The 229,330-nt window shown below is 66.9% G+C and carries 211 protein-coding genes and 6 pseudogenes (2 of these 217 cut by a window edge); 120 read left to right on the plus strand and 97 right to left on the minus strand.

The annotated features are described in order from the left end of the window. On the plus strand, positions 1–452 hold the 3' portion of the coding sequence (locus G6N46_RS18580; RefSeq protein WP_197746728.1) for a PucR family transcriptional regulator. It extends 757 nt beyond the left edge of the window; only the last 452 of its 1,209 coding nucleotides appear in the window; its start codon lies beyond the left edge, outside the window; it ends in the stop codon at positions 450–452. Positions 453–571: 119 nt separating this feature from the next. Next, positions 572–1,402 carry a class I SAM-dependent methyltransferase gene (locus tag G6N46_RS18585; protein WP_138251254.1) on the plus strand — a complete coding sequence of 277 codons (831 nt, stop codon included), beginning with the start codon at positions 572–574 and terminating at the stop codon, positions 1,400–1,402. On the opposite strand, the gene speD is transcribed toward G6N46_RS18585, so the two are convergent. Together speD and G6N46_RS18595 are read right to left on the minus strand one after the other, a co-directional pair. After that, positions 1,392–2,597 carry an adenosylmethionine decarboxylase gene (gene speD, locus G6N46_RS18590; protein ID WP_138251253.1) on the minus strand — a complete coding sequence of 402 codons (1,206 nt, stop codon included), beginning with the start codon at positions 2,595–2,597 and terminating at the stop codon, positions 1,392–1,394. The genes G6N46_RS18585 and speD overlap by 11 nt on opposite strands. After that, entirely contained in the window at positions 2,578–3,669 is a 1,092-nt protein-coding gene (locus tag G6N46_RS18595) for a type III PLP-dependent enzyme (protein WP_226520205.1), read from the minus strand. Before G6N46_RS18595 ends, speD begins: the two co-directional genes overlap by 20 nt. Positions 3,670–3,772: 103 nt before the next feature. Here G6N46_RS18595 and G6N46_RS18600 point away from each other — a divergent pair, with 103 nt between their 5' ends. After that, positions 3,773–4,348 (plus strand): Uma2 family endonuclease, encoded by a 576-nt coding sequence (locus G6N46_RS18600; RefSeq protein WP_138251252.1) that lies wholly within the window; start codon positions 3,773–3,775, stop codon positions 4,346–4,348. Positions 4,349–4,362: 14 nt separating this feature from the next. Here the strand turns inward: G6N46_RS18600 and G6N46_RS18605 are convergent, their stop codons facing one another. Continuing rightward, entirely contained in the window at positions 4,363–4,974 is a 612-nt protein-coding gene (locus tag G6N46_RS18605) for a TetR/AcrR family transcriptional regulator (protein WP_163692874.1), read from the minus strand. A gap of 184 nt (positions 4,975–5,158) precedes the next feature. On the opposite strand from G6N46_RS18605, the gene G6N46_RS18610 reads away from it, so the two are divergent. Then, the gene (locus tag G6N46_RS18610; RefSeq protein ID WP_138251250.1) at positions 5,159–5,347 is read left to right on the plus strand and encodes a mechanosensitive ion channel domain-containing protein; all 189 of its coding nucleotides are present in this window, start codon (positions 5,159–5,161) and stop codon (positions 5,345–5,347) included. 7 nt (positions 5,348–5,354) lie between these two features. Then, entirely contained in the window at positions 5,355–5,777 is a 423-nt protein-coding gene (locus tag G6N46_RS18615; RefSeq protein WP_138251249.1) for a hypothetical protein, read from the plus strand. On the opposite strand, the gene G6N46_RS18620 is transcribed toward G6N46_RS18615, so the two are convergent. Genes G6N46_RS18620 through G6N46_RS18630 form a run of 3 tightly spaced genes read right to left on the minus strand, consistent with a single transcriptional unit; the run spans position 5,757 to position 9,498 of the window. Beyond that, positions 5,757–7,259, minus strand: coding sequence for a serine hydrolase domain-containing protein (locus G6N46_RS18620; protein WP_174814063.1), 1,503 nt, complete (start codon positions 7,257–7,259; stop codon positions 5,757–5,759). The genes G6N46_RS18615 and G6N46_RS18620 overlap by 21 nt on opposite strands. 10 nt (positions 7,260–7,269) lie before the next feature. Beyond that, positions 7,270–8,649: an amino acid permease gene (locus G6N46_RS18625; RefSeq protein WP_226520204.1), complete on the minus strand. Its 1,380-nt coding sequence runs from the start codon at positions 8,647–8,649 to the stop codon at positions 7,270–7,272. Between the two features lie 51 nt (positions 8,650–8,700). Further along, a complete protein-coding gene (locus G6N46_RS18630) occupies positions 8,701–9,498 on the minus strand; it encodes an SMP-30/gluconolactonase/LRE family protein (RefSeq protein ID WP_138251248.1) in 798 nt (265 codons plus the stop codon). A gap of 142 nt (positions 9,499–9,640) precedes the next feature. Here G6N46_RS18630 and G6N46_RS18635 point away from each other — a divergent pair, with 142 nt between their 5' ends. Continuing rightward, the gene (locus tag G6N46_RS18635; RefSeq protein WP_226520203.1) at positions 9,641–10,177 is read left to right on the plus strand and encodes a DinB family protein; all 537 of its coding nucleotides are present in this window, start codon (positions 9,641–9,643) and stop codon (positions 10,175–10,177) included. On the opposite strand, the gene G6N46_RS18640 is transcribed toward G6N46_RS18635, so the two are convergent. Beyond that, the gene (locus G6N46_RS18640; protein WP_163693182.1) at positions 10,161–10,778 is read right to left on the minus strand and encodes a DUF1345 domain-containing protein; all 618 of its coding nucleotides are present in this window, start codon (positions 10,776–10,778) and stop codon (positions 10,161–10,163) included. The two genes, G6N46_RS18635 and G6N46_RS18640, sit on opposite strands and share 17 nt — an antisense overlap. A gap of 156 nt (positions 10,779–10,934) precedes the next feature. On the opposite strand from G6N46_RS18640, the gene G6N46_RS18645 reads away from it, so the two are divergent. Beyond that, positions 10,935–11,561, plus strand: a complete 627-nt coding sequence (locus tag G6N46_RS18645; protein ID WP_138251245.1) for a TetR/AcrR family transcriptional regulator — start codon at positions 10,935–10,937, stop codon at positions 11,559–11,561. A gap of 50 nt (positions 11,562–11,611) precedes the next feature. Here the strand turns inward: G6N46_RS18645 and G6N46_RS18650 are convergent, their stop codons facing one another. Next, entirely contained in the window at positions 11,612–12,085 is a 474-nt protein-coding gene (locus G6N46_RS18650) for an SRPBCC family protein (protein ID WP_138251244.1), read from the minus strand. 100 nt (positions 12,086–12,185) lie between these two features. Between G6N46_RS18650 and G6N46_RS18655 the strand changes: the two genes are divergently transcribed. Further along, positions 12,186–12,788 (plus strand): TetR/AcrR family transcriptional regulator, encoded by a 603-nt coding sequence (locus tag G6N46_RS18655; RefSeq protein ID WP_138251243.1) that lies wholly within the window; start codon positions 12,186–12,188, stop codon positions 12,786–12,788. Positions 12,789–12,876: 88 nt separating this feature from the next. On the opposite strand, the gene G6N46_RS28960 is transcribed toward G6N46_RS18655, so the two are convergent. Next, the gene (locus G6N46_RS28960; RefSeq protein WP_163692876.1) at positions 12,877–14,757 is read right to left on the minus strand and encodes an HNH endonuclease signature motif containing protein; all 1,881 of its coding nucleotides are present in this window, start codon (positions 14,755–14,757) and stop codon (positions 12,877–12,879) included. A gap of 331 nt (positions 14,758–15,088) precedes the next feature. Here G6N46_RS28960 and G6N46_RS18665 point away from each other — a divergent pair, with 331 nt between their 5' ends. Beyond that, complete coding sequence (locus G6N46_RS18665; protein WP_138251241.1) at positions 15,089–16,456, plus strand: flavin monoamine oxidase family protein; 1,368 nt, start codon at positions 15,089–15,091, stop codon at positions 16,454–16,456. A gap of 3 nt (positions 16,457–16,459) precedes the next feature. Here G6N46_RS18665 and G6N46_RS18670 read toward each other — a convergent pair whose 3' ends face one another. From G6N46_RS18670 to G6N46_RS18680, 3 genes are read right to left on the minus strand one after another with little or no spacing between them, the layout of a single operon-like run. After that, on the minus strand, positions 16,460–17,857 hold the full coding sequence (locus G6N46_RS18670; RefSeq protein ID WP_407665125.1) for an ABC1 kinase family protein: 1,398 nt from the start codon (positions 17,855–17,857) through the stop codon (positions 16,460–16,462). A 20-nt stretch (positions 17,858–17,877) separates the two neighbouring features. Then, on the minus strand, positions 17,878–18,774 hold the full coding sequence (locus G6N46_RS18675; protein ID WP_163692878.1) for a hypothetical protein: 897 nt from the start codon (positions 18,772–18,774) through the stop codon (positions 17,878–17,880). A gap of 7 nt (positions 18,775–18,781) precedes the next feature. Further along, positions 18,782–19,003, minus strand: a complete 222-nt coding sequence (locus G6N46_RS18680; RefSeq protein ID WP_138251238.1) for a hypothetical protein — start codon at positions 19,001–19,003, stop codon at positions 18,782–18,784. A gap of 120 nt (positions 19,004–19,123) precedes the next feature. Here G6N46_RS18680 and G6N46_RS18685 point away from each other — a divergent pair, with 120 nt between their 5' ends. Next, positions 19,124–19,774: a TetR/AcrR family transcriptional regulator gene (locus tag G6N46_RS18685; RefSeq protein WP_138251237.1), complete on the plus strand. Its 651-nt coding sequence runs from the start codon at positions 19,124–19,126 to the stop codon at positions 19,772–19,774. Here G6N46_RS18685 and G6N46_RS18690 read toward each other — a convergent pair. Both G6N46_RS18690 and G6N46_RS18695 read right to left on the minus strand, forming a co-directional pair. Next, positions 19,771–20,328, minus strand: coding sequence for a peroxiredoxin-like family protein (locus G6N46_RS18690; protein ID WP_138251236.1), 558 nt, complete (start codon positions 20,326–20,328; stop codon positions 19,771–19,773). The genes G6N46_RS18685 and G6N46_RS18690 overlap by 4 nt on opposite strands. After that, complete coding sequence (locus G6N46_RS18695; protein ID WP_138251235.1) at positions 20,325–21,431, minus strand: oxygenase MpaB family protein; 1,107 nt, start codon at positions 21,429–21,431, stop codon at positions 20,325–20,327. Before G6N46_RS18695 ends, G6N46_RS18690 begins: the two co-directional genes overlap by 4 nt. A gap of 163 nt (positions 21,432–21,594) precedes the next feature. Here G6N46_RS18695 and G6N46_RS18700 point away from each other — a divergent pair, with 163 nt between their 5' ends. Then, entirely contained in the window at positions 21,595–22,056 is a 462-nt protein-coding gene (locus G6N46_RS18700; protein WP_174814064.1) for a nuclear transport factor 2 family protein, read from the plus strand. Between the two features lie 5 nt (positions 22,057–22,061). Here the strand turns inward: G6N46_RS18700 and G6N46_RS18705 are convergent, their stop codons facing one another. After that, positions 22,062–23,084 carry a fused (3R)-hydroxyacyl-ACP dehydratase subunits HadA/HadB gene (locus tag G6N46_RS18705; protein ID WP_053854963.1) on the minus strand — a complete coding sequence of 341 codons (1,023 nt, stop codon included), beginning with the start codon at positions 23,082–23,084 and terminating at the stop codon, positions 22,062–22,064. 182 nt (positions 23,085–23,266) lie between these two features. On the opposite strand from G6N46_RS18705, the gene G6N46_RS18710 reads away from it, so the two are divergent. Further along, positions 23,267–24,154: an SCO6745 family protein gene (locus tag G6N46_RS18710; RefSeq protein ID WP_064858884.1), complete on the plus strand. Its 888-nt coding sequence runs from the start codon at positions 23,267–23,269 to the stop codon at positions 24,152–24,154. Here the strand turns inward: G6N46_RS18710 and G6N46_RS18715 are convergent. From G6N46_RS18715 to G6N46_RS18730, 4 genes are read right to left on the minus strand one after another with little or no spacing between them, the layout of a single operon-like run. Continuing rightward, complete coding sequence (locus G6N46_RS18715; RefSeq protein ID WP_061003685.1) at positions 24,151–25,248, minus strand: LLM class flavin-dependent oxidoreductase; 1,098 nt, start codon at positions 25,246–25,248, stop codon at positions 24,151–24,153. The two genes, G6N46_RS18710 and G6N46_RS18715, sit on opposite strands and share 4 nt — an antisense overlap. Before the next feature lie 10 nt (positions 25,249–25,258). Beyond that, entirely contained in the window at positions 25,259–26,284 is a 1,026-nt protein-coding gene (locus G6N46_RS18720; RefSeq protein ID WP_138251234.1) for an ABC transporter substrate-binding protein, read from the minus strand. 12 nt (positions 26,285–26,296) lie between these two features. Further along, positions 26,297–27,049, minus strand: a complete 753-nt coding sequence (locus G6N46_RS18725; protein ID WP_138251233.1) for an ABC transporter ATP-binding protein — start codon at positions 27,047–27,049, stop codon at positions 26,297–26,299. Between the two features lie 10 nt (positions 27,050–27,059). Further along, positions 27,060–27,896: an ABC transporter permease gene (locus G6N46_RS18730; protein ID WP_061003690.1), complete on the minus strand. Its 837-nt coding sequence runs from the start codon at positions 27,894–27,896 to the stop codon at positions 27,060–27,062. A 161-nt stretch (positions 27,897–28,057) separates the two neighbouring features. Here G6N46_RS18730 and G6N46_RS18735 point away from each other — a divergent pair, with 161 nt between their 5' ends. The 5 genes from G6N46_RS18735 to G6N46_RS18755 all read left to right on the plus strand — a co-directional run bounded on the left by G6N46_RS18735 (position 28,058) and on the right by G6N46_RS18755 (position 33,173). After that, complete coding sequence (locus tag G6N46_RS18735; RefSeq protein ID WP_138251232.1) at positions 28,058–28,672, plus strand: TetR/AcrR family transcriptional regulator; 615 nt, start codon at positions 28,058–28,060, stop codon at positions 28,670–28,672. A gap of 91 nt (positions 28,673–28,763) precedes the next feature. After that, positions 28,764–30,113: a flavin monoamine oxidase family protein gene (locus tag G6N46_RS18740; RefSeq protein ID WP_061010445.1), complete on the plus strand. Its 1,350-nt coding sequence runs from the start codon at positions 28,764–28,766 to the stop codon at positions 30,111–30,113. Between the two features lie 2 nt (positions 30,114–30,115). Then, complete coding sequence (locus G6N46_RS18745) at positions 30,116–31,444, plus strand: flavin monoamine oxidase family protein (RefSeq protein WP_138251231.1); 1,329 nt, start codon at positions 30,116–30,118, stop codon at positions 31,442–31,444. 32 nt (positions 31,445–31,476) lie between these two features. Continuing rightward, positions 31,477–32,226 carry an SDR family oxidoreductase gene (locus tag G6N46_RS18750; RefSeq protein ID WP_138251230.1) on the plus strand — a complete coding sequence of 250 codons (750 nt, stop codon included), beginning with the start codon at positions 31,477–31,479 and terminating at the stop codon, positions 32,224–32,226. A gap of 35 nt (positions 32,227–32,261) precedes the next feature. Then, positions 32,262–33,173, plus strand: coding sequence for an AraC family transcriptional regulator (locus G6N46_RS18755; protein ID WP_138251229.1), 912 nt, complete (start codon positions 32,262–32,264; stop codon positions 33,171–33,173). Positions 33,174–33,186: 13 nt separating this feature from the next. Here G6N46_RS18755 and G6N46_RS18760 read toward each other — a convergent pair whose 3' ends face one another. Further along, positions 33,187–33,396 carry a hypothetical protein gene (locus G6N46_RS18760; RefSeq protein WP_138251228.1) on the minus strand — a complete coding sequence of 70 codons (210 nt, stop codon included), beginning with the start codon at positions 33,394–33,396 and terminating at the stop codon, positions 33,187–33,189. A 161-nt stretch (positions 33,397–33,557) separates the two neighbouring features. Continuing rightward, the gene (locus G6N46_RS18765) at positions 33,558–34,199 is read right to left on the minus strand and encodes a TetR/AcrR family transcriptional regulator (protein WP_226520190.1); all 642 of its coding nucleotides are present in this window, start codon (positions 34,197–34,199) and stop codon (positions 33,558–33,560) included. 181 nt (positions 34,200–34,380) lie between these two features. Here G6N46_RS18765 and G6N46_RS18770 point away from each other — a divergent pair, with 181 nt between their 5' ends. The 7 genes from G6N46_RS18770 (at position 34,381) to G6N46_RS18800 (ending at position 41,872) form a co-directional block, all read left to right on the plus strand. Next, on the plus strand, positions 34,381–35,031 hold the full coding sequence (locus tag G6N46_RS18770; protein WP_226520189.1) for a hypothetical protein: 651 nt from the start codon (positions 34,381–34,383) through the stop codon (positions 35,029–35,031). Between the two features lie 57 nt (positions 35,032–35,088). Next, positions 35,089–36,897 (plus strand): peroxidase family protein, encoded by a 1,809-nt coding sequence (locus G6N46_RS18775; RefSeq protein ID WP_138251225.1) that lies wholly within the window; start codon positions 35,089–35,091, stop codon positions 36,895–36,897. A 6-nt stretch (positions 36,898–36,903) separates the two neighbouring features. Beyond that, positions 36,904–38,214, plus strand: coding sequence for a cytochrome P450 (locus tag G6N46_RS18780; RefSeq protein WP_138251224.1), 1,311 nt, complete (start codon positions 36,904–36,906; stop codon positions 38,212–38,214). 47 nt (positions 38,215–38,261) lie between these two features. After that, positions 38,262–40,184: an acyl-CoA dehydrogenase family protein gene (locus tag G6N46_RS18785; protein WP_138251223.1), complete on the plus strand. Its 1,923-nt coding sequence runs from the start codon at positions 38,262–38,264 to the stop codon at positions 40,182–40,184. Positions 40,185–40,288: 104 nt separating this feature from the next. Then, positions 40,289–40,714, plus strand: coding sequence for a DUF4189 domain-containing protein (locus G6N46_RS18790; RefSeq protein WP_138251222.1), 426 nt, complete (start codon positions 40,289–40,291; stop codon positions 40,712–40,714). An 80-nt stretch (positions 40,715–40,794) separates the two neighbouring features. Continuing rightward, positions 40,795–41,064, plus strand: coding sequence for a hypothetical protein (locus G6N46_RS18795; RefSeq protein WP_138251221.1), 270 nt, complete (start codon positions 40,795–40,797; stop codon positions 41,062–41,064). Beyond that, positions 41,051–41,872 carry a helix-turn-helix transcriptional regulator gene (locus G6N46_RS18800; protein ID WP_226520185.1) on the plus strand — a complete coding sequence of 274 codons (822 nt, stop codon included), beginning with the start codon at positions 41,051–41,053 and terminating at the stop codon, positions 41,870–41,872. Before G6N46_RS18795 ends, G6N46_RS18800 begins: the two co-directional genes overlap by 14 nt. 3 nt (positions 41,873–41,875) lie before the next feature. Here G6N46_RS18800 and G6N46_RS18805 read toward each other — a convergent pair whose 3' ends face one another. Beyond that, entirely contained in the window at positions 41,876–42,841 is a 966-nt protein-coding gene (locus G6N46_RS18805) for a nitrilase-related carbon-nitrogen hydrolase (protein WP_138251220.1), read from the minus strand. A gap of 369 nt (positions 42,842–43,210) precedes the next feature. Here G6N46_RS18805 and G6N46_RS28965 point away from each other — a divergent pair. The 5 genes and pseudogenes from G6N46_RS28965 (at position 43,211) to G6N46_RS18830 (ending at position 49,266) form a co-directional block, all read left to right on the plus strand. Continuing rightward, positions 43,211–44,432 (plus strand): annotated as a pseudogene (locus tag G6N46_RS28965) (IS110 family RNA-guided transposase). A 256-nt stretch (positions 44,433–44,688) separates the two neighbouring features. Further along, positions 44,689–45,942, plus strand: a complete 1,254-nt coding sequence (locus G6N46_RS18815; protein ID WP_174814065.1) for an HNH endonuclease signature motif containing protein — start codon at positions 44,689–44,691, stop codon at positions 45,940–45,942. A 118-nt stretch (positions 45,943–46,060) separates the two neighbouring features. Then, on the plus strand, positions 46,061–47,077 hold the full coding sequence (locus G6N46_RS18820; RefSeq protein WP_138251217.1) for a glycoside hydrolase family 6 protein: 1,017 nt from the start codon (positions 46,061–46,063) through the stop codon (positions 47,075–47,077). A gap of 51 nt (positions 47,078–47,128) precedes the next feature. Then, positions 47,129–48,232 (plus strand): MBL fold metallo-hydrolase, encoded by a 1,104-nt coding sequence (locus G6N46_RS18825; RefSeq protein WP_138251216.1) that lies wholly within the window; start codon positions 47,129–47,131, stop codon positions 48,230–48,232. A 14-nt stretch (positions 48,233–48,246) separates the two neighbouring features. Continuing rightward, positions 48,247–49,266 carry an amidohydrolase family protein gene (locus G6N46_RS18830; protein WP_138251215.1) on the plus strand — a complete coding sequence of 340 codons (1,020 nt, stop codon included), beginning with the start codon at positions 48,247–48,249 and terminating at the stop codon, positions 49,264–49,266. On the opposite strand, the gene G6N46_RS18835 is transcribed toward G6N46_RS18830, so the two are convergent. From G6N46_RS18835 to G6N46_RS18855, 5 genes are all read right to left on the minus strand, one after another. After that, on the minus strand, positions 49,232–50,068 hold the full coding sequence (locus G6N46_RS18835) for a hypothetical protein (RefSeq protein ID WP_138251214.1): 837 nt from the start codon (positions 50,066–50,068) through the stop codon (positions 49,232–49,234). The genes G6N46_RS18830 and G6N46_RS18835 overlap by 35 nt on opposite strands. A 9-nt stretch (positions 50,069–50,077) precedes the next feature. Then, positions 50,078–51,112 (minus strand): alpha/beta hydrolase, encoded by a 1,035-nt coding sequence (locus tag G6N46_RS18840; RefSeq protein ID WP_234880828.1) that lies wholly within the window; start codon positions 51,110–51,112, stop codon positions 50,078–50,080. Positions 51,113–51,285: 173 nt separating this feature from the next. Then, the gene (locus tag G6N46_RS18845) at positions 51,286–52,059 is read right to left on the minus strand and encodes a glucose 1-dehydrogenase (protein WP_138251213.1); all 774 of its coding nucleotides are present in this window, start codon (positions 52,057–52,059) and stop codon (positions 51,286–51,288) included. A gap of 142 nt (positions 52,060–52,201) precedes the next feature. Further along, positions 52,202–53,608, minus strand: a complete 1,407-nt coding sequence (locus G6N46_RS18850; protein ID WP_174814066.1) for a WS/DGAT/MGAT family O-acyltransferase — start codon at positions 53,606–53,608, stop codon at positions 52,202–52,204. A gap of 238 nt (positions 53,609–53,846) precedes the next feature. Continuing rightward, the gene (locus G6N46_RS18855) at positions 53,847–55,322 is read right to left on the minus strand and encodes an APC family permease (RefSeq protein ID WP_138251212.1); all 1,476 of its coding nucleotides are present in this window, start codon (positions 55,320–55,322) and stop codon (positions 53,847–53,849) included. A gap of 215 nt (positions 55,323–55,537) precedes the next feature. Between G6N46_RS18855 and G6N46_RS18860 the strand changes: the two genes are divergently transcribed. Further along, positions 55,538–56,335 carry a L,D-transpeptidase gene (locus G6N46_RS18860; RefSeq protein ID WP_061003803.1) on the plus strand — a complete coding sequence of 266 codons (798 nt, stop codon included), beginning with the start codon at positions 55,538–55,540 and terminating at the stop codon, positions 56,333–56,335. Positions 56,336–56,753: 418 nt separating this feature from the next. On the opposite strand, the gene G6N46_RS18865 is transcribed toward G6N46_RS18860, so the two are convergent. The 3 genes from G6N46_RS18865 to G6N46_RS18875 all read right to left on the minus strand — a co-directional run bounded on the left by G6N46_RS18865 (position 56,754) and on the right by G6N46_RS18875 (position 58,420). Further along, positions 56,754–57,215, minus strand: coding sequence for a hypothetical protein (locus G6N46_RS18865; protein ID WP_174814067.1), 462 nt, complete (start codon positions 57,213–57,215; stop codon positions 56,754–56,756). Between the two features lie 277 nt (positions 57,216–57,492). After that, on the minus strand, positions 57,493–57,708 hold the full coding sequence (locus tag G6N46_RS18870) for a three-helix bundle dimerization domain-containing protein (RefSeq protein ID WP_133426272.1): 216 nt from the start codon (positions 57,706–57,708) through the stop codon (positions 57,493–57,495). 109 nt (positions 57,709–57,817) lie between these two features. Continuing rightward, a complete protein-coding gene (locus G6N46_RS18875) occupies positions 57,818–58,420 on the minus strand; it encodes a TetR/AcrR family transcriptional regulator (RefSeq protein WP_133426299.1) in 603 nt (200 codons plus the stop codon). Between the two features lie 25 nt (positions 58,421–58,445). On the opposite strand from G6N46_RS18875, the gene G6N46_RS18880 reads away from it, so the two are divergent. Beyond that, complete coding sequence (locus tag G6N46_RS18880; protein ID WP_138251210.1) at positions 58,446–59,210, plus strand: SDR family NAD(P)-dependent oxidoreductase; 765 nt, start codon at positions 58,446–58,448, stop codon at positions 59,208–59,210. Positions 59,211–59,394: 184 nt separating this feature from the next. Beyond that, positions 59,395–60,387, plus strand: a complete 993-nt coding sequence (locus G6N46_RS18885) for an alpha/beta fold hydrolase (protein WP_138251211.1) — start codon at positions 59,395–59,397, stop codon at positions 60,385–60,387. Positions 60,388–60,399: 12 nt separating this feature from the next. Here the strand turns inward: G6N46_RS18885 and G6N46_RS18890 are convergent, their stop codons facing one another. Beyond that, on the minus strand, positions 60,400–61,539 hold the full coding sequence (locus G6N46_RS18890) for an acyl-CoA dehydrogenase family protein (protein WP_138251209.1): 1,140 nt from the start codon (positions 61,537–61,539) through the stop codon (positions 60,400–60,402). A gap of 93 nt (positions 61,540–61,632) precedes the next feature. Between G6N46_RS18890 and G6N46_RS18895 the strand changes: the two genes are divergently transcribed. Then, complete coding sequence (locus G6N46_RS18895) at positions 61,633–62,217, plus strand: TetR/AcrR family transcriptional regulator (RefSeq protein ID WP_133426269.1); 585 nt, start codon at positions 61,633–61,635, stop codon at positions 62,215–62,217. A 92-nt stretch (positions 62,218–62,309) separates the two neighbouring features. Continuing rightward, complete coding sequence (locus G6N46_RS18900; RefSeq protein ID WP_133426268.1) at positions 62,310–63,455, plus strand: cellulase family glycosylhydrolase; 1,146 nt, start codon at positions 62,310–62,312, stop codon at positions 63,453–63,455. 157 nt (positions 63,456–63,612) lie between these two features. On the opposite strand, the pseudogene G6N46_RS18905 reads toward G6N46_RS18900, so the two are convergent. From G6N46_RS18905 to G6N46_RS18915, 3 genes and pseudogenes are all read right to left on the minus strand, one after another. Further along, positions 63,613–65,159: pseudogene (locus G6N46_RS18905) on the minus strand (IS1182 family transposase). 78 nt (positions 65,160–65,237) lie between these two features. After that, positions 65,238–66,488 (minus strand): DUF445 domain-containing protein, encoded by a 1,251-nt coding sequence (locus G6N46_RS18910; protein ID WP_138251199.1) that lies wholly within the window; start codon positions 66,486–66,488, stop codon positions 65,238–65,240. 109 nt (positions 66,489–66,597) lie between these two features. Next, positions 66,598–68,832, minus strand: a complete 2,235-nt coding sequence (locus G6N46_RS18915; RefSeq protein ID WP_138251198.1) for a PecA family PE domain-processing aspartic protease — start codon at positions 68,830–68,832, stop codon at positions 66,598–66,600. A gap of 383 nt (positions 68,833–69,215) precedes the next feature. On the opposite strand from G6N46_RS18915, the gene G6N46_RS18920 reads away from it, so the two are divergent. From G6N46_RS18920 to G6N46_RS18980, 13 genes and pseudogenes are all read left to right on the plus strand, one after another. Beyond that, positions 69,216–71,075 (plus strand): beta-galactosidase, encoded by a 1,860-nt coding sequence (locus G6N46_RS18920; protein WP_138251197.1) that lies wholly within the window; start codon positions 69,216–69,218, stop codon positions 71,073–71,075. Between the two features lie 356 nt (positions 71,076–71,431). Continuing rightward, on the plus strand, positions 71,432–72,238 hold the full coding sequence (locus tag G6N46_RS18925) for an MlaE family ABC transporter permease (RefSeq protein ID WP_138251196.1): 807 nt from the start codon (positions 71,432–71,434) through the stop codon (positions 72,236–72,238). Then, positions 72,235–73,089, plus strand: a complete 855-nt coding sequence (locus tag G6N46_RS18930; RefSeq protein WP_456093945.1) for an ABC transporter permease — start codon at positions 72,235–72,237, stop codon at positions 73,087–73,089. Before G6N46_RS18925 ends, G6N46_RS18930 begins: the two co-directional genes overlap by 4 nt. A gap of 6 nt (positions 73,090–73,095) precedes the next feature. Continuing rightward, entirely contained in the window at positions 73,096–74,406 is a 1,311-nt protein-coding gene (locus tag G6N46_RS18935; RefSeq protein ID WP_138251195.1) for an MCE family protein, read from the plus strand. Then, positions 74,403–75,431 (plus strand): MCE family protein, encoded by a 1,029-nt coding sequence (locus tag G6N46_RS18940; protein ID WP_167526416.1) that lies wholly within the window; start codon positions 74,403–74,405, stop codon positions 75,429–75,431. The genes G6N46_RS18935 and G6N46_RS18940 overlap by 4 nt, the downstream gene beginning before the upstream one ends. Continuing rightward, entirely contained in the window at positions 75,428–76,789 is a 1,362-nt protein-coding gene (locus tag G6N46_RS18945; RefSeq protein WP_138251194.1) for an MCE family protein, read from the plus strand. Before G6N46_RS18940 ends, G6N46_RS18945 begins: the two co-directional genes overlap by 4 nt. Before the next feature lie 2 nt (positions 76,790–76,791). Next, positions 76,792–78,144, plus strand: a complete 1,353-nt coding sequence (locus G6N46_RS18950) for an MCE family protein (RefSeq protein ID WP_234880826.1) — start codon at positions 76,792–76,794, stop codon at positions 78,142–78,144. Then, a complete protein-coding gene (locus G6N46_RS18955) occupies positions 78,099–78,404 on the plus strand; it encodes a hypothetical protein (RefSeq protein WP_234880825.1) in 306 nt (101 codons plus the stop codon). The genes G6N46_RS18950 and G6N46_RS18955 overlap by 46 nt, the downstream gene beginning before the upstream one ends. Position 78,405: 1 nt before the next feature. Beyond that, a pseudogene (locus tag G6N46_RS18960) lies at positions 78,406–79,877 on the plus strand (MCE family protein). After that, positions 79,847–80,422, plus strand: a complete 576-nt coding sequence (locus G6N46_RS18965) for an Rv1363c family protein (protein WP_138251193.1) — start codon at positions 79,847–79,849, stop codon at positions 80,420–80,422. The pseudogene G6N46_RS18960 and the gene G6N46_RS18965 overlap by 31 nt, the downstream one beginning before the upstream one ends. A 37-nt stretch (positions 80,423–80,459) precedes the next feature. Beyond that, on the plus strand, positions 80,460–81,014 hold the full coding sequence (locus tag G6N46_RS18970; protein ID WP_138251192.1) for an Rv1363c family protein: 555 nt from the start codon (positions 80,460–80,462) through the stop codon (positions 81,012–81,014). 74 nt (positions 81,015–81,088) lie between these two features. Next, entirely contained in the window at positions 81,089–81,355 is a 267-nt protein-coding gene (locus G6N46_RS18975) for a DUF732 domain-containing protein (RefSeq protein ID WP_234880824.1), read from the plus strand. Beyond that, positions 81,352–81,831: a CAP domain-containing protein gene (locus tag G6N46_RS18980; RefSeq protein ID WP_138251191.1), complete on the plus strand. Its 480-nt coding sequence runs from the start codon at positions 81,352–81,354 to the stop codon at positions 81,829–81,831. Before G6N46_RS18975 ends, G6N46_RS18980 begins: the two co-directional genes overlap by 4 nt. Positions 81,832–81,842: 11 nt before the next feature. Here the strand turns inward: G6N46_RS18980 and G6N46_RS18985 are convergent, their stop codons facing one another. After that, positions 81,843–82,880, minus strand: a complete 1,038-nt coding sequence (locus G6N46_RS18985) for an LLM class F420-dependent oxidoreductase (protein ID WP_138251190.1) — start codon at positions 82,878–82,880, stop codon at positions 81,843–81,845. 2 nt (positions 82,881–82,882) lie between these two features. Beyond that, complete coding sequence (locus G6N46_RS18990) at positions 82,883–83,302, minus strand: nuclear transport factor 2 family protein (RefSeq protein WP_174814068.1); 420 nt, start codon at positions 83,300–83,302, stop codon at positions 82,883–82,885. Between the two features lie 110 nt (positions 83,303–83,412). Here G6N46_RS18990 and G6N46_RS18995 point away from each other — a divergent pair, with 110 nt between their 5' ends. From G6N46_RS18995 to G6N46_RS19015, 5 genes are all read left to right on the plus strand, one after another. Further along, positions 83,413–83,973, plus strand: a complete 561-nt coding sequence (locus G6N46_RS18995) for a PadR family transcriptional regulator (RefSeq protein WP_138251188.1) — start codon at positions 83,413–83,415, stop codon at positions 83,971–83,973. 8 nt (positions 83,974–83,981) lie between these two features. Beyond that, complete coding sequence (locus G6N46_RS19000) at positions 83,982–84,740, plus strand: helix-turn-helix domain-containing protein (RefSeq protein ID WP_138251187.1); 759 nt, start codon at positions 83,982–83,984, stop codon at positions 84,738–84,740. Positions 84,741–84,789: 49 nt separating this feature from the next. Then, positions 84,790–85,380 (plus strand): class I SAM-dependent methyltransferase, encoded by a 591-nt coding sequence (locus G6N46_RS19005; RefSeq protein ID WP_138251186.1) that lies wholly within the window; start codon positions 84,790–84,792, stop codon positions 85,378–85,380. 91 nt (positions 85,381–85,471) lie between these two features. Next, complete coding sequence (locus G6N46_RS19010) at positions 85,472–86,326, plus strand: alpha/beta fold hydrolase (RefSeq protein ID WP_234880822.1); 855 nt, start codon at positions 85,472–85,474, stop codon at positions 86,324–86,326. 25 nt (positions 86,327–86,351) lie between these two features. After that, positions 86,352–87,563 carry a DUF7373 family lipoprotein gene (locus G6N46_RS19015; RefSeq protein WP_138251184.1) on the plus strand — a complete coding sequence of 404 codons (1,212 nt, stop codon included), beginning with the start codon at positions 86,352–86,354 and terminating at the stop codon, positions 87,561–87,563. On the opposite strand, the gene G6N46_RS19020 is transcribed toward G6N46_RS19015, so the two are convergent. Further along, entirely contained in the window at positions 87,553–88,074 is a 522-nt protein-coding gene (locus G6N46_RS19020; protein ID WP_234880821.1) for a septum formation family protein, read from the minus strand. The two genes, G6N46_RS19015 and G6N46_RS19020, sit on opposite strands and share 11 nt — an antisense overlap. A 127-nt stretch (positions 88,075–88,201) precedes the next feature. Here G6N46_RS19020 and G6N46_RS19025 point away from each other — a divergent pair, with 127 nt between their 5' ends. Further along, positions 88,202–89,872: an alpha-keto acid decarboxylase family protein gene (locus G6N46_RS19025; RefSeq protein ID WP_138251183.1), complete on the plus strand. Its 1,671-nt coding sequence runs from the start codon at positions 88,202–88,204 to the stop codon at positions 89,870–89,872. A gap of 16 nt (positions 89,873–89,888) precedes the next feature. On the opposite strand, the gene G6N46_RS19030 is transcribed toward G6N46_RS19025, so the two are convergent. Then, positions 89,889–90,665, minus strand: coding sequence for an alpha/beta hydrolase family protein (locus G6N46_RS19030; RefSeq protein WP_061003773.1), 777 nt, complete (start codon positions 90,663–90,665; stop codon positions 89,889–89,891). A gap of 155 nt (positions 90,666–90,820) precedes the next feature. On the opposite strand from G6N46_RS19030, the gene G6N46_RS19035 reads away from it, so the two are divergent. After that, the gene (locus G6N46_RS19035) at positions 90,821–91,714 is read left to right on the plus strand and encodes a mycobacterial-type methylenetetrahydrofolate reductase (protein ID WP_163692881.1); all 894 of its coding nucleotides are present in this window, start codon (positions 90,821–90,823) and stop codon (positions 91,712–91,714) included. Positions 91,715–91,749: 35 nt separating this feature from the next. Here G6N46_RS19035 and G6N46_RS19040 read toward each other — a convergent pair whose 3' ends face one another. Beyond that, positions 91,750–92,235, minus strand: a complete 486-nt coding sequence (locus G6N46_RS19040; RefSeq protein ID WP_138251181.1) for a hypothetical protein — start codon at positions 92,233–92,235, stop codon at positions 91,750–91,752. Between the two features lie 124 nt (positions 92,236–92,359). On the opposite strand from G6N46_RS19040, the gene G6N46_RS19045 reads away from it, so the two are divergent. Continuing rightward, positions 92,360–92,851, plus strand: coding sequence for a MarR family winged helix-turn-helix transcriptional regulator (locus G6N46_RS19045; RefSeq protein WP_138251180.1), 492 nt, complete (start codon positions 92,360–92,362; stop codon positions 92,849–92,851). Positions 92,852–92,886: 35 nt separating this feature from the next. Then, positions 92,887–96,771 (plus strand): ATP-dependent RNA helicase HrpA, encoded by a 3,885-nt coding sequence (gene hrpA / locus G6N46_RS19050; protein ID WP_163692883.1) that lies wholly within the window; start codon positions 92,887–92,889, stop codon positions 96,769–96,771. 49 nt (positions 96,772–96,820) lie between these two features. On the opposite strand, the gene G6N46_RS19055 is transcribed toward hrpA, so the two are convergent. Both G6N46_RS19055 and G6N46_RS19060 read right to left on the minus strand, forming a co-directional pair. Beyond that, on the minus strand, positions 96,821–97,918 hold the full coding sequence (locus G6N46_RS19055; RefSeq protein ID WP_138251178.1) for a DUF1214 domain-containing protein: 1,098 nt from the start codon (positions 97,916–97,918) through the stop codon (positions 96,821–96,823). Next, entirely contained in the window at positions 97,915–98,490 is a 576-nt protein-coding gene (locus G6N46_RS19060) for a TetR/AcrR family transcriptional regulator (RefSeq protein ID WP_138251177.1), read from the minus strand. Before G6N46_RS19060 ends, G6N46_RS19055 begins: the two co-directional genes overlap by 4 nt. Before the next feature lie 108 nt (positions 98,491–98,598). Between G6N46_RS19060 and G6N46_RS19065 the strand changes: the two genes are divergently transcribed. Further along, positions 98,599–99,762: a sulfotransferase family protein gene (locus G6N46_RS19065; protein WP_226522302.1), complete on the plus strand. Its 1,164-nt coding sequence runs from the start codon at positions 98,599–98,601 to the stop codon at positions 99,760–99,762. Between the two features lies 1 nt (position 99,763). On the opposite strand, the gene G6N46_RS19070 is transcribed toward G6N46_RS19065, so the two are convergent. Next, the gene (locus G6N46_RS19070) at positions 99,764–101,536 is read right to left on the minus strand and encodes a CocE/NonD family hydrolase (RefSeq protein WP_138251203.1); all 1,773 of its coding nucleotides are present in this window, start codon (positions 101,534–101,536) and stop codon (positions 99,764–99,766) included. Positions 101,537–101,869: 333 nt separating this feature from the next. Between G6N46_RS19070 and G6N46_RS19075 the strand changes: the two genes are divergently transcribed. Then, positions 101,870–102,604 carry an Rv3717 family N-acetylmuramoyl-L-alanine amidase gene (locus tag G6N46_RS19075; protein ID WP_407665196.1) on the plus strand — a complete coding sequence of 245 codons (735 nt, stop codon included), beginning with the start codon at positions 101,870–101,872 and terminating at the stop codon, positions 102,602–102,604. 3 nt (positions 102,605–102,607) lie between these two features. Here the strand turns inward: G6N46_RS19075 and G6N46_RS19080 are convergent, their stop codons facing one another. Continuing rightward, a complete protein-coding gene (locus G6N46_RS19080) occupies positions 102,608–103,045 on the minus strand; it encodes an NHL repeat-containing protein (protein ID WP_174814002.1) in 438 nt (145 codons plus the stop codon). Position 103,046: 1 nt separating this feature from the next. Beyond that, positions 103,047–103,376 (minus strand): annotated as a pseudogene (locus tag G6N46_RS19085) (carboxyl transferase domain-containing protein); the annotation flags it as partial. A 61-nt stretch (positions 103,377–103,437) separates the two neighbouring features. Between G6N46_RS19085 and G6N46_RS19090 the strand changes: the two are divergent. Further along, the gene (locus G6N46_RS19090; RefSeq protein ID WP_064860277.1) at positions 103,438–103,857 is read left to right on the plus strand and encodes an SRPBCC family protein; all 420 of its coding nucleotides are present in this window, start codon (positions 103,438–103,440) and stop codon (positions 103,855–103,857) included. A 239-nt stretch (positions 103,858–104,096) separates the two neighbouring features. On the opposite strand, the gene lipE is transcribed toward G6N46_RS19090, so the two are convergent. The 4 genes from lipE to G6N46_RS19110 are packed head-to-tail and all read right to left on the minus strand — an operon-like array spanning position 104,097 to position 107,665. After that, positions 104,097–105,341, minus strand: coding sequence for a lipase LipE (gene lipE, locus G6N46_RS19095; protein WP_138251175.1), 1,245 nt, complete (start codon positions 105,339–105,341; stop codon positions 104,097–104,099). Further along, positions 105,338–105,871, minus strand: a complete 534-nt coding sequence (locus G6N46_RS19100) for a peroxynitrite isomerase (RefSeq protein WP_374704305.1) — start codon at positions 105,869–105,871, stop codon at positions 105,338–105,340. Before G6N46_RS19100 ends, lipE begins: the two co-directional genes overlap by 4 nt. Continuing rightward, positions 105,826–106,452 (minus strand): class I SAM-dependent methyltransferase, encoded by a 627-nt coding sequence (locus G6N46_RS19105; protein ID WP_138251174.1) that lies wholly within the window; start codon positions 106,450–106,452, stop codon positions 105,826–105,828. Before G6N46_RS19105 ends, G6N46_RS19100 begins: the two co-directional genes overlap by 46 nt. Before the next feature lie 37 nt (positions 106,453–106,489). Beyond that, positions 106,490–107,665: an Rv1490 family membrane protein gene (locus G6N46_RS19110; RefSeq protein WP_138251173.1), complete on the minus strand. Its 1,176-nt coding sequence runs from the start codon at positions 107,663–107,665 to the stop codon at positions 106,490–106,492. Positions 107,666–107,699: 34 nt separating this feature from the next. Between G6N46_RS19110 and G6N46_RS19115 the strand changes: the two genes are divergently transcribed. Further along, positions 107,700–108,488, plus strand: a complete 789-nt coding sequence (locus G6N46_RS19115) for an acyl-CoA thioesterase (protein WP_138251172.1) — start codon at positions 107,700–107,702, stop codon at positions 108,486–108,488. A gap of 22 nt (positions 108,489–108,510) precedes the next feature. After that, positions 108,511–109,347: a rhomboid family intramembrane serine protease gene (locus G6N46_RS19120; RefSeq protein WP_138251171.1), complete on the plus strand. Its 837-nt coding sequence runs from the start codon at positions 108,511–108,513 to the stop codon at positions 109,345–109,347. On the opposite strand, the gene rpsR is transcribed toward G6N46_RS19120, so the two are convergent. The 4 genes from rpsR to rpmB are packed head-to-tail and all read right to left on the minus strand — an operon-like array spanning position 109,340 to position 110,300. Continuing rightward, a complete protein-coding gene (rpsR, locus tag G6N46_RS19125; protein ID WP_138251170.1) occupies positions 109,340–109,591 on the minus strand; it encodes a 30S ribosomal protein S18 in 252 nt (83 codons plus the stop codon). The genes G6N46_RS19120 and rpsR overlap by 8 nt on opposite strands. Further along, on the minus strand, positions 109,591–109,896 hold the full coding sequence (rpsN, locus tag G6N46_RS19130; RefSeq protein ID WP_138251169.1) for a 30S ribosomal protein S14: 306 nt from the start codon (positions 109,894–109,896) through the stop codon (positions 109,591–109,593). The genes rpsR and rpsN overlap by 1 nt, the downstream gene beginning before the upstream one ends. Positions 109,897–109,898: 2 nt before the next feature. Beyond that, the gene (gene rpmG / locus G6N46_RS19135; protein WP_020099644.1) at positions 109,899–110,063 is read right to left on the minus strand and encodes a 50S ribosomal protein L33; all 165 of its coding nucleotides are present in this window, start codon (positions 110,061–110,063) and stop codon (positions 109,899–109,901) included. Next, positions 110,064–110,300: a 50S ribosomal protein L28 gene (gene rpmB, locus G6N46_RS19140; protein ID WP_138251168.1), complete on the minus strand. Its 237-nt coding sequence runs from the start codon at positions 110,298–110,300 to the stop codon at positions 110,064–110,066. 103 nt (positions 110,301–110,403) lie between these two features. Here rpmB and mrf point away from each other — a divergent pair, with 103 nt between their 5' ends. The 3 genes from mrf to G6N46_RS19155 all read left to right on the plus strand — a co-directional run bounded on the left by mrf (position 110,404) and on the right by G6N46_RS19155 (position 113,962). After that, positions 110,404–111,591, plus strand: coding sequence for a ribosome hibernation factor-recruiting GTPase MRF (gene mrf, locus G6N46_RS19145; RefSeq protein ID WP_138251167.1), 1,188 nt, complete (start codon positions 110,404–110,406; stop codon positions 111,589–111,591). 185 nt (positions 111,592–111,776) lie between these two features. Beyond that, the gene (locus tag G6N46_RS19150) at positions 111,777–112,862 is read left to right on the plus strand and encodes an esterase family protein (RefSeq protein WP_226522300.1); all 1,086 of its coding nucleotides are present in this window, start codon (positions 111,777–111,779) and stop codon (positions 112,860–112,862) included. 50 nt (positions 112,863–112,912) lie between these two features. Further along, positions 112,913–113,962: a zinc-dependent alcohol dehydrogenase family protein gene (locus G6N46_RS19155; RefSeq protein WP_138251165.1), complete on the plus strand. Its 1,050-nt coding sequence runs from the start codon at positions 112,913–112,915 to the stop codon at positions 113,960–113,962. On the opposite strand, the gene G6N46_RS19160 is transcribed toward G6N46_RS19155, so the two are convergent. Then, positions 113,963–114,697 (minus strand): SDR family oxidoreductase, encoded by a 735-nt coding sequence (locus G6N46_RS19160; protein ID WP_138251164.1) that lies wholly within the window; start codon positions 114,695–114,697, stop codon positions 113,963–113,965. A gap of 286 nt (positions 114,698–114,983) precedes the next feature. Between G6N46_RS19160 and G6N46_RS19165 the strand changes: the two genes are divergently transcribed. The 3 genes from G6N46_RS19165 (at position 114,984) to car (G6N46_RS19175) (ending at position 123,217) form a co-directional block, all read left to right on the plus strand. Then, positions 114,984–115,907 carry a DMT family transporter gene (locus G6N46_RS19165; protein WP_138251163.1) on the plus strand — a complete coding sequence of 308 codons (924 nt, stop codon included), beginning with the start codon at positions 114,984–114,986 and terminating at the stop codon, positions 115,905–115,907. 99 nt (positions 115,908–116,006) lie between these two features. Then, complete coding sequence (car, locus tag G6N46_RS19170) at positions 116,007–119,525, plus strand: carboxylic acid reductase (RefSeq protein WP_138251162.1); 3,519 nt, start codon at positions 116,007–116,009, stop codon at positions 119,523–119,525. A gap of 173 nt (positions 119,526–119,698) precedes the next feature. Beyond that, on the plus strand, positions 119,699–123,217 hold the full coding sequence (car, locus tag G6N46_RS19175; protein ID WP_138251161.1) for a carboxylic acid reductase: 3,519 nt from the start codon (positions 119,699–119,701) through the stop codon (positions 123,215–123,217). A gap of 56 nt (positions 123,218–123,273) precedes the next feature. Here car (G6N46_RS19175) and G6N46_RS19180 read toward each other — a convergent pair whose 3' ends face one another. The 7 genes from G6N46_RS19180 to G6N46_RS19210 form a co-directional block, all read right to left on the minus strand. After that, complete coding sequence (locus G6N46_RS19180; RefSeq protein ID WP_138251160.1) at positions 123,274–124,143, minus strand: type IV toxin-antitoxin system AbiEi family antitoxin domain-containing protein; 870 nt, start codon at positions 124,141–124,143, stop codon at positions 123,274–123,276. A 98-nt stretch (positions 124,144–124,241) separates the two neighbouring features. Continuing rightward, positions 124,242–126,035, minus strand: coding sequence for a hypothetical protein (locus tag G6N46_RS19185; RefSeq protein WP_322790402.1), 1,794 nt, complete (start codon positions 126,033–126,035; stop codon positions 124,242–124,244). A 120-nt stretch (positions 126,036–126,155) separates the two neighbouring features. Next, on the minus strand, positions 126,156–128,204 hold the full coding sequence (locus G6N46_RS19190) for an elongation factor G (RefSeq protein ID WP_138251159.1): 2,049 nt from the start codon (positions 128,202–128,204) through the stop codon (positions 126,156–126,158). Between the two features lie 70 nt (positions 128,205–128,274). Further along, positions 128,275–128,676: a TIGR03668 family PPOX class F420-dependent oxidoreductase gene (locus G6N46_RS19195; RefSeq protein WP_064858050.1), complete on the minus strand. Its 402-nt coding sequence runs from the start codon at positions 128,674–128,676 to the stop codon at positions 128,275–128,277. Further along, the gene (locus tag G6N46_RS19200; RefSeq protein ID WP_163692885.1) at positions 128,676–129,269 is read right to left on the minus strand and encodes a hypothetical protein; all 594 of its coding nucleotides are present in this window, start codon (positions 129,267–129,269) and stop codon (positions 128,676–128,678) included. Before G6N46_RS19200 ends, G6N46_RS19195 begins: the two co-directional genes overlap by 1 nt. A gap of 60 nt (positions 129,270–129,329) precedes the next feature. After that, the gene (locus tag G6N46_RS19205) at positions 129,330–129,899 is read right to left on the minus strand and encodes an orotate phosphoribosyltransferase (RefSeq protein WP_138251158.1); all 570 of its coding nucleotides are present in this window, start codon (positions 129,897–129,899) and stop codon (positions 129,330–129,332) included. Positions 129,900–129,909: 10 nt separating this feature from the next. Further along, positions 129,910–130,710 (minus strand): HugZ family pyridoxamine 5'-phosphate oxidase, encoded by an 801-nt coding sequence (locus tag G6N46_RS19210; protein WP_138251157.1) that lies wholly within the window; start codon positions 130,708–130,710, stop codon positions 129,910–129,912. A 38-nt stretch (positions 130,711–130,748) separates the two neighbouring features. Here G6N46_RS19210 and treS point away from each other — a divergent pair, with 38 nt between their 5' ends. Continuing rightward, positions 130,749–132,473, plus strand: a complete 1,725-nt coding sequence (gene treS, locus G6N46_RS19215; RefSeq protein WP_138251156.1) for a maltose alpha-D-glucosyltransferase — start codon at positions 130,749–130,751, stop codon at positions 132,471–132,473. After that, positions 132,473–133,738, plus strand: coding sequence for a maltokinase N-terminal cap-like domain-containing protein (locus tag G6N46_RS19220; protein ID WP_138251155.1), 1,266 nt, complete (start codon positions 132,473–132,475; stop codon positions 133,736–133,738). Before treS ends, G6N46_RS19220 begins: the two co-directional genes overlap by 1 nt. Here the strand turns inward: G6N46_RS19220 and G6N46_RS19225 are convergent. From G6N46_RS19225 to G6N46_RS19245, 5 genes are all read right to left on the minus strand, one after another. Further along, on the minus strand, positions 133,735–134,820 hold the full coding sequence (locus tag G6N46_RS19225) for a cellulase family glycosylhydrolase (protein WP_133426225.1): 1,086 nt from the start codon (positions 134,818–134,820) through the stop codon (positions 133,735–133,737). The genes G6N46_RS19220 and G6N46_RS19225 overlap by 4 nt on opposite strands. A gap of 44 nt (positions 134,821–134,864) precedes the next feature. Further along, positions 134,865–135,158 carry an SDR family NAD(P)-dependent oxidoreductase gene (locus G6N46_RS19230; RefSeq protein ID WP_061002284.1) on the minus strand — a complete coding sequence of 98 codons (294 nt, stop codon included), beginning with the start codon at positions 135,156–135,158 and terminating at the stop codon, positions 134,865–134,867. Positions 135,159–135,224: 66 nt separating this feature from the next. Next, positions 135,225–135,965: an ABC transporter permease gene (locus tag G6N46_RS19235; RefSeq protein WP_163693189.1), complete on the minus strand. Its 741-nt coding sequence runs from the start codon at positions 135,963–135,965 to the stop codon at positions 135,225–135,227. 58 nt (positions 135,966–136,023) lie between these two features. Beyond that, positions 136,024–136,833, minus strand: a complete 810-nt coding sequence (locus tag G6N46_RS19240; protein WP_061002278.1) for an ATP-binding cassette domain-containing protein — start codon at positions 136,831–136,833, stop codon at positions 136,024–136,026. Then, positions 136,830–137,288 (minus strand): MarR family winged helix-turn-helix transcriptional regulator, encoded by a 459-nt coding sequence (locus G6N46_RS19245; RefSeq protein ID WP_061002276.1) that lies wholly within the window; start codon positions 137,286–137,288, stop codon positions 136,830–136,832. The genes G6N46_RS19240 and G6N46_RS19245 overlap by 4 nt, the downstream gene beginning before the upstream one ends. Positions 137,289–137,343: 55 nt before the next feature. Between G6N46_RS19245 and G6N46_RS19250 the strand changes: the two genes are divergently transcribed. After that, positions 137,344–138,114, plus strand: a complete 771-nt coding sequence (locus G6N46_RS19250) for an enoyl-CoA hydratase/isomerase family protein (RefSeq protein WP_138251154.1) — start codon at positions 137,344–137,346, stop codon at positions 138,112–138,114. Between the two features lie 26 nt (positions 138,115–138,140). On the opposite strand, the gene G6N46_RS19255 is transcribed toward G6N46_RS19250, so the two are convergent. Further along, complete coding sequence (locus G6N46_RS19255) at positions 138,141–138,689, minus strand: nicotinamidase (protein ID WP_138251153.1); 549 nt, start codon at positions 138,687–138,689, stop codon at positions 138,141–138,143. Between the two features lie 55 nt (positions 138,690–138,744). Between G6N46_RS19255 and G6N46_RS19260 the strand changes: the two genes are divergently transcribed. Beyond that, positions 138,745–139,314, plus strand: coding sequence for a TetR/AcrR family transcriptional regulator (locus G6N46_RS19260; protein WP_133426221.1), 570 nt, complete (start codon positions 138,745–138,747; stop codon positions 139,312–139,314). Here the strand turns inward: G6N46_RS19260 and G6N46_RS19265 are convergent. Beyond that, on the minus strand, positions 139,291–139,905 hold the full coding sequence (locus G6N46_RS19265) for a TetR/AcrR family transcriptional regulator (RefSeq protein WP_138251152.1): 615 nt from the start codon (positions 139,903–139,905) through the stop codon (positions 139,291–139,293). The genes G6N46_RS19260 and G6N46_RS19265 overlap by 24 nt on opposite strands. Before the next feature lie 102 nt (positions 139,906–140,007). On the opposite strand from G6N46_RS19265, the gene G6N46_RS19270 reads away from it, so the two are divergent. Together G6N46_RS19270 and G6N46_RS19275 are read left to right on the plus strand one after the other, a co-directional pair. Further along, positions 140,008–141,351, plus strand: coding sequence for a cytochrome P450 (locus G6N46_RS19270; protein WP_138251151.1), 1,344 nt, complete (start codon positions 140,008–140,010; stop codon positions 141,349–141,351). Between the two features lie 9 nt (positions 141,352–141,360). Then, positions 141,361–142,176: an alpha/beta fold hydrolase gene (locus G6N46_RS19275; protein ID WP_138251150.1), complete on the plus strand. Its 816-nt coding sequence runs from the start codon at positions 141,361–141,363 to the stop codon at positions 142,174–142,176. Positions 142,177–142,224: 48 nt separating this feature from the next. Here the strand turns inward: G6N46_RS19275 and msrA are convergent, their stop codons facing one another. Beyond that, complete coding sequence (gene msrA, locus G6N46_RS19280; RefSeq protein WP_061002255.1) at positions 142,225–142,728, minus strand: peptide-methionine (S)-S-oxide reductase MsrA; 504 nt, start codon at positions 142,726–142,728, stop codon at positions 142,225–142,227. Positions 142,729–142,820: 92 nt separating this feature from the next. On the opposite strand from msrA, the gene G6N46_RS19285 reads away from it, so the two are divergent. The 3 genes from G6N46_RS19285 (at position 142,821) to G6N46_RS19295 (ending at position 145,234) form a co-directional block, all read left to right on the plus strand. Then, positions 142,821–143,333, plus strand: a complete 513-nt coding sequence (locus G6N46_RS19285; RefSeq protein WP_061002251.1) for a nuclear transport factor 2 family protein — start codon at positions 142,821–142,823, stop codon at positions 143,331–143,333. Continuing rightward, the gene (locus G6N46_RS19290; RefSeq protein WP_138251149.1) at positions 143,330–144,349 is read left to right on the plus strand and encodes an NAD-dependent epimerase/dehydratase family protein; all 1,020 of its coding nucleotides are present in this window, start codon (positions 143,330–143,332) and stop codon (positions 144,347–144,349) included. Before G6N46_RS19285 ends, G6N46_RS19290 begins: the two co-directional genes overlap by 4 nt. 63 nt (positions 144,350–144,412) lie before the next feature. Next, positions 144,413–145,234 carry a class I SAM-dependent methyltransferase gene (locus G6N46_RS19295; RefSeq protein WP_138251148.1) on the plus strand — a complete coding sequence of 274 codons (822 nt, stop codon included), beginning with the start codon at positions 144,413–144,415 and terminating at the stop codon, positions 145,232–145,234. A gap of 18 nt (positions 145,235–145,252) precedes the next feature. Here the strand turns inward: G6N46_RS19295 and G6N46_RS19300 are convergent, their stop codons facing one another. Further along, complete coding sequence (locus G6N46_RS19300; RefSeq protein ID WP_138251147.1) at positions 145,253–146,215, minus strand: oxygenase MpaB family protein; 963 nt, start codon at positions 146,213–146,215, stop codon at positions 145,253–145,255. A 139-nt stretch (positions 146,216–146,354) separates the two neighbouring features. Between G6N46_RS19300 and G6N46_RS19305 the strand changes: the two genes are divergently transcribed. After that, a complete protein-coding gene (locus tag G6N46_RS19305; protein ID WP_138251146.1) occupies positions 146,355–146,921 on the plus strand; it encodes a TetR/AcrR family transcriptional regulator in 567 nt (188 codons plus the stop codon). Positions 146,922–146,943: 22 nt separating this feature from the next. Here G6N46_RS19305 and G6N46_RS19310 read toward each other — a convergent pair whose 3' ends face one another. Further along, positions 146,944–147,414 carry an SRPBCC family protein gene (locus G6N46_RS19310; RefSeq protein ID WP_138251145.1) on the minus strand — a complete coding sequence of 157 codons (471 nt, stop codon included), beginning with the start codon at positions 147,412–147,414 and terminating at the stop codon, positions 146,944–146,946. A 261-nt stretch (positions 147,415–147,675) separates the two neighbouring features. Between G6N46_RS19310 and G6N46_RS19315 the strand changes: the two genes are divergently transcribed. The 3 genes from G6N46_RS19315 (at position 147,676) to G6N46_RS19325 (ending at position 149,490) form a co-directional block, all read left to right on the plus strand. Next, on the plus strand, positions 147,676–148,119 hold the full coding sequence (locus G6N46_RS19315) for a chitin-binding protein (protein WP_138251144.1): 444 nt from the start codon (positions 147,676–147,678) through the stop codon (positions 148,117–148,119). 99 nt (positions 148,120–148,218) lie between these two features. Continuing rightward, a complete protein-coding gene (locus G6N46_RS19320) occupies positions 148,219–148,584 on the plus strand; it encodes a DUF427 domain-containing protein (protein WP_138251200.1) in 366 nt (121 codons plus the stop codon). A 9-nt stretch (positions 148,585–148,593) separates the two neighbouring features. Beyond that, positions 148,594–149,490, plus strand: coding sequence for a DNA-3-methyladenine glycosylase family protein (locus G6N46_RS19325; protein WP_138251143.1), 897 nt, complete (start codon positions 148,594–148,596; stop codon positions 149,488–149,490). A gap of 51 nt (positions 149,491–149,541) precedes the next feature. On the opposite strand, the pseudogene G6N46_RS28760 reads toward G6N46_RS19325, so the two are convergent. Then, a pseudogene (locus G6N46_RS28760) lies at positions 149,542–149,637 on the minus strand (aquaporin Z); the annotation flags it as partial. 550 nt (positions 149,638–150,187) lie between these two features. On the opposite strand from G6N46_RS28760, the gene gltB reads away from it, so the two are divergent. The 3 genes from gltB (at position 150,188) to G6N46_RS19340 (ending at position 157,270) form a co-directional block, all read left to right on the plus strand. Beyond that, complete coding sequence (gltB, locus tag G6N46_RS19330) at positions 150,188–154,795, plus strand: glutamate synthase large subunit (protein WP_138251142.1); 4,608 nt, start codon at positions 150,188–150,190, stop codon at positions 154,793–154,795. Next, positions 154,788–156,254: a glutamate synthase subunit beta gene (locus tag G6N46_RS19335; protein ID WP_135355606.1), complete on the plus strand. Its 1,467-nt coding sequence runs from the start codon at positions 154,788–154,790 to the stop codon at positions 156,252–156,254. Before gltB ends, G6N46_RS19335 begins: the two co-directional genes overlap by 8 nt. 224 nt (positions 156,255–156,478) lie before the next feature. Beyond that, entirely contained in the window at positions 156,479–157,270 is a 792-nt protein-coding gene (locus tag G6N46_RS19340) for a polysaccharide deacetylase family protein (RefSeq protein WP_135355618.1), read from the plus strand. Between the two features lie 532 nt (positions 157,271–157,802). Here G6N46_RS19340 and G6N46_RS19345 read toward each other — a convergent pair. Next, positions 157,803–158,654, minus strand: coding sequence for an LLM class F420-dependent oxidoreductase (locus G6N46_RS19345; RefSeq protein ID WP_135355605.1), 852 nt, complete (start codon positions 158,652–158,654; stop codon positions 157,803–157,805). Between the two features lie 72 nt (positions 158,655–158,726). On the opposite strand from G6N46_RS19345, the gene G6N46_RS19350 reads away from it, so the two are divergent. The 4 genes from G6N46_RS19350 to G6N46_RS19365 are packed head-to-tail and all read left to right on the plus strand — an operon-like array spanning position 158,727 to position 160,804. Next, the gene (locus G6N46_RS19350) at positions 158,727–159,731 is read left to right on the plus strand and encodes a PHP domain-containing protein (protein ID WP_135355604.1); all 1,005 of its coding nucleotides are present in this window, start codon (positions 158,727–158,729) and stop codon (positions 159,729–159,731) included. 10 nt (positions 159,732–159,741) lie between these two features. Further along, the gene (locus G6N46_RS19355) at positions 159,742–160,164 is read left to right on the plus strand and encodes a hypothetical protein (RefSeq protein WP_135355603.1); all 423 of its coding nucleotides are present in this window, start codon (positions 159,742–159,744) and stop codon (positions 160,162–160,164) included. Positions 160,165–160,181: 17 nt separating this feature from the next. Then, positions 160,182–160,502, plus strand: a complete 321-nt coding sequence (locus G6N46_RS19360; protein ID WP_135355602.1) for a DUF4333 domain-containing protein — start codon at positions 160,182–160,184, stop codon at positions 160,500–160,502. After that, on the plus strand, positions 160,499–160,804 hold the full coding sequence (locus G6N46_RS19365) for a hypothetical protein (RefSeq protein ID WP_135355601.1): 306 nt from the start codon (positions 160,499–160,501) through the stop codon (positions 160,802–160,804). The genes G6N46_RS19360 and G6N46_RS19365 overlap by 4 nt, the downstream gene beginning before the upstream one ends. On the opposite strand, the gene G6N46_RS19370 is transcribed toward G6N46_RS19365, so the two are convergent. Then, positions 160,783–161,250 carry a hypothetical protein gene (locus G6N46_RS19370; RefSeq protein ID WP_135355600.1) on the minus strand — a complete coding sequence of 156 codons (468 nt, stop codon included), beginning with the start codon at positions 161,248–161,250 and terminating at the stop codon, positions 160,783–160,785. The genes G6N46_RS19365 and G6N46_RS19370 overlap by 22 nt on opposite strands. A 145-nt stretch (positions 161,251–161,395) precedes the next feature. Here G6N46_RS19370 and G6N46_RS29095 point away from each other — a divergent pair, with 145 nt between their 5' ends. From G6N46_RS29095 to G6N46_RS28360, 4 genes are all read left to right on the plus strand, one after another. Continuing rightward, positions 161,396–161,881, plus strand: a complete 486-nt coding sequence (locus tag G6N46_RS29095) for a WXG100 family type VII secretion target (RefSeq protein ID WP_407665197.1) — start codon at positions 161,396–161,398, stop codon at positions 161,879–161,881. 124 nt (positions 161,882–162,005) lie between these two features. Beyond that, on the plus strand, positions 162,006–164,891 hold the full coding sequence (locus G6N46_RS19380) for a lantibiotic dehydratase (protein WP_163692890.1): 2,886 nt from the start codon (positions 162,006–162,008) through the stop codon (positions 164,889–164,891). Continuing rightward, positions 164,878–166,173, plus strand: a complete 1,296-nt coding sequence (locus tag G6N46_RS19385) for a lanthionine synthetase LanC family protein (RefSeq protein ID WP_135355597.1) — start codon at positions 164,878–164,880, stop codon at positions 166,171–166,173. Before G6N46_RS19380 ends, G6N46_RS19385 begins: the two co-directional genes overlap by 14 nt. Positions 166,174–166,416: 243 nt before the next feature. Further along, a complete protein-coding gene (locus G6N46_RS28360; RefSeq protein WP_174814069.1) occupies positions 166,417–166,974 on the plus strand; it encodes an Rv0964c family protein in 558 nt (185 codons plus the stop codon). Positions 166,975–167,376: 402 nt separating this feature from the next. Here the strand turns inward: G6N46_RS28360 and dinB are convergent, their stop codons facing one another. Then, positions 167,377–168,591 carry a DNA polymerase IV gene (dinB, locus tag G6N46_RS19395; protein ID WP_135355596.1) on the minus strand — a complete coding sequence of 405 codons (1,215 nt, stop codon included), beginning with the start codon at positions 168,589–168,591 and terminating at the stop codon, positions 167,377–167,379. A 37-nt stretch (positions 168,592–168,628) separates the two neighbouring features. After that, positions 168,629–169,264, minus strand: a complete 636-nt coding sequence (locus G6N46_RS19400; RefSeq protein ID WP_135355595.1) for a TetR/AcrR family transcriptional regulator — start codon at positions 169,262–169,264, stop codon at positions 168,629–168,631. 78 nt (positions 169,265–169,342) lie between these two features. Between G6N46_RS19400 and G6N46_RS19405 the strand changes: the two genes are divergently transcribed. Next, the gene (locus G6N46_RS19405) at positions 169,343–170,812 is read left to right on the plus strand and encodes a flavin-containing monooxygenase (RefSeq protein WP_135355594.1); all 1,470 of its coding nucleotides are present in this window, start codon (positions 169,343–169,345) and stop codon (positions 170,810–170,812) included. A gap of 288 nt (positions 170,813–171,100) precedes the next feature. Here G6N46_RS19405 and rraA read toward each other — a convergent pair whose 3' ends face one another. From rraA to G6N46_RS19420, 3 genes are read right to left on the minus strand one after another with little or no spacing between them, the layout of a single operon-like run. Continuing rightward, on the minus strand, positions 171,101–171,580 hold the full coding sequence (gene rraA / locus G6N46_RS19410) for a ribonuclease E activity regulator RraA (RefSeq protein WP_138251141.1): 480 nt from the start codon (positions 171,578–171,580) through the stop codon (positions 171,101–171,103). Between the two features lie 24 nt (positions 171,581–171,604). Beyond that, complete coding sequence (locus G6N46_RS28420) at positions 171,605–172,039, minus strand: hypothetical protein (protein WP_179967692.1); 435 nt, start codon at positions 172,037–172,039, stop codon at positions 171,605–171,607. 20 nt (positions 172,040–172,059) lie between these two features. Then, positions 172,060–172,716, minus strand: coding sequence for a DUF6474 family protein (locus G6N46_RS19420; protein ID WP_138251140.1), 657 nt, complete (start codon positions 172,714–172,716; stop codon positions 172,060–172,062). A gap of 889 nt (positions 172,717–173,605) precedes the next feature. Here G6N46_RS19420 and G6N46_RS19425 point away from each other — a divergent pair. The 3 genes from G6N46_RS19425 to G6N46_RS19435 all read left to right on the plus strand — a co-directional run bounded on the left by G6N46_RS19425 (position 173,606) and on the right by G6N46_RS19435 (position 176,198). Continuing rightward, on the plus strand, positions 173,606–174,484 hold the full coding sequence (locus G6N46_RS19425) for a hypothetical protein (protein WP_061006641.1): 879 nt from the start codon (positions 173,606–173,608) through the stop codon (positions 174,482–174,484). Positions 174,485–174,546: 62 nt separating this feature from the next. Further along, the gene (locus G6N46_RS19430; protein WP_061006642.1) at positions 174,547–175,038 is read left to right on the plus strand and encodes an ImmA/IrrE family metallo-endopeptidase; all 492 of its coding nucleotides are present in this window, start codon (positions 174,547–174,549) and stop codon (positions 175,036–175,038) included. After that, the gene (locus G6N46_RS19435) at positions 175,035–176,198 is read left to right on the plus strand and encodes a hypothetical protein (protein WP_061006643.1); all 1,164 of its coding nucleotides are present in this window, start codon (positions 175,035–175,037) and stop codon (positions 176,196–176,198) included. The genes G6N46_RS19430 and G6N46_RS19435 overlap by 4 nt, the downstream gene beginning before the upstream one ends. Positions 176,199–176,246: 48 nt before the next feature. Here G6N46_RS19435 and G6N46_RS19440 read toward each other — a convergent pair whose 3' ends face one another. The 4 genes from G6N46_RS19440 to G6N46_RS28300 all read right to left on the minus strand — a co-directional run bounded on the left by G6N46_RS19440 (position 176,247) and on the right by G6N46_RS28300 (position 178,765). Beyond that, positions 176,247–176,645: a helix-turn-helix domain-containing protein gene (locus G6N46_RS19440; RefSeq protein ID WP_020099577.1), complete on the minus strand. Its 399-nt coding sequence runs from the start codon at positions 176,643–176,645 to the stop codon at positions 176,247–176,249. Positions 176,646–177,092: 447 nt separating this feature from the next. Then, positions 177,093–177,623, minus strand: a complete 531-nt coding sequence (locus G6N46_RS19445) for a peptidase (RefSeq protein WP_138251139.1) — start codon at positions 177,621–177,623, stop codon at positions 177,093–177,095. A gap of 218 nt (positions 177,624–177,841) precedes the next feature. Continuing rightward, the gene (locus G6N46_RS19450; protein ID WP_043402473.1) at positions 177,842–178,465 is read right to left on the minus strand and encodes a superoxide dismutase; all 624 of its coding nucleotides are present in this window, start codon (positions 178,463–178,465) and stop codon (positions 177,842–177,844) included. Positions 178,466–178,609: 144 nt separating this feature from the next. Further along, positions 178,610–178,765 (minus strand): hypothetical protein, encoded by a 156-nt coding sequence (locus tag G6N46_RS28300; RefSeq protein WP_020099574.1) that lies wholly within the window; start codon positions 178,763–178,765, stop codon positions 178,610–178,612. A 395-nt stretch (positions 178,766–179,160) separates the two neighbouring features. Here G6N46_RS28300 and G6N46_RS19455 point away from each other — a divergent pair, with 395 nt between their 5' ends. The 3 genes from G6N46_RS19455 to G6N46_RS19465 are packed head-to-tail and all read left to right on the plus strand — an operon-like array spanning position 179,161 to position 181,371. After that, positions 179,161–179,502 carry a rhodanese-like domain-containing protein gene (locus G6N46_RS19455; RefSeq protein ID WP_061006645.1) on the plus strand — a complete coding sequence of 114 codons (342 nt, stop codon included), beginning with the start codon at positions 179,161–179,163 and terminating at the stop codon, positions 179,500–179,502. 20 nt (positions 179,503–179,522) lie between these two features. Then, positions 179,523–180,512 (plus strand): DUF4328 domain-containing protein, encoded by a 990-nt coding sequence (locus G6N46_RS19460; RefSeq protein WP_138251138.1) that lies wholly within the window; start codon positions 179,523–179,525, stop codon positions 180,510–180,512. A 4-nt stretch (positions 180,513–180,516) separates the two neighbouring features. Next, positions 180,517–181,371 (plus strand): glycerophosphodiester phosphodiesterase, encoded by an 855-nt coding sequence (locus tag G6N46_RS19465; protein ID WP_061006647.1) that lies wholly within the window; start codon positions 180,517–180,519, stop codon positions 181,369–181,371. Positions 181,372–181,374: 3 nt separating this feature from the next. Here the strand turns inward: G6N46_RS19465 and G6N46_RS19470 are convergent, their stop codons facing one another. From G6N46_RS19470 to G6N46_RS19480, 3 genes are all read right to left on the minus strand, one after another. Next, positions 181,375–181,923, minus strand: a complete 549-nt coding sequence (locus tag G6N46_RS19470; protein WP_061006648.1) for a ferritin — start codon at positions 181,921–181,923, stop codon at positions 181,375–181,377. Positions 181,924–182,076: 153 nt separating this feature from the next. Further along, entirely contained in the window at positions 182,077–182,844 is a 768-nt protein-coding gene (locus tag G6N46_RS19475) for a CPBP family intramembrane glutamic endopeptidase (RefSeq protein ID WP_138251137.1), read from the minus strand. Between the two features lie 60 nt (positions 182,845–182,904). After that, the gene (locus G6N46_RS19480; RefSeq protein ID WP_138251136.1) at positions 182,905–183,699 is read right to left on the minus strand and encodes a DUF2470 domain-containing protein; all 795 of its coding nucleotides are present in this window, start codon (positions 183,697–183,699) and stop codon (positions 182,905–182,907) included. A 121-nt stretch (positions 183,700–183,820) separates the two neighbouring features. On the opposite strand from G6N46_RS19480, the gene pheA reads away from it, so the two are divergent. Then, entirely contained in the window at positions 183,821–184,726 is a 906-nt protein-coding gene (pheA, locus tag G6N46_RS19485) for a prephenate dehydratase (RefSeq protein WP_138251135.1), read from the plus strand. Further along, positions 184,723–185,397, plus strand: a complete 675-nt coding sequence (locus G6N46_RS19490; RefSeq protein WP_138251134.1) for a histidine phosphatase family protein — start codon at positions 184,723–184,725, stop codon at positions 185,395–185,397. The genes pheA and G6N46_RS19490 overlap by 4 nt, the downstream gene beginning before the upstream one ends. Here the strand turns inward: G6N46_RS19490 and G6N46_RS19495 are convergent, their stop codons facing one another. From G6N46_RS19495 to G6N46_RS19505, 3 genes are read right to left on the minus strand one after another with little or no spacing between them, the layout of a single operon-like run. Continuing rightward, positions 185,398–185,595: a hypothetical protein gene (locus tag G6N46_RS19495; protein WP_061006653.1), complete on the minus strand. Its 198-nt coding sequence runs from the start codon at positions 185,593–185,595 to the stop codon at positions 185,398–185,400. It abuts the gene before it with no gap. 49 nt (positions 185,596–185,644) lie between these two features. Further along, a complete protein-coding gene (locus tag G6N46_RS19500) occupies positions 185,645–185,995 on the minus strand; it encodes a metallopeptidase family protein (RefSeq protein WP_064861169.1) in 351 nt (116 codons plus the stop codon). A gap of 2 nt (positions 185,996–185,997) precedes the next feature. After that, complete coding sequence (locus G6N46_RS19505; RefSeq protein WP_163692893.1) at positions 185,998–187,473, minus strand: septum formation family protein; 1,476 nt, start codon at positions 187,471–187,473, stop codon at positions 185,998–186,000. A 122-nt stretch (positions 187,474–187,595) separates the two neighbouring features. Here G6N46_RS19505 and serS point away from each other — a divergent pair, with 122 nt between their 5' ends. Both serS and G6N46_RS19515 read left to right on the plus strand, forming a co-directional pair. Next, on the plus strand, positions 187,596–188,852 hold the full coding sequence (gene serS / locus G6N46_RS19510; RefSeq protein ID WP_138251119.1) for a serine--tRNA ligase: 1,257 nt from the start codon (positions 187,596–187,598) through the stop codon (positions 188,850–188,852). 19 nt (positions 188,853–188,871) lie between these two features. Beyond that, positions 188,872–192,180 carry an ATP-binding protein gene (locus tag G6N46_RS19515; RefSeq protein WP_163692894.1) on the plus strand — a complete coding sequence of 1,103 codons (3,309 nt, stop codon included), beginning with the start codon at positions 188,872–188,874 and terminating at the stop codon, positions 192,178–192,180. Here the strand turns inward: G6N46_RS19515 and G6N46_RS19520 are convergent. Continuing rightward, the gene (locus tag G6N46_RS19520) at positions 192,177–192,902 is read right to left on the minus strand and encodes a hemerythrin domain-containing protein (protein WP_138251117.1); all 726 of its coding nucleotides are present in this window, start codon (positions 192,900–192,902) and stop codon (positions 192,177–192,179) included. The two genes, G6N46_RS19515 and G6N46_RS19520, sit on opposite strands and share 4 nt — an antisense overlap. Positions 192,903–193,007: 105 nt before the next feature. Between G6N46_RS19520 and G6N46_RS19525 the strand changes: the two genes are divergently transcribed. Then, entirely contained in the window at positions 193,008–193,817 is an 810-nt protein-coding gene (locus tag G6N46_RS19525; RefSeq protein WP_138251116.1) for a DUF5718 family protein, read from the plus strand. Here G6N46_RS19525 and G6N46_RS19530 read toward each other — a convergent pair. Genes G6N46_RS19530 through G6N46_RS19540 form a run of 3 tightly spaced genes read right to left on the minus strand, consistent with a single transcriptional unit; the run spans position 193,814 to position 196,436 of the window. Further along, positions 193,814–194,173 carry a hypothetical protein gene (locus G6N46_RS19530; RefSeq protein ID WP_133426192.1) on the minus strand — a complete coding sequence of 120 codons (360 nt, stop codon included), beginning with the start codon at positions 194,171–194,173 and terminating at the stop codon, positions 193,814–193,816. The genes G6N46_RS19525 and G6N46_RS19530 overlap by 4 nt on opposite strands. Then, positions 194,170–195,720 (minus strand): Rieske 2Fe-2S domain-containing protein, encoded by a 1,551-nt coding sequence (locus G6N46_RS19535; RefSeq protein WP_138251115.1) that lies wholly within the window; start codon positions 195,718–195,720, stop codon positions 194,170–194,172. Before G6N46_RS19535 ends, G6N46_RS19530 begins: the two co-directional genes overlap by 4 nt. Positions 195,721–195,758: 38 nt before the next feature. Next, positions 195,759–196,436: an aminoglycoside 3'-phosphotransferase gene (locus tag G6N46_RS19540; protein ID WP_163692896.1), complete on the minus strand. Its 678-nt coding sequence runs from the start codon at positions 196,434–196,436 to the stop codon at positions 195,759–195,761. A 61-nt stretch (positions 196,437–196,497) separates the two neighbouring features. On the opposite strand from G6N46_RS19540, the gene G6N46_RS19545 reads away from it, so the two are divergent. Genes G6N46_RS19545 through G6N46_RS19555 form a run of 3 tightly spaced genes read left to right on the plus strand, consistent with a single transcriptional unit; the run spans position 196,498 to position 198,825 of the window. Further along, a complete protein-coding gene (locus G6N46_RS19545; RefSeq protein ID WP_061002440.1) occupies positions 196,498–197,271 on the plus strand; it encodes a lysophospholipid acyltransferase family protein in 774 nt (257 codons plus the stop codon). A gap of 4 nt (positions 197,272–197,275) precedes the next feature. Next, a complete protein-coding gene (locus tag G6N46_RS19550; protein WP_138251113.1) occupies positions 197,276–198,013 on the plus strand; it encodes a lysophospholipid acyltransferase family protein in 738 nt (245 codons plus the stop codon). Further along, entirely contained in the window at positions 198,013–198,825 is an 813-nt protein-coding gene (locus G6N46_RS19555; protein WP_138251133.1) for an HAD family hydrolase, read from the plus strand. Before G6N46_RS19550 ends, G6N46_RS19555 begins: the two co-directional genes overlap by 1 nt. 4 nt (positions 198,826–198,829) lie before the next feature. On the opposite strand, the gene G6N46_RS19560 is transcribed toward G6N46_RS19555, so the two are convergent. Continuing rightward, positions 198,830–200,446, minus strand: a complete 1,617-nt coding sequence (locus G6N46_RS19560) for an N-acetylmuramoyl-L-alanine amidase (RefSeq protein ID WP_138251112.1) — start codon at positions 200,444–200,446, stop codon at positions 198,830–198,832. A gap of 155 nt (positions 200,447–200,601) precedes the next feature. Further along, entirely contained in the window at positions 200,602–201,603 is a 1,002-nt protein-coding gene (locus G6N46_RS19565; RefSeq protein ID WP_061007005.1) for a hypothetical protein, read from the minus strand. Positions 201,604–201,804: 201 nt separating this feature from the next. Here G6N46_RS19565 and glf point away from each other — a divergent pair, with 201 nt between their 5' ends. The 12 genes from glf to G6N46_RS19625 all read left to right on the plus strand — a co-directional run bounded on the left by glf (position 201,805) and on the right by G6N46_RS19625 (position 222,165). Then, the gene (gene glf / locus G6N46_RS19570) at positions 201,805–203,040 is read left to right on the plus strand and encodes a UDP-galactopyranose mutase (RefSeq protein WP_061007004.1); all 1,236 of its coding nucleotides are present in this window, start codon (positions 201,805–201,807) and stop codon (positions 203,038–203,040) included. A 5-nt stretch (positions 203,041–203,045) separates the two neighbouring features. Then, positions 203,046–204,995, plus strand: coding sequence for a glycosyltransferase (locus G6N46_RS19575; RefSeq protein ID WP_138251111.1), 1,950 nt, complete (start codon positions 203,046–203,048; stop codon positions 204,993–204,995). A gap of 35 nt (positions 204,996–205,030) precedes the next feature. Continuing rightward, positions 205,031–205,570 (plus strand): phosphatase PAP2 family protein, encoded by a 540-nt coding sequence (locus tag G6N46_RS19580; protein ID WP_138251132.1) that lies wholly within the window; start codon positions 205,031–205,033, stop codon positions 205,568–205,570. After that, positions 205,567–206,481, plus strand: a complete 915-nt coding sequence (locus tag G6N46_RS19585) for a decaprenyl-phosphate phosphoribosyltransferase (protein WP_061007002.1) — start codon at positions 205,567–205,569, stop codon at positions 206,479–206,481. The genes G6N46_RS19580 and G6N46_RS19585 overlap by 4 nt, the downstream gene beginning before the upstream one ends. Continuing rightward, on the plus strand, positions 206,478–208,496 hold the full coding sequence (gene zomB, locus G6N46_RS19590; protein WP_135357112.1) for a terminal beta-(1->2)-arabinofuranosyltransferase: 2,019 nt from the start codon (positions 206,478–206,480) through the stop codon (positions 208,494–208,496). Before G6N46_RS19585 ends, zomB begins: the two co-directional genes overlap by 4 nt. Before the next feature lie 163 nt (positions 208,497–208,659). Next, positions 208,660–209,661: an esterase family protein gene (locus G6N46_RS19595; RefSeq protein WP_029104783.1), complete on the plus strand. Its 1,002-nt coding sequence runs from the start codon at positions 208,660–208,662 to the stop codon at positions 209,659–209,661. Between the two features lie 232 nt (positions 209,662–209,893). Then, positions 209,894–210,784 (plus strand): alpha/beta hydrolase-fold protein, encoded by an 891-nt coding sequence (locus G6N46_RS19600; RefSeq protein ID WP_061007006.1) that lies wholly within the window; start codon positions 209,894–209,896, stop codon positions 210,782–210,784. Positions 210,785–210,898: 114 nt separating this feature from the next. Beyond that, positions 210,899–211,912, plus strand: a complete 1,014-nt coding sequence (culp6, locus tag G6N46_RS19605) for a carboxylesterase Culp6 (RefSeq protein ID WP_138251110.1) — start codon at positions 210,899–210,901, stop codon at positions 211,910–211,912. 219 nt (positions 211,913–212,131) lie between these two features. After that, positions 212,132–214,015: a long-chain-fatty-acid--AMP ligase FadD32 gene (gene fadD32 / locus G6N46_RS19610; RefSeq protein ID WP_138251109.1), complete on the plus strand. Its 1,884-nt coding sequence runs from the start codon at positions 212,132–212,134 to the stop codon at positions 214,013–214,015. Between the two features lie 45 nt (positions 214,016–214,060). Next, a complete protein-coding gene (gene pks13 / locus G6N46_RS19615; protein ID WP_275938045.1) occupies positions 214,061–219,496 on the plus strand; it encodes a polyketide synthase Pks13 in 5,436 nt (1,811 codons plus the stop codon). 10 nt (positions 219,497–219,506) lie between these two features. Then, on the plus strand, positions 219,507–221,081 hold the full coding sequence (locus tag G6N46_RS19620) for an acyl-CoA carboxylase subunit beta (protein ID WP_061006998.1): 1,575 nt from the start codon (positions 219,507–219,509) through the stop codon (positions 221,079–221,081). Between the two features lie 157 nt (positions 221,082–221,238). Next, positions 221,239–222,165, plus strand: a complete 927-nt coding sequence (locus G6N46_RS19625) for an alpha/beta fold hydrolase (protein WP_061006997.1) — start codon at positions 221,239–221,241, stop codon at positions 222,163–222,165. A gap of 116 nt (positions 222,166–222,281) precedes the next feature. On the opposite strand, the pseudogene G6N46_RS19630 reads toward G6N46_RS19625, so the two are convergent. The 3 genes and pseudogenes from G6N46_RS19630 to G6N46_RS19640 form a co-directional block, all read right to left on the minus strand. Next, a pseudogene (locus G6N46_RS19630) lies at positions 222,282–222,458 on the minus strand (HNH endonuclease); the annotation flags it as partial. A gap of 31 nt (positions 222,459–222,489) precedes the next feature. After that, positions 222,490–223,715, minus strand: a protein-coding gene (locus tag G6N46_RS19635; RefSeq protein ID WP_138251108.1) for an IS3 family transposase whose coding sequence is annotated in 2 segments (ribosomal slippage) — positions 222,490–223,422 and positions 223,425–223,715 — 1,224 coding nt in all. Because the reading frame shifts where the segments join, the coding sequence is not laid out codon by codon here. 47 nt (positions 223,716–223,762) lie between these two features. Beyond that, a complete protein-coding gene (locus G6N46_RS19640) occupies positions 223,763–224,848 on the minus strand; it encodes an HNH endonuclease signature motif containing protein (protein WP_163692899.1) in 1,086 nt (361 codons plus the stop codon). A gap of 415 nt (positions 224,849–225,263) precedes the next feature. Here G6N46_RS19640 and G6N46_RS19645 point away from each other — a divergent pair, with 415 nt between their 5' ends. Together G6N46_RS19645 and narH are read left to right on the plus strand one after the other, a co-directional pair. Further along, entirely contained in the window at positions 225,264–228,911 is a 3,648-nt protein-coding gene (locus G6N46_RS19645) for a nitrate reductase subunit alpha (RefSeq protein ID WP_138251130.1), read from the plus strand. Positions 228,912–228,944: 33 nt separating this feature from the next. Continuing rightward, positions 228,945–229,330 carry the beginning of a nitrate reductase subunit beta gene (gene narH, locus G6N46_RS19650; protein WP_061006214.1) on the plus strand. 1,219 nt of this gene lie beyond the right edge of the window, so the window shows 386 of its 1,605 coding nt (coding positions 1–386); the start codon lies at positions 228,945–228,947; its stop codon lies beyond the right edge, outside the window.

The following is a 229,330-nucleotide window of genomic DNA, read 5'->3' on the forward strand; positions in this document are numbered from 1 at the left end:
GACGGCGGATTCTCGACACGTTGGCAGGTAGGCGGGCGATCGTCGGACCGGTACGCGAGTGGTCGTCCGTCAGCGCGTCGTACCTGCGCGCAATCCGGATGCGCGCGTTGGTGGCCGACGAACCGACCGTTGTCGATACCGAAGACCACCTGGTCGACCTCGTGCTCAGCGCCGACCAGGATGCCGCCGACGATCTGCGTCGGCGGGTCCTGGCGCCCATGGCCGAATTACGTCCAAGTGCCGCGGAACGACTCGCGGAGACGTTGCGGGCATGGGTGTTGCACCTCGGGCGCCGCGACGCCGTGGCCGAATCGTTGTTCGTGCACCCGCAAACAGTGCGTTACCGGATGACTCAGCTCCGCGAACTGTATGGCGACCGCCTCGACGATCCCGGGGTGGTGCTGCAAATTGCTGTGGCGCTGGGGGCGGACAAGTCGCCGTCTGGCGAATAGGACCGTGACGATCTTCCGTTCGATATACGGCGGGAAGAGTTTCTGGAAGCTATCCTCAGCAAAGGTCCGAAGCGCATTCGTACGGTTGTCGACGTAGCCAACGCCCCGGAGGAAAAGCCATGACCGAAGTTGATGCCGACGCGGCCCTCAAAGCCAAACACCGCGCGCTGTGGGCCTCCGGAAACTACGCGGCCGTCGCTGCCGACCTCATCTCGTCGCTCGGACCGGAGCTGGTGCGTGCCTGCGGAATCCGGCCCCGCGACCGCGTGCTCGATGTCGCGGCGGGGTCGGGCAACGCGGCGATACCTGCCGCGGAGGCCGGCGCCACGGTCACGGCCAGCGACCTCACGCCCGAGCTGTTCGACGCCGGTCGCGCCATCGCCGCGCAGCGGGGCGTCGAACTGCAATGGGAGACGGCCGACGCCGAGGCATTGCCGTACGCGGACAACAGTTTCGATGCGGTGATGTCCTGTGTCGGCGCCATGTTCGCGCCGCATCATCAGGTCACCGCCGACGAACTGGTCCGGGTGTGCCGCCCGGGCGGCACCATCGGCATGATCAACTGGACGCCAACGGGTTTCATCGGCCAGTTGTTCGCGACCATGAAACCGTATGCACCGCCGTTGCCGCCTGGTGCGGCCCCGGCGCCGCTGTGGGGCGACGCCGACCACGTACGAGAGCTGTTCGGGGACAAGGTGACCGAGCTGACGTTCCGGCGTCAGACGGTCACCATGGCCCACTGCCCGACGCCGGTCGAATTCCGCGAGTACTGGAAGTCCAACTACGGGCCGACCATCGCCGTCTACAACTTCAACGCTGGTCAACCGGAACGGATTGAGCAGCTGGACAACGACTTCGAACAGTTCCTGACGGTGGCCAATCAGTCGGCTGACACCGGTCGCACCGAGTATCAGGCTGAGTACCTGCTGGTCACTGCCGTCAAGCGGTAGCGTCGGTCCGCAGTGAGATCGGCGGCGTGACAGCGGCCGCGAGCGATTGCGCGTCGATGGTCTGGCATCGGTACGGCAGCGTCTGCAGGCGTGCCGTCATCGTCGCGAGCGGATCCTCGAGCACCTCGGCGGTGCCTGACAGGAACGCCCACTCGTGTTCGTCGCTGCCGAAATAGACGACGGTGCTGAAGGTTTCGCCGAATCGTTCCCACGACCGGATGAGGGTCTCGTTGCGCCAGAGCGTGGGGCACCCCGCTTGGCCGACGACGACGGCGCCGATGTCCTTGCACAGTTTCATGAAGTCCGCGCCATAGAGGCGGTTGTGCTGCGCGGGCTCGGACCGTTCGTCGGGCAGGTCGATGACGACGACGTCATAGCGGGGACCGGTGTGGGTGGCGACGAACTCGTACCCGTCGGTGTAGTGCACCGTCACAGGGCCGAGTCCGGCTTCCGCCCTGGCCAACTCATCGGGCGTGTAGCCGTAGGGCAGGTGTTCGGCGCACAACCGGACGGCCTCGCGGTCGATGTCGATGTGATCGACGTGGGTGGCGCCGGCCTCGACGGCCATCTGGCTCGCCACGCCCTCGCCGGAGCCGATGATCAGCACCCGCTCGATGGTCGGGGCCAGCAGCATCGCCGGCACCATCAGGGCCTCGTGGTAGACCAGCTGGCTGAACTCGGTGCTCTGCCGGTCCGAGTCGCTGAACAACGAAATGCCCTGTGCGGTACGGCCGATCACCAGATGCTGGAACTCGGTGTGGATGTCGCAGAGCACCTCGGTCAGCTCCCAGTTGCGGGTGATGCCGGGCGCCATCGGTTCGACGATCTGCTTGCCCGCACCGCGAAACACGGTGTGGACGTGGGCATCCGCGGCGCCGACGGCCTGCCGCAGCAGCCGGACGGCTTCTTCGGCGTCGGCGGTCTCGCCGCAGGTGAAGACATCGACGAACATCGCGCCGCGCTCCGGGTAACTGTGGATCGACGCGTGCGACTCCGCGAGCAGCGCCAACACCGTGACGCCGTGCGGCTCGAAGCGCTTGTCCACCATGTCGCACACGGTGGCGCCGGCCTGCTCGACCGAGCTGCGGAGTAGGTGGCGCAGCCGTACCCGATCGTTGGCCAGTTCGCGATCGACACCGGTGAACTCGGCCAGCACGTGACAGCCCGCGAAGCTGCTACCCGGTTGTGACTGCATCATTGACCTCCACGAATTGCGTTGCCAGCGGCTCAAATCCATTGAACGACGACGAGTAACTCGTCGTGTAGGCGCCGGCCGAGTGGATCTCGACCAGATCGCCCGGCGAAAGCGTTACGGGCAGCGGATACTGCCGGTACAGCACATCATCACCGTCGCATGTCGGACCCGCGATGACGGCCTCCGCCACCGGGTCGCCGTCGCGGCGGGTGCGCAGGCGGTAGCGGATGTACTCGTTCTCGGTTTCGGCCAGTCCGCCGTAGCGGCCGATATCCAGGTACACCCAGCGGCGCCCGTCGGTCCCGGTCCGTACCGACACCACTTCGCAGAACAGCGTGCCCGCTGAGCCGACGATCGCGCGTCCTGGCTCGATGACGACGTGGGGGAGGACCGGGAAGTGACGTCCGAGCGCACCGGCGATGGCCTCGCCGACGATCCCGACACCGGGCACCTGCGCATCGTAGGAAATCGGGATGCCGCCGCCGAGGTTCAGCGTCGACAGTCCCGGAACCGAATTGAAAATCTCACGCGCGCAACGGATGCCGATCTCCCACGCGCCCGGGTCCAACTGCTGCGACCCGACGTGGAAGGCCACGCCGTCTGCGTGCACACCGAGCTCTGACGCCCGGGTCAGCAGGTCAACCGCCTCGTCGGGGGCACACCCGAACTTGTGCCCGAACGGCGTCACCGACGACGGGAACGTCGGCGCGATGCGGCATTCGACGCTCGACCCCGGCGCGTTCTCGGCGATCGCTTCCAGCCCGGCCGCGGTGTCGAAGGTGAACCGCCGGACGCCACGCGCAAGCGCGTAGGCCACCTCCGCGGGCTTCTTGAGCGGATTCCCGAACGTCATCAGCGCGCCGTCGATACCGGTTGCGGCGCACAGGTCGATCTCGCCGACGGACGCGACGTCAAAGGTGCAGTCGAGCTCTGACAGCAGCCGCAGGACGGGCTCCGCCGGGTTGGCCTTCACGGCGTACCGAATTTCGGCGGCGGGCAGTGCCACGCGCAACGCAGCGACGTTCCTGCGCACCGTCGCGAGGTCGATCGTCAGGTATGGCCTACCGGGCACAGGCGGCAGCGTACTGAACGAACGCCCATGACGCGCGAGACCGCCGCGGTTCTGTCGGTGCCGTGTGCTGATCTGTGGGCAACAACCGACAAGGAGGTGCACCATGGGAGCTGTGACAGCCACAACCGGAGGATTCCCCGTATCCGGATCAGGCCCGCTGACGGTGCGTGATCTGGAAGGGATGCCCGATGACGGCCGCCGCTACGAACTCATCGACGGGGTGCTCATCGTGAGCCCGGCACCCGGCACCCGACACCAAACGATGGTGATCAAGCTAGGTGGACTGCTTGACACAGCATGCCCTGACGAGTTCGTGGTGCTAGCCGCGCCATACGCGGTCCACCATGGCGATGAAATCGAACTCCAACCCGACGTCCTGGTTGGCCGCTTCGAAGACTTCACCGAAAAGGACCTGCCGAAACCACCGGTGCTTGCCGTCGAGGTGCTGTCGCCCAGCACTGCGCTCAATGACCTCAACACCAAGAAGGCTGCGTACGAACGGCTCGGTGTGCAGAGCTACTGGGTCATTGACCCGGACCAGGTACGGCTGACTGTCTTCGAACTCCGCGACGGCAGTTACGCCGAAACCGCGTCCGTTACGGGCAGCGAAGCCCACGACGCCGCACACCCCTTCCCGGTGCGCATCGTTCCGATCGACTTGCTGGGCCGCTTCGCCTGACGGCCGCCGGCGGATCAGCCTTTGGCCGCGGCGAAGGCCGGGGCGACGAAGTTTCGCAGGATGGACCGGTACCGATTGGGGTCGTTGGTCTCGTTGAGCCCGCGCATCAACATCAGTCCGACACTGGACAGCCAGAGATAGACATCCGGCCGACTGATCTGTCGTGACAACGTGCCGTTGACGTAGGCGGGGTCGAGGAACGGGTCCCAGAACTCGGAGGCGATGGTCTCTGTTGTGCGGGAAATGAGCAGCCGCTGACTCAGGCTCGTCGCCTCGGCGTCGATGAGGTAGCGCATCACGGGGTCGACCCGAGCCTGGTCGGCGGCGTAGAGGAGCCCCTCGACGATCTGGTCTGCGAGGGTGGTCTTCCGGGCCATGAGTTTATGTGCGCGGTCGCGAATGGCCCGGGACCGCAGGAGCATCAGCTCGATGATCAGATCGTCGCGGTCGCTGAAATAGCGGTAGACGCTTGGCCGGGACAGGCCGACCTCGGAGGCGATGTCCTCCATCGTGGTCTTGCGAAGGCCGTACCGGGTGATGCAGCTCTCGGCGGCAGTAAGGATCCGATCACGCGCGTCGTCCGGTTTCGCCGTTTCCCCTGACGGCTGGCGGGCTCCCTTGGGCATGCGCCTGATGTTACCGACCACAACTGACGCTCCTTGACACTTGTCCATTCAGCGGGTAGCGGGTTTCCGACAACATCGCTTTGACCTTGACTTGGGGCCGCCCCCGCGCGCATTCTGACAAATAACTAAAAACGTCAGCTGTAAACCACGCTGGGACCAACCCGCACCCCGGAGGCGGATGACAATGGACATCAACGAATCGAACAGTCCTGCGAGGCAATTCAATATCGGCGACCTGGTTCGCAACGGGCCCCACGTCGGCACCGTCACCGACGTCGGCTCTGTCCTCGTCGCCATCACCACCGTGATGGGCACCCCGCGGATGGTCTGTCCATGGGAACTCGTTCAGCTCCGGCTGGCTGCTCCGCAGTGACTCGGCCATGCAACACGTACAGGAAACCAACCTGGCCTGGTCGCTCATCGACGTCGCCAAACCCGAACTGGACGCCCGTGAGCGCAACCACGTCTTCATCAGCGTCGGTGCGGGCGACTCGTTCACCTCTATCCGCATTCTGCTGAAACTGATTGCCGTCAAGCGGATTCCGGTCAAGGCCGAGCTGGTGCAACTGTGTGATACCTGGCTCGAGGCGTATGTCCTTCATGAGGATCACGAGCGCCTCCGGCAGGTCATCGACGACCTCGTGGTGCTCGCCCCCAACAGGCGCCCGGTGATCAGCCGCTCGCTGATCTGCGTGAAATCGCATGCAATCTACGTTGATTGCGAATCAACGCACTCAGCCACTCGACCTTTTGCGACCTCAGTTCGCAGTCAACGCAGACCGTCAGTTTCCGTACAGTCGTAGGGCCCGTCCTGCCTCTGTGGCGATATCGCCGCTCAGCCGAGCGATCGGTGGCCCGCCCCGTTGATGGATCACGTTCGCCAGCACCACCACGTAGGTGTCCGATCCGGGATCGATCCAGAGGGTGACCCCGGTGAAGCCGGTGTGCCCGAAGCTGCCGACGGGGAACACCATGCCGCGTGGCCGCGAATGCTCGGTGTCGATATCCCAACCGAAGCTGCGCAGTTCCTGCCCCGCGATGGCCGGATAGTTCGGCGCGAGGAGGGGATCCGTTGTGTTGGGGTGGTTTTCGGCGGCGTAGCGAGAGGCCCTGGCCGCGGCGGGCACCTGCCCGGCGTTGTGCCCGGGCTGCTGCGGGGTCGCCATCAATTCGGCGGTCGACTGCTGCAGCGGGAACGGACTCGGGCGTCCCGCGAGGCGGTCGAGCAGCGCCTGCGCGTAGCGGCCCAGGTCGTCGGCCGTCGAGAACACTCCGGCGCTCCCTCCGGTGCCGCCCATGCGTCGGGCCGTCGGGTCATGCACGGTGCCGCGGATGAGGTGGTCGAAGTCGGGGTTGATGCCGGGGGTGTCGTCGTCGTGGGCGGTCGGTGCAACGCGCGCCAACAGCGCTGTGCTCCACGTCCCCGGCGGGCAGGGTTCTGACGGCACGCCTTCGAAAACGATTGCCGTACCGCGCACTTGGTGCGGACCGCAGGCTTTGGTCGCAGGGAGATACCGCGTATCGGCAAGCCCCAACGGCGCAAAGACGTTGTCCTGCACGTAGTTGTCGAGGGACTCGCCGGTGATCTTCTCGATCAGCGCGCCGAGGATGATGAAGTTCAGGTCGGAGTAGTGGAACCCCTCGCCGGGACCGAACTCCAGAGGCGCGGTGAGCGCCCGACGAATGCCCTCCGCCTTGTCGGCGCTTGTCAGCCCCCATGGACCCTGGTGGCTGAGGTCTCCGCCGGTACCGGACGTGTGCGTCAGCATCATGCGCACGGTGACCTGGGCGCGCCGCGGATCGTTGGTGGCGTTGAATTCCGGGAAATATGTCTGGACGGGTTCGTCGACCTGCACCAGCCCTTTTTCGTACAGCTGCAGGACAGCCACGGTCGTCGCGATGCTCTTCGACAACGACGCGAGATCGAAGATGGTGTCGTCGGTCATCGGCTCGGCGGGCGACGACGACCCGTCCAGCGCGGGTTCGTCACCGAGCCGGCGCGCACCGTAGGCCTGCCGGAAGACGACCTTCCCGGCGTGCCCGACCTGAATCACCGCGCCGGGCAAGCGATGTGCCGCAATGGCGTCGTTCACCAGACGGGACACGGCGGCGAACGGGCCGGCCGGGACGACGGTGGGGATCGGGACGGTGCTGGGCACCGCGGCGGCCGCCGGAGAGGCAGTGGGTGAGGCAGTCGGTGAAGTGACGGCCGGCGGCCCTGGCTGCCCACACGCCGCGACGGCCAGCACGACGGCCGAAACCCGTGCGACGCGAGACACCTTCACCGGTTCGACGTTAGCGCCTGACTCTGCCCAGGACGAACCCGACGATGAGCAGACCGCAGAACCACAGAGGTAGCGCGATCGCACCGGCGTGGGATGCCGGATCCTGCGTCATCAGGATGTAGATCAGTGCGAAGTACCCGAGACACAGGTAGTTCGTGATCGGCGACAGCGGTGTCTTGAAGACGCCCGCGCCTTCACGCGCCCGGAAGCGCAGGTGGCTGAGCGCAATGATGCTCCAGGTGATCAGCTCGGCGCCGACCACGACGGGAATGAGGACCACCAGCGCCTTGCCCGGGAGCAGCACATTCAGAAGCACTGCCACGGCCACGAATCCGGAGTTGAGCAGGAGCGCACGAACGGGCACGCCCTGGGCGTTGGTGTGCGCGAGGAACCGGGGGGCTTGGCCGCTGGCGGCGAGGTCATACAGGACACGCGCGTTGCTGTAGGTCATGACGTTGGCCACCGACAACGCGGCGGTCAGCACGACGACATTGAGCAGCGTTGCGGCGCCGCCGATTCCGAGGCCGACGAGCATCAGCACGAACGGGCTGCCCTCGGTGCCCACCTGGTCCCACGGCCAGATGATCAGCATGACGCCGATGGCGCCGACGTAGAAGACCAGGATGCGCAGCAGCACCTGGTTGATGGCGCGGGGGATGTTGCGGGCGGGCTCCTCGACCTCGCCGGCAGCGGTGCCCAGCGACTCAATACCGCCGAACGAGAAGGTGATCGCGACCAGCGAGATCATGAAGGCGCCGAGCCCCTTCGGCGCGAAACCGCCGTGCGCCCAGAGGTTTTGCAGGCCGTGCACGTTGTAGTCGCCCGCGCCGAAGATAATGGCGATGCCGAGCACGATCATCGCGATGACGGCCGTCACCTTGATCAGCGTGAAGTAGAACTCGAACTCGCCGAAGGCCTTGACGTTGATCATGTTCGCGCCGGTGATCAGCACCAGACAGACGGCGGTGGTAATCCAGTGCGGCATGTCCGGGAACCAGAAGGCCATGAACTCCGAGGCCGCCGTCAGCTCCACCATGCAGACGACGACGCAGACGTACCACCAGTTCCAACCGGCGATGAATCCCGCTGGCTTACCGAGGTATTCACGCGCGTATGCCGACCACGACCCTGCGACGGGATGGGCCACGGCCATCTCGCCGAGCATCCGCATGACCCCGTACAGAACGATGCCGGCGATCGCATAGCCGACGAGCACGATGGGTCCCGCGGCCTGGACCGACGTGCCGGAGATCAGGAACAGCCCGGTCCCGATCGCCGAGCCCAGCGAGATCATCTGCAGGTGCCGGTTCTTCAGCTCGCGGTGCATCGGGGCGTCGGCCGCGGAGACGGCGCCCTGCGATCCCTGCGCGGGACGGGTGCTCGGAGCCATCGGGGTGCTGCCTTCCATTCGGTGTGATCGCGGGCCGGTGCGGAGACGCTGTTACGTGGGAGCGGCGGGGACGTCGACGCGGGTCTGCATAATCCGTCCCGCCGATTCGCCGCGCATCAGTCCCTCGTGGGTGGTGTCGTCGACCACGAGGTACAGCGTGCGGCCGTCGGCTCCGCCCAGCGCGGGCGCGACCGCCCATCCGCCGTCGATGGTGATGCGATCGGTCACGGTGCCGCCGGCAACGACGCGGAGGAATTCGCCGGAGTCATAGCAACCGACCCACACGCCGCCCTCGGCGTCGATGCAGAGGCCGTCCGGGTGGCGCCCCGGACCCAGGTCGGCGAACACGGTGGGCGCGCCGAGGCTGCCGTCGGGCTCGGTCGAAAAGGCAAGCAGGCGTGAGCCGTTCGTCTCGCTGACAACGAGGGTCGACCCGTCGGGCAGGAAGCCGAGGCCGTTGGGGACGGCGAGACCGGTCGCGACGATGCGGACCGTCCCGGTGGGATCGACGAGACCGATCTCCCCGACCAGCGCGTTGTTGGTCTGCTTGTAGAGGTCGACGTATCCGCGCCCGTCCGGAGTCACGACGAGGTCGTTGGTGGACCAGGCCAGGCCGCTGAGGTCGAACGTCGCGGTGGTGTTGCCCTGGCCGTCGACGTGCTGAATCGTGGCTTCGAACAGCGTCGACACCACGAGGGTGCCGTCGGCAAGCCAGCCGAGCCCGGAGGCGCGGGGGACTTCGGCCGCCACGGTGAGGTCACCGGTTTCGCCGACCGAGTACACCCGCCCGGCCGGCCCGTCGCTGAACCAGAGGCGGCCGTCGTGCCACCGAGGCCCCTCGCCGTACACGAACCCGTCGATGAACGGTTCAACTGCTGTGGACGTCGTCGTCGGACCATTCCCTTCGCTCGATGAGTGCGTTGAGGCTATCCCGACCCGATCGGGGTACCGATCCGAATCACCGCACCGAGGTGAGTGCCAGACTGGTCCGGTGACGACTCCGGACCCGATCGAACCCGATACCAAGGACTGGACGTGGGTGCTGTCGCGCGCGTGCCCGGACTGCGGGTTCGACGCGTCAGCTGTCCGGCCCGCGGACGTCGCCGACCGGATTCGCGACGACGCCGCCGACTGGGTGCACCGCCTCGCCTCGGCTGACGTGCGAACCCGGCCGCGGCCCGGCGTGTGGTCGACGCTCGAATACGGCTGCCACATCCGGGATGTCCACCGCATCTTCGAGCACCGCGTCCAGTTGATGCTGACGGAGGACGATCCGCGGTTTCCGAACTGGGATCAGGACGAAACGGCGATCGCCGACGACTACCCGTCGCAGGACCCGGCCGTGGTCGCGACCGAACTGTTCGACGCCGCGAACATCGTCGCCGCCACGTATGCCAATGTGCCGGCCGATGCGTGGGATCGACGTGGATTGCGCAGTAACGGCAGCGAATTCACCATCGCGACCATCTCGCTCTACCACCTGCACGACATCGTCCACCACGCCTACGACGTCAGCCCACGAGGTTGATGACCAGGTTGATGGTGCACGCGATGATCACCGTTCCGTAGATGTAGCTGAAGAGGCAGTGCTCGAGCACCTCTGCCCGGATGTCGGACTCGGTGACGGCGGTGTCGGAGACCTGGTAGGTCATTCCGAGGTTGAACGAGAAGTAGTAGAAGTCGACATACCGGGGCGGGACGGTGGAATTGAAGTCGATTCCGCCGGGTTCGCCGCTGTAGTAGAAGCGGGCGTAGCGGGCCGTGTGCATGGTGTGCAGTAGCGCCCACGTCGACAGAATCGCGGCGAGCGACAGTCCCGCGTAGGAGGCCTTGTCGGCATCGTCGGCGGATTTGAGCAGGATGCCGATGGCGGACAGGCTTCCCGCCAGGATCAGTAGGCGCACGAGGTTCCCGACGTCGTTGTTGACGTCCTCGTTGCGGGCGTGTTCGCGGGTCTGTTCGGGGTCCATCGGCCAGTGCACGGCGAGGGTCCAGGCGACGTGTGTGGCTGCGGTCGCGATGACCACGACCAGGAGACCGACGGGCCAGCGGTCCAGGAGCAGCCACGCCGCGCCGCCGGACACCACCCCGATAGCCGAACTGATCCAGAATCTGTCGGTGCCGGATATGCGCGTCTGACCTTTCACGTCCCTCATGGTCCTCGTGTTGCGCGTCTTTCAGCATGAACTCGGAAACTCACATGGCGGAGTGGGTTCGGTCGGAGCGACCAACACGCACTACGTTTGAGGCGTCGCATGATGTCGCTGAACCGAAGGGAGCCAAGGGTGTCCGGTGCCGGTGCACGGCGCGTATACGGCGGAGTCACCGGCGAAGAGCGGACCGCAGAAAGGCGCCGGAAGCTGATAGAAGCCGGCATGAACCTGTTCGGCTCCGCGAGTTCGGGGTCGGTGCGGGTCAAGGACGTTGTCGCTGAGGCCGGACTGACGGAGCGGTACTTCTACGAGAGCTTCGCGGATCTGAACGCGCTGTTCGGTGCTGTGCTGGGCACGGCAGCGGACGAGATTGAATCCCGGGTGGACGCGGCCATGGTCGATGCCCCGGTGGACGCGTTCGCGAGGGTGTCGATCGCCCTGCGTACGACGGTCGAAGTGTTGGCCGGGGATCGGCGGATGATCCGCATCTTCTTCGTTGAAGGCCTCGGCTCCAGTGGACGCGGGGGCGTTCATCGCAACGAGATCCTTGCTCGTTCCGCCGGCAACTTCTCGAAGTGGTCGGCACCCGGGGCACCGTCATTCGACGGCAGCACCTCCGATGCCCGCATGAAAGCACTTGCGATGTCGGGTGCCGCCTCGGAACTGCTGATCTCTTGGGCGGACGGCCTTCTCGAGGTCACTCCGGCCGAACTGGCGGACTTTCTCGTGGGCCTGTACTGGCGGATGAATCTGCCGTGATTGGCGCTATCCTGTTGCTGCGCAATGGAAATATGCGCTGACGCAGCCGACTACTTCTCCGCCGCCACTTTGATCGCCTGCAAGGTCTGGCGCATCCCGTCGCGCATGGATTCGGTGAAGGCGGCCTGCCCGCCGAGGTAGGAGTCGATGACCTGGACCGTCTGTTCGGGACTACCGTCCGGGCTCTCGCGTCGCTGTGTCAGCCGAGTGCCGCCGTCCGGTGACGGTTCAAGGTGCAGTGACCAGACGGCCCAGTTCTCCTCGATCCGGAACGCGATCTCGCGACCCGTGTCGAACCGCATGACGGTGCCGTGCGTCATCCATTGGAACGTGCCGTTGGTGTTCAGGTTGGTGAATTCCACGCCCTGGGCCACCTCGACGGCGCCGTTGCGGAGGCGCGTCGATTCAACCTGCGGGCTCCAGTCGGCCATGCGGCGCACGTCGCTGACCAACGACCACACCGCGGTCGGCGGCGCGGTGATGTCGATGCTGTCTTCGAGCGCCGGTTGTGGATTCGTGGTCATGTGGGCACCCCAATCTGAAGAATAAACATCCGAACGGTCGTGTATCTGCACACTAGCGATCGCGCCCATCTACGTCCAGTCGGACGTATAAAATGGGCCGGTGGAGACGGGCGGTCAGGTCGATGGGCGACGCGTTCGCGGCGACGCGACACGGCGGAAGGTGGCGCGCGAAGCGGCGATGATCGCGACCACCCATGGACTCGACTCGATCACCGTGGGCACGTTGGCCGCGGCCACCGGAGTCAGTAAGAGCGGCATCCTTACGGTGTTCGGAAATCGGGAGGCGATTCAGGTCGCGGCCGTGGTCGAGGCGCGCAACATCTACCGGGAAGCGGTGCTCGCCAAGGTCTACGAGGCGGCCCCCGGCGCGCCACGGCTGCGCGCGCTCATCGAGTCCTGGGTCGACTACCTGCGTGCCGGCGTTTTTCCCGGCGGATGCTTCATCGCGGCGACATCGGCCGAATACGGCCGGCGCGACGGACCGGTCGCCGACGAGGTCAGGAAGCTCAAGAGGGGCTGGCTGGCGCTCCTGGAAACTGAGTTGACGGCCGCGGGCTCACCGAACCCGGCGGTCGATGCATTCAAGATCGACGCCTTTCTCAATGCCGGCAACACACGGCGGGAAGTGTTCGCTGACGACGCAGAATTGTTGTGCGCCAAGGAACTTGCGATGAACGTCGTCGACCAACTGCCCAGCGGTTAGCAGGCAGCCCACAATCTTGAGCGAATCTCATCTGCCGGGCGCGCCGCAATACCCCTGAAAGTTGTGCTTTTTCAGGGGTATTCGCGTGTCAGTAGGTCGGTGGTGGGATGTCTTGTTGCTCGGCGGCGGCCTCTGCGGCCCGGGCGGCTTCTGCGGCTTCGCGCTCCTCGCGTTCTTTGCGTTGACGGGCGAAGGCTTCTCGGGCGGCCTCGCGTTCGTCGATGTCGGCTTGGTTGAGAGCGCGTTCGTAGGCGATCTGCTGGGCGAGGTTCTGGGCGCGGGTGCGACTCCGGAGGGGCATCATGACACCCCGCCCCGGCGACGCCGGGGTGTCCAGATCCGTGCCCTCCGGTGGTGGCGGGTGCGGTAGCGGGGTATCGGTGACCATGCGGGGGAACAGGATTCGGCTCCCGGGCACACTGACGTAGGTGTGGCCCGTCGGTGCGGTCCACACGATCGTCCCGTCAGACTCTTGACGGTCCCGCCAGCCATCAGGCCCGCCGTAGAACGTTTTCAACAAGTGATGTTTGCGGCATTTGGGGCCCAGGTTCCCCGGATGGGTCGGCCCGGCCGGCCAGGGAATCGTATGGTCCACATCGCAGGCGGTGGCGGGCTGATCGCAGCCCGGGAACATGCACGTCATCGCGCGCATGCGGACGAATTCGTCGATGGCGGTGGAGGGCCGGTACCGCGGCACCCCGCCCAGATCAGTGGCCGACGCGACTGTGCGGACCGTTGCGCCGCGGGCCACCAGGTCGGCCAGCACCGCCGGGGGCACCGCGCCGCCGCCGAGGACATACCCGACCGGGGTGCGCACCGGCGCCGGAGGCCGAGCAGGCGCCGGAGCGGGTGCCGGGACGGGCGAGGCCGCCGGCTCGGGCGCAGGACCCGCGTCAGCCGCTGGCTCACGCGCAGGCGTGGGACGCGACTCGGGCGCAGGAGCCGGCGTGGGGGTGGGCGTCGGCTCGGGTACGGGAGCCGGGCTGTGGGCGGGCTTGCTCGCCGGCACCGACTCGGCCGTGGGGCGCGGCGCTGGCTCGGGTGCGGGAGCCGGGCTGTGGGCGGGCTTGCTCGCCGGCGGCGGCGACGGGGCGGGCGTCGGCGTGTGGGGCGCGGCCGGGTCCCCGCTGAGCAGCGGATCGGCCACCGGCACCGGCAGCGCATCGGTCAACACATGAATGAACACGGCGGCGGCGCGGGCATCCGGCCCAGCCGCCGGGCAGTCCGCGATCCCGCACTGGCAAGCCAGCCGATCCCCACGCGCCGCCAACACCCCCAGGGCGTCGGCGCGGCGCTGGGCGAAGGTGCGCGGATCATGCTCACACACCTGCCGCGCCATCTCGGTCAGCACCCGATCCAACAGTTCGGCATCGGTGGCCAGGAGGGCACCCCAGATGGAGGCCACCCCGGTCTCGTCGTCGGGTTTGCCGACCCCGACCCCACGTTTGCGGGTGGCTGAGCGCACCTTGACCACGGCGGCCGGGTCGAACTTGTGCACCCAGCCGTCGATCTTCTTCTCGATCTTCTTGCGCGACAGCCCCGCCCACTCACACAACGCTCCGGCCAGGGCAGCATCGATCACCGCCAAAGTGTTGGGGTCCTCGACCAGGCGGGTGCGCCAGCAGATCAACGACACCGTCCGCGCCGAGACGCTGCCGTCGGCGAACACCGCCGCCACCCGCGGCAGCCGGAACCGCAACGCCAGAGCGGTCGCCATCTGCCCGGACGCTTCGCGCGTGCTGATCCCCAGGGCGGCCCCGATCTCGCAGGCCGCGGCATCCCAGCCATCACACGCCCACCACTGCCGGTGATCTTGGTCATCGACGCGCAGTACGACCAGGTCGGCGATCGCGAAAAACCGGCCCGCCGCGGACCGGTTCTCCACCCGCAAGAAATGGGTCATCGAGTCGACCACGGAGACATCGTGGACCAGCGTGCCGCTGGCCCCGACCCCCACGTGTTCGAACATACTTGCGATTCTAGGTGAGGGGTATGACACGCGCCACTGTTATGTCTCAGGACATCGGTGACAGTTCTGCATCAGGACATCGGTGACACTTCCGGTGGTCTTGGTGGTGACATTTCTGCCCTCAGGCCCGGACGATGGCTGTTCACGAAACTCGTCGATCCTGTGTCGGTCTGGCGATCGCATAGTGGGTCCCGCCGCATCAAGCTGGAGAACTATTGACGCATGCGCATATTGTGTGTCGATCTGCATTACGCGACCGGCCAACGGCGTATTTTTAGCTACGCCCACATGTGGCACGAGCACGAACGCTTGGAAAGCAAAGGTGCGGGTCATGGCAGCCGATGTCGATTTTTGCGTTGTGGGGGCGGGTTTCGCGGGGCTGACGGCTGCCGTGCGGCTGAAGCAGTCGGGCCATTCGGTAGCGCTGCTCGAGGCGCGGGACCGGGTCGGCGGCCGTACCTACACCGAGGTGCTGCCCGACGGTACCTGGATCGACCGCGGCGGGGCATGGGTCGGACCGGGTCAGGACCGCATCAAAGCGCTGATGGCCGAATATGGCGTCGGCGAATACAAGGAGTACGTCGACGGCGATGCCATGATGGTCATCGACGGCAAGACGCACCGTTATTCGGGCACCATCCCATGGGCCATGAGCCCGTGGGCCATCGCCAACCTCGGTGCGGGACTGCTCGAGGTCGGCCAGATGTGCAAGACGATTCCGTTCGACGCTCCCTGGGAGGCGAAGAAGGCGGCCGAATGGGATCGAATCACGCTGGGGGAGTGGCTGAATCGGAATATCCATTCGCATCAGGCGCGCGAGATGCTCGACATGGCGATGGCCGGCATCTACACCTCGGCGGCATCGGAGGTGTCGCTGTTGTGGGCGCTGCACCAGATGGGCTCAGGTGGCGGTCCGGTTTTCGTCATCTCCAACTCCGGCGGCGCGCAGGACGCCCGGGTGCGCGGCGGGATGGGCGCCGTCTACGGACCCATGGCGGCCGAACTCGGTGACGCACTGCATCTTTCACGTCCGGTGGACCTCATCGCGCAGGACGACGACGGCGTCACCGTGCACTCCAAGCGGCTGACGGTCCGCGCCCGGCACGTGATAGTCGCCGTCCCCCTGGCCATCGCCACGCACATCGAATACGAGCCCATGCTTCCCGTCGACCGGGCCTTCCTGCACCGGCGGATGCCCAGCGGCGCGGTCTACAAGATCTCGGTCGTCTACGACACCGCGTTCTGGCGGTCCGACGGGCTGTGTGGGCAGTCGGCCGCACCCGGCAGTCCCGCCACCTTGACCATCGACGCCTGTACCGACACGGGTACGCCCGGGATCATGTGCGTCATCACCGAAGGACCGGCCGCCCGCAAGCTCGGACTGCTCGATCCGGCGGCGCGCAAAGCCGCGGTCATCGGTGAACTCGTCGACCGGTTCGGCGCGAAGGCGGCGTCGCCGGTGAGCTATCACGAGCAGGATTGGACGACAGAGCGCTACTCCGGCGGCGGGATGATCAGTCATGCGCCGCCCGGCGTGCTCACCGAGTTCGGACACGCGCTACGTACCCCGTGCGGCCGCATCCACTGGGCCGGTACTGAGAGTTCGGCGATCATGTGCGGCTGGATCGACGGTGCGGTGCGCTCGGGCGAACGCGCCGCCGCGGAAGTCATGGCTGCGGAAAGTGTTCTGGCAGGCTGAGTTTCAGCGCGACGACCGCCAGCGGGCGATCTCGCGTCCGACCTCGGTCGCGGGCGGCCGGCCGAAGAACCACTCTTGACCGATCCGGTACCAGTTGTTGGTGCTCTGCAGATGGCCCAAGGTGCCGAAGGTGAGGAAGTCGGCGCGCCGGGAGAAGACATGCTCGGGTGGCACCATCTGGCGCTTCATCCCGGCGAACTCGGTCTGCCGCGGATCGATGGCGGAGACGACGGCGCCGGTGGCCAGCTCGGACGTGATGGTGAGGTCCTCGTCGATCATGTGCCATTCGCTCGCGGCCCAGATGTACTCCAGGCAATCCTGTGCTGTCACACCGGATTCCGTGTCGACGATGCCACGGCCCAGCATCAGACGGTACAGATCGTCGGCGCGGCCGTCGATCGCGGCGTGGAAGCAGTCCAGCTCGAAAGCCACGTTGGCCGGATCCATGCGGTTGTACAGCCCGAAGTCGACGAAGCCGACTCGTCCGTCGGCGGCCAGCATGATGTTGCCGGGGTGCGGATCACCGCAGAATTCGTGGTTGGTGAACAGCGAGCCGATGTAGAAGCGATAGACCAGTTCTCCGATGTGATTGCGGTCGGCCGCCGGCAGTGTGCGCATGTGCTCGAAGCCCGTGGCCTCGAGGTATTCGGTGACGAGCACCCGCGGCGTGCAGTACTCGCGCACGCTGTCGGGGACGACGATGAACGGGTGTCCCCGGTACTGCTCGGCCACCACATGCTGGGTGTCGGCCTCGCGCAGGTAGTCCAGTTCGCTTTCGAAGTTCCGGGTGATCTCGTCGAGCATGGCGGTGTTCGCCGACGGCCACAGCCGCCAGAGCTTCATCAACAGGGCGAGATTGCGCATGTCGGCCTGGATGGCCCGGTCCACGCCCGGGTACTGCACCTTGACCGCGACATCGCGGCCGTCGCGCAACCGCGCGCGGTACACCTGACCGATTGATGCTGCGGCCGTAGGGGATTCGTCGAAATCGGCGAACACCGACGACATCGGTCCCAGGTCGGATTCCACGACGTCGCGCATGGCACTGAACGGCGCCTGCGGCGCTTGATCCCGAAGTGCGGCAAGCTTTTCGCGGAACTGCTCCCGGTGCGATTCGGGGACCAGGTCGAGCTCGATCACCGACAACATCTGCCCGAGCTTCATCGCGGCGCCCTTCATCGAGCCCAGCACCGTGACGAGATTCTCGGCCATCTCGATGGTGGCGCGTTCCGCCAGTAGCTCTTTGGCGCGTTCGGACCGGCCCACCATCGACAGTCGGGTCCGGCCACCGCGCACCGCTTGTTTGGCGGCCAGTGCACCCAGCTTTCCGCCCCGCGCGAGACGCCCTTCAGGCAGCCGACGTGCCACGCTGCCCGCCGCAGTGCCGGAGCAGCCGCTCATTCACCATGTCGTCGATGCTGTCATGCAGGAGTCTCGTTCGCCCAGGAATCGGCGGCACCTATCAGGCGGTGCCAGGCCTCCAAGCTCGTCAGGCGGGTAAGGGCGTCGCCGTCCAGTGCGGCTGAAACCTCAAGCGTTTCAAGAACTACGCCCTCTGACACCGCGACATCGAGGACGTAGGTGACCCTTTCGGCGTCGGGGTGGCCGAGCAACTCGGCAACTGCGGGCCTTGCGAGTTCAGGGTCGATCCGGTTCAGCAGCGACAGCAGCGCGGCCAGCACGTCGGAGTTGCCCTGCGCCGCCGTCCTGGCCATGCGCAGCGCACGGTCCGGGCCGGCCGCCCGCATGATGTCGTTCATGATGGCGGTGTCGGACACCAGGACGCCGGTCAGGATGATTCCTTCGTCATCGTCGATGGCCTTCTCGAACGCCACGATGTGCTCCTCGGTGGCGAATTCGACGAATCGGGACGCGGTCAGGTAATCGCGGCGCCGCAGCAGTTCCTTCGCGGCGGGGATCAGGAGCTTGGCGGGCAGCCTCGGGGCGAAGTGCGGGATCACCCGCGGATCGACATACGGTGCCGCATCGGCGAGGTAGGTCGGCTTCAAGCCGGAGAGCACGCCGATGGCGCGATCGCTGTGAGCCAGACCCACTGCGCCACCGACGCGTCCCGCGACTTCGGGTGGTACCGCCCGCTGCGCGACAGTGACCACCAACGCGTTGGGGACCAGCGGAGCGAGCCGGCCCACCCGCGCGAATGCCTCGGCCTGCTCGTCGAACAGTGCGTCGGACAGGGCGCCACGGAGCGCTTTCAGATCGTCGGCGCCGAGGCGCTCGAGGCTGGACAGGCGTGCGGTGTCGGTCTGCAGCAGATCCGCGAGGAGCGACAGTTGGGCACGGGTCAGGATGTCGGCCATCAGCTCATCACTTTCCGAACAGAATCTTGCGGGCTGCCGGGCGGATCAGCCGGGGCAGGACCTTGAGCCCGTCGTCGAGCGAGCGGTCGAGGCCATGTTGATGGGCCACCCGGGCCTTCCGGAGTAGGCCGAGCAGCAGGGCCGATTCCTCGGGGGTCAGTTTCTCCAGGACGTCCCGCGGCTCCTTGAGCTCATCGAGCAGCGGATTGTCGGTACCTGCAGCGGCCATGTCCATCCTAAATAACTATCAGATTGGGATTGCAATATTATCCGAAGGCCGACGATTTGCTGAAAAAGTGCCCATAAGCTGGCTCGTTATCTGGATAGCGCTAGTATCGAGGTTCGTTGGGTGGAGGATGCGGAGGACGTGGTGGCGGCTCGGAAGGTACTGACTCGGGCGGAGAGCCAGGCGCAGACCCGGCAGGAATTGTTGGACGCCGCGGAGCGGCTGTTCTACGCCAACGGTTACCACTCGACGTCCCTGGCGGCCATTGCGGCGGAGGCGGGCCGCACCATCGGTGCGGTGTACAGCAACTTCGAAGGCAAAGAAGCGCTGTGCCTCGAGGTGATCCGCAATCGGTACATGGCCGAACTCAATCAACTGCTCGGGCCACTGATGGCTGCCGGCGAATCGGCCGACGACAGGCTCGCTGCCCTGGCCAGCTGGTGGGCTCGCATCGGTGCCGAACCCAACCTGGTCGTGCTCACCGCTGAATATGCGACCAGTACTTTCCATGACCCCGTCCAACTCGCCAAGGCGCGGGAGGCCATCGAGCGGTTCAAGGAATCCACCCGGGTCATCCTGGAAGATGCAGTGCCCGAAGGCGTTCCGCCGGACCATCCGCTGATGGACGACGCAATTGAAGTGGCCGTGGCGACCGGCTCGGGCATCGCCATGGCCCAGGCCGTGGGGACCATCGACGCCGAGCGTGGCGCCGCCCTCATGGTGGCCAACTTGAAGCTCTGGTTCGACACGCTCGCCAACGGCAGGCCTGACTAGGACGTCGTCACCTGCCGTGTGGCGGCAGTGCGTAGCGCTGCGACAACGTCATCGGCCGACGCCAGATCGGCGGCACAACGGGCCCGGTGGTCCCAGATGACTTGCCGCCCACCCTGTTCGACGACGAACACGCCACCGAGCCGGCTCGGATCACCGGTGCGTTGATAGGGATAGACCCCGGCCTGGACGGCCGTGATGAAAGCCTTCGCATTCCGGATCGGGTCGAACAGTCGATGCCGGGACGCCAATCCCATTGTGCGATAGAGGGTGTGGTCCTGGGTCGCCATGACCGGAAAGCGCGACCGGGCCCGGTTCCGGAATGTGAAGCCCTGGATCGAGGTGCCGATTCCGATCAGGATCACCTGTGCGCCAAGTGCTTCCACCTCATCGAAGCGGGAGGTCAAAGCTCTGGCCTGCGCCAGGCCGAAGGCGCTGCCGAACTGTGGCAGGAAGACCAGCGCCACCGGACCGTCACGCCAGAAGTCCTGAAACTCGTGCAGGTGGTGCCGGTCGTCGAACACCCGCTCGTTGCTGATGACGTCGACCCGGCTCATCTGCCCACTCCCACAACGGTATTCGATGGTTCGGCCGCATCCGGAGCTGCGGGCGCGAACGGGCACATCGTGCCGCGTTTGCCGTGCTGCAGCGTCAGGCCGGGATCGTGGGTCATCTCGACGAAGCCGGTGCTGTCGGCATGGCGAATCACGTTGTGCAGGTAGCCCCACGTCTCGGGACCGAAGTACGGGATGAAGATCCGGTCGAAGATCGGGTTCTGCAGCGCCTTGACGGTCGCCTTCACCAGCAGTGCGCCCAGCCGCGGGCGCATCCGGTAGTCCTCGAGGCCGCAGATCTGCCGGACATACGGCGTCAGCAGCGGGATAGCGGCCCAGATGGCGACGCGCATCAGCACGCCGATGACGAGGTTCGGGTACAGCGGCGTCATCGGGGGATGGGTCATGAAGTCGGTGAGTTCCTGCGCCGGCCGCGTGAACGCCATGAGCTCCTGCTCGGCCCGTTGCACCCAGGCTTCGACATTCTCGGGGGTGTCGGGAAGCTCGCCCGCCGGCATTCCCATCAGCTGGCAGACCTTGACCTGCTCGCGGTAGAACTGGCGCTCGTCGTCGTCGGTCGCATGCGGGTCGCCGAAGGCCTTGTACGCGCGCCACAGGTGCGGCCAGCCCACGACGTAGGTGAACTTGAGCGTCTCGACATGGTTGGCCTGGAACAGTTCGCCGGTCGCTGGAACCTCGCCGGTGATGTGAGAGTGCTTGCGGAACAGGTCAACTCCCACTTTTTCGGCGTTGGCGGTATCGCCCGCGACGGCGCCGGCGAAGAAGTGGAGGCTGCGCCGGATCCGGCCGATGGTGTCGTAGTAGTAGGTGGTGTGGTGACCGACGCCGTATGCCCCGTCGGGGTCCAGTACCGAGATGAAAAGTCCGGATAGGGCGCCCATTCCGGCGACCATGACGTTCTCGTAGACCTTCCAGCTGATCGACTCGGGCCCGAAGTAGCCGTTGTCGATCCGAGGGGCCTCCGCTATCGCCAGGGCCTTCTTGCCGTTCTTGCCGTGCAGCTTCAGCAGGAAGTCGTACCGGCGATCGATTCGCTGGCGTTCGGCTTTGGGCATCGCGACGTCCTGGAGTCGGACGGACTTCATGGTTCCTCCCATGGTGATTGGGATAGCAACGTTATTCCAATGGCGACGTTACCTCAGCTGGTGTGGGTGGACAAGGGGCGCGCGTCCGCGGGGTGGGAAACGCGAGTGCCTGTGGCACGCAACCGGCCATAAGATGCGCAGCACCGACAGGACGGAGAGCGGGATGTCAGACGCCGCGGTGCGGGCCGCCGTGCAGAGGTTGGTGGACGCCGAAGAGTTGCGAGCGGGCTTGGGTGCCTTCGCGCGCATGGTCGACGGCAAGCGGTGGTCGGACGCGTCGCAGGTCTTCGCCGACGACGTCACCTTCGATTACGGCGACCAAGGGCCGCAGTCAGGCCTGCCCGCGTTGGTGGAGACGTTCCGCCGGTATCTCGAAAAGTGCGGCGGCACACAGCATCTCATCGGCTCCATCCAAGTGGAGGTGCGCGACGACGACACGGCGGTGACCCGGGCCTACGTACAGGCCCGGCATCAGGGCCTCGGGCCGCTGGCGGCAGACACCTTCGACACCAACGGTGAATACACCGACACCTGGGCCCGGCGGCCCGAAGGCTGGCGGATCGTCAACCGGATCAGCCGGTGGTCGGCGATGTCCGGCAATCCAGCCGTCTTGTTCCCGCAGTAACGGGATCAGCGGAAGCGGACGTCCATGGTGGCGAGGCCGAAGATCTTCTTGCCGCCCGACTTCGCCCCGACGATGACGACGCCGGTGCGGGTCTCGGGATCCAGCGACTTGATCTTGCCGCTGAACTCGATGTCGCAGCCTTCGGTGGCCGGCACCACCGCGGGCGCAGACAGCCGCACCGTGTAGCGGCTCACGGCACCGGGGTCGCCGGACCAGGTCGACGCGTATCCGGCGCCCAGGCCCATGGTCAGCATGCCGTGCGCGATGACGTCGGGCAGCCCGGCCAGCTGGGCCAGGTCCTTGTCCCAGTGGATCGGGTTGGCGTCGCCCGCCACGCCGGCGTAGTTCACGAGGTCGCCGAGCGACAGCCGAAGGTGACTTGCGGGGAGTTCGTCGCCGACGGATACGTCATCGAACGACGGCGTGCCCGGCGTGCGGGCCGCGTCGGTGGCGATCCGGACCTCGCCCTCGGGGCGCACCGTCTTGCGGTACTCCTCCGAGCCGATGTCCAGGATGTTCATGTCGTGCATCATGGCCTTCTGCACGGCCGTCTTGACGTCGCCGTCGATGTCCTCGGCCGTCACACCGACGACGGTGGTGTGCAGCGTGTGGACGCGCTCGCCCTTGGTGTCGGTGAAGGTGTTGGTCACGGTGATGAAGTCGCGGCCCGCGGTCCGGCGCACGGACGTCAGTTCGACGTCGATGACCAGTTCGTCGCCCGCCACGATCGGGCGGTGCTGCTCGAAGACCTCTTCGGTCTGCAGGTAGGTGTCGTAGCCGACGACGATCGACTCGAACATCCGCCGGTTGCACTTCATGCCGGGCGTCGAGGTGAAGGTGATCGGCGCGATGACGTCGGCGTAGCCGAGCTCATTGGCGGCAGCGACGTCCCAGTGCGCAGGGTGGTAGTCCTGCACCGCGCGGGCGTACTCGCGCAGCTTCTCGCGGCCGACCAGGTAGGTGCCGTCCATCTGGTAGTGGTGGCCGATCCGCGCTTCGAGCGGCGACGCTTCTGCTGCTGTCGTCATGACTGTGCCCAACTTTTCTATCGACATGTTCGCTGAGGCCGACCAAAGCACCCTACGCGGCGACATGGCGGCAACACACGTCGATGCGCCGTCTACCTGCGCAGGGCGGTGGCAAATGTGCCCAAAACCACGCGAATCGGGGGACTGTCGTGGCTGTTCGCGGGCCGTGCTTGACTGGCAGCATGGCTCGCACACCCACCTTGGCCCGTCGGTTGTTCGAGCGATACGAACCCGTGCACGCGATCACGTACTTTGCGCCCGAGGCGCGCGCGGCGGCCGTCGACCTCGGCTACCGCAGCTTCTGGAGCGGCTACTTCGTCACCCGGTCAGCGCCCCTGGGCCCGGTGCCGCCGCAGGTCGTCGAGGCGATCTTCTACAACTTCGCCGCCCACCGCGTCGCGAAGTCGCTCGCCGGTGCGTGGGACATCGCGACGCCTCAACAGGCGCTCGCGGCCAGGGAAGCGGGCGCGGTCGCCGCATTGCGCCGCTACGGCCTCACCGCAGACGACACCCTGCGTCCCGCCGCCGATCTGCTCGGCCGGGTCGCGCGCGGCGCAGCCGTCGACGGCCGGCCGTTGTTCGCCGCCCTGTCCGCGGCGCCGTGGCCCGACGAGCCGGTGGCCGCGCTGTGGCACGCGGCAACCTTGTTGCGCGAACAGCGGGGCGACGCCCATGTGGCCGCTCTCGTGGCGGCCGGCATCACCGGCCGTGAATCCAACGTGCTGCACGTCGCGGCGGGCCGCACCACCCGGGACAAGGTCGTGTCCACGCGCGACTACGACGACGCCGAGTGGGACGCCGTCACCGCGCGGCTGGCGGCACGGGGCCTGGTGACGGCGGACGGCTCGTTGACCGACGCGGGACGCGAGCTGAAGAACGACATCGAGTACCGCACCGACGCGGCCGCGCTGGCGACGCTCGACGTGCTGAGCGACGCCGAGGTCGAGATGCTGTTCCAGGCGCTGACCCCGATCGCCCGGATGGTGGTCGCCGGCGGCGATCTGCCGGCCATCACCCCGATGGCGTTGCAGCACAGCGATCTCGACGATCCCAGCGCACACCTGGGCTAGGCGGCCAGGGCACCGCGCTTGCGCAGCAGCGGCAGCACGCCTTCGGCGAACCAGTAGGCCTCTTCGAGGTGTGGGTAGCCGGACAGGATGAACTCGTCGAACCCCAGGTCGTGGTACTCGGAGATCAGCGCGGCGACTTCTTCATGGCTGCCGACGAGTGCAGTCCCGGCGCCACCGCGGACCAGACCGACACCGGCCCAGAGGTTCGGGTAGACCTCGAGGTGGTCGAGCCGTCCACCGTGCAGCGCGGTCATGCGCCGTTGCCCCTCGGATTCGGAATTGGCATGCAGTGCTGTGGCTTTGGCGATCTGTTCGGGCGTCAACTCAGCCAGCAGAGAATTGGCGACGGCCCAGGCGGCTGCGGAGGTGTCGCGGGTGATGGTGTGCAGCCGGATGCCGAACCGCAGGGTGCGTCCGCGGGCCTTGGCCAGTTCGCGTACCTGTGCGATCTTCGCGGCCGCGGCGGCCGGCGGTTCACCCCACGTCAGATAGACGTCGACATGCTCCGCCGCGATGGGCAGCGCGGCCGGTGACGATCCACCGAAGTACAGCTGCGGCAACGGGTTCGGTGGTTCGGAGACGCGGGCATCGGTGACGGAGTAGTGCCTGCCGCGGTAGTCCACGGGGCCGCCGCGCCAGACGTCGCGCACGATCTCGAGGAATTCACCGGTGCGTTCGTAGCGCTGATCGTGGCTGAGCCAGTCGCCGAAGCGGCGCTGCTCGACATCGTCGCCGCCGCTGACGATGTTGAGCAGCAGCCGTCCTCCGGAGAATCGCTGGAAAGTCGCTGCCTGCTGCGCGGCCAGGGTGGGCGGCACCAGACCGGGCCGGAAGGCGACCAGGAACTTGAGTCGTTCGGTCTGCTCGAGCAGGGCTGCCGACGTCAACCAGGCGTCCTCACACCAGGTTCCGGTCGGGGTCAGCACCCCCTCGTACCCGAGCCGGTCGGCGGCGCGGGCCACTTCACCGAGGTAGCGCAGGCTGGGCTTGCGGTATCCCGCGGGGACCGTGTGGTGCGATGACGCGTGCGACGCGCCGACGATCGAGCGACTGTCACCGTTTGTGGGCAGAAACCAGAAGAACTTGGCGGACAAGACGATCCTCCTATTTTGCGGTGGTCCAGAACTGTGACAACTGATCGCCGAACCGGTTGTCGACGAACTGCGAAAAGGTGGTTTTGTGGTCGATCTGTCCGGATTGTGTGAACGCGTCGGCGAGCTGCTGCTCAGAGGCGATCACCGCATCGTTGATGGGAATGGGCAGCCGCAGGCTCCGAGACTGCGCGACACGGGCCACCTGCGGATCGATTCCGATTGCGGCAGCGTACTTTTGGTACCACTCGTCGGGGTGGTCCTTGGCCCAGAGCGAGGCCCGCGCCACCCGTTGGACGAAGTCGGCCAGCGCGCTGTTGCGTTTGGCGTCCTGCAGCGCGGCCACCGCGGCGATGCCGAATCCGTAGCCGTTGGTGACGCTTTCGGCGGTGACGACGGTACGGACCTTGAGCTGGTTCTGGGCCAGGGCCGTGTACGGATCCCAGATGGCCCAGGCATCGGCCTGCCCCTGACTCAGCGCGGTGAAGGCGTCGGCCGGCTGCAGGAACACCAGCTGGATGTCCTTGACCGTCAGGCCGGCCTTCTGCAGCTGGAGCAACAGATGGCCGTGTGCCGAGCTGCCCTTGCCGACGACGACCTTCTTCCCGCGGAGGTCGGCCACGGTATGCACCGCTGAGCCGGCGGGGGTGAGGATCTGGTCACCGGCCGCGCTGTTCGAATAGGCCGCGATGACGCGGATTTTCGCGTCTGCCGCAGCGCCGAAGATCGGCGGCGTGTTGCCGGTGACGGCGAAGTCGATCTTGCCCGCGGTGGCTGCCTCGACCTGCGGGGGCCCGGAGGTGAACGTCGAGAACTGCACCTTGTAGGGCACGTTGTCGAGCTCCCCGGCGGCCCGGAGCAGCGATTCGGTGCCGCCCTTCTGGTCGCCCACCTGCAACGTCAGCCCGGTCAGGTCGGATGCCGGAACTGTCTGCGGCACAGCCACTTCGTTCTTGGCGTCACGGCTGGAGACGCAGGCGCTGAGCAATGCACCGGCGGCGAGGATGGATACCAGGCGTGCTGCCCGGGAATGTTTCACAATGTTCTCCCGTCAGACACCGAGTTGCGCGAGCAGCTCAGTGCGGTAGTCGTCGGTGCGTCGGTCGCGCTGGTCATGCGGCTGGCGCGGATTCTCGATCGTCAGGGTGTGCGCCACGCGTCCGTGCTCGAGCACCACGATGGTGTCGGCCAGTGCGATGGCCTCGTCCACATCGTGCGTGACCAGGAGCACCCCGAAGTTGTGCTGGCGCCAGAGGTTGAGCAGCAGGCGGTGCATCGACAGTCGGGTGAGGGCGTCGAGCGCGCCGAAGGGCTCGTCGAGTAGCAGCAGTTGGGGCTCCGCCACCAGCGCGCGGGCCAGGGACACCCGCTGCGCCTGACCACCGGACAGGGTCAGCGGCCACGCCTGCGCCTTGTCTGCCAGGCCCACCTCGTCCAGGGCCTGATCGGCGCGGGAAAGCGCCTCGGCGCGAGACAATTTGGCGCGGGTCAGGCCGTATCGGACATTGTCGCGAACGGACCGCCACGGGAACAGCCGGGGTTCCTGGAAGGCGACGGCCGGCGCGCCCTGTACCTCGCGCTCGCCCTGGAAATCACCGGCGAGGCCGGAAAGCACCCGCAGTATTGTCGATTTTCCGGAACCGCTGCGCCCGACGAGCGCGACGATCTCGCCGCGCTTCACGCGGAGGCTGACCTCGTCGAGCACCCGATTGGTGCCGTACCACTTGGATACCGAACGTAACTCCGCTGCGGGCGGTTCCGATACCACCGGCGGTTCCACGGGTACTTCGTAAAGTGCTGTCACAGGGTGCCTTTCAGACGCGGTAGCGCAAAGCACGGCGCTCCAGAATCCGCACCAGTGCGTCGGTGATGATGCCGAGCAGCGCGTAGACGACGAGGCCGAAGATGATCACGTCGATGCGGAGGAAGTCGCGCGCGTTGTTGATGAGGTAGCCGACACCTGAGTCGGCGTTGATCTGCTCGGCGACGATGAGCGTGAGCCACGAGATGGCAAGCGATTGCCGCAGGCCCACCAGTACCTGGGGTGCGGCGCTGGGGATGACGACGGTCCGCAGCCGTTGCAGGGGCGAAAAGCCGAGTACGGCAGCCGTTTCGAAGAGCTTGGGGTCGACCTGGCAGATGGCCGACGAGGTATTGAGGTAGAGCGGGAACGCCGCACCCAACGCGACCATGAGCACCTTGGGCAGCTCGCCGATGCCGAACCAGACGATGAACAGCGGGATCAGGCCGAGGTGCGGGAGCGCCCGGATCATCTGCATCGTCGGATCGACCGTGGCGTCGGCCCACCTCGAGAACCCCACGAGGGCGCCGAGAGCGGCGCCGATGACGCCGCCGAGGAGCAGGCCCTCGGCGGCGCGGATGCCGGAGATGCGCAGCGCTTCGGCGAGTTGACCGTTGCCGATCAGCTCGATGCCTGCCTCTGCGATGGTCTGGGGTGCCGGCAGGACCGCGGGATCGATGAGGCCCCACGCGCTGCCGGCCTGCCACAGGATGAGTACCGCCAGCGGTGACAGCCAGCGGATGATTTCCCAGCGCCGGGCATGGACGCGGCTGCGCCAGGAAACCGCCTGCACCGCTGCAGGTTCGGTTCCGGGGGCCGCGCCGGCCACCGGGGCCTCGCGGGTGGTCATCACGCTCCTCACGTCGACGGCTATCGGTCAGGCGCGCACGCCATGACACCGAACGTAGGAGGCCGGGCGCGGCACGTGAAGAATTACCGTCGCCCTGATTCCACGGGAACGGGGGCGCGTAGTCTCACGCCTGTCAGATGAATCGATCGAGGGGTCGGCAGGTGGTCTACGTCGAGTCAGCCGTCCGGGGCAGGCAGATCATTGCCGCCGCGCGTGACGTGCTGGTTCGCGACGGCGTCGCCCGTACGACCATGCGTGCGGTGGCCGATGAGGCGCAAATCCCCTTGGGCACATTGCAACACGTCTTCCCGACCAAGCAGAAGCTGCTGCGGGCCGTCATCGAAGACGTGGTCGAGAAGATCGCGGAGGTGTTGCGCACCTCGGCCGATCTCGATGATGGCCTCGAACATGCTGTCCGGCAGGGTATCCGCGGTTTCTGGAACACCCTGGTCGTCGGCCACGACAACTTGCAGTTGGTCCAGTTCGAGCTGGTGGTCCAGGCGCTGCGCACTCCCGGGCTCGAAGACCTGGCGCGCTGGCAGTACGAGCGATACGTCGACGTCGTCGCCCATTGGTGCGAGCAGGCCGCCGCGCGGGCCCAGGAGACGGTGGCGATCGGCTACCGGAGTATCGCGCGGACCATCCTCGCGGGTATCGACGGCCTGATCGTGCAGTACGTCGTCGATCCCGATCCGGCGCGCGCAGACGAGGATCTCGACACGCTCATCACCATGATTCTCGGGGCTGCCGCCGTGCAGCCCGTGTCTTCGGACTGAGCGACCGACCTTGCCACCTGGGCAGATGTGCCTTATCGTCAAAGTCAGTCAGTTGTATGACTTGGAATCGGGCAAGCGTCAGGAGAACGCCATGGATCGTGTCGACGTCGTCATCGTGGGAGCAGGACTTGCCGGGCTCAGCGCCGCCCGCAAGCTGACCCGGGCCGGAAAGGCCGTGGTGGTGCTCGAGGCACGCGACCGGGTGGCAGGTCGCAACCTCGGTGGCACGCTCAGCAACGGGGTGCCGGTCGAGATGGGCGGCCAGTGGGTCGGGCCGACGCAGGATGCGGTGCTGGCCCTGATCGATGAGCTGGGGCTCGAGACGTTCGCGTCCTACGATGCGGGCGATGCGATCACCGTCTACGACGGCGAGAACCACCGCTACGCCGACGAGACGTTCGGCCTGCCACCGCAGACCCTCGCCGAGGTCGGGCGACTCTGGGTGGAGATCGAACAGCTCGCGCAGAGCGTGGACACGGGCTCGCCGTGGACCACCGCCGGCGCGACAGACCTGGACCGCCAGACGCTGGATCAATGGCTGGTCGGGCAGACCACCGATGCGGTGGCGCTGCGGTTCTTTCGCCTGATCGTTCCCGCGCTGTTCTCCGCCGAGTCGCCTGAACTGTCGCTCCTGCACTTTCTGTTCTACGTCAAATCCGGGACGAGCCTCGAGGTGCTCATCTCGACCACCGGCGGCGCACAGGAGTCCCGCGTGGTCGGCGGCACCCACCAAATCTCGGAGCGCATAGCCGCCGAACTCGGAGATGCCTTGTGGCTCAACACCTTTGTCAGCGGCATCGCCCAGGATGCCTCTGGGGTCACGGTGACCTACGACGGTGGGCAGCTCGCGGCGGACCGCGTCGTGGTCGCGGTACCGCAGACTCTCGCCGGGCGGCTCCGCTACAGCCCGCCGCTGCCCGCGGCGCGCGATGCGCTGACCCAGCAGTTCCCTGCGGGCTCGGTCATCAAGTTCAACATCGGGTATCCGACGCCGTTCTGGCGCGATGCCGGTCTGTCGGGCTTCGTCATGAGCCTCGACGACGAGTTCAACGTCGTGCTCGACAACTCGCCGGCCGACAGCTCCTGTGGCGTCCTCGTCGGGTTCCTGGAGGGCGCACACGCCCGGCGGGCGGCAGAACTCACCGCCGCGGAGCGCCGCGACCTCGTCACCCGGAATCTGGTGAAGTACTTCGGTCCGCGGGCCGCCGACCCCTTCGACGTTCTCGAACAAGACTGGACCGCTGAGGAATTCAGCCGGGGCTGCTACGGCGGCCGGCTGGCCGCAGGTGTGTGGACGCAGTACGGCAAGGCCGTGGCGGCGCCCGTCGGCCGTATCCACTGGGCAGGCGCCGAGACCTCCGATGTCTGGAACGGCTACATGGACGGCGCGATTCGATCCGGCTACCGTGCGGCGGACGCCATCCTGGCCGAAGGGGCGTGACCATGAACACCGAAACACAGCAGACCGCCGTGGCGATCGTCGGCGCCGGCGTATCCGGTCTGATCGCCGCGCGCGACCTCCAGCGGCAGGGTATCGAGGTGCTGGTGCTAGAGGCCGCGGACCGGGTCGGCGGGCGAACGCTGGCCGAAACGTCCGCGCTCGGCTCGCGACTCGATCTCGGTGGTCAATGGATCGGCCAGGGACACCACAGATTTGAGCAATTGGTCGACCAACTCGGCGCGACCCGATTTCAGATGCACACGCCGAAGGCGCCCGCGATATTCGACGGCCCGCAGACCGTCTCGCCCAACTCGCTGCCATTACTCACCGCCACGGGGGCGCTGGCGGCCGCCGAGCTGCTCAGCAGACTTCCCGTGAGGGGCCGATGGAATACCGCGACGGTGCAGTCGTGGCTACGCAGAGTTCCGTCCGACCGCGCGCGCCGACTGCTCGGTGCGCTGGTCGAGACGACGTCGTGCGCAGGACCCGAACAACTTTCGGTGCAGGCCTTTCTCGAGTTGGTCCGCTATCAGGGTGGCTTGCAGACCATGATGAAAACCAGCGGTGGCGCGCAGGATTCACTCGTACTGGAGGGCGCGGGCACCCTTGCCGAGCGGCTTGCGGCCGGGCTCGGCACGCGCGTCCGGACGAGTTGCCGCGTCACCGCCATCCGTCAGACTGCCGATGGGGTGGTCCTCGACACCAGCGCTGCCGCGGTGGCTGCCCAGCGTGCCATTGTCTCGGTGCCACCGCCGATGACGACGAGCATCACCTTCGAACCGCCCTTGCCGCCGGAACGAATCACTCTGCAGCGCAACATGTTCATGGGGACGGTGTACAAGGCCGTCGCGGTCTATGAGACGCCGTTTTGGCGGGCCCGTGGCGATGCGGAGTGCATGCTGCTCGGGGAACCCAACGTTGCAGTCTTCGATACCTCGCCGCCGGCCGGCCCCGGACATCTGTGCATGCTGGTCGGTGGTCCCCAGGCCCGCGCCCTCGACGATCTGGACACCGACGGCCGGCGCGCCGTGCTGCTGCGTCAGCTGGCGCCGCACCTCGGGGACGCCGTCGAGCGGCCGGCGAGTTGGCACGAAAAAGCCTGGCACCTGGACGTATTCGCCGGTGGTGGCTACACGGCGCTGCCGGCTCCAGGGACCAGCGAGGGCTTCTATCCCATGGCATCCATGCCCACGGGGCGGATTCACTGGGCCGGAACGGAAACCGCTACCGAACACGCCGGCTACATCGAAGGGGCCATCGAGGCCGGCAATCGCGCGGCACGGGAAGTTGCCAAGACGATCACGCATGGATCTCAGACGAAAGCGCATTGATCGTCCCGTCTGACCTATCTAGGTTTTGACGTATGAAGACAGTATTGATCACGGGTTGTTCGTCAGGCTACGGGCTGGAGATTGCTCGTCACTTCCACACGCAAGGCTGGAATGTCGTCGCGACCATGAGAACGCCACGGCCCGAGCTTCTTCCGGACTCGGACCGTGTCCGGGTGCTGGCGCTCGACGTGACGGATCCGCAGAGCATCGCCGGCGCCATCGCAGCCGTCGGCCCGATCGACGTGCTGGTCAACAACGCCGGCGTCGGGGTGGTGGGCGCTTTCGAGGCCACTCCGATGGCGACGATTCGGGAGGTGTGCGAGACCAACACCTTTGGGGTCATGGCAATGACGCAGGCAGTGATCCCGCAGTTCCGTGAACGACGTTCCGGCTCTGTCGTGAACGTGACGTCCAGCGCGACCTTGGCGCCGATGCCGCTGGCTGCCGCGTACACCGCTAGTAAGTCGGCGATCGAAGGCTTCACCGGCTCGCTGGCACTTGAGCTCGACTTCTTCGGCGTGACCGCCAAACTCGTCGAACCGGGCTATGGGCCGGGCACCAACTTCACCGCCAACGGCGCCTCCCGAATGGACGGCCTGCTGCCGCGGGAGTACCTGGACTTCGCGGCTCCGGTCATGGCCGGGTTCGGGAATGTCGACGTGTTCACGACTGCTTCCGACGTCGCCCAGGTCGTCTACGAGGCCGCGACGGATACGTCGGGCCGGTTGCGGTTTGCGGCGGGCCCGGATGCGCTGGCCCTCGTCGCCGTGCAGAGTGAATAGACACGTACTCGCCCGGTCGCGGGTACCGTGTCGAAATGGCAACGGACCCGCTCGATTTCATCGTCGCGCTGTTGCAGTCCCGGGCGGTGCGGTCCAAGATCGTGGCCGGTGGCGGTCAGTGGAGCATCCGTAAACCGCGGTACACCGACCCGTCCTTCTGCGTGATGCTCGACGGCGCATGCTGGTTCCATCCGCAGGGCGGCGACGCGACCGAACTCCGCGAGGGTGACTTCTTGCTCCTGCCAGAGACGCCGAGGTTCGTATTGGCGAGCGATCCGGCTCTGCCGCCGATGGACGTGCCGATCGACGCCGAAGGTGACGCCGCCTACGGCGACAGCGCTCCGACGATGCGGATGCTGGGCGGCTACTTCCAGTTCGATCGTGCGAACGCGGAATTGGTTGCGCGGCTGTTGCCACCGGTGATCCTCATTCGGCGCGGCCAACCGGGCGCGGCTCGTCTCGGTCGCATTGTGGAGCTGATAGCCGAGGAAGCCGGCGAGCACAATCGGTGCCGGGATCTCATCCTCGAGCGCCTGGTCGAGGTGCTGCTCATCGAGGCATGGCGGTTCGAAACCGAGCACGCATCGGCCGAGAAGGGATTGCTTGGGGGACTGGCTGATCCAGCCTTGTCAGGAGTTCTCCGGGCATTGCACGCCGATCTGGCCGGGCCGTGGACGGTCGAGAAACTGGCGCGCACGGCGGGGATGTCACGGGCCGTTTTCGCCGAGCGGTTCGCCCGCACCGTCGGCATCCCACCCATGCAGTACCTCACCGAATGGCGGGTTGCGCGAGCGAAGGAACTGCTGCTGGACGAGCGGCCCGCGCTCTCGGCGGTTGCCGGCAAAGTGGGCTACAGCTCGGCGAGCGCCTTCAGCGCGGCGTTCACGCGGGTGGTCGGGTGCTCGCCGGCCGCGTTCGCCAAACACGGCTATCGCGGCGCAGGATGACGGTGAAAGATCCTCAGAGACGGTACATTTCGCGCGCCATGGCTGCTTCCTCGAATGATTCTTCGCGCCGCGGCGGATAGTAGTCGGCCCGATGCTCGGGCCAATGGGCGCGGCTCTGAATCCAGGTGCCGGCGGCGGTGACCGCGTCGGCGAACTGGTGAGCGCTGTGGCGCAGCCAATCCCGCATCATCTCCGCGGGGGTCGGAACGTGTGCGTGTGTCATGCCATCGACGCTACGAATCCGCCGGGCTGCAGACATCGAGCCGAGGGCTGATCTTGATGTCCGACCACGGTAGGGCGCAGCGGGCGACTGCGGGTGGACGTCCCCGTTGAGTCTGCGTCCACGGCGCAATTGTTCGAGTGCGGTGCGCCCTCAGTTCAGGGTCAACGGGTTATGGGTCCGACGAAATCGTCCAGCGCCGAATCGATTTCGTGTGCCAGTCGCTGTGGCGCGTCCGCGTCGCCGTTGATCAGGTCGCGCAGCGCACGGTGGAACAGGCCGTCGGCCGTCGCGTAGACGATGGCGGGCGTGACGACGACGGCGGACTCGGTGAGCTCGGCGTAAGCGATGACGGCCTTCCAGGTGAGCGCCGCGAGGCTGTCGTCGATCTCGTTGATGCTCTGGGCGAAGCGGTCGTCGAAGAGCGCTTGGGTGCGCAGGTCGTACCAGAGCCGGTGCATGACGGCCGACTCGCGCAGCGAGTTGCTGAGCGCGCTGCTGATGCGGGTCCTGAGCTCCGGTCCGGAACTGCCGTCGATGACGATGGAGTTGTAGCGATCGATGAAATGGTCCTTGTACTGCCGTACGCAGCACATGACGAGGTCGTCTTTGTCGTCGAAGTAATAGTGCAGAACGCCGAGCGATATCTCGCAATGCTGGGCGAGCTCGCGCATGCTGGCCCGCGCGAAGCCAAGTTCAGCAAGCCCACTGGTGGCCTGTGCGGCTAGTACCTCACGGCGTGCAGCGAACTTTTGCGCGCGCGGGCCCGACAGTCGGCCCGCAACGCGGCTCGAGAGGGTATCCACAGGGCTCCAGTGGCGGATGAGGTGTCAGTGAACTGGCGGGAAATTCTAAGTCTATTCCCCTGATCAGGCAGTTCGGCCTGTGACGGCAAAGTTTGGACGATCGTCTTGAAATGCCCCCGAAGAGTGTCGCAGGTCACTATCATGCTCCGCGGGTACTCGAAACTCAACGGGAATGGTGCGCATGAGCGAACAAGGAACCGCCGCGGATTCTGCTGCCGACGACAGGTTGGCGTGGTTGCGAAAATCGGCCGCGGAAGGTCAGTCCGGCGCGGTGGATTCGGCGTGGAGCTGGATCGTCGAGCTCTCCACGTTGGCCGACAACGACGCTGACTCGGCCGAAGCGCAGCTCAACGATCTTTTCCGGCTGGGTACGCCACCCGTCGATCTGGACGGTCCGACCGAGGGCATCCTGGTCATGACGACCACCAACCCCGCGCTGGACACCGTGACGCGGGCCGTCACCGCCCTGTGGATGCCCTGGCAGGGCAAACGCTTCGACTCGGATAGCGGGACCGGGGACAACCGGCTGACGCGCAGCACCGGTCTCGTCGGCAAACTGCTGTGGCCGCTGTACTCGATGCGTGACGCCGAATCGGGCAAACTCGCCTTCGATTTCGACACATACGTCGAAGCCGGCAAGGACGACCCCGACCGCCAGGTCATGGTCATCGACTACGCCAACGTGGAATCCAATCCCCGGCTGGTGATCCGCAGCATCCGCGATGAGCTGGTGGAGCTGGTGCCCGGTGTCTACCTCGGCAAGATCCTGTTCAACACCGGCTCCGACCGGTACAGCAAGATTGGATATTTCGCGCTGCGCACGCCTCGCTGACGGACCTCAGATCACCGACCACTACCGACCAAACTTCGAAAAGGAAACGGCTACACCATGATTCCGTCCCAGTGGCACGAGTACCCCTCCCTCCTTCTGCAGCTGAACGCGCTGGCGAAGACGCGCGACGAACTGCGCGAGCACAACCTCTACGAGGCTTACGGCATGCGGCCGTCGGACGACCTGGGCCAGCCCACCGATGAGGTGCGCCGCGCCCGCCAGCCTGATGGCACCTGGAACGACCTCGAAGATCCGCACATGGGCGCCAAGGGCACCGGCTTCGGGCGCAATGTGCCGCTGTCGATGACCGTCACCGACGTCAAGCGACTGCTCAAGCCGGACCCACGGGTGATCAGTCGCAAGCTCATGGCCCGCGACGACTTCAAGCCCGCCGGCATCATCAACGCACTGGCCGCGGCCTGGCTGCAGTTCGAGAACCACAACTGGTTCTTCCACGGCGACGGTGTGCCCGACAAGACCATCGACATCCCGCTGAGTCCCGACGATCAGTTCCCCGAGAACCCGATGAAGATCCGGTGCACCATCCCGCTGCGCGGTGAGATCGCCGACGGTTGCCCCGCACCGGTTTTCGCCAACGCAGAGACACACTGGTGGGACGGCTCGCAGGTCTACGGCAGTGGCAAGGAGCGCCAGTCGCAGGTCCGCACCTTCGTCGACGGCAAGGTGAAGGTCGACCCGAACGGCCGCCTGCCGGAGAGCGACATCAAGGGTATCGACCTGACCGGCATGCAGGAGAACTACTGGGTCGGCACTGGCCTGCTGCACACCATGTTCGCGCGCGAACACAACGCCGTCTGCGACGCGCTGAAGAAGGCCTACCCGAGCTTCGATGATCAGCGCCTCTTCGAGGTCGGCGTGCTGGTCGTCTCGGCGCTCATCGCCAAGATTCACACCGTGGAGTGGACGCCCTGCGTGCTGCGGCACCCGGCGCTGCAGATCGGCATGAACGCGAATTGGTATGGCGCACTGGGGGAGACATTCCAGGAGAAGTTCGGCCGGATCAGCGACAACGAGGCGATTTCGGGCATCATCGGTTCGCCGACCGATCACCACGCCGCGCCGTTCTCACTGACCGAGGAGTTCGTCTCGGTCTACCGCATGCACCCGCTGATCCCCGATGACTGGAACTTCTTCTCGCTGGAGTCCGGCGAGCACCTGATCAAGGCGGACTTTACCCAGTTGCAGGGCGCCCACACGCGCGGCTTCATGGACAAGATCCAGATGGGCGACATGTGGTACTCGTTCGGCCTGGCCAGTGCCGGCGCCGTGTGCCTGCACAACTACCCGAACGCGCTGCGCAACCTCACCCGTGTCGACGGCCAGGTCACCGACCTCGCAACCCTCGACATCGTTCGCGACCGCGAGCGAGGTGTGCCGCGCTACAACGACTTCCGTGAAGCCCTGCGGATGCCGCGGCGCAAGACCATCGACGACATCACCCCGAACAAGCAGTGGGCGCGGGAGATCAATGAGGTCTACAACGGCGACGTGGACGCCGTCGACCTGCAGATCGGCATGCAGGCCGAGCAGCCTCCGAAGGGATTCGGCTTCTCGGACACCGCTTTCCGCATCTTCATCCTGATGGCGTCCCGCCGGCTCAAGAGCGACCGGTTCTTCACCAACGACTTCAAGCCGGAGGTGTACACCCAGGTCGGATTCGACTGGGTCAACAACAACACGATGAAGGACGTCATGCTGCGGCACTACCCGGAGTTGGAGCCGGTGATCGGAGACGTCGAGCGGGTGTTCGCGCCGTGGCCGAAGCTGGGCGCACCGGTGCCGGGGAAGAAGAACCCGGTGGTGCAGCTGGCCGACTCGGTCCGCGCCTACCTGCCCTGGGGCTGACGAACGATGGCCGAGGATTTCCCGCACGCATCGATCGTCGAAGGCGTTCGGTTCACCGCCCAGATCGGTGTACCGAATGTCCTTCTGGGACTGTTCAACAAGCGAGAGTTGCCCACCCGCATCGCATCTGGGCTGAGTTCGGACTACCTGGGCTACCAGTTGGTCGAAGGCATGGTGCGCAGCTACGGGCCCAGCCCGTTCTACGTCCGGGTCGTCGCCGACGAGGCGCTGTTGGTGCACCATCCCGACGATCTGGAGTTCGTGTTGGGCGGGTCACCCGACCCGTTCGCGTCGGATCCGAAACCCAAACGCGAGGGCATGGCGGCGTTCCAGCCGGACGCGCTGACCATCTCACGCGGGCAGCCCTGGGAGGATCGCCGGCGGTTCGCCGAAGCAGTGCTGGACACCGGCCACCCAGTGCACCGGTTGGCACAGGCATTCGTCGAGAAGGTCGCGCAGACGGTGGCGGGCCTCGGTGCGGGGGCCTTGAAATGGTCGGACTGGAACGCCGCGTTCCAGCGGTTGACCCGCTGCGTGGTTTTCGGGGACAAGGCTGCGGATGACGCCCGGCTCACCTCACAGCTCAGCGAACTGATGTCGGCGGGCAACGGAATGCCCGGCGAGCCGGCGCCCGGCTACCCGGATTTCGTCTCCCACATCGAATCCTACCTGAAGGAACCGGAGCCGGGCAGTCTGGCGGCGCTCATCGCGGAAACCACCCCGCCGGAGACCGCCAGCCCCGCAAGCCAGGTTATCCACTGGCTGTTCGCGATGGGGGACACGCTGGCGGCCAATGCTTTCCGCACGTTGGCGGTGCTGTCCACGCATTCGGAGAACCTGACTGAGGTCCGGGCGGAAATGGCCGCGGCCGACATCAATTCGGGGCAGGGCATCGCGTCGCTGAAGTATCTCGGCGGGTGCCTGCTCGACACCATGCGGCTGTGGCCGACGACGGGGTTGTTCGGCCGCGTCGCGACCCGGGACATCGAATTTCCCTGTGGTGCGGTGCTGCCCGAAGGCAAGCAGGTCCTCATCTACAACGTGTTCAACCACCGGAACCGCGACCGGATCCCTTACGCCGACCGGTTCTCGCCGGGTGAGTGGGTCAGCGGGGACGCTGGTAGCGACTGGTCGTACAACTTCTTCAGCCACGGCCCGCAGGGCTGCCCGGGCGCCGGCCTGTCGGTGTTCCTCGGGCAGGCCTTCCTGGCGCACGTGTTGAACGGATCCACTCCGGTGCTGCGCGGGGCTACGCTGAACCCGCAGAAGTCACTGCCGCACAGTATCGATCTGTACGGCATCAGCATCGAACGCTAGATGGACCAGACGGTCGTCAACGCGACCGTGCCTTGGAGGGGACCCTTGTGACGACGACCGCCGACCATCTCCGCTACGCCCTCGACGGACGTTGGCGCGATGTGAAAGACCGTATTCGGCAAGAGCTTTCCGCTGACCTGTTCAAGCCGCACTACACCCCGGACACCGCGGTGGCCCGGGCCAAGGTCACCGAGCAGATGAAGTACATGGCGTCGCGCGGCGCCGCCGAGGACGCCTTCGCGAAGGGCCACGGCGGCAACGGCGATGCGGGCGCCACCATCGCCCGTATCGAGATGCTGGCCATGAGTGACCTGTCTTTGATGGTCAAGGCCGGCGTGCAGTGGGGCCTGTTCGGCGGCGCCATCGACAACCTGGGCACGGAACGCCACCACGAGGCGTACGTGCGCAAGGCCATCGACCTGGACCTCGTCGGCTGCTTCGGGATGACCGAGACCGGGCACGGCAGTGACGTGCAGTCCCTGGAGACGACCGCCACGTACGACCCGGCGACCGGGGAGTTCGTCATCGATTCACCGACGCCCGCATCACGCAAGGACTACATCGGCGGCGCAGCCGAATCAGCCCAGGTCTCAGCGGTTTTCGCGCAACTGATCACCAAGGGCGAGAACCACGGGGTGCACTGTTTCATCGTGCCGATTCGCGACGAGTACGGCAACGACCTGCCCGGCGTGCGGACTTCGGACTGTCACTACAAGGGTGGACTGCCGGGCGTCGACAACGGCCGCATCCAGTTCGACCATGTGCGGATCCCGCGGGAGAACTTGCTCAACCGCTACGGCGATGTTGCCGAGGACGGGACGTACTCGTCCCCGATCGACAACCCCAACCGCCGGTTCTTCACCATGCTGGGCACACTCATCCGCGGCCGCGTCACGGTCGGTGGCAGCGCGGCGGCCGCCGCGCGCGTCGCACTGGACATCGCGACCCGGTATGCGTTGCAGCGCAGGCAGTTCGAGGCGCCGAAGACCGACGAAGAAGTCCTGATCATGGACTACCTGGTGCATCAGCGTCGGTTGCTGCCGTTGATCGCGAAGTCCTATGCGCTGCAGTTCGCGCAGAACGAGTTGGTGTCCGATCTGCATGATCTGCAGGACGTCGAGGAACCCGACGGTGAGGTGCAGCGGGAACTGGAGGCGCGGGCCGCAGGGCTCAAGGCCGCCGCGACGTGGCACGCCACCAAGGCCATCCAGGAATGTCGCGAAGCGTGCGGTGGGGCGGGATACCTCGCGGAGAACCGGCTCATCGCGCTCAAGGCCGACACCGATGTGTTCACGACCTTCGAAGGCGACAACCACGTCTTGACGCAGTTGGTGGCCAAGCACCTGCTCACGGAGTACGCCGACGACATCAAGGGCATGAGCCCGTTCGAGTGGGTGAAGTTCGCGACGAGCACGGCCCGCGAGCGGGTGCGCCGGAGCACCGGCACCGAGACCATCCTGCAGAACCTGCTCGACACACGTCAGGACAACGAGGAGGAGGGCAGCCTCTTCAACCGCGGCACCCAGGCGAAGATGTTCGAGGACCGGGCCGACTACCTGCTGTCGACGGTGGCCCGCCGGCTCCAGGCCAACTCGAAGGAGATGAGCCCTTTCGAGGCGTTCAACTCGGTGCAGGACCATGTGCTGCATGCGGCGTCGGCGCACATCGACCGCATCGTGTTCGAGTCCTTCGCCGCCGGCATCGACGCATGCACGGACCCTGAAGCCCGCGAGATCTTCGGCCTCCTGTGCGATCTGTACGCGCTGTCGGTGATCGAAGAGGACAAGGCGTGGTACATCGAGCACCGTTTCCTGTCCATGGACCGGGCGAAGGCCGTCACCGCCGGTATCAACGATCGCTGCCGGAAGCTCCGGCCGTATGCCGAGGTCCTGGTGGACGGGTTCGGGATTCCCGAGGAGCTGCGCTACGCCGAGATGCTGCACCCGGAGCGCATCCCGGAAATCCGATGATCCGCAAAAGGTCGTTCTGAAAAAAGTGTCCCCCTGGCGATGACTTGTCGCTCCTAGCTGGTGAAGGGCGCCCACGAGGGCGCCGACCAGCCAAGGAGAACGCCATGACCGCTGCATCTGTCCGTCGCCGCTCAGCCGCCGCTGCCGCCCTCGTCGCCGCCGGGGCCATCGCCGGTGCGCTCGGCGCCGCAAGTCCGGCGAATGCGGGCGTCAACAGGTACCTCGCCATCGCGTTCTCACCGGCGACGGGCCAGTGGGGCTACACGCAGAGCCTGCTCGACGCGAACCAGGCCAAGTTCGATGCGGTCGGTTACTGCCTCAACAAGGGCGGTACCGACTGCCGCGTCGTGGTGTGGGGCGACAACGAATGCGCCGCGCTTGCAACGAGTCCCAACCCGTTCAACCACAGCCTCATGTGGGGCACCGGCGTGGCTCAGACGCAGAAGGAGGCCGAGACGAAAGCCCGGTTGTCGACGTCGTTCAACGCCACTGTCGTCCTGTCGTTCTGCTCGCTGGGGACCGAGCACTGACCAAGAGCAGGAGCCCACGAAATTGCGCGAGTGGCGGTAGCTTCGTCCACAACGAGTTGCGGACGGCGAAAGGAACCGCCATGGATCTCACGAAGAGGGCGGCGCTTTTCGCGGCGGTAGGCGTGGCGGCGGGGATTCTGGCCGCGCCGGCGGCACAGGCCGACATCTGCGACCCATCGGTCACCGTCTGTCAGGGCAGTGAAATCAGCGGCCCGACGTCGGTGCCTGCGGCGTCGCCGCCGGTCATTGCGAGCGATGACGAGTTCCCGTTCGGCGACGACGAGTGGTACCTGTATCCCGGCGCCGGCGTCATCAACCCGGTCCACCCCGGTGGTGGTGGGCATCGCTAGTCACACCATGGCGGGCAACGCGCTTGGTGAGTACTTGCGATTGCGGCGGGAGCGGGTGCGACCCGAGGATGTCGGGTTGGTGCCGGGATCGCGGCGGCGCGTCCCCGGATTGCGCCGCGAAGAGCTGGCGTTGTTGGCGGGCATCAGCTCTGACTACTACCTGCGGCTAGAACAAGGCCGGGACAAGAACCCGTCGGCGCAAGTTCTGGGCGCTCTGGCCCGGGCACTGCTGCTGGATGTCAAGGCCACGGAGTACCTGTACCAACTGGCCCTACCCACCGGAATCCGTTGGAAGAGCGCGGAATCGGAGCGGGTCGCGGCCGGTCTGGACCAGCTGATCGAGCAGTTCCCGATGCCGGCATTGGTGGTCAGCCGCTACCAGGATGTGTTGGCCGCCAACCCGCCGGCGTGTGCCTTGGCACCGGGATTCCGGCCCGGGCAGAACATGCTTGCGTGGCGGCTGCTGGACCCAGCTGCCCGAGACTTCTTCGTCGACTGGGATGAGGCGACTGAGGTTGCGGTCGCCGGCCTGCGGGAGGTCAACGCCGATGCGCCTGACGATCCGTGCCTGCAGCAGCTGGTTGCCGAGTTGTCGTCGGCCAGCGCGCGATTTCGCGAACTGTGGGCGCGAGGCGACGTCGGGTACAGGATCGGGGTCACGCATGTGCGCCATCCGGATGTCGGCGAGCTCTTCCTGCTGAGAAATCGGCTGAACCTGCCTCACTCCGGCGGTCAGCATGTCATAACCTTTCGTGCTGATCCTGGCAGTGACTCCGCGAGAGCTCTTGAGAAACTGCGCGAGCGGTAGGCGTTACTCGACGACATGATCGGCAGCGGCCACGTCGACAGCAGCGGTCACGTGGACGTGAGGGCGGGGCGTGCGGTCGACATTCAAGCTGAGTAGTTCCGGCCGGCTGTAGTGGCCACTGGCGTCCATCGAGATCTTGCGACGACTGATCTGCGCGAAATCGAGGTCGGCGATGACGTGACCTTCGCCGGAGCGCAGTGGCTCGCCGATCACCTGGCCTTGCGGGTTGATGATTGCTGTGAAGCAGCCGCCAGAAAACAGTTCTACGGGGCTGTCGGTGTCAGTCGCAATCTGTTGTTGCTGTTCGAGATTCAGCCAGGCAGTCGAGACCACGACAAATGCGCCCGACTCCAACGCGTGGTTGCGCGCCTGCACCTCCGTCTGCTGAGCGAACATGTCGCCGAAAATCGATCCCGGGTACATCGCTGCATGAATCTGCTCGCCGTCCGCGATCATCGCGTAACGGGCCAGTGGGTTGTAATGCTCCCAACATGCCAGTTGGCCGATCCGTCCGACGGCACTGTCCACTGCACGCAGTCCACTGCCGTCACCTTGTCCCCAGACGATCCGCTCGTGGTACGTCGGCGTGATCTTGCGGCGCCGCTGGATCAGCGTGCCGTCCGCATCGAAGAGAAGCTGCGTGTTGTAGATCGAGCCGCCGTCGCGTTCATTCACTCCGATCGAGACCACCATGCCGGCGCGTCGCGCGGCGTCGCCGATGGCATCTGTTGTCGGCGACGGGACCGTGACGGCTTGATCCAGCAGTCGCATCTGCTCGGGGGCCATGTCGTATGGCCGCTGCAGATATGAAAAGTAGGGGTAGTAGGGCACGAGGGTCTCTGGAAAGACGGCGTAGTGCACTCCGAGCGTGGCCAACTCGTCGATCTTGGCGACGACACGTTCGACGGTGCCTTCACGGCTGTAGAGCACCGGGCTCAGTTGAACTGCTGCGGCTTTGACGATGGTCATCGGTGGAGTCCTAATCGTTTAGTAGGGATGGATTACCGGTCCTGATGACCGGGGTTTGTTCCTGACGGGGTCTGTTGCCAGGTGATGCCTGATGTGTCCCGTCGTTCGACGACTTACGAAAGAACGGCGCGCCTGGCAGCAGACCCTGTTCGGTGGTGGTGGGATTCCGTTGCCCGAGCCTGCCGCAGGGTTGACTTCCCGATGATGGTTCCCGAGCTTTGAGCTCTTCGATAGAACGAAGTCCTGCGGTGCGCTGGAGTCACGGACGGCTAGTGAGATGACGGACCTTTGAGTCCCACGATTAGGGCGCCGCGTGAGTCCACCGGTAACGGCACGACCACAGATCGAAGGAGTGAGACAACATTGGGTTTGTATTGCGGAATCGATTGGGCCACAGCCCATCACGATGTCGCGGTGATCAACGATGAGGGCAAGGTGGTGGCCCGCGGCCGGGTCAACAACGACGCCGCCGGGTTCACCGCCCTGCTGGCCCTGCTGGCCGAGGTCGGTGACAGCGCTGAGCATCCGATCCCGGTCGGTATCGAAACCGACCGCGGCCTGTTCGTGGCAGCGCTGCGGAAACCGGCCGGGTGATCTACCCGATCAACCCGCTGGCCGCGTCCCGCTACCGGGCCCGGTACTCGGTGTCGGGCGCCAAATCCGATGCCACCGACGCGGTGCTGCTGGCCAACATCATCCGCACCGATCCCACCGCGCATCGCGCGTTGCCGGCCGATACCGAACTGGCCCAAGCGATCCGGGTCCTGGCCCGCGCCCAGCAGGACGCGGTGTGGGCCCGCGGGCAGGTCGGCAACCAGATCCGTGATCTGCTCAAAGAGTTCTACCCGCCGCGCTGGTGGCGTTCGACGGCCTCGACGGCGGGCTGGCCCGCCCCGATGCCCGGGCCATCCTGACCGCGGCGCCGACCCCGGCCCAGGCCGCCAAGCTGACCCCCGCCAGGTTGCGCCGGCTGCTGATCAAAGCTGGCCGCCAGCGCTACCTCGACCGCGACGTGACACGCCTGCGTGAGGTGTTCGGCGACACCTACCTGCACCAGCCGGCGGTGGTGGAAAACGCGATGGGCATTCACCTGACGGCGCTGCTGGGCCAGTTCGACGCGGCCTGCGCCGCGACCGATGCGTTGACCGAGGCGGCGACCGCCCATTTTGATCAGCACCCGGACGCCGCGATCATCACCAGCTTCCCCGGGCTGGGGATGCTCGCCGGTGCCCGGGTGCTCGCCGAGATCGGTGATGACCGCACCCGGTTCCCCGACGCCCGCGGCTTGAAAGCGTTCGCCGGATCGGCGCCGATCACACGAGCCAGCGGCAAGAAAACCGTTGTCCTGCACCGTCATATCAAAAACCGGCGACTCAACGCCGTCGGGCCGATCTGGGCCCTGGCCTCGCTGCGCGCCTCCCCAGGAGCCCGCCGGCACTTCGACGCCCGCCGCGCCGCCGGAGACTGGAACCACCAAGCCCAACGGCACCTGTTCAACAAATTCCTCGGCCAACTGCATCACTGCCTGCACACCGGCCAGCTCTACAACGAACATCAAGCGTTTCCACCTCCACTCCCGGCCGCGGCTTGACTTTTAACTTCGTGAGATGTCTTTCGCGGTGGTGCCGGGAATCGGCGGTCTGACCCCTACTCTGCGACGGCCGGAACCCGATGGGGAGGCCTAGATGATCCTGGTATTCGGAGGGACACCATGTGGATCACCTAGTAGGTCGATCGCTCGAGACGGAACTCATGCGTCAAATCGGTTGCAGAATAGGCCGGGCTTCTTTTGGGGGGCTGCGTTTCGGGGTCCGAAAATTGTCATACCCTTCTGCTTTGATGGTGTTATGTCCACCACGGCAATGACTTTCGATGTTGAGTCACCGTCGCCGTGTGAGCGTCTTGATACGTTCGTCGTGGAGATCGGGGAGTTGATCGGTCAGCGCAACGCGATCGATGGCCGGTTGGTGGAGATCGTGGCCGAGATCGATCGTGATGGGTTGTGGGGCGCCACGGGGGCGCGGTCGCTTCCTGCGTTGGTGGCGTGGAAAACCGGGGTGTCACCGCGCAATGCGGAAGTGATGGTGGCGGTTGCGCACCGGATCGAGGAATTCCCGCGCTGCGCCGAGGCGATGCGGGAAGGCCGGTTGTCGCTGGATCAGGTCGGCGTCGTCGCCGAGCATGCCGCCGACGGCTCTGATGAGCATTACGCACAGTTCGCTGAATCTGCGACGGTTACGCAGTTGCGGACCGCGGTGAAGTTGGAGCCGCGCCCAGACCCCGGGCCGAAGCCGGAGCCGGAGCGGTCGATCCGCAAGACCACGCACGAGGACGGATCCACGACATACAAGATTCGGCTGCCCAAGCTGGAGGCCGCCAAGTTCGATGCGGCGGTGGCGTCGCATCAGGATGCGTTGGTGGCGGACTGGAGGCGCGCCCACGAGGATGGGCAACCGTCCGACGAGGTGCCGCCGTTCCCGAATCAGGTGGACGGGTTCATGAGCCTGGTGGAGGCCGGCTGGGACACCGATGTGGAACGCCGTCCGCATGGGCAGCACACCACCGTGGTCGTGCACGCGGATCTCGACCATGAGCGTGCCGCATTGCATTTGGGGTCGGTGCTCACCGATGACGAACTTCGGCTGCTGTTGTGCGATGCGACGTGTGAGGTGTGGCTCGAGAAGCATGGTCAGCCGTTTGGTGCCGGTCGGTCGACGCGCACCATCAGCCGCCGGCTGCGCCGCGCTTTGGAACACCGCGACCGCTGCTGCCGGGTACCGGGGTGCGGGGCGACCCGCGGATTGCATGCGCATCACATCATTCATTGGGAGAACGGCGGGGAAACCGAGCTGCACAACCTGGTGCTGGTGTGCCCGTATCACCACCGGCTGCACCACAAGCGGGTCATCACCATCACCGGTCCGGCTGAACGGCTGGTCGTCACCGACGCCGCGGGCCGACAACTCGACGGCGGCTCCCTCGCGCGGCCACCGACGACACCGTTTCCCGATGTGCCGCCGTGCCCCGGACCGACCGGGGAACGCGCCCAATGGTGGTGGTACCAGCCCTTCGAGCCACCACCCACAACGTCGACCAACTAGCGCGGCTTGCCCTGCAACGCCGCGGGCCAGATGCGGGCCGATAGCCACATTGGTCACTCGCACACCAACTTTGGCCCCCGATTGGCGTTTATTAACCAAGTCGAACTATTTTTCTGAGGTGATCTCCTCAGCTGTTGGCGTTGTTGCCCGCTGGTCTGCTCCCCTCCTGGCTGTCGCCGCCGTCGCCGGCGTGGGTCTGTCCGTCGACCCGGCGCCGCGCGCCGACAACCCGGCGATCCGCCTGGTCGACGACAGCAACCCGCTGGCCGGTCGGCCCTTCTACGCCGACCCGATCTCGAAGGCTCGGGCCGCTGCCGCTCAGGCCGACCCGCCCAGCCCTGAGCTCACCGCCATTGCCAACACGCCGCAGGCCTACTGGCTGGATCAGGCGTTCCCCGCCTCGACCGTCGGCGGCACCGTCGCCGGGCTGGCAGGCGCCGCGAACGCCGCGGGCGCGACGCCCGTGCTGGTGCTGTACGGCATCCCGCACCGCGACTGCGGCAGCTACGCGGCGGGTGGCTTCGGCTCGGCCGACAGCTACCGGGCGTGGATCGACAGCGTCGCGGCAGGCCTCGGCGGCTCGCCGGCGGCGATCATCGTCGAGCCCGACGCCCTCGCCATGGCCGACTGCCTGTCCGCCGGACAGCGCCAGGAGCGCTTCGACCTGATCCGCTACGCCGTCGACACGCTGACCCGCGACCCGGCCGCGGCGGTCTACATCGACGCCGGACACTCGCGCTGGGTGAGCGCCGAGACCATGGCCTCGCGACTCAACGATGTCGGTGTCGCCAAGGCGCGCGGCTTCAGCCTCAACACGACCAACTACTTCACCACCGGTGAGGAGATCGGATACGGCGAGGCGATCTCCGGTCTGACCAACGGCGCGCACTACGTCATCGACACTTCGCGCAACGGTGCCGGGCCCGCCGAGGGCGACCCGATGTACTGGTGCAACCCTGACGGCCGTGCGCTGGGCGTCGCACCCACCACCGACACCGCCGGTCCGCACGCTGATGCGTACCTGTGGGTCAAGCGGGTCGGCGAGTCAGATGGGTCGTGCGGCCGCGGAGAGCCCGGCGCGGGCACCTTCGTGAAGTCGTTCGCGATCGACCTGGCGCGCAACGCAGCGCACTGATTCCGCGCGCCGAGGCGGTGGTTTGGGCCGAAAGGGCGATACGTTGCCGTCATGCACGGGTGTGGCCCTGACTGCGCCGACGGCGTCGACGCGATTTCCCGGCGGACAGCGATCGCCGCTTCGATGTCCGCACTGCTCGGTGGCGCCGCGCTGGCGACGTCGGCCGGCAGTTCGGCGGCGCCCGGTAGCGCCGAGCTGCCGCAGCACGCGCTGATCACGCTCGGGGTCCAGGCGGGCCCACCACCGGTGCCGAACCGGACGGGCATCTCGTCGGCGCTCAAGATTGGCGACGACGTCTACCAGATCGACTGCGGCTTGGGCTCTTTGAACGCGTTCACGAACGCGGGTCTGAGATTCGACCAACTGCGCAGCCTGTTCATCACGCATCTGCACACCGATCACATCGTCGACTACTACAGCTTCTTCCTGTCCGGCGGCTACACCGCATCACCCGGAAAGGGCGCGGTGTCGGTGTACGGACCCGGCCCGGCCGGCGGTCTTCCGCCGAGCGAAGTCGGCAATCCCAATCCGCCGACCGTCGAACCGGCCAACCCCACGCCGGGAATCGCGGCCATGACGCAGGCGCTGCACCGGGCCTTCGCCTACACCAGCAACATCTTCATCCGCGACATGGGCACCGACGACATCCAGAGCCTGGTCAACGTCAACGAAGTTGTCGTGCCGCCCGGCTCCGGCTATCTGAATCGGGCGCCGCGCATCGATCCCTTCCCGGTCATGACCGATGACAATGTGCGCGTCACCGCGACCCTCGTGAGCCACTACGACGTGTACCCGGCATTCGCCTTCCGCTTCGACCTGCTGAAATCCGGTGTCTCAGTCACGTTCTCGGGTGACACCACCAAATCCGACAATCTGATCGCCCTCGCGCAGGGTACCGACATCCTGGTGCACGAAGCCCAGTTCAGCCTCGCCGACGGCGGCAACAACAGTAGGTTCCCGCCCGGCTACCTGGTCCGGTCCCACACGTCCGCCGAGCAGGTGGGTGAAGTCGCCGCGGCGGCAGGTGCCAAGCATGTTGTGTTGAGCCACTATTCGCCCACCGATCTGCCCGACTCGAAATGGCGGGACGCGATCGGCCGCAACTACCGGGGCAAGATCACCGTCGCGTGCGACGGCCAGGTCTTCGCTCTCTGACCTATCCTCGGCCTATGCATCTGATCGCGCTGGAAGAGCATTACGCGTGGCACCCGGCGAGTGACGGCAACGTGGTCGCGACGTGGCTGGAGTCCAACAATCGCACGGGTTTCGACCGGCTCTACGACCGCGGGCCGCTTCGGCTGGAACAGATGGATGCCGCCGGCATCGACTTCCAGATACTGTCCCTCTTCGATCCCGGTGTGCAGGAGTACGACGATGCCGCGGTCGCCGTCGACTACGCGTGCCGCGCCAACGACGATCTCGCCGAGACGGTGCGCCGGTTCCCCGACCGGTTCGGAGGCTTCGCCACACTGGCCACACAGGACCCGGACGCCGCGGCGACCGAATTGCACCGGGCTGTCGTTGATCTCGGTCTGGTGGGCGCGCTCATCAACGGCCACACTCATGGCCGCTATCTGGACGACCCCGCCTATGAGCCGTTGTTCGCCACCGCCGAGACACTCGGTGTGCCGCTTTACCTGCACCCGACCACCCCGCACCCGGCGGTGATGGCGGCCTGGTTCGCGCCGTATGTCGACCAAGGCCTGCACCTAGCGTCGTGGGGTTTCGCCGTCGAGGCGGGCACGCACGCGCTGCGGCTGATCTACTCGGGCCTTTTCGACCGACATCCGAACCTGCAGATGATCCTCGGCCACCTCGGAGAGATGCTGCCATTCACGGCTTTTCGCACCGACAGGTACTACGGACTGGGCGGATCGGGCGGCCGGCTGCAGAAGCTGCCGTCGGAATATCTGCGGGAAAACTTCCATTTCACGACGAGCGGCAACTTCTCGCCGCCGGCCATGGCGTGCACGTTGGCGGTAATGGGCGCCGACCGGGTCATGTTCTCGGTGGACTACCCCATGGACGACAACGTCGACGGGGCGAATTTCCTGGCGTCGTACCCGATGGACGAGGCGGACCGCCGCCAGATCGGTTATGGGAATGCGCTGCGGCTCTTCGGGGATCGCATTCCGAGGATCGGGGGTGCGGGGATCAGTCCCGCGGACGCGCCAGCCAGCTCAGATTGACAGACCTGCTCACCTGGTTGAGCTGGTCGATGGCCTCTTCGATGCGGCGGCGAGGTACCGCGACCCGCCATTCGGGCATCCGTCCGGTCAATCGCAGCGTCTCTGGACTGAAGTCGACGGCTGTCGGCGTGAGCTCGCGAGGCAGCTTCGGAAGCTGAATCCGATAGGCGGGCAGGCGGTTCGGCAGATGCCACCGGGCCCGGCGCAGTGCAAGCAGCCGCGGCTTCACCAACAGCGTGGACCCGTCGATGGTTGCGTCGACCTCGAGGTGGCCGAGGTCTGGCCTTCTGGCCCAACGGATTTGCGCGACGCCACCGGCGTCGATCCGGCCGAGCAGGCGTGGCGAGGCGCGGCCCGGCAATGACGAGGCCCGGTCGATCATCTTGTCGAGCGACCTGGTGGACATCTCGATGGTCAGTTCCAGAGGTGCGGCGACGAGCACCGGGGTGTTGCTCGGTTTGATGTGTGTGTTGTGCAGGACGGCGGTCGCCTTGTCGAATTGCCAACCGTTCCAGACGATATCGGACGCCGAGATCGCGACGGTGTTGAGCTGGCCGACCGAGAGGGTTCGCACGTCGAGGTCGGCGTCGAGCGCCGTCACCGTCAGCGTCATCTCGCCGGACTTGAGCTTGACGGTCATCCGGCGGCCGATGACCTGCTTGCGCAACGTGTCGAACAGGGACGTGTAGGCGCCCGCCGGACCGCTGGTGAGTGCGCTGCCCGCGGCCGACGCCCAGAACGACGACAGCGCGTCCCAGTTCGGGAACGAGTCCCAGGACGGGAACGGTCCGGAGTTCGCCATGATCAATCCCTACGCGGCGCCCAGGGACTCCCGGAACCGACGTCCGAGTATTCCGCGGGCCGCGCGGGTCCAGGTGAACCCGACATGTCCGGCGTTGACCCATCGCACATGTTCGGCATGCCACGAATCAGCAAGGGCCTCAGACTGTTCCCGCGGAATGAGCCGGTCCGCCTTCGCGATGAACAGCGTCCGGTCCCGCGGTGCGACGACCGTGGGCAGCGCCAACGGGGACACGACCTGGAAGACGGTTCGCGCGTCGTCGGAGGCGATCACGTCCCGGTACTCATCGGGCGGGTCGTGGTGCGTCAGCAGCGCCAGCGGATCGGCGAACGGCAGCGCCGCGGCCACCGCGTCGAACCGTTCCAGGCCGGCGAGCACGGTGGACAGGTACCCACCGAGCGAGACGCCGTACAGCCCCACGGGGGCATCGGTGGTGCTGCGAATCCAGCTCACCAACCGGCGGACATCCCACACCGCCTGCGTGATGCCGTGCAGCATCGAGGTGAGATCGAGCGACAGCAGTTGTCCATCGGCGGGGTCGCGCCGCGGGCCGTGCAACGGCGAAATCGGCAGCGCCACATTGTATCCGAGCTTGTGGTGCAGATGGTTGGCCCACAGCACGTTCAGGTCGAAGCGCGACGACCCCATCCCGAAACCGTGCAGGGCGACGACCCATGGTGCCGATGAGTCGGGGCGGCGTAGCAGCCGGACGGTGACGGTGTCGTTGCGGCCGTTGCCGGGCCACCGGTCCGCACCCGGCTCGAACGACCGGGCGTCGAATTCCGACGCGAAGGACATCGACTCGTGCCGCAGCGGCCCGTTGTGAGTGCTCCACTGCAGGACGTCGGCGTCGTTCAGTTTCGGGGGAGTGCGGTGGTATTTGGCTGGTTTGGAGATCCAGCCTCGCCTCTTGAACATGGTGGCGGCTTTGTCCAGATCGGCGGCCAGGTGCTCGGGTGCGGCTGCTGCGGGCAGCTTCGGCGGGCGCAGGCGCATGACGGCGAGCACGGCTTCGTCGATGGCAATGTGGGGCGCCACGACCATACGTTGGGCCGCGTCCATGTTTTCGGGACGGCTCACCGGGGGCGGCTCAGGAAGCTCATGGTTCCTCAAAGGGGCAGACATCGTTGTCTCCTTGGTATGCAGTTGTGTAGGTGTCCCGTCCACATCGGCTCGCGGGAGCCGGTGTGGACGGGAACGTGGTCAGTAGCCGAAAGCTATTGACCCATAACATATTTGACGGTCGGCCCGGTGGTCCAGCCGCCGTCGACCGCGATCTCGGCGCCGGTGACGTACGAGGCGGCGCGCGAGAGCAGGTAGGTCACCGCTCCGGCGATCTCGTCGGCCTCGCCGACGCGACCCATCGGGGTGTTGGGGTAGTTGCCCTCGCCCTGCTGGATGCCGACCTGTGCCGTCATTGGCGTGTAGGTCATGCCGGGGTGCACGGAGTTCACCCGGATGCGGTCGGTACCGAGCTCGACGGCGGCGATCTTGCTCAGGCCGCGGACGGCCCACTTGGAGGCGCCGTAGCCGGCGGTCAGGGCCAGACCCATCAGGCCGGCGGCCGAGGAGATGTTGACGATGGAGCCACCGCCGGCCGCGCGCATCGGCGCGATGACGGCCTGGATGCCGTTGAAGACGCCCACCAGGTTGACGTCGAGCACCGTGCGGAAGTGCTCGAGCGGTTCGTGCTCGATGAACTGGCCGGTGGAGATACCGGCGTTGTTGACCAGGCCGGTGATCTTGCCGAACTCTGCGACCGTCAGTGCGACGGCCGCATCCCACTGCGCGCGGTCCGTCACGTCGAGGTGCGTGTAGCGGGCCGCGTCGCCGAGTTCGGCTGCCAGCTGCTTGCCCTCATCGTCGAGGACGTCGGCGATGACGACCTTGCCGCCCCCGGCCACGATGTGCCGTGCCATCGACGCGCCGAGACCGCGTGAGCCTCCGGTGACAAGTGCCACCACGTCCGACAAGCTATCCGAATCTGCCATCGCAGCAACTTCCTTTCGATGTCGTCAGAGCATGGACCCACCAGCTGGATCTGCCCGTGTATGCAGGCAATCACACCTTTTCGGCGCTGCCGGGAGAACTCCCACCCGGTGGGACTGCGGTACCGGCTTTCGTGGCGGCAGGCTACGTGGATGCGGGTTCGGCCCAGCCGGATGCGGCGAGGAGCCGGTCGAGTTCGGCCTTGGCGCCGTCGAGGATCTCCCACGGGTCCTCGACGAGGTCCGGATCGGCCTGGATGCCGACGTCGACGTTGCCGCCGTAGCTGAAGACGGTGACGTTGATGCCCATGCCGACGGTCAGCGGACCGACGGGCACGATGTGCTCGATCTTGGCGCCGGCCATGTACAGCTGGATCGGCGGGCCGGGGACGTTCGAGACGATGAGGTTGCTGGCCAGCGGCAGTTTGTCCTCGAGTTTGGCGGCGCGGAAACCCTTGAACATGAGGTTCAGCAGTACCGGCGGCGCGAAGTCGGTCAGGCCGATGGACTGGCCGGCCTGCAGGTCCTCGGCCAGCGCCTTGGCGCTGTTCATGCCGTTGTGGATGGCCGACAGGCGCTCGACCGGATCCGCCACATCGGTGCACATGGAGGCGATCATGGTGTGCACGTGGTTACCCGGGGTCTCGTCGCCCGCGTCGCGGGTGGACATCGGCACGGTCGCCAGCACCGGCGTCTCCGGCAGCGCGTCGCGCTTGGTCAGGTAGGTGCGCAGCGCGCCCGCCACGACGCTCAGGATCACGTCGTTGACCTTGACACCGAGACCGTTCTTGACGTGCTTGATGTGCGCCATCGGCAGCGACGTGTACGCGAAGCTGCGGTGTGAGCTGAGTGCGCCGTTGAAGCTGGTCTTGGGAGCGCTCATGGGGCGTGGCGGCGGGTCGTCGCGCCGCAGGTGGCTGATGGTGGTCACCGCGTTGCGGACCGTCTGGCCAAGGTACTGAACGACTTTCGGTGGCGTGGTCGCGGCCGAGAGCGTGCCTTTGGCGAACAGCTCGAGGCTCGAGTGGCGCGGCTGTTCGCCTTCGTCGGGCAGCTCGACGAGGGGGCCTCTGGCGTCGGGCGTGACATCGCACAGCACGGACGACAGTCCGGCGCCGGAAACACCGTCGACGATCGAGTGGTGCGTCTTGGCGATGAAGGCGATGCGGCCGCCTTCCAGGCCCTCGACGAACCAGCTTTCCCACAGGGGCTGGTTGCGGTTGAGCTGGCGGGCCAGGATTTCGCCGACGACGTCGGCCAGTTCTTTCTCGCCACCGGGAGCGGGCAGTGCCGCACGGTGAATGTGGTAATCCAGCTTGAACGCTGGATCGTCGACCCACACCGGACGGTCCAGGCCGAGCGGCACTTCTTGGATACGACGGCGGAACGACGGCAGATAGGGCAGCCGGCGGTCGAGGTGATCACGCAGATGCTCGAAGTCGAATCCCGGTGCGTCACTGGGATCCAGGATCATCAACCCCAGCGTGTGCTGTGGCCATTCAGTGCCCTCCATGGACAAGAACATGGCATCCATGCCGGACAAGCGCTTCACCGCAATACTCCCCTCGTGGACCACGGATTTGTGGCGGCAATAACGTATCCACGGTTGCGGTTTCGGCAATTGCTACTTCCCAGTCAGCGAGATCGAAATTCGCGGCCTATCAGCGGTTCTCCCACTATTCGGAATCCCGCTACCAAGTGCACTCGGTTAGCTGTTTCATTTTTCGGACAATTGTCGCAACGTTGTGTACCGGCAATTCCGTTGCTCGGAAAATATATTCTGTGTGCAATTACTTCGGCGCCGCGGCGAATTCATCGATGCCGGGCTCCGTGTCGAGTACTTCGCGATTCAAGATCAACATCTTCACGAAGTACCCGACCCCTACGGCGATGAGACCGAGCACGATCAGGCTGGGTACCCGTGCCGTCGTGGGCGTCACGAGCACGAAGATCGCCACGGCTACCCACACCAATGCGACACCGGCGACAGGCAGTTCGAAGCGGCCCAGGCTGAAGCCACCCTCCTTGTGCTCCAATCGTCTCCGAACGGCGAGGTAGAGCACGACGATCGCGCCGTAGATCAGCGCGGGCAGGATCGTCGACGCGATGATCAGCTGGATCAGCGCGGCGCCGCGCAGCGTCGCCATCAGCACCACACCGACCGCGAGGATCAATAGTGTTGCCGGCACGGGAGTTTGAGTGCGTGGATTGACCTTTCGCATCACGCGGTGCGCGGGGAAGCGGGCGTCGCGGGCCATGGCGAATACCTGCCGCGAACACGCGGCCATCACCACCAGGCCGGCGCCGAACATGGCCAACACGATGCCCGCCAACAGGATTCGCTCGGCGACAGGACCCAGCTGTTCCCGGATGACGAGGGCGACCGGGGAGCCGCTGTGGCTGACGGTGCTGACGTCCTTGATCGCGACGGTGAGCGCGATCAGGAACACCAGGCCAGCGGCGCCAGCCGCGACGACAGACGCCACGATGGCGCGCGGGACGCTGCGGAACGGATCTTTTGCTTCCTCCGCCAGGTTCGCCGCCGAGTCGAACCCGACCAGCGTGGTGAGGCCCATGATCATGCCGGCCATGAGCCCGCCGCCGACGGCGTAGTAGTCACCGGCGCCGGCGGTGATGCCGCGACTGGTCAGGTTGTCGACGTGGCCACTGCCCGTGACCGCCATGACGATCCCGAGCACGAGCACCAGGATCAGGACGATGCCCAGCTCCAAACCGACTGCGCCAGAGGTGATCAGGCCGAGGAGCCGGGTCGAGGCGATGACCAGAGCTGCCTGGACGATCAGCACCGCGATGGTGATCAGGCGTGCGGTGTCCTCGTTGTCGCTGATGCCCAGCAACGGCATCAGCGCCTGACTGGCCAGGGCGTTGTCGACGGCCACCGCGGCGATTGCGAGATACCAGAACGTCAGCCAGCCGAAGAGCCAGCCCACCTTCGGGTTGGCCAGCCGCGATGCCCACTGGTACGACGACCCGCTGAGTGCGATACGGGCTGCGAACTGCGCGACGACGAGAGCGACAAGCGTCTGCCCGACCGCCGCGACGATCCACAGCCAGATGCCGACGGGACCCGAGGTCTGCAGCAGGTCGTCGTAGGTGCCGAAGATCCCCACCGCCACCGAGATGAAGGCGAACGAGACCGCGAAGACCTGAAAGCCGCCGAGGGTCCGCTTCAGTTCGGGCGCGTAGCCGGAGTCGACGCACTCGTCATCGGCGGTGTCCGGAAGTGCAACGCGGTCTGTTGTCATGGCCCGGCCCTTCTGTGCCCATTTACCGGTAATTGTCGCGTACGTCAATGGTCGATGTCGGCGATTGGGCATCTTGGTCGGCGCCGTGATGTTGGGTGGCCAATCCGTGACGAATCTTTGACCGAAATATTGACGCGCCGTACGGATTTCGGCGTTTCACGCCCCATACCATGACGGTGTTCAACCATGCGGCCAGCGACAAAGGGGTCGGATATATGCGGGTGTTAGTGCACGGTGTCCTTGCCGTGGTTGTGGTCGCCACGACCACCACTGGTGGCGCGCTCGGTATCGAGACGGCGGGCATTCGCCTGCCGTTGGGTTCGATCATCGAGTCGACGCAGCCGACGCAGGGAGTGCCGGTCGGCGTCGCGCATCCGATCGTCGTGACGTTCAAGCGGCCGATCACCAACCGTGCGGCCGCGGAGATGGCCCTGGACGTGACGTCGACACCCGCGATGTCGGGCAAGTACGAATGGCTGGATAACAAAGTGGTGCAATGGGTTCCGGACGGATTCTGGCCCGCGCACAGCACCATCAAGCTGACCGTCGCCGGCCAGCCGATGGCCGTTACCACCGGGCCCGCCGTCATCGGGACAGCTCACGTCGCCGACCACACCTTCACCGTCACGATCGACGGCCAGACCTCGCCGGACATGCCGGCGCCACACCACCTTCCGCACCTCGGTGAGTCGGGCGTGCTGCTCGCGACCATGGGTCGGCCGGAGTATGAGACGCCGATCGGCAAGTACACCGTGTTGGCGAAAGACCGCAATGTGCTTATGGATTCGAGTAGTGTCGGCATCCCCGTCGATCATCCGGATGGGTACATGACGGAGGTCGAGTTCGCGGTCCGGATCAGCCGACGCGGACTGTTCGTCCATTCGGCGCCCTGGGCCGTCGAATCGATGGGTTTCGAGAACGTCAGCCACGGTTGTATCGGCTTGGCGCCCGCCGGAGCCGAGTGGTACTACAACACCGTCAACGTCGGCGACCCGGTCATCGTCGAGCCTTAGACTGCGCTGCAATGTAATTCGTCGTAGTGTGCCGCGTTGACTCTGCGGCCTGGGCGTTCGCTACTCGCAGGAGTACGCCCTGAGCGCAGGGTGAACGTGGGTCCGCAGTTGAGTCTGCGGCCTGGGCGTTCGCTACTCGCAGAAGTGCGCCCTGCGTGCAGGGTCAACGTGGGTTGGGTGCTGCGGTCTGTTGAGTCTGCGTCTAGGGCGTCCGCTACTCGCAGAAGTGCGCCCGCAGCGCAGGGTCAACGGGAGCACGCGTTGATCCTGCGGCCTGGGCGTCCGCTACTCGCACGAATAAGCCCTCAGCGCAGGGCCAATGGCCAACGGCCACAACACCACATGGCCACAACGCCTGAAGCACCCGAGCCGCGTGGGCTCGGGTGCTTCAGTCAAAGCGATTGTGCGGCTGGGTAGTTCAGTTCTGCGGACCGGGCTGGGTCGGCAGGTTGGGGGTCGGGCCGCCGGCGTCGACGGGCCGCAGAGTCCGGGCCTCCTTGCCGTCGGCGACGCCACCCATGTCCATCGGGATCGCGGCGGGGGCCGCGGCGATCGGGATGGGCGCACCGATCGGCAACCCGGCGGGGATCGGCGGCACGACCGGCGGCACCGCTGCCGGGACGGGCGGGACGACCGCGGGAACCGGTGGGACTGCCGCCGGGACGACCGGAGCGGCCGCCAGGGGGCCAACGATGCCCGAGGATTCGACGGCGGGGGCGGCGCAGGGCGCGGCAGCTGCCGCGGCGGCAGGCGCCCCGGCTGCAGGCGCTACGGCGCCGGCGTCGCACGCGTACCCGCCGGTCTTGAGTGGGACTGCAGCTGCGGTCGGGCACACGGCCACGGCCGTCGCGCACACCCCGGCGCTGGCAACTATTTTCACAGCGATTCGACCAAAGCTGATCATCACCGGCGTCTCCTTGAACGTGCCCTTAAATTACAGCGCCGAAAATTTGCGCAGCTGAACCGTAGGGCACCGCGGGAGGCGGGTTCAAGACATGTTTTCAATCGGATGCGGGCTCGACATGGGACTGAGCCGCGACCGTGACCGCATCGTTTCAATAGCCTCAAAGTCCTCACAGAGAGGTCTCGGCAGGTAACGGGTTGATGGCGGAACCCGTTGTGAGGCTGGCAAACTCGGCGAGGCCGAGTGGGTCGGGCTAGGTCGCGGAGTTGTCGGCCAGCTGTCGTGCGAGTTCTTCCTCGGCGCGACGTTCGACGAGGAGCGGGACGAAGTCGCGAATCGTGCTGTCGGCGAACTGCTGCCGAGCGCCGTCGATGACGGTGGTCACACGAGCTGGGGACAGGTCCGCAAACTTGGCCGTGAGGCGGGTCTCGATTTCGTTGAATACCTGCTCTTCGGTCTTGGCGGCCATGCCGTCGATCCTTCTCGGCGGCCTTGACGGCTGTCAACGCAGATGGGGTGACCTGTAGGCGAACTAACAATTGCGGGTGCCGTGTGAGCCGACGGTGCACGCCCGGCGGTTAACGCTGCCGCAGCGCGCCGATGCCCTCGTCCAGGGCCGCCTCGAGATACGTGAGGTCGCCGGTCGCGAGCATGATGCCGACACCGCCCTGGATGCCGGCCAGCAGTGCGGCAGCCGCCCGCTCGGCGTCGACGGTGCGGGCAATCTTGTCCTGCTGCTGCATCGCCACGATGCCGTCAGCGATGGCGCCCCGCCAGGAGTCGATCAGTTCGGCCGTGACGGCCTGTGCGCCGGTGCTCGTGCGGCCGATCTCGGACATCAGCACCGCGATCGGGCAGTTCTGGCCTTGTCGGCGATAGCGTTCGACCACGACGTCCCGCCAGCGCTGCCAGGCCGCCCACGAGGTGAGCTCGCTGAGATGGGGCTGCTGGTCGTCGAGCACGCGCTGTGATTCCAGCGTTGCAACAGCGAGCAGCAACTGCTCTTTCCCGCGCGGAAAGTAGTGGAAAATCTGGCTTTTCGAAGTCCGGGTCCGCGCCATCACGTCTTCGATGGTGGTCAGCGCGACACCACGCTCCCGGATCTCGGCCGCGGCGCCGTCGATGATCCGGGCGCGGGTGGCCTGCCCCTTGGTAGTCAGTTTTTGGACTTGCGGGTCCATTTTGCCCGGTGCAGCATGTGGACTCATGAGTCCAGAAGATACGCGTTTGTCCGGCCGCACAGCACTTGTCACGGGTTCGACGGGAGGTCTCGGCACTGCCATCGCCCGCCGGCTCGCCGACGAAGGCGCACACGTTGTGGTGAGTGGACGGAACCCTGATCGTGGCGCAGAGGTGGTGTCGGCAATCCGCGCGGCCGGTGGCGAGGCGTCGTTCGTCGCGGCCGATCTCTCGGGCGGCGACGGTACGATCCGCGCTTTTGCCGAACGCGCCACCGAAGCGGCAGGCGGACGGCTGGACATCCTGGTGAACAATGCCGCCACTCTGCTGATGCCGACGCCGACCGCCGATGTCGCCCCCGAACTGCTGCGGGAGGCCTTCGAGGTCAACGTCTTCGCGCCGTTCCTGCTGACCGGGATCATCGCCCCGGCCATGGTGCGCAACGGCGGCGGAGCCGTCGTGAACATCGGATCGATCACGGGACTGCGTGGCGCCGCCGGCTCGGCGATCTACAACTCCAACAAGGCGGCGATCCATTCGCTCACCACCTCCTGGGCCGACGAGTACGGCCCGTTCGGGGTCCGGGTCAATGCGGTGGCCCCGGGACCGATCGCGACAGAGCGGCAACAGGAGTTTGCCGATCACGTCCAGCCGGTGCTCGACCGGCTGCCATCCCGGCGGATGAGCACGCCGGCAGAGGTTGCAGCCGCGGTCGCGTTCCTGGCCGGCGATGATGCCGCCAACATTCACGGTGTCGTCCTCAGCGTGGACGGCGGGTGGGCGGCAGTCTGACATCGTGGCCAGGTCTCATCTCTCAAACAGATGTGTCCTATCAAAATCCATCGTTGGACACGATGCACATCTGACGGTGAGATGGGTGCCAGACACCGCGGTGGTGAATCGTGGGCTCCGAATCGAGACACTCTGGAAGGAACGGCGGACCGTGAGCGGCTTCAGCAGAAGGCAGTTCGGCTTGATGGCGACGGCAGCGGTCGGCGCCGCGTCGTTGGCGGCATGCGGTTCGTCACCGGAGCCGGCTGCGGCCGAGAAGTCGGCACCGCCGCCCGCCCCGCAGCACAACCTGAACGCGGTCAAGCAGATTCGGGCCGGCGACCTCAATGTCGGTTACGTCGAAGCGGGGCCGGCGGACGGCACGCCCGTCGTGCTGTTGCACGGCTGGCCCTACGACATCCACAGCTACGCAGACGTTTCCGCGCTGCTCGCGGATCAGGGTTTCCGCGTGATCGTGCCGTACCTGCGTGGTTTCGGGTCGACCCGATTCGTCTCCGACACCACGGTCCGGAACGGTCAGCAGTCCGCACTGGCCGCCGACGTCGTGGCTTTCATGGATGCGCTGAACATCCCGCGGGCGATCCTGGGCGGCTTTGACTGGGGTGGACGCTCAGGCAATGCCGTCGCCGCCCTGTGGCCACAGCGGGTTGCCGGTCTCGTTGCAGTCAGCGGGTACATCATCGTGAATCGCGCCGCGAACCTGCAGCCGTTGGATCCGGACGCCGAGCTGGGGTGGTGGTACCAGTACTACTTCGCCACGCCGCGTGGAGAACTCGGCTACCGGAAGAACACCAAGGAGTTCAATCGGCTGATCTGGTCGAAGGCCTCGCCGCTGTGGCACTTCACCGACGCGGCCTACGGGTTGAGTGCCGGCGCGTTCGACAACCCCGACCACGTCGCCATCGTGATCCACAACTACCGGTGGCGCCTCAGCCTGGCCGAAGGTGAAAACCGTTACGAGGCTGACGAACAACGGCTGCAGGCCAAGCCGCTGATCCACGTCCCGACGATCACCATCGGCAGTGACTTCGACGGTGCCGCGAAGGATGGCGCGGGATATCGCTCGATGTACACCGGGGCGTACGAGCACCGCATCCTCGACGGCATCGGCCACAACGTGCCGCAGGAAGCGCCCGCGCAGTTCGCGAACGCGATCATCGACGTCAGCCGGATGTAGCCCGGCGGCCCGCTACTTGGCCAGGCTGCGGCTGATGACGAGGCGCTGAATCTGGTTGGTGCCCTCGAAGATCTGCATGATCTTGGCCTCGCGCATGAAGCGCTCCACGCGGTAGTCGCGGGTGTAGCCGGCGCCGCCGAACACCTGGACGGCGTCGGTGGTGACCTTCATGGCAGCGTCGGTGGCGACCAGTTTGGCGACCGAGGCATTGCGGGAGTAAGGCAACCCGGCGTCGCGTCGGCGGGCGGCATCCAGGTACGTGGCGCGTGCGGAGTCGACTGCGGCGGCCATGTCGGCGAGCAGGAAACCGAGCCCCTGGTGATCGATGATCTTGCGGCCGAACGTCGTTCGCTCCTGGGCGTATGCCACCGCCTGATCCAGCGCCGACTGGGCCAGGCCGACGGCGACCGCGGCGACACCGAGCCGGCCGGCGTCGAGCGCGCTGAACGCGATCGGCAGGCCCTGGCCTTCGGTGCCGATGAGGCGCTCGGCAGGCAGGAACGCGTTGTCGTAGTGCGCCGACGTGGTGGGCACTGCGTGCAGACCCATCTTCTCCTCGGGCCCACCGAAGGACAGCCCCTCGGTGCCGGCGGGCACCAGGAAGCACGAGATGCCTTGCGAGCCTTCGCCGGTGCGCGCGAACAGGGTGTAGAAATCGGCGAGCCCACCGTGCGTGATCCAGGCCTTCGAGCCGGTGACCCGGTACCCGTCGTCGGATGCGACGGCCTTGCAGGCCAGTGCCGCGGCGTCGGAACCGGCTTGCGGTTCGGAGAGGCTGTAGGCGCCGATAAGGTTGCCGCTCAACATCTCCGGCAGCCAGTGCTGCCGCTGGTCGTCGGTGCCGAACGTCATCAGGGGATGGCACGACAGGCTGTGCACGCTGACCGCGATGGCCACCGAGGCCCACCGGGCCGCGAGCTCTTCGAGCACCTGCAGATACACCTCGTAGGGCTGGCCGCCGCCGCCCCACTCCTCGGGGTACGGCAGGCTCAGCAGCCCGGCCTCGCCGAGGGTGGGGAACACCCCGTCGGGGTACGTCTCGTCCTTCTCGTGCTGGTCGACGATGGGGTCCAGCACCTTGTCCGCGATGTCGCGGGTGAGCTCGATGAGCGCGTGGGCTTCATCGTTGGGCAAGAGGCGATCAACAGGCACCGGAGACTCCACTAATACGTCGGACAGTACTGAGTTACCTCACAGAGTACTGTTTGAGTAGTACTGAGTAAAGGGCCGCAGTACTATGCCGATGTGAGCACGCGCACGTCCCCGGCGTTCGGCACCCGCCGCCGCACCGAGCTGTTCGACGCCCTGATCGCGCTGTTCCTCGACGAGGGATTCGCCCACCTCACGCTCGACGACATCGCCGGGCGGCTGCGCTGCTCGAAGTCGACGCTTTACACGCTGGCCGGCAGCAAGGAGCAGTTGGTCCGCGCGGCGACCGTGCAGTTCTTCCGGCAGGCGACCGACGAGGTGGAGCAACTGGTGGCCGGAGTCGACGGAGCCCGGGCGCGGATCACGGCCTATCTGTCCGCGGTGGGGACGGTGCTCGATGCCGCGTCGGACCAGTTCATGGTGGACCTGGACGCCTTCGCCCCGGCCCGCAGCGTCTACGAGAAGAACACCCAGATCGCGGCCCGGCGGGTCCACGAGATGATCGCCGACGGTGTCGAGAGCGGCGAATTCCGCAATGTCCACGCGTCTTTCGCGGCCGACCTGGCGTCGACCATGATGGTGCGCATCCAGCAGCGCCGGGTCCGCGAGAGTACCGGACTCGACGATGCCAGCGCATATCGCGAGCTCGCGGCGATCCTCACCGCCGGTATCAACGCCTGAGCGCGCCGACTGACGTCACCACCCGACATCGTGTTTGTTGCAACTCGATAAGCACGCCCCACGCACCCCATCAAGATCAGTAGCCTCGTGCGGTGGACCGCAGAACCGCTCTCAAGGTGCCGCTGCTGCTGGCGGCCGGCTCTGCCATGGCCGGATTCTCCGGACCAGCTCCGGCGTCCGCGGCCGGGACGCGCTGGACTCCCGAACGGGCCAACAGTTGGTACCAGGGACAGGGCTGGCTGGTCGGTGGCAACTACATCACCTCGACCGCGGTCAATCAGCTGGAGATGTTCCAGGCCGGTACCTACGACCCCGGCCGCATCAACGCCGAACTCGGCGCCGCCCGCTGGTTCGGGTTCAACACCGTCCGCGTCTTCCTGCACGATCTGTTGTGGGCCCAGGACCCGCGCGGCTTCTCGCAGCGGTTGACGCAGTTTGTCAGCATCGCGGCGAACAACGGCATCAAGCCGCTGTTCGTGTTCTTCGACTCATGCTGGGACCCGCACCCCAAACTCGGCGTGCAACGGGCGCCCACCCCGGGCGTCCACAACTCGGGTTGGGTGCAGAGCCCGGGTGCGGACCGCATCGCCGATCCCAATTACCGTGCCGTACTGCAGAATTACGTCACCGGCGTGATCAACCTGTTCCGCAACGACAACCGCGTGCTCGGCTGGGATCTGTGGAATGAGCCCGACAACCCGGCTGACGTCTATCGCAAGGTCGAGCGCAGCGACAAGATGAAAGTCGTCGCCGACCTGCTCCCGCAGGTGTTCGCCTGGGCACGCGCCGTCGACCCGACACAGCCGTTGACAAGCGGTGTGTGGCAAGGAAGTTGGGCCAACCCCGCGCAGCGCAGCGCCATCGCGTCGATCCAGCTGGACAACTCGGACATCATCTCGTTCCACAGCTACGCCAAGCCGGCCGACTTCTCGGCCCGGATCGATGAGCTTGCCCCACTGGGCCGGCCGATCATCTGTACCGAGTACCTCGCCCGCAACCAGGGCAGCGCCGTCGAAGGCATTCTGCCAATTGCCAAGCAGCGCAACGTCGGTGCGTACAGCTGGGGACTCGTGGCCGGCAAGACCCAGACCTACTTCCCGTGGGATTCGTGGGATCACCCGTCCCCTGCGGAGCCGAAGGTCTGGTTCAGCGATCTGCTCTACCCCAACGGGCGGGCCTTCCGCGACAGCGAGGTCCTCACGGTCCGGAAGTTGACCGGAACACCCGGCCAGACCTAGGAGTCTGCTGAATTAGTGGGGTTTGGGGCGGGGCGTCTCAAGCGCTCGGTGGCGCGTGGGTGAAGTCAGGCCCGGAGGTCGACAGATGCGAGATCACCCCGCCACCATCGACTGTGGCATCGGTTGCCTGGGGTGGCAAGAGGTTGGTCACCTGCTGTTAGGCGATGGCCCAGGTGGTGCCGTTGTGGCCAAGGCCCAGGGCGATCAGCCGTCGAAGATTCAATGCGGCGGCGCGGTGGTGCAGCCAGTGGTCGTTTTTGAGGGTTCCGCGGTAGCGGACTTTGCGGTTGCCGCGGGCCAGCCAGGCGATGGAGCGTTCCACCATGGGCCGGTGCCGGCGGTACTCGTCCTGCCAATCGGGGTCGTGGGCTTGGCGGCGGGCGGCACGCATCAGCGGTTCGTGCTCAGAGACGGTCAGCTGTCGTCCCCGTTTGGCCGTCGTGCACTTGGTCATCAAAGGGCAAGCGCCACAGTATTTTCCGAACTTCACACCACCACGAGGCGCGATACCGACAGTATGGCCGGCGGGGCAGGTCACCGTCCGCGCGGTGAAGTCGACGGCGAAGTCATCGATGGTGAACCCACCGGGCACCGCGGCACGCAACGGCAGCGGTTTGATCACCGCAACATGCTTGCGCTCGGCCAACTCTGCCCGGGCTGCGCCGGTGCCGTAGGCCGAATCACCGAGCACCCGCACCGGGGCATCCTCATCGGCAAGCAATCCCAGCCCGACGACCGCTTCGTGGTTATCGGGGCCGCTGGCTTTGGTCAGCGCGCAGTCGGTGATGATCCCGGTATCGGGTTCGATCGCGATGTGGGCCTTGAAACCGTCCTGGCGCCGATGCACCGTCTTATGAGCGTGCCGGGCCTCAGGATCCACCGTCGAGACGACCCGGTCCGGGGCGACCTTGTGGGCGATGCGCCAGTGCCCGTCGGTGCCATCAGAACCCTCAGCCGGTTCGACATCCTGGCCGGCGATCAACGCCAACAGCGCCACCGCTTCGGCGGCGCGTGGCCCCAGTTCCTGTTCGGGCAGATGCCCCAGAACCCGGTGGGCGTCGCCGACCAGGGCATCGATGAGCTGATCACGGGCAGCCTTGTCGTTCCAGGCGATCGCTGGTTTACCCGGATCATCGTAATTGTGTGCCGTGCACTGGGTTTCGATGACCTCGGCGGCGCCGGGGACCTCACGCCGGACTCGCCGGATCGCGGCGATCAGCTGGGTCACGGTGTCCTGGGTGGCCACCGCGTCGTCGAGGACCGTGGAATCGAGCGCCCGCCGGGTCTTGCCTGCCAACACCGCGGTCTGCGCGACCACGGTGCGCACGGCCTCGAAAATCCGGTTCGGTCGATCCGGGCCGCCAGCCGGCGCCGCCAATAGGTCAAGGTGGTGGAGTGAAATGCCGGTGCGGTGACCGGCAGCCCGCACGCGGCTTTCCACCGCAGATCGAAGGTGACCGCATCCACGGTCTCGTTGTCCGAGAGCCCATGCAACGCCTGCAACACGATCACCGAGGCCATCACCTCGGCCGGCACACTGGGCCGGCCCCGCCGCGACGGAAACAGATCCGCGAACATCTCCTCGGGAAACAACTCGTGGCGATGGGCCGCCAGGAACGCAAACACACTGTCGGGCTTCAGAAGATGCCCGGCCACCGATTCGGCATCCAACAACTCACGCTGATCATCAGAGCGACCCTGCACCCACCAAGGATCCCAGATACCACCGACCAACCCGCCTTCCGCCACGCGGATTTTTCAGCAGACTCCTAGAGCGCTCCGTCAGTGCGCCAGCAGCAGGATGAGCTGCGCCTGCAGCTCACCGAAGAGGAAACCGAGGGCGGCGCCGAGCACGACGACGATCCATTCGTCATCCTTGAACGCCGGGCGCAGCAGGTTCTCGAACGACAGTGAGTCCAGCACCATCATCTTGCTGACCATGACGTTCTCGAGATCGAGGCGATCGCGCATGTATCCCTCGATGTAGGTGGATGTTTCGGGCAGCTTGTCGATGATGGAGTCGGTGATCTGCTTCTTCATGTCCACGTACTGGCGGCCGCCGACGGACTTGATGATTTTGCCGGTGAAGCCCATCTGCTTGTCGATGGTCGCGCTGATCTCGGTGGAGATCATGTCGAAGAACCGGTCCGACGACGGGCCGTTGAGCATGCTCTCCATGATCGCCTGGGGCGTGAAGATCTCCCGGGCCATGAGTGCCGCGTAGCCTTCGACGACCTGCTTGCGTTCGCGCTGGAACACGCCCTGCCACTTGATGCCGAGGAAGACGTTTTTGCGCTCCAACGGCCGGAAAATCATCTGCAGCGCAACATAGTCCGTGAGGCCACCGGTCAGCAGGCCGAACAGCGGCAGCGACCAGTGCCAGTTGGTGATGCCGAACACCACGGCCTGGACCAGGCCGATCAGGAAGCCGAAGAGCAGGCCGGACATGATGAGGAACTTGAACGCGGGCTTGCCGATGTCCTGGAAAACCGTGTTGAGGGTGACCTTGTCGCGCACGAGGTTGGTGACGACCATGTGCTTGATGTCGAAGATCTGGTCGACCTGGCCGCGGAGCTTGTCGAACATCGCGGCCATGGCGACCGGGATGCGCTTCTCGACGTTCTTGACGACGACGTCCTTGAGCTGATCCGGAGTAGCGCGCCAGACCTGCGGCTGGAACGACATCATGATGGTGTCGACCATCTCCGCGGAGGTCTGCCGTAATGGTTCGGCGAGTTCCTTGACCAGTTCGTTCGGGTCGATCTTGTCGAACATCTCCTCGGGTTTGAGAATCTCCGACGTCAGCGAATCCACCGCCACCGCAGCCATTTTCGGTGCGCGCTTGGGAATCTGGCCCTGCCAGCCGAGGTAGGGCGGAATGCCCTTGAACTCAACCGGGTAGAACATCATCTTCAAGGCCATGATCTTGGTGATCCAGCCGACGAACGCGGCGCCCAACGGGATGGTGACGTACACCCACCAGGGGTAGGCGAACGCATTGGCCATGAGGTTCTCCACCTGGCTGTCTCCCATCAGTCGTGTCCAGTGAGTGGCTGGACCACGTTAACCGGCGACCACGTGCCAGAAGACTAACGGGGGCGTCAGATCCGCAACGGCGGATCGCGTATTTTGCTGGGCGAGCCTACTGGTTGAAGATGGTCGCTCCGCCAGGGACGGTGTAGCTGATGTACATCGGGTTGGTCAGGAACGGCTGTGCGCCCGAGTTCATCAGGTGTGCGTTGGTGGCGTCGCTGGTGACGAAAGGCGCGTTGGCATCGTTGATGGTGTACGAGTACAGCGGTGTGCCGAGGTTGTCGTACACCGTGACCTGGGTGCCGTTGGCGAGCAGGTCGTAGGCCGGATCGCTATTTGCTGTTGTGGTGACGTACTGGTGCGAGGAATCGGTGTAGTAGTAGGACACCGTGTTGTTCCCGGCGTACGTGTCCGGGATGGTGCCCGTGACGCCGCCGGAATCGATCAGCAGGTTGATCGGCGTGCGGGGGCCGCCATTGATGCTCACCGAACCGACGACGTTGGGCGATCCCGACACCGTGTACTTCGGCGTTCCCGGATTGGGGCCGAACTGCAATTCGTGGGCGGACTCGTTGATGAAGACACCGTCGTTCAGGTCGCCCAGCAGCGCCGTGGTGGGCGAGAAGGTATCAGGGCCGACTGCGTTGGAGCCGATGCCCAGCACGCCGACGACGCCGTTGCCGGCGAGGTATTGAGCGAGCGTGGTCGGGACAGTGGTGGGGTTGCCGTTGGAGTCCGTCGTCGCCTGGGTGGCACTGGTCACGACATTGACCCCGGTCGGCGCCGTGATGATGCCGTTGCCGAAGTCGATGGTGGTGTTGTAGGTCGAATAGTTGTAGGTCAGCCCGCCGCTGTAAGCACCGATGCCGGTGTCCACCGCGTTGCCCAGGCCGGCAGCGCCGATCTTGTCGCTGCTGATCACCAGACCGTTCGAGCCCGTATCGACCAGCACCGGCACCATCGGGCCGCCGTTGATCGAGACGTAGACGACCGGCTCAAGGCCGTACTTCATGACCAGCGGGAGGTATCCGTAGGTCGGACCATTGGCGGCGGTTTGGTACACCCGGCCCTTGACCGCTTGATTCAGCATCCCGTTGGCGTCGGTGTTCCCCGACATGCCCTCGGCGGCGTTGATCGAGCCCAGCGCCATGCCGGGCAGAGAATTGTTCCAGTTCAGCAGTGCCGCGGCGAATCCGGCGAGGAACGGGTTGTTGGCGTTGTTCGCATAGAACGAGGTGAAGCCCGGGTTGTTGGCCGTGTAGGTGTTGAGGGCCCAGCTCGCGATGGCGAGCTGGAACTGCGCGCCGAACGTTCCGAAGCCACCGAGCCAGTCGCCCCGACCAAAGGTGTCCGCGTACAGCGTCGCTTGCGCGCTGGAAACTGCCAGCTTCAGCGTGTCGATATTCGGGCTTGAGGAGGCGGCCGCGGCGGCGTCCGTGACGGAGATGGCGCCGGCGGGCGCAGGGGTGCCGACGCCGGCGGCGGGCGCCGGTGTGGTGCCGAGGAGCTGACCGGCCGTCTGGCCGGTAGCCGCGCTTGCAGACTTGAGCGTCTGCTTGGTGTTCGGCGCTGCCGAGCCGATGGCCTGTTCCGCCGTAGCGAGCAGCGACAGAATTCCGGACGGGCCCGTGGTCCCGGTCGGAGACGTAGCGAGCGCCGGTGTCTGCGTTGTCGTGGTGGCGGCCGCAGTGGTGACTGTCGGTGCGGTGGTGGCGGTTTCGGCAGCAAAGGAAGTCGGCGTGGCTGCCGGCTTTTCTGGTTCTGCGGCTGGTGCCTCGGCCGGCGCCGACTTTTCCGCGGATGCGGCCGGGGCGGCGGCGGTTGCGGGCTTGGTTGCCGCGGTGGCCTTCGGGGCGTCAGCGTCTGCCTGCTTCGAGGCGGCCGGCGTGTTGTTGAGGACTCCGCGGATGGCGGCGGTGGGCCTCGAGTGAGTGACAGAACTCGCGGGAGCCTTGGTCTTCGGACCCGAGTCGTCGGAAGAAGATGAGTTCGCGTCAGCTGAGTTGCTACCGGTGCCGTCGGTACCGGTGCCGCTCGAGTGCGGCTCGTGGGAGGTCTTCGTGTCTTTGTCTGCATCTGCAGACGACTTGGCGGGGCTGCCTGCGTTGTCTGACGGTTTCGAGCCCTGGCCGGCCCCGTCGTTGTCGGCCTTCTTGTGGCCGGGAGCTGCGCCGCCCGAGTTGCCCGACGCCGAAGAGGATGAATCCGAGCCGTCCGTCGTTGCGCTGGCCACCGCGGCGGTGCCGAGGAGGAACGCGCTCATCCCGACGGCCGCGACGCCGGTACCCAGCCAGGCGCTGACTGGAAGTTTCCGGGGAGAGGTACGACGGTGTGTTCCAGCCATTTTGGGTCCTCCCAGACGTACGCCGCGCGGCCGTCAGCCCCCGGCAGATCAACCATTGCTGCGGCATTAACCCACAGCCGGGTGGCAGGCAGGCGTAGAACCGTAGTACTGACTGCAAATTAACAGTTGCGGACGCGTGCTGCAGCGGTTCTGGCAAAGATATTTGCTTCCATCGTCAATAAATTGCGGCGGGCGATTGGCGGTATCCGCCACCGGACGGCGGGTGAGGGGACATGGCCGTATCGGTCACGGATTAACGTCCTCGAACGTAAATTTGGATCGAGCGGTGCTTGTGGGCCGCGCGGGAAGCACTTTGCGAGGGGGCTTTGGTGGCTGGACGGATCGGCAAACTCGGGTGCAGGGCAGTGCATCGTGCGTTGACCGTGTTGGTTCCGTTGGCGATTTTCTGCGCGTACGTGGAGCAGCCGGTGCGGCCGGTCTCGCACATCGCAGTGACGCCGACAGCGGAGATCGTGTCGGCGCCATCGAGCATCGGCATCGCTGACTCCAGCCTCTATGGCATGTCGCAGGAGAACATCGACGCGACGCTCGACATGTTGCAAGCCATGGGCGTCGACAACGTCCGGGTGTTCATCCCCTGGATTTACACCGAGCCGTTGCAGGGTAAGTACAACTGGGCGCCGATCGACGCGATCATGGACGCGGCGAAAGCCCGGAACATGGGCGTGCTCGCGATGGTCAACAGCACGCCGCCGTGGGCGGGAATCGACGGGAACTTCCCGGGCGCGAATACGCCCGACCCGGCCGCCTACGCGAGTTTCATGAACCTGGTCGCGACGCGGTACAGCAGCACGGTCTCGGCCTACGAGGTGTGGAACGAGGTCAACTGCAACTGCTTCTACGACCCGGTATCGCCGGCCAGTTATACCCAGTTACTGCAGGCCGCCTACCCGGTCATCAAAGCGGCCGACCCGACGGCGACGGTCATCGCGGCCGGTTTGAGCAGTGTCTTCAGTGCCGGAAACGTCACGATGAACCCCGTCGACTACGTGGCTCAGATGTACGCCGCGGGTGCGAAAGGTTCGTTCGACGCGCTGGCGATCCACCCGTACCACGAATCGTTGATGTTCTCCGATGGCCAGGGCACCCTTCTGGCGCCGTATACGCAGATTCAGCACATCCACGCACTCATGGAGGCATTCGGGGACGGCGCCAAAAAGATCTGGATCACCGAGTACGGCGTGCCGACCGACCACGTGAGCCAGCAGACGCAGGCCGATTACATCAAGAACCTCATCGAGACGTGGCAGACGATGTCCACCGATGGGGTGAACTACGCCGGGCCACTGTTCATCTACACCACGCGGGACGGTCAGCCGGGTAGCGGCTATTTCGGCATCTTCGACGCCAACTGGATTCCGAAGGAAGCCGCGTTCGTCATCGCGCAGGAAATTCTGCAACTCAACGGCATTGACCTCGGGGATGCCGAGCGCCGACTGGGTGCCATCGTGCGACTCGCTGTCGGCGCGGTCGTGAACGTCGCTGTCAACATCGGGCAAGCCGTCGTGAAAGTCGTTGATGCCGCATGGAATGCGTTCGTCGACGTCACCAAGGCGGTGACGCAGGCAGTCGTCAACACGATCAAGTGGGTGACCAACGCCGTCTTTCAGGGGGTGAAGTGGGTCGCCAATACGGCGGTCGATATCACCCAGGCCGTCGTCGCGGGTATCTCGAACGTGATCCAGAAGATCGGCGACATCATTCACCCGCCGGCACCGGGCGCGGCGGCGAACCCGATGGCTGCGTTGAAGGCAGTGGCCGCGATGAATGACGTTGCGGTGGCGGCCGGTTCGCCGAAGGGCGCTGCGGCCGCCAAGCCCGAGCCCGCGGCAAGCGAGGCCGGCCTGAAGGTTGCGCCAAGCAAGGGAGCCGAAGCCAAGGACACCGCGGACCCGGACGCGGTGAAGGGACCCGCGAAGGAATCCGCGGACAGCCCTGAAGTGAAGACACCCGAGACGAAGGACGCTGTGAAGGCAGCGCCTGACGACACGAAGCCGGCAAGCAAGAAGAAGGATCCGGCGGAGTCGACGAAGGACCAGCCGAAGTCCCAGGCGCCGAAGCAGTCTGACGCGCCGAAGCGGGATAAGGGCAAGGAGTCGGGACAGCACGCGACGGGTGGCGATAAGCAGAGCGCGCCGTCCGGTGCCGGCAAGCCGCGAAACGGCGACACCCCGAACGACGCTCAGAAGGTAAAGCCAGCCAAGGCGCAGAGCGCCCAGTAACGACGGTTTTCGAGCTGCGGGGACGCACGGTCGATTGCCCTCGCTGAATTGGTGCGGAAACTGAGCATTGCGTTCCGCGGGGCGGCGGGACGACTGGCGGTGGACACGACCCGGGAGATACGACAGGCGTGTAGTCGACCGGACTGGTCAGATGCCGCTGGGCCCTTTTCCGTCCGTATCTGATCCCACGTGGTCGACATTTTGGCTCAACCCGATTCAATCCGGGTGCGCTAAAGCAATTGCGTTGAGGCGACCTGCATCTTCGGTAATTGACGACGTCATACGTCAATTCTGTTGCGTTGACAGCAAACTCGTGCCTTCCTAACGTCCGGGCCAAAGCTCGACGACGAAATGACATGGGGAGGCAGCTTGTGGCGCAACCGCTTCTGTCGTCTCCGCGCGCCACCGCGCCCTGGGCACGACCAGCCGTGGCGGTCGGCGACTTCATCGTCCTGGCCGGCGAGACGTTCGCCGCGATGCTGCGTCCGCCATATGCCTGGCGGGAACTGATCGAGCAGATCTGGTTCGTCGCCCGGGTCTCCGTCGTGCCCACCGTCGTACTGTCGATTCCGTACACGGTGCTGATCGTCTTCACCCTCAACATCGTGCTGATCGAGGTCGGCGCCGGTGACCTGTCGGGTGCCGGCGCCGCACTGGCGTCGGTGACGCAGGTGGGGCCGGTGGTCACCGCGATCGTGGTCGCCGGTGCCGGTTCGACCGCGATGTGTGCCGACCTGGGCGCACGGACCATCCGGGAAGAAATCGACGCCATGAAAGTCATTGGTGTCAAACCGATTCCGGCACTCGTCGTGCCCCGGGTCCTCGCCGCGACGTTCGTCGCGGCAATGCTGTATTCGATGGTGGCCGTCGTCGGCCTCGCAGGTAGCTACTTCTTCGTCGTCTACATCCAGCACGTCACCCCGGGCGCGTTCATCGCCGGGATGACGCTCCTGACGGGGCTGCCGCAGGTGATCGTCTCCCTGGTCAAGGCTTTGCTGTTCGGCCTGTCGGCCGGACTGATCGCCTGCTACAAGGGCCTGTCGGTCGGTGGTGGCCCGACGGCCGTCGGCAACGCGGTCAACGAGACCGTGGTCTTCTCCTTCATGGCGCTGTTCCTCATCAACATCCTGGCGACCGCGTTCGGCGTGAAAGTGGCGCCATGACAACCGATGTGGATGCCGACCGAACGTCCCAGATCGGCGAAATGGCAAACCAGGCGATCGCGGCGACCCGCCGACTGGGTAAGCAGACGGCCTTCTACGGCAGTGCCCTGGCCGCCACCGCGGACGCCGTCCGGCGCTACCCGGGCGAGGTGCTGCGGCTCATCGCGGTCATGGGCATGGGCACCGGGGCCCTCGCCGTCATCGGCGGCACCGTGGTCATCGTCGGGTTCCTCACGCTGTCTACCGGTGCGCTGATCGCCGTACAGGGCTACAACACGTTGTCCAACGTCGGTATCGAAGCGCTGACGGGTTTCCTAGGGGCCTTTCTCAACGTGCGCTTCATCGCCCCGGCGACGGCCGGGGTGGCACTCGCCGCCACGATCGGCGCGGGTGCGACGGCGCAACTCGGCGCCATGCGTATCAACGAGGAGATCGACGCCCTGGAAGTCATGGGGATCCGCGTGATCACGTACCTGGCCGCCACCCGGATCGTCGCCGGGGTGGTGGCGGTCGTCCCGATCTACACCGTCGCGGTGCTGATGTCCTTCCTGGCCACGCGATTCGGCACGACGATCATCTACGGCCAGTCGCGGGGCGTCTACGACCACTACTTCACGACCTTCCTGCACCCGAACGACCTGGCGTGGTCATTCTTCGAGGCGCTCGCCATGGCCGCCGCGGTGATGGCGGTGCACACCTACTACGGCTTCACGGCCACGGGCGGACCGGCCGGTGTCGGCGAGGCCGTCGGCCGCGCGGTGCGCACCTCGATCACCGCGGGGGTATTCATCCTGCTGACCATCACACTGTCCGTCTACGGACAGTCCGGCAACTTCCATCTGGCGGGCTGAACTCCGATGGCGAAGGGAGCGAACGGATCTCGGCGTGAGCAGATCGACCCGATCTGGTGGGCGCCGGTCTTGGTGATCCTGGTCGTCGCCATGACCGCGATGACGTGGCTGCTGTTCTCCGGATCCTTGCGGGGATTCGTACCGTTGACCTTGATCTCCGACCGTGCCGGCCTGGTGATGGAAGACGGCGCGAAGGTGAAACTCCGGGGTGTCCAGATCGGCGAGGTCGAATCGATCGGTAGTCGGACAGATACTGCGGGACATGTACTTTCGACGCTGAAGCTCCGGATGTACCCCGGACCGTTTGCACAGTTGCCCGGAAATGTCGAGGCGCAGATCCGGTCCAGCACCGCGTTCGGCGCCAAGTACGTCGAACTGAACGTACCCTCGAGCGGTCCCAGCGCGGGCCACCTCCGGTCAGGTGCGGTACTGCAGTCGCAGAACGTGACGGTCGAGGTCAACACCGTATTCGAGAACCTGCAGTCGGTGGTCCAGGTGATCGACCCGACGAAGCTCAACTCTGTGCTCTCGGCGGTGGCCGAGTCGTTGCGCGGCAAGGGCGACGTCATCGGCCAAGCCATCACCGACGCGAACCACGTTCTGCTCGAGGTGAATCCGCGCATGGACACCGTGCGCACGGACTGGCAGCTGTTCGGGCGGACCGCGCAGGCGTATTCGACCGCGGCACAGGACATCGTGTCCAGCCTGGATTCGTTCTCGACCACCGCCACCACGATCGCCCGCCAGTCGAAGGAGTTGGACGGCCTGTTGTTGTCGGCGGTCGGCTTCTCCCAGGCCGGCATCGACACCATCGGGACCAACGAGACCGCATTGGCCCGGTCGATGGAACTGCTGAGGCCGACCACCGCGCTGCTCGAGAAGTATTCGCCGACCTATACCTGCCTGTTCCAGGGCGCTCAGTGGTTCCTCGAACACGGTGGTCGATATGCCATGGGCGGCAACGGGAAATCGGTGATCATGGACGCCGCGCTGCTGGCCGGCGCCGACCCCTACCGGTTCCCCGACAACCTGCCCGTCGTCAATGCCAGCGGCGGGCCCGGTGGTAAGCCGAGCTGCGGTTCGCTGCCCGACGTCAGCAAGAACTTTCCGGTCAAATATCTGGTGACCGACACCGGCTTCGGTGACGGCCTGGACATGCGGCCCAACCCGGGTATCGGTTTCCCCGGTTTCGCCAACTACTTCCCGGTGACCAAACCGCAACCCGAACCGCCGCGGATTAGGTATCCGGGCGGCCCGGCACCGGGGCTGCCCGGTGTTGAGATGGGTGTCCCCCAACCCGAGCCGGGGGCACCGTGAGAAGCCGGATTCGCGGGATCGCCACCCGCGTCGTGATTTTCACCGTGGTGAGCCTGCTCTTCATGTTCGGGCTGCTGACGGTGTTCGGGCAGTTCCGTTTCGATTCGCGGGCTTCCTACCAGGCGGTGTTCAGCAACGTGTCGGGGCTCAAGGGCGGCAACTTCGTTCGCATCGCCGGCGTGGAGGTCGGGAAGGTCAAGAGCCTCAACCTGCACCGCGACGGCACCGTCACCATCGACTTCGCCATCGACAGAAACCTGACACTCACCGAAGGCACCACGGCGACCATCCGCTACGAGAACCTGATCGGCGATCGCTATCTGGCGCTCGAGGAGGGACCCGGGTCGGTGCGCAAACTCCTTCCGGGCCAGACCATTCCGTTGTCCCGGACGTCACCGGCACTGGATGTCGACGCGCTCATCGGCGGCTTCCGGCCACTGTTCCGTGCGCTCGATCCGGACCAGGTCAATGCGTTGAGCGGCGAACTGCTGAGGGTGTTCCAGGGGCAGGGCGGCACCATCTCCTCGGTGCTGGCCCAGACCTCGTCTCTGACAACAACGTTGGCCGGCCGGGACCAGCTCATCGGTGAGGTCATCACCAACCTCAACACCGTGCTGGGAACGTTCGCGGCGCGTGACACCCAGTTCGCCGATGGGCTGGACAAGCTCTCGCAACTCGTTCAGGGGCTGGCCGACCGCAAGTCCGACATCGCCACCGGCGTGGCGAACATCAACACCGCGGCGCGGTCGATCGCCGACCTGCTGACGGTGGCTCGCGAACCGATCAAACAGTTTGTGCAGCAGACGGACCGGGTCTCCGGCCAGATCATGGCCGACCATGACTACGTCGACGAACTGGTGCGGACGCTGCCCGACGCCTACCAGATTCTCTCGCGCAACGGACTGTACGGCGACTACTTCGGCTTCTACCTCTGCGACGCACTGCTCAAGCTCAACGGGAAGGGCGGCCAACCGGTGTACGTCAAAGTGGCCGGCCAGGATTCGGGGCGGTGCACACCGAGATGACGCGCATCAAGTGGAACATCAAGCCGCTGGCCGAACGAAACCGGTTGGCGGTGGGCGCGACCGGTATCGCGCTGATCGTCGCGATAGTCGTCGCCGCCTTCAGCTACGACAAGATCCCGTTCATCAAGGGGACGTCCGACTACCAGGCGTACTTCGCCGATGCGGGCGGTATCAAGACGGGCAGCGACGTGCGAGTGTCGGGCCTGGGTGTCGGGCGGGTCTCGGGAATCCATCTGGAGGGCGCCAAGGTTCGGGTGGATTTCACGGTGCGTGACGATGTCGAACTGGGCGACCGCACCGAGGCCGCCATCAAGACCGAGACGGTGCTGGGCACCAAGGTGCTGGAGCTGACGCCGCGCGGTGACCGAAACCTTAACGGCCCCATCCCGATCGAACGCACCACCTCGCCGTACGACCTGCCGGCGGCGTTGGGTGACCTGACGACCACCATCAGCGGCCTCGACACCACACAGCTGTCGTCGGCGCTCAAGACACTGGCGCAGACATTCCAGAACACCCCTCCCGACCTGAAGCTGGCGCTGGAGAGCGTGGCGCGATTCTCCGACACGCTCGGCACCCGCGACGCCAAGCTGCGGCAGCTGCTCGCCGACGCGAACAAGGTGACCTCGGTGCTGGCCAAGCGCAGCGACCAGATCGCGCAGCTGGTGGTCAACACCGACGCGTTACTGGGAGAGATTCTGTCGCAACGTAATTCGGTCGAGATGTTGATGACCAATGTCAGCGCCGCCACTGTCCAGCTGTCCGGTCTGGTCAACGACAACCGGACACAACTCAAGCCGGCCGTCGACAAGCTCAACGGCGTCCTCGGCATCCTCGACAACCGGAAGAAGGAGCTGCAGCGCACGCTGTACCTGTTGCGCCGGTACGCGATGTCGTTCGGCGAAGTGCTGGGTGCGGGACCGTTCTTCAAAGCGTCACTGGTCAACCTGTTCCCGGGGCAGTTCGATCAGCCGTTCGTCGACGCGGCGTTCTCCGACTTGGGCTTGGACCCCAACGTGCTGTTGCCGTCGCAGCTGACCGAGCCCGGCGCCGGTCAGCCGGGTACTCCGCCGCTGCCGTCGCCGTATCCCCGCACCGGCCAGGGCGGACCGCCGAATCTCACGCTGCCCGATGCGATCACCGGAAATCCTGGTGACCCGCGTTACCCCTATCGTGAGCCACTGCCCGCGCCGCCGCCCGGTGGTCCGGCGCCCGGACCTCCGGCGTTGGCTCCGGCCCCAGGTGAGGTGCCACCGCCGACGGTCCCGCATCCGACGCCGCTCCCGCCGTCGAACCATTCGCCCAGCGGTTCGCCCGGTGTGGTGTCAGATCCCGTTTCGCCCGTGGGAGGGAGCTGACCATGTCCACCCCCGAAACCACACCGCGCGTGGGTAGCCGCCGGGCGTGGCGCATCGCCATTGCGCTCACTCTGGTGGTCATCCTGGCGGTCGCGGCGACCGGACTGGCGCGGTCCTGGTGGGTTGCCGCCGTCCGCAGCACCTACGTCGCGTACTTCGCGAACACCAACGGCCTGTACACCGGCGACGACATCAGGATTCTGGGCGTCACCGTCGGCACGGTCGAGAAGATCGAACCGCAACCGCATGCCGCCAAGGTGACCTTCTCGGTGGACTCGCAATACGCGTTGCCCGCCGACGTCCGTGCGGCCATCTTGTCGCCGTCACTGGTCAGTGCGCGGGCCATCCAGTTGGTGCCCGCCTACACCAGCGGCCCCAAGCTTGCCGCGGGCTCCACCATCGCACTCGACCGCACCGTGGTGCCGGTGGAGTGGGACGATTTCCGGCAGCAGCTCGAGAAGCTGACCGACTCGCTGCAGCCGACCAGCCCCGGCGGTCCCAGTGCCGTCGGTGAATTCATCAACAGTGCCGCCGACAACCTGCGTGGCCAGGGCGACACCGCCCGCGACACCGTGATCAAACTGTCCCGCGCCATGTCGGCCCTCGGTGACCACAGCACCGACATCTTCAGTACTGTCCGCAACTTGCAGATGCTGGTGTCCGCGCTGTCGTCGAGCAGCGACCTGCTGGCGTCCTTCAACACCAACATGGCGTCCATCACGACCGCCCTGTCGAGCACACCGAACAACATCGCCGACGCGACGCGCAACCTGGATACCGCGGTAAAGGATCTGCGCGGCTTCATCGCGGAGAATCGCGAAGGGCTGGGTACCACCTTCGATCACCTCAACGCGATCACCACAGCGCTCAACGACAGCCGCACGGACCTCAAACAGGTCCTGCACATCACGCCGACGGTGTTCCAGAACTTCACCAACATCTACGACCCCGCGCAGAGCGCCATCACCGGCATCCTGGCACCGGTCAACTTCGCCGACACCGTGCAGTTCCTGTGCGGCGCAATCCAGTCCGCGGCGCGGCAGGGCTTCGAGCAGTCCGCCAAGCTGTGCGTGCAGTACCTGGCGCCGATCATCAAGAACCGGCAGTACAACTTCCTGCCGATCGGCGGCAACCCGTTCGTCGGCGCAACGGCCCGGCCCAACGAGGTCACATACAGCGAGCCGCGCCTGCGGCCGGGCGGAGCCGCGCCGCAGGAGAATCCGGCGCCGGCCCCGTCGGTCGGTTCAGCGCCGTCGCGGCGTCGACGGTCAAGCAGACCAAGGAGAGCCTCGTCGCCAACCTGCGAAGCATGGTGCCGGTGCTGCGGTCGCTGGCAGATTCGGGCCCGGCGCTGACGAAGGGACTGGACTTCCTGTCGACCTATCCGTGGGTGAAGAGCAATCTCGGCAACTGGTTTCGGGGCGACTTCGCCAACATCACGATGATCATCGATCTCACGCTGAGCCGGCTCGACAGCAGCCTGTTCACCGGCACCCGGTGGGAGGGCAACCTCACCGAGCTCGAAATGCAGTGGGGCCGCACGATCGGTCAGATGCCGAGCCCGTACACCGCGGGCAACCCCCTGATCGCTCCCTATCACTTCGGGGGGTACTGACATGCTGCGCCTGCGGTTGTCCCGGACCGTCTGGATCCAGCTCGCGATCCTCGGCGCCGTCACGGTGATCGCCTGCAGTGTCATGGCATTCGGCTTCGTGCACGTGCCGACGCTGCTCGGGTATGGCCGCTACACCGTGACAGTCGAGCTGCCCGAATCCGGCGGGCTGTACCCGACGTCGGTGGTCACCTACCGCGGCACCGAGATCGGGCGGGTCAAGGCTGTCGATGTCACGACGGGCGGGGTCCGCGCGGAGCTTAACCTCGACTCCTCGATCAAGGTGCCGGCCGACGTATCGGCTGCGGTGCACAGCCGCTCGGCCGTCGGTGAGCAGTTCGTCGAATTGATCCCTGCGGCAGGGCAATCCGACGCCGGCCCGACCCTGCGCGGCGGCGCGACCATCCCGGTGGCGAAGGTGCGGATTCCGCCGGATATCGGCAACCTGCTCGACGCGACCAACCGGGCGCTCGAAGCCATCCCGCAGGACAATCTGCGTACCGTCGTCGACGAAGCAGACAAAGCGGTCAGCGGACTCGGACCTGAGTTGTCGCGCATCGTCAACGGCTCCACGTCGTTGGCAATCGAGGCCGGTAAGACCGTCGGCCCCATCACGCAACTGATCGACCAGAGCACCCCGGTATTGAACTCCCAAGTGCAGACGGCGGATTCGATCGCCACGTGGGCGCAGCGGCTCGCGTCAATCACCGGCCAGTTCAAGGCCCAGGATGCGGCATTCGCCGAGCTGGTCAAGCTCGGCCAGCCGACCCTGGAGGAGGGGCGCGCCCTGTTCAACAGGTTCGCTCCCGCACTGCCGGTCCTGCTGGCCAACATGGTGAGCCTGGGCGAGATCGCGGTGGTCTATCGGCACGACATCGAACAACTGCTGGTGCTCTTCCCGCAGGGCACCGCGTTGATGTCGGCGATCGCGGTCGCCGACTCGGACCTCAAGACGCCCTATCGGGGCATCTATCTGGACTTCAAACTGAACATGAACCTGCCGCCCCCGTGCAACACCGGCTTCCTGCCGATCAAGCAGCAGCGGGTACCCACTGAGGTGGACTATCCCGAACGTCCCGCCGGTGAGCTGTACTGCCGGGTTCCGCAGGATTCCGACCTGAATGTCCGTGGCGTACGGAACATTCCGTGCGAGAACAATCCGGCCAAGCGCGCACCGACCGTGGAACTCTGCGAAAGCAATGAGCAGTACGTGCCCCTCAACGACGGATACGTCTGGAAAGGCGATCCCAACGCCACGCTGACGGGGCAAGGGGTACCGCAATACGCGCCGGGCGCCGATCCACGGCAGCAGCGCCCCAGTGGCGCACCTGGACCCGCGCCCCCGGCGCCCCCGGTGGCCTTGGTGCCCTATGACCCTGCGACCGGCGGGTACGTGGGGCCCGACGGGAAGCCGTACACCTGGCCGCCACCGAGAAAGGCAAGACATGGCAGAGCATGCTGACCCCGAGCAGTTAGACACCGTCGGCGAAGGCGGCGAGGATGCTGACGCGGGACGGAAACCGTCACTGCGGCAACGGTTGTCGCGCATCTCGCCGTTGGTCGCAGTCGGTCTAGCGCTGGTTGTCGCCGGCGGCGCCCTGGCGGGCTGGCTGGGTTTTCGCGCACACCAGTCCGAACAGGCGCAGGAACTGCGGAACCTGTACGTGCAGACCGCACGCCAGGCCGCGCTGAACCTGACCACGATCAGCTACACCGAGGCTGACACCGACATCCGCCGCATACTCGATTCGTCGACCGGCGCATTCCGCGACGACTTCCAGCGCCGGTCCGAGCCGTTCGTCGCGGTGGTCAAGCAGGCCCGATCGAAATCCGAGGGCACCGTCACCGAAGCCGGACTCGAATCGGTGAACGGTGATGGGGCACAGGTACTTCTCGCGGTGTCGGTGCGGACCTCGCTGGCCGAGGCGCCGGCCGGTCCACCACGGAACTGGCGCATGCGGATCAGCGTCGCCAAAGACGGCGCGAGCGCCAGGATCTCCAACGTCCAGTTCGTTTCATGAGCAGATCGGACGGTCACGGCAACATGAAGGACAGAGCATGACAGTCGATGTCGAAGAACGACCCGTCGCAGTCGACGAGGCCGAACCTGCTGAAGTGCCAAGTGAGTCACGCAAGCCATGGGCGCGGTGGGCCGGCCTGACACTGGCGGTCGCCACGATGCTCCTTGCTCTCGCCGCGGGGTACTTCAAGTGGCAGGACGATTCGGTGCGGCTCGCGCAAGCCGCGGCCACCGAGTCGGTACGGGCGGCCGGCGACGGTACCGTCGCCATGCTGTCCTACCGGCCGGAAACCGTTGATACCGAGCTCAAGTCGGCCGCCGACCGGCTGACCGGCAGCTTCCGGGGCGAGTACACCAAGCTGGTCGACACCGTCGTGGCACCCGGGGCCAAGCAGAAACACATCTCGGCGGTCGCGACCGTACCTGACGCCGCCTCGGTGTCGGCCACCGAAAACCATGCCGTGGTCCTGGTTTTCGTGAACCAGACCACCACCATCGGTGCGGACGCGCCCACCGCGTCGACCTCGACGGTGCGGGTGACTCTCGACAAGGTGCACGATCGATGGCTGATCTCGCAGTTCGACCCCGTGTGACGCGGGGCCTCCTGATGTTGCTCGCCGCACCGGTGGGACTCGGATGGGTAGTGCCGTCGGCCCACGCTGACCCGGTGACGTACGTGAACAGCGTCAACGTGCGGCCCGGTTTCAGCTTCCCCAGTGGCGATGCCGCCATCGCATACGGGCGCGGTGTGTGTGACAAGATCGCGGCGGGCCGCAGCTATGGGCAGATCATCGGCGATATCAAGGTCGAGGTGACCGGTGGCGACGAGGGCTTGGCCAATTACCTTGTCGGACAGGCTATCAACGAACTGTGCCCCGAACTGATCGGGCCGCTGCGTGATTCGGCGGCCAACTACCGGCCGGGGGCACCGTGAGGCCGCGGTTGGTCGGGGTGATCCTGGCGGTCGTCGGCGGCGGCGCCGCGCTGCCTGCGGTGGCCCATGCCGACAACACCCGCCTCAACAACAGCGTGATCGCCAACGTCTACACCATTCAGCATCAGGCCGGGTGCACCAATGATGTGGCAGTCAGCCCGCAGCTGCGGCTCGCCGCCGAGTGGCACGCGAACGACGTACTGAACAACCGCGACCTGGACGGCGATCTCGGTTCGGATGGGTCGACGCCACAGACGCGGGCGCAGGCAGCAGGCTTCCGGGGCAAGGTGTTTCAGACGGTGGCGATCAACCGCTCGATCGCCATCAACAACCTCGATGTACTCAACCAGTGGTACTACGACCCGCCGACGTACGCGATCATGGCCAACTGCGCCAACACGGTCATGGGCGTGTGGTCGGAGAACAGCTGGGACCGCTCGGTCGTCGTCGCGGTGTACGGACAGCCGGGCGCGTAGAGGCTTACCGTCTACACCAGCTCGCGCAGCTCCGCGATCAGCTTGACGCGGTCGGCGGTCGTCGCGCCCATCGGCACCACGTTGAGCACGGTGACTCCGGCTTCCCGGAATGCGGCCACCCGTTCCTTGACGAACTCGCGGCTGCCGATCAGTGAGATGTCCCGAACCAGTTCGTCGGGAACTACTTTCGCCGCGCCGTCCTTGTCACCGGCCAGGTACAGCTCTTGGATGCGGTCGGCCTCGGCGCCGTAGCCGTACTTGGTGGCCACGTTGTGATAGAAGTTCTTGCCCTTGGCGCCCATGCCACCGATGTACAGCGCGATGTGCGGCTTGATGAACTCGCGCATGCCCTCGACGTTGTCGCCGATGGCCAGTGCTGGTCCGGCGTAGATGTCCAGAGGCGGCAGTGTCGCGTCACGCTTGGCGTACCCGGCCGCCAGCGCGTCGCCCCAGACGTCCTTGGCCTTCTCCGGCATGTAGAAGATCGGCTGCCAGCCCTCGGCGATCTCTGCGGCCAGCTCGACGTTCTTCGGGCCGAGTGCGGCCAGCAGCACCGGGATGCGCTCGCGCACAGGGTGGTTGATGAGCTTGAGCGACTTACCGAGCCCGGTGCCCTGGCCCTCCGGGAGGGGGATGGTGTAGTGCTTGCCCTGGTAGGCGAGTCGCTCACGGCGCCACACCTGGCGGCAGATCTCGACGACCTCGCGGGTGCGGCCGATCGGGCTGTCGTAGGGGACGCCGTGGAAGCCTTCGATCACCTGCGGGCCGGAGGCGCCGAGACCCAGGATGTACCGGCCGTCGGACACGTAATCGAGGCCGGCGGCGGTCATCGCCGTCAGCGTGGGCGTGCGGGTGTAGAGCTGCAGGACGCCGGAGGCCAGTTCCACCCGCTCGGTGGCGGCGGCCAGATAGCCGAGTGCGCTGATGGCGTCGAAGGAGTACGCCTCCGGGACGAAAACGACGTCCAGGCCGGCCTTTTCGAGATCGGCGACCTCTGACACGACCTCTTTGAAACCGCCGGCATAGTTGATGCCGAGACCGATCTTCACGCTCACTGCTCCTTGGCGGCCAGGGCGGCGATGGCTTCGGCGGCCTCGGCCTGAATCTGCGGGAACTGGGCGGCCATGGCCTCGGACAGCGCGGTCGCGCCGGACAGTGGCCGGACCATGACCATGAAGTCGTCGATCAGACCCTCGTCGTTGACGTGGATGAAGTCGCAGCCCGTGATCCGCTTGCCGCCGACCGTGGTCTCGAAAACCAGTGCGTGGCTGTTGGTTTCGGGATCGTTGATCTCCCGGATGTAGCGGAAGTCCTCGAAGACCCGCAGCACGCCGCGCAGGATGGCGGCGGTGATGGGCTTGCCCGGGTAAGGCTTGAAGGCGACGGGACTGGTGAACACCACGTCGTCGGCCAGACAGGCGGCCATGGCCTCGCCGTCGGCGGCCTCGACGGCCTTGCGGAATGCCTGCATCGCAAACCTCGCATAGTCAATTTGTTGATTAGGTACCGGTGACGCTAGTCGGACAAACTCCGCATGTCTATATGTGACTAATCACTTTGTTGACTACTAGACTCCTGGGCATGGCTCTGCGTGACGCCGTCTTGGCGGCCCTGCTCGACAGTGAGGCCTCGGGATATGACCTGGCCAAGGGCTTCGACGCGTCCGTCGCCAACTTCTGGATGGCCACCCCGCAGCAGCTGTACCGCGAACTCGACCGCCTCGCGGCCGACGGGCTGATCGAGGCCCGTGTCGTCGAGCAGGAGCGGCGCCCCAACAAGCGGATGTTCACGCTGACCGATGCCGGACGGGAGGCGGTGCATGCCTTCACCGAGGCCACGCCGAAGCCATTGGCCATGCGCGACGACCTGCTGGTCCAGGTGTCGACCGTCGACAGCGGCAATGCCGCGGCGGTGTGCGCCGGCTTGCGGGACCGAATCCAGTGGACCACCAATCAACTCGAGCTCTACGAACGGATTCGCAGCCGCATACTGGGCGGCCGCAGCGAGGCGACGTTCCTGTCCGAGGCGGAGCGCGTGGGGCCCTACCTGACGCTGATGCGCGGCATCGCGTTCGAGCAGGAGAATCTGCGGTGGGCGCAACAGGCGCTGGAGGTAATCGAGCGGCGGCAGCCGCGGCGTTAGCATGAGGCATGCGCGTCTGGGAGATCGGTCCAGCGCAGGTCATGGTCGTCGGCACGTTCGGCGACCTGGAGATTCACCACCATCCGGCGGTGCAGATCGGTGTCGGCCTGATGGGTCCGCTGACGGTCCGAACAGACGGCGCGGCGCCCCGGAGCGGGCACGTCGTCGTCATCGCCAGCGGCGCCGGGCACGCGGTGCGGTCCGAGCCCACCGACGTCACGCTGGCGTTCTACCTGGCGCCGCACACGTGGCCCGGGACGGCGCTGCACACCCGGGCACTGAGCGAATCCGGTGATGGCATCTGGCTGCCCGAGGGCGGCCCGGCACTGGCGCAGAGAGTGGCGGACGCCTACGACGCCGACCCCGAGCTGGCCGCCGCCGCATTGATCGACCACCTCTGTGGCGACCCCCGAGAGCAACCCGGGCTGCATCCGCAGTTGAGGCAGGCGCTGGACCTGATCTACAGCGGCACAACCGAATCCGTCGACTTGGCATCCGTCGCCCACGAAGTCGCGGTGTCGCCGGACTACCTCGGCCGCCTGTGCCGGCAGCAGACCGGCGTGTCCTTCTCGGCAGCCACCCGGTGGGCCAGGCTGCTCTCCGGGTTGAAACATCTCGCCGGCGGCGAGCAGGTCACCGACGCCGCACATCTGGCCGGATTCGCCGACGGCTCCCACGCCAACCGGGTATGCCGTGAGATGACCGGCGCGGCGCCGTCCGAGATCGCCCGGGCGCTGCGGGATTCGACGGATCCGTCCAAGTACTGAGGGGGCAGGCGGTTCCATACTCGAAGGACACTACGAGGAGGAGACCGCAATGCCGGTGATGTCCAGAGTCGAGCGGGCCTTCTGCTGCGGCGCCATGTGGAGAACCACCACCCGTGCCGTCCTCGACATCCTGCCCACCGACCAGCTGGGAGAACGGCTGCTCGAGATCGGTTCCGGGAGTGGGGCAATCGCGGAAGGGCTGTCGTCGGCGCGTCCCGGGTTGTCGATCACCGCGACCGACCTGGACCCGGTGATGGTCGACGCCGCGGCGCGGAGGCTGGAGGACAACCCGGACGTCACCGTGCAGGGCGCCGATGCGACCCGCCTGCCGTTCGACGACGGCGCGTTCGATTCGGTGGTCAGCTGCCTGATGCTGCACCACGTCATCGAATGGGAGGCCGCGGTCGCCGAGATCGCCCGGGTGCTCAAGCCCGGCGGCGTGTTCGTCGGTTACGACCTGACGCGGACACCGGTGGCCACGGCGGTGCACCGGGTGGACCGGTCGCCGTTCCGGCTGGTGAACCCCGATGAGCTGGCGGCCGAAGGACGGCGCCACGGGCTCCAGGTAGACACGGCTACGAAGATGTTCGGGCACGTGATGCAGTTCAGTGCGATCAGCGGGTCCGCCGACAGGCCTTGAAAGCCAACCGCTGTCGACGCTACGGTCAATTAGCGTTCGACGAGGAGGCGGCATGGCAGACGACTCGGCTGTGGGCGTACGTCCGAATTGGGTGGGTGACGAGCTCTTTCCCTTCCAGAGCCGGTTTGTCGAACTGGACGGGCACGTAATTCATTACGTCGACGAGGGGTCCGGGCCCGTCCTGCTGATGCTGCACGGAAACCCCACATGGTCGTTCATGTATCGCCAGGTCATCATGTCTTTGCGGGATCGATTCCGCTGCATAGCCTTTGATCATCCGGGATTCGGTCTGTCCACCGCCGCAGCCGGATACGGTCACATGCCGGACGATCACGCCGCAGTGGCGGTGGCGTTCCTGGACCACCTGGGACTGTCGGACCTGACGCTGCTGCTGCACGACTGGGGCGGACCTATCGGGCTGCGTGCCGCGGAACAACGGCCAGAGCTGTTCTCCCGACTGGTGATAGCCAATACCTGGGGCTGGCCTCTCAACGGCGACTTCCGCGTCGAGCTGGCGGCTCGGCTGATCGGCGGACCGGTAGGACGCGAGCTGACCCGGCGTTCACATCACGCGCTGAGCATGATGATGCAGGCGGGGCACCGCCGCCGGCGGCTCTCGCCGGAAGAGTTGACACACTACTGCAACGCGCTGCCATCGGCACGGCGGCGCCAGGCCGCCGCAGTCCTCCCGGAGGCGATCATCGGACGCCGGGACTTCTTCGCCACGGTAGAGCGGAATCTGATTGTCCTCGAACATCTTCCGGTGCTGATCATCTGGGCGGACGCGGATGTCGCGTTGGGTGACAAGGAGCGACGCCGGTGGGAGTCGACTTTCCCGGACCACAGCACCGTCGTCCTGCATGGCGCCGGTCATTTTGTGCCGTCGGATGCGCCGGATGAGTACAGTGCCGCAGTTGCCGGCTGGTACAACGCACCACGCCCGTGAGTCAGCCGAGATGAAGGAGAGATGCATGCGCGGTCTGGTGAGCTGTGGAGCGGTGGTCGCGGTGGCGGTGCTGGCCGCGGGCTGTGGTGGCGGGTCGACGCAGTCCAGCCCCGCCACGTCAGCCGCGAAGCCGCCGACCTCGACGGCACCACCTCCGCCGGCGATCGTCGCCCCCGCGCAGTTGAAGCCGGGACAGTACCCGACCAAACCGCATGAGCCTTATGGCACCGCGGGCGCCCCGGCGGCCGGGGCGCGGCTCGAAGCACAACAGCTGGCCGGCTACGTGGTGGGGCCCTGGCAGGTCGACAGCACACTCACCGAGCCTTATCTGTCAACATATTTCGTCATCGACGAGCCGGGCTTGCTGGCTCAGTTCGGTCCAGAGAGCATCGCGACCGCGGCCGGCAGGCACAAGTTCATCGATGGGTTCGTCTCGGCGCGTGAGTCTGCGACCAAGACCGTGCTGATCAACGGCGTGCTGCGCTTTGCCTCGCCCGAGGACGCCGGCGCCGCGGCCGGCGAGATGAACGCTGATGCGCTTCAGCTCAACATCCGCGGCGCGGTGCCGAAAACCGTTGCCATTCCCGATCATCCGGATGCGCTGGCGTCGACGTACGACGTCGATTCCCGCGGCACGAAGTTGACCACCGTGCGGTCCTTCACCGCGCACGGTCCCTATGTCCTGACGCAATTGGCACAGTCAACGGCCGGTCTTGATCCAGCCATCGCGTTGGTGACCAAGGCGATCGGCGCGCAGGCCGCCGCGATCGAGCCGTTCAAACCCGCGGCGGAACTGCCGGCCGTGCCGATCGATCCGACGGGCCTGCTGGCGTTGACGCTGCAGACCGACGCGCCGCGCAATTCACAGAACGCCGTCTACTCGGGCACCGGGGCCCTGCACTTCCAGAGCAACCCGGTCACCTCGAGCAAGGTGTTCCAGGACAACGGCGTGACGGCGTTCGCCCGTGGAAAGACCAGCGTGTATCGGGCCAAGGACCCGGCGTCTGCGGTCAACGTGGCGAACACCTTCGGCAAGGAGGTGTCGGTCGACGGCACCGAGACCGCCGATCCGGTGCCGGCCCTGACGCTGAGCCGCTGCATCCTGCTGGCCAATCCGAAGCAGTTCTACTGTGTCGCGCCGGCGGGTGACTACGCCATCGAGGCACGTGGCCCCGAGTTGAAGGACGTGCACGAACAGGTTGCCGCCCAATACATCCTGTTGACGGCTAAGCCTTAGCGGAGCCGTTCAACGAGAGGCCCGTGGCCGACTGCAGCAGGCAGATGACGGTGCTGGGCAGCGGCGTGTGTCCGGTGCGGTCCATGTTCGAATCGATCAGGTAGGTCGAGGTGTACCGGCTGTCCTGGCCGGCGTACTGCGTCAGGCCCGCCGCGCACCGCTGATCGGCGACACCGGCGATGGCGTCGTTGACCGCGACGTTGGCGCGCAGGAACACCTCGGCGATGTGCGGGGCGGAGCAGTCCACCAGTGTCACTTCGACGACGCTCGGGTCGGTGGGCGGCGGTGTGCTCAGGCAGTCGCCGACTTGCAGGTCGACCCACTTGGCCTGGCGCGCATTCGGTTTCATCGGCACGATCGGGACCGGCGAAGGGAGCTGGGCTGTCGTGGTCGTGGGCGGCGATGCGCTCGAAGTGCTCGACGACGGCGTCGCTGATGTGTTCGAACCGCAGGCCGCGAGCAGCGACATTGCCGCGACCTGCCACACGATCCGGCGCGGGCGAACGGTCATGGCGGCCATGGTAGTGCTTCGGGCGCCGGTGCCGGGGCGGGAACTCGATGGTCGCCGGCCGGGAAGAACAGCCCGGTGCGCGGCGGACGGTTACCATCGCCATACCAGCGACCCCAGGGAGGCCGGGATGCCCGAATACACCGTCGGTGACTACCTACTGGACCGGCTCGCCGAACTGGGTGTCACCGAGATTTTCGGTGTGCCAGGCGATTTCAACCTGGAACTGCTCGACCATGTGATCGCCCACCGGGATATCCGGTGGGTCGGCAGTGCCAACGAACTCAACGCCGGGTACGCCGCCGACGGCTACGGCAGGCTGCGCGGCATGGCGGCGCTCATCACCACATTCGGTGTCGGTGAGCTATCGACGGCCAATGCGATCGCGGGCAGCTATGCCGAGCATGTCCCGGTGGTGCACATCGTCGGCACGCCGTCGATCGACGTGCAAGGCTCGCGCCGGGTGATCCATCACTCGCTCGGCGACGGCGACTTCGACCACTTCCTGCGCATCGCCCGCGAAATCACCTGCGCACAGGCCAAACTCGTGCCGGCAACAGCCACGCGCGAGATCGACCGGGTCCTGTCGGAGGTGCACGAGCGCAAGCTGCCCGGTTACCTGATGCTGGCCACCGACGTCGCCCGGTTCCCGGTCGAACCACCGACCGGGCCCCTGCCGCGGTACACCAGCGGCACGAGCCCGCGGGCGCTCTCGCTGTTCACCGTGGCCGCCGCCCGTCTCATCGGCGAGCATCAGCTGACGGTGCTGGCTGACCTGCTGGTGCACCGACTGGAAGCCGTCCCGCAGCTCGAGGCACTGCTGGCGGCCGACGTCGTGCCGCACGCCACGCTGATGTGGGGCAAGAGCCTGGTCGACGAATCCGCGCCGGAGTTCCTCGGCATCTACGCCGGCACCTCCAGTCAGGAGTCGGTTCGGCGGGCCATCGAAGACGCCCCGGTGCTCCTCACCGCCGGCGTGCAGTTCACCGACATGGTGAGCGCGTCGTTCACGCAGCAGATCGATCCCGCGCGGACCATCGACATCGGGCCCAACCAGAGCACCGTGGCCGGGGAAGTCTTTGCGCCACTGGACATGTCGGCCGCGCTCGAGGCGATCACCGGCATCCTGAAGTCCCGGCCCACCAGGTCGCCCGCCGTACCGCAGCCGGTGCCCGACGCGCCAGACCCGGTCCTCGAACCGGATCAGCCGCTCACCCAGAAGGCCTTGTGGGACAAGGTCTGTGGTGCTCTCACGCCGGGCAATGTGGTGCTGGCCGAGCAGGGCACGTCGTACTACGGCATGGCCCGGCACCGGCTGCCCAGCGGTGTGGCGTTCATCGGCCAGCCGTTGTGGGCTTCCATCGGCTATACGCTGCCGGCCGCACTCGGTGCGGGTCTGGCGGAGCCGGACCGTCGTCCGGTGTTGCTCATCGGCGATGGCGCCGCGCAGCTGACGATCCAGGAACTCGGCCAGTTCGGCCGCGAGGGCGTGCCCGCCGTGGTGATCCTGGTGAACAACGACGGCTACACCGTCGAACGCGCGATCCACGGTCCCACCGCGCCGTACAACGACATCGTGAGCTGGCAGTGGCGCGACATCCCGGCGGCCCTGGGTATCCGGAACCCGTTGTCGCACAGGGCGACAACCTGCGGCGAATTGGACGCGGCACTGGCCGACGCGGCCGCCCATCCAGACGATCTGGTCTTCATCGAAGCCGTGGTGACCGAATTGGACGTGCCGCCGCTACTGGAGGAACTCGCCGCGGCCATCGCGAAGGCCAACAAGGCGGCCGGTAACTGAAGCGCGGGTTGTCGCGTTACCGCGGACGCGCCTTGTCCGGACCCAGATAGGCGTCGGCCCAGGCGCCGATGATCCGTCCCGCACGCTTGGCCTGTCCCGGCCCGGTGAGCAGGTGTTCGGTGCCCTCCAGCGAGACGAAGCTGCGCGGGTGGCGGGCCGTCCGGAAGATCTCACTCGCGTTCTCGATGCCCACGGTGTTGTCGGTGGGGGAGTGCAGGATCAACAGCGGCAGGTGCAGGTCCTTGATCTTGGCGTGCAGCTTGGCCGCGCGGACGTCCTCCACGAAGTCGCGCTTGAGGGTCAGTTCGCGGCCGCCGACCATCCACTGCGCACTGCCGTTCGCGAGCACGCAGTCGAGGATGTCGTCGTACTGCTTCTCGACGTGCGACGGGTCGATGGGCGCAGCGACCGTCGCCACCGCGCGCACCCCGGGTGCCTGCCGCGCCGCGGCGAGTACCGACGCCCCGCCGAACGAGTGGCCCACCAACAGGGCCGACGGCGTGCCGCGGTCGGACATGAACTTGCACGCTTCGATGACGTCGTTGGTCTTGTGGGTGAAGGACCCGTCGCCCCAGTGGCCGTCCGAATCACCCAGCCCGATGGCGTCGAAGCGGAGCATCCCGATGCCATCGGAGGCCAGTTGCTTGCAGATGCGCGCCGCGGCAGGGGAGTCCTTGCCGAGTGTGAAGCCATGTGAGAAGACGCCCCAGCCGCGCGGGGTGCCCTCGGGGAGGTCGATGATCCCGGCGAGCATGGGGCCGGTGGAACTCTGGAACTTGACGCGTTCAGCCACGGGACGGGTTTACCACGGCTGGCAAGCCGGACGTGGCCGATTCTTTGCTGGAGGCCATCGGTAGGGTGGAGGTTTCACGGGAAACACGACCTGCGGGTCGTAGCGGTCAGTGACGCCTGCGCCCCGTATGTAGTCCTGAGATCCGGAGCAGAGTCGTGACCCTGAACACCATCGCCTTCGAACTGGTCCCGCCCAATATTGAGCGCGGCCCCCAGTTTGCGGTCGACGAGGCGCACAAGGTGCTGCTCAACGCCGCGGCCGTCGGCCTCGAGGGCCGCATCCGGCACGTGATGATCCCCGGGATGATCGAGGAAGACGGCGACCGGCCCGTCGAGATGAAGCCGAAGATGGACGTCCTCGACTTCTGGCAGTTGATGAAGCCCGAGCTGCCCGGGATCCGCGGGCTGTGCACGCAGGTGACGTCGTTCCTCGACGAGGACGCGCTCTCGAAGCGGCTGGCGGTGCTGCAGGAGGCGGACTTCGACGGCATCGCGTTCGTCGGCGTCCCGCGCACCATGAGCGACGGCGAGGGCGCCGGCGTGGCGCCGACCGACGCGTTGACGATCTACCGCGACCAGGTGCCGAACCGCGGCGTCATCCTGATCCCGACGCGCGACGGCGAGCAGGGCCGCTTCAACTTCAAGATCAACCAGGGCGCCACCTACGGCATGACCCAGTTGCTGTACTCGGACACGATCGTGGGCTTCCTGAAGGAGTTCGCTGCCACCACCGAGCATCGACCCGAAATTCTGCTGTCGTTCGGGTTCGTCCCGAAGATGGAGTCGAAGGTCGGACTGATCAACTGGCTGATCCAGGATCCGGGCAACCCTCTGGTCGCCGCCGAGCAGGAGTTCGTCTCCCGGCTGGCCGGCGAAGAGCCTGCGGCCAAGCGCGCGCTGATGCTCGACCTGTACAAGCGCGTCATCGATGGCGTCGGTGAGCTCGGCTTCCCGATCAGCATTCACTTGGAAGCCGCGTATGGCGTATCCAAGCCGGCGTTCGAGACCTTCGCCGAGATGCTGGACTACTGGGCGCCTGACAAGGCCTAGCCGCGCGCGCCGGAACTACGTTCCGGCGGAACCCATTACGACGCTGCACCCATGCCGCCGAACAGGCGGCCGGCGTCGGCGGCTGTCAGTCCGCCGGGCATGCTCGGCATCCGCACCTCGGCGCGGCGGGCGGTGTCGCCCGGGTCGTCGGCGGAGTCCGACGTTTTACGAATCTGATTCGCGGCGGGGTTGTCGGCCCCTCCGGTGTACTGCTGCGCGCTGATGGAAACCGCCGGTTGAGATCGCGGGATGGCGCCCGGCGCCGTGCGTCCGGCAGGTGTCATCGGAGTGGTCGACGTGCGGCCGGCATTGGTCTGCGCGCTGACTGAACTCGTCGGCTCGGGGCGGTCGATCACCGGGCCTGGATGCGGGCCTTTCGCCGCCGCGGGCGCGGCCAGCGCGATGGACAGCGCTGACAGTCCGACGGCGGTCGCCGTCATCGCCCAGGCGACGTGGCGCCCGAACCTGCGGTGGCCCTGTTGATGCGACGAAGTGCCGGTGTGGCTTGTGGTGGTGTTCATGGCGCCGCCTTTCTCTAATACTTGCTCGAACAAGTATCAGGAGGAATCCATTCCAGCTGCATATTCAGTGCCTCGTGCGTCAGTTATGATGGTTGGACAACCAATCAGAATCGGGGGTGCCGTCATGGCGGAGCAGAGTGCCGAGCGACCGGCGGTCGACGAGCCGACGACGCTGCCGACGGCGGCCCGCAGCGGCCCCGTCAGCCACGCGGTCTTCCAGCTGACCCGGGTGACGCGAACCGTCGTCGCGGGCCTGCTGCGGCCGCTCGGCCTGTATCCCGGGCAGGAACTCGTGATGATGTATCTCTGGGACCTCGGTCCGCTGCGCCAGACCGACCTCGCGCAGTTGACCAGTTCCGATGCCCCGACCATGACGCGCATGATTCAGCGGCTGGAGCATGCCGGTTTCGTGCGGCGGTTCCCGAGCCCCGAGGACAAGCGCGCGCATCTCGTCGAAGCGACACCCGCGAGTCGCGGTCTGCAGCAGCAGATCGAGGGTGTGTGGGGTCAGATCGAGGAAATGACCGTCGGCGGTTTGAGCGAGCCGGAACGGGCAACGGTGCTGCGCGTGGTGCAGGGCCTCGAATGCCGACTTGCCCGCGCGGCGATGGAGTGACGGAAGCTCCTCTGCCACCACCTATCCTGGTACTGGTGTCCGACCAACAGCAGCGCGAACTGCGTGACCGTCTGGATGGTCTGACCATCCGCGACGCCGCGCGGCTCGACCGTCGGCTGAAGAACCTCCGTGGCGACAACCCGGAGAAGATCGCCGAACAGATCGCGGCAGCGGAGGCGGTGGTGGCCGCTCGGCTCGCGGCCGTGCCGCGCATCACCTACCCCGACCTGCCGGTCACCGACCGCCGTGCTGAGATCGCCAAGGCCATCACCGACAACCAGGTGGTGATCGTCGCCGGCGAGACCGGCTCGGGCAAGACGACGCAGCTGCCCAAGATCTGTCTGGAGCTCGGCCGCGGTATCCGCGGCACCATCGGGCACACCCAGCCGCGCCGGCTGGCTGCGCGCACGGTGGCGCAGCGCATCGCCGACGAAACCGGCACTTCGCTGGGCGGGGCCATCGGTTACACCGTGCGGTTCACCGACCAGGCCAGCGACTCGACTCTCGTCAAACTGATGACCGACGGCATTCTGCTCGCCGAGATTCAGAGGGATCGCCGGCTGCTCCGGTACGACACCCTGATCCTCGACGAGGCGCACGAACGAAGCCTCAACATCGACTTCCTGCTCGGGTACCTGCGCGAGCTGCTGCCGCGGCGCCCCGACCTGAAGGTCATCGTGACATCGGCGACCATCGAGCCCGAGCGATTCGCGAAGCACTTCGGCGGAGCCCCGATCGTGGAGGTCTCGGGCCGTACCTATCCCGTCGAAATCCGTTACCGGCCACTGGAAGTCCCCGCCGCGGTGGACGACAGCGATGACCCCGACGATCCGGACCACGAGATCGTCCGCACCGAGCCCCGGGACCAGACCGAGGCCATCGTCGACGCGGTGCGCGAGCTGGAATCCGAACCGGCCGGCGATGTGCTCGTCTTTCTGTCCGGCGAGCGCGAGATCCGTGACACCGCAGAGGCTTTGCGGGATGCGCTGTCCGGCGACACATTTCCGACCGAGATTCTGCCGCTGTACGCCCGGTTGCCGACCGCGGATCAGCAGAAGGTCTTCAATGCGAAGCCGGGCGGGCCGCGCCGGATCGTGTTGGCCACCAACGTCGCCGAGACGTCGCTGACCGTCCCCGGCATCCGGTACGTCGTCGACCCGGGCACGGCGCGCATATCGCGGTACAGCCGGCGCACCAAGGTGCAGCGGCTGCCGATCGAACCGATCTCGCAGGCGTCGGCCGCGCAGCGGTCGGGCCGATCCGGTCGTACGGCTCCGGGCGTGTGTATCCGGCTGTACTCGGAAGAGGACTTCGCGTCGCGGCCGCGGTACACCGACCCGGAGATCCTGCGGACCAACCTCGGTGCGGTCATCCTGCAGATGGCGGCGCTCGGCCTCGGCGATATCGAGGCCTTCCCATTCCTGGACCCGCCCGATGCGCGCAGCATCCGCGACGGCATCCAATTGCTCCAAGAACTGGGCGCTTTCGATGCCAAGGGCGCCATCACCGACGTGGGACGCCGGCTGGCCCGGTTGCCGCTGGACCCGCGCGTCGGCCGGATGATCCTGCAAGCCGACACCGAAGGCTGCGTGCGCGAGGTTCTGATCCTGGCTGCCGCACTGTCGATACCGGATCCGCGGGAGCGGCCGTCGGACCGGGAAGAAGCCGCCCGGCAGAAGCACGCCCGCTTCGCCGATGAGCATTCGGACTTCATTTCCTACCTCAACTTGTGGAACTACCTGCGCGAGCAGCGGAACCAGTTGTCCGGCAGCGCGTTCCGCCGGATGTGCCGCGACGAGTTCCTGCACTACCTGCGGATTCGCGAATGGCAGGACCTGGTCGGCCAATTGCGCAGCATCGCCGGCGATCTCGGCATCCGGGAGTCGGGCGACGATGCCGACCCGCTGCGCATCCATACTGCGCTTACCGCCGGGCTGCTGTCGCATGTCGGGCTGCGGGAAGGTGAGACGCGGGACTACCAGGGGGCTCGTAACTCGCGGTTCGTCCTGGCTCCGGGATCGGTGCTGACGAAGAAGCCGCCGCGGTGGATCGTCGTCGCGGATCTGGTGGAGACCAGCCGGCTGTTCGGGCGTATCGCGGCACGCATCGAACCGGAGACCGTCGAGCGGGTCGCCGGAGATCTGTTGCAGCGCACCTTCAGTGAGCCGCACTGGGATGCCCGTCGGGGTGCGGTCATGGCGTTCGAACGGGTGACGCTCTACGGGCTGCCGCTGGTGCCGCGCCGTCGGGTGGGGTACGCGCAGGTCGATCCGGTGGTGGCACGCGAGCTGTTCATCCGGCACGCGTTGGTCGAAGGCGACTGGCAGACGCGGCACCACTTCTTCCGTGACAACACGCGGCTGCGAACCGAACTGGAGGAGCTCGAAGAGCGCGCCCGGCGCCGGGATCTGCTGGCCGGCGACGACGAGGTCTACGCCTTCTATGACCAGCGCGTGCCAGAGAGCGCCGTGTCGGCACGGCATTTCGACGCCTGGTGGAAGAAGCAGCGGCATGTGACGCCAGACCTGCTCACCATGACGCGCGAGGATCTGCTGCGCACCGACACCGACGCCGACCAGCCGGACACCTGGCAGACCGGCGACCTGTCGCTGCCGGTGAGCTACCGGTTCGAGCCCGGCGCCGCCGATGACGGTGTCACGGTGCACGTTCCGGTCGAGGTGCTGGCTCGGCTCGGCGGTGACGGTTTCGCGTGGCAGGTGCCCGCGTTGCGCGAGGAGTTGGTCACCGCGCTGATCAAATCGTTGCCCAAGGACCTACGGCGTAACTTCGTACCCGCACCCGATACCGCGCGGGCGGTGCTGCCGGGCCTAAATCCGGGAGACGGCTCGCTGCTGGAGGAGCTACAGCGTGAACTGCGCAGGCGCAGTGGCATTCTGGTGCCGATCGACGCCTTCGACCTGAGCAAGATTCCGGACCACCTGCGGGTCACCTTCGCGGTCGAGAAAGACGGCACCGAGGTGGCACGCGGCAAGGACCTGGGCGCGCTGCACGATCGGCTGGCCGGCTCGGTGCGGCAGGCAGTGGCTGGGGCCGTCGCGGGTGATCTGCAGCGGACGGGTCTGAAGGCCTGGCCCGAGGACCTGTCCGAGTTGCCGCGCAGCGTGGAGAGCTCGACCGGCGGACACACCGTCCGCGGATTTCCCGCGTTCGTGGACACCGGTGCGGCGGTGGACATCCGGGTGTTTCCGACGGCAGCCGAGCAGGCCGCGGCCATGGGTTCGGGCCTGCGGCGGTTGCTGCGGTTGGCGGCGCCGTCGCCGGTCAAGGCGGCTGAGCGCGCTCTCAATCCCCGCGCGCGCCTCGCGCTGTCGAGCAATCCCGACGGCAGCCTCGAAGACTGCGCCGACGCCGCGGTACGGGTGTTGGCGCCCAAACCGGTGTGGACCGGCGCCGAATTCGGCGCGTTGCGCGACTCCGTCGCAGCCAAACTGGTGCCGACGACGCTCGACGTCGTCGGCCGCGTCGAGCGCGTCTTGACCGCGGCGCACGCGGCGCAGGTTGCGTTGCCCGACAAGCCTTCTGCGCTGCAGGCCGACGCTGTCGCTGATATTCGCGCGCAGTTGGCCCGGCTGCTGCCTGTCGGGTTCGTCGCCGCGACGGGCGTCAGCCACCTGGCTGATCTGACCCGGTACCTGACGGCCGTCGGCCGCCGGCTGGAGCGGTTACCCCAGGCGCCGGCCGCGGACCGCGAGCGCATGGACCGCATCCACGCCGTCGAGGACGCGTATGACGAATTGCGGCAGGCACTTTCGCCGTTGCGATGCCAGGGCGAAGACGTCCGCGACATCGCCCGGCAGATCGAGGAGCTGCGTGTCAGCCTGTGGGCCCAGCAGTTGGGCACCCCGAGGCCGGTCAGCGAGCAACGGATTCACCGGGCGATCGACGCCATCGTCCCGTGATTTGTGCACGATTTTTTGCGCTCACCGCGGAAAATCGTGCACAAATCACTCAGGAGGGCGAGGTGGGGGCGTCGGCGAGCTTGACCAGCTTGACCTCGGGGCGGTCGGGCACCTCGTCGGTGAGGAACCACCGGAAGGCCAGGATGCCCTGCGGATAGTCCAGGGTGGTCAATGAATTCGGATGGGCGGCAGCCTCTTTGGACAGCACCACGGTGACCGAGCCGTCGGAGTTGGGCACGGCGCTGTACCCGTTGAGTGAGCTGCGGGCGTCACTGGCGCCCGGCGTGGCCATGAACTGGTTCCACACCACCAGATTCCAGAACCGGCACGGTGGCGGGCGGTGGGTGATGACGAGGGCCTCGTCGTCGGCCAGCACGAAGCTGCCGTACGAATAGCAGGCGTCGCGCGCCGACCAGCCGAAGTTGGCATCCGGCACCTGGTACGGCGCGGCGAACTCATTGGCGACGTGGGCGATGGAATGGCCGAGCGAGCTCTCGTCGGGGCGGGTGCCGACCGGCATCGGCATGATGGCGAACAGCGTCCGGATCCAGTTGGCGGCGGACCGGAACGATGCCGCGGTCGCGGTGTCACTGTGCCGGAACGGCTCCGGGGCATCGAGCGCGTCGATGTTCCAGGTGACCGGGCGCCCTGTCGTCGGGTCGGCCTGGTAGTCGCGGGTCAGGAAGACGGCCGCGTCGGGCAGCGGTCCGAGCTCGAACGAGAAGTTGCCGTCGGCGTCGAATTCGATGTCGGTGTCACGGATTATCGCGACGACGCGGTTGGACCACGCACCGGGGGAGGGCTCGTTGTACGCGGTCAGCGACAGGTAGACGCTGTCACCCTTGTTGCCGAAGATCCGGTATTTGCGCGCCGGATCGACGGGGCACATGTGGTAGTACGCGTCGGTGTTGTCGCCGCCCCACCGGCGGTCGTGCCGGGTCGGGGTGTTGACGGCGACGAACTGCGGCCGGCCCGGCTCGGGGAACAGGTAGCAGTCCAGCGCCACGCCGAGCCCTGTCGCAAGCATGCGGTAGCCGTCGGCGATCTGACGATCGTCGCTGACGGCCCGATCGCCCTCCAGGAACGAGGTGTCGAGCTCGCGAAGGGTGTCGAGGAGCTCCCGCCATGCGGCAGCGGATTCGGTCATGCGCCAATACCTTTCAGAATCAGGGTGGTGTTGCGGTCGATCCAGTCGTCGTCCGGGGCGGCGCTCCGGGTGAGTGCGGCCAGGAGCGCGATGCCGGTGATGACCTCGGTCAGCTCGGTGGCGCTGACGCCGGGGCGAAGTTCACCGCGGGCCGCGGCAGCCTCCAGGCGGGCGTGCAGTCCAGGGCCGAGTGCGTCGGCGAACCGATCCAGCAGAGCGCTGTGCAGGGTGGCGTCGGCCGTCATCTCGCCGAGCAGGCCCGGTAGTGCCGCGCGGGCCGCTCGGGTGCTGAGGACTGCCACGGTGCCGCGGACCATCGCGCGGACATCCCCGGCCAGGGATCCGGTGTCCGGCAGTTCAGTGGCGATGCCGGCTGGAAAGACGGCCTCGTGGACCAGGTGAGCCTTGCTGGGCCAGCGTCGGTAGATGGTCGGCTTGCTGGTGCCGGCCTGCTTCGCGATGGCGTCCACCGACAGCGCGGCGTAGCCCACTTCGCTGAGCAGTTCGGCGGTGGCGGTGAGCACCGCGTTGTCGATGCGTGAATCCCGGGGTCGTCCAAGTGCTTTCGTCATTACGAAACTCATAGTAACATAAATGGTGTGACTGACACCACAGACGTTGTCCGGCTCGATGACCTGGCCGATCCCACCTTCACGGCCGAGGCGCAGCAGTTCCGGGACATGATGACGATGATGGCGGCGGACTGTCCGCTCGACGCGGATGCGCTGCACGCCAAGGCGACGGCCGACACCGGCCTCGACGACTTCGGCCCCACCGACTACCGCGAACGTCTCGATGTGCTGCTGGGAGCGCTCCGGCAGATCGACGGTTTCAACGGCCCGGGCGTCGTCAACTTCTACGGTCAACTGCTGCAGCTGTTGAAGAACCGGCTGCTGCTCACCGATCTGCTGAAGCGACACCCCGCGATTCACGACATCGAGCTAATGCCGCCGGTCGCAATCGTCGGGCTGCCGCGCACCGGGACCACGCACCTGCACAACCTGCTGGCTGCCGCCGGCACCTTCCGGACCCTGCCGTATTGGGAGTCGATGGAGCCGTTCCCGCTGCCGTCCGAGGCGGGTGTCGAGCCGGACCCGCGGCGTACCCGGATGGACGTCGCGGTCAACGTGATGAACATCGTCATGCCGCATTTCTCGCTGATGCACGAGATGACCACCGACCACGTGCACGAGGAAATCCAGTTGCTGGCCAACGACTTTTCCACGATGTACTTCGAGACGCTGGCCGACGTCCCGGCGTGGCGGGACTACTACGAAGCCCACGACCAGACGCCGCATTACCGGCACATGGTGACCCAGCTCAAGGCGCTGCAGTACCTGCGCGGAGGTCGGCGCTGGTTGCTCAAGTCGCCGCAGCACCTCGAACAGATTCCGGTGCTCAACGAAACACTGCCCGGTGTGATCGGGGTTTTCACCCACCGCGACCCCGTCCCGGTGGTGCTGTCGATGATCGCGATGCTCACCTACTCCGCGCGGATGCATCGCAGCCCGGTGCCGGTCGAGCACATCGCGGCGTACTGGGTGCAACGGCTGGAGCAGATGCTGGCCGGACTGGTCCGGGACCGGGAGGTCATCGGTCGGGACCGCTCCATCGATATCCGTTTCGACGACTTCATGGCAGATGACCTTGGCACCGCGGAGAGTGTCTTCGCCCTTGCGGAAGAACGACTTTCGGACACCGAACGCAGCTCGATGGCCGACTACCTGGCCGGACACCAGCGGGGCCGGCTGGGCCGCGTAGAGACGTCATGCGCGATGTTCGGACTCGACCCGGATGATCTGAAGGCCCGCTTCGCGCCCTACACGGAGCGCTTCCTGGCTTGAGTTAGAGGGACTGTTCCATGGTCGCCGGATCGGCCAAGGGCACCACCAGATGCGAAGCATGCACGCCGCCTTGGGAAATCCGGTAGGTCCCGCCCGCCAGTGCGGACCGCTGCGGGCGGGTCGGCACCAGGTGCGGGAAGTCGTAGGTGGTGACGGTCAGCCGCAATCGATGGCCCGGGGCGAGGAGTGCCGCCGTGGGAAATACCTCGATGTCGTAGCGGGTCAGTTCACCGGGGACGACGGGCGCGGCCGCTGCCCGGGTGCTGATGTGTTGTGGCCGCAGCACGGTGCCGTCGGGCAGGATCCAGCTGGCGTCGGGGTCGAGGGTGCGGTGTGAACCCAGGAGCGCCCCTTGTGTCAGGGGCCGGCTGACGCCCTCGGGGGAGACGTCGTCGAGGTGCGCCACCCACAGGGTTTCGCTGCGGTCGGCGGTGGCGAAGATCGTCAGCCCGACCGGACCGGCCAGCAGCTGTTCGGTGTCGAACGCGTCGCTGGTGTAAGTGAGCGCGTCGCGCTGGAGCCGGGTGTTGTCCTGGTCGTAGCGGACGCTGCGGCCGGTCTGCGAGACCATGAAGCTGCCCATACCGAGGCTCCACTGCTCCAGGCTGCGGCCGGAAACCGGTCCGCGTGAGAGATATTGGAGCGTGGCGGTCGATTCGTCGGCCGACGGCGTGGCATGCAGGCCGCCGCCCAGGCCCAGGTACAGCCGGGTCGGGGTGGCCTCCGGGAACGGATAAGCATTGGTGCGGAACCACTTTGAGCTGCCGATCGCCTGGAACCGCACCGGCTGCCCGGTGACCTCCGCGGTGTCGTCGTCTTTGAGCCAGTGGTCGAACCAGCGCAGCTGCAAGGCCTGCAGATGCTGCCCGTCGAGATCCGAGACGTGGTACCACGGGCCGGCCATCAGCTGGAACTTGTCGGAGACTGGCTGGTCGGCGGTCATGGCGGCGCCGGCGGGGCGGCCGGCGAACGTGTTCTGCAGCGCCGCGTAGTTCAGGGGCGCGCCGCGCTGAAATGCGTCGTGCCATCCGGCCACGAGAAACACTGCGACGCCGTTCTCGACGATCTTCGGGACCACGTCCGCCGGGCGCATGGTGTCCCAGAAGGGTCCATCGAACGCGGTGTCACCACCGGCGATCGCGTCCTTGATGAGGTTCCTGAAGTAGCTGCGCTGGTCGCGTCCACGCTGCCGCACCGCGGAAATGCCGCCGGCTCTGGGCCTTTCGTGGCTACCCCGATGGGCGAACTCCAGTGCTGGGTTGATCACGTTCAGCAGTGAATAGGTGGCGCCGTAGGCGCGGACGGTGCGCATGTGCGGCACGCCGCCCATGGTGACGACGTCGCGGTAGAAATCGTTGGCGGCCATCGCCGGGAAGATCGCCTTCAGCGGCGAGTCGGGTCCCACCGCGGCTGCCGTCATGAGTTGGTTGATCGCCAGATACGAGATGCCGAACATGCCGACGCGGCCGTTCGAATTGGGCAGCGAGGCAGCCCAATTCACCAGATCGACGCCGTCCTGCACCTGCTCGGGTCCGAGCATCTCGAAAGATCCGCCCGACGCGCCGGTGCCCCGCACGTCGGCCATCACCTCGATGTAGCCACGACGGATCAGGTACGGCGTTGCGCCACCACCGATCTGGGCAGCCGGCGGGGGCGCCTTCTTGCCGTACGGCGTCATCGACAGCAGCACGGGGAACGGGCCGGAAGCGGGCTCACCCGTCGCCGGGTCGGTCGGATAGTGGATGTCCACCCGAAGTGAGACGCCGTCGCTCATCGGCACCGCCACGTTGTGGTGTACACCGACGCCGTACTGCGCCGATGGGGCGTCCCAGGGCGGCAACAGTGGCGATGGGCTGGTCTTCCGGGTGCGCGCCGCGGCCCAACCGGCTATCGCCTTGATTCGGGCCCCCACCCCTGCTGTCTCGACATGCGTCTCCACGCCTCGACCGTACGCCGAACCCGAAAGAAGTTACTGCTTCGTGACGCAACCGTGTCAGGGGGCTCAGGGGTGTTCCCAGGCACGGTCCGTAGCATCCAATCAGTGACCAGTAGTCCGTGTGAAAGAGACGACGCAGGTAAGAGCGTCGGCTGCATCTCGCGCCGACGCATGCTGCGAATGGCCGCGGCGGCGCCGGTTCTGGTCGGCATGCCTGCCGTGGTGTCATCGCTCACCGCGCCGACGGCCAGAGCCGCTGGTCTGGCGGGGGCGGTCGTGTTCCTCGACCCGGGACACAACGGGGCCAATGACTCGTCGATCAGCAAGCAGGTGCCCACCGGCCGTGGCGGCACCAAGGACTGCCAGACCAGCGGCACGTCCACGACGGCGGGCTTCCCCGAGCATTCGTTCACCTGGAATGTGGTGCTGCTGATGCAGCAGCAACTGGCGAACGCCGGTGTCCAGGTCCACCTGTCGCGCAACAACGACAACGCGCTGGGGCCATGTGTCGACCAGCGCGCCGAGATGGCGAATTCGCTTCGGCCCAATGCGGTCGTTTCGGTCCACGCCGATGGCGGCCCTGCCGGCGGCCACGGATTCCACGTCAACTACTCGGCACCGCCGCTCAATCAGGTGCAAGCGGGGCCGTCTGTGCGATTCGCCCAGATCATGCGCGACAAGATGGTCGCCGCGGGGCTGACGCCGGCAACCTATATCGGCAGCAACGGCCTCTACGGCCGGGCCGACCTGACGGGCCTCAACCTCGCGCAGTACCCCTCGATCCTGGTCGAGTGCGGCAACATGAAGAACCCGCAGGAGGGGGCCGCGATGGCCACCATGCAGGGGTGGCAGACCTACGCGAACGCCATCTGCCAGGGCATCGCGGCGTTCATCCAGGCCAGCTAGCGCTCAGAGCTCGGCCAGCGCGACACCGGTGACACCCGGACCCAGTTGCGCGAGCTCACGCTGGGTGCCGTCGGCGACGTTCACCGCGCGGATACCGCCGGAACGCAGCTCGCTTACGTAGTACTTCGTGTCATCGGCGGTGGCCAGGCCGATCGCCTCCTGGAACCCGCGAGACAGGATCGTGTACTCCCCCACCGCAGGCTGGACCTGACCGCGATTGAGCGTGTTGCCGTCCGGCTCGGCGCCCCGGTCCGTCCAGACCAGGTTCCCCGAGCGGTCCAGATCCAGGTCGATGGGTTCGGGCAGGTCCTGCCACAGCAGCTCGATGTCGTCGCGGTCTGCGGCCGTCCGCCCCGCGGGAAAATCGGTGCCGCACCGGAAGATTCGGCCCTGACCCGCGTCGGGCCCGCCCTTCTGCGTCCAGTAGACCAGGCGGTTCACCAGCGCCCTGGGTACCGGCCAGCACGGTGTAGTCGTACGACAACACCGCGCAGGGCTGCCCGTCGACGTGGGCCGTACCAGCCACGAGGCCGTCGGCCGGAGTGCGCGCGATCAGGTCGTCGAGCTCGCGGCGTGCCCGTTGTGCGGCGATGGCGAACCGGCCGTATTCGACAAAGCTGCCGTCGTCGACCAGGTCGAGGATGTTCTCGCGGGCGGTCCGGCCGCCGGCGTCGTGCCGACGCTGAACGGCGTCCGGCCGGGCGGCGTCCTCGGTGAGCGCCCGTCGGCGCAGCAGCTCGGTGTGGTCGTCACGCAACGGTACTTCGGGCATTGGGCCGGGCATGGGGACAGCCTGCCAGGCGCCCTGAAAGGGGGTGCGGCATGATCGGTCCATGCAATCGACTGCAACCACCACCGTTGCCCGCCCGATCGACGTTGTTTGGGCGACCCTGATCGACCACGAAGGCATGGCCAACTGGGGTCCCGGCATCAGCGTGACCATCGATCAGCCCGGCACCCCGGCGCCGAACGGCCTGGGTGCCGTCCGCCGTATCTCGGCCCCCGGGCCGGCGCCGGCGATCGTCGAAGAGGTCGTCACCTTCGACGCCCCCAACGTCTTCGGCTACAAGGCCCGCTCCGGCGTGCCGTTCCCGGGCTATGCGGGTGAGGTGCGGCTGACCCCCGAGGGCTCCGGCACGCGCATCGACTACTCGCTGAGCTCGACCGCGTCGTTCCCGCCGGTGAAGCTGGCGTTGGTCGCCATCAACCAGGTGCTGCTGCGTCTGTTCGCGAAGGCCGCGGCCAAGGCGTAGCCCGCATTTCCCGGCACGTTCGACTCCGAACGTGCCGGGTACTCCGGTCTTCGATCGGTCGTAGGGCGAGCTGCCGGGCGTTTGAGAGAGACTGGGCGGCGAAAGTACGTGGCTTCAATCAGAACGCGCTCATACGCAATGCGACTGAACGCAGGCACCTTGTGATGCTCTGAGAAGTCCCTGAGTTCAATGACCGACGGCAGATCGACATCGCGACTGAGCTCACGTACTTTTCGCCGCTACCCGGACTGTGGAATCTCCCTGGCGATCGCGTCGAGCAGCGCCGGGTACCGCTTGGCCTCGGGATGACCGCCGGGCTTGCCGCTGCTGACCACGGCAGCGGCAAGGTTCCGGGCCGGGTCGGCCCACACCGCGATGTTGGTCAGCCCGGTGTGCCCGAAGGCAGCCGGTGCGTTGCGCCCGAACGGGCCGAATCGCGTGGAGCCCAACATGTATCCGGTGCCCCAGCGCATCGGCATGAGTCCCACCGCGATGTCGGGCCGCAGGCGCCGGCACGGGGCGGTCGCGGCGCGCAGGGTTTCGGCACGTAGCACCCGGACGCCGTCGAGTTCGCCGCCGCGGCACAGCAATTCGGCGAACCGTGACAGCTCGACAGCGTTCGACACCGTGCTCGACGACGGCACCACACTGGTCAGGAAGTCCGGGGTGTTGCTGAACGGGATGATCTGGCTCGGGGTGCCGCCGACGGCCTTCTTGAATGCCGCCGCCATGGGCGCCGGCAACGGCTTGCCGGTGACGTGGCTCGGCGCGACCAGCGGAACGTCTTCCGGCGCAACGCCGTAGTTGGTCCAGCGGAAGCCGAGCGGCTCGAGGATCTCGGTCGCCAGGATGTCGCGGATGTTGCGACCCGTTGCGGCCGAGACGATTTCGCGGATCAACGGCCCCCAGGTGAGTCCGTGGTACATGTGGACCAGGCCCGGCCGGTAGATCGGCCGGAGGTTCCCCAGCATCTCGCGGGCGTAGTCGCTGTCGTTCATCCGCTTGAGGTCCGGCCGTGGCCCGGTGGCCAGCGGCACCCCGGCGCTGTGGGTGACGACGTGGCGCACGGTCGTGCGGTCCTTGCCGTGGCTGGTGTACGTCGGCAGGTAGTCGCAGACCCGGGCGTCCAGATCGAGTTCGCCGCGCTCGACGAGCATGTGCACGACCGTCGTGCTGATGGCCTTGGCGGCCGAGTACACGCAGAACGGGGTGTCGACGCCGACGGGGATCTTCTCGGCATCGGCAGGGTCGTCGGGCCCGTTGCCCCAGCCGTGGCCGATCGCGCGGTTGAGCACCACCCGGCCGTTCTGGCGCAGACAGACCTGGATGGCCGGGTGCATACCGGCCGCGTACCAGTGCTGGGCGGCCTGCCAAATGCGTTCCACCGCTTGCGGATCGACGCCGGTGTGGTCTTCTGTGCCGGTGGCCGTCACCGAGTCCAGGTCGGCGGGGACCCGAATGCGGCCGGTCTGGGGTTCCGTCATGCGTCCTTCCGATGCAGCACGGCCGCGAGGTGGTGGCGCAGCGGGATGCCCACGGCGGCCATTCGGACGTTGTAGCTCAACGTGTCTCCGTCGAGGCGGAACCAACGCCGCAGGGCGTCAACCTCTTTCGCGGAGTCGGTGCGCCCGATGTCGGTGGTGGCGAGGTCGAGGACGAATTCACCGTCGGTGCTGAGCGTGCCCTGCAGGATCTCGGTGATGCCGGTGGGATGCGCCAGCACCCACTCGACGCGTCCGGGCGCGGGGACGCGGAGGTACCCGGTTTCGGCGTGCAGGGGACGGCCGTCATCGGCGGCGCGGGTGCGCTGGCTGTAGGCCAGGAACGGCTTGCCGACGTGGCCGAAGGTGACTTCTTCGAGGTAGTCGAACGAGGCGATGGTCGGGTACTCACCGGAGCCGTTGCCGGCCCAGGTACCCAGCAGCGGGGCCAGGACCGCGACGTCGGGGTGCAGATCGGGCATCTCGGCTACTTGGTTCCGACGGTCAGCAGGTCGGAGACGATGAGCGTCCACGCCGGCCGCTTCACCCGGTGCTGCTCGGACACCGTGAACCCGGCGCCTTCGAAGAGCTTCTTCATCTCCGCGGGGGAAGGATTGTGGGCGGGGTTGAGAATGTGCGACGACAGCGCGTGCAGCGGCAGCACCTGCCGCGGGCTGATGGTGGTGACGGCCGCGATGCCGCCCGGCTTGAGCACGCGGTGGAACTCGCGCAGCGCGGCGGGCTGATCGAACCAGTGGAACGCCGACGTCGTGACCACCGCGTCCAGCGCGCCGTCGTTGAACGGCAGCTGCTCGGCCGGTGCGGTGACCCAGTTGACCTTCGAGGACCGGGCCTTGGCCTGGGCCAGCATGCCCTCGGACATGTCAACGCCGGTGACGACGGCATTGAGCTCGCGTTCGATCCGGTCGGCGAAAATACCGGTGCCGCAGCCGATGTCGGCGATCGTCAGGGCACCGTGCGCGCGCAGCTGAGCCAGGACCTCGTCCTGCGCGGGCTGGTAGACGACGCGCTGCAGCACCTGGGTGTCATAGGCGGGGGCGGCGAAGCCCCAGAAGCGGGTGACGGTGTCATTGAATCCCCGGCGTTGAACCATGCTTGTCAGCCTAGGCGGCGAATTCCGGCGCGGGCCGTCAGCCGGGTGCCAGGCCCAGCGGCAACGCGGCGAATGCACACACGATCGCCACGAACGCCGCCCGCGACGGCGGTGGCCGGTCGAGTTCCGGACGGCCGCGCAGGTACAGCAGGAACACGACGGTGACGTTGAAGGCGATGAGCAGCATCCACCGAATCCAGTCGAACGCGGTCACGAATATCGGCAGATACAGCGCCAGCGCAAGGACCGCGCCGGCCCGGCGATCCAGGAATTCGCCCAGGAAGTCGCGGATCGGCACACCGGCGACGAATTGGACCGCCGCGAGGCAGGCCGCCAGACCGATCGCGCCGACGACCAGTGAGGTCACCATCTGGCCGGCGCCCCGGGCGGCGACGATGTGAATTTCGTCGAGGACGCTGTGTTGGTACGTGTTGAGGTAGGACCGGCACGCCCAGTCGTGGAAGTCGCGGGTCGGCAAGCGTCCGGTCCGGGCGAAGTTCTGGAAATCGTGGAAGCTCGCCATCATGCGCATGGGCCGGTGGGGTGTCGTCGCGCACAGCCGGTCGGCCACCCCGCGCCGGGTGAGTGCGGTGATGAGGCCGGCCACTGCGAGTCCCGGGAGCACCGCCAACGCCGCGTAGCGTCGGCGTCGAGCGGCGGTGAGTCCGTGCGCCGGCGCATAGATGGCGAGGACCGCACCCAACGCGAATTCGAGCGGAATCGCGTCGTGCATGAACGCCAAGACCGCGGTGAACAATCCGTACGCCGCACACGACAGCGCCGGTCGGGCGCCCACACCCAGTGCGAGGGCGACCACCGCCGCCGCGCCGAGGAGGTCCGGCCGCGCCGAGAACACCGCGAACGGCACACCGAACGGCAATACGGGCACCAGCAACGCCAGCATGATCCGGCGTTCCGAGCGGCCCGTGCGCACGATGGCGCCGGCAATGGCGGCCAGGGCAGACAGGTACAGCGCGGTGATGGCCCAACGCGCGGCGCCGGCCCGGCCGAAGAATGCCGCGTCGTCGCCCGGACCGAAGAGCTCCCCGGCGAGTCCACGCCGGATGAAACCGAACCGGTAGTCGGCGAGGTAATACGAGACGAGGTAGTGGTCGACGGGGTGCAGCGCGACGGCGAGCCAGACGATGCCTGCGGCCCACACGGCGATGCCGGTGCCGGTGGCCAGATAGAGGGCAGAGCGGCTGGGGCGCACGGCCAGACCCTACCGGCGGATACGCTGCCGCCTTATGAGCTCTACTGCGCCCAGTTGGATTGCCCAGCTCCTGGACTTCGCGCGCGCCGGCGACACCTTCATCGCACCGCAGCCGACCGAAGGACCGGGACGGTCTCTGTTCGGTGGACTGATCGCCGCGCAGGCGCTGGGTGCGGCCGGCCGCACCGTCGGGCCCGACAAGCTGCCGCAGTCGCTGCACCTCTATTTCGTCCGCGGCGGCCAGTACGGCGTCGACGTGGAGTTTCACGTGGAACGAACCCGCGACGGCCGGTCCTTCGACACGCGGCGCGTCACCGCGAAGCAGCACGGCAAGACGATCCTGGAGATGATCGCGTCGTTCCATGTTCCGGAACCGGGGGCCGACTGGCAGCGGCCTGAAGTCCGGGGCCTCGAGTTCGACGCCTCGGTACCCAAGGCGACGAGCCTCACCGCCGCCGATTTCTTCGACATTCGGGTCCGCCCCGAAGACGTCGGCGCGTTCGCCGTGCCCCCGTTCTGGATCCGCACGAAAGACGAGATCGAGGACGACGCCCTGACCCGCGCATGCACGCTGACCTTCATGTCCGACTTCGGGCCGGTACCCGTGGCGCGGCCCGACGGCGCGGACCTGCACGACGGATTCGCGGCCAGCCTGGACCACGCCGTGTGGTTCCACCGGCCCTTCGTGCCGCGCGACTGGCACCGGTACGAGGTCACCCGGCTCAACAACGCGGACTCCCGCGGGCTGGTCACCGGGGCCCTGTATGACACTGGTGGGGTGCTGATCGCCAGCACCAGCCAGGAAGCCCTGTGGCGGCTGTAGTCCCGGAAGATCGCGCTCACTGATGACTGTCCCGACGCCGACGTGCTATCGGCATCCGAACCGCCCGACGTACGTGAGCTGCAGCCGGTGTGGCCGCCCGATCTGCCCGGACTGCATGACCGCCGCCGCGGTGGGCCAGCAGTGCCCGGAGTGCGTCAACGAGGGCAAGCGGTCGGTGCGTCAGGCCCGGACGCATTTCGGTGGCCGGATCTCCAAGGGCTCGCTGGTCACCTACACGCTGATCGCGGTCAACATCGTGATGTTCGTGTTGCAGCACACTTCGGTGCAGATGCAGCAGGACCTGGTGCTGTGGCCACCCGCCGTCGCCGACGGCCAGTACTACCGCCTGGCGTCGTCGGCCTTCCTGCACTACGGCCTGGCCCACATCGTGTTCAACATGTGGGCGCTGTGGGCCGTCGGCCCGCAGCTGGAGCAGTGGCTGGGCCGCTTGCGATTCGGGGTGTTGTACGGCCTGAGCGGCCTGGGCGGCTCGGTACTGGTGTACCTGCTGTCGCCGCTGAACTCGGCGACAGCAGGTGCCTCGGGCGCGATCTTCGGCCTCTTCGGCGCGACGTTCGTCCTGTTCCGTCGGCTGCAGCTCGACGTCCGCGGGATCGTCGGCCTGATCGTCATCAACCTGGTGATCACGTTCGTGCTGCCCGCCGTCAGCGCGCAGGCGATCAGTTGGCAGGGGCACGTCGGCGGGTTGGTCACCGGCACCGTGGTGGCGGCGGTCTTCGCGTATGTGCCTGCGCGGCAACGACTCCTGGCGCTGATCTCGGTGACGGCCGTGCTGTTGGTGCTGTTCGCCGGACTGACGATGTGGCGCACCCAGGCCCTGTTGACGATGTTCAGCTGATCCCGGGGTAGGGGAGCAGCGCCATCTCGCGGGCGTTCTTGATCGCGGTGGCGACCTGTCGCTGCTGCTGGACCGTCAGGCCCGTCACACGGCGGGACCGGATCTTGCCGCGCTCGGAGATGAACAGCCGCAGGTTGTTGGTGTCCTTGTAGTCGAGGTATTCCACGCCGAGCTTGGTCAGCATGTTCTTGACCGGCCGCTTGGCCTCGGCGGCGGGGCGTCGGGTGGGTTTGCGCGGTGCCATCACCAGCTCGCTTTCCGGATGCCGGGCAGTTGTCCTTCGTGGGCCAGTTCGCGTACCCGGACCCGGGACAGGCCGAACTTGCGCAGGTGGCCGCGCGGACGACCGTCGACGGAGTCGCGGTTGCGCACCCGCACTGCGCTGGCGTCGCGCGGCTGGCGGGCCAGTTCCCGCATGGCAGCCGACTGCTCGTCGGCAGTGCTCGACGGGGACTTGATGATGGTCTTGAGCTCGGCCCGGCGCTCGGCGTAGCGGGCGACGGTCAGCCGGCGCTGCTCGTTCTTGGCGATCTTGGATTTCTTGGCCATGCTCAGCGCTCCTCTCGGAAGTCGACGTGCTTGCGGATGATCGGGTCGTACTTGCGCAGCACCATGCGGTCGGGATCGTTGCGCCGGTTCTTGCGGGTGACGTACGTGTAGCCGGTGCCCGCGGTGGACTTGAGCTTCACCACGGGGCGGATATCGGTGCGGGACATCTAGATTCGCACCCCGTCCCGGCGCAGCCGCGCCACCACGGCTTCGATGCCGTCGCGGTCGATCACCTTGATGCCCTTCGCGCTGACGTGGAGCCGGATGCGCCGCCCCTCCGAGGGCAGGTAGTAGGTCTTGCTCTGGATGTTGGGGTTCCACCGGCGCGAGGTGCGCCGGTTCGAATGCGAAACCGTGTTGCCGAAACCGGGCCGGCGCCCGGTGACCTGGCAGTGCGCTGACATGTGTCCGCCCTATCGTTAATGAAAATCGTTTTCGACAAGTGTCGATCGCCACTGTAGCGTGACGGTCGGCAGAACTGAAAATGATTGTCGATAAGGGGTGGCAATGCGGACGCCGGTGATCATCGTGGCCGGTCAAGGACCGACCGGTTACGCGACCGAAGAACTACTGAAGGCGCCGGGCACGGTGCTGGTCGAGCACCAGTTCGACGGTCACGTGGTGCGCCGTCGTACCGTCACCGCGCCGCACGGCATCGTCAACGAGACCGAGGCGGCGCTGGAACTGGCGCACGGCTGCGTGTCCTGCACCGTCCGCAATGACCTGCTGATCTATCTGCGCCTGCTGCACCGCCGCGACGATGTCAACCGGATCGTCGTCCACCTGGAGCCCTGGATGGAACCCGAGCCCATCTGCTGGGCCATCAACCACGTGCGGGTTCGAGTCGGGCCGGGGTACATCGACGGACCGGCGGCCCGCGACGTCGCGATCGCCGGCGTGGTGACGTGCATCGAGGCCGGCGACTGGCTGACCGACGCGCTGGGCGACGACGAACTGCCCGACGGCCGCACCGTCGCGCAGGTGGCGGTGGGCCAGGCCGAGTTCGCCGACGTCCTCGTGGTGACCCACGCCGAACCCGTGCTGCTCGCCGTATGCCGCCGGCTCGCGCCGCGGGCTCAGCTCGTCACCGGGCCCGACATGGTCGAGGACGCGTTGCGCAGCCTTTGGCCCGACGCCCGCCTGGGCCGCGCCGACGAGCCGCACGGGCCGCTGCTCGCGGGGCAACCCAGCTTGAAACCTGAAGGGCTCGTGCAGATTGTCGAGTTCAACGCGCGCCGGCCGTTCCATCCTGAACGGCTGCACGACGCCATCGATCATCTCCTCGACGGCGTGATCCGGACGCGTGGCCGGATGTGGCTGGCGAACCGGCCCGGCCACGTCATGTGGCTGGAGTCGGCGGGCGGCGGCCTGCGCGTCAGCAACGCCGGCCGGTGGATCGCCGCGATGACCGTCAGCGAAGCGGCCTACGAGGACCGCGAGCGCCGCGCCCTGGCAGACCTGATGTGGGACAACGAATTCGGGGACCGGCACACCGCGATGACGATCCTGGTGTGCGGCGCCCGCGCCGACGACGTGAATTCGGCGCTGAACGACGCCCTGCTCACCGACGACGAATTCGCGGCACGCGGCGACTGGGCCGGCTACCCGGATCCGTTCGGGGATTGGCACCAGGAACCGTGCACCCGCGATGACGTGACCGTCGTCAGCGACGGCACTGATCACGGCATGGCGTGAATGGTTCCGGACTCGATCGCCAAACGCATTGATAACAAGGCGATCACGCCGCGCGTTGGTAGCGGGGCGCGTTGGGGCGCGGCGTTAATTTGAACCTCGTGTTGGCGACTCTGGTTGGCAAGAATTACGGCGCGAAACTGCGGCGGCTCGCGGTGGCGGCTGTCGCTGCCCTGACGGTTCCGGCAATGGCGACGCCCGCGGTGGCTCCGCAGGCGCATGCCGCCGCGAAAGCGGTTGAGGTGCTGAACATTCCGTCTCCCGCGATGGGACGCGACATCAAGATCCAGTTCCAGGGCGGCGGACCGCACGCGGTGTACCTGCTGGACGGGCTGCGCGCGCAGGACGACGCCAGCGGCTGGGACATCAACACCGCCGCGTTCGAGTGGTACTACCAGTCGGGCGTCTCGATGGTGATGCCCGTCGGCGGGCAGTCCAGCTTCTACAGCGACTGGTACCAGCCGGCGACCAACAACAACGGCGTCATCACCTACAAGTGGGAGACGTTCCTGACCCAGGAGCTGCCGGCCTGGCTGGCCGCCAACCGGGGTGTGCAGCCGACCGGCAACGCCGTCGTCGGCCTGTCGATGTCGGGCGGCTCGGCGCTGACGCTCGCGATCTGGCATCCGGCACAGTTCATCTTCGCCGGCTCGCTGTCGGGCTTCCTCAACCCGTCGCAGGGCCTGTGGCCGACGCTGATCGGCTTCGCGATGAAGGACGCCGGCGGCTTCAACCCGACCCAGATGTGGGGCATCGCCAGCGACCCGGCCTGGAAGCGCAACGACCCGACCGTCAACGTCCGGCAGCTCGTGGCCAACAACACCGCCGTCTGGGTGTACTGCGGCAACGGCACGCCGTCCGACCTGGACACTCCGGGCGACCTGGGCATCCTCTACAGCGCGCAGTTCCTGGAGAACCTGACCATCAGCTCCAACCGGGACTTCCAGAAGGTGTACCAGCAGGCCGGTGGCCGTAACGCGGTCTTCAACTTCCCGGCGGACGGCACGCACAGCTGGGGTTACTGGGGTCAGCAGCTGCAGGCCATGAAGCCCGACCTGCTGCGCGTACTGGGTGTGGGTGCGCCCGTGCCGCCGCCCGCCCCGGCGCCTGCTCCGGTGCCCGCTCCCGCCGTCGCTCCCGTCGCCCTGCCGGCTCCTGCCCCCGTCGCCGCGGTTCCGGCAGCCGTGCCTGCCGCGGTTCCTGCGGCAGTACCCGCGCCGGCGGCACCCGCTCCGGCAGCCACCGGCGGATTGGTGCTCGCGCCGACGGGCTGATTCGGCAAGACTCAGGGGTCGGATTCGACACCTGAAAGGGCGGGACAACCGTGCAGACCACGATCATCCATGGGCCGGGCGACATTCGATTCGAAGAGCGCCCCGATCCGCAGATTCAGTCACCGGGCGACGCCGTGGTCCGGGTGGTGCGCACCTGCGTGTGCGGTTCGGACCTCTGGCCGTATCGCGGAGTCGCGCCGACGCATGCACCGCACCCGATCGGTCACGAATTCATCGGGATCGTGGAAGCCGTCGGCGCCGACGTCAGAGACCTGCGAGTCGGGGATTTCGTCATCGCGCCGTTCACCGACAGCGACGGGACCTGCGTGCACTGCCGCAACGGCATCACCACGTCGTGCGTGAACTTCGGCGTCTGGGGCGGAGCCACCAAGACCGGCGAGCCGCTCGACGGCGCGCAAGGCCAGTACGTCCGGGTGCCCTTCGCCGACGGCACTCTGCGCAAGGTGCCGGACGCGCCGGACACCGAACTCTTCCCGCACCTGCTGACCCTCGCCGACGTCATGTCCACGGGACACCACGCCGCCCGGTCTGCGAACGTGCACCCCGGCGCCACCGTGGTCGTCGTCGGCGACGGCGCCGTCGGACTGTGCGCGGTGCTGGCCTCGAAACGTCTTGGCGCGGAACGGATCATCGCGATGTCCCGTCATGAGGACCGACAGAAGCTGGCTCAGGAATTCGGTGCCACCGACATCGTCGCCGAGCGCGGTGACGAGGGCATCGCGGCCATCGAGGAACTGCTCGGCGGCATCGGTGCCGACTCCGTGCTGGAGTGCGTCGGCACCAAGGACTCGATGCGCCAAGCGCTCGGGGCGGTCCGCCCCGGTGGCCATCTGGGATTTGTCGGGGTGCCGGCCGGCGCACCCGAATTGCCGATGGGGAAGCTGTTCAGCACCAACATTCACGTCGCGGGTGGCATCGCCACCGTCCGTCCCTACCTCGACGAACTGCTGCCCGACGTGCTGTCCGGGGCCATCGCGCCCGGCCGGGTCTTCGACCTGACGCTGCCGCTGGCCCAGGTGTCCGACGCCTACGCGGCGATGGACCAGCGCACAGCCATCAAAGTGCTGCTCGAGCCCTGATCACGCCGGCCGGACCAGGTGGTCCTCGCCGCCGACGTACACGGTGTCCCGCAGGTCGCGTCCGGTCGCGGCGACGGTGATGGCCGACGCGAACTGCTCGATGGTCGGCAGCGGTCCCCGGCTGCGGCGTGCCCCGACAGCTTGCGGATCGCGGCGCTCGTACAGCCTGGCGATGATCGTGCCCTCGATCATGTCGCCCGAGACGATGGTGAATCCGATTCGGCACCGGTCGAATTCGGGCCGAAGTGCCCGCAGCGCGTCTTCGCCGGCGCGCTTGCTGGCAGCGATGGGGGCGTAGGCGTCGGGCACCGGCAGGTGCGGGTAGCAGTGCGCCTCGTGGCTGGTGACGAACACGATCTGGGCGCCGGCGGGCATCAGGGGCAGCGCCAGGTCGACGAGCCGCAGCTGGGCGTCGCGGTTCAGCCGCATCGCGTAGTCGGGTGCGGCGCCGAACTCGAGACCGCCCGACGCGTTGAGCACCAGCATGTCCAGGCGCCCGAACCGGCTGTCGATCCGGTCGATCATGGCCTTGGTCGCGGCGGCGTCGGACACGTCGGCGCCGAGTGCGGAGGCCTGGCTGCCGGCGGCCCGGATCCCGTCGACGACGGCGTTGGCGCGCTTGGCCTTCTCTCGATAGTTCACCAGCACGTGGGTGTTCGGCCCGGCGAGCTGCTGGGCCACGGCGGCTCCGATGCCGCGGGAAGCGCCGGTGACGAGAGCGATCCTGGTGTGCATGGCACCGACCGTACCCCAAATCTAAGAAAAATAAGAGATGTTTAAGGTTTCGATAAATCGAGTCGGTGCGTCGCGGGTGCGCTGCTGCCGAGCGCGTGGGCTGACGAGGCGACATGCCGAGTTGGGCCGCGCCGAGGCGCACGCTCGGGGAGCGGACCGTTGCCCGGTGTAGGTGAACGCTCGGTTTGCGAGTGGGACAGATAGTCCCGCTCGACTACCCTTTGGGCGTGATGTTTCCGGTGAGCCCCGTGGCGCGGTACGCGGCCACGCTGATCGGACGCCTCCGTTGATTCAACACGGACTCGTGGTGCTGTTCGCCCTCTGCGCGGCCGTCTGCGCCGCTGTCGGCATCGTGGTGCGCCAGCGCGCGACCATCGACGTGCCGCCCGAGCACGGCGTCAGCGTTGTCATGCTGTCGACGCTGCTGAGCCGTCGGCTGTGGTGGGCCGGGACCGGCGCGGCCGTCGCGGGCTATGTCTTCCAGGCGCTGGCGTTGGCTCACGGCTCCCTGTTGGTGGTGCAGCCGCTGCTGGTTTCGGCATTGCTGTTCGCGCTGCCGCTGAGCGCACGCCAGGCCCACCGCCGGGTGACGCGCGGTGAGTGGTTGTGGGCCGGATTGCTGACCATCGGGCTGGCGGGATTCGTCGTGCTGGCGCGGCCTGAACGTGACGAACACCTGGCCTCGCCAGGGGTTATCGTGCTGGTCGCCGCGGTGTGCGCCGCGGTGATCATCGGGTGCGTGCTGTTGGCGCTGCGGTGCACCGGCTGGGCCCGCGCGGTCCTGCTGGCCGTCGGTGTGGGCGTGCTGTTCGGTGTCGTCGCGGTGGTCACCAAGATCTTCATGGCGATCCTGCAGCACCGGGGCTGGCTCGGGCTGCTGACGACGCCGGCGCCATACCTGCTCATCATCTTGGGCGCGGTCGCGACCGTGCTGCAGCAGTCGGCGTTCCATGCCGGCGCGTTGCAGACGTCGGTGCCGACCATGCTGGTGCTCGAACCGGTGGTGGCCGTCGTACTCGGCGCCCTGGTGCTGGGCGAGGGCTTCGACACGACCGGCGCCGAGGCCGTCGCGCTCGTGGTGTCGATCGGTGCCATGGCCGCGGCGACCATCGCCCTCGGCCGCGACGAGGGCGCGTACGAAACGCAGGCGGGCGCGAAGGTGGCTGCGCCCATCGCACCGCCGCAGGTGCAACCGACCCCCGAGCGCTGACCTGACCGGTGTGGTTTTTCACACAGCCACTGGGGGCATATCGTTAGTTTTGCTAACGTTGTAATTGGCGACGCTGGTGAACCAATTGATGAGGTTGTTATGTCGAAAGAAGAAACCGTAGTTACCGACGAGCTGACGCAGCGCATCGCTGACCTCTGTGCAGCCGACCCCCAACTTGCCGCCGCGCGGCCCCTCGCCGGGGTCGGCGCCGCCCTCGAAGAGCCCGGCATCCGGCTCCCCGAAATCATCCACACGGTCATGGCCGCCTATGCCAACCGGCCCGCCCTCGGACAGCGCGCCGTCGAGTACGTCACCGACGCCGCCGGCCGCACCGTCTCGCGGCTGCTGCCGCGCTACGACACCATCACCTACGGCGAGGCCTGGCGGCAGATCCAGGCCGTCGACAACGCCCTGCTCAGCGGGCCTGACGCCGTCGCCCCCGGCGAGCGTGTCGCCATGCTCGGCTTCACGAGCGCCGAGTTCACCATCATCGACACCGCGCTCGCGCGCGCCGGCGTCGTCGCCGTCCCCTTGCAGACGAGCGCACCCGCGGAGCAGCTGCGCCCGATCATCGACGAGACCGAACCCCGCGCGCTGTTCGCCGATGTCACGTTCCTCGACGACGCCGTCGAACTCGTTCTGGGTGCCAGCACCGAGCTGACGCGCGTCGTGGTGTTCGACCACCACGCCGCTGTCGACGACGAGCGCGAGGCCGTCGAACGGGCGGCCGCCCGGCTGGCCGAGCGCGGCGTCGTGGTCGAGACTCTTGCGGATCTGGTCGCGCGCGGTGCTGCGCTACCGGCCGTCGAGCCGGTGGTGTCCGCGGATGCCGACCCGCTGCTGGTGCTGATCTACACCTCCGGTAGCACCGGTACCCCCAAGGGCGCCATGTACCCCGAGCGTCTCGTCACCAACGCGTGGCGGACCGGCCTGACGCATCAGCAGCCCGCGCTGCCGTCGATCGTCCTGAGCTTCCTGCCGATGAGCCACATGATGGGCCGCGGCACCGTCTACCGCACGCTGGCGCACGGCGGCACCGTGTACTTCGCCGCCAAGAGCGACCTGTCCACCCTGTTGGAGGACATCGCGCTGGTCCGGCCGACGCAGATGACGTTCGTGCCCCGGGTCTGGGAGATGATCCACCAGGAGGTGCAGAGCGAGGTCGACCGCCGGGCCCTGGACGGTGTCTCCGAACAGCAGGTGCTCGACGAGCGCAGCGTCAGCCTGATCGGTGGGCGGCAGCTGGTCGCCATGACGGGGTCGGCTCCGATCTCGCCCGAACTCAAGGCCTGGGTGCAGAAGTTCCTCGGGCTGGAGCTGATGGAGGCGTACGGCTCGACCGAGGCCGGTGGTGTCATGGTCAGCGGCCACGTGAGTCGTCCGCCGGTGCTCGACTACAAGCTGGTCGACGTGCCCGAACTCGGCTACCTGTCGACCGACCGTCCGCATCCGCGCGGCGAATTGCTCTTGAAGTCAACAGATTTGATCCCCGGTTACTACAAGCGGCCCGACGTCACGGCCGATGTGTTCGACGCGGACGGCTTCTATCGCACCGGTGACATCGTCGCCGAGCTGGGTCCTGATCATCTGCAGTACCTCGATCGCCGCAACAACGTGCTGAAGCTGGCCCAGGGCGAGTTCGTCACGGTGTCCAAGCTGGAAGCCGCCTTCGGCACCAGCCCGCTGATCCGTCAGATCTACGTGTACGGCAACAGCTCTCGTTCATATCTGCTGGCCGTGATCGTGCCCACCGCGGACGCTCTGAGCGGCGGTGCCGATCCGGAGGCGCTGCGCCCCGAACTTGCCGACGCACTGCAGACGGTGGCCCGTGAGGCCGGGCTGCAGTCATACGAGGTGCCGCGCGACTTCATCATCGAGACCGAACCGTTCTCGCTGGAGAACGGGCTGCTCACCGGTGTCCGCAAGCTGGCCTGGCCCAAGCTGAAGGCCCGGTACGGCGCCGAGCTGGAGCAGCTGTACGCCGAGCTGGCTGAGGGCCAGGCCTCGGAGCTTCGAGCATTGCGGTCGCTCGGGTCCGACGCGCCGGTGCTCGAGACCGTGCTGCGCGCTGTCAGTGCCACACTCGGGGCGTCCGCCTCCGAGGTCGCCGGCGACGCCCACTTCACCGACTTGGGCGGAGATTCGTTGTCGGCGTTGACCTTCGGCAACCTGCTCGAGGAGATCTTCGAGGTCGAGGTGCCCGTCGGCGTGATCGTCAGCCCGGCCACCGACCTCGCGGGCGTGGCGGCCTACATCGAGGGGGAGCGCGCGCCCGGCAGCAAGCGGCCGACGTTCTCCACGGTGCACGGCAAGAACGCCACCGAGGCGCGCGCCGCCGACCTGACGCTGGACAAGTTCCTCGACGCCGAGACCTTGGCCGCTGCGCCGTCGCTGCCGGGACCGGCCTCCGAGGTGCGCACCGTATTGCTCACGGGCGCAACCGGATTCCTGGGTCGCTACCTGGCCCTGGAGTGGCTGGAGCGCATGGACCTGGTCGACGGCAAGGTCATCTGCCTGGTCCGCGGCAAGTCCGACGCCGACGCCCGGGCCCGGCTCGACGCGACGTTCGACTCGGGCGATCCGAAGCTGCTGGCGCACTACCGGTCGCTGTGCGACCACCTGGAGGTCATCGCGGGTGACAAGGGTGAAGCCAATCTGGGCCTCTCTCAAGAGGTTTGGCAGAGGCTGGCCGACACTGTCGACTTCATCGTGGACCCGGCCGCCCTCGTGAACCACGTGCTGCCCTACAGCGAGCTCTTCGGACCCAACGCCCTCGGCACCGCCGAGCTGATCCGGATCGCCCTGACCACGCGGATCAAGCCGTTCGCCTACGTCTCGACCATCGCGGTCGGCGGCAGCGTCGCACCCGGCGAGTTCGTCGAGGCAGCCGACGTACGCGTGATGAGCGCCGTGCGGCCGGTGGACGACAGCTACGCCAACGGTTACGGCAACAGCAAGTGGGCCGGTGAGGTTCTGCTGCGTGAAGCCAATGACCTTTGCGGCCTTCCGGTTTCGGTGTTCCGCTGCGACATGATCCTGGCCGACACCACCTACGCGGGGCAGCTCAACCTGCCCGACATGTTCACCCGCATGATGTTCTCGCTGGTGGCCACCGGTATCGCCCCGAAGTCGTTCTACGAGCTGGATGCCTCGGGTCAGCGCCAGCGCGCCCACTACGACGGGCTGCCGGTCGAGTTCGTCTCCGAATCCATCTCGACGCTGGCCGTGCAGGTCGCAGCCGGTGAGTCCGACTCGACCTTCGAGACGTACCACGTGATGAACCCGCACGACGACGGCATCGGCATGGACGAGTTCGTCGACTGGCTTATCGAGGCCGGTTATCCTGTTGCGCGCGTTGATGATTACGCCGATTGGCTGGCCCGCTTCGAGACGGCTCTGCGCGGTCTGCCGGACCGTCAGCGCCAGGCGTCACTACTTCCCCTGCTGCACAACTACCAGCAGCCGAGCTACCCGGTGGCGGGCTCCATCGCCCCGGTCGATCGGTACCGCGCTGCGGTGCAGAACGCGAAAATCGGTGCGGACAAGGACATTCCGCATATCGGTGCCCCGGTGATCGTCAAGTACATCACCGATCTGCAGCTGCTCGGCCTGCTCTGAGCTCAGGGATTTGTGCACGATTTTCCGCGGTGGCCGCGGAAAATCGTGCACAAATCACAGGGAACTGGCAGGAAATCGCCGGAACAACGGCGGCCGCGCCAGCGTCATTCAATTAGTGGGGATGCAACGGGGCCTACCCCATTCGAGATTTCGATTTTTCGTGAGGTTTTTTCATGTCGATTGACCATGCCGAGAGCACTGCCGACGGGCTCGCCCGCCGGATCGCCGAATTGTCCGCCAATGATCCGCAGTTCGCCGCGGCCGTGCCATTGCAGTCGGTCGCCGAGTCGGTCGAAAAGCCCGGCATGCGACTGCCCGAGATCGTGAAGACCGTCATCGAGGGCTACGCCGACCGGACCGCCCTCGGGCAGCGCGCCGTCGAGTTCGTCACCGAGAACGGCCGCACCGTGGCCCGGCTGCTGCCGAAGTACGACACCATCACCTACGCCGAACTGTGGGACCGCATCCGCGCCGTCGCCGCCGCCCTGCACGCTGACGGTGTGAAGGCCGGCGACCGCGTCGCCATCCTCGGTTTCACCAGCACCGACTACACCGTCATCGACACCGCGCTCGGGCAGATCGGCGCCGTCTCGGTGCCGCTGCAGACCAGTTCCGCGGCGTCGTCGCTGCTGCCGATCGTCGCCGAGACCGAACCGGTGCTGATCGCCGTCAGCGTGGACTACGTCGCCGACGCAGTCGAACTCGCGGTCGGTGGCCCCGCGCCCGCCCGGTTCCTGGTGTTCGACCACCACCCGGAGGTCGACGACGAGCGTGAGGCCATCGACCAGGCGCGCGACGCCCTGTCCGGCCTGAACGTCACGGTCGAGACCTTCGGCGACGTGCTGAGCCGCGGCCGCGAACTGCCGGACGCCCCGACCCCGGTCTCCGAAGAGGCCGACCCACTCGCCCTGCTGATCTACACGTCCGGCTCGACCGGTGCGCCCAAGGGTGCGATGTACCCCGAGAGCAACATGACGAGCTTCTGGCGGCGCGCCAGCACGGCATGGTTCGGACCCAGTGAGTCGTCGATCAACCTGGCGTTCATGCCGATGAGCCACGTCATGGGCCGCGGCATCCTGTACTCCAGCCTGGCCAACGGCGGCATCGTCTACTTCGCCGCCAAGAGCGACTTGTCCACTCTGCTCGAGGATTTCGCGTTGGCGCGGCCCACCGAGCTGAACCTGGTGCCCCGCGTCTGGGAGATGCTGTACCTCGAATTCCAGAGCCGCGTCGACAAGCTGGTGCTCGCCGGTGCCGGTGAGGCCGAGCGCGACGACATCGAGCAGCAAGTGATGGCCGACATGCGGCAGAACCTGATCGGTGGCCGCTACATCAAGGCGATGACCGGCTCGGCGCCCATCACCGACGAGCTCAAGGCGTGGGTCGAGAAGTTCCTCGGTATCCACCTGCTGGAGGGCTACGGCTCCACCGAGGCCGGCATGGTCTTCTTCGACGGCGTCATCCAGCGTCCGCCGACCCTGGACTACAAGCTGGTCGACGTGCCAGACCTGGGCTACTACCTGACCGACCAGCCCTACCCGCGCGGTGAGCTGCTGGTGAAGACGCAGTACCTGTTCCCGGGCTACTACAAGCGCCCCGAGGTCACCGCGAGCGTCTTCGACGAGGACGGCTTCTACCGCACCGGCGACGTCGTCGCCGAGATCGGCCCCGACCAGATCCAGTACGTCGACCGCCGCAACAATGTGCTCAAGCTGGCCCAGGGCGAGTTCGTCACGCTGGCCAAGCTGGAAGCGGCGTTCAGCAACAACAGCCCGCTGGTGCGGCAGATCTACGTCTACGGCAACAGTGCGCAGCCGTACCTGCTGGCCGTGGTCGTCCCGACTGAAGATGCCCTGGCCCGTTGGGATTCCGCCGAACTGAAGCAGCGGATCAGCGATTCACTGCAGGAGGTCGCCAAGGCCGCCGAGCTGCAGTCCTACGAGATCCCCCGCGACTTCATCATCGAGACCGAACCGTTCTCGCTGGAGAACGGGCTGCTGACCGGCATCCGCAAGCTGGCCTGGCCGAAGCTCAAGGCGCACTACGGCCCGGCGCTGGAAGACCTGTACGTGAGCCTGGCCGCGGGACAAGCCGATGAACTCCGTGAGCTGCGGCAGCACGGCGCCGAAGGCCCGGCCCTGCCGACCGTCATCCGTGCGGCGAGCGCGCTGCTCGGTGCCTCCGGCGAGGTGTCGGCCGACGCCCACTTCACCGATCTCGGCGGAGATTCGTTGTCGGCGTTGACCTTCGGCAACCTGCTCGAGGAGATCTTCGGCGTCGAGGTGCAGGTCGGCATCATCGTCAGCCCCGCCAACGATCTGGCCGCGCTGGCCGCCTACATCGAGAACGAGCGCAGCGGTGGCGCCAAGCGTCCCAGCTTCAGTTCGGTGCACGGTAAGAACGCCGTCGAGGTGCGCGCCGCGGACCTGACGCTGGACAAGTTCCTCGACGCTGCGACGTTGGCCGCCGCGCCGTCGCTGCCGGGACCGGCCTCCGAGGTGCGCACCGTATTGCTCACGGGCGCAACGGGTTTCCTGGGTCGGTACCTGGCGCTGGAGTGGCTGGAGCGCATGGACCTGGTCGACGGCAAGGTGATCGCCCTGGTGCGCGCCAAGTCCGACGACGAGGCCCGGGCCCGTCTGGATGCCACGTTCGACAGCGGTGACCCGAAGCTGCTGGCGCACTACCAGGCCCTCGCCGCCGATCACCTCGAAGTCATCGCCGGTGACAAGGGCGACGAGAATCTCGGTCTGTCGCAGGAGGTTTGGCAGCGACTGGCCGACGAGGTCGACGTCATCGTCGACCCCGCCGCGTTGGTGAACCACGTGCTGCCCTACAGCGAACTGTTCGGCCCGAACGCGCTCGGCACCGCCGAGCTCATCCGCATCGCGCTGACCACCCGGCAGAAGCCGTACATCTACGTCTCGACCATCGGTGTCGGTGACCAGCTGACGCCGGGCACGTTCACCGAAGAGGCGGACGTGCGTGTGATGAGTCCGGTGCGTGCCGTGCACGACGGTTACGCGAACGGCTACGGCAACAGCAAGTGGGCCGGCGAGGTCCTGCTGCGGGAGGCGAATGACCTTTGCGGCCTTCCGGTTTCGGTGTTCCGCTGCGACATGATCCTCGCGGACACGTCGTATGCCGGGCAACTCAACCTGCCGGACATGTTCACCCGCATGATGTTCTCGCTGGTGGCCACCGGCATCGCGCCGTACTCGTTCTACGAGCGGGACGCCGAGGGCAAGCGGCAGGCCGCGCACTACGACGGGCTGCCGGTCGAGTTCATCGCCGAGGCCATCGACACGCTCGGTGTGCGCCCCGCCGGCGAGTTCGTCACCTACCACGTGATGAACCCGCACTCCGATGGCCTGGGCATGGACGAGTTCGTCGACTGGCTGATCGAGGCCGGGTATTCCATTGCCCGCGTTGATGATTACGCCGAATGGCTGGCCCGCTTCGAGACCACCCTGCGGGCCCTGCCGGACCGGCAGCGCCAGGCGTCACTGCTGCCGCTGCTGCACAACTACCAGAAGCCGGAACACCCGCACAACGGGTCCATCGCACCGGTGGTCGTGTTCCGCGAGGCCGTGCAGGAGGCCAAACTGGGCCCGGACAAGAACATCCCGCACGTCACCGCGCCGGTGATCGTCAAGTACATCACCGACCTGCAGCTGCTCGGCCTGCTCTGACCCAGGGATTTGTGCACGATTTTCCGCGGGTGCCGCGGAAAATCGTGCACAAATCTTCAGGCGGCCTGCCTGAACAGCAGGGCATTCCGGATTTCGGCGAGCACCCGGTCCGGATACTCGGTCAGATCCAGCCACGTGAACCGCAAGATCTGATAGCCGAGCAGCGAGATGGCGTTCTGCCGCTTCCGGTCGTTCTCGAAGTCGTCGGCACTGCTGTGATAGGCCCACCCGTCGACTTCGATGGCGAGTTTCGCTGCCGGAAACACGACGTCGACCTTGTATCCGGCAACGGGACAGTTGGCCTTCCATCCCGTGATCTTGTTGCGGCGCAGTAGTTTTACGAATAGGCGTTCAGCTTGAGAGCGGGCCCCGTCTTCGGCGGCCAGCAACAGTATCCGAGCCGCGGGCGATCCGTGTCGTCCTTTGTTGCGCAGGTGCGCATCCCAGAGTTTCTTCAGCTCGACGTGTCGCTGCAACGCAGTGTCCATGAGTTTGGCGCCACCTCCGCGCCGCGTCGCGGCTTCGATGACGGTCAGTGGGAGTGCGGTGACTCGCAGTCCGCCGCGTTCGACGATGTCCTGTGGCAGCAAGTCGCGGCGGCGGACCCGGATGCCGTCGCGCTTGCGGTGATTGCTGACCTTCGGCACGGTGACTTCCACCGTCTCCGGCGCGTAGTGCGTGACACCCAGCCACCACGCGGCGGCCAGTCCGCTGGCGGTGGCCGCCGGGCCGCAGGACCAGACTGCACTGCGTACGCGGGCCGCGTCGCTGAACGGACGATCGTCGACGAAGAACACCCCGGGGGCGCATCGCAGCCAGTGGCCGGAGCGAACTCGGCGGCTGATGGCGTCATCGCTGATCCCCGCGGTCAAGGCTTGGGCTCGGGTGATTACGCCATCGTGGCGGCGAAGGTAGTCGTCAAGCACACAGATTCGGACGTATGCGGTGGCTCCGCGGTTCCATCAACGGGGATTTGTGCACGATTTTCCGCGGCTGGCGCGGAAAATCGTGCACAAATCCCTGGTTACGGGGCGATGAGGACGCCGGCGTCGGAGGCGGCGTGCTGCAGTTCGTAGATGTCGAGGTCGCCCCAGTCGTTGATCGGCCCGGTGTAGGAGCCCAGCCACGGCACCACACCGGGATCCGGTGCGACGCCGAGGTTGTAGGCCTGCATGCCGGGCAGGTGGTGCTCGAAGAAGTTCCCGAGGATGTCGACGGCGAAGATGATGTCGTTGATCGGGTTCGGGCCCCACAGCGCGGACGCGTTGAACAGCGGGTTCACCGCATCCGGGTCACCGATCATCGCGATGTTGCCGTAGTGCGGCTTGCTGCCGCCGGTGGGGTCGTAGGCCGGCATGAACGGCTGCAACCCCGGCAGGTCGGTGGAGAAGTACGCCGCGGTGTCACCGTAGGTCTCGATGTTCACGAAGTTCGAGTTGATGCCGTTACCCGCGACCGAGGTGTTCAGTCCGGGACCTTCGAAGCCGATACCGCCGCGCCCCGTCTTCTGCGCGACGAACTGCGCCTCCCAACCACCCAGTGAGTGGCCGGTGACGAAGATGTCATCGGTGGTGTAGCCCTGCGCGAGGGCCGCCGCCTCGACCTTGCGCTCGAACGCCAACGAATCCCAGAACGCCTGCGGCGTGGTGTTGGTGAAGATGACCTGCATGTCCGTGAAAATCTGCGACAGCGCGATCAGCGGATGGAACAGCAGATTGGTGCCGCCCGTCGTGCCCTGGTAGGCGACGATGATCTGGCCCTCGGGCGTCACCCACGCCTTGCCGACGGCGCCGGACAACGGATTGAAGGTCTGCATCTGAAAACCGTTGACGGTGAACGGCTTCAGATCACCCGGCTGGGCGCCGAGCACGTAGGCATTGGCCGACGCGTTGAGGAACTGCTCCACCGTCGGGGTGTCGCCACTGGTCGGGCCGTCGTAGGTCAGCTCCGGGACGACGGGCGCCGCGGTGGGGGTCTTGCTCAGCCCGAGCATGTCCTCGATGCGGCGGAACCCCGCGAACAGCGCCTCGGAAATGGGCGACCAGTTGAACGGGCTCTTCGGGCCGCTCTGCGACACCGTCAGGTCCAGCACCTGCAGGACGGTGTTGATGATGCGACCGGGCAGCTGGATGATCTTCGCGATCGGGTTCAGCGGCTGCGGTGGCGTCGGCGTCGTCAGGGTGCCGACGGTGCTGTTGGTGGCGGACAGGGCCGCGAGCCGGGTGATCGGCGCGAGCGTCTTGACCGGCGCGGGGGCGATGGTGTCGGTTGCCGCGGCCGGTGCGGTGGCGGTGGGCGCGGAAGAGTTGACCGTCGCGTCCTTGGCGGGGACGCCCACGGTGGCGGTCTGGAGCTTCGGCGCCTTCTTGCCGTCGCCGGCGGGCTTGACCGAATCGGACCCCTTCTTCGCCGGTTTGGCGGCCGGCTTGGGGTCGGGCTTGGGGTCGGGTTTCGCGGCCGGCTTCGGGTCCGGTTTGGCTTCCGGATCCACCCCGGACTTGGGGTCGGTGGTCGCCGCGTCCGGCTTGGTGCCGGACGTGACGGACGTGCCTGACTTGCCCGCGTCGGGTTCGGCCTTGCCGGCCTTCTTACCGGGCTTCTTCTTGTCTTTCTTGTCGGTGTTCGCCGGCTTGGTTTTGGCGGGGCCGGGCTTCTGCGGTCCGGACTGGCTGGTCGAGGTGCCTGGCGAATCGGTCGCCCCGGTCTCGGCCCAGGCGACGTTCTGGCTGGTCGCCGCTGCGATACCCATGGCCGCGGCAATCACTGCCAGGCGGTACCGACCGGATTTACGCAGACTGAGCCCCGACTGTGTCCCCACCGGTGTCCCCTTTGACATCCCTGGTGCCCGCCCGCGCGCGCACGAATCTGACGACACTATGACATCGGGTGATGTCAGTCACGATCAGGTTTGCCAAAGTCGTGGGTCACTGTGGCGGGGTCAGCGCACCCGCGCCGCCACCGCCTCGGGCATGGGTTCGTAGCGGGCGAAGGAGCGGGTGAAGGACCCCGCGCCGTGCGACAACGACCGCAGTTCGATCGGGTACCGGGTCAGCTCGATCTCGGGTATCTCGGCGTCGATGCCGGTGCAGGAGTCACCGGCGGTGTCGGTCCCGAGTACGCGGCCGCGCCGTCCGGACAGGTCGCTCATCACCGCGCCGACCATCTCGTCGGGCACCACGATGTGGACGCTGTCGATGGGCTCGAGCAGATTCACCGATGCGGCGGCGGCCGCTTCGCGCAGCGCCAGCCCGCCTGCGAGCTGGAAGGCGTAGTCCGACGAGTCCACGCTGTGCGCCTTGCCGTCCAGCAGGGTCACGCGGATGTCGACCATCGGGTATCCGCAGATGCCCCGATCCATCTGGGCGCGAACGCCTTTCTCCACGCTCGGGATGAACTGCCGCGGCACCGCACCGCCCACGACCTTGTCGACGAACTCGAATCCGGCCCCCTCCGGAAGCGGTTCGACGGTGATGTCACACACCGCGAACTGCCCATGTCCGCCGGACTGCTTGACGTGCCGACCGTGGCCCTTCGCGTTGCCGCCGAACGTCTCTCGCAGCGGGACGCGCAACTCGGTGGTGTCGACCGCGACGCCGAACCGCCGCGACAGCGCGTCCAGGACCACCGCGGAATGGGCTTCGCCCATGCACCACAACACGATCTGGTGGGTCTGCGGGTTCTGCTCGATGCGCAGCGTCGGATCCTCGGCGGACAGCCGGGCCAGCCCCACCGACAGCTTGTCCTCGTCGGTCTTGGCATGCGGCACGATCGCCATGGGGAGCAGTGGCGCGGGCATGGTCCACGGCCGGCACACCAGCGGGGAAGCCTTGTCCGACAGGGTGTCCCCGGTCTCGGCGCATGTCAGCCTGGCGATGGCGCAGATGTCACCGGCGATCACCTCGGCCGCCGGGCGTTGCTTGCGGCCCAGCGGAAACGACAGTGCGCCGACGCGCTCGTCCTCGTCGTGGTCCTCGTGCGCGGCGCATCCGGCGGCGGGATCGGCGAACGAATTGAAATGGCCCGACACGTGAACCGTCGTGTCGGGCCTTATGGTGCCGGAGAACACCCGGACCAGACTGACCTTGCCGACGTACGGATCCGACGTCGTCTTCACCACCTCTGCCAACAGCGGTGCGGCGGGATCGCAGGCGGGCGCGGACTTCTCCACACCGGCCGGGGTGAACACCTGCGGCGGTACATGCTCTGGGGGAGAAGGGAACCCGCGGGCGATGACGTCGAGCAGTTCGGCAGCTCCGGTACCCGTGGTGCTGCACACCGGGATCACCGGGAAGAACGAGCCGCGGGCCACGGCGCGCTCGAGGTCGGCGACCAGCACCGCGTTGTCGATCTGTTCGCCGCCCAGGTACCGCTCCATCAGCGTCTCGTCCTCGGACTCCTCGATGATGCCCTCGATCAAGGTGGCATCGTCCGCCAGTAGCGAGACGAGCCCGTCCCCCTCGGGCAGGTACAGCGGAATCACCTTGTCCCCGAACGATTCCTGCGCCGACTGCACCGCACCGGCGAACGTCGCGCGGGCGTGATCGAGTTTGGTCACCACGACGGCGCGCGGCATCCCGACGTCGGCGCATTCGCGCCACAGCGCCTTGGTGGCAGCGTCCACCACATCGTTGGCGGCCATCACGAACAACGCGCAATCGGCAGCGCGGAGGCCGGCCCGCAGTTCGCCGACGAAATCGGCGTAGCCCGGGGTGTCGAGCAGATTGATCTTCACCGCCCCGTGCTGAAGCGAGGCCAGCGCCAGGCCCACCGACCGCTGCTGCTCGACTTCGGCCGGCTCGTGATCGCAGACCGTGGTGCCGTCCAGCACCGTCCCGGCCCGCGTCAGCACGCCGGTATGGAGCAGCAGTGCCTCGACAAGGGTGGTCTTGCCGGACCCAGATGGCCCCACCAGGACCACATTTCGGATCGCGGCCGGACTGTCCGCACTGGGCGCGGCTCCGGATGAGCTATTCGACTTGTCGGCCATGGCGTGCCCCTATCGACGACTCACGTCCACCATGCTCCTGTCGCAACCGTCGGCACAAGACTCAAGCTGCTCAGGCGTGCCACGAACTCCATCTGCTGATCGCGACCCGGATCACCGGGCCGTCCAGCGCCACCCGGTCGTACTGGTGGTACTTGGCCCGCAGCAGCGAGTAACCGATCGCCATCTCGTCGCCGCTGGGGTGCACGGTGGCGATGCCGTCGGCCCGGGCCCACCAGAGGTGCGACCAGTCGTCGTCGTATTCCTCGGCGAGCAGACTCACCCGCGGGTTGGCCGCGATGTTGTCCAGCCGCCGCAGATGCTGCGTCGACTTCCGCTTGGCGTCCACCGCCGTATAGAGCCGGTCCCCGCTGACCGCGAAAACCACGGGAACGACGTGCGGCTGGCCCTCGCCGGACACCGTCGCCAGCACTGCGACGGGCGCGGCGGAGAACAGGGCGGCGGGATCGGTCATCAGCGGTGGCGTGGGTTCGGGGCGACGCTCATGGGCATGCGCGTCACGTTGATCTCCGGCGGACGCGTCGGTGCGGGTGGCGCGGCCGGTGCGTGGTACGCCGGGGACGCCGCGGCCGGAGGCGGTTCGGCCGGCGGCGGGGGAGGCGGCGGCGGAGCGGGAGTCGACGAGCTCGACGGGGCAGGCGTCGTCGTGGTGGTGGTCGTCGTCGTGGCGCTGGGTTCCACCGGTGCCTCGTCGGCGCCGGAATCCCGGCGGGTGGCCAGGACCACCAGTGAGACGACGAGAGCGATCACCGCGACGGCGACGACGATCAGCAGCAGGCGGGCGTCTTTCCTGCGGTACCAGGGTGGCGGCGGCTCGCGGAAGCGCCAGGTGTCGGTGTTGAACGCGTCGAAGGTGTCGCCCGTCGGCTCCGGTTCGGGGATGACGAATGAACCGGTCGTCGGGCCGGCAAACGGTCCCGTGCCGTGCGGCCCGGGGTCGACGGCGCGGAACGGATCGGTGTCCGGGTCGTCGTCCGGCTCCTCGGCGGCTGATTCCAGCACGCCACCCGGCGATAGTTCGCGCTCTGGGTCGTCGCTGTCAGCCACCTCCCAGATGCTAGGGGTGGGTCGCGCCAATTGCTCGGTATCGGCGCGCGTGTCCGCGCTTTAGACGTCCTTGACCGGTTCGATGCCCAGATCCCGGTAGCTGACCAGTGCGGCAAACGGCACCCCGCGCTTGGCGAAACGCTCGGTGGCGATGTCGCCGCGGTCGACCATCGGGATGACACCGGTGACGACCGCGCCGAGGGAGGTGACGCGTTCGTAGGCGATCTCGGTGGAGCCGCCGGTGCTGATCACGTCGTCGACGAGCAGCACGCGGGTGCCCGGTTCGATGCGGGTGCCCTCGATCCACTGCTCGCGGCCGCGGGCCTTCTGCTCCTTACGGACCGAGAACCAGGCCTTGCCCGTGACCATCGCGACGCCGTGCGCCAGCGGGTCGGCACCCATGGTCAGGCCGCCGACGGCGTCGAACTCGATACCGCGCAGCGCGGCGAGTTCCGCCACCGCCTTGCTGACGATCGTCAGGCTGACGCCATTGTCGACGGCGTACTTGCCGTCGATGTAGTCGTGGCTCAGCTGCCCGCTGGCCAGCCGGAACGGCTCCTCACGGCGCGCGTAACCGCGGGTGCGGATCAGGTCGAATGCGGCTTCCCAGTTCTCGGGGCGATCAGACATGGTGCGAATCCTAAACCTGACGGGACAGTCGAGCCAATTCGACTGTCGCGGAACGTAATTCATCGATGGACTGCAGCGGTTGCGGGTATCCGACCCGGGTGTAGGCCATGCCGCGGGCAGTGGTGACCCGCAAGTCCAGGCCGTAGCGGTCGGCGCCGGTGCAGGTCGCCGACTCGGTGTCGGGGTAGCCGCCCAGAGCCCGGGCCATGGCCGCGAGTGAGTCGGCATGGTCGGCGTTCAGGTGCGCGATGGCCCCGGCGGCCGACGGCGTCACCGGATCCGGCTGGGCCGCAGCGTAATCCGCGCCCGTGGTCGAGTCCATGCGGCCGTAGCCGCCGACCCACCGGACCCGGTCGACGTGCAGCACCCACAGGGCGAAGTCGGTGTAGTCGATGTAGTACTTCGCGGCCGGCACCGCCGCGACATGGGCGTCCCGGGCGGCGTCGCGTTCGGCGCCCTCCGGCCGCGCCACCCGGCCGGCCAGGGTCACCCGGCCACCGGCCAGCGGATCCTTGTCGGTACTGGCCGCGATGATCGAGATGCTGGCCCGCTGATCGCCGGCGAGGTTGCGGCCGTGCTCAGCAAGATTCGAGACGCACAGCACCGGCGAACCGCCGAGCAGTCCATACGTGACCATCGACGCCCATGGATCGCCGTCGGCCGTCAGGGTGGCCAGGGTTCCGGTGTTGGTCGACGCCGCGATGGTGCGGGCCTCCTCGGCGGCCGAGGGCCGGGTCGCGTTGACGATTTCGGCCAGCGGCGGCGGGATTGTCGGAGCATCACCTGGGTCGCCATGATCGCGTGTCGCCACGTTTGCACCCTACCCAGGCGCGGGTACGTTGGTTGACGATGGACGCCTCCAACGGTGGCGTGGAACATCCAAGCGCCGCAGACTTCGGACATGCGCGAGTCCTCCCCGAGGACCGCACCTGGTTCAAGCACGCGGTTTTCTATGAGGTGTTGGTCCGCGCCTTCTACGACTCAGACGCCGACGGCTCAGGTGACCTCCGAGGTCTCACCGAGCGACTCGACTACTTGAAATGGCTTGGTGTCGACTGTATTTGGTTGCCACCGTTCTACGACTCGCCGCTGCGTGACGGCGGCTACGACATCCGTGACTTCTACAAGGTGCTGCCGGAATTCGGCACCGTCGACGACTTCGTCGCGTTGCTGGATGCCGCGCACAAGCGCGGCATCCGCGTCATCACCGACCTGGTGATGAACCACACCTCGGATGCCCACGCCTGGTTCCAGGAATCCCGCCGCGACCCCTCCGGGCCCTACGGCGACTACTACGTCTGGAGCGACACCAGCGAGAAGTACCAGGACGCGCGCGTCATCTTCGTCGACACCGAGGAGTCCAACTGGACCTTCGACGCCGTGCGCAAGCAGTTCTACTGGCACCGCTTCTTCTCCCACCAGCCCGACCTGAACTACGAGAACCCCGCCGTGCAGGAAGCGATGATCGACGTGCTGCGCTTCTGGCTGGGGCTGGGCATCGACGGATTCCGGCTGGACGCGGTGCCGTACCTGTTCGAACGCGAAGGCACCAACTGCGAGAACCTGCCCGAGACGCATGCCTTCCTCAAGCGCTGCCGCAAGGTGATCGACGACGAATTCCCGGGCCGGGTGCTGCTGGCCGAGGCCAATCAGTGGCCGGCGGACGTCGTCGCCTACTTCGGTGATCCCGAGACCGGTGGCGACGAATGCCACATGGCGTTCCATTTCCCGCTGATGCCAAGGATTTTCATGGCAGTGCGCCGGGAGTCCCGGTTCCCGATCTCGGAGATCCTGGCCCAGACGCCACCGATCCCCGACCTCGCGCAGTGGGGCATCTTCCTCCGCAATCACGACGAGCTCACGTTGGAGATGGTCACCGACGAAGAGCGCGACTACATGTACTCCGAGTACGCCAAGGATCCGCGGATGAAGGCCAACGTCGGCATCCGCCGGCGTCTGGCCCCGCTGCTCGAGAACGACCGCAACCAGACCGAGCTGTTCACCGCGTTGCTGTTGTCGCTGCCCGGGTCCCCGGTGCTGTACTACGGCGACGAGATCGGGATGGGCGACATCATCTGGCTGGGTGACCGCGACGGCGTGCGCACCCCGATGCAGTGGTCGGCCGACCGCAACGCCGGGTTCTCCACCGCCAACCCCGGCCGGCTCTACGTCCCGCCGAGCCAGGACCCGGTGTACGGCTATCAGGCGGTGAACGTCGAAGCCCAGCGCGACACCACGAATTCCCTGCTCAACTGGACGCGCACCATGCTCGCGGTGCGGCGGCGGCACGACGCGTTCGCCGTCGGCTCGTTCCGGGAACTCGGTGGTTCCAATCCGTCGGCGCTCACCTATGTCCGCGAGCTAGACGGTGACACGGTGCTCTGCGTCAACAATCTGTCCCGTTTTCCCCAGCCGATCGAACTGAACCTGCAGCATTGGAACGGCTACACGCCGGTTGAACTGACCGGCCAGGTCGAATTCCCCCGCATCGGGGAACTGCCCTACCTGTTGACACTGCCCGGGCATGGTTTCTACTGGTTCTCGTTGCGTGCGCCCGTCGGTGAGGAGCCGTGATGGATCCACAGTTGACCGAATACCTGACCCAGCAGCGCTGGTACGCCGGCCGCAACCGCGAGCTGGCCGATGCCGAACCGGCATTGGTGGTGGCGCTGCGCGACGACATCGACCTGGTGCTGCTCGACGTCAGCTACGACGACGGCCCCGGCGAGCGGTACCAGCTGGTGCTGCGCCAAGGCGACGGCGAGGTCGGTGACGCGCTGGGTGACCCGGAAGTCGCGAACCTGCTGCTGCGCCTGATCGCCGATTCGGCGACGGTCGGTCCGGTCTCATTCGCCGCGGAGCCCGACGCCGAGTTGCCCGCGGGCGAGACGGCGCGCGTGATGGGCGCCGAACAGAGCAACACCAGCGTCGTGTTCGACGAAGCCGCCATCCTCAAGCTGTTCCGCCGCGTGACGTCCGGCGTGAATCCCGACATCGAGCTCACCCGGGTTCTGGGCCAGGCCGGCAGCCCGCATGTGGCGCCGCTGCTGGGGACGATGTCGCTGGACGGCGGACCGGAGACGGCGCTGGGCATGCTGGCCCGCTTCGCCGACAACGCCGCCGAGGGCTGGGACATGGCCGTCGCCAGCACCCGGGATCTGTACGCCGAGGGTGACCTGTACGCCAACGAGGTGGGTGGTGACTTCGCCGGTGAGTCGGAGCGGCTGGGCCAGTCCGTCGCCGCGGTGCACGCCACGCTGGCCGCCGAACTCGGCACCGCCACGGCGCTGTTTCCCGTCGAGACCATGCTGGAGCGGCTCGCGGCGGTGACCGCGTCGGTGCCGCAGGTCCGCGAGTACGCCGCGGCCATCGAGAGTCGCTACCGCGCGCTGGAGGGACAGCCGATCACGGTGCAACGAATCCACGGCGACCTGCATCTGGGCCAGGTGCTGCGCACCCCCGAGACCTGGCTGCTGATCGACTTCGAAGGCGAACCGGGGCAGTCTCTGGATCAGCGCCGCGCCCCCGACTCGCCGCTGCGGGACGTCGCGGGGATGCTGCGGTCCTACCAGTACGCGGCGTTCCAGCGGCTGACGGAGGGCGGCGGCAACGAACAGCGCCGCAAGCAGCTCGCGGCCCGCGCCCGCGAATGGGCCGACCGCAACCGGGCGGCGTTCTGCGCTGGCTATGCCGAGGGCGGCGGCACCGAACCCGATGCGGAACTGCTGGCCGCCTACGAACTCGACAAGGCGGTCTACGAAGCGGGGTACGAGGCCCGGCACCGGCCGCACTGGCTGGACCTGCCGCTGGGCGCCATCGCGAACATCGTCAGCGGTTAGGTCATTGCCTTGACGGCGGCCTGAGCCGGCTTCGGGGTCCAGTCGGAGCGGTAGACGCCGATGGATTCCTCGGGGTTCGAGCTGCCGGTGACGCGGTCGCGCGTGGTGTAGATGTACGACGGACCGGCGTAGGGCAGCGTGCGCCACTTGGCCAGGAAGTCGCGAATGTAGTCGGCCTGGGTGGCCTCGTCGACGGCCGAGTTGGGCTCGCCGTACTCGGTGGCCCAGATCTTCTTGCCGCCGTCACCGTTGGCCGCCATGGCCTGATGGATGCCGTCGGTCTGGCTCAGCGGTGAGTTGGGCACTCCGGCGCCGGCCGAGAACTTCAGGTTGTAGTGGTACGGGTGGAACGACAGCGCGTCGAACGAACCGGCCGCTCCGGCGGCGTACATGCGCTGGATGAAGGTCACGGGGTCCAGGGTCAGCGAGCCGAACGACACGACCGCGCCGACCACACCGCCGATGACGACGGCGCCACGATCGGCGGCCTTGATCTTCGGGTACGACGCCTTGAGCATGTCGGCGTAGACGGCGGGCTCCGGGCCCTGCGGGCCGGACGTCCAGGACATCACGGCGTTGGGCTCGTTCCAGATCTCATAGGCGTCCACGCGGCCCCGGTAATGCGCGGCCACCGCGCCGGCGAAATCGCCGTACACCGCGGCCGAGGCCGGCGGGCTGCTGATCGGGATGGCGCCCGGCGCCACGGCCCAGGCCGGCGTCGCGACGATGGCGCCGACGACCGACATGTGGCGGGCATTGGCCGCACCGACGACGGTGTCGACCTGGCCCCAGTTGAAGCTGCCCTGGGTGCCCTCGATGCCGGCCCACGGAATGATGATGCGGACGGTGCGCACACCGGTCGCCGACATCAGGTCGAAGGTGTGGTTGATGTCGTCGGCGTTCATACCGTAGACGTCGGAATCGGCGAAGCCGACGCTGCTGGCCGACTGGCTGATGCCCGTCGGGATGAACGGAATGGTGGCCGGGGAATTGGCCAGGGTTTCGGTGGCGGCGGCGGAAACTGCCGCGACGGTGAAGACTGCTGCAGCGATCTTGAGGGCGTTGCGCAACGTTCGTTCCAATCTTGTGGCCGTGATCTGCCGATTGGCTCGAACCTAACAGCAATTCAGGCGGAAGCAGGCAGGACCGAGCGATACAGCGCGGGGTCGACGATCATGTCCACGCGGCCGAACCGGGCGCGGCTCAGGGCCAGCACCTGGTCGAGCTGGCTGCGATCGTGAGTGTCGGCCGCGAGCGCGTAGACACGGTCGGCGGGGTAGCCGTGGGTGATGCGGACCAGTGGGCCGGCCTGCCGTGCCGTCACCACGACGCGGTGTCCGTCGGCCAGCAGGCTGTGGGCGGTGGCGAGGCCGGCTTCGGTGCCGGCATCCAGGACGACCGCGACGATGCTGTGCTTCATGAGACGAGTCAACGCCCGCCGCCTAGGCGTGAGATGAGAGCCGATTAGGTAGCCGAACAGCGTTTGTCAGCGGACCAAACGGCGCAGCAGGGCCGACGCTGCGACGATGCCGAGCACTGCCGTGACCGCGAGAACCGCGACATCGAGCAGGGTGTTGCCCGGCGTGCCGAGCAGCAGCGAACGCAGCGCGTTCACCTCGTACGACAGCGGGTTCACGGTGGACAGCGCGTGCAGCCAACCCGGCATGATGTCCACCGGATACAGCGCGTTCGAGGCGAAGAACAGCGGCATGGTGATGGCCTGGCCGATGCCCATCAGCCGGTCGCGGTTGCGGACCAGCCCAGCCAAAGTCATTGACAGACAAGAGAAGAACGCTGATCCGAGCATCACCACCGCCATGGCGGCCAGGATGTGCAGCGGGTTGAAGCTGAGATGGATGCCCATCAGCAGCGCGATCACCAGAACCCCGATCACCTGGGCGATCGATCGGACTCCCGCCGCGAACGCCTTGCCGGTGATCAGTGCCGACGCCGGCGACGGCGTCACCATCAGCTTGGCCAGGATGCCGGCGTCGCGGTCCCAGACGATCTGGATGCCGTAGAAGATCGAGATGAACAACGCCGACTGGGCGATGATCCCCGGCGCCAGGAACGACAGATAGGGCACGTTGCCGGTGTTGATGACGTGCAGCCGCGAGAAGGTCTGGCCGAAGATCAGCAGCCACAGCGCGGGCTGAACCGTGCGGGTGACCAACTCGGTGCGGTCGTGCCGCAGCTTCTGCAATTCGACCAAGGCGAAGGCGCCCATGCGGCGGGCGAGTCCACCGATGCGCCTGGCGCCGCGCGGTGCGGCGACGAGTTCGACGTCAACTGACACGACGGGCAGTCCTCCTTCCGGCGCGGATTTCCTTGAGGGTCTGGCGGTCGTCGTCCCCCGACAGGTCGGACCCGGCGTAGTGCCGGAAGACGTCCTCGAGGGTGCCGGCCGGGCCGAGCGTCGCCTTCAGATCGGTGGGCGACCCGACGGCCTGCAGGACGCCGTGGTGCATCAGGGCAACGCGGTCGCACAACGCGTCGGCTTCCTCCATGTAGTGCGTGGTGAGCAGGACCGTCATGCCGAACTCCTGCTGCATGTGCGCCACTTGGGCCCAGACACTGTCGCGCGCAATGGGATCCAGGCCGACGGTGGGTTCGTCGAGGATCAACAGTGAGGGCCGGTTCACGAGGGCTTGGGCCAGCTCGAGTCGCCGGACCATGCCGCCCGAGAACGTCTTCGCGGGCCGGTCGGCGACATCGAGCAGCTGCATGGCGCGCAGCGCATCGTCGACCCTGTCCCGGCGGTCGCGGCGCGGCACGTCGTACAGCCGCGCGAACAGGTCGACGTTCTGGCGTCCGGTGAGGGCGGATTCGATCGAGAGTTGTTGCGGCACATAGCCGAGGTTCTGGCGGATATCCATGGTGCGGCGGTCGGCGTCGAGCCCGAAGATGCGGATCTGCCCGTGCTGCACCGGCGTCAGGGTGGTGAGCAGCCGTACCAGGGTGGTCTTGCCCGCGCCGTTGGGGCCGAGCAGTCCCATGGTTTCGCCCACGCCGACGGTGAGGCTGAGGTCATCGACCGCGGTGAGATCGCCGTAGCGGTGCGTGACGTGGTCGCATTCGACGGCGGGAGTACTCATGGCTGGCCCTCCTGGAGCATTCGGGTCATCTCGGCCAGGACCGCCAAACCCTTTGTCAGATTGTCGATTTGCTCGGTGCTGAGTTGCTTCAGGACGACATCGAGGGCGGCCCGGCGGGCGGCCCTGGTCTCGTCCGCCAGCTGCTGGGCGGGTGCGGTCAGCCGGAGCCGGCCGATGCGGCGGTCGTCGGGGTCGACGCTGCGGACGAGGAGGTTGTCCGCAGCCAGCTTGGAGACCAGGGTCGACGCGGTGTTGGCGGCCAGGCCCAGTTCCTGTGCGGCTTCCCGAACCGAGATGCCGGGCTGCCGGCCGACGAGTCTGAGCAGTTCGGCTTGCGATTGGGTTACGCCCGCGAAGCTCCCGCCGGCGGTCCGGCGCAGTTGCCGGCGAAACCTGCCGACGGTGTGGAACAGGCCGGTGGTGAGGTCGGAGCTGAGGGCGGTGTCGGCGGGCACGTCCTCATAATAGCTCTGTTGCAGAGGTATTGCAGAACCGTGGTTTACTCGGGCGGTGTTCCCTGAATACCGCACACTGCTGACCGCGTTCGACGGTGGTGTGGTGACGCTGACGCTGAACCGGCCGGAGCGGCGCAACGCTTTTGGTGACGGCATGCGTGAGGAACTCGCCGACGCGTACAGCCGCTGCAACGCGGCCGACGACGTGCGGGCCATCGTGCTGACCGGCGCGCCGCCGGCGTTCTGCGCCGGGGCCGACCTGGCCGCGGGCGACCAGACGTTCGCCGCGCCCGGCCCCGAGTTCAGTGCGGCGGGCATCCCGGTCCCGGCGTGGTCGTTGAGCAAGCCGGTGATCGCGGCGGTCAACGGACATGCGATCGGGCTGGGCCTCACCTTGGCGCTGCAGTGCGATATCCGGATCTTCGCCGCCGACGCGCGTTACGGCGTCGTGCAGGTGCGCCGCGGCGTGGTGGGGGACGCCTACTCGCACTGGGCGTTGCCCCGGCTGGTCGGCATCGCCCGGGCCGCGGAAATCCTCTTGACCGGAACAACTTTCGACGGCCACCGAGCGGCGGAACTCGGCATCGCCGGCCGGGTGCTGCCCGCTGACGAGGTGCTGCCCGCCGCGCTGGCGGTGGCCCATGACATCGCGGACAACACCGCGCCGATGTCGGTGGCGGCCAGCAAGCGGCTGCTCTGGGAGTCCTTCGAGCTGTCGCGCGACGAGGTGGGGCAGCGGGAGACCGAGATCCACCGCGCGGTGATGGCGCATGACGACGCCAAGGAGGGGGTGCGGGCGCTGCAGGCCGGGCGCCTGCCGCGGTGAACGGGCCGTCCGGTGGACCCGACTGTCTAGACCACCGTGACGCCGGAATCTCGCAGGGCGGCAACGGCATTCGCGATGCCGTCGGCCGACACCCCGGCCGTGTAGTCGAGCAGGACGCGGGTGCGGAACCCGGCTTCGGCGGCGTCGGCTGCCGTCGCCTTGACGCAGTAGTCGGTGGCGATGCCGACCACGTCGACCTCGTCGACCCCGCGGGCGCGCAGCCAGTCCGCCAGCGCGGTGCCGGCGTCGACCTCGCCTTCGAACCCGCTGTATGCGGCGGAATACGGTCCTTTGCGGAACACCGCCTCGACCGTGGACACGTCGAGCTCGGGATGGAACTGCGCGCCCGGTGTGCCCGCGACGCAGTGCGGCGGCCATGAGGTCAGGAAGTCGGGTTGGTCGGAGAAATGCGCACCCGGGTCGATGTGGTGGTCGGCCGTGGCGACGACATGGTCGTACTCGCGGCGGGCCAGCAGGCCGGTGATCGCGCGAGCCACTTCGCCACCGCCGGAGACCGCAAGGGATCCCCCTTCGCAGAAGTCGTTCTGCACGTCGACGACGATCAACGCCCGCATGTGTCCACGGTAGACCGCTTGCTGCGCTTCGCTGGTTGCCGTAGCGTCCGGACACGTGTCTGAACAGGCGCTTGAGCCCACCCGGCGCCGGTTGACGGCCAAACAGGCCGATACGGTCGACCGGCTGAGCCGTGCCGCGCTCGACCTGTTGCGCCGCGAAGGCTTCGCGGGGCTGACGGTCCGCCGGGTCGCGGCCGACGCCGGTGTCGGCGCGGCGACGGCCTATACCTACTTCTCGTCGAAGGAACACCTGGTCGCCGAGGTGTTCTGGCGCCGGCTGGCGTCGTCACCGCCCGCGGCGCACGACTCCGACGATCCTGCCACTCGGGTGACCGAGGTGCTGCGGCACATCGCGCTGTTGGTGATCGACGAGCCGGAGTTCGCCGGGGCCGTGACCAACGCGCTGCTGGGCCGCGACCCGGATGTCGAGGTGCTGCGGCAGCGCATCGCCGGGGACATTCGCTCGCGATTGGCCGCGGCACTCGGCCCGGACGTGGACAACGACGTCATCGAGTCGCTGGAGATGCTGTATTCGGGCGCGCTGGTCCGGGCCGGCATGGGGTTCACGTCGTACGACGAGATTGCCGGGCGGCTGGAGAAGTCAGCCCGGCTGATGCTGCGCTGACGATCGGGTGCCCAGCATCGCGAGCGCGGCGGTGACTGCCGGCTCGGTGAGCTCCGCGACGTCGCGGCCGTCCTCGACGAGCAGTGCCGTGAGTTCACGGAGGCCGCCCAGCAGGATCAGGGCCACCGGCCGGCTGATCGGGGCGATGCCGGCGCGCTCGAATCCCGAACCGCTCGTGAGATCGACGACCATGTCGGTCAGATGCTCCATGGCCAGGCGATTGAGCGGCAGCGCGGCGTCACCGAGCGCCGGGGCCTCCCGGATCCAGCTCAGGGTGATCGCGGGCCGGGAAGCGATGTGCGCGACGTACGCGTCGACCGCGTTGCGCACCTGCTGCTCCCAGTCGCCGTCGGGATCGATCGCGGCGCGGATCCGGGCGATGAGGTCCTCGTTGTTGGCGCGCAGCAGCTCGACGAAGCACTCTTCCTTGCTCGCGAACTGGTCGTAGAACGTGCGCTTCGAGGTCTTGGCGTTCCGGACGATGTCGGCGACGGTGGTGTCGCGGTAGCCCCGGGTCTCCAGCGAGGTGGCCAGCCCGTCGAGCAGCCGCCCGCGGAACGGCTGCGCCGCGTTGACCTCGCCGTCTGCCATCGCTCTCCCAAAACCCTTGTCACCTCTGGTACCAGCCGGTACCGTACCGGATAACGACGCGGTACACCGTGGTACCGCGTAATCAGTGGCTTGGAGCGTGCCATGACCGAAACCGTCACCGCTGAACTCACCGAGCGTGCGCCGGCGATCCACCTGCCACCGGCGACCGGAGTGCCCAAGTTTCTCCAAGGGGTGGCGTTCGCGACCAACCGGCGGAAGTTCGTCAACCGGATGGTGCCGCGACTGGGCCCGGTATTCACCTGTGACGCACCGGTTTTCGGCCGTGCGGTCATGGTGACCGACCCGCAGCTGGCCAAACAGCTGTTCGCGGCCAACCCCGCCGATGTCGGCAACATCCAGCCGAACCTGTCGCGCGTCCTCGGCAGCGGATCGGTGTTCGCGCTCGACGGTTCCGAGCACCGGCTGCGCCGTAAGCTGCTGACCCCGCCGTTCCACGGCAAGAGCATCAAGAACTACGAGCGCATCTTCGAGGAGGAGACGCTGCGCGCGGCGGCGTCCTGGCCGGAGGGGAAGTCGTTCCCCACGCTCGAGCCGATGATGCACATCACCCTCAACGCCATCCTGCGCGCGGTGTTCGGCGCAGACGGTCACCACCTCGACGAACTGCGGCGCATCATCCCGCCGTGGGTCACCCTGGGATCGCGGCTGGCGGTACTGCCCATGCCGCCGCGCACCTACGGCCGCTTCACACCGTGGGGCCGGCTCGCCGAATACCGGCGACGGTACGACGAGGTGGTCGGCCGGCTGATCGACGCGGTCGCCGCCGACCCTCAGCTCGAGAGCCGTGACGACGTCCTGGCATTGCTGCTGCGCAGCACCTACGAGGACGGAACGGCGATGTCCCGCAGCGACATCGCCGACGAACTGCTGACGCTGCTGGCGGCCGGCCACGAAACCACCGCGGCCACCATGGCGTGGGTGTTCGAGCGGATCTCCCGGCACCCCGAGGTGCTGCGGCGCCTGGAAGACGAGGTGGCAGCCGGTGAGACCGACGAGTACCGCCTGGCGACCATCCTGGAGGTGCAGCGCATCCGCACCATCATCGACTTCGCCGGCCGGCATGTGTACGCGCCGACCTTCCAGCTCGGGGAATGGGTCATCCCGCGGGGCTTCTCGGTCATCGTCGCCATCGACCACATGCACGAGGACGCAAAGGAATTCGCGGATCCGGAGCGGTTCGACCCCGCGCGGTTCCTCGGGCGCCGGCCCCCGCTGGCCTTCCTGCCGTTCGGTGGCGGTACCCGGCGCTGCGTCGGGGCGGTGTTCGCCCAGGTCGAGATGGACGTCGTGCTACGGACGGTGTTGCGGCACTTCGCCATTCAGGTCACCAGCGCGCCGGGCGAGAAGGTCTTCTCCCGCGGCGTGGCCTACACGCCGAAAGATGGCGGTCGCGTGACCTTACGCAGGCGCGTCACCCCGCTGTAGGTTCGTGCTGTGACCGAACGGATTACGCAGTACCGCAATGACGGACTGACCTTCGATGTGGTTGACTCCGGCCCCATCGACGGCGACGTCGTGGTGTTGTTGCACGGCTTCCCGCAGACCGCCGAGTCCTGGGCCGCCGTGGCGGAGCTGTTGCACGCCAATGGTTTCCGCACCTTGGTGCCCAACCAGCGCGGCTATTCACCCGGTGCCCGGCCGAAGGGCCGGCGCCAGTACACGATTCCCAAGTTGACCGATGACGTCGCCGCGCTGATCGACCTGGTCGGCGGGCCGGTGCACGTGGCCGGGCACGACTGGGGCGCCGCGATCGCCTGGGCGCTGACGGCGACGAAACCCGAGTTGGTGCGCACCCTGACCGCGGTGTCGGTGCCCCACACCGGTGCCTTCCTGAAGGCGATGGCCGTCGGGACGCAGGCGCTGCACTCGTACTACATGCTGATCTTCCAACTCCCTTGGCTCGGTGAACGATTCGCGCAGCTGGCGATGCCGCGCAGCGGCATGACCGCCGATGCGCTGGCCGTCACCCAGGCCGAGGTGTTCGACAGCGGGGCGCTGACTCCCGCGCTCAACTGGTACCGCGCCATGCCGTTCGTCAACCCGAAGTCGGCGTTCACGCCGGTGGTCCGGCCCACCACCTACATCTGGAGCGACGGCGACATCGCGCTCGGCCGCAAGGGCGCCCTGCTCACCGAGCAGTTCGTCCATGCGCCGTACAAGTTCGAGATCGTCGAGGGCGCCAACCACTGGTTGCCGGATCAGCATCCCGAACTGGTCGCCCGGCTGATCGCCGAGCGCGCCGGGACTTAGTGATTTGTGCACGATTTTCCGCGGCTGGCGCGGAAAATCGTGCACAAATCACGCTCGTTTGGGCAGTTTCCAGCCCGGCCGCGGGAAGTGGCACGTGTAGCCGTTGGGGATGCGTTCCAGGTAGTCCTGGTGCTCGGGCTCGGCCTCCCAGAACGGCACGGCCGGCGTCACCTCGGTGACCACCTTGCCGGGCCACAGACCCGAGGCGTCGACGTCGGCGATGGTGTCTTCGGCGATGCGCTTCTGCTCGTCGTCGGTGTAGAAGATGGCCGAGCGGTAGCTGGTGCCGACGTCATTGCCCTGCCGGTTGACGGTCGACGGGTCGTGGATCTGGAAGAAGAACTCCAGGAGCGCGCGGAAGTCGGTCTGGCTGGGGTCGTAGATGATCTCGACGGCCTCGGCGTGGCCGGGGTGGTTGCGGTAGGTCGGGTGATCGTTCGATCCGCCGGTGTAGCCGACGCGCGTGGTCAGCACGCCCGGTTGCTTGCGGATCAGGTCCTGCATCCCCCAGAAGCAGCCGCCCGCCAGGATCGCGGTCGCAGTGTCGGTCATGTACGCCTCCTCGCTTTGACTCCAGGGAACCAAAGTCCCGGCGACTGCGCAAGTGCTCGACAAACGTCGCTAGAACGTGTTCTAGTTTTCCTGTGACGGGCAACACCTTCAGTCGCGAGGAACTCATCGCGGCATTCGACGTCTTCGAGCAGACCGTGGACCGCGCCGCCCAGACGCGCGACTGGGATCCGTGGACCGACCACTACACCGAGGACGTGCTGTACATCGAGCACGCCATGGGCACCATGCACGGGCGCGAGGAAGTGCGGCCCTGGATCTGGAACACCATGGAGAACTTCCCGGGCAGCTACATGACGTCGTTCCCGTCGCTGTGGAAGGTCTATGACGAGGCCACTGGCCGCGTCATCTGCGAACTCGACAACCCCATGCGCGATCCGGGAGACGGCACCATCATCGGCGCCACCAACATCTCGATCATGACATACGCGGGCGACGGCCTGTGGAGCAAGCAGGAAGACATCTACAACCCCATGAAGTTCCTCGAGACCACCATGGCGTGGTGCAAGAAGGCCGAAGCGCTGGGCACGTTGCCCGAGGTGGCCGAAGAGTGGATGCGCAAGGTCGGTGGCAGGGGACGCCGGTGACCGCCCTCGTCATCGGGGCCAACGGCTACCTCGGCTCGCACGTCACCCGGCAGCTCGTGGCGGCCGGGGAAGACGTGCGGGTCATGGTGCGGGCCGGCGCCAACACCATCGGAATCGACGACCTCGACGTGACCCGCTACGAGGGCGACATCTGGGACAACGACACCCTGCGCGCCGCGATGACCGGCGCTGACGTCGTCTACTACTGCGTGGTCGACACCCGCGGCTGGCTCCGGGACCCGTCGCCGTTGTTCCGCACCAACGTCGAGGGCACCCGCAACGTGCTGGATATCGCGGTGGAGCCCGAAATCGCCTCGGGCCTCAAGAAATTCGTCTTCACCAGCAGCTACGCCACGGTGGGACGCAAGCGCGGCTTCGTGTCCACCGAGGACGACATCGCCGACGAGCGCACCCTGCCGCCGTACGTGCGGTCGCGCGTGCAGGCCGAGAAACTGGTGCTGGAATACGCCCGCGAGCGAGGATTGCCAGCGGTCGCGATGTGCGTGTCCACCACGTACGGCGGAACCGACTGGGGCCGTACGCCGCACGGCGCCATCATCGCCGGTGCCGCGTTCGGAAAGTTGCCGTTCGTGATGAGCGGCATCGAACTGGAGGCGGTCGACGTCAACGACGCCGCCCGCGCCCTGATCCTGTCGGCCGACAAGGGCCGGCCCGGTGAGCGATACCTGATCTCCGACAAGATGATCAGCAATGCCGAGGTGGCGCGGATCGCCGCGGCGGAGGCGGGGGTGCCGGCGCCGGCCAGGTCGCTGCCGCTGCCGGTGACCTACGCGCTCGCCACGATGGGCACCGTCAAAGGCCGGATCAAAGGCACCGACGAGCACATGTCGCTGGCGTCGCTGCGGCTGATGCGCGCCGAGGCGCCCGTCGACTGCAGCAAGGCCAGGGCCGAATTGGGTTGGGAGCCAAGGCCGGTCGAGGACGCGGTGCGGGAGGCGGCGCGGTTCTGGGTGGGGCTGCGTAAGGCTCGTCAGGCCCAGAAGTCCGCCGGCTGAACAACGCGCCGTACGGCGTTAAGTCGTGGCGCGGCAGTGGCGGTCACGGCTAGCGTCGAAACCATGACGGACAGATTGCAGGTGGACCTGACCGGGGCGCCGCAGACGATGCTTGCCACGCTGTACGGCAAGGCGCTCGACGCCGACCTACCGAATTCGGTCCTGCACGACACCTATGCCCGGGATGTCGTCGCGCGCATCGACTACGACTGGTCGCAGACCACGGTCACGGCCGCCAGGTCGCCGGGCATCACCCTGCGGTCGGCCTATTTCGACAAGACGGCCCGGCAGTTCCTGGCCGTGCATCCGAAAGCCGTTGTGCTGCACCTGGGTTGCGGCCTGGACAGCCGGTACTACCGGCTGGACCCCGGGCCCGGCGTCGACTGGTACGACATCGACTACCCGGAGGTCACCGATCTGCGGCGCCGACTCTACCCGCCCCGCGAGCACTGCCACATCGTGTCCGCATCGGTGACGGACCCGGCCTGGCTCGCCGACATCCCGGCCGACCGCCCGGTGCTGATGCTCGCCGAGGGTCTCACCATGTATCTCAGCGAGGCCGACGGCCAGGCCCTGTTCCGTCGCATCGTGGCGCATTTCCCAAGCGGGGAACTGCAATTCGATGCCTTCAGTCGGCTGGGCGTGAAACTGCAGTGGACGAACTCCGTGGTGCGCCGTTCGGGCGCGACGTTGAAGTGGGCCATGGACGGCCCGGATGACGTCCTGTCGACGGTGCCGGGACTGCGGCTGCTGTCGTGGGAGTCCGCCCTGGGCCCTGACGGCTACGACCGGCTGCCGACGGGGTTGCGAGTGATGGCGGCCGTCATGCGCGCGGTACCCGGTATGCGTCAGATGTCGCAGTACCACCGGTATTCGTGGGGCTGACGGGGCGACTTCGCGGTCTCAGCGTGCGGCAGGTGGATGCTCGGGCAGGTTGTAGGCGAACGACTTCTGCTGCCGCCGCTTCATCTTGTCAAGGCACGCTTGGTGTTTCCGCGCGTGGTAGGCCAGCGGAAAGTAGGTGAGCCGATCGGGCAGGACGCGGTAGGCCGCGCGGACCACGGCATAGGTGCGCTGAAGTTGACGCTCCTCGGCGTCGCTCCAGGTGACCCCGAGCTTCGCCCGCAGCCGTGGTTCGAGGAGACCCACCACCGACAGGTAGTTGAACCGCAGCGCGGGACGGAGCGCGCGACGAACCAACGGGTGCAACAGCTTCGGCACGGATGGTGGCAGCGCGACGTTGCCGGTCCGCATCTCCTCGATCAACTGCAGCGCCTGCGGCGTGCCTTCCAGCTTGTCGATCATGGCCTCGTAGTAGTCGGCCATCTCGGCGCGCGTCGTCGGGTAGCCGGTCATCGGCACGTGCAGCAGGCGGGCGAGCCGACGGTTGTCGCGCAGCAGCTCGTCCTTCTCGGCGTCGGTGAAGTCGCGTCCGATCAGCAGCTTGCCCCCGCCTTCGGCGTTGACGATGTAGCCGGTGGCGATGACCCACTGATAGGCCTCGGGATTGAGCGCGCTGATCTGTTTTCCGGTCTCGGCGCTCTTCATCGTGATCGGCTGGTGCAGGGCGCGCACCCGGTTGCCTTCGGCGACGGCCTCGGTGCCGCCGTAGGTCCAGCGCAGCACCGAGTCGACGCTGCGGATTGCCCGCCCACCCGGATCTCCGTGGAACGCTGCCGAATAGCGGCCGGTGATCTCAGCGATGACAGGGTGCATCGCCTGCATCATGAACGCCGCTCCGTCGACGATCAGGAAGGTCCACCGGCCGGTGTGCTCACCCGTCAGCGAGTCGAGCGGAACCAGTTCGACGGCGGATTCTCCGGCTTCTTCGGCGGTCGGGATCGAGACATCCGATGTGGCGGTCATTCAGCGCACCTCCTGCCGTGTGAGGCGACGGTAATCTGACCTAAAGGTCGCATTCAAGTCGCATTCGGACTCAAGGACTGAGATGGAAAGTCGCATGTCAGGCCAGCGGAAGCTGCCACAGCAGGAACGTTCTCGTGAGATGGTCGCAAAAATTATTGCGACTGCCGTGAAGATGCTGAAGAAGACGGACCCCGACCAGATCACCACCAACGCCATCGCCGCACGGGCCGGCGTCAGCAAGGGCTCCATCTACCAGTACTTCGCCAACAAGGAAGAGCTCATCCACGCCGCGATCGAGCAGCTCGCCGCCGAGCAGGCGCCGCTGATCGAGGACATGCTCCGCTCCGTCACCTTGGAGCAGCCGCAGGACGCCATGCAGGCGTCGATCGACATCCTGATCGACTTCACGATCGCCAACCGGAAGTTGATCCGTTACGTCGCCGACCGGCCGGACTATGCACGCACACTGGAGAACGCCTCAGGCCTGAACGCGACGCTGCTGGCGATGACAACCCTGCACATGGCGCATTACCGGGACCAGTACCGCCACGAGCTGAGCCCGCGAGCGTTGGCGTGGCTGTTCTTCAACATGGCCGTGGCCACCACGACGCGGTACATCGAAAGCGACGACCCGATCCAACTCGACGAGCTCCGCTGCGGTTTGAAGTTCGCCTCGGCCGGGTTGCTGGTGGGCCGACCCGGCTAGGCACCCGCCGTCCCGATACGTCCTACGCGGCTTCGGCGCGGGCCTTCAGCCGCTCGAGCGTCAACCGGATGTTCTCGGCGTTCGCCGCATCGCGGTCGGCGACACCGGTGAGCGATGCGGCGAACAACTTCAGCAGACCCGGCCGGTTGTCCCAGGTCGACTCGGCGACGCGGCAGCCGCCCGCCGTCTCGGTGATGTCGTAGCGCCAGTGCGCGATGGGCACGATCGAGGACTTCACGGCGAAGCCGAACGTCCGACCCGGCTCGGCCTCGGTGACGGTGCAGCTCGTGGTCCACGTCTTCGAGCCGTTGCGGTTGTGTCCCTTGAACACCGAACCCGGTACCGCTGACGAACCCTTCTGCCATTCCATGGTGTGTGCCTCCTCGGCGAGCGAGGCCAGGGTGGGCAGATCGGTCAGCAACGCGTAGACAGCCGACGGGCTGGCAGCGATCTCGATGGCAGCGGTGACGGAGGCGGGTCCCTGTGCGGTCATGGGGCTGATCGTAGACAGACCGTCCGGGGTAGGGCAAGCGGTAATTGTCGCTGGCGCAACAAGAATGCGCGATCTTTGCGGGTAACCGTTTGGGGGTATGCCGGCGATATACCGCGTGACGGCACCTTCCAACGAAGGAGTTGGGTTGATATGAGCAAAAAGACATTTGTGGCAGCTACCGCACTCACCACCGGTGTGAGCGCGGCGATTATGGGATTGGGAGTCAATATCGCGCAGGCGAAGCCTGCACCATGCCCGCCGATGCAGGTATGCAATGGTCCGGGTAACGGGCACGGTCCGGGTGGCGGCGGTCCGCCCGGGAACCCGGGTGGTCCACCTGGAAATCCGGGCGGTCCGCCCGGAAACCCGGGTGGTCCCGGTGGCGGGCCCGGCGGGCCACCGCCCGGCAACCCGGGCGATCACGATGACTGGCATCCGGGTGACCAGGGCAACTGGCACCCCAGGCCGGGCGACCCGGGGCCGGGTGACTGGCACTGGCGTGGCGGCCCGCCGCCGTGGGGTCATGGCCCGGGCCCGTGGGGCTGGGGACCACCGCCGAGGCCGAACATCATCTGGGTGGCGCCGCCGCCGTGGGCCCCGCCGCCTCCACCGTTCGACTACTGGGGCTACACCGTGTACCCGGTGTGGGACCCGGGTTTCATGGCGTGGGGTTTCTGGTTCTTCGGCATCTGGATTGCGCTGTAATCCGTCAGTAGTTGCCGTCTGATGGCTGGGCCTGTCATTGGTGACAGGCCCAGCGTCATGTCGGGAATCGGTGCCGCCGAGAAAGGTGTTGCAATGAGCATGACCGAGCGTCCCGTGCTACAGCCCAGTGCGGCTCACCCCATCACGATCAAGCCGACCGCCGGACGTGTCACCGTCACGGTCGACGGCCGCGTGGTCGCGGACACCACCGATGCACTCACCCTGCAGGAGTCGAATTATCCAGCGGTGCAATACATTCCGCTCGCCGACATCGACCGGTCGGCGCTGACCCGCAGCACGGCCACCAGCTACTGCCCGTACAAGGGTGATGCCGGCTACTACCACGTCGCCGGCGTCGAGGACGTCATCTGGACCTACGAACAGCCCTACCCGGCGGTCGCGGAGATCGCCGGCCGGGTGGCGTTCTATCCGGACAAGGCCGACATCGTGGTGCAGCCCGCCTAACCTGAATCAGTGCCCACCGCCAGCCTGACCCTGGACGGCCCGGCCGGCCTCGGGCTGACGTTGTCGCCGCTGCGCCGTGGCGGGACCGACCCGACTTTCCGGACCGTCGACGGCGTCATCTGGCGCACCAGCCTGATGCGCACCGGCGGGGTGACAGCACGGCTCAGCTCGCGGCAGCTGAACACCGTCGACTGCGAGGTGTGGGGCGACGGCGCCGCCGAATTTCTGGACCGGCTGCCCGGGCTGGTCGGCGCCGAGGACGACGCGACAGGGTTCGCGCCGGCCGAACCGATCATTGCCGAAGCCTGGCGGCGGGTTCCGCATCTCCGGTTGTGCCGCACCGGGCGCGTGTTGGAGGTGCTGATCCCGGCGATCCTCGAACAACGGGTGCAAGGCCGGGATGCGTGGAATTCGTTCCGCATGCTGACCATGCGGTATGGCGCGCCCGCACCCGGCCCGGCGCCGGCCGGGATGCGACTGCCGCCGACGGCCGAGGCGTGGCGCCGCATCCCGTCCTGGGAATTTCACCGGGCCAACGTGGACCCCGGCCGGGCCCGCACCCTGGTCGGTTGCGCGCAGCGGGCCGATGCGCTGGAGCGGTTGACGGCCGAGACCGCGACGACGGCGCTGATGTCGTTGCCGGGAGTCGGGCTGTGGACGGCCGCCGAGACGGTGCAGAAGGCGTTCGGCGACGCCGACGCCCTCTCGGTCGGCGACTATCACCTGGCGAAGATGGTCGGCTGGACCCTGCTGGGCCACCCGATCGACGACGCCGCGATGGTCGAACTTCTCGAACCGCTCCGGCCGCACCGTCATCGGGCGGTCCGGCTGCTGGAGGTCAGTGGACTCGCGCGCAATCCGAGATTCGGTGCGCGCCAGGCGATTCCGAGTCTGAAGAAGATCTAGTCCCGATCCGGCTCCGGGGCGGTGCCGAACAACAGTGGGTTCGGTCGGATTGGCGGCAAAAACCGCGGCGCCGCAGCCGCCGAGGGCCAGCCAGAAGGTACCGACGGCCTCCGCTGCCAGCTTGTGTGTCATCGTGGGAGCACTCATTTGGTCAAACCCTCCAATTCCAATCGAAAAAGCCGGGTCAGCAAACAGCATTTCGAGCGTCCCACCGATGCGTGCCGCAGCCGGCGGTCGTTGCTGAACAGCCGCCCAAAGGTGACCGGAGGTTGCCCGGTGCCCGGGTCGCGAATCTAAGAATCTGAGCAATCTTTACAGCAAATAAACTTTTGGTAACAGCCTGCGGAAATGTGATATATAGCAAACCAAACTCGGGTGTGGTGACCGGTGGTGCGGGTGGGTCCGGTTGGGGTGCGGCCGGAATTGATTGGCGAAAATGCAAGGGCTCCAATAAAATTGGCGCTACCGACCGGTAGCTTTCGAGTGTTGTCGACCACAGTCGCAGCAACCTCGTTAGGCCTGCCTAAGTTGGCATGTCAGGCCGGGTTTGTCATATCGTTTTGTCTCAATCGAGGCGAGCGGGACGGCCCGTCGTTCAGTGCTGCACGCTGGCATACCGTCGCTCAGTCCGCTGGCGCCGCTAAAAGCGGCGGTCAAGCGATGCTTCGTAAAGAAGATGGTGAAGGGTTAGGTGGGAATGGCGCCGCAGCACGGCGGACCCAGCAAGGTCGGGCTGTACAACCCCGCGCATGAGCACGACGCCTGTGGCGTCGCCATGGTCGCGGACATTCACGGACGTCGGAGCCGCGACATCGTCGACAAGGCGATCACGGCACTGCTGAACCTGGAGCACCGCGGTGCTGCGGGTGCCGAGCCGAACACCGGCGACGGCGCAGGCATCCTGCTGCAGGTACCCGACGAGTTCCTCCGCGCCGTGTGCGCGGAGGAAGGCTTCGAGCTGCCCGCCGAGGGCAGCTACGCCACGGGCATCGCCTTCCTGCCGCAGTCGGCCCGCGACGCCAAGCTGGCGTGCGAGGCCGTCGAGAAGATCGTCGAAGCCGAGGGCCTGCAGGTCCTGGGCTGGCGCGACGTGCCGTTCGACGAGTCGTCGCTGGGCGCCCTGGCGCGCGACGCCATGCCGACCCTGCGTCAGATCTTCATCGCCGGCGCTGACGACATGCAGCTCGAGCGCCGCGCCTACGTGATCCGCAAGCGGGCCGAACATGAGCTGGGCACCAAGGGCCCGGGTCAGGACGGCCCCGGTCGCGAGACGGTGTACTTCCCGAGCCTGTCCGGCAAGACCATCGTCTACAAGGGCATGCTCACCACCCCGCAGCTCAAGGCGTTCTACCTGGACCTGCAGGACGAGCGGATGAAGAGCGCGCTCGGCATCGTGCACTCGCGGTTCTCGACCAACACGTTCCCGTCGTGGCCGCTGGCGCACCCGTTCCGGCGGGTCGCGCACAACGGTGAGATCAACACCGTCAACGGCAACGAGAACTGGATGCGGGCCCGTGAGGCGCTCATCCACACCGACGTGTTCGGGTTCCACAACGACCTGAACAAGATTTTCCCGGTCTGTACGCCGGGCGCCTCGGACACCGCACGGTTCGACGAGGCGCTCGAACTCCTGCACCTGGGTGGACGTCCGCTGCACCACGCCGTGCTGATGATGATCCCCGAGGCGTGGGAACGCAGCGAGACCATGGACCCCGCCCGCCGGGCGTTCTACCAGTACCACGCGTCGCTCATGGAGCCGTGGGACGGCCCGGCGTCGGTGTGCTTCACCGACGGCACCATCGTCGGCGCGGTCCTGGACCGCAACGGTCTGCGTCCGTCGCGCATCTGGGTCACCGATGACGGCCTGGTCGTCATGGCCTCCGAGGCCGGCGTCCTGGATCTGGACCCGTCGACCGTCGTCAAGAAGATGCGCCTGCAGCCCGGCCGCATGTTCCTCGTGGACATGGCCGAGGGCCGGATCGTCGACGACGAGGAGATCAAGGACAAGCTGGCGGCCGAGCACCCCTACCAGGAGTGGCTCGACAACGGCCTGTTCCACATCGACGACCTGCCCCCGGGCGACTACGTCAAGATGCCGCACCACCGCGTGGTGCTGCGTCAGCAGGCGTTCGGCTACACCAACGAAGAGGTCACCCAGCTGATCGTGCCCATGGCACGCACCGGCGCCGAGGCGCTGGGCTCCATGGGCACCGACACCCCGATCGCTGTGCTGTCGCAGCGGCCGCGGATGCTCTACTGCTACTTCCAGCAGCTGTTCGCACAGGTCACCAACCCGCCGCTGGACGCCATCCGCGAAGAGGTCGTCACCAGCCTCTCGGGCGTCATCGGCCCCGAGGGCGACCTGCTGAACCCGGACGAGAACTCGTGCCGGCAGATCGTCGTTCCGCAGCCGATCCTGCGCAACGGCGACCTGTCCAAGCTGATCTGCGTCGACCCCGACCACGAGATCCGGGGCCGCAAGCACGGCATGCGTGCCGCGGTCATCAGCTGCCTGTACCCCGTCGCCGACGGCGGCGAGGGTCTGCGCCGCGCCCTGGAGGACGTGCGCACCAAGGTGTCGCAGGCCATCCGCAACGGTGCCCGCATCATCGTGCTGTCGGACCGCGAGTCCAACGAATGGCTCGCGCCGATCCCGTCGCTGCTGTCGACGGCGGCCGTCCACCACCACCTGGTCCGGGAACGCACCCGTACCCAGGTCGGCCTGGTGGTCGAATCCGGTGACGCCCGCGAGGTGCACCACATGGCCATGCTGGTGGGTGTCGGCGCCGCCGCCATCAACCCGTACATGGCCTTCGAGACCGTCGAGGACATGGTCGACCGCGGTGTCATCACCGGTCTGACCAGCGACCAGGCCAAGGCCAACTACGTCAAGGCCGCCGGCAAGGGTGTGCTGAAGGTGATGTCCAAGATGGGCATCTCGACGCTGGCCTCCTACACCGGTGCCCAGCTGTTCCAGGCCGTCGGCATCAGCCAGCGCGTGCTCGACGAGTACTTCACCGGCATCTCCTGTCCGACCGGTGGTATCGACCTCGACGACATCGCGGCCGACGTCGCGGCACGGCACAGCCTCGCCTACCTCGACCGGCCCGACGAGTGGGCGCACCGCGAGCTCGAGGTCGGCGGCGAGTACCAGTGGCGCCGTGAGGGCGAGTACCACCTGTTCAACCCGGACACGGTGTTCAAGCTGCAGCACTCCACCCGCACCGGGCAGTACTCGGTGTTCAAGGAGTACACCAAGCTGGTCGACGACCAGAGCGAGCGCATGGCCTCCCTGCGTGGCCTGTTCACCTTCAAAGACGGTGTGCGCGAACCGATCTCGATCGACGAGGTCGAGCCTGCCAGCGAGATCGTCAAGCGGTTCTCGACCGGCGCGATGAGCTACGGCTCCATCTCGGCCGAGGCCCACGAGACGCTGGCCATCGCCATGAACCGCCTCGGCGGACGGTCGAACTCGGGTGAGGGCGGCGAGAACGTCGAGCGCTTCGACCGGGATGCCAACGGTGACTGGCGACGCAGCGCCATCAAGCAGGTCGCGTCGGCCCGCTTCGGTGTCACGTCGCACTACCTGACGAACTGCACCGACATCCAGATCAAGATGGCCCAGGGCGCCAAGCCCGGTGAGGGCGGTCAGCTTCCGGGGCACAAGGTGTACCCGTGGGTGGCCGAGGTACGGCACTCGACCCCGGGTGTCGGCCTCATCTCGCCGCCGCCGCACCACGACATCTACTCGATCGAGGATCTGGCGCAGCTGATCCACGACCTGAAGAACGCCAACCCCGAGGCCCGCATCCACGTGAAGCTGGTGTCCGAAAATGGTGTGGGAACGGTGGCAGCCGGGGTGTCCAAGGCGCACGCCGACGTGGTGCTCATCTCCGGGCACGACGGTGGTACCGGTGCCACCCCGCTGACCTCGCAGAAGCACGCGGGTGCCCCGTGGGAGCTGGGCCTGGCCGAGACGCAGCAGACCCTGCTGCTGAACGGTCTGCGTGACCGCATCGTCGTGCAGGTGGACGGTCAGCTCAAGACGGGCCGCGACGTCGTCGTCGCCGCGCTGCTGGGTGCCGAGGAATTCGGTTTCGCCACCGCACCGCTGGTGGTCTCGGGCTGCATCATGATGCGCGTCTGCCACCTCGACACCTGCCCCGTGGGTGTGGCCACCCAGAACCCGGTGCTGCGCGAACGGTTCACCGGCAAGCCGGAATTCGTGGAGAACTTCTTCCTGTTCATCGCAGAAGAGGTCCGCGAGCTCATGGCGCAGCTGGGTTTCCGCACCATCAACGAGATGGTCGGCCAGGTCGGCGCGCTGGACACCAGCAAGGCCGTCGCCCACTGGCGGGCGCAGAAGCTGGACCTGACCCCGGTGCTGTACGAGCCGGAGTCGGCCTTCATGAAGCAGGATCTGTACTGCACGTCGGGCCAGGACCACGGTCTGGACAAGGCGCTCGACCAGCAGCTGATCGCCGAGTGCCGGGACGCCATCGAGTCCAAGGTGCCGGTGAGCCTCGCCATGAAGATCACCAACGTGAACCGCACCGTCGGCACCATGCTGGGCCACGAGGTCACCAAGGTTCACGGCGGCCAGGGTCTGCCGGACGGCACCATCGACATCACGTTCGACGGCTCGGCGGGCAACAGCTTCGGCGCGTTCCTGCCCAAGGGCATCACCCTCCGGGTGAACGGCGACGCCAACGACTATGTCGGCAAGGGCCTTTCGGGCGGACGCATCGTGGTGCGCCCGTCGAAGAACGCGCCGGCCGGCTACGTCGCCGAGGAGAACATCATCGGCGGCAACGTGATCCTGTTCGGCGCCACCAGCGGCCAGGCCTTCCTGCGCGGTGTGGTGGGCGAGCGGTTCGCGGTGCGTAACTCGGGCGCCGTGGCGGTCGTCGAGGGCGTGGGCGACCACGGCTGCGAGTACATGACCGGTGGCAAGGTGGTCATCCTCGGCGAGACCGGCCGTAACTTCGCCGCCGGTATGTCCGGCGGTATGGCCTTCGTCTACGACCCGAAGGGCGCCCTGCCGGGCAACATCAACGGCGAGATGGTCGATCTCGATGCGCTGGACGCCACCGACGAACTGTGGCTGCACGAGATCATCACCGCCCATGTCGATGGCACCGAATCGGCTGTGGGACAGCGGATTCTGGCCGATTGGCAGAATCAGAAGGAGCAGTTCATCAAGGTGATGCCTCGCGACTACAAGCGGGTGCTGGAGGCGATCGCCGGGGCCGAGGCCGCCGGCGAGGACGTCAGCGAAGCGATCATGGCGGCCGCTCGTGGCTGATCCGAACGGCTTCCTCAAGCACACCCACCGTCAGACCCCGACCCGCCGGCCGGTCGACCTGCGCCTCAAGGACTGGAAAGAGGTCTACGAGGAGTTCTCCAAGGAGACCCTGCAGGTCCAGGCCTCGCGCTGCATGGACTGCGGTATCCCGTTCTGCCACAACGGTTGTCCGCTCGGGAACCTGATCCCCGAGTGGAACGACCTGGTGTACCGGGACCGCTGGCGCGACGGCATCGAGCGTCTGCACGCCACCAACAACTTCCCGGAGTTCACCGGGCGGCTGTGCCCGGCGCCGTGCGAGGCGTCGTGCGTCCTCGGCATCAACCAGGACCCGGTGACCATCAAGCAGGTCGAGGTCGAGCTGATCGACAACGCCTTCGATCAGGGCTGGGTCAAACCGATGATCCCGGACGTGAAGACCGGCAAGAAGGTCGCCGTCGTCGGTTCCGGACCCGCCGGCCTGGCCGCTGCCCAGCAGCTCACCCGCGCCGGCCACGACGTGACCGTCCTCGAGCGGGCCGACCGCATCGGTGGTCTGCTGCGTTACGGTATCCCGGAATTCAAGATGGAGAAGCGGCACATCGACCGTCGTCTCGAGCAGATGGCGGCCGAGGGCACGCAGTTCCGCACCGGCGTCAACGTCGGCGTCGACATCACCGTCGAGCAGCTGCAGGACGACTTCGATGCGGTGGTCCTGGCCGGTGGCGCGACCGCATGGCGTGACCTGCCGATCCCCGGGCGCGAGCTCGAGGGCATCCACCAGGCCATGGAGTACCTGCCGTGGGGCAACCGCGTGCAGCTCGGTGACGACGTCCTCGGACCCGACGGCCAGCCGCCGATCACGGCCAAGGGCAAGAAGGTCGTCATCATCGGTGGTGGTGACACCGGCGCCGACTGCCTGGGCACCGCCCACCGGCAGGGTGCCGAGAGCATCCACCAGTTCGAGATCATGCCGCGTCCGCCGGAGGAGCGCGCCGAGTCGACCCCGTGGCCGACCTACCCGCTGATGTTCCGGGTGTCGTCGGCACACGAAGAGGGCGGCGAGCGCGTCTTCTCGGTCAACACCGAGGAGTTCCTGGGCACAGACGGCAAGGTCTCGGCACTGAAGGTGCATGAGGTCGTCATGAAGGCCGGCAAGTTCGAGAAGGTCGAGGGTTCGGACTTCGAACTCGCCGCCGACATCGTCTTCCTGGCCATGGGCTTCGTCGGCCCGGAGCGTGAAGGCCTGCTGACCGAGCTGGGCGTCGAGCTGACCGACCGCGGAAACGTGGCTCGGGACAACGACTTCCAGACCACCGTGCCCGGCGTCTTCGTCGCCGGTGACATGGGCCGCGGTCAGTCGCTCATCGTGTGGGCCATCGCCGAGGGCCGCGCCGCGGCTGCCGGCGTGGACCGGTTCCTGATGGGTGAGTCGGCACTGCCGAAGCCGATCAAGCCGACGGCTGCGCCGCAGCGGTAGTTTTGTCAGACGCATAGTTCGCCGGTCCCGGGTTTCCTGGGGCCGGCGAACTGCTATCTGAGCGGCGGATGCAGTTGGTAACGACTCGATACCGCCGGGTGTGTCGCATGGGGCTGCTGTTACTGGAGTTGCACAATGGATCGGTTCGGGTCCCGATCGACCAGAACTGAATACTTATGGCGAACTTTTCCACTGCACCCGGATCCCTGTTCGCCGGCTCCGAGCTGAGCCGGCGACGTTTTCTCGTGGGTTTGTCGGCCTCGGTGGTGGCCGGCGTGGGCCTGGCGCGGTGCGCTGTCGACGGACCGTCGGCGACGGTGGCCGCGGCGCCGCCTAAGGCTCCGAAGGAACCGGTACAGCGGGGCATGGGATTGGCCTTGCCGGGTGGCGGCGAGCTCAGCAGCCTGCCGGATGTGGCCGGTAACCGCGTGGCGATCACGCTCGACGACGGTGTGAGTTCCGAGGTGGTGCGCGCGTACACCAAGCTCGCGCGGGACACCGGGATGCGGCTCACCTATTTCGTCAACGGCCGGTACCAGTCGTGGACCGAGAATCGGGACCTGATGCTGCCGCTGGTGGAGTCGGGGCAGATTCAGTTGGGCAACCACACCTGGTCGCATCCGGACCTGGCGAAGCTCTCCAAGGACGAGATCGTCGACCAGCTCGAGCGCAACCACAAGTTCCTGCAGTCGACCTTCGGGGTCGACTCGCGTCCGTACTACCGGCCGCCCTATGGCAGCCACAACGCGATCGTCGATCGGATCGCGGCGGAGCTCGGCTACTCGACGCCGACGATGTGGACGGGATCGCTGGGCGACGAGAACATCGTCACCGAGGACTACATCCTCAAGATGGCGGGCAAGTACTTCACCGAGCAGACGGTCGTCATCGGCCACCTGAACCACCTACCGGTGACGCACGTTTACGGCCAGCTGGTCGACCTGCTGAAGGAACGCAATCTGCGGACCGTCACGCTCGACGACGTGTTTCGGAAGCCGCGCGAACTTCCCGTCTGATTCGCCCGCGTGACGTAGCTCATATTGTCTCGTGGGTCACTTGGTCGGCGCCTCACCCTCTTAAATTAAGAGGGTTTTAAGGGTTTCTCCTGCACCAGGAATCACACCAGTCACATCCGACGCGCCGCTGTTACTTTCGGCGCGCCTCCAAAGGTTTGCCGATGGCCGGCGTTGTAATGAAAACGCGAGGGCCGTGCGATAGTCTGGCCCCACGGTGCAACCAATCGCCGACCGCAGGAGTGATCACCGTGTACAACAACCCGCTTTCACGTTCACGCATGGGACGTATTGCCTGGTCCTTGTTCCGTCACCCGGTCAAGAGCCGCGAGTTCCCGGCCAAGAACGAGCGCCTGGTCACCGCCGCGGACATGGTCCGCTTCGGCGTCTAGCGCCTGATCGACTGCCGCAGCCGGCCGTATTCGGCGGTAACGTCAGCTGATTTGCTGATCGTTATTGATTTGTGACCTCCGCGATAATTAAGAACGCACGCCCGCCCGGAACCGAATTCTCGGCTCCGGGCGGTTGCCGTATCTCAGGCCGTCAGTAACCCGGAGTCCCGGATGGCTTCGGCCAATGGCTCCAGCACGGCCGGGTCGTGCGGTTGCGGGATGTAGATGATCGCCAGGTCCAGCCCTTCGGCACCCAGGCCCGCGGCCTCGTCGACGACCTTGCGGTAGTCCCGGTCCTGGCCGAGCCGAACGTGCGCCGACAGGGTGATCCCATTGGGATCGCGTCCGATGTCGGCACAATGCGCCGCGAGCACGTCGCGCTTGCGGGCAAACTCCTCCGGCGTCCCGCCGACAAAATTCCAGTGATCGGCGTACTTGGCGGTGATCTTCAGGGTGCGCTTCTCGCCGCTACCGCCGATGCAGAACGGCGGATGCGGCTGTTGCGGGCCCTTCGGCTCGTTGCGGGCGTCCTTCAACTGATAGAACTTGCCGTCGAAGGTCGTGGTGTCCTGGCTGAGTAGGCCTTTGAGCACCTCGCAGGCCTCTTCGAAGCGGTCGAACCGCTCCTTGATGGAGCCCAACTCGATGCCGTAGGCGCCGGACTCCTCTTCGTTCCAGCCGGCGCCGATACCCAGCTCGAGCCGGCCGTTCGACACGATGTCCAGCGCGGACGCCATGTTGGCCAGCACTGCCGGGTGCCGATAGTGGATGCCGGTGACCAGAACGCCGACCCGCAGCCGCTTGGTGGCCTGCGCCAGCGCGGTCAGCGTGACCCAGCCCTCCAGGCATGGGCCGGTCGAGTCGGAGAAGATCGGATAGTAGTGGTCGAAGGTCCAGCCGGACTCGAAAGCGTCGATATCGTCGGCGGCCTGCCAAACGGCGAGCATGTCCGACCAGGTGGTGTCTTGCGGTGAGGTTTTGAAGGCGAATCGCACGCTTATTGAAACTAGTCACGACCGGCTCCTAATTCCTGTGAGTTTTCTCGAAGCATTGGCAGACTGGACGCCATGGACCCGGTGGCCGCGCTGCGGGAGATCGCCTTCTACAAAGACCGCGCGCGTGAGGAGTCCCGTCGCGTCATGGCCTATCGCAAAGCCGCGGACGTCGTGGAGGCGCTGACACCCGAACACCGCGAGAAGCTGGGCCGGACCAACAGCTGGCAGACACTCGCCGGCGTCGGACCCAAGACCGCCGCCGTGATCGCCCAGGCCTGGGCCGGTCGTGAGCCCGACGCGCTGGTCCAACTTCGCACGGCGGCAGCCGATTTGGGTGGGAGAGAACTGCGCGCGGCGCTGAAAGGCGATCTGCACCTGCACTCCAACTGGTCTGACGGCGGGGCACCCATCAGCGAAATGATGGCCACCGCACAGCGTTTGGGCCACGAGTACTGCGCGCTCACCGACCACTCGCCGCGGTTGACGGTCGCGAACGGCCTCAGCGCGGACCGGCTCCGTCAACAGCTGGACGTCATCGACGAAATCCGTGACCGGTTCGCGCCGATGCGGATCCTCACCGGTATCGAGGTCGACATCCTCGAAGACGGCTCGCTGGATCAGGAACCCGAACTGTTGGAGCGGCTGGACGTCGTGGTGGCCAGCGTGCACTCCAAGCTGTCGATGGACGCCGCCGCGATGACCCGGCGCATGGTGCGCGCGGTGTCCGGCGGTCAAGCCAACGTGTTGGGCCACTGCACGGGCCGCCTGGTCGAAGGCTCCCGCGGCACCCGGCCGGAATCGAAGTTCGACGCGGCGGCGGTGTTCGCGGCATGCGCCGCCAATGATGTTGCGGTGGAGATCAATTCGCGCCCCGAACGGCGCGACCCCCCGACCCGGCTGCTGAACCTGGCCCTGGACACGGGGTGTCTGTTCTCGATCGACACCGACGCGCATGCGCCCGGCCAGCTGGACTTCCTCGGCTACGGGGCGCAGCGGGCACTGGATGCCGACGTGCCGCCGGAGCGGATCGTCAACACCTGGCCGGTCGAGCGACTGCTGTCGTGGGCCGGCGCGTAGCGTCGGGCCCATGGTTCTCGGTACGGCGACCGCCGTCACGCTTTTCGCCGCCGGCCTGATCTTCCTGCTGGCGCTGGTTCTCGGCATCTGGAAGTACCGGCAGATGGCCGTCAATCCGGACCATCTGGCGCATCCCTACGTGGACATCGCGCACCGGGCCGCGCTGATGTACTCGTTCGCCACCCTGCTGGTCGCGGTGTTCGTGCAGCTCAGTGCCTGGCCGGCGTGGGTGAACCTCACGGCCGCAATGGTTTTGGTGTTCTTCTTCGTCGTCGCGATCGCCGCGTACATCCAGCATGGGTTTCGCCAGGACACCACCAACCAGTTCGAGCACCCCAGCGGCAGCCTGCACGCCGGGATGCTGGCGCTGATCCTCGGCGAGGTCGGTGGATTTCTCGTGCTGCTGGCGGGTTTCGTGGTTGCGCAACTGTGAGCCGAGGGAGTTTCAGCATGGATGGTCGATCTACGACGCGTTGGTTCGCCGCACTGGCCGCCGCGGGCCTGCTGACGTCGTGCTCCTTCCACATCGGCACCGGGGCCGCCACCATGCCGAAAGACAAGTTGGAGACGGCGGTAAAGAGCAAGCTGAGCACCAAGACCACGTCGACCATCGATTCGGTGGTCTGCGACGGTGGCCTCGAGGCGAAGGTGGGAGCAGCTCAGACGTGCACCGTTGTCACCGGCAAGACGAGCCGTCGTGCGACGGTGAGGGCCGTGGACATCCGCGGGTCCGACATCGCCCTCAGCATCGAACTCATTCCCGGTAAGTGACGCTTCACGACGGCCTGCTGCAGCTGAACAGCCCGGCGCGCCCGTGGCTGATCCGGGACGGCGCTGCCGACGGTGTCGACCTGGTGGCGGAGTGGAAGTCCGATGACCCGGACTGGCGGCAAGTGCTCGAAGACCTTGCGGTGGTGCTGACTTTCCAGATTCACCTGAGGCTCGATGGCGAGCGGCGGGAGGTGCACGCGGTGGACCACGTGGTCGAATGGCGGCACGATGCCGAAGGGTCGATCACCATGGCGTCGATGCCCCAAGGCGGATCCGTGCGTCAGGATTCGCCGCGCAAATAGCGTGAACGGGCCTGCGCTTCGGCCGCCGCGGCCTGATCTGGCGTCGGTAGGTTCATGTGCTGGTCGACGTAGTCACGGGCGGCCTGTGCATCGACACCCTGATGCGAAAGCATGCCCTCGATCAAAGTTCGTTGCTGTGCCCGGCCTTTCATACAGACTAGCTTGGCGGTAGCGATAATCTCTTGCGCGAGTTGCCATTCGGGAATGCGTGGCATCTCCCGCGAGAGTTCGACGCGCCGCAGCCATCCACTGATTGTTGCAGTTGCGCTGACCGTACTTGCAGCGTTGGTCACGGTGACGGTGAGTGTCAGTGGTGCGGTTGGTTCGTCATGGACGGCTCGAAAATGGTCGTCGTTATCAGTTGCCGGGAACCAGGGTTCGAAGTCGCCAGAGGTGCCTGCATCATCGAACTCATCCTCAGGATCGTCCCACGAATCATCGGGCAATGCGGCTCCTCTCGCTCGTTCAGACTAGCAGCGTCAAATGGGCGGCAGGGCGTTGAAAATTGGTGCGGATCGATCAGATCAACGTGGGTTAGGGTGGGTTCAGGGGAGAATGTCGACGCAGGTGAGGACTGTACAGGGGGTGGCGATGGCCGAGTTGCGAGTTGATTCGGAGGACCTCAACAGGTCAGGTGCTGAGATCGCAAGTATTGCTGCGGAGGTCAGGGCATCGCTTGCGAACAGCGATACCGAGATTGCATCTGCGCGGTCTGGCTGGGCGGGTACTTCGGCAGAAGCGTTGGCCTCCCTGGCTGCCGAATTTCAAGCGGCGACCAACACGCATTCGCAGGACCTTGAAGAGCATGGCACGAAATTCACCGGCGCAGCAAAGAGGTACGCGGAGACCGATGAGTCGGGGGCGACGTCGGTGCACAAGGCAGCTGAGGCCATCTCTAGCGGTAACGATGGTTTTGATCTGGACGTCCAATTCACTCGGGCTAACCTCGCGCCACCAGCGGGGGCGGGCATCGGTGGCCCTACGAATGATGGCATTTGCCCCATGCCTGTTGTCACAACACCCGCGTGCACGGCCACCTGTACCACCCCCGCCTGCATACCGACGGCCAATTGCTGACGTGTGATGACAGGGTCAGAGCGCCCGCCGTCGATTCGATGACTGAATGATCGACGAAGCTCCGCCTAGAGCATCCTCCTTGGTTCAATGGCCGCTTGGCGACGTGGTGACAATTCGGTGCTCCATGGGAACAGTCAGCGCGTATCCCGATCACGTTTGTGAGTGGGGAGATATCGAAGCCATCGCGTGGCTGTGGTCGCGCGCAACTATCCGGGAAGCGGTACAGCTTGCCAGTCCGTCGCTGGTGGCTCAGATAGAGAAACTATTGGCCACACCGGACGCTGACGCTCCGCTGAAGAGACGGAAGCGTCTGCATAGAGGCTTGTTGAAGTACGCCCTCCGAATGAGTACTAGGTGCACGCCCTTCGGTGTATTCGCCGGTGTGGCCGTGCTGCCGGTCGGCGACGACGAACTGAAATTCGGCGATGCTCACGTCCGGCACGTTCGGGCAACCGGTGCGGTTACCAGGCGTCTGGTGGAGCAGACGCGGATGTTGCCGCAGGCTCGGCTGTATCCCAATCCTTCGTTGAGTGAACGAGCCGGTCGGCTGGTGGTCAGCGTCATGCGCGGCTCTGATGACACCCATACACGGGCTTCGATCAGGGCCACTGGTCCCGCGCGGTTGGCTGTCGCGACCGCTTCGGGTACAGCGACACGGGAGGACATCGAGCTGCGAGTGTCTGCCGTGTACTCTGCCGCCGATTCGGAGAAAGTGCGTCAGCTGGTCACTGATCTACTGGACGCCGAGGTGCTGCTCTGTGAGGCTGAGCACTCGGCATTCGACGGTGATCCGCTGGCACGGGTGCCGGACGAGGTCGAGGGCGTCGCGGAGATCCGTGAGGCCGTCGCTCAGTATGCCGATTCGTCTGATCCGGTTGGGGACGGCAGTCTGAGTGCGCTCCTGCGATTGTGCGCCGCCGGTGATGTCCAGCGGGACATCCATGTGGACCTGGAGCTCGACGTATCCGGACGCGTGCCGATGTCGGTCATCGATGCGGCGCAGGCCGCCGTTCGGGTTCTGACCGCGACGATGGCGCACCTACCGGCGAACCCAGCGCTCGGAGAGTTCAGTGCGACATTCACCGAGCGATACGGGCAGACGCTGGTGCCGTTCCTGACCGCCATCGATGAGGAACTCGGAATCGGATTCCCCCGTGCATACGAGCCCGAACTGCCACTGGGTCATGTGCCGACCAAGCCCGATGGCGCCGCAGTCGAGCGGCGTAGGGATTTCATTTCGTCCGTGCTGCTGGCGAGCATGACCGGTGGATTGGATGTCGTCGAGCTCACTGATTCTGACCTGGCGGGCTTCCCAGAACCGGACAATCTCCCCAGCAGTTTCGACATCATGCTGCGGCTTCATCGAGACCAGGAGGACCTGCAGGCGACTGTTATCGGGGTTGCAATGCCGGGTGGGTCTGCCCTCGGGCGCTTCACTGCTGTCATGCCGCAGGCGCGAGATTGTGCCCAGCGGTGGGTGGACTTCGATGGAGACTGGTGGGCGAACAAAACGGGCGGACGAGGAATTCTCTGCGGTATCGACTACATCGCCGGCGCCGACATGATCAACGAGGTCTCCGCCACTGCACAGCTGTATCCGGTCACATTGGCGCTCAACGCGCGTCCGCCGAGCCCCGCCGGCCGGTTGCTCACACTGGCTGATATCTACCTCGGCATCGCGGAGGGACAAATGTGCATCGTGCTCGCCGACGGTACGCCGGTCAGCGTGCGTCAGTTGAACATGGCCACTATCCGTGCCTCGTCGAAAGCAATCCGGTTATTGCGAGAGATATCTGATGCGCAGACCCAGCATCCGTTTTGGTCCTGGGGTGAGGCCGAGGCGGCCATGAACAAACTCCCCGAGGTCCGGTATCGGGGTGTCACCCTCGTCGAGCAGAAATGGCGCTATCCGTCGACCGAAGGCCGCTCTGTAGTCGAGTTGAGGGAATGGCTTATCGCTGCTGGAATCAGCCGCTACATCCGGGTGGGGCCGCACGACAACCTGCTTCACCTCGATACCCAGAACCCGGTGCATGTGGACCTATTGCTGAGTGAGATCACTGCCGGCAACAGGTGGTTGATCCGTGCTCCGAGTCCGGACCAGATGGGCGTCGTTCGCGATCAGGCGATGGCGATGCACCCCGCCGAGGTGGTTGTTACCGTTGCCGCGCCGCATTCGAAACATGTTGAACCAAGCCTGGACAGCCACCCGCTGCATAATCCCGCAGACGACAATTGCCGACTGTTGGTCCCAGGGGGAGCATGGACCGCGTTCGCCATATCGGCTGGGGGTGGTTCCCACGACCGGAGCCTGCGGGATTTCGCTGATTGCTTTCCCGACCTCGCTGGTGAGTGGTATTTCGTACGGTATCGGCAAGACGGCCGAGACCAGTTGCGGTTGCGCGTGCACCGCCCCGTTGCCGAAGTCTCCGACGTGTTGGCCTGGCTGGCCGAGGCTCGACTGTCGGGGCGCATCGGTGACTATTCGATACCGACATACCACCGCGAGCTCGAACGTTACGGCGGGCCGCGCAGCTTTCCCTGCTATGAGCGATTGTTCTGCTGTGAGACAGCGTATCTCGTCAACAGGCTGCCGATCGTTGGCGCAGACTCGGGGATGTCACGCTTCAGACCGGGCATTGAGGCGGCGGCCGGGGTTCTGGCCCAATGGTTCGACGCTCTTGATCCGGGCCACGTCAATGTCGACGAGGTGATCGACTTCGCTGTCGAGGGATACTGCAGTGAGCTGGGTGCGCGCGTGCATGCAGTCAAAGCTGCTCTGCGCCAACAGCACTTGAGTTTGGATGTGGATAGCGACTTCGTCGCTGTGCTGCGGAAGTTTTGGAGCGACCCTGCCCAGCATTCGGCCGTTGTCACCCCCGCGGTGCTGCAAAGCGCGAGTCACCTCCTGTGTAACCGGTTGGGGATGAGTCGCCAGGAGGAGTTCGCCGCCCTGTGGATGGTGAGAACCGAACGAAACCGCTGTCGGCGGCGACATGACGAACCCTGATCACCGGGCGTTGCCTGCGCTTTCGGCTGCAGCTGAGGCTGGCATCGCCTTGGGCTGGGACATCATGGACCGCTGCCGCGCCCATACTGACATTGCTGAAGCAACTAACCTGCGGCTCGCCTCCGGTCATGCCATTGAATGGGACGCGGCCGCCATCGGGCACGGCGACCTCGGGGTCGCGATGGCATTTTCCGTGGCTGACCAGCTAGATCCTGACGGCGGATGGGACCAAATCGCTCGTACCCACCTCGCAAAAGCCGCCCACCGCCTGCAACAGAACCCATCGCCAGGTCTCGGTCTCTTCGCTGGCGCCGGTGGGCTCGCATTCGCTTTGCGTGCACATTCTCGTAAGGGGCAGCGCTATCAAGCAGCGACGACCAACACGGACCTCCTGCTGGTGAAGGCACTCGATGACGCGGTCGAGAATATCGATATCGAAAGTGGTTCGGCCACCTCATTTTATGACGTGGTGTCGGGTATCGCGGGCGCCGTTACCTATGCCTTCACTACTGAGGCGGGGACAGGGGCGCTCGGGCCGAGCGCGTTGCGAGCCATCAACGTGCTTGCTGAACTTGCATTGGCCGACGGACCGGGCGGGTTGTGGACGCCCGGGGACAAGCTGAACGAGTACGAGCGTGAATGGTCCGCGCAGTCGCGGAGCGGTCAGCTCAACTGCGGCTTCGCCCACGGTATTGCCGGCGTGCTGAACGTGCTGAGTCAGGCGTGTGATCGTGGTTGGGGATCGTCCGCGGTTGCGGACGCGACTGAGCATCTGGCCGAAATATTGCTGAACGCATCGGACCGCGACGGAGAACTGCGCGTTCCGCGTGTTCTTCCCTCGAGTGCAACTGCGCCGACGGTGCCACAACGCTATGCATGGTGCTATGGCAACCTCGGTGCCGCCCTTCCGTTCTACAACAGCACAACCCTGCGTAGGAAATATCCCGGTGTGGTTCCGCGATTGCTGGACACAACTACCTGTGGTGGTAAGGATCTCCACGACGGAGATTCGTCGTTATGTCATGGACAAGCCGGCCAGCTGGTGCTCGAACGAATTGTGCTGGGCGAGAACACGCTTGACCGAAATGTTGCTGCGATGCTCCGACTGAAGAACCCGCGACGCGCATTCCTGCTCGACTGTGGCCCGACAAGCGCGCATCTGGACTCGCCGGGTTTTCTGATTGGCTCGGGTGGCGCGGCCGCGGCCTTGCTTTCGCTGCTGATGCCTGCCGACAGCATGGACTTCACCCGGATGCTGACCGGCTCCTGGATTCATTGGTGATCGAGTGCGTCAGGTGGTAGATGGCCTGAATTTGGTGCCTGGCGAGTGGACATGGTGCGGTTATGCTGAGTTGATCGCAGGTCTGACGGTTTGGCGGCGATCGGCGTGGCATGCAATATCTGGGGGTGGTATTCGATGAGTTTATCGATAGCGGATATCGACAGGTGGAGTCCTGAGGCGATCACAGCGGTCGGCGCTGCGGCTACGGCCAGAGCGAAGGTGGCGTCACAGGCAGGTTCGCGATTGAAGAACCTGCCAGTATTTGACAGTTGGCAGGGCGAGGGCGCCAAAGCGGCACAAGCGCGGACGTATGCGCTCGCGGCTGGATTGGAACGGCACGGTCAGGCCGCGTCAGCTGTGGCGGTAGCCACCGCTATCGCTGCGAACGAGGTCAGGCAGGTGAAAACCCAGCTAGTTGAGCTGAGGTCGGTTCTTGGGCAGTACGGCATCACAGTTGATGCGAATGGTAGCCGTGCGGTTCCACCAACAAACTTGTCATCGCTGCCTGCTGCGACTCGCCGGATGGTGCAAGACACGACCACAACGGGCCAGCAGAGTCTGGATCGGCTTCGACAGGCGGCGGATACGGCAGACTCGCACCTCGCCGCCGCCCTGAAGACCAAGAGCGCCGATTTTGATCTGGATACCCAGTATTCACGCGCCCAGGGTCTTCGAGAACCGGTACCTGCCGGCTTTACGACCACTGATTGCATAAACGCTACCTTGACTGTTATTCAGATCACGATTGCGACCTACACAATACACGGTGGCGGAGGTTCCAATGGGAAGCATTGCAAGTAAGACGCGAGTCGCAGATATGCCCATCGCGACAATGATCGATGGCATGTGATCATGCTCGAATATTGGTGGATGTTGCCGGTCCTGCTATCGACACTTCTGGTTGCGCTTCTAATTCGACGATTGAATACCGAAACGAGTCAAAAGCTTCTATTGGCGACAATATGTGCGACCATCCTGGTCCTGCCGGCCGCGCATTTGCCTTTTGCATATGCCGTAGCGGCAATAACGGTGGTCAATCTGTTGATACTGTTCCGGAGATCCGGCAAGTTTGGCGCCTCGTCAAGGCAAATGAACCCGTGAATCGGGCGGATATGCGGACACCGACCTGACCGCGACGAAAAAGGGCTCTGCATTCTGGTTTGGTTCATGCCGTGATCATGCACTTGGGCCATGACATCGACGTCAGTCCGGCAGCATCGGCATCTCCCAGCCAGGATCGGTGCCGACAAGCACCCCGCGCGTCAGGCAGGCATTGCCGAACTTCTGACGCACCAGGTCGACGGCGCAGTCCACCGCGGCGGTGTCCGGCTCACCGTCGAACGGCAGCTCGAGTTGCTCGGTGCCGGCATTGTCGACGTTCGACACCGAGAAACCCACCAGGGTCAACCCGCGCTCGGCGATCATCGGCCCTGCCTCGGCCACCAATCCACGTGCGGCCGTGAGGATTTCCTCGGTCGACGCGGTGGCGCGGCGCATGGTGTGCGAGCGCGTGGCGCGACTGTAGTCGTCGAATCGTAGCCGCAGGATCACCGTACGGCCGGTCCGTCCGCTGCTGCGCATGCGGCGGGTGATGCGGTCGACCAGGTTGATCACCATGGCGTCGATGTCGTTGTCGGACATCGAGTTTCCGCGCCTGCCGACAGCGCGCTGGGCGCCGACCGATCGCCGCCGGACGCCCGTAGTCACCCGCCTGCGGTCGATGTTGTGCGACAGTGCGAACAGTTGACGCCCCATGGCCGCGCCCACCATGGCGCCCAGTTCGGACTCGGTCAGGGCCGCGACATCGGCTACGGTCTCGACGCCGTGTGTGCGGAGTTTGTCCGCGGTCTTGGCGCCGACGCCCCAAAGGTGTTGCACCGGAAGTGGATGCAGAAATGCCAGCTCGCGGTCCGGCGGGACCAGCAGGAGCCCGTCGGGCTTGGCTTCGCGGCTCGCCACCTTGGCCAGGAATTTGGTGCGGGCGATACCGACCGTGATGGGCAAGCCGACGCGCTCGCGCACCGCGTCCCGAAGCGCCGCGCCGATCTCTACCGGGGTGCCCGACACCCGGCCGAGGCCGCTGACGTCGAGGAAGGCTTCGTCGACCGACAGTGGCTCGACAAGCGGCGTGGTGTCATGAAAGACCTCGAACACCGCCTTGCTGGCTGCCGAGTACGCGGACATCCGCGGCGGTACGACGATGGCCTGCGGGCACAGGTTGCGGGCCTGGTGTCCACCCATCGCGGTGCGCACGCCGAAGGCCTTGGCCTCATAGCTGGCGGCGAGCACCACGCCGGCGCCGACGATCACGGGCCGGCGGCGCAACGAGGGATCGTCACGCTGCTCGACCGAGGCATAGAACGAGTCGAGGTCGGCATGCAGGATGGCTGCCCCGGTGTGCGCTTGGACGTCCGACACGATCCAAGTTTCGCACAGACGTTCGATGCGCGAAAGGTCAGGCGCCGTAGATGCTGGTCAGCCAGATGTGGGTGAGGGTGTCCACGACGTCGTCGTGGGCGACGGCCCCGGGCTCGCCGGCCAGCGTCGCCATGATCATGCGCTCGTTCATCAGGTTCAGCGAAGTTGCCAGGTCCCGGGCGGGCAGCGTCTGAGGCGCGGCGCCGCGCGAGCGTTCCGCGGTGATCAGGGCGGCGGTCAGGTTGATCCACTTCTGCATGAGGCCGGCCCAGACCTCGTGGAACTCGGGAACTGTTCTGACGGCCTCGACGCCGGCTCGGGCGGTGGCCGGGTGGGAGCCGAACGAGCTGAAGAAGATCTCGATGCCGTGCCGGATGGCCTCTTTGGGGTCGGCCGGCATGTCTTCGAGTGCGCCGTCGAAGCCGGTGTCGGCGCGCTTGATCAGCGGATCGAGCAGCGACAGCAGGACTGCTTCCTTCGATGCGAAGTAGAAGTAGAACGTCGGTCGCGAGATGCCGGCCCCTTTGGCCAGGTCATCGACGGAAATCGCGGAGAAGGAGCGCTGCTGCAGCAGGGTGGTCGCGGTGGCCAGGATCGCCGCTTCGCGGTCGTCGCCGGAGGGTCGAGTCGCGCGTCGGCCCCGGGGTGTCCGGGTCTGTGCGGCGGTACTCACGCAGCTGAGCCTAACAGTTCGTCGAGTTTTTCAACACACCGTTGACCGACTCAACACTGTGTTGATACCGTCGGTACCATGATCGAACACTTCGATGTTGTCATCGTCGGTGCCGGCATCTCCGGCATCAGCACCGCCTGGCACCTCCAGGACCGCTGCCCCACCAAGAGCTACGTGATCCTCGAGCGCCGGGAGAACATCGGTGGCACCTGGGACCTGTTCAAGTACCCGGGCATCCGCTCGGACTCCGACATGTTCACCCTCGGCTTCCGGTTCAAGCCGTGGGCGTCGGCGAAGTCGATCGCCGACGGCCAGCACATCTGGGACTACATCAACGAGGCGGCCGACGAGAACGGCATCCGCCAGCACATCCGGACCGGCCAGCGCGTCACCTCGGTGGACTGGTCCGACGCCGACAACCGCTGGACCATCGACATCGAGGTCGCCGGTGAAGCGAAGCAGATCACCGCATCGTTCCTGTCGGTGTGTAGCGGCTACTACAACTACGACGAGGGCTACTCGCCCGAGTTCCCGGGTGCGGCCGACTTCAAGGGCCAGATCATCCACCCGCAGCACTGGCCCGAGGACCTGGATTACACCGGCAAGAACGTCGTCGTGATCGGTTCCGGCGCAACGGCCGTCACACTGATCCCGTCGCTGGTGAACGGCGGCGCCGGCCACGTGACCATGCTGCAGCGCTCGCCCACCTACATCGGCGCGCTGCCGCTGGAGGACCCGATTGCCAAACAGACCAACAAGTACCTGCCGAAGCACCTGGCGCACTTCACGAACCGCTGGAAGCAGATCGGCTACAGCACCGTGCAGTATCAACTCGCCCGCAAGTTCCCGGCGGTGTTCAAGAAGGCGCTGCGCCAGATGGCCGAGCGTCGACTGCCGGAAGGCTTCGACTACGACAAGCACTTCAGCCCGCGCTACAACCCGTGGGACGAGCGAGTTTGCTTGGCGCCCAATGGCGATCTGTTCAAGGCCATCCGTTCGGGCAAGGCGGGCGTCGTCACCGACACCATCGAGACCTTCACCGAGGACGGCATCAAGCTGAGCTCCGGCGAGGTCCTGCAGGCCGACATCATCGTCACCGCAACGGGTTTGAACATGCAGCTGTTCGGTGGCGCCGTCGCCCACCGCAACGGTGAGCCCATCGACCTGCCCTCGAGCATGACCTACAAGGGCCTCATGCTCTCGGGTGTGCCGAACATGGCGATCACCTTCGGGTACACCAACGCGTCCTGGACGCTCAAGGCCGACCTGGTTTCCGAGTTCATCTGCCGCGTGCTGAACTACATGGACGCCAACGGTTTTGACCGCGTCGAGCCGCAGCACCCGGGTGGCAGCGTGGACGAGCTGCCGTTCATGGACTTCACCCCCGGCTACTTCAAGCGGGCCATGGACAGCCTGCCCAAGTCGGGTTCGGAAGCGCCGTGGAAGCTCAAGCAGAACTACTTCTTCGACATGCGGACCATCCGGTACGGCAAGGTCGACGAGCAGGCTCTGCAGTTCACGAAACACCGGGTTGCCGTGAACGCCTAGTTCTCTGTCCGATAATCGCGAAAACCCCCAAAATCAAAGGATTTTGGGGGTTTTCGCGTGCGCTCGCCGGGCGATACCGGTCGGAATGTCCGCGTTGCAGGCAGTTTGGTGTCGAGGGTGCGCGCAGATCGTCAGATCCGCGATTGAGACGCGCTGACGGCACAGTCGCGAGCCGCCTGCTGAGCGCTTGGCGAGCAAAGTCGGCGGGGTGGTGATCCTGCGCTGACGCCCACAAAATGCAACTAGCGAAGACCCTGGACGCCGGACCAATGTGAGGTCAGTAGCGCGTCACGGTGTAACGACGACGATGCCGTCCTCGTCGCAATAGGCGATGTCGCCGGGGACGAAGGTGACGCCGCCGAAGGTCACCTCGACGTCGCGCTCACCCGCGCCGGTCTTGGTGCCCTTGCGGGGGTTGGTGCCCAGCGCCTTGATACCGACGTCGATGGTGCGCAGCGTCGACGCGTCGCGCACCGGTCCGTTGACGATGACGCCCGACCAGCCGTTGTCGTGGGCGAGGCCGGCGATGATGTCGCCGACGAGTGCGGTGTGCATCGAGCCGTCGCCGTCGACCACCAGGACGCCGCCGTCGCCCGGCGTCGACAGGATCGACTTGAGCAGCGCGTTGTCCTGGAAGCACTTCACCGTGGTGATCGGGCCGGCGAACATGGTCCGACCGCCGTAGTTCTGCAACTGCAGATCGCAGCTACGGACGTCGGGATAGATCTCGTCGACGAGGTCGGCGGTGGCGCGGGGTTCGATGGTCACCCGCCGATTATCTCAGGGGCGATGTCAGTCCGTGGCGCGGCGTCGGGCCAGCAGTACGACGAGCAGGGCCAGGACGCCCGCAGCGATCACCGCGGCCACCGGCACCGGCGAGCGTTGCGGAACGGGCGGAGCCAGGTTGAGCACGGGCAGCGGTGCGGGCGCCGGGGCCTCAGGAGTCGAGGGTGGGGGAGCGGGGGTCTCGGGAGCCGGGGCCGCTGGTGGGGCGACCTTCGGCGGCGCCTTCTTCGCGGGCGCCTTCTTGGCCGGGGCGGTGGTGGCGGCCTTCTTGGCGGGCGTCTTCTTCGCGGGCGCCTTTTTCACTGCGGCCTTCTTGGCCGGAGCCTTTTTCGCCGGAGCCTTTTTGGCGGGCGCCTTTTTGGCAGGTGCCTTCTCGGCCGGCGTCTCTTTCGCGGGTACGCCGGGTAGCGACTCGTCCGGGGAATTCTGCTCGTCTGCCATGCGAATGCTCCTCCGGGCGGTTATGCCACTCCGAGGCGGGCCAGAACGTCTGCGTCGATGCCGTCGAGCTGGCTCTCGATCGCTGCGTGCGCGGTCCGCCGCTGCGGGGCGGGCATGTTCTCCGCTGCCGTCACTGCCGCGGACAGGTCGGCCAGCTTGCCCGACAGTGTCGTCACGAACTGCTTGGTCTCGGCATCCTTGGGCTTGTTCTCGGCCACCTGGCGCAGCGAGCGCTCGGCGCCCGCGATGCGGGCGGACAACACGCCGCCGGCGCCGGAGAACTGCCCGATCTGGCTCAGCGGCACACCCAGCTGGTCCGCGCGGCGTTGGTCGATGACGCCGCGCGCGGCAATCGCGGCCCGGTACGCCACCGGAACGACAACAGGGGCGAGGATTCGCGACACCATCAACAGCCGGCGAATCTTGGTCGGCGACAGCAGCTTGCCCTCACGGACCGCCTGCAGCTGGGTCTCAGCAACCTTGAGTGCCATCTTGTCGCCGTCCCGCTGGGCTTTGACGCCGGCCCGGTCCCGCTTCGTTTGCCGACGGCCGTCCGCTTTGATGCGCCGGGCCTCGTTCTTGGCGGACAGCCGTGCCTCGAGTTTTGCCTTCGCCTTGATCGCTTTCGCCTCGGCGCGACGGGTTGCCCGGCTCTTGCGTCGCTTGAACAGGCCCATTCCGGCTGACCTCCCGGTCGTCTCGACACGTGTGCACGATCTTGCTGCGATGGTGACGTCACCCTATCGTCCGTGAGCCGGAATCGGGCACCGGGTCTTGGGTCGAATTGCGCCGCAATTCGGGGGTGGAATTTCCCACATTTCTCGCTACTTTATCCAGCAAACAAAGTCCGGCGGCTGTGCGACAATTATTCGGAATTCATCGGAGCGGGTTTTTGATGCCATGAAAGCAGAGGGACCGATGGCGCCACGCCAACGAATAGCTACAGCTGCCGCTCTGATGGCATCTGGGCTGTTGATCGCTGGCATGGGCGGCGCGAACGCCTTCGCTGATACGGCAGCTTCCGGGAGCGGATCGAGCGGCCACGGCGGCGGGGCTTCCCACGAGGGTACGAAGTCCGGCGGCAACTCAACCGCTGGTGGCGGGCCCAAGGCCCCGACGCGGCCGGCCAAGCCGACGGATGGCCAGTCGCAGACGCCGTCGACCGGTGGTACCGGTTCGGGCGGGAAAAAGGATAAGCGCGGCGGCTCCGGCGGCGTTGCTCACAGTGGCTCTGAAGCCGGTGTTCACGACCCCGGCAAAACCGGCGATTCCGGCAAGAATGCGTCGGAAAGTAATGCCCCCAGCAAACAAAACAATGCCACTTCTCCGGCGCGATCAGAGGATTCTGGAACCCCGAAGCCGGCCGCTGGCGAACATCAGCCGTCGGCCGGCTCGTCGACTCAGCAGAGCGAAGCCGGTACGGCGACCGGTACTACCGCCCCCGCGACGACGGGCGGCACGAGCCAGCCGGAACCGGCTGCCGCTACCGGTCCGACGCCCGCGGCCGCAGCCGCGGCCAGCCTCCCCGGGATCCGGCTTCCCAGCCTGACCAGCCTTCCCAACCTGTTGGGTCTGCCCGCCCTCTCCGGCCTGCCCAAGCTGCCCGGCCTGCCGACGGTTCCCACACCGGGGGGCGTCAAGCCGGGAAGCGGTTCGGACAGCCCTGCCGCGCCGGCCACCTCGCCCACCAAGACGCCGGTCAAGGCGACCCCGGCCGGGGCGACCACCAGCATCAACTTGATGGGGCTGACGTTCTCCCTGCCGACCGCGGCCGTCCACACGACGTCGACCGGCGCCGTGCAGAGCATCGATCTGACGAAGATCCCCCTGGCGTCGCTGGTACCGCGACTGCCTCGGTGGGACCAGCTCCCGCAGCTGCCCGACATGTCGAACATCCCGGTGCTGGCGCAGCTCGCCGCGATTCCGGTGTTCGTCCTCGCCCACATCGAGCCGGTCTATGACTTCGTCGCAGGACTCACCAACGCGACGCTCGACGCCGCGACATCACTGCCGTTCATGCAGACGTCGCTTTCGATGCTGAGCGAGCAGGTCGTTCCGACCATGAACCTGAACGTCGGGCGTCCGAACCGCATGCCCACGGTCATGGCGAGCCTGCCGACAGCGCCGGTGCTGGAACCTCCGGCGTTCCCCGCGCTGAAACTGGACAACCCGGTCGTGGTCAGCGCGCCGGCGGAAGTGCCTGCGGTGCGGTCACCGCAGCCGACCACATTCGGCACCAAGAACGAGATCATCGCCGAACCCGCTTTCCGCGCCGGATATCCTGACTACCTGCGTGCGGCCGGTCTCAGTGAGGTGGCGGCGGTGGCCGTCCCCGGCTTCACCGGCATCCTCATCCTGACCGGCGCTGGTGGGTTGGTCGGGTACCGGCAGGCGCGCGCTGGTCACGTGGTCCGCCGCAGCGGCACTGCACGATTTATGACCTGACGGAATGGGTCTGCGGCACAATTGATGGCAACCGTGCCAATCGCAGTGAAAGGGGGTTCGGCATGCCCGCGAGCCGCCGTGTCACACGCGCAGTCAATTCGGTGCTGGATCTTGCCCCGCGACGTGGTGAAGTCTCACTTGCCCGTCTCGTCGAAGCGGTCAGTGAGGATCGTGGTCGCCCGATCGAGGTGACCATGGCCGACCTGCCGCCAGGGGTTTGTGGTCAGTGGCGCCAGTACAACGACCGCGATGTGTTCCTCTTGCAAAAGGGACTCCCGGCCGGGGACCGGACGCTCGCCCACGAGCTCGGCCACCTGGTTCTCGGTCATGAGGGTGTCTCCGTCGTCGAGGCCGCCCGGGACTCCATGGAACTGGCGAGTTCCGATCTCATCGGCTACATGCTGAATCAGCGGACCGGCTGTATGGGCCCGGCCGGCGAGGAAGCCGAACAGGAAGCCGAGGATTTCGCCGCGCTGCTGATCCATCGGCTCGGCCGGCTGCCTTCTGACCGCTCCTCGATCGTTCAGATCCGTCTCGGCGAGGCGTTTGGTTGATCATCTGGGTAATCGCCGGCCTGCTCGGCCTGGCGACCGGCCTTCGTATCGGTTGGGCACTGGTCAACAAGCAGTCGCTCGTCAGCGCGGCGATGATCGTCGCACTCGGCAGTCTGGGCTTGGTCGCGGCACTGAACTGGGAGCCGCTCACGCTGCTGCTCGACACGATCCTGCATTGGCCGAACGTGTCCAGCATGCTCAGCCAGGTCGCGCTGATCGCCTGCGCCGCCGGCAGCTGCGTCATGATCACGTCGGCGTCGTCGAGTCGTAAGCCGCTGGCGATCCGCCGAATTGCCCTGGCGCAGTACAGCGTTGCCGCGGCGATCGCGGCACTGACGCTGGTGCTGTTCTTCTTGACGCCGCGCCAGCCCGAGATGGCGCCCGAGGAGTACCTGCGCCGCAATCTCGGGTCGGGCGGCAACTCGCTGTCCTGGCTGCTGCCGTTGCTGTACGTGCTGCTGGCGCTGACGCTGGTCGCGTGGGCCGGCGTGCGTAACTCGAACCGCACCCGGCGGGGCCGGGCCCTGTTCGTCTTCAGCGTCGGCATCGTGCTGATCGTGTTGGCCAGCGCCTTCATCTTGTTGCGGGCCGTGGGCAGCACCCAGCTGGTCGGCGTCGGCGCGGCGGCGACCATCCTCGGCTGCGCGATGCTCGTAGTGGCCAGCGGCTCGCTGCTGCCCAGCGTCGAAGACTGGTTCGGGGCGCGGCGCGAACTGCGGACCATCGCCCCGCTCCTGGCCGAATTGAGCCGTCGTCATCCGAACATCGGGATCGGCGTGCGGCCCCGCGGGCCGCTGCTCTTCCGGGTGGCCGAACAGATGTCACTGATCTCCGACGCGCTGTACCTGGAGGCCACCGCGGTTCTGGACGGTGGCGCGACCGGGGACGGTCAGCACGTCGACGTGGCGCCTGATGTGCAGGCGCGGCGGGTGGCCAGCTGGATTTACGACGGCCGCAGCGGCCGGCCGAAGGGCGGATCGCGAACGAAGTTCCCCGGGCCGAGCTGGCTCAGACAGCCCGCGACCTATTCGGACCGAGAGTGGATTCTGGCGATTGCCGCGCAGTACCGCGAACTGGATCGGCAGGGCAAGGCTGAGGCGACCGGAACCGCCGCCAAGGCGTCCGTCGGTCGGGTGAAAGCAGTACGACCAGCGGATTAACGGAATCCGCTGGTCGTAATGTGGTCGAGCCCGGTCGGGCTAACCGGGTCAGCTGTCGAGGTTCTCCTGGCGACGCAGCTCGTCAACCTTGTCAGCGAGGTCCTTCTTGGCTTCAGGGGACAGGCCGACGGTACGAGCGGCAATGCGGCGGATGCCCTCATCGCGCATGTTGGCCAGCCAGGTCAGTTCCTTGTCGAGCTTCTCGTAGTACTCGTCGTCGGTGAAGTAGGCCGGCTTGATCCGGAAGAAGTTGGCAAGCGCCGCCATGGTCGCGACGGACGGGTTGGTCCGGTTGCCCGAACGCAGCTGCGACAGGTAGGGGGCCGACATGGTCACACCCTCGGCCTTGAGTGCGGCGATGACCTCGGCAGATGTGTGAGCACCGCGTCCTGGCGGGTAGACGGTGTCAAACAGCCGGTTCAGCCGAGCGGCGAACGTCATGCTCATCGGTTATTCCTCCACTTAGCGATATCTGCAGGCGTCAGTGTCACTATTTGCTGACTATCGTAGCGAGAGTTGCGCCGAGAGCCAAGTGCAAACCACGGAAAACTCGATCCAGCTACCAAATTTGTCGGTTCAAAAGGCTGCGAGCTGCGGTTCTAAGGGTGGATCCCGGCGCCCGCCCACGGCCTGATGAGGCAAATTTTGACGCGTATGCTATTTTGCCCGGACCTCGGCTGCAAGTCGCGTCACAGTCTCTGTCGGGCGGTGGACGATTCAGCAATCCGGGTGCGGGGCGGTCGGTGTCGTCCAAGGTGTTTGCCGTTAGCGTACCGGCCATTAACCGGAGCGGCAGGACACGGCAACCGCCCACGCTGCATGTGGAGCGCCCCGGCCCGCCGCCCGGTGACCTGGCGAAATCGCCGACTTCTTTGCTGTTAACCCACTGTTGGGTCAGGCGGCAAGCAGCATCGCCAGAATGGCGGTATCGGGGTGGCTGATGGGATCGACGCCGACCCTGCTGACCATCGAGGTGATGGTGCCGTCCGCCTCGGCTTCGACCCAGGCGGCCCGGTGATCGAGGCCAAGGTAAGGCAGCCCCGGTAAGAGGAGGCAGCCCGACGCGCGACCCCGGCACTCCGGGAGCGACGGGGTCGTCTCGGCGGGCGGATGGAGCATCAACAGCGCCGTCGGCTGGTGGTCGGCGAAGTATCCGGGTGTCACCGCCTCTTCGCCAACAACGGGCCCTTCGGCGAGAACGAGACCGACCGTGCCGGGCTGTGGATGTTCTGGCAGTTCCTCGCGCGTACCGAAGACGGTGGTTGTTGCCAGCAACCCGGGCAGTGACGCGACCCGGACGGCGACCATCAGTAGCTGAGCCCATTCCTTGGTGGAATCCGGCCACCGGCCCGACACCACGAACCCCTTCAATGCGCCGCCGGAATGAAACGGTGCAATCTCGACTGCTTGCCCAGACCTCTCCATGGCTGCCCTCCGGTACCTCGATCAGCAATCTGTCGATACGGCAGTGGATCGCTGATTCCAGGGTGCGGCAGTGGCGCGTTAGCACGCAAGATGGCCCGAGTGCCAGAAGTGTCACGTGAGCTGAATGTGGCTTCCGGCTCGCGCGGTGGGCGCATCGGTGATACGAGAACGGGGCGCCGCGCAGAAGCGCGACGCCCCGTTACCCGGAAAGCGCGAGATCAGCCGAAGATCAGACCGTTGGTCTTGGTGGTCGCCGCGGCGAAGCGCTCCTGGACGTCGGCCCAGTTGACGACGTTCCAGAAAGCCTTGACGTAGTCCGCCTTGACGTTCTTGTACTGCAGGTAGAAGGCGTGCTCCCACATGTCGACCTGCAGCAGCGGGATGATGCCGAGCGGCACGTTGGCCTGCTGGTCGTACAGCTGGAAGGTCAGCAGCCGGCCGCCGAGGCTGTCGTAGCCCAGCACCGCCCAACCCGAGCCCTGCAGGCCGTTGGCGGCGGCGGTGAACTGCGCGCGGAACTTGTCGAACGAGCCGAACTGGTCGTCGATGGCCTGCGCCAGCTCGCCGGTCGGCTTGTCGCCACCGTTGGGGGACAGGTTCTTCCACCAGATCGAGTGGTTGACGTGGCCGCCGAGGTGGAAGGCCAGGTTCTTCTCGTTCAGGAAGATCGCGGCGTGGTCGTCGCCGGCCCGCGCCTCTTCAAGCTTGGCCACCGCATCGTTGACGCCCTTGACGTAGGCCGCGTGGTGCTTGCTGTGGTGGATTTCGTTGATCTGACCGGAGATGTGCGGCTCCAGGGCGCCGTAGTCGTAGTCCAGTTCCGGCAGGGTGTACTCAGCCACAGGATTCCTTCCTTAGATGATCGCGTGCGGGATCAACGACCCTAGTTGGGGTTCGTCCACAGATCCGAGACCACATTGCTCCATCCCTGCGCGCACCGCAAGGACACCCCGTCAACGGCGGTGTGATCTGTGCCTGTTGGGCCTTTAGACCAGAACGATCAGAACGAGCACGACGAGCAGGAACAACGCGATGATGCCGGCGCGGACGCACGCGACGAGTTGGCTGTGGGTGCGCGACGGGAACGCGGAATGCCACTCCGGCGATGCGCCCGATCCCGGACGCAACGGATGTGCCGCCATTGCATACTCCCTGACCTGCCAGAACAATCCTGAGTTCCCGATTTCGAGCGGAGTGAGGATTGTCACAACCGGATGTTGTGACGCCGATCATAACCGTTTGCCAGCGAGACGGGGAAATCGGGCCCCATCGGCCGCGGGTCCGATCCGCGGTCCCAGAACTACTTAGCTCGGCAAGCTTTTTCGCTCACGCCGCGTGTCGCCCTGTTGATCAACGGGGACCAATGGCCCCTTGTTTATCCCCAGTCAATTATGCGTAAGGCGCGCTGTGGCCGGTACGGCCGTCATCGGCCTGCGCCTGGCCCTGTGGATGAACCTGTGGAAACTGTGGATAGTTCTCCGATTGCTGTCATGGCGTGCTGTGGTCGCGCGCACGCCGCCCGTGCCAGCATGTACGCATGGACGATGTGCACGTGCCACAGATTGACGTCGATCAGTTGCCCGCCGAGTTCGACTCGACGGCGGTCCTGCTCGACGTGCGAGAAGACGACGAGTGGGCCCGCGGCCACGCCGCGGGCGCGCAGCACATTCCGATGAGCGAGGTGCCCGCCCGGCTGGGGGAGATCGACGGTGATGCCGCGCTGTACGTCATCTGCCATGCCGGCGGCCGGTCGCTGAAGGTCTCGCACTACCTGGCGCGCAACGGGTTCGAGCCGATCAACGTCAACGGCGGCATGCTGGCCTGGTCCGGGGCCGGCCGCGCGATCGTCACCGACGACGGCGCCCCCGGCGCCGTCTGACGGGCCCGTAGGCTGGTTCCGTGATCCAGGTCTGTTCCCGGTGCTCGACGCGTTGGAACGTACGTGATCGCCAGCGCCAGTGGTGCCCGCGCTGCCGCGGTCCGCTGCTCGCGCCCGTCGCGCAGACGTCGGCCGCCGGGCAGACGAAATCGTCGCGCGGCTATCGCTGGATAGCCGTCCGGCCGGGTCCGGCACCGAAGCCGCGTCGGCACCAGCCGCCGTTGGGGCCGACCCCGCATTACGACCACATCCCGCGCTGGGGCCTGACCGAAGAGTTCGCCCAGGCGCCCGGGCAGCCCGCCGAGTCGGAGCAGACGCATCGCGGACCGTCGACCGCGGTGGTGCAGACGGTCGTGGCCATCACGATGATCGCGCTCGGCGCCGCGGCGCTGATGCACGTCGTGCGCTACATCCTGCTGCTGATCAACCGCACCGTGCTGCTCAACCCGTGGGTGGCGATCGGAGGCAGCTGGCTCGGCGTCGCGTCCAGCGTCGTCGCATTGTTCGCGGTGCTGGCGACGGCGATCGTGTTCACCAACTGGCTGATCGCCCGCCGCGCGGCGGCCTATCACCGTGCCGGCACCACCGAGCCGCGCCGCCGCTGGGTGCTGTGGGTCGGCTGCCTCGTCCCGGTGGTCAACATGTTCCTCGCGCCGGTGTTCGTCACCGAGATGGCCACGGTCGAGAACCGCATGAGCACGTTGCGCCGCCCGATCGGCATCTGGTGGGCGATCTGGGCCGTTTCGGGTCTGGTGGTCGTCTGGTCCATCGTGGGCATGTTCGCGACCGACCCGCAGGGCATCGCCGACAGCACCGAGATCACGATCATCGGGTACCTGATGGGCATGCTGTCGCTGGCGATGGTCCTGCGCGTCTACCACGCCTTCGAACGGACGCAGGCCGACGCACCCGCGCAGCGCTGGGTCGTCGTGGACGCCGAACAAGCCGAAGAATCAGGCGCCCAATCGGCGGTTCCGGTTGGGCCCACGCCGGAGGAACCGGCAGCATAGGACCATGGGCGTGGACGGCACTGGCGGGACGGACGGCACACGCAACAACTCTTTCGTGGTCGCACATCGTGGCGCATCGGCCGAGCGGCCCGAGCACACGCTGGGAGCCTATGAGCTGGCCCTGAGCCAGGGGGCGGACGGCCTCGAATGTGACGTCCGGCTGACGCGGGACGGACACCTCGTGTGTGTGCACGACCGCAAGGTGGACCGCACGTCGAACGGCACCGGGCTGGTCAGTGAGATGAGCCTGGCGCAGCTGCGCGAATTGGATTACGGCGCATGGCATCCCAGCCGGGCCGACGGCGGCCAGAGTTCGGCGGGCCTACTCACCCTCGACGACCTTATCCGGCTGGCGCTCGATTGGGGCCGGCCGGTGAAGCTGTTCATCGAGACCAAGCATCCGGTGCGGTACGGCGCACTCGTCGAGAGCAAGGTGCTCGCACTGCTGCACCGGTACGGCATCGCGGCGCCGGCGTCCGCCGATCTCGCCCGCGCCGTGGTGATGTCGTTCTCGGCGGCCGCGGTGTGGCGCATCCGCCGGGCCGCACCGATGCTGCCGACGGTGCTGCTCGGCGAGACGTCGAGGTACCTGGGTGGCAGCGCGGCGACGACGGTCGGTGCGACGGCGGTGGGCCCGTCCATCACCACGCTGCGTGAGCACCCCGAACTGGTCGACCATGCTGCCGCGCACGGGCGTGCGCTGTACTGCTGGACCGTCGACCATTACGAGGACGTGCGCTACTGCGCCGATCTCGGTGTCGGATGGGTCGCCACCAATCACCCGGGCCGGACCAAGGACTGGTTGCAGAACGGGTTGACCGGCGCGGGCCGGGACTCCGGCCAGGACGCGGAGGCCTGACGGCTAGAGGTTGCCGCCGGCGGCCTCGGGCGCGGTCGGGTCGGCGGCACCCGTGCCGGCCAGTTCGCGGGCGACGAAATCCTCGAGATTGAACAGGTTTTCGCGGGCGCGGTCGGCGATCTTCACGAGCGTGGTGATGGTTGCGACCTCTTCGACCTGTTCCTTGAGGAACCACTGCATGAACTGCTCGCCGAGGTAGTCGCCCTCCTCGCGGGCGACGCTGGCCAGGCGGCTGATCTGTTCGGTGACCACGCGTTCCTGGGTGAGCGCGAGCTTGAGGGCCTCGGTCGGGGAGGCGAAGCTGTTGCGCACCGGGTCGACGCCCGGGATCTCGACGTCGATGTCCCGGTCGAGCAGATACTTCACCAGCATCATGGCGTGATTGCGTTCTTCGACGGCCTGCGCATAGAAGTGCTTGGCGAGCTGTGGGAGGTCTTCTCCATCGAAGTAGACGGCGACGGCAATGTATTGCTGAGACGCGCCGAATTCGCTCCGAATCTGTTCTTGGAGCAGTTGGTGGAATTTCGTCTCGAGGCGCGTCACGTCGGTCATGAAAATGACGATAGTGCAGGTCAAATGGCCTTGTCATGCAAGGTCAACCTAATTCAGGAAAGCATATCCTTACCCGCTGTGACGTATGCAATATCCATTAATTCGAATTGCTGAATACGAATAGAGGTAAGGCTTGGCTGCCGTCCGGCGGAATTACGCGGGATGCAGCCAGCCCAAATGGCGGGCGGCCAAGGCATAGCCAACGAACGCCACGGCATCGATCACGCCGTGCCCGATGATCAGCGGCCACAGCCGGCCGGTGCGCCGCCAGGTGTACCCGAACACCAGGCCCATCGCGATGTTGCCCAGTCCGGCGCCGAACCCCTGATACAGGTGATAGGTGCCGCGCAGCAGAGCCGACAGGATGAGTGACTTGGTCGCGGAGACGTCCAGCTGGCGCAGGCGCGTCAGCAGGAACCCGACGACGATGATCTCTTCGGCCCAGGCGTTCGCGAACGCCATCAGCAGCAGGACCGGAATGCGCCACCAGGTGTCGCCCAGCGTGCTCGGGACGACGTCGACGCCGACGCCCAGCGCGCGGCTGGCGACGTAGAGACCGAGACCGGGCAGGCCGATCAGCGCAGCCAGGCCCAGACCGCCCAGCAGGTCGGGCCGCCACCGGAAGCGCCCCAGCCCGATCGCCGCGGGCCGGAAGCCACTGCGCCACAACAGGTACAGCGCCAGGAAGCCCCATCCGACGAGGGTGATGACGGGGCTGAGATTGAGCAGGAAGTCGATGAAGTCGATCGGCGAGCGGCGGCGGTTGAGCGCGACCTTCTGCCCCGACAACCCGAGGATGACGGCCTCGGCCAGGCTGACGACGGCCGTATAGGCCGACAGGCCGAACGTCACCGCCAGCACCACGGCGATCTCGAGGCGCAGCGCGCGACGTTCGGTGTGCTCCTGCTGCGGCCCGGTCATCGCAGCTACGGTAACCGGCGCTCGTCTAATGCTGTTCGCGCAAACGGCTCATCGGCGCGCTCAGATCTTGCGCGCGCGGAGCCCGTTGAGGAACGGGCAGCCCATCAGGGTGCGGATGGCGCGGCTCAGGCTGGTGACGTCGTCGACGGGCTTGGTGAACGGCAGCCGGATGTCATGGTCGCCGTCTTCGCGTTCGATGCGCAGCTGCACGCCGTAGCGGTCCAGGCCCAGCGGCCGGACGTGGCCGTGGCGCAGGTTCACCGGCAGCCGGCTGGCGAGCCGGTCGACCATGTCGCGGTGCGCGCTCTCCATGTGCTGCACCCAGTGCGACTCCATGGCGCAGAACGGGTCGGGCCGGGCTTCCAGGAGCGCGCCGACGGGCACCGACTCGGCGCCGGTGGCGTCGGCCACCACGACGGACTCGATCTCGAGCCGGACCAGCGTGTGTGGGTCTTCGTGGTCAGCTCCGGCATTCACCTGGAGCAGTGCCGGGTGCGGACTCTCCGACGCGACGAGGTCGAGCATGGCCGGGACGCGTGCCGCGGGCACATCGTGCAGGCGGCCGCGGAACCAGACCAGTGAGCGCACCCGTTCGCGCAGCGGTAGGGCGGCCAGGTCGGTCAGCTCCAGCATGGCGGCGACGCCGCGCGCCCCGGCGGCCGTGACGGTGGCGGCGAGCAGGCCGGACGCCGGCACGGTCAGGACGACGGAGCCGTCGGCCAGCAGGTGGTGGACCGGCGTGGTGGTCGGCGTGACGCCGTCGGCGGCCAGCGTCGCGTCGGCGGCCCGGGCGCATGCGCTGCGGACGCGTTCTGCCGTGGTCGGTGCTGCGATTGTCGTCGTGAGGTCGCGCATGTCCCGCCTTCGCTAGTAAGTGAGGTAAGCCTAAGTTAACTAGTGGATGGTGTTGGCGCAAGGCCTCTCGAAAGGCCCGCGTCGCGGGCCTCGCCGGACCGGCAGCCAGTAGGGTTGCGACGTGGCACGCATCGCCTACCTCGGGCCGCAGGGAACCTTCACCGAAGCGGCCATGCTGCAGTTGGTCGCCGGCGACCCGGATTTCGAACCGGTCGCCTGTGACAGCTCGAGCGCGGCTGTGGAAGCCGTCCGGGTGGGGTCCGCGGACTACGCGTGCGTGCCGATCGAGAACTCCATCGAGGGCTCGGTGCTGCCGACCATGGACAGCTTGTCGTCCGGCAGCGGGGTGCAGATTTTCGCCGAGCACACGCTCGACGTCGCGTTCAGCATCGTCGTCCGGCCGGGCGTCACCGCCGATGCGGTGTCGACCATCGCGGCGTTCCCGGTGGCCGCGGCCCAGGTGCGCCGCTGGCTGGCCGTACAGCTGCCCCACGCCACCCTCGTGCCCGCGATCTCCAATGCCGGTGCGGCGCAGCAGGTTTCCGAAGGTCTGGTGGACGCCGGCGTCAGTACCGCGCTCGCGGCGGTACGGTGGGAACTGGACTCATTGGCCGACGGTGTGGTCGACGAGCCCAACGCCAGAACACGTTTCGTGCTCGTCGGCCGTCCCGGCCCGCCGCCGCCGCGCACCGGCGCCGACCGGACGTCCGTCGTGCTGCGGTTGCGCAACGAACCGGGTGCCCTGGTGTCTGCGATGACGGAGTTCTCGATTCGGGACATCGACCTGACCCGTATCGAATCTCGGCCCACGAGAACGGAATTGGGTACCTACATCTTCTTCTTGGATTGTGTCGGGCACATCGACGACGCGCCGGTCGCCGAGGCGCTGAAGGCGTTGCACCGGCGGGTGGCCGACGTGCGGTACCTGGGGTCATGGCCGACCGGGGTGGCTGCCGGTGCGGCGCCGCCGGTCACCGATGAGGCGACGCAGTGGTTGGCGGGGTTGAGAGAGGGGCAACGCGGATGAGTGGCCGTTTGGTTCTGGTGCGGCACGGGCAGTCGGAGGCGAACGTCGCCAAACGGCTGGACACCCGGCCGCCGGGGGCGTCGCTGACCCAACTCGGTCGCCAGCAGGCCCGCGACTTCGGAATCGACTGGGCGCATCCCATCGGCCTGGTGGTCCATTCGGTCGCGACGCGCGCACAGCAGACCGCCGCCGAGATCGCCGACGGGCTGGGCCTCGATCCGGTCGAGGCACACGGTATCCACGAGGTGCAGGTCGGCGACCTGGAAGACCGTAGCGACACCGACGCCATCGAGCAGTTCGACGCCATCTACGAGGACTGGCAGCGGGGCAAGCTGGATGTCGCGATGCCGGGCGGCGAGACCGGCCGCGAGGTGCTGGACCGGTATGTGCCGGTGCTGACGAACCTGCGGGTGCGCAGCCTCGACGATCACGACTGGTCCGGCGACATCTTCGTGGTGAGTCATGGTGCGGCGATCCGGCTCGTCGCGGTCCAATTGGCCGGTGTGGACGCCGATTTCGCGTTGGAACACCATCTGCTCAACGCCGAATGCGTCGTGCTCAGCCCGATCACCGACGGGCGGTGGAGTTGCGTGCAGTGGGGCGCGAAGACGCCGCCGTTCTACCCGGGCCACGACCCACTGGCGCCGCCGGCGCCCGACCCGATGGCCTGACTATCCCGCGGCGCGCAGACCCATCGCGGGTTCTGCGCAGCCACAACCGACCACGTCGCAGTCGATGCGCAGGGTGTGTTCGGATTCGGGCAGCGCGCACGTCTCGTCGGTGCATTCGGCCGGCAGGCCGACGTGCACGATGACCGTGCCGTGGCAGTGCGCCAGCCCATCCACGCAATTGCGGCAGGTGGTGCTCATGAACTCTGTTGTAGCACCGCGGTCCGACAATGCCGCGGTGCCGCGCGGCTCAGCCCCAGCCCAACTCGTGCAGCCGCTCGTCGTCGATGCCGAAGTGGTGGGCGATCTCGTGGATCACGGTGATGGCGACCTCGTCGACAACCTGCTCTTCGGAGTCGCACATGTCGAGCAGCGCGTCACGGTAGATCGTGATGGTGTCGGGCAGCGCGCCCGCGTAGAAGGAATCGCGCTCGGTCAGCGCGACGCCCTCGTACAGCCCCAGGATGTCGGGATCGTCCGGGTTCCGCGGCTGCACCAGCACCACGACGTTGTCGAGCGCCGCGGCGAGCCGGGGCGGGATCAGGTCGAGCGCGTCGGACACCAGTTCCTCGAACCGCTGCCGGCCCATGCGTACCGGCACGGCTACGGCGCGGGCGCCGGCACCACCGGTCCGGGCGGCGCACCCCCACCCACGGGCCCGGCCGGCGGCGGCGCGGGCGCCTCCTCGAGCGGCGGGCCGTCGAGCGGCGCACCCGCCCCGGGCGGCGGTGCGGGAGCCGGCGGCGGGCCGTTGAGGAACGTGTTGCCCTGCTGCTGTTGCGGAGTGCCGGGCGTGCTGCCGTTGGCGTTCTGGTTCGACGTGTCGGTCTGCCCCGGCATGTGCTGGTTGCCCTGTGGCGACTGCGAGGTCTGCTGGCTCCGCTGGTTCTGTCCCGACTGGCTCGACTGACCGGACTGCGAACCCTGCGACGACGACGATGACGACGAAGACGAGCCCTGTGACGACGTGTCCACCGGCGGCTCGACGACCGGGATGGGCGGCAGATTCAGCCGTTCCTCCGGGATGGCCGGCGGCGCGACGGGCGACTGCCCGTTGATCAGCAGCGGGCCCTTGGCGCTGTTGACCAGCGTCGACCAGCCGCCGTTGCCGAGCGAGGAACCGATGCTGCACGACACCTGCCGGCTGCCGGCGGTCCAGCTGGGCAGCGCGATGGAGCTGTAGATCAGCGTCAGCGTGGTGGCGCGCAGCTGCACCGGGGCCAGGTACTCGTCGGTGGCCCTGGTGCAGTTGTCCTTGATGTACGCCAGCTGGTCGGGTTCGGCAGGCATGACGTCGTGGTACTTGTCGGCCAGGTTCACCGCGCCGGTGACCTCCATGGCGTGCGGCGCCGAGCAGTCGACCGGGATGTCGATGGGCTGGTTGGTCGCCGGGTCGATGCCGAGGCAGGTGCCGGCCGGCCACACCTTGGACTGGTCGACGTCCGCGACCTTTCCCTTGTAGGCCAGCTGCTGGCTGTTCGGGCCGAGCAGCTGCAGGCCACACAGCATGCGGCGCTGCCCCTTGGTCTTCCAGGCCTTGTCGCCCGACCAGACCAGGCTCACCGCGAACTTGCCGTTCGGATCGAAGCGCGGGCCGAGGTAGTCGCGCGCCGCGTTCTGGCACTGCTCCTGGCTGATCTGCTTGATCCGGGCGTCCGACGGCGGCGCGGCGTCGGGGCCGTATTCACTGCCCGGGAACGTCCGCATGTCCAGCGACTCGGCGACCTCGAAGCGGTGTTCGTTCTTGCAGTCGACGATCTCGACGGCGTCCGGCGAGCGATCCGGCCAGTTGAGGCACTCGCCGGGCTTGGCGTGGTCGAGGGTGTCACTCACGCGGCCCGCGTTGACGCGGCCGGTGTTGAAGCCGAGCCCGGTCGGGCCCAGCGAGCCGTCCGGGATGACGGTGAGGACACCGGCGATGAGCAGTCCGCCGAGCGCGGTGAGGACGAGCGCGCGCTGCGTCCCGGTGGCATGCATGCCGTGCATGCGCTGCCGCCAGGTGGTCGTCGTCTTCGGCGCGTCTGCGGGCGTGTCCAGGCCCTGTTCGACTGCCGGGGGTGCGTCCAACATCGGTTCCATTGTGACAGCCGCCGTAGGAGCTGTGACAAGAGTTGCAGTTGTACCGTTATGTGGTTGTGGCCGGGCCCCGCTACGGGCCCTCGACATTCCACGGTCCCGGCGAGAAAAGTAGTCTGACGCCCGTGATCGACCTCAAGTTGCTCCGCGAAGATCCGGACCGGGTACGGGCATCGCAACGGTCCCGTGGCGAAGACCCGGCCCTTGTCGATGCGTTGCTCGACGCTGACGCGGCCCGGCGGGCCGCCATCGCCGAGGCCGACACCGCCCGGGCCAACCAGAAGGCGGCGAGCAAGCTCGTCGGCGCGGCCTCGCCGGAGGAGCGGCCCGCACTGCTGGAGAAGGCCAAGGAACTGTCCGAGGCGGTCAAGTCCGCCGAAGCTCGTGCGGGCACGGCCGAAGAGAGGTTCACCGCCGCGCACATGGCGATCGGCAACGTCATCATCGACGGCGTGCCCGCCGGTGGCGAGAGTGATTTCGAGGTGCTCGATGTGATCGGCACACCGACCACCATCGAGGCTCCGAAGGACCACCTGGAACTCGGCGAGGCGCTGGGCCTGCTCGACATGGAGCGCGGCGCCAAGGTGTCGGGCTCGCGGTTCTACTTCCTGACGGGCCAGGGCGCCCTGCTGCAGCTCGGCCTGCTCCAGCTGGCCGTACGGCTGGCCACCGAGAACGGGTTCACGCTGATGATCCCGCCGGTGCTCGTGCGCCCGGAAGTCATGCGCGGCACCGGATTCCTGGGTGCGCACGCCGACGAGATCTACCGCCTCGAGGCCGATGATCTGTACCTCGTCGGAACGTCGGAGGTGCCGCTGGCCGGCTACCACTCCGACGAAATCCTGGACCTGTCCGAAGGCCCGCTGCGGTACGCCGGCTGGTCGTCGTGCTTCCGCCGCGAAGCCGGCAGCTACGGCAAGGACACCCGCGGCATCATCCGGGTGCACCAGTTCGACAAGGTCGAGGCCTTCATCTACTGCAAGCCCGAGGACGCCGAGGTCGAGCACCAGAAGCTGCTCTCCTGGCAGCGTCAGATGCTCGCCATGATCGAGGTGCCCTACCGCGTGATCGACGTCGCCGCAGGCGATCTCGGTTCGTCGGCGGCCCGCAAGTACGACTGCGAGGCCTGGGTGCCGACGCAGCAGGCGTACCGCGAGCTGACGTCGACCTCCAACTGCACGACGTTCCAGGCCCGGCGCCTCTCGACCCGCTACCGCGACGAGAACGGCAAGCCGCAGACGGCGGCGACCCTCAACGGCACGCTCGCCACGACCCGCTGGCTGGTCGCGATCCTGGAGAACCACCAGCAGCCCGACGGCAGCGTCCGGGTACCCGACGCACTCGTGCCGTACGTCGGCACCTCGGTGTTACAGCCCAAGTAGGAACCACGTCGGCGGGGGCATGACGGTGGCACAACCGGTGCGGGTGACGGTGCTCGGTCCGGTGCGCGCATGGGTCGGTGACGATCCGGTGGACCTGGGCGCGCGCATGCAGCGGGCGCTGCTGGCCCGGTTGGTGGCCGCGCGCGGGCACACGGTGTCCGTCGACCGGCTCATCCACGATCTGTGGGAAGGCGAACCGCCGCCCAAGGCGCTGTCCGCGCTGCAGGTCTACGTCTCGCATCTGCGCCGCGTGCTCGAACCCGGCCGGCAGCGCCGGGCGCCGGCCCGCATCCTGGTCAGCGCCGCGCCCGGATACTGCCTGCGGCTGCCGGACGACGCCGTCGACTCCTGGTACTTCGAAGCGAAAGTGGCTGCGGCGCAGGATGAATCAGATCCGTTGCGGCGTGCGCAGTTGCTCGACGGCGCGCTCGCCGGCTGGGCCGGCGAGCCGTTCGCGGGAGCCGGTGACGCCTTGTGGGCGGTGCCGGAGGTCTCGCGGCTGACCGAACTCCGGTTGGCCGCGGTGGAAAGTCACGCCGCCGCGCACGTCGAGCTCGGGCGCTACGGCACCGCCGTCGCGGCGCTGGAAGGACACGTCGCCGCGCATCCGGGGCGGGAAGGCGCGGCCGCGGTCCTGGCGACCGCGCTCTACCGCACGGGCCGGCAGGCCGACGCGCTCGAGGTGCTCCGCCGCACTCGCGAGCACCTGATCGACGAGTTGGGGCTGGAGCCGGGCCGCGCCCTGCGCGATCTCGAGCGCGACATCCTGCGTCAGGCCGACCATCTGGAACCGTCACGGCCCGTGCCGCTCCCGTCGACCGCGGTCCCGGACGCCGCGCCGCGCGAGCGCACCGGGCAGGCGGCATACGGCCGCGCCGAGGAGCTCGCGACCATCGACGCCGTGGCGCGCCGCGTCGCCGCCGGCGCCAGTGCGGTGCTGTGGGTCGGCGGTGAGGCGGGCTCCGGCAAGACCACACTGGCGGCGACCGCCGCGGCCCGGCTGCGCGCGGCCGGCTGGCGGACCGTGCACGGCCGGTGCCAGGAAGTCCACGGCGCGCCGGCGGGGTGGGCGTGGACCGAGGTGCTCCGCGAGCTGGTCGATGCGACGGATCAGGACCGGCAGGCGCTGGCCCCGCTGCTGCACGACGACGCCGCCACCGACCAGGGCACGTTCTGGCTGGGGCAGGCGGTCGCCGATGCGTTGAACGCCGTCGCCGACCGGCAGCCCCTTGCGGTCATCCTCGACGACCTGCACCGCACCGACGGCCTCACGCTGGAGCTGCTGCGCCTCGTCGCCGACCGGATTCAGGACCGTCGCGTGCTGGTCATCGCGACTTACCGCCCGTCGGAGGATCGCGGCGAACTCGAGGTGGCGCGGGCCGCGCTGACGGTCCACACGTCAGCGCACCTGATCCTGGGCGGCCTGGACGCGGCGGCCACCGCCGCCGTCGCCGCCGACTGCGGCCTGACGACCAGCGGCGAGGCGCTGCGCCTGCTGCGCGAACGGACCGGCGGCAACCCGCTGTTCGTGCGGGAACTGGCCCGGCTGATGGCCGCCGAGGGGCCCGACGCGGTGTGGGCTTCGGTGCCGGTGGGCGTGCGTGACGTGCTGCGGCGCCGGCTGGCCCGGTTGCCCGGTCCCACGGTGACCGCGCTGCGCCAGGCCGCGGTGCTGGGCCGCGACATCGACGTCGACCTGCTGGCCGAGCTGGGCCGCAGTGACCCCGACGATCTGCTCGACGCCCTGGAACCGGCCGTGCTGCTGGGCCTGCTCGACGAGCCGACGCCCGGCCGGCTGCAGTTCGCGCACGGTCTGGTCCGCGACACCCTGTACGAGGACACCTCGAAACTGCGCCGGTCCCGGTTGCATGCCGCGGCGCTGGAGCTGCTGCGCGCACCGGGCCGCTCGGTCGACCCGGCTGCGCTGGCCCACCACGCCGTCGCCTCCGCGACCGCGGAAACCGCTTCGGCGGCAGCCGATTTCGCCACCACCGCGGCTCGCGACGCGAGTTCGGTCGGGGCCCATGCCGAAGCCGCCCGGCAGTGGCGGGCCGCGGTCCAGATGCTCGAACTGGCCGCCAGCCGGCAGCTGGCGCCGAGCGTGGCGATGCTGGATCAGGACATCGAGGTTCGCTGCGGCCTGATCGCCGCGCTCGCGCAGTCCGGCGACGCCGTCACCGCGCGCAGTGAGATGAAATGCGCGCTGCAGCTGGTGTCGGGCCGGTCGCGCGATGACCTGGTGGTGCGCATCCTCACCGCGTGGGACACCCCGCTGGTGTGGCGTGACCGCGAGTACGACGAATCCGACGGCCAGATGATCGGGCTGCTGCGGCACGTGCTGGCCGGCGACGTTTCCGCGGCGGACCGGATCCGGCTGCTCAAGGCGCTCTACGTGGAACTCGAGGGCAACGACCCGGACGGCGCGCTGGCTGCCAGCACCGAGATGCTCGCGCTGGCGCGTCAGGTGTACGCCGACGATCCCGGGGCGGGCCGCCTGTTGTGCACCGCGCTCAACGTGCACGCGTTCTGCGCCCTCGGACCGGACCTCGACGCCGAGCGCGACGCGCTCGCCGCCGAACTGCTGCAGGCCGCCGAAGCCGCCGAACAGGCCGACTATCAGGCGGTGGCGCACTGGTTGCTGTCGCTGGCCGCCGGCAACCGCTCCGACCTGGCGACGGCGAAGCGCCACGTCGATCTCGCGGTGGCGCGCGCGAGCACGGGCCAGCTGGTCCACCTGCTCGGCGTGCTCGGCCTGTTCCAGGCCCGGATGTACCTGCTCGCCGGCCGGCTCGACGAGGCGGTGAGCGCATACACCGACCTGGCCGCGCGGATGGCCGAGAACGGCGCCGCCAATGGCGCGAAGCTGGCGATGGTCGGCCGGGTGACGGGTGAGTTCTGCCTCGGCGACCTGGGCACGCTGGCCGACGAGCTGGTGTTCTTCTACCGCGAGATTTCGGTCGCCGCGTTGGACGCGGCGGTGCTGGCTCTGTTCGCCCGGGGCCGCGAGGCCGAGGCCCGGGCGCTGTGGCCGGACCGCAAACCGATCGAGCGGGCCTATTTCTGGGTGCCGTTCACGGTGTTGCGGGTCAATGCCGCCGTGGCGATGGGTGACCTCGACGAGGTGCGGGCCCGCGCTGCCGAACTCGAGCGCTACTCCGGCAGCATCGCCGGGCTCGGGGTCGACGGGCTGATGGTCGGCCCCGTCGACGACGCGCTGGCCGCGGCCGCCGAGGCGCTGGACCGTCCTGACGACGCCCGCCGGTACCGCAAGGCCGCCGAGACGCTGCGGGCGCGGCTCGCGGCCGAGGCCCGCAGCTTCATCGATTAGCCGGCCAGGGCCTCGAGCCGGCTCTCCGCGAGGTCGCCGAAGACGGTGCGCATCACGCGCCGATGCCGGAACATCAGCACCGCGAGGAACGCGCGCAGCCCGATGCTCAACTTGCCCGCCATCGAGGCGCGCTCGTCGTCCGTCATCACCGCGAGCGAGCGCGGGCCGTCGAACGACATCCGGCTGCCGGCGCGGGCGGCCGCCTCCACGTCCTCCCAGTCGTCAACCGACACGTGCTCGGTGATCAGGGGGAACAGATCGAGTTCCTCGTCGTTGATGTGCTCGGTCAGCAGCGCGGTGAGTTCGGCCAGTTCGAACGCCATCAGGAACGCGACCTTGCGGTCGCCGTTGGACAGCCGGAACGCCGCGGCGCGGGCCCGCAGCTGATCCAGGCGCGGGTCGAGCGCCGCGTGGTCGTCGGTGAGTTCGCTCAGATCGAGGTGAGCGCCGACGCTGGCCTGGATGACCGGCCACAGCACGGTGTCCTCGGTGCTGTGGTGGTGATGGATCGAGTCGCACAGCAGCTCGATGTACTGCGAGATGGCGCGCGCCCGGGCGGGCGTGCAGATGACGTCGCGGTCGCGCACGGCCTTGGCGAGCTCGGTGAGCCGGACCAGGTCGACGAGCATGGCGCGGTGCGCCAGCGTGATGCCCAGGAGGTCGGGCTCGGGTTCGCCAGGCCGGCGGGGTGCGACGGTGACGGGGTGGACGGAGGTGGGCACGGCAGACTCCTCGTGATCGGTTGTGCACAGCCTGGTGCCCGTGACTTAAGCGCGACTTGGTTGTGGCTTGTCGGTGCTGGTCACGACCGCAGTAGGGTGGCAGCCATGATCGATCTCGACCTCGACGACATGCGTGGCTGGTTCGGCTTCGGAGTGGCGGGCAACTTCGCCGGGCACCTCGAACAGGCCGGGGAGGCAGTCGATTTCGTCAACGTCCGGTCCGAGGGCGGGGCGCCGAAGGGCATCTTTCCCTGGTACGCGCCGGGCAGCGACACGTTCCTCGGCGAGTTCCCGCTGTCGACCGACGCGGTGATCCTGCCGGTGAGTGACACCCCGCTGAACCTGCAGATCGAGCCCGAGGTCGGGCTGGCGTGCGAGGTGTCGTGGTTGGGCGACCGGGTTGTCGGGCTGCGGCCGTTCGCGCTGGGCGCGTTCAACGACTGCTCGATCCGCCGGCCGAACGCACCGAAGATCAGCCACAAGAAGAACTGGGGTCCGGCCTCCAAGGGGGTGGCCCCGCGGTTCTTCGCGATCGACGACCTGAGCCCCGACGGACCGACGTCGTCGCTGCGGCTGGCGAGCTTCCTCGACGATGGCAGCGGTGTCGAGCAGGCGTACGGCCAGGACAGCCCGCTGCTGGGCTACTCGTACTACGGGACGCAGCTGCTGGACTGGATCGTCGACCGGCTGGCGAACCAGAAGGGTTCGGACGACACACCTTTGGAGGATGTCGGCGCCCTGATGGTGGCCGCGGGGCACCCGGCGCACCTGCTCGTCGGCATCGGCGCGACGCGCTACACCGAGCTGGGGGAGTCCACCTACCTCAAGCCGGGCGACCGGGCCATCGTGCGCGTGTACGACACCGCGTCCGACGATGTCTCGGAGCTGCGGCAGACGGTGCGCGCGGCGGGTTAGCGCCGCTCGCTCAGCAGCTGTTCGAGGGTGGCCAGAAACTCCTTGGGCCGCAACGGGGTACATGCCGGCGCCGGCGTGGTGCCGACGACGTCGAGCGTCACCAGCGTCGACTTGATGGGCCGCCAGATGTCCAGTGGCAGCCAGCGGCGCGGGTCGGTGCCACCCCAGATCAGGAACCGGTCCATGATGAAGCCGAGCGACTCGGCCTTGTAGCCGCGGACCGCGCCGAGCGGGATGATCTTCGACGTGCCCGACGGAAAGTGATAGCGGCGCAACGTGATCGCCTGCCGGTCCAGGAAGATCTGGCCGTCGTCGTAGTGCGCGTCCGAGCGAGCGCCGGACTGGGCGCTCGTCACCGCTTGGCGCTCCGCAGCTCGTGACCCTTGGAGGTCAGGCAGCGGCCGTTGTCCAGGTTCCACTGCCAGCCGTGCAGGTTGCACGTCAGCGTGTTGCCCTCGACGATCCCGAACTTCGACAGGTCGGCCTTCAGGTGCGGGCACCGGCGCTGAATCTCGTAGCCGCCCAACTCGATCGACGCCGAGGTGTCGTGCGCCTCGGCGAACCAGCCGTCGGCGTACGCGATGCGCTCGTCGGTCAGGCACTTGAAGAACGTGTACAGGTACTCGTTGTAGCCCCCGACCCGCCAGGCCTGGAAGCGGGTGGACAGGAAGATGGTGTTGACCCAGTCCGGCTCGTCGTCGCGTAGTACGGTGCGCACCAGTTCGGGTGCGATCCCGAAGCCGTAGCGGAATTTCTCGTCCGGAATGGCCTCCCGCACAGCGCGTTTCGGGAAGTCCAGCACCACGGTCTCGGTACCGATGCGGAGCTCCACGGGATAACCGATGCCGTCGCAGATCTGGTCGCTCTGCACCATGATCGGCTCGAACTTGGCGCGCAGCGGCTCCAGCAGCGAATCGCCGGAAGCCGGTGCCCACGAGGCCTTTTCGGCGGCGAGCACGGACGCCATGCGCTGGGCGTAGGCCTCGATGTAGGCGGCCTTGCCGGTGGTGAAGATCGCCTCGGCCTCGGCGTCGGGAATCGGATGCACCAGCGAGTCCAGTGCAGGCCCGGTGAACGAGGCCACCGTGCCGGGGATCATCAGCAGCCCGCCGTCGTGGCCGTGGCTGCGCAGCTGGTCCAGGAACACTGCCTGGTCGGGGAAGATGTTGGCCGGATCGTCGTGATCGTCGTTGAGCCAACGTAATTCGGCGTCCAGGAAGCATGGCGGGCCGGCCGACGGCACCACCCAGGTCGCACCGACCTGCGCGATGTACTGGCGACAGCGGTCCATCTGCCGCTGACGTTTCTGGGTGCCGAAGGCCTCCTTGGCCCGGGCCGGCATGTCGTAGACCATGGGGTACCAGATGGCGCCCGAGTACTGCAGCATGTGGACGTCGACGTCGCCGAACTCGGTGGCCACCATGTCGAGGTCGATCGGGCGGGCGTCGTTCATGTTGAACGCGACGGTCTCGCCGTCGGACACCACGAGGCCCGAGTCGCCGATCGGACCGTCGGCCGGGGCGCGCAGCGCGATGATCATGACGTCGAGGTCGCCCTTGGGCCCGCTGACGCGGTGCTTCACCGAATCGGTGGTCTCGAAGAACGTGTGGAAGCCGAGGGCCTCGAGCTCACGACGCAGGTCCGGCACCGGGTAGTCGGGCAGCAGCACCGTCGCGTCCTTGTTGACGTGGGCGCGCAGGTGCTCCGGGTCGAAGTGATCCTTGTGCAGGTGGCTGACGTACAGGTAGTCGCAGTCGCCGAGCGCGTCCCAGTCCAATTGGCTGTTGTCGGGGAACGGGAACCATGACGCGAAGTAGGCAGGGTTCACCCACGGGTCGCACAGAATGCTGCCCGCGGCGGTATCGATCCGGAATCCGGCGTGTCCAACGCTTGTGACCTGCACAAATGCCCCTTTTGGCGGTGGAGAGTTCGCCAGCGAGTCTAGCCGGATTCCGGAGCGTCCCAGAGCGAGCGGTAGTAGGCGATGCGTTCGTCGTCGCGCACCACCCCATAGGCGTCCAGCAGGGCGGCCTCGTAGTTGCCGGGGTAGTTCCAGTCCAGGGACATGGTGGCGATGGCCAGGTCGGCCCACCGGTCGGCCACCCCGAGGTCCCCGATGTCGACGTGCCCGACGAACGCGCCGTCGTCGCTCATCAGGGTGTTCGGCGAGCACGCGTCGCCGTGGCAGACCACGAGCCGGTCCGGGTCGGGGACCACCCCGACCCAGGAGGGCCGCCCGAACGGGCAGTCCGCGACGGGCAGCGCGTCGTGCATGGCCCGCAGTCCGGCCCCGATCGCGCGGGCTGCGGTCTCGGGATCGTCGGCCCAGCGCGGGTCGACGGCGGAGCGGCCGGGCAGGCCGACGGTGTGCAGCCAGCCCGCGCCCTCGCCGAGCACGGGCGGGACGGCGATGTACCGGCCGGCCCAGCGCAGCCGGACGGCCTCGTCGGTCAGCAACGGCGCGTGCTCGGCGGGATAGGTCTTGACGTACTCGTCGCCGGCGCCGATGGCGAACGTCACGCCGCCGAGTTCGTTCTCCCAGACCGCGGTCACGGGACGGCCGGTGGCCAGCGCGTGGACGACGTCGGGAACGGGAACAGGTCCGCTGGGGAAGGTCACCTGACTAGCCTTGCCTACCTTTCTGGGCGTAGTACCGGCGGTCCGCACTAGGCTGATCCCCGTGGAACCGGTATATGGCACCGTGATCAAACTGGCGCGCACGGTGTGGCGGGCACAGGGTCTGAAATTCACCGTGACCGGCGCGGAGAACCTGCCGGTCAGCGGCGGCGCGGTGGTCGCGATCAACCACACCAGCTACTTCGACTTCACGTTCGCCGGGTTGCCCGCCGTCATGCAGAAGCGGGGCCGCAAGGTGCGGTTCATGGCGAAGAAGGAAGTCTTCGACAACAAGTACGGCGGCTGGCTGATGCGCAAGATGCGCCACATCGCCGTCGACCGCGGCAGCGGCGCGGACTCGTACGCCGAGGCGGTCAAGCAACTCAAGGCGGGCGAGCTCGTCGGCGTCTACCCCGAGGCCACCATCAGCCGCAGTTTCGAGATCAAGGCGTTCAAGTCGGGCGCGGCCCGCATGGCCATCGAGGCCGACGTGCCGATCGTCCCGCACATCATCTGGGGCGCCCAGCGGATCTGGACCAAGGGCCATCCGCGCAACATGCGCCGCCCCAAGGTGCCGATCTTCATCCACGTCGGTGAGCCCATCTACCCGACGCTGCCCGCCGCCGAGCTGACGGCGCTGTTGCACGCCCGCATGCAGCACCTGCTGTCGGAGGTCCAGGACCGCTATCCCGAACATCCCGCCGGCGAGTTCTGGGTGCCGCATCGGTTGGGCGGCGGGGCGCCGACGCTGGCCGAGGCCGACCAGATGGACCTCGACGAAGCGCGCGAGAAGGCGGCACGCCGCGCGGCGCGGCAGGCGGAAGGTGCGCCGGAGTAGCGCCATGGAGCCAGTTTTCCGCGGCATCGAGATTGCCGCAAAGGCGGCGGTCGCCGCCACGGGAACCCGCATCACTTACCAAGGGCTGGAACATATTCCGGATACCGGCGGTGCGGTGATCGCGATCAACCACACCGCTTACGTCGACTTCCTGCCGGCCGGTCTGGCCGCCACCCATCGCCGCCGCCGGGTGCGCTTCATGCTCAAGGCCGAGGTGCAGCAGGTGCCGATGGGCAACTTCCTGGTCAAGCGGGCCGGGCTCATCCCCGTCGACCGCAGTTCCGGTGGCGACGCGTATCCCGTCGCCGTCGAGCGGCTGCGCGCCGGGGAACTGGTCGGGGTGTACCCGGAGGCCACGATCAGCCGCAGTTTCGAGCTCAAGGAGTTCAAGACCGGCGTGGCGCGGATGGCACTCGACGCGCAGGTGCCGATCATCCCGGTGATCGTCTGGGGTGTGCACCGGATGTGGACCAAGGACCACCCGAAGCGGTTGGGGCGCAAGAAGATTCCGGTCATCGTCCGGGTCGGTGCGCCGATCACGGCGAACGGTCCGGTGGCCCAGGTGATGGCGATGCTGCAGCAGACGATGACCGATCAGCTCCATGCGGTGCAGGAGGAATACCCGCACCCGGCGGGTGAGTACTGGGTGCCGCGCCGGCTGGGTGGCGGCGCCCCGACGCCTGAGGAGGCCGAAGTGCTGGAGAAGGCCGAGCGGGCCCGTCGGGAAGCCGGGGGCCGGTGATGCTGCCCGCGCTGATCGCCACCGACGTCGACGGCACGCTGCTCGACACCCATGAGCGGGTGACGCCGCGGACCCGCGCCGCCGTGCAGGCCGCCGTCGCGAACGGCGCGAAGTTCGTGCTCGCCACCGGCCGGCCGCCGCGCTGGATACCGCCGGTGGTGGACGCCCTGGGACTGTCGCCGCTTGCGGTGTGCGCCAACGGTGCGGTGCTCTATGACTCCGCGACGGACCGCATCGTCTCGGCCCACACCTTGAGCCCGGATGCGTTGGGCGAGTTGGCCGAGATCGCCACTCGGGTGATCCCGGGCGTCGGGCTGGCGGTCGAACGCGTGGGCCGTACCGCGTTCGACGAGTCCATGCCGCAGTTCGCGAGCTCGCCGGGCTACGAGCATGCCTGGCACAACCCCGACAACACCGAGGTGTCGGTGGAGGACATGCTCAGCGTGCCGGCGGTGAAGCTGTTGATCCGCAAGGCGGGCGCGCACAGTGCCGATCTGGCCGCGGCGCTGGCCCCGCATGTCGGCGTCACGGGCGACCTGACCTATTCGACCAACAACGGGCTCATCGAGGTGGTGCCGCTGGGCATCAGCAAGGCCACGGGAGTCGCCGAGATCATCCGCCCGCTGGGTCTGACCGCCGACGACGTCGTCACCTTCGGTGACATGCCCAACGACATCCCGATGCTGACCTGGGCCGGCCTGGGAGTGGCGATGGGCAATGCGCATCCGGAGGCCCTCGAGGCTGCCGACGAGGTCACCACGACCAACAGCGACGACGGGGTGGCCCGGGTGCTCGAACGCTGGTGGCTCTAGCGGGTCAGCTCTGCATCTCGATGCGGCTGAACCGCTCGAGCTGCACCGGCTCCTGCTTCGGCGGCGGCGGAAGTTCTTGCGGCACACCGTCGATGACGCGCGTGACGGTCCCGTTCTCGCGGTCGAAGTTGAGAGTGCCGTGCTGGAAGTTCTGCACGATCCACTGCGGTTCGGCGATTTCGCCGCTGGTCGGCAGTCCGAGTGCGCCGCGTTCGAAACCCAGTGCGCCCCAGGCGTCGTAGAGGGCACCGGTGAGCGGCTGGGCGCCGGTGGCCGGTGACCAGTACATGGCGCCGTGGTCGAACGTGGCGTAGCGGGTGTGCCCGTCGGCCGCGGCCTCCGGTGACGTGGCGACGCCGAGCGGGCCGGACGCCCCGCCCATCGCCTGCCACTTGTCGAAGATGGCACCGCCGCGCAGCATGTCCATCGCACTGAGGGCGCCCGGTGGGGCCGTGAAAGATGCTGCGATATCCCGCAATTCGCCCATGGCTGCGTAGGCGGCGTTACCCGGGCAGTCGGTGTTGCCGACGTCGCGGTGGGTGAAGATCGTCGGCAGCGTCGGCGTCGCGCCGGCGGGGAAGTGGGTGAACGAGCCGCCGCCCGACGTCAGCACCACGCTGCCGAGCGGGTTGACGTGGTCCAGGCTCAGCCGCCAGCCGATCAGCCGGCCGGTCATCTTCAGCTGCAGCGGGGTCGGGGGCACGGCGTCGAAGTCGCCGAGCATCGCCACACCCCAGGTGTCGACGTTGAATCCGCCGGTGTGCGAGCCTTCGACGGGGCGCGTCATGCCGCCGAACCGGCCCTCGAAAACCTGGCCGTACTTGTCGACCAGGGCGTTGTAAGCGATGTCGCACCAACCCAATTCGCGGGTGTGGTACTCGTAGATCGACCGGACGATGCCCGCGGAATCCTCGGGCGCGTAGTCGTTGCTGCCGGCGGTGTGGTGCACGATGGCGGCGCGCACGCCCGGGTCATAGACCGGTTGTCCGCAGCGCACGCTCTCGTTGGCGCCCCACTGGGCCCGGCTGATGATGTTGGGTGGCTGGTTCGGCGCCGACACCGCGGTCGGCTGGAACTGCACATCGGCCGGAGCCTCCGGCGGACTGATGAGCACTGCTTTCATGCTGGCGCCCAACGGTTTCTCGACGTCGACGGGGCGGTACCCCAGGCCGGGACCCTGCGGCCGGTCGCCGGCGGGTGGCGTGGCAGCGGCTTCGGCGGGCCGGGTCACCGCGATCTGGACGGTTTTGGTGCGGCCGACGAACACGGGTTCGGTGCCGCGCGTCGTGGCGCGCGCCTCGCCGACACCATCTGGCGCCTCGACCTCGTACCAGGGGCCCCAGGATCCGTCGGCCTTCTGGGCGCGCACCCGGGCCGAGGTTCCGGTGAAGTCCGACGCCGTGAGCGCGACCAGGGAGAAAGGAGTGTCCTGGTGGATTTCCCGGACGGTCTGCCCGCCACCGACGCCGGCCAGCGGCTGCGTGTGGAGCTCCGGCGCCGACGGCTTGTCGTCCGTCAGGCCGGGGATGTTCGGGATGCCGCTGACGGCCAGCGGCACCATCACGACGGTCGCCGCCAGAGCGGACAACAGTATTGACGGTGCGGGACGACGGCGCGGCACAGCGCGAATGTTACGTATGTGTCAGGTGTTACCCGTGTTTCGACACGGATTACTGGGCTGTCAATTCTCTGCAAGACGCCGCAACGGCACCGCAGAGCCTTGGGGCTTCTGCGGTGCCGTCTCGGTTACAGGTCTTCAGTTGTGTGTGACGGATGTCAGACCGCGGGAGCGGCCACTGCCGGTGCGGCCGCGGCGGCTGCCGCCGGGGCGGCCTGAGCGGACTTGACCGCCGACGTGATGGCCGGCACGACCATGCCCTTCAGCAGGTCGATGGCCTGGGTCGCGCCCAGCTGGTTGGCGGCGCTGGTCAGGTCGCTGATCAGTCCGCCGCCGCCGCTGCTCGGGGCCGCGCCGAGGCCGAGGCCGTCGCCGCCGCCCAGTCCGACCGACGGGTCGCCGAGGATCGGGTAGCTGCCACCGAGGCCCTGGCCGGGGCCGAGGCCCAGGCTGGCGTTGGGATCGGTCATCGGCATGCCGGCGGCACCGAGCCCGGCCGGGCTCGCGCTGATCGACGGCGTGGTCAGGCCCGTGGCGTTCAGGCCGGGAGCGGTCAGTCCGGGCGTGCTCACGCTCGGGAGGGTCGCGCCCTGGGTCGTGAGACCGGCGCTGGGCAGGCCGGCGCCGGGCAGGCCCGGCGTCAGTGCCGACGGGCTGGTGCCGGTGAGGCCGGTGGGCGGGGTCAGGCCGGGTGCGGTCGCGCCCGTCGGCGGGGTCAGGCCGGGTGCGGTCAGACCGGTCGCCGGGGTGGTGCCCAGGCCCGGGGTCAGGCCGGCCGGCGGCGTGAGGCCACCCGCCGGGGTGAGGCCGGCCGGCGGGGTCAGGCCTGGGGTGGCGCCCAGGCTGGGGCTGGTGCCCAGGCCCGGGGTCAGGCCGGTCTGCGGGGACAGGCCGCCGGTCAGGGGGCTGGGGGAGCTCGCGGCTCCGCCCATGAGGTTCGGCAGGTTGACGCCGAACTGGGACAGGCCCTGCGACAGCGCGGACATGACCTCGTTGGGGAGGTCGGTCACGAGCGCGGCCTGGACGAATTCCCGGTGCTGCGGAGTCGGGTTTGCCGGGGTCATCTCGGCGACCGCCACGAGTGCGATCGGACTTGCGACGGCCACGGCGGCGACTGCGCTCATGGCTGTCGAGAGCTTGCGTCGACGTCGGTTAGGCACGGAAGTCTCCTCAATCTGTGGGGTACGGCTCGAGCTGGCTTGCTGAGTCGTCGGTACTGACGTCATCGATGTTAAAGCTGTGATTAGTGGGATTAGAGTGACGATGCGGAATCGTGAGCGAATTGCGACCGGCCCGCGCACTGCCCGACCCGACCGGGTGTTTTCGGGCCGAACGGCCTCTGTCGGATACCCTGAACGCCGATGACCTCCGCTGATTCCCGGGGCGCTGCGACCCAGTCCTCCGGCCCTTATGACCTCATCGTCGTCGGCTCCGGATTCTTCGGACTGACGATTGCCGAGCGCGCGGCAACCCAACTCGACAAGCGGGTGCTGGTCGTCGAGCGCCGTCACCATCTCGGCGGCAACGCCTATTCAGAAGCCGAGCCCACAACCGGCATCGAGGTGCACAAGTACGGCGCCCACCTGTTCCACAACTCCAATCAGCGGGTGTGGGACTACGTGCGGCAGTTCACCGACTTCACCGGCTACCAGCACCGCGTCTTTGCCATGTACGACGGCCAGGCCTACCAGTTCCCGATGGGGCTGGGCCTGGTGTCGCAGTTCTTCGGGCGTTATTACAGCCCCGACGAGGCGCGGGCCCTGATCGCCGAGCAGTCCGCCGAGATCAACACCGACGACGCGCAGAACCTCGAAGAGAAGGCCATCTCGCTGATCGGCCGGCCGCTCTACGAGGCCTTCGTCAAGGGCTACACCGCCAAGCAGTGGCAGACCGATCCCAAGGACCTGCCCGCGTCGATCATCAGCCGCCTGCCGGTGCGCTACAACTTCGACAACCGCTACTTCAACGACACGTATGAGGGCCTGCCGGTCGACGGCTACACCGCGTGGCTCGAGAACATGGCCGCCGACGAGCGCATCGACGTCGTGCTCAACACCGACTGGTTCGACGTGCGCGAGCAGCTGCGGGCCGAGAGCCCCGGCGCGCCGGTGCTGTACACCGGCCCGCTCGACCGCTACTTCGACTACTCCGAGGGCCGGCTGGGCTGGCGCACGCTGGACTTCGAGATGGAAGTACTGCCCATCGGAGACTTCCAGGGCACGCCCGTCATGAACTACAACGACCCCGACGTGCCGTTCACCCGCATCCACGAGTTCCGGCACTTCCACCCCGAGCGGGATTACCCGACGGACAAGACCGTCATCATGCGGGAGTACTCGCGCTTCGCCAACGACGACGACGAGCCGTACTACCCGATCAACACCGATTCGGATCGCGCGATCCTGGCGGCCTACCGCGCCAGGGCCAAGGCCGAAACCGAGGAGAACCGAGTGCTGTTCGGGGGCCGGCTGGGCACCTATCAGTACCTCGACATGCACATGGCCATCGCCAGTGCGCTGAACATGTACGACAACGTGCTGATGCCGCATCTGCGTGACGGCGCGGCACTCGGCGACGCCGGTACAGAAAGTAGCTGAAGACCATGAGCGACATCCCGTCCGGCGCATTGGCGTCGGGAGAGTCCCGTGCGGTGAGCCTGCTGTCGCGGGTCATCCTGCCCCGTCCGGGTGAGCCCCTCGACGTCCGCAAGCTGTACATCGAGGAGTCGTCCACCAACGCCCGGCGCGCGCATGCCCCGACCCGCACCACGCTGGAAATCGGTGGGGAGTCCGAGGTTTCGTTCGCCACCTACTTCAACGCGTTCCCGGCCAGCTACTGGCGCCGCTGGTCGATCCTGACCTCGGTGGTGCTGCGCGTCGAGCTGACCGGCGGCGCGCGTGTCGACGTCTACCGCTCGAAGGCGACCGGCGCCCGAATCACCGTGGGCGGCAGCGAGATTGCCAGCGGCGACGACGGCCTGCCGGCAGTGGTCGAGTTCGAGATCGGGCTGGAGCCGTTCGAGGACGGCGGCTGGATCTGGTTCGACATCACCACCGACACTGCGGTGACGGTGCTGGGCGCCGGCTGGTACGCGCCCGTGGAGGCGCCCGGGCGGGCGAACATCACGATCGGTATCCCGACCTTCAACCGGCCGGCGGACGCCGTCAACGCGCTCGCGGCGCTGACGTCGGATCCGTTGGTGGACCAGGTGATCGGCGCGGTCATCGTGTCTGATCAGGGTGCGAACAAGGTGAAGGACCACCCCGACTTCGCGGCCGCGGCGGCCCCGCTGGCCGACCGGCTGGCCATCCACAACCAGCCGAACCTCGGTGGCTCCGGCGGCTACAGCCGCGTGATGTACGAAGCGCTGAAACACACTGACTGCGAACAGATTCTGTTCATGGACGACGACATCCGCGTCGAGCCCGACTCGATCCTGCGGGCGCTGGCGTTCAACCGGTTCGCCAAGACGCCGACCCTGGTCGGTGGCCAGATGCTCAACCTGCAGGAGCCCTCGCACCTGCACGTCATGGGCGAGATGGTCGACTCGGCCAACTTCATGTGGACGCACGCCATCAACGCCGAGTACGACCACAACTTCGCGAAGTACCCCCTCGCCGACGAGGAGGAGTACCGCAGCCGAATCCTGCACCGCCGCATCGACGTCGACTACAACGGCTGGTGGATGTGCATGATCCCGCGCGCCGTCGCCGAGGAGCTGGGGCAGCCGCTGCCGCTGTTCATCAAGTGGGACGACGCCGACTACGGCCTGCGTGCGGGCGAACACGGCTACCCGACGGTGACGCTGCCCGGCGCGGCGATCTGGCACATGGCGTGGAGCGACAAAGACGACGCCATCGACTGGCAGGCGTACTTCCACCTGCGCAACCGCCTCGTCGTGGCGGCGCTGCACTGGGACGGCAACATCCGTGGCCTGGTTGCGAGCCACTTCAAGGCGACCATGAAACACCTGCTGTGCCTTGAGTATTCGACGGTGGCCATCCAGAACCGGGCGATGGACGACTTCCTCGCCGGGCCGGACAACCTGTTCACCATCCTCGAGTCCGCACTGCCCGACGTGCGCGCCATGCGTAACGAGTACCCCGACGCCGTTGTGCTGGAAAGCGCCACCTCGCTGCCCGCGCCATCGGACAAGAAGTGGCGCCGGAAGGTCAAGATTCCCACCAGCCCGCCGGCGATCGCGATCCGGCTCACTCGTGGCGTCGTCAACCAGCTCAAGCCGCACGACCCGGAACACCATGTGCGGCCGCAGATCAACGTCGCGACGCAGGACGCCCGCTGGTTCTCGCTGTGCATGGTCGACGGTGTCACCGTCACCACTGCCGACGGCCGCGGTGTCGTCTACCGCCAGCGCGACCGCGAGAAGATGTTCGAGTTGCTGCGGGAATCGCTCAAGCGTCAGGCGCTGCTGGCCCGCAGGTTCAACCGCCTGCGGAAGGTTTACCGCAACGCGCTGCCGGAGCTGACGAGCAAGGAGAGGTGGGAGACCGTGCTGTTGGCCTCCCAGCCGGAATCGGCCGGTGCCCGGTGAGCCTCGAAGGCGCTGGAGGCATCGAGGGTGACGTCATTGCCGACGTCCCGCGCGGTGAGGACGCCATCCTGGTCGGCGTCCAGTCCGCACTGACCGGCCGTCCCGGCGTCCTCGCCGGCGCCCGGGTGCTGTCGTACTTCGGTGAGCACAGCCTGGGCTGGTTCGCCGTCTGTGGTCTGGGCGCGCTGCTGCAACCGCAGCGTCGCCGGGCCTGGGTGACGGCCGGTGTCGGCACCTTCTTCGCGCATGCGGCGGCCGTGCTGATCAAGCGGGTCGTGAAACGTGAACGCCCGCAACACCCGGCCATCGCCGTCAACGTCGGCACCCCGAGCCGGCTGAGCTTCCCGTCGGCGCATGCGACGTCGACCGCCGCCGCCGCGATCCTCATCGGCCGGGCCACGGGCCTGCCGCTGCCGTGGTTCCTGGTGCCGCCGATGGCGTTGTCGCGCTTGGTTCTCGGCGTGCACTATCCCACTGACGTCCTGACCGGTGTCGTGGTGGGAACCGCGGTCGCCGAATCAGTCGGCGCGATTTCCGAGCGAACTGCAAAGCGCGAACCGAAGGCTGGGGCATGACCGAAGTGACGCAGGAGCTGGGGCCACCGAAGAACCTGGCCGCCGGCATCGTCAAGGCGCTGCGGCCGCGGCAGTGGGTGAAGAACGTCCTGGTGTTGGTCGCGCCGCTGGCAGCCCTCGGCGTGCAGGCGCACTACAGCTACACCGAGGTGCTCAAAGCCGTCGGCGTCGCGTTCGTGGTGTTCTGCATGGCTGCGTCGTGTATCTACCTGATCAACGATGCCCGCGACGTGGAAGCAGACCGCCTGCACCCGACAAAGCAGTACCGCCCGATCGCCGCCGGCGTCGTCTCGGTACAGCTGGCCTACTCGCTGGCCGTCGTGCTCGGTGTCGGCTCGCTCGCCATCTCGTGGTGGCTCACGCCCAGCCTGGCGATCGTCATGGCGGTCTATATCGCGTCCCAGCTGGCCTACTGCTTCGGTCTGAAACATCAAGCGGTGCTGGATATCTGCATCAACGCCTCGGGTTTCCCGCTGCGCGGTATCGCCGGCGGTGTGGCCGCCGGGATTCCGCTGTCCAAATGGTTCCTGCTGGTGTTCGCGTTCGGCTCGCTGTTCATGTCGGCCGGAAAGCGTTACGCCGAACTGCAGCTCGCCGAACGCACGGGCGCCAAGATCCGCAAGGCACTGGAGTCCTACACCAGCAGCTACCTGCGGTTCGTCTGGACGCTGTCGGCGACTGCCGTGGTGCTCTGCTACGGCCTGTGGGCCTTCGAGGGCAACAAGGGCACGTGGTTCGCGGTGTCGTTGGTGCCGTTCACCATCGCGATCCTGCGTTACGCCGTCGACGTCGACAGTGGCGCGGCGGGTGAGCCCGAGGAGATCGTGCTGAACGACCGGGTGTTGCAGCTGCTGGGCGTGGCCCTGGTCGCGACGCTCGTTGCCGCGATTCTGCCCGGACTGATCCGGTGACCGATTCGCCCGCTCGGCAATTGCTGCGCGGGCCGGTCTTCCCGTATGGCCGGGCCGCGCGGATCAGCCTGTGGTTGAGCGTCGTGGTGTCCGCCGCACTGTTTGGCTGGGGCGCCTGGCAGCGCCGGTGGATCGCGGACGACGGCCTCATCGTGCTGCGCACGGTGCGAAACCTGTTGGCCGGCAACGGCCCCGTCTTCAACGTCGGTGAGCGCGTCGAGTCCAATACCTCGACGCTGTGGACCTATCTGGTCACCGTCGGTGCCTGGATCGGCGGCTCGGTGCAGCTCGAGTACGTGGCGCTGGTCTTGGCGCTGACCCTGAGTGTGGCGGGCCTGGTCTTCGCGATGCTCGGCACCGGCCGGCTGTACGCCCCCGGGCTGCGGGGCCGCCGCGCGCTGTTGGTGCCGGCCGGCGCCCTCGTCTACATGGCTGTGCCGCCGGCGCGCGACTTCGCGACCTCGGGCCTGGAGAACGGCCTGATCATGGCCTACCTGGGGCTGCTCTGGTGGATGATGGTGTGTTGGTGTCAGAGCTCGATCGCTCCTCCCGGCCGTGGTGCCCTGCGCGCGCCCGCCGAGGGCCGCGACGGCGACGCGAATCTCACCAGCGCCCGGTTCGACGGCGCCCTGGCCTGTCTGGCCGGTCTGTCGGTCCTGGTGCGGCCCGAGTTGGCGTTGATCGGCGGGGTGGCCCTGGTCATGCTGCTGGTCGCGGCCCGGGGCCGGCGCCGCCGCGTCGTCATCCTGGTGGCCGGTGGTCTGCTCCCGATCGCCTACGAGATCTTCCGGATGGGCTACTACGGCCTGTTGGTGCCGATCACCGCGCTGGCCAAGGACGCCACCGGATCCAAGTGGCAGCAGGGCTTCGTCTACCTCGGCAACTTCAACCGGCCCTATCTGTTGTGGGTGCCCGCGGTGCTGACCGTGGCACTGGCGATTGTGTTGTTCGTCACTCACAGCCGGCCGTGGTGGGGCCAGTCGGCGCCGCGCGGCTACAGCACTCTGGCCCGCCGGATTCAAAGTCCCACTGCCGTAGTGATCTTCATGGCCGGCAGCGGCCTGGTGCAGGGCCTGTACTGGCTGCGCCAGGGTGGTGACTTCATGCACGGCCGGGTGTTGCTGGTTCCGCTGTTCTGCCTGGTCATCCCGGTTGCGGTGATTCCGATCGTCCTTCCCGACGGCAAGAACATCGCCCGCGAGGTCGGCTACGCGCTCGCCGGTACGACGACCGCCCTGTGGCTGGCGGTGGTCGGCTGGTCGCTGTGGGCGGCCAACTCGCCGGGGCTCGGATATGACGCCACCCGCGTGACCTACTCCGGCATCGTCGACGAACGGCGCTTCTATTCGCAGGCCACCGGGCACGCGCATCCGCTCACGGCCGCGGACTACCTGGACTATCCGCGCATGCGGGCGGTGCTGGCGGCCATCGACAACACCCCGGTCGGGGCGCTGCTGCTGCCGTCGGGCAACTACGACCAGTGGGACGTGGTTCCGGCCATGCCGCCGCCGGTCCCGGACCCGACGTCGCCGCCCCCGCCCAACTGGTTCGAAAAAGGTCCGCACACAGTCTTTTTCACCAACCTGGGCATGATGGGCATGAACCTGCCGCTCGAGGTCCGGGTGATCGACCAGATCGGGCTCGCCAACCCGCTGGCCGCCCACACCGCGCGGCTGGACGACGCGCGCATCGGCCACGACAAGGACCTGTTCCCGGACTGGGCGGTCGCCGAGGGGCCGTACCTGCGCAAGCGCCCGTGGATACCGACGTACCTGGACGAGGACTGGGTGGCGCAGGCGGCGGTCGCGCTGACATGCCCGGAGACCGAGACGATGCTCAGTTCGGTACGCGCGCCGATGGGCTTCCACCGGTTCATGTCAAATCTGGTACACGCGTTCACATTTACCCGTTACCGGATCGATCGCGTGCCGTTATACGAGCTGCACCGGTGTGGGCTCGATGTGCCTCCGAGGCTGTCGACCCCTTACACTGGCTTACCGGCTACCGGTCCGTAGTTTCAGCGCACGAGCGCTGGCACGGTCTGAAGCGTAGGTAACGCCGGTGAACCATGCGGCGATAACCACTCGGGCGTGTGCGCCCGGCCTGATCGTCACCTCAACGGCAGAGGCGGGGATGAGGGTTGTCCGTACGCCGTCATAGGAAAGATTAGGGAGCGGTATGAGTTTCGTTGGGAAGATGCGGTCGATGGCCAAGGCCATGCCGCGCCGGATGGCGGTTGCGGCCGTTGCCGCGGCAGCGCTGCCCGGTCTTGTCGGTGTCGTCGGTGAAACGGCGACTGCAGGGGCTTTCTCGCGTCCCGGTCTGCCGGTTGAGTACCTGCAGGTTCCGTCCGCGGCCATGGGTCGCGACATCAAGATCCAGTTCCAGAGCGGTGGCGCCGGCTCGCCGGCCGTCTACATGCTCGACGGTCTGCGTGCGCAGGACGATTACAACGGCTGGGACATCAACACCGCCGCCTTCGAGTGGTACAACGGCTCGGGCATTTCGATGGTCATGCCGGTCGGCGGCCAGTCCAGCTTCTACAGCGACTGGTACAAGCCGGCTTGCGGCAAGGCCGGTTGCTCCACCTACAAGTGGGAGACCTTCCTGACCCAGGAGCTGCCCGCTTACCTGCAGGCCAACAAGTCGGTCAAGCCGACCGGTGGCGCTGCTGTCGGTCTGTCGATGGCCGGTTCGGCCGCGATGACCCTCGCCATCTACCACCCGCAGCAGTTCATCTACGCGGGCTCGATGTCGGGCTTCCTGAACTTGTCCGAGGGCTGGTGGCCGTTCCTGGTCAATATCTCGATGGGTGACGCCGGCGGCTACAAGGCCGACGACATGTGGGGCTCCACTGGCGACCCGAACAACGCCTGGAAGCGCAACGACCCGTTCGTCAACATCGGCACCCTGGTCGCCAACAACACCCGTCTGTGGGTCTACTGCGGCGACGGCAACCCGAGCGACCTGGGCGGCGACAACGTGCCGGCCAAGTTCCTGGAGGGCCTGACCATCCGCACCAACCGCACCTTCCAGCAGACCTACCTGGCTGCCGGTGGTACCAACGGTGTGTTCAACTTCCCCAACAGCGGCACCCACGACTGGGGCTACTGGGGCCAGCAGCTGCAGGCCATGAAGCCTGACCTGCAGCGTGTGCTGGGTGCTTCGGGCCAGGCGTAACAACCTGATCCCGAGGTAGAGCCTCTGGCAACAACTCGCACTGGCGGCGGCGACCTTCACGGGTCGTCGCCGTCAGTCGTTTATGGCGGTGTCGGCGAAAATCACCCCATCCGCTGGCAACGTTCCCTCCTGTTGTCCGGGACATCTGTCGAGGTGATGTGGTTCACTACAACGCGGGTTCAGGACGCTCGACGATCACGAACAGGTGAGGTTGGTTATGGGGCTGCAGGCAATGCGGGGGATGTTCCGGACGATGGCTGGGACGGCGGCGGCGGTAGTGCTCGCCGGCGGCCTGCTGACGGGTACCGGAACGGCCCGGGCCGCGGGCGTCGAGACGCTGATGGTGCCCTCGGCCGCGATGGGCCGCGACATCCCGGTGACGTTCCAGGCCGGTGGTCCGCACGCGGTCTATCTCCTCGATGCCTTCAACGCCGGCCCCGACGTGAGCAACTGGGTCACCGCCGGCAATGCCATGGGCACGCTGGCCGGTAAGGGCATCTCGGTGGTCGCCCCGGCGGGCGGCGCGTTCAGCTTCTACACCAACTGGGAGCAGGACGGCAGCAAGCAGTGGGAGACGTTCCTGAGCCAGGAGCTCCCGGACTATCTGGCCGCCACCAAGGGCCTGGCCCCGAACGGCCACGGCGTCGTCGGCGCGGCCCAGGGCGGCACCGCCGCGTTGGCGCTGGCCGAGTTCCACCCGGACCGGTTCCGCTTCGCGGGCTCGCTGTCGGGATTCCTGACGCCGTCGTCGACGACGTTCAACGGCGCCATCACCGCCGGGATGCGCGAGTTCGGCGGCGTGGACACCTACGGTATGTGGGGCGCCCCGCAGCTGGGCCGCTGGAAGTGGCACGACCCGGACGTGCACGTGAGCCTGCTGAACCAGAACAACACCCGGATCTGGGTCTTCAGCCCGTCGACGGTCACGTGCAGCGACCCGGCCGCGATGATCGGTTACTGCGACCAGGCGCAGGGCAGCAACCGCGCCTTCTACGCGCACTACCGCAGCGTCGGCGGCCACAACGGGCACTTCGACTTCCCCGACGGCCCGCAGCACGACTGGGGCAGCTGGAGCGGTCAGCTCGGTGCCATGTCGGGCGAATTGGTGAGCGTAATCCGCTAGCTCAACCGGAGTGATATTGCCGACGGAACCCGCCGGCGTGACCAGTCCGTGATGCCTGCTGACTAGATTCGGATGACAACCGTTTGATTCAGCCCGCAGGAGACCGCACACCACATGGCCACCAATAATCGACGCCGCCGCCATCGCATCCTCGCCATTGCCGCGGCGGGTGCGGTGGCACTGCTGGTCATCGTGGTCGCCTTCGCGATCGTGGTGTGGCTGCGGCAGCCCGGTGAGATCCCGGGGCCGACGCCGCCGTCGGCGCAGCCGCCGACGTCCGGTCCCACCGCGAAGCCGTCGAAGCCGCGGCCGGCCTACCAGTCGGCCGACTGCCCCGATGTGCAGCTGATCTCGATCCCGGGCACCTGGGAGTCCTCCCGGGCGCTCGACCCGCTGAACCCGACGCCGTCGTTCCCGATCGCGCTGCTGCTGAACGTGAGCAATCCGCTCGGCCAGCAGTTCGGCGCCGACCGGTTGGCGCAGTACACGGTGCCCTACACCGCGCAGTTCCATAACCCGCTCGCCGCGGACAACCAGATGTCGTACAACGACAGCCGCGAAGAGGGCAAGAAGAAGGCTGTCGAAGCCATCACGGACATCAACAACCGGTGCCCGCTGACGAGCTTCGTGATCATCGGCTTCTCGCAGGGCGCGGTGATCGCCGGTGACATCGCCAGCGACATCGGCAACGGCCGTGGTCCCATCGACCAGGATCTGGTGCTCGGCGTGACGTTGATCGCCGACGGTCGCCGCCAGCCCGACGTGGGCAAGGACATCGGTCCGAACCCGCCCGGACAGGGCGCCGAGATCACGCTGCACGAACTGCCGCTCGGCATGCTCGGACTGAACATGACGGGACCGCGCGTCGGCGGCTTCGGTGCACTCAACGACCGGGTCAACGAGATCTGCGGAAAGGGCGACCTGATCTGCGCCGCGCCGACCGAGGCGTTCAACGTCGTCAACCTGCCCAGCACGCTCGCGACGCTGTCCGGCAGCGCCGCGGGACCGGTGCACGCGCTGTACAACACGCCGCAGTTCTGGACCCTTGACGGGCAGACCTCCACGCAGTGGACACTGAACTGGGCCAAGCAACTCGTCGACGATGCGCCGCACCCCAAACACGGCTGACATCACTGGTTGGCTACTGACGAGTACAAAACCGGTGGGGCGATTTGGCCTGCGAATTCGCGTCACCTAACATTAAGAGATAGCTAAGAGCACGGTCTTATCATCGACCGGACAATCTTGGGGTGGCATATCGCTACTGCCCGGTACCATTTGCCGGGATTTGGCGTGACTGGCTGCACACGACGTAGCCGGCGCGGCAGGCTGTGACAGGAGAGTTTGATGGCGTTCCACAACCCGTTCGTCAAGAACGGGAAGATCACCTTCCCGGACGGTGCCGGCATCGTGAAGCACGTCGAACGCTGGGCGAAGGTCCGCGGCGACCGGCTGGCCTTCCGGTTCCTGGACTACTCCACGGAACGTGACGGCGAGGCCAAGGACCTGTCCTGGGCGCAGTTCAGCGCCCGCAACAAGGCGGTGGCCGCGCGGCTGCAGCAGGTCACCCAGGTCGGCGACCGCGTCGCGATCCTGTGCCCGCAGAACCTCGAGTACCTCGTGGCGTTCTACGGCGTCCTGTACTCCGGCCGCATCGCCGTGCCGCTGTTCGACCCGTCCGAGCCGGGCCACGTCGGCCGCCTGCACGCCGTGCTCGACGACTGCAAGCCGTCGGCCATCCTGACCACCACCGCCGCCGCAGAGGGCGTGCGCAAGTTCTTCCGCAGCCGTCCGGCCAATGAGCGTCCGCGCGTCATCGCCGTCGACGCCGTCCCGGACGAGGTCGCGGCCACCTGGATCCCCTTCGACGAGGTCGACGAGCACACCGTCGCCTACCTGCAATACACCTCGGGCTCGACCCGCATCCCGACGGGCGTGCAGATCACCCACCTCAACCTGGCCACCAACGTGGTGCAGGTCGTCGAGGCGCTCGAGGGCGAAGAGGGCGACCGCGGTCTGTCCTGGCTGCCGTTCTTCCACGACATGGGTCTGATCACCGCCCTGCTGGCGCCGATGATCGGCCACAGCTTCACCTTCATGACCCCGGCGGCCTTCGTCCGTCGCCCGGAGCGCTGGATTCGTGAGATGGCGCGCAAGGAAGGCGACACCGGCGGTGTCATCTCGGTGGCCCCGAACTTCGCGTTCGACCACGCCGCCGCCCGTGGCGTGCCGAAGGAACCGATCGACCTGTCGAACGTCAAGGCCGTCCTGAACGGCAGCGAGCCGATCTCGGCCGCCACCGTGCGCCGGTTCAACGAGGCGTTCGGCCCGTTCGGCTTCCCGTCCAAGGCCATCAAGCCGTCGTACGGTCTGGCCGAGGCCACGCTCTTCGTGTCGACCACGCCGTCCTCCGACGAGCCGACCATCGTGTCGGTGGACCGCGACGCCCTCAACACCGGCACCTTCGTGGTGGTTCCGGACGATTCGCCGAAGGCCGTCGCCCAGGCCGGCGCCGGAAAGATCGGTGTCGACGAGTGGGCCGTCATCGTGGACGCCGAGACCGCCACCGAGCTGCCCGACGGCCAGATCGGTGAAATCTGGATCAGCGGCGCCAACATGGGCACCGGCTACTGGGGCAAGCCCGAGGAAACCATCGAGACGTTCCAGAACACCCTCAAGTCGCGCACCAGCCCGTCGCACGCCGAAGGCGCCGCCGACGACGCCACCTGGGTGCGTACCGGTGACTTCGGCGCGTACCACGACGGCGAGCTGTACATCACCGGTCGCGTCAAGGACCTGGTGATCATCGACGGTCGCAACCACTACCCGCAGGACCTCGAATACTCGGCGCAGGAGGCCAGCAAGGCACTGCGCGTCGGCTACGTGGCGGCGTTCTCGGTGCCGGCCAACCAGCTGCCCGACTCGGTCTTCGACGACGTCCACGTCGGCCTCAAGCGCGATGCCGACGACAGCTCCGAGCAGCTGGTCATCGTCGCCGAGCGTGCCCCGGGTGCGCACAAGCTCGAGCCCCAGCCGATCGTCGACGACATCCGCGCCGCCATCGCGGTCCGCCACGGCGTCACCGTCCGCGACGTGCTGCTGACCGCGGCCGGCGCCATCCCGCGTACCTCCAGCGGCAAGATCGGCCGCCGGGCCACGCGTGCGGCGTACCTGGACGGCACGCTGCGCAGCGGCAAGGTGGCCAACGCCTTCCCCGACGATCTGAACTGACCCCACACCCGGCTCCCTGTCCGGCGGCGAAAGTGAACAGTGAAAATGACTGACACCGAAGACAATTCGAACGAAATCGACACTTCGCCGCAGGAGGGGCAGGAAACCGCTCGGGCCAACGGCATGTCCGTGCCGGAGATGCGTGAGTGGCTGCGCAACTGGGTGGCCAACGCCACGGGCCAGCCGGCCGACCGGATCGACGAGTCGACGGCGATGGTCGAGCTCGGCCTGTCGTCGCGTGACGCGGTTGCCATGGCGTCCGACATCGAGGACCTCACCGGTGTCACGCTGACCGCCACGGTGGCGTTCCGGCACCCGACCATCGAGTCGCTGGCGCAGGTCATCATCGAGGGTGAGCCCGAGGAAGACACCGAGGCCGCGAACGCCGAGGACTGGTCCCGCGACGCCGACGACGACGCGATGAACATCGCGGTCGTCGGTCTGGCCACCCGCTTCCCGGGTGACATGAACACGCCCGACGAGATGTGGCAGGCGCTGGTCGAAGGCCGCGACGCCATCACCGATCTGCCCGAGGGCCGCTGGGAAGAATTCCTGTCGGAGCCCCGCATCGCGGAGCGGGTGGCCAAGGCCCGCACCCGCGGCGGCTACCTGTCGGACATCAAGGGCTTCGACGCCGAATTCTTCGCGCTGGCCAAGATGGAAGCCGACAACATCGATCCGCAGCAGCGGATGGCGCTCGAATTGACCTGGGAGGCACTGGAGTTCGCCCGCATCCCGGCGTCGTCGCTGCGCGGCGAGTCGGTCGGTGTGTTCGTCGGCAGCTCGACCAACGACTACAGCTTCCTGTCGGTCTCCGATCCGTCGATCACGCACCCGTACGCCATCACCGGCACCGCGAGTTCCATCATCGCCAACCGGGTGTCGTACTTCTTCGACTTCCGCGGGCCGTCGATGGCCATCGACACCGCATGTTCGTCGTCGCTCGTCGCGATCCACGAGGGCGTCAAGGCACTGCGCTCGGGTGAGGCCAGCGTCGTCGTCGCCGGTGGCGTCAACGCCCTGGTGACCCCGATGGTGACGGTCGGCTTCGACATGGTCGGCGGCGTCCTGGCGCCGGACGGCCGCATCAAGTCGTTCAGCTCCGACGCCGACGGTTACGCCCGCTCCGAGGGTGGCGGCATGGTCGTGCTCAAGCGTGTCGCCGACGCACGACGCGACGGTGACGAGATTCTCGCCGTGATCGCCGGTTCGGCCATCAACCACGACGGTCGCTCCAACGGCATGTTGGCCCCCAACCCCGACGCTCAGGAAGCGGTGCTGCGCAAGGCCTACAAGGACGCCGGCATCGACCCCAAGACCGTCGACTACATCGAGGCGCACGGCACCGGCACCATCCTGGGTGACCCGATCGAGGCCGACGCGCTCGGCCGCGTCGTCGGCCGCGGCCGTGCCGCCGACAAGCCGGCACTGCTGGGTGCCGTGAAATCCAATGTGGGACACCTGGAGTCGGCCGCCGGTGCGGCCAGCGTTGCGAAGATGACGCTGGCGCTGTACCACGACAAACTGCCGGCGTCGATCAACTACGCGGGCCCGAACCCGTACATCGACTTCGACAAGGAACACCTCAAGGTCAACGCCGAGCTGTCGGACTGGCCGCGCTACAGCGGCCACGCCATCGCCGGTGTCTCCGGTTTCGGTTTCGGTGGCGCCAACGCCCACCTCGTCATGCGCCAGGTGCTGCCGAGCGACCTGGTCGAGCCGGAGCCCAAAGAGGTTGTGGCGGAAGAGAAGCCGGCCTCCGATGCCAACGCCGTCTACGTCGGCGGCGTCAAGATGGACGAGTACGGCGAGTTCATCGACGACGACAACGACACGCGTGGTGACGCCGAGTTCTACGGCTACGAGACCGACGACGAGCCCGAGCTCCCCGGCCTGACCGAGCGGGCGCTGGAGCTGATCGAGGCCGGCCGTGCCGAGCTGGAAGCCGCTGAGCCGGTCAAGCGCATTGTGCCGCTTGCGGTTTCGGGGTTCCTGACCTCGCGCAAGAAGGCCGCCGCGGCGGAGCTGGCGGACTGGATCGACAGCGAGAAGGGCCGGTCCTACTCGCTTGAGTCCATCGGTCGTTCGCTGTCGCGCCGCAACCACGGCCGTTCGCGCGCAGTGGTTCTCGCGCACGACCACGACGAAGCGGTCAAGGGGCTGCGGGCCCTGGCCGAGGGCAAGCAGAGCCCGCTGGTGCTGGCCGCCGACGGCCCGGTCACCAACGGTCCGGTGTGGGTGCTCGCCGGTTTCGGTGCGCAGCACCGCAAGATGGGCAAGAGCCTGTACCTGAACGATCCGATCTTCGCCGAGTGGATCAACAAGGTCGACGCCCACATCCAGGACGAGCGCGGCTACTCGGTTGTCGAGCTGATCCTCGATGACGCCATCGACTACACCAACGAGACCTGCGAATACCCCATCGAGGTCGTCCAGACCGTGATCTTCGCGCTGCAGATCGCGCTCGGCGAACTGCTGAAGGCGCACGGTGCGAAACCCGGTGCGGTCGTTGGTCAGTCGCTCGGTGAGGCGGCCGCGGCCTACTTCTCCGGTGGTCTGTCGCTGGCCGACGCCACCCGCACCATCTGCTCGCGCGCTCACCTCATGGGTGAGGGCGAGGCCATGCTGTTCGGCGAGTACATCCGCCTGATGGCGCTCGTCGAGTACTCGGCCGAGGAGATCAAGACGGTCTTCGCCGACTTCCCGGGCCTCGAGGTGTGCGTCTACGCCGCCCCGACCCAGACCGTCATCGGCGGTCCGCCGGAGCAGGTCGACGCGATCATCGCCCGCGCCGAATCCGAGGGCAAGTTCGCCCGCAAGATGCAGACCAAGGGTGCCAGCCACACGCAGCAGATGGACCCGCTTCTCGGCGAGCTGTCCGCGGAAATTCAGGGCATCGAGCCGCACCCGCTGCAGACGGCCTACTACTCGACGGTGCACGAAGGCCAGCTGATCCGGGCCGGTGCCGACCCGATCCACGATGTCGAGTACTGGAAGAAGGGGCTGCGCCACAGCGTCTACTTCACCCACGGCATCCGCAACGCCGTCGACAACGGGCACACCACGTTCCTGGAGCTTGCCCCGAACCCGGTGGCGCTCATGCAGGTTGGGCTCACCACCATGTCTGCGGGCCTTCACGACGGTCAGCTGATCCCGACCCTCGCCCGTAAGCAGGACGAGGTCGACTCGATGACCAATGCCATGGCGCAGCTGTTCGTGCACGGCCATGACCTGGACTTCCGGACGCTGTTCTCGCCGGCCAAGGACCCGGCCGTCGACTACGCGCCGATCCCGCCGACGCGTTTCAAGCGCAAGCCGCACTGGCTGGACGCCAACTTCACCGCCGACAGTTCGGCCATCGAGCCGGGCAGCCACGTCGCCACCCCGGACGGCCGCCACGTGTGGGAGTACGCCCCGCGCGGCGAGGTCGACGCCGCAGCGCTGGCCAAGCTGGTGAAAGCCGCTGCGGCGCAGGTGCTTCCGGATGCGGCGCTGACCGCGTTCGAGCAGCGCGCCATCCCGGGTGAGGGCTCGCGCCTGGTCACCACGCTGACCCGGCACCCCGGTGGCGGCACGGTGCAGGTGCACGCCCGCATGGGCGAGTCCTTCACGCTGGTGTACGACGCCGTCGTCACCCGCGGTGGTGATGGCGCGGCCCTGCCGGTCGCCATGGGTGGCACGGCGCTGCCGGCAGTTGTCGGTGCTTCGGCTGCCGAAACCGCCGTTGCTGCACCGGAACCCGAAGACGACGCCGCCATCCTGCAGGACGACCTGACGGCAGGCGCCGGCCTGGCCGCCGGCTTCAAGAAGTGGTCGCCGGACTCCGGTGAGACCATCGCGGACCGGTTGGGTGCCATCGTCGGTGGCGCCATGGGCTACGAGCCTGAGGACCTGCCGTGGGAGGTCCCGCTGATCGAGCTGGGTCTGGACTCGCTCATGGCGGTCCGGATCAAGAACCGCGTCGAGTACGACTTCGACCTGCCGCCCATCCAGCTGACCGCGGTGCGTGACGCCAACCTGTACGCGGTGGAGAAGCTGATCCACTACGCCATCGAGCACCGCGACGAGGTCGGCCAGCTCGCCGAGGCGCAGAAGGGCCAGACGGCCGAGGAGATCGCCGCGGCGCAGGCCGAATTGATGGGTGGCGCAACGACCGTCGCCGAGCTGGAGGCCAAGCTGGCCGAGGCCGGACACCCGCTGGCCGACAAGGACGACGCCAAGCCGGCGGCGGCCGACATCGCCACGGATTCCGCTGTCGCGCTGGAGGTTCCGCCGCCCCCGACCGACCCGTCCGGCCCGGCCGCCCCGCCGCCGCCGACGAACCCGTCGGGACCGGCCGGTCCGAACCAGGCCACCGCGGCCGCGGCTGCCGCCAAGGTCCTCACGCAGGAGGCGGTCACCGAGGCGCTCGGCGCCGACGTGCCGCCGCGTGACGCCGCCGAGCGCGTCACCTTCGCGACCTGGGCGATCGTCACCGGCAAATCGCCCGGCGGCATCTTCAACGAGCTGCCGGCCGTCGACGACGCGACCGCGACCAAGCTGTCCGAGCGGCTCTCCGAGCGCGCCGAGGGCATCGTGACGGTCGAGCAGGTGCGGTCGGTCAAGACGATCGAAGAGCTGTCGACGATCGTGCGTGATCAGCTGGAAGACGGCGTGGTCGACGGATTCGTCCGGACCTTGCGCGCACCGAAGGAAGGTGGGCCGCAGGTACCGCTGTTCGTCTTCCACCCCGCCGGTGGGTCGACGGTGGTCTATGAGCCGCTGTTGAAGCGTCTGCCCGAGGACATCCCGGTGTATGGCATCGAACGCGTCGAGGGCTCCATCGAGGAGCGCGCCGCCGAGTACGTGCCGAAGCTGCTGGAGATGCACAAGGGTCCGTTCGTGCTGGCCGGCTGGTCGCTGGGTGGGGCTCTGGCCTACGCGTGCGCCATCGGCCTGAAGCAGGCCGGCGCCGATGTCCGGTACGTCGGACTGATCGACTGCGTGCGGCCAGGTGTGCCGATCGACAAGACCCAGGCCGGCATGCGGGCCCGCTGGGACCGCTACGCCCGCTTCGCCGAGCGCACCTTCAACGTCGAGGTTCCCGAGATTCCGTATGAGGAACTGGAGAAGCTCGACGACGAGGGCCAGGTGAAGTTCGTGCTGGACATCGTCGCGCAGAGCGGCGTGCAGATTCCGGGCGGCATCATCGAGCACCAGCGCACGTCGTACCTCGACAACCGCGCGCTGGACACCATCGATATCCAGCCGTATGACGGTCACGTCGTGCTCTACATGGCGGATCGCTACCACGACGATGCCATCGTGTTCGAGCCCGCGTACGCCACCCGTCAGCCCGACGGTGGTTGGGGTGAGTTCGCTCCCGATCTGGAGGTCGTGAATATCGGCGGCGAGCATATCCAGGCCATCGACGAGCCGTACATTGCCAAGGTGGGGGCGCACATGAGCCAGGCCATCAACCAGATCCAGGCCGGGAAGTAGTAGGAGAACCGTGACTGAAGTTACCGAAACGCGCAGCCCTGCCACTACGGCGGAGAAGCTCGCCGAGCTTCGCGAAAAGCTCGAGCGCGCAGCCGATCCCGGTGACGAGAAGGCCAAGGCGCGGCGCGACAAGAAGGGCATTCCGTCGGCCCGCGCCCGCATCCACGCGCTCGTCGACCCGGGCAGCTTCTTCGAGATCGGCGCGCTGGCCAAGACGCCCGGTGACCCGAACGCGCTGTACGGCGACGGTGTGGTGACCGGCCACGCCACCATCGACGGCCGTCCCGTCGCGGTGTTCAGCCATGACCAGACGGTGTTCCAGGGTTCGGTCGGCGAGATGTTCGGCCGCAAGGTCGCCAAGCTCATGGAGTGGGTGGCAATGGTCGGCTGCCCGATCATCGGCATCAACGACTCGGCCGGCGCCCGTATCCAGGACGCCGTCACCTCGCTGGCGTGGTACGCCGAGCTGGGCCGCCGCCACGAGATGCTGCGCGGCACCGTCCCGGAGATCTCGATCATCCTGGGCAAGTGCGCCGGTGGTGCGGTGTACTCGCCGATCCAGACCGATCTGCTGGTGGCCGTGCGCGATCAGGGCTACATGTTCATCACGGGCCCGGACGTCATCAAGGACGTCACCGGCGAGGACGTGACGTTCGACGAGCTCGGTGGCGCGGACATCCAGGCGCAGCGCGGCAACATCCACAAGGTCGTCGAGGACGAAGCGGCCGCCTTCCAGTACGTCCGCGACTACCTGAGCTTCCTGCCCGCCAACACATGGGACGATCCGCCGATCGTCAACCCGGGCCTGGAGCCCGAGCTGACCCCGAGCGACTTCGAGCTGGACAAGATCGTGCCGGACGCCGACAACGCCGGCTACGACATGCACGACATCCTGCTGCGCATGTTCGACGACGGCGACATCTTCGAGATCGCCGAACAGCGCGCTCCGGAGATGATCACCGCGTTCGCGCGGGTCGACGGCCGGCCGGTCGGCGTCATCGCCAACCAGCCGCTGTTCATGGCGGGTGCCATCGGCAACGAGGCCTCCGACAAGGCGGCCGGGTTCATCCGCTTCTGCGACTCCTTCAACCTGCCTTTGGTTTTCGTCGTCGACACCCCCGGCGCCCTGCCGGGTGTCGCCGAGGAGACGGGCGGCATCATCAAGCGCGGTGGCCGCTTCTTCAACGCCATCGTCGAGGCCGATGTGCCGAAGGTGACGTTCGTGATCCGCAAGGCCTACGGCGGTGGCTACGCCGTCATGGGCTCGAAGCAGCTGTCTGCCGACCTGAACTTCGCCTGGCCGACCGCGCGTATCGCGGTGATCGGTGCCCAGGGTGCGGCGCAGCTGCTGGTCAAGCGCTTCCCGGATCCGACGGCGCCCGAGGTGCAGAAGATCAAGGCGGACTTCATCGAGGGCTACAACGCCAACATGGCGATTCCGTGGACGGCGGCCGAACGTGGCTACATCGACGCGGTGATCCAGCCGCACGAGTCCCGGTTGCTGCTGCGCAAGTCGCTGAAGTTGTTGCGCGACAAGCAGAAGCACGACCGTATCGCGCGCAAGCACGGCCTGACGCCACTCTGATCTCTCGCGAGCTGACTCAAATGTCCCCCGGCACACAGTGTTTGGGGGACATTTGCGTCCGGCGGCCGATGTTTGCGGCGGGGCCATTGTGGGTAGTGCCAGATCGTCAGCGACGGTCGTCGCAGGATGACACTCTTCGTACCAAGGCGGTTGACGCATGGCATTGACGGAATCGCGTAGCGGGCAGGCTCGAAACGGCGAAGCGGTGACCGACACCGACGCCGGTGTGCTCCCGCCGGTCCCGGACCGAACGCGCCGCGCCTTCTGGTGGCTGGAGCGGTTCGCGCCGGCGATCGGGGCCCGCTGGGCCACCGAATTGTGGTGCACGGTGCCGGATGTCGACCTGAGCACCAAGATGCCGCCCGGTCTGCCGGACAGCACGCCACTGGAAGCGTCGTGGGACGGCCACCGCATCGCCGGGCAGTCGTGGGGCTCGGGTCCGCTCGTGTACCTGGTACACGGTTGGGGCGGGTGCCGGGCGCACATGGCGGTTTTCGTCAAACCCCTTGTCGCGGCGGGATATCGGGTCATCGCCTTCGACCTGCCCAGCCATCATGACTCCGAGCCGGGAGCGCTGGCGCCGGGCCGCACCACCATCGTCGAGTGCGCGGAGGCGGTACGGGCCGTCATCGCTCAGCACGGTCCGGCGCATGCCGTCATCGGTCATTCGCTGGGTGCGAAGTCGGCTGCGCTGGCCGCGGCGCGCGGTGCACAGACCGGGCGTTTGGTGTTCCTCGCGCCGATGGGCGACTTCACGTGGTACCTGGACGCCTTCGCTGAACGGCACAACTTCGGGCGGCGGATCCGGGATCGCCTGCACCGGCGTCTAGATAGACGGCTCGGAATGCCGCTGCTGGACACCGACATCACCGCGTCGGCCGTGCACGCCGGCGACCGGCCGCTGCTGCTCATCCACGACCCCGATGATCCGGACAGCCCGTATTCGTCCAGCACCGAGATCGCCGAGGCCTGGCCGGGCGCGCGCCTCGAGACCACGAAGGGTCTGGGCCGGCTCGCGCACTACCGGATTCTGCGGCACCGCCCGGCGATCACCGCGGGCGTCGATTTCATCGGAACACCCTAGATCGCTGCTGGATTCGCGGCTCTGATGTTCGCGCGGCGGATGCGAATTCCACCCGCCGCGCGAACATGAGGGCCAGGCTCACTATTGAGTTGTCAAGGTGCACAACGCTTTAGGTGTTATGCGGCGTGGTCGAGTCGCATGGTGCGGCGGTTGTAGGCGGGTATTGGTTTTCGTTGTGGGTCGACGGTGGCGGGTGGGATGAGCCAGGGGTGTTTGTCGAGGCGCATGACGACGTCCCAGCCGTCGTGGTGCACGTTGGCGTGGCACGCCGGGCACAGCAGGCACCCGTTGCTCATGGGGTTCACCCCGTTTGGTAGACATCGGTTAAGCGGCCTGGTTGGCCGTTGTGACGAGCTGTCGCTCGAAGGTTATCGGACTGATCATGCCGAGGCTGCTGTGCCGGCGTGACCGGTTGTAGGTGTTCTCGATCCAGTTGCTGACCGCCAGGATCGCCTCACTGTGCGTGGCAAACGAATACCGTTGATAGAACTCAGTTTTCAGGGTCGACCAGAACGATTCCTGTTGCGCGTTGTCGTAGCAGACACCGGTCCGGCCGACCGATAACCGGACCCCGACTTCCGTGGCGACGGCGGCCAGCTGCGCGGAGGTGTACTGGCAGCCGCGGTCGGCGTGGAAGATCACCCGATCGGCCGGAGCGGCGGCCGGTGGCGGGTCACGGAACAGCACCGCCCGCCGCAAGGCCTGCTCGACTACGTCGGTGTGCAGACTGTCGGCGAAGGCGTACCCCAGGACTCGGCGCGAGCAACCATCACGGACCGCGCACAGGTACAGCCAGCCCTGCCCGGTGGACAGGTAGGTGATGTCAGAGGTCCACACCTTGTTCAGCTCGCCACGATCGAACCGGCGTGCCACCAGATCCGGTAGGACGCACGGCCCGTCACCGCTGATGGTCGTCGGCGGCGTCCACGGTCGCGGACTGATACCGCGAATCCCGTTCTGGCGCATCAATTTTGCAACCGTCTTGCGGGAAACGACTTCACCGGCGGCCCGTAGATCGGCGGTGATCCGCGGGGAGCCGTTCACCTGATCTGAGGCATCATGGGCCACCTTGATCTTGACCACCAGATCCGCGTTGCGCGCCGCCCGGCTGCCCAGCACCCCGCCGACACGGGCCAGGAGTGTGGTGGCCCACTTGTAGTAGCCCGACCGGGAGACGCCCAGCAGCGTGCACATCCGGGCGATGGTGGGCATCTGCGGGACGGCCTTCTGCGCGTGGATCAATTCGAACGCCTCGGCGGGTTCGAGTTCTCCGCAGCGAAGAAGGCCGCGGCTTTTTTCAGGAATTCCCGATCCATCCGCAACTCAGCCACCTCACGGCGCAGCCGCTCCAATTCGGTCCGCTCATCTGCATCGATTGCCGTCGGCGGATCAGCCATCTGTGAGCGTTCGATCGCGACCCACCGGCCCAGAAGCTGTTCACCCACGCCGATCTCCCGGGCCACCTCAACGATCGTGCGCCCGGTATCGATCACCAGATGCGCCGCCTCCCGCCGATAAGCCGGGGTATACGACTTCCTCTTCGCACCCATCAGGTGCCATCCTTCCCTGCCCAGCCGCAACCGGGCGATCAGGATGTCTACCAAACGGGGTCAACCGCACTCAGTGATGTTTCGCCGTGGTGGGTCCAGTGCACGATGTGGTGGGCGTGGGTGCGTCCGGGTGGTGCGCCGCATTTGATGCAGCATTGATCCCGGTGATAGAGCGCTTTGCGTAGATGCGGCGGGAACAGCCGTTTCTCCCGCCCCATATCGAGCGGTACCTGTTCGCCGTCGACGATGATCGTGGTGACGGTGGTGTCGCAGGTGAGCCGGTCCAGGGTCATGGTGCTGATCGATCCGATGAATTCCAGCGTGGCCAGGTCCGGCGTGTCGGCGGGTACCGTCACCAGGAGCTGGGTGCGCGGCGCGGACGCGGTGTCGCCGCCGCGGGCGGCGATATCCAGTACCGCCTCCAGGGCATCGGCGCGCCGCCTGCCTGCCGAGCGCACGTCGGGGCTGCCGTCGGGTTCGGGTCGCGGTGCCGAGTGTTCCTCCATCGCGGCGATGTATTTGGCGCCGACTTCGGCATCCAGATCCGCCCGGACCTGCACCCGCCCGTCGGAGGTGATCCGGTGGTCGACGGTGTTGATCGACCGGTCTTCGGCGGCCGGCAGCCCGCCTTCGGCGGCGGCGTGCCGGTTGCCCAGCCGCCGCGCCCGATTACCGATCTCAGCCGGCGTCGCCCCCGAGAAGAATTGCCCCAGTAGGTCGGTCAACTGGACGAAGCGAGTCTCCTCGTCGACTGGTCCGGGTGCGCGGGCGTGGATGTGGTTGATGCCTTTGACGATCGCGTCGACATGCTCGCCGGAGATCGCGCCGTCGCCGGCATGCGCCGCTAGGGTTGGCAGCGACGGTAGCGCGGCACCGACCCGGATCAGCCGTTCGGCCACCGAGGGTGCACACCCCAGCGACATCAGGAGTTCGCGGGGCGTCCGTCCCTGCGATGCCGCCACACCACAGCGGTCGAGCACCGCGGTCATTGTCGCGGCGAGATGGTCGACCACGCCCCGGATCAGCAGCAGTAGCCGCGTGACGTTGACGGCGTCCTCGCCCGACATGTTCTCGGGGATGGCCACGCCGCGCAGGTGGTCGAGGAGTGGGTTGAGATCCGGTGCGATTCCCATAACACAGTGTATCGAACAAACGTTCGAACGGCAAGGGTGATTTTCACGTCGGTGCGGGACATATCAGGACGTCCGTGACGGTGCCGGTGGCCTGTCTTTGGCGGGAATCCATCGTTCCGAGTACCGGCTGCGGTTTGTTACCGCGCTGATAAACATTCCGGATCGCGACCCCTCGGCAATGTGACGGGCGACGCACCGCGCCGCTCCGCGTTTACCCTGATCAACAGATCACCGCAGGTAGAACCCGCGATGCCGAAATCGCCTCTGTTTCATGACATGACAGCCCTGTTAACGCGGTCGCACAGGCACGGAGGGGGCATGTGCGTTCTTTTGACAGCCTTCTGACCGGCTCTAACCTCATGTTCCGACGGCTCGAGAGGAGGGCTTTGTGGCCGAGTTGGCAGGAAGCCCGGCGATGGCCGGCGACGCGTTGTTGCGGTTGTCCAAGTATTTTCACCGCGGTGAAATCTCCGGCGACCAGCGCACGATTCACAAGGTCGGCGGGCGATCGGCGGACGACTTCTATCGCGACCGCTGGGCACACGACAAGGTGGTGCGCTCCACGCACGGCGTGAACTGCACCGGTTCGTGCTCGTGGAAGATCTACGTCAAGGACGGCGTGATCACCTGGGAGTCGCAACAAACCGACTACCCGTCGATCGGCGCCGACAAGCCTGAATACGAGCCGCGCGGCTGCCCCCGCGGCGCGTCGTTCTCCTGGTACACGTATTCGCCTGCGCGCGTGCGGTATCCGTACGTACGCGGTCTGCTGCTCGACTACTACCGCGAAGCCAAAGAGCGGCTGAACGACCCGGTGCTGGCGTGGGCCGACGTCGTCGAGGACCCGGTGAAGGCCAAGGCCTACAAGTCTGCCCGCGGCCGCGGCGGCTTCGTCCGCGCGGAATGGTGGGAGGCCGCCGAGATCGCCGCGGCCGCCCACGTCTACACCGTCAAGACCTACGGACCCGACCGCGTGGCCGGGTTCTCGCCGATCCCGGCCATGTCGATGGTGAGCCATGCCGTTGGGGCGCGGTTCATTTCGCTCATGGGCGGGTCGATGCTGTCGTTCTACGACTGGTACGCCGATCTGCCGGTGGCGTCACCGCAGGTGTTCGGCGACCAGACCGACGTGCCCGAATCCGCCGACTGGTTCGACGCCGGCTACCTCATCATGTGGGGTTCGAACGTCCCCGTCACCCGCACGCCCGACGCGCACTACATGACCGAGGCGCGCTACCGCGGCCAGAAAGTCGTTGTGGTGTCGCCGGATTACGCCGACAACACCAAGTTCGCCGATGAATGGCTGCCGGCCCACCCGGGCACCGACGCCGCGCTCGCGATGTCGATGGGCCACGTCATCCTCAAGGAGTTCTTCGTCGAGAAGAACACCCCGTACTTCACCGACTACGTCAAGAAGTACACCGACCTGCCGTTCCTGGTCGCCCTGACCGAGCGTGACGGCCGGCTGGTCCCCGGAAAGTTCCTCACCGCAGCGGATCTCGGCGGCGAACACGCGGACACGGAAGCCGCGGTCTCCAAACCGGTACTGCTCGACGCCGACGGCACCCCGGTGGTGCCCAATGGGTCCCTGGGCCATCGCTTCACCGCCTCCGGTGAAGGGAAATGGAACCTGGACCTGCAGGGGGTCGACCCCCTCCTCACGCTGCACGGTGGCGCCAATGATGTCGCTACCGTTGCACTCCCTCGGTTCGACACCGACCAGCCCGGTGTGCTGGAACGTGGGGTGCCCACCAGAATCGTTGCGGGCCAGCGGGTCACCACGGTCTTCGATCTCATGCTGGCGCAGTATGGCGTGGCCCGTGACGGCCTGCCGGGCACCTGGCCGGCCGGTTACGACGACGCCACCGAGCCGTACACCCCGGCGTGGCAGCAGGCCATCACGGGCGTGCCGGCCCAAGCCGCCGAGCGTATCGCGCGTGAATTCGCCGACAACGCAGAGCGTTCCAAGGGGCGCTCGATGATCCTCATGGGTGCCGGCACCAACCACTGGTTCCATTCGGATCAGATCTACCGCTCGTTCCTTTCTCTCGTCATGCTCACCGGCTGTCAGGGCGTCAACGGCGGCGGCTGGGCGCACTACGTCGGCCAGGAGAAGTGCCGTCCGGTAACAGGCTGGGGCACATTGGCATTCGGGCTGGATTGGCAACGCGCACCGCGTCAGATGCAGGGCACCGTGTTCTGGTACCTGGCCACCGACCAGTGGCGCTACGACCGGTTCACCACCGAACCGATGACGTCGCCGCTCGCCACCGGCACGCTGGCCGGCCGGACGGCGGCCGACAACATCGCTCTCGCGAGCCGGCTGGGGTGGATGCCGAGTTATCCCACGTTCAACCGCAATCCGCTGGACCTGGCCGACGAGGCCGAGCGTCAGGGCAAAGACGCGGCGCAGCATGTGCTCGACGGCCTGAAGTCCGGGCACCTGCAGTTCGCCTGCGAGGACCCGGACGCCCCGGAGAACTTCCCGCGCTGTCTGACGGTGTGGCGGTCCAATCTGCTGGGCTCGTCGGCGAAGGGCAACGAGTACTTCCTCAAGCACCTGCTGGGCGCCGACAACAACGTAGCGGCCAGCGACGAGGACGGAGTGCACCCGCAGGACGTGCGCTGGCGCGACGAGGCGCCGGCAGGGAAGCTGGATCTGTTGCTGTCCCTGGACTTCCGCAACACCAGTACCACCTTGTACTCGGACATCGTGCTCCCGGCCGCCACGTGGTACGAGAAGCACGACCTGTCGAGCACCGACATGCACCCGTTCGTCCACGCCTTCTCGCCGGCCATCTCGCCGCCATGGGAGACCAAGACCGACTTCGACGCCTTCCACCGGATCGCCCGCGGCTTCTCGTGGTTGGCCGAGAAGCACCTGGGTAAGCGCAAGGACATCGTCGCGATGCCGCTCGCACACGACAGCTCCGACGCCACCGCCCAGCCCGGCGGAAAGGTCCTGGACTGGAAAGCCGGTGAATGCGAACCGATTCCGGGCAAGACCATGCCGCGGTTGGTGACGGTGGAACGCGACTACCCGGCGCTGGCCGACAAGATGGCCGCGCTCGGCCCGCTGGTGGAAACCCTGGGCCTGACGGTCAAGGGCGTCACCACGCACCCCGACGCCGAGGTCGAATACCTGGCCGGCGTCAACGGGGTGTCCGATCGCGGCGTCGCGGCGGGACGGCCGTCGCTGGCCAAGGACACCCACGCGGCCGAGGCCATTCTGGCGCTGTCCGGCACCACCAACGGCCGCCTGGCGGTGGAGGGCTTCGAGGCCCTGCAGCGCCGCACGGGGACCGAGCTCGTCGACCTGGCTGCCGAGAACGAAGGCAAGCGAATCACCTTCGCGGACACGCAGTCCCGCCCCATGCCGGTCAACACGTCACCTGAGTGGTCGGGTTCGGAGACCGGTGGCAGGCGCTACTCGCCGTTCACCATCAACACCGAGCGGCTCAAGCCCTGGCACACGCTCACCGGGCGCCAGCACTTCTATCTCGACCACGACTGGATGGACGAGATGGGGGAGCAGTTGCCGACGTTCCGTCCGCCGCTGGACATGACGGCACTGTTCGACGAACCGGCGGTCGGTGACACCAGCGGTGGCATCACCGTGCGTTACCTGACGCCGCACTCCAAGTGGTCAATCCACTCGGCGTACCAGGACAACCTGTACATGCTGACGCTTTCGCGTGGTGGACAGGCGATCTGGATGTCGGATGTCGACGCCGCCAAGATCGGGGTCAAGGACAACGACTGGATCGAGTGCACCAACCGCAACGGTGTGGTGAATGCCCGCGCGATCGTCAGCCACCGGATGCCCGAGGGTCTGGTCTTCATGTACCACGCCCAGGACAAGGCGGTGGACGTGCCGCGTACCGAGAAGACCGGTAAGCGTGGCGGTATCCACAACGCCCTGACCCGCATCATGATCAAGCCGACGCACTTGATCGGCGGCTATGCCCAGCAGTCCTTTGCGCTGAATTACCACGGCCCCACCGGAAATCAGCGCGACGAGGTGACGACCATCCGTCGCCGTTCGCAGGAAGTCGAGTACTGACATGACCGGATACGAAGCTCGCGGAGTAGACCAATGAGAGTCATGGCCCAACTGGCGATGGTGATGAACCTCGACAAGTGCATCGGCTGTCACACCTGCAGCGTCACCTGCAAGCAGGCGTGGACCAACCGTAGCGGTGTCGAGTACGTCTGGTTCAACAACGTGGAAACCCGTCCCGGACAGGGATATCCGCGCCAATACCAGGACCAGGAACGCTGGAAGGGCGGTTGGACGCTCAACAAGCGCGGCAAGCTCACGCTCAAATCGGGCTCCCGGTTCAAGCGGCTGCTGAACATCTTCGCCAACCCGGACCTGCCCACGGTCAGCGACTACTACGACCCGTGGACCTACGACTACGACAACCTCCTGTCGTCGCCGCTGATGGACACCACACCCGTGGCGCGGCCCAAGTCTCTGAT

Source organism: Mycolicibacterium phocaicum (assembly GCF_010731115.1).
GTDB lineage: Bacteria > Actinomycetota > Actinomycetes > Mycobacteriales > Mycobacteriaceae > Mycobacterium > Mycobacterium phocaicum.

Bases quoted from the DNA above. Each gene is read 5' to 3' on its own strand.
- G6N46_RS18930 (WP_456093945.1), top strand. From the start codon at position 72,235: ATGACAACCGATGTGGATGCCGACCGAACGTCCCAGATCGGCGAAATG.
- G6N46_RS18885 (WP_138251211.1), top strand. From the start codon at position 59,395: ATGGCGACGGCAGCGGTCGGCGCCGCGTCGTTGGCGGCATGCGGTTCG.
- G6N46_RS18855 (WP_138251212.1), bottom strand. From the start codon at position 55,322: ATGACAACAGACCGCGTTGCACTTCCGGACACCGCCGATGACGAGTGC.
- G6N46_RS18665 (WP_138251241.1), top strand. From the start codon at position 15,089: ATGGCAGCCGATGTCGATTTTTGCGTTGTGGGGGCGGGTTTCGCGGGG.
- G6N46_RS19295 (WP_138251148.1), top strand. From the start codon at position 144,413: ATGACGGACAGATTGCAGGTGGACCTGACCGGGGCGCCGCAGACGATG.
- speD (WP_138251253.1), bottom strand. From the start codon at position 2,597: ATGCAGTCACAACCGGGTAGCAGCTTCGCGGGCTGTCACGTGCTGGCC.
- G6N46_RS18610 (WP_138251250.1), top strand. From the start codon at position 5,159: ATGGACATCAACGAATCGAACAGTCCTGCGAGGCAATTCAATATCGGC.
- G6N46_RS28960 (WP_163692876.1), bottom strand. From the start codon at position 14,757: ATGTTCGAACACGTGGGGGTCGGGGCCAGCGGCACGCTGGTCCACGAT.
- G6N46_RS18805 (WP_138251220.1), bottom strand. From the start codon at position 42,841: ATGACCATCGTCAAAGCCGCAGCAGTTCAACTGAGCCCGGTGCTCTAC.
- G6N46_RS18910 (WP_138251199.1), bottom strand. From the start codon at position 66,488: ATGGGAGACAGCCAGGTGGAGAACCTCATGGCCAATGCGTTCGCCTAC.
- G6N46_RS18700 (WP_174814064.1), top strand. From the start codon at position 21,595: ATGTCAGACGCCGCGGTGCGGGCCGCCGTGCAGAGGTTGGTGGACGCC.
- G6N46_RS19585 (WP_061007002.1), top strand. From the start codon at position 205,567: ATGACCGAAGTGACGCAGGAGCTGGGGCCACCGAAGAACCTGGCCGCC.
- G6N46_RS18870 (WP_133426272.1), bottom strand. From the start codon at position 57,708: ATGGCCGCCAAGACCGAAGAGCAGGTATTCAACGAAATCGAGACCCGC.
- rpsN (WP_138251169.1), bottom strand. From the start codon at position 109,896: ATGGCCAAGAAATCCAAGATCGCCAAGAACGAGCAGCGCCGGCTGACC.
- G6N46_RS19625 (WP_061006997.1), top strand. From the start codon at position 221,239: ATGGCATTGACGGAATCGCGTAGCGGGCAGGCTCGAAACGGCGAAGCG.
- G6N46_RS18950 (WP_234880826.1), top strand. From the start codon at position 76,792: ATGTCCACCCCCGAAACCACACCGCGCGTGGGTAGCCGCCGGGCGTGG.
- G6N46_RS28420 (WP_179967692.1), bottom strand. From the start codon at position 172,039: ATGGCAGACGAGCAGAATTCCCCGGACGAGTCGCTACCCGGCGTACCC.
- G6N46_RS19310 (WP_138251145.1), bottom strand. From the start codon at position 147,414: ATGACCGCACAGGGACCCGCCTCCGTCACCGCTGCCATCGAGATCGCT.
- G6N46_RS19120 (WP_138251171.1), top strand. From the start codon at position 108,511: ATGACTGTCCCGACGCCGACGTGCTATCGGCATCCGAACCGCCCGACG.
- G6N46_RS18990 (WP_174814068.1), bottom strand. From the start codon at position 83,302: ATGCAGGCATTCCGCAAGGCCGTCGAGGCCGCCGACGGCGAGGCCATG.
- G6N46_RS19475 (WP_138251137.1), bottom strand. From the start codon at position 182,844: ATGACCGGGCCGCAGCAGGAGCACACCGAACGTCGCGCGCTGCGCCTC.
- G6N46_RS18965 (WP_138251193.1), top strand. From the start codon at position 79,847: ATGGCAGAGCATGCTGACCCCGAGCAGTTAGACACCGTCGGCGAAGGC.
- msrA (WP_061002255.1), bottom strand. From the start codon at position 142,728: ATGACCGACACTGCGACCGCGATCCTGGCGGGCGGCTGCTTCTGGGGG.
- G6N46_RS18760 (WP_138251228.1), bottom strand. From the start codon at position 33,396: ATGACACACGCACACGTTCCGACCCCCGCGGAGATGATGCGGGATTGG.
- G6N46_RS19235 (WP_163693189.1), bottom strand. From the start codon at position 135,965: ATGGGCGCCTTCGCCTTGGTCGAATTGCAGAAGCTGCGGCACGACCGC.
- G6N46_RS18675 (WP_163692878.1), bottom strand. From the start codon at position 18,774: ATGGCCGACATCCTGACCCGTGCCCAACTGTCGCTCCTCGCGGATCTG.
- G6N46_RS19555 (WP_138251133.1), top strand. From the start codon at position 198,013: ATGCTGCCCGCGCTGATCGCCACCGACGTCGACGGCACGCTGCTCGAC.
- G6N46_RS19350 (WP_135355604.1), top strand. From the start codon at position 158,727: ATGGACCCGGTGGCCGCGCTGCGGGAGATCGCCTTCTACAAAGACCGC.
- G6N46_RS19490 (WP_138251134.1), top strand. From the start codon at position 184,723: ATGAGTGGCCGTTTGGTTCTGGTGCGGCACGGGCAGTCGGAGGCGAAC.
- G6N46_RS19040 (WP_138251181.1), bottom strand. From the start codon at position 92,235: ATGAACACCACCACAAGCCACACCGGCACTTCGTCGCATCAACAGGGC.
- G6N46_RS19075 (WP_407665196.1), top strand. From the start codon at position 101,870: ATGCTGCGAATGGCCGCGGCGGCGCCGGTTCTGGTCGGCATGCCTGCC.
- G6N46_RS19025 (WP_138251183.1), top strand. From the start codon at position 88,202: ATGCCCGAATACACCGTCGGTGACTACCTACTGGACCGGCTCGCCGAA.
- G6N46_RS18585 (WP_138251254.1), top strand. From the start codon at position 572: ATGACCGAAGTTGATGCCGACGCGGCCCTCAAAGCCAAACACCGCGCG.
- G6N46_RS19360 (WP_135355602.1), top strand. From the start codon at position 160,182: ATGGATGGTCGATCTACGACGCGTTGGTTCGCCGCACTGGCCGCCGCG.
- G6N46_RS19445 (WP_138251139.1), bottom strand. From the start codon at position 177,623: ATGGAGAGGTCTGGGCAAGCAGTCGAGATTGCACCGTTTCATTCCGGC.
- G6N46_RS19060 (WP_138251177.1), bottom strand. From the start codon at position 98,490: ATGACGAAAGCACTTGGACGACCCCGGGATTCACGCATCGACAACGCG.
- G6N46_RS19525 (WP_138251116.1), top strand. From the start codon at position 193,008: ATGATCGATCTCGACCTCGACGACATGCGTGGCTGGTTCGGCTTCGGA.
- G6N46_RS19640 (WP_163692899.1), bottom strand. From the start codon at position 224,848: ATGGGAATCGCACCGGATCTCAACCCACTCCTCGACCACCTGCGCGGC.
- rpmG (WP_020099644.1), bottom strand. From the start codon at position 110,063: ATGTCCCGCACCGATATCCGCCCCGTGGTGAAGCTCAAGTCCACCGCG.
- G6N46_RS19440 (WP_020099577.1), bottom strand. From the start codon at position 176,645: ATGAGCATGACGTTCGCCGCTCGGCTGAACCGGCTGTTTGACACCGTC.
- G6N46_RS19055 (WP_138251178.1), bottom strand. From the start codon at position 97,918: ATGACCGAATCCGCTGCCGCATGGCGGGAGCTCCTCGACACCCTTCGC.
- G6N46_RS19315 (WP_138251144.1), top strand. From the start codon at position 147,676: ATGCAGGTATGCAATGGTCCGGGTAACGGGCACGGTCCGGGTGGCGGC.
- G6N46_RS18670 (WP_407665125.1), bottom strand. From the start codon at position 17,857: ATGAGCGGCTGCTCCGGCACTGCGGCGGGCAGCGTGGCACGTCGGCTG.
- G6N46_RS18625 (WP_226520204.1), bottom strand. From the start codon at position 8,649: ATGGCTCCGAGCACCCGTCCCGCGCAGGGATCGCAGGGCGCCGTCTCC.
- G6N46_RS28300 (WP_020099574.1), bottom strand. From the start codon at position 178,765: ATGGCGGCACATCCGTTGCGTCCGGGATCGGGCGCATCGCCGGAGTGG.
- G6N46_RS19255 (WP_138251153.1), bottom strand. From the start codon at position 138,689: ATGCGGGCGTTGATCGTCGTCGACGTGCAGAACGACTTCTGCGAAGGG.
- G6N46_RS19600 (WP_061007006.1), top strand. From the start codon at position 209,894: ATGCGGGGGATGTTCCGGACGATGGCTGGGACGGCGGCGGCGGTAGTG.
- G6N46_RS29095 (WP_407665197.1), top strand. From the start codon at position 161,396: ATGGCCGAGTTGCGAGTTGATTCGGAGGACCTCAACAGGTCAGGTGCT.
- G6N46_RS18690 (WP_138251236.1), bottom strand. From the start codon at position 20,328: ATGAGCCGGGTCGACGTCATCAGCAACGAGCGGGTGTTCGACGACCGG.
- G6N46_RS18830 (WP_138251215.1), top strand. From the start codon at position 48,247: ATGCATCTGATCGCGCTGGAAGAGCATTACGCGTGGCACCCGGCGAGT.
- G6N46_RS18945 (WP_138251194.1), top strand. From the start codon at position 75,428: ATGACGCGCATCAAGTGGAACATCAAGCCGCTGGCCGAACGAAACCGG.
- G6N46_RS18740 (WP_061010445.1), top strand. From the start codon at position 28,764: ATGGATCGTGTCGACGTCGTCATCGTGGGAGCAGGACTTGCCGGGCTC.
- G6N46_RS19000 (WP_138251187.1), top strand. From the start codon at position 83,982: ATGCGCGTCTGGGAGATCGGTCCAGCGCAGGTCATGGTCGTCGGCACG.
- G6N46_RS19150 (WP_226522300.1), top strand. From the start codon at position 111,777: ATGGCGACGCCCGCGGTGGCTCCGCAGGCGCATGCCGCCGCGAAAGCG.
- G6N46_RS18860 (WP_061003803.1), top strand. From the start codon at position 55,538: ATGCGGGTGTTAGTGCACGGTGTCCTTGCCGTGGTTGTGGTCGCCACG.
- mrf (WP_138251167.1), top strand. From the start codon at position 110,404: ATGCGGACGCCGGTGATCATCGTGGCCGGTCAAGGACCGACCGGTTAC.
- G6N46_RS19160 (WP_138251164.1), bottom strand. From the start codon at position 114,697: ATGCACACCAGGATCGCTCTCGTCACCGGCGCTTCCCGCGGCATCGGA.
- G6N46_RS19020 (WP_234880821.1), bottom strand. From the start codon at position 88,074: ATGACCGTTCGCCCGCGCCGGATCGTGTGGCAGGTCGCGGCAATGTCG.
- G6N46_RS19265 (WP_138251152.1), bottom strand. From the start codon at position 139,905: ATGGCAGACGGCGAGGTCAACGCGGCGCAGCCGTTCCGCGGGCGGCTG.
- G6N46_RS18875 (WP_133426299.1), bottom strand. From the start codon at position 58,420: ATGGACCCGCAAGTCCAAAAACTGACTACCAAGGGGCAGGCCACCCGC.
- G6N46_RS19270 (WP_138251151.1), top strand. From the start codon at position 140,008: ATGACCGAAACCGTCACCGCTGAACTCACCGAGCGTGCGCCGGCGATC.
- G6N46_RS19645 (WP_138251130.1), top strand. From the start codon at position 225,264: ATGGCCGGCGACGCGTTGTTGCGGTTGTCCAAGTATTTTCACCGCGGT.
- G6N46_RS19515 (WP_163692894.1), top strand. From the start codon at position 188,872: ATGACGGTGGCACAACCGGTGCGGGTGACGGTGCTCGGTCCGGTGCGC.
- G6N46_RS18600 (WP_138251252.1), top strand. From the start codon at position 3,773: ATGGGAGCTGTGACAGCCACAACCGGAGGATTCCCCGTATCCGGATCA.
- G6N46_RS18880 (WP_138251210.1), top strand. From the start codon at position 58,446: ATGAGTCCAGAAGATACGCGTTTGTCCGGCCGCACAGCACTTGTCACG.
- G6N46_RS18840 (WP_234880828.1), bottom strand. From the start codon at position 51,112: ATGGTCGTGGCGCCCCACATTGCCATCGACGAAGCCGTGCTCGCCGTC.
- G6N46_RS19550 (WP_138251113.1), top strand. From the start codon at position 197,276: ATGGAGCCAGTTTTCCGCGGCATCGAGATTGCCGCAAAGGCGGCGGTC.
- G6N46_RS18790 (WP_138251222.1), top strand. From the start codon at position 40,289: ATGACCGCTGCATCTGTCCGTCGCCGCTCAGCCGCCGCTGCCGCCCTC.
- G6N46_RS18995 (WP_138251188.1), top strand. From the start codon at position 83,413: ATGGCTCTGCGTGACGCCGTCTTGGCGGCCCTGCTCGACAGTGAGGCC.
- G6N46_RS19300 (WP_138251147.1), bottom strand. From the start codon at position 146,215: ATGACCGCCACATCGGATGTCTCGATCCCGACCGCCGAAGAAGCCGGA.
- G6N46_RS19195 (WP_064858050.1), bottom strand. From the start codon at position 128,676: ATGACCGATCCCGCCGCCCTGTTCTCCGCCGCGCCCGTCGCAGTGCTG.
- G6N46_RS18955 (WP_234880825.1), top strand. From the start codon at position 78,099: ATGGTGCCGGTGCTGCGGTCGCTGGCAGATTCGGGCCCGGCGCTGACG.
- G6N46_RS19495 (WP_061006653.1), bottom strand. From the start codon at position 185,595: ATGAGCACCACCTGCCGCAATTGCGTGGATGGGCTGGCGCACTGCCAC.
- G6N46_RS18705 (WP_053854963.1), bottom strand. From the start codon at position 23,084: ATGACGACAGCAGCAGAAGCGTCGCCGCTCGAAGCGCGGATCGGCCAC.
- G6N46_RS18680 (WP_138251238.1), bottom strand. From the start codon at position 19,003: ATGGCCGCTGCAGGTACCGACAATCCGCTGCTCGATGAGCTCAAGGAG.
- G6N46_RS19355 (WP_135355603.1), top strand. From the start codon at position 159,742: ATGGTTCTCGGTACGGCGACCGCCGTCACGCTTTTCGCCGCCGGCCTG.
- G6N46_RS19470 (WP_061006648.1), bottom strand. From the start codon at position 181,923: ATGACCGACGTGACGCGCCTCGAGACGAAATTCCACCAACTGCTCCAA.
- G6N46_RS18835 (WP_138251214.1), bottom strand. From the start codon at position 50,068: ATGGCGAACTCCGGACCGTTCCCGTCCTGGGACTCGTTCCCGAACTGG.
- G6N46_RS19455 (WP_061006645.1), top strand. From the start codon at position 179,161: ATGGACGATGTGCACGTGCCACAGATTGACGTCGATCAGTTGCCCGCC.
- G6N46_RS19070 (WP_138251203.1), bottom strand. From the start codon at position 101,536: ATGAGCGACGGCGTCTCACTTCGGGTGGACATCCACTATCCGACCGAC.
- fadD32 (WP_138251109.1), top strand. From the start codon at position 212,132: ATGGCGTTCCACAACCCGTTCGTCAAGAACGGGAAGATCACCTTCCCG.
- rpsR (WP_138251170.1), bottom strand. From the start codon at position 109,591: ATGGCACCGCGCAAACCCACCCGACGCCCCGCCGCCGAGGCCAAGCGG.
- G6N46_RS19575 (WP_138251111.1), top strand. From the start codon at position 203,046: ATGAGCGACATCCCGTCCGGCGCATTGGCGTCGGGAGAGTCCCGTGCG.
- lipE (WP_138251175.1), bottom strand. From the start codon at position 105,341: ATGACGGAACCCCAGACCGGCCGCATTCGGGTCCCCGCCGACCTGGAC.
- G6N46_RS19015 (WP_138251184.1), top strand. From the start codon at position 86,352: ATGCGCGGTCTGGTGAGCTGTGGAGCGGTGGTCGCGGTGGCGGTGCTG.
- G6N46_RS19405 (WP_135355594.1), top strand. From the start codon at position 169,343: ATGATCGAACACTTCGATGTTGTCATCGTCGGTGCCGGCATCTCCGGC.
- G6N46_RS19480 (WP_138251136.1), bottom strand. From the start codon at position 183,699: ATGCGCGACCTCACGACGACAATCGCAGCACCGACCACGGCAGAACGC.
- G6N46_RS18970 (WP_138251192.1), top strand. From the start codon at position 80,460: ATGACAGTCGATGTCGAAGAACGACCCGTCGCAGTCGACGAGGCCGAA.
- G6N46_RS19105 (WP_138251174.1), bottom strand. From the start codon at position 106,452: ATGGTTCAACGCCGGGGATTCAATGACACCGTCACCCGCTTCTGGGGC.
- G6N46_RS19005 (WP_138251186.1), top strand. From the start codon at position 84,790: ATGCCGGTGATGTCCAGAGTCGAGCGGGCCTTCTGCTGCGGCGCCATG.
- G6N46_RS18770 (WP_226520189.1), top strand. From the start codon at position 34,381: ATGAGCGAACAAGGAACCGCCGCGGATTCTGCTGCCGACGACAGGTTG.
- G6N46_RS18775 (WP_138251225.1), top strand. From the start codon at position 35,089: ATGATTCCGTCCCAGTGGCACGAGTACCCCTCCCTCCTTCTGCAGCTG.
- G6N46_RS19240 (WP_061002278.1), bottom strand. From the start codon at position 136,833: ATGAGTACTCCCGCCGTCGAATGCGACCACGTCACGCACCGCTACGGC.
- G6N46_RS19220 (WP_138251155.1), top strand. From the start codon at position 132,473: ATGGATCCACAGTTGACCGAATACCTGACCCAGCAGCGCTGGTACGCC.
- car (WP_138251161.1), top strand. From the start codon at position 119,699: ATGTCGATTGACCATGCCGAGAGCACTGCCGACGGGCTCGCCCGCCGG.
- G6N46_RS19205 (WP_138251158.1), bottom strand. From the start codon at position 129,899: ATGTCTGATCGCCCCGAGAACTGGGAAGCCGCATTCGACCTGATCCGC.
- G6N46_RS19385 (WP_135355597.1), top strand. From the start codon at position 164,878: ATGACGAACCCTGATCACCGGGCGTTGCCTGCGCTTTCGGCTGCAGCT.
- G6N46_RS18915 (WP_138251198.1), bottom strand. From the start codon at position 68,832: ATGGCTGGAACACACCGTCGTACCTCTCCCCGGAAACTTCCAGTCAGC.
- G6N46_RS18605 (WP_163692874.1), bottom strand. From the start codon at position 4,974: ATGCCCAAGGGAGCCCGCCAGCCGTCAGGGGAAACGGCGAAACCGGAC.
- G6N46_RS18750 (WP_138251230.1), top strand. From the start codon at position 31,477: ATGAAGACAGTATTGATCACGGGTTGTTCGTCAGGCTACGGGCTGGAG.
- gltB (WP_138251142.1), top strand. From the start codon at position 150,188: ATGGCGCCGCAGCACGGCGGACCCAGCAAGGTCGGGCTGTACAACCCC.
- G6N46_RS18615 (WP_138251249.1), top strand. From the start codon at position 5,355: ATGCAACACGTACAGGAAACCAACCTGGCCTGGTCGCTCATCGACGTC.
- G6N46_RS18780 (WP_138251224.1), top strand. From the start codon at position 36,904: ATGGCCGAGGATTTCCCGCACGCATCGATCGTCGAAGGCGTTCGGTTC.
- G6N46_RS19420 (WP_138251140.1), bottom strand. From the start codon at position 172,716: ATGGGCCTGTTCAAGCGACGCAAGAGCCGGGCAACCCGTCGCGCCGAG.
- G6N46_RS18925 (WP_138251196.1), top strand. From the start codon at position 71,432: ATGGGGAGGCAGCTTGTGGCGCAACCGCTTCTGTCGTCTCCGCGCGCC.
- G6N46_RS19115 (WP_138251172.1), top strand. From the start codon at position 107,700: ATGAGCTCTACTGCGCCCAGTTGGATTGCCCAGCTCCTGGACTTCGCG.
- G6N46_RS19045 (WP_138251180.1), top strand. From the start codon at position 92,360: ATGGCGGAGCAGAGTGCCGAGCGACCGGCGGTCGACGAGCCGACGACG.
- G6N46_RS19380 (WP_163692890.1), top strand. From the start codon at position 162,006: ATGGGAACAGTCAGCGCGTATCCCGATCACGTTTGTGAGTGGGGAGAT.
- G6N46_RS19465 (WP_061006647.1), top strand. From the start codon at position 180,517: ATGGGCGTGGACGGCACTGGCGGGACGGACGGCACACGCAACAACTCT.
- G6N46_RS19190 (WP_138251159.1), bottom strand. From the start codon at position 128,204: ATGGCCGACAAGTCGAATAGCTCATCCGGAGCCGCGCCCAGTGCGGAC.
- rpmB (WP_138251168.1), bottom strand. From the start codon at position 110,300: ATGTCAGCGCACTGCCAGGTCACCGGGCGCCGGCCCGGTTTCGGCAAC.
- G6N46_RS18755 (WP_138251229.1), top strand. From the start codon at position 32,262: ATGGCAACGGACCCGCTCGATTTCATCGTCGCGCTGTTGCAGTCCCGG.
- G6N46_RS18795 (WP_138251221.1), top strand. From the start codon at position 40,795: ATGGATCTCACGAAGAGGGCGGCGCTTTTCGCGGCGGTAGGCGTGGCG.
- G6N46_RS19305 (WP_138251146.1), top strand. From the start codon at position 146,355: ATGGTCGCAAAAATTATTGCGACTGCCGTGAAGATGCTGAAGAAGACG.
- G6N46_RS18815 (WP_174814065.1), top strand. From the start codon at position 44,689: ATGTCCACCACGGCAATGACTTTCGATGTTGAGTCACCGTCGCCGTGT.
- G6N46_RS19595 (WP_029104783.1), top strand. From the start codon at position 208,660: ATGAGTTTCGTTGGGAAGATGCGGTCGATGGCCAAGGCCATGCCGCGC.
- G6N46_RS18730 (WP_061003690.1), bottom strand. From the start codon at position 27,896: ATGACCACCCGCGAGGCCCCGGTGGCCGGCGCGGCCCCCGGAACCGAA.
- G6N46_RS19090 (WP_064860277.1), top strand. From the start codon at position 103,438: ATGCAATCGACTGCAACCACCACCGTTGCCCGCCCGATCGACGTTGTT.
- G6N46_RS18710 (WP_064858884.1), top strand. From the start codon at position 23,267: ATGGCTCGCACACCCACCTTGGCCCGTCGGTTGTTCGAGCGATACGAA.
- G6N46_RS18935 (WP_138251195.1), top strand. From the start codon at position 73,096: ATGGCGAAGGGAGCGAACGGATCTCGGCGTGAGCAGATCGACCCGATC.
- G6N46_RS19065 (WP_226522302.1), top strand. From the start codon at position 98,599: ATGATGACGATGATGGCGGCGGACTGTCCGCTCGACGCGGATGCGCTG.
- G6N46_RS19505 (WP_163692893.1), bottom strand. From the start codon at position 187,473: ATGGAACCGATGTTGGACGCACCCCCGGCAGTCGAACAGGGCCTGGAC.
- treS (WP_138251156.1), top strand. From the start codon at position 130,749: ATGGACGCCTCCAACGGTGGCGTGGAACATCCAAGCGCCGCAGACTTC.
- culp6 (WP_138251110.1), top strand. From the start codon at position 210,899: ATGGCCACCAATAATCGACGCCGCCGCCATCGCATCCTCGCCATTGCC.
- G6N46_RS19430 (WP_061006642.1), top strand. From the start codon at position 174,547: ATGCCCGCGAGCCGCCGTGTCACACGCGCAGTCAATTCGGTGCTGGAT.
- G6N46_RS18745 (WP_138251231.1), top strand. From the start codon at position 30,116: ATGAACACCGAAACACAGCAGACCGCCGTGGCGATCGTCGGCGCCGGC.
- G6N46_RS18825 (WP_138251216.1), top strand. From the start codon at position 47,129: ATGCACGGGTGTGGCCCTGACTGCGCCGACGGCGTCGACGCGATTTCC.
- G6N46_RS19230 (WP_061002284.1), bottom strand. From the start codon at position 135,158: ATGAAGCACAGCATCGTCGCGGTCGTCCTGGATGCCGGCACCGAAGCC.
- G6N46_RS18695 (WP_138251235.1), bottom strand. From the start codon at position 21,431: ATGAAGTCCGTCCGACTCCAGGACGTCGCGATGCCCAAAGCCGAACGC.
- G6N46_RS19320 (WP_138251200.1), top strand. From the start codon at position 148,219: ATGACCGAGCGTCCCGTGCTACAGCCCAGTGCGGCTCACCCCATCACG.
- G6N46_RS18845 (WP_138251213.1), bottom strand. From the start codon at position 52,059: ATGGCAGATTCGGATAGCTTGTCGGACGTGGTGGCACTTGTCACCGGA.
- G6N46_RS18650 (WP_138251244.1), bottom strand. From the start codon at position 12,085: ATGACCACGAATCCACAACCGGCGCTCGAAGACAGCATCGACATCACC.
- pks13 (WP_275938045.1), top strand. From the start codon at position 214,061: ATGACTGACACCGAAGACAATTCGAACGAAATCGACACTTCGCCGCAG.
- car (WP_138251162.1), top strand. From the start codon at position 116,007: ATGTCGAAAGAAGAAACCGTAGTTACCGACGAGCTGACGCAGCGCATC.
- glf (WP_061007004.1), top strand. From the start codon at position 201,805: ATGACCTCCGCTGATTCCCGGGGCGCTGCGACCCAGTCCTCCGGCCCT.